General features: G+C 42.7%; 210 protein-coding genes and 1 tRNA gene (2 of these 211 cut by a window edge). 113 read left to right on the plus strand and 98 right to left on the minus strand.

Going from position 1 to position 230,686, the window contains the following annotated elements; translation table 11 throughout:
• The 7 genes from J0656_RS00735 to J0656_RS00765 all read left to right on the plus strand — a co-directional run.
• A protein-coding gene (locus J0656_RS00735) for a cysteine hydrolase family protein (protein ID WP_207030761.1) crosses the window boundary here: on the plus strand, positions 1 to 43 show its 3' end. The gene continues 518 nt to the left of window position 1, outside the view; only the last 43 of its 561 coding nucleotides appear in the window; its start codon lies beyond the left edge, outside the window; its stop codon occupies positions 41 to 43.
• Positions 44 to 80: 37 nt separating this feature from the next.
• Positions 81 to 1,187, plus strand: a complete 1,107-nt coding sequence (locus J0656_RS00740) for a Gfo/Idh/MocA family protein (RefSeq protein ID WP_207030762.1) — start codon at positions 81 to 83, stop codon at positions 1,185 to 1,187.
• 66 nt (positions 1,188 to 1,253) lie between these two features.
• Complete coding sequence (locus J0656_RS00745) at positions 1,254 to 3,278, plus strand: TonB-dependent receptor family protein (protein WP_237688810.1); 2,025 nt, start codon at positions 1,254 to 1,256, stop codon at positions 3,276 to 3,278.
• Positions 3,279 to 3,328: 50 nt separating this feature from the next.
• Positions 3,329 to 3,676, plus strand: coding sequence for an iron chaperone (locus J0656_RS00750; RefSeq protein ID WP_207030764.1), 348 nt, complete (start codon positions 3,329 to 3,331; stop codon positions 3,674 to 3,676).
• Between the two features lie 6 nt (positions 3,677 to 3,682).
• On the plus strand, positions 3,683 to 4,165 hold the full coding sequence (locus tag J0656_RS00755) for a GyrI-like domain-containing protein (RefSeq protein WP_207030765.1): 483 nt from the start codon (positions 3,683 to 3,685) through the stop codon (positions 4,163 to 4,165).
• 114 nt (positions 4,166 to 4,279) lie between these two features.
• On the plus strand, positions 4,280 to 4,795 hold the full coding sequence (locus J0656_RS00760; protein WP_207031524.1) for a DUF3124 domain-containing protein: 516 nt from the start codon (positions 4,280 to 4,282) through the stop codon (positions 4,793 to 4,795).
• Between the two features lie 100 nt (positions 4,796 to 4,895).
• Positions 4,896 to 6,563 (plus strand): formate--tetrahydrofolate ligase, encoded by a 1,668-nt coding sequence (locus J0656_RS00765; protein ID WP_207030766.1) that lies wholly within the window; start codon positions 4,896 to 4,898, stop codon positions 6,561 to 6,563.
• 118 nt (positions 6,564 to 6,681) lie between these two features.
• On the opposite strand, the gene J0656_RS00770 is transcribed toward J0656_RS00765, so the two are convergent.
• Positions 6,682 to 8,223 (minus strand): glycine--tRNA ligase, encoded by a 1,542-nt coding sequence (locus tag J0656_RS00770; RefSeq protein ID WP_207030767.1) that lies wholly within the window; start codon positions 8,221 to 8,223, stop codon positions 6,682 to 6,684.
• 36 nt (positions 8,224 to 8,259) lie between these two features.
• Positions 8,260 to 9,156: a DUF8428 domain-containing protein gene (locus J0656_RS00775; protein WP_207030768.1), complete on the minus strand. Its 897-nt coding sequence runs from the start codon at positions 9,154 to 9,156 to the stop codon at positions 8,260 to 8,262.
• Between the two features lie 48 nt (positions 9,157 to 9,204).
• Between J0656_RS00775 and J0656_RS20045 the strand changes: the two genes are divergently transcribed.
• From J0656_RS20045 to J0656_RS00785, 3 genes are all read left to right on the plus strand, one after another.
• A complete protein-coding gene (locus tag J0656_RS20045) occupies positions 9,205 to 9,552 on the plus strand; it encodes a ComF family protein (RefSeq protein ID WP_225605507.1) in 348 nt (115 codons plus the stop codon).
• 51 nt (positions 9,553 to 9,603) lie between these two features.
• Positions 9,604 to 9,900, plus strand: a complete 297-nt coding sequence (locus tag J0656_RS20050) for a ComF family protein (protein WP_225605508.1) — start codon at positions 9,604 to 9,606, stop codon at positions 9,898 to 9,900.
• A gap of 65 nt (positions 9,901 to 9,965) precedes the next feature.
• A complete protein-coding gene (locus J0656_RS00785) occupies positions 9,966 to 11,585 on the plus strand; it encodes an Ig-like domain-containing protein (RefSeq protein WP_207030770.1) in 1,620 nt (539 codons plus the stop codon).
• On the opposite strand, the gene J0656_RS00790 is transcribed toward J0656_RS00785, so the two are convergent.
• The 3 genes from J0656_RS00790 to katG form a co-directional block, all read right to left on the minus strand.
• Positions 11,569 to 12,345 (minus strand): nitrilase family protein, encoded by a 777-nt coding sequence (locus tag J0656_RS00790; protein ID WP_207030772.1) that lies wholly within the window; start codon positions 12,343 to 12,345, stop codon positions 11,569 to 11,571. The genes J0656_RS00785 and J0656_RS00790 overlap by 17 nt on opposite strands.
• Positions 12,346 to 12,822, minus strand: a complete 477-nt coding sequence (locus J0656_RS00795) for an ankyrin repeat domain-containing protein (RefSeq protein WP_207030774.1) — start codon at positions 12,820 to 12,822, stop codon at positions 12,346 to 12,348. It lies immediately after the preceding gene.
• Positions 12,823 to 12,913: 91 nt separating this feature from the next.
• Complete coding sequence (gene katG, locus J0656_RS00800) at positions 12,914 to 15,139, minus strand: catalase/peroxidase HPI (RefSeq protein WP_207030776.1); 2,226 nt, start codon at positions 15,137 to 15,139, stop codon at positions 12,914 to 12,916.
• A gap of 278 nt (positions 15,140 to 15,417) precedes the next feature.
• On the opposite strand from katG, the gene J0656_RS00805 reads away from it, so the two are divergent.
• Both J0656_RS00805 and J0656_RS00810 read left to right on the plus strand, forming a co-directional pair.
• Positions 15,418 to 16,026 carry a DinB family protein gene (locus J0656_RS00805; RefSeq protein ID WP_207030778.1) on the plus strand — a complete coding sequence of 203 codons (609 nt, stop codon included), beginning with the start codon at positions 15,418 to 15,420 and terminating at the stop codon, positions 16,024 to 16,026.
• Positions 16,027 to 16,124: 98 nt separating this feature from the next.
• Positions 16,125 to 16,655, plus strand: a complete 531-nt coding sequence (locus J0656_RS00810; protein WP_207030779.1) for a lipid-binding SYLF domain-containing protein — start codon at positions 16,125 to 16,127, stop codon at positions 16,653 to 16,655.
• Positions 16,656 to 16,858: 203 nt separating this feature from the next.
• On the opposite strand, the gene J0656_RS00815 is transcribed toward J0656_RS00810, so the two are convergent.
• Together J0656_RS00815 and J0656_RS00820 are read right to left on the minus strand one after the other, a co-directional pair.
• Complete coding sequence (locus J0656_RS00815; protein WP_207030781.1) at positions 16,859 to 17,185, minus strand: hypothetical protein; 327 nt, start codon at positions 17,183 to 17,185, stop codon at positions 16,859 to 16,861.
• Positions 17,186 to 17,271: 86 nt separating this feature from the next.
• Positions 17,272 to 17,652, minus strand: a complete 381-nt coding sequence (locus tag J0656_RS00820; RefSeq protein ID WP_207030783.1) for a carboxypeptidase-like regulatory domain-containing protein — start codon at positions 17,650 to 17,652, stop codon at positions 17,272 to 17,274.
• 100 nt (positions 17,653 to 17,752) lie between these two features.
• Between J0656_RS00820 and J0656_RS00825 the strand changes: the two genes are divergently transcribed.
• Both J0656_RS00825 and J0656_RS20385 read left to right on the plus strand, forming a co-directional pair.
• The gene (locus J0656_RS00825) at positions 17,753 to 18,790 is read left to right on the plus strand and encodes an endonuclease/exonuclease/phosphatase family protein (protein WP_207030785.1); all 1,038 of its coding nucleotides are present in this window, start codon (positions 17,753 to 17,755) and stop codon (positions 18,788 to 18,790) included.
• On the plus strand, positions 18,678 to 19,019 hold the full coding sequence (locus J0656_RS20385; RefSeq protein ID WP_375587677.1) for a JAB domain-containing protein: 342 nt from the start codon (positions 18,678 to 18,680) through the stop codon (positions 19,017 to 19,019). Before J0656_RS00825 ends, J0656_RS20385 begins: the two co-directional genes overlap by 113 nt.
• 52 nt (positions 19,020 to 19,071) lie before the next feature.
• On the opposite strand, the gene J0656_RS00835 is transcribed toward J0656_RS20385, so the two are convergent.
• From J0656_RS00835 to uvrC, 8 genes are all read right to left on the minus strand, one after another.
• Complete coding sequence (locus J0656_RS00835) at positions 19,072 to 19,509, minus strand: hypothetical protein (protein ID WP_207030789.1); 438 nt, start codon at positions 19,507 to 19,509, stop codon at positions 19,072 to 19,074.
• 88 nt (positions 19,510 to 19,597) lie between these two features.
• Positions 19,598 to 22,804, minus strand: coding sequence for a TonB-dependent receptor (locus J0656_RS00840; RefSeq protein WP_207030791.1), 3,207 nt, complete (start codon positions 22,802 to 22,804; stop codon positions 19,598 to 19,600).
• 172 nt (positions 22,805 to 22,976) lie between these two features.
• Positions 22,977 to 24,614, minus strand: a complete 1,638-nt coding sequence (gene pgi, locus J0656_RS00845; RefSeq protein WP_207030793.1) for a glucose-6-phosphate isomerase — start codon at positions 24,612 to 24,614, stop codon at positions 22,977 to 22,979.
• Positions 24,614 to 25,903, minus strand: a complete 1,290-nt coding sequence (locus J0656_RS00850) for a M23 family metallopeptidase (protein WP_207030795.1) — start codon at positions 25,901 to 25,903, stop codon at positions 24,614 to 24,616. The genes pgi and J0656_RS00850 overlap by 1 nt, the downstream gene beginning before the upstream one ends.
• Positions 25,904 to 25,910: 7 nt before the next feature.
• On the minus strand, positions 25,911 to 26,885 hold the full coding sequence (locus tag J0656_RS00855) for a tryptophan 2,3-dioxygenase family protein (RefSeq protein WP_207030797.1): 975 nt from the start codon (positions 26,883 to 26,885) through the stop codon (positions 25,911 to 25,913).
• 13 nt (positions 26,886 to 26,898) lie between these two features.
• A complete protein-coding gene (locus tag J0656_RS00860; RefSeq protein WP_207030799.1) occupies positions 26,899 to 27,681 on the minus strand; it encodes a DUF3108 domain-containing protein in 783 nt (260 codons plus the stop codon).
• 336 nt (positions 27,682 to 28,017) lie between these two features.
• On the minus strand, positions 28,018 to 30,291 hold the full coding sequence (locus J0656_RS00865) for a patatin-like phospholipase family protein (protein WP_207030802.1): 2,274 nt from the start codon (positions 30,289 to 30,291) through the stop codon (positions 28,018 to 28,020).
• Between the two features lie 3 nt (positions 30,292 to 30,294).
• A complete protein-coding gene (uvrC, locus tag J0656_RS00870) occupies positions 30,295 to 32,088 on the minus strand; it encodes an excinuclease ABC subunit UvrC (RefSeq protein ID WP_207030804.1) in 1,794 nt (597 codons plus the stop codon).
• Between the two features lie 482 nt (positions 32,089 to 32,570).
• Between uvrC and J0656_RS00875 the strand changes: the two genes are divergently transcribed.
• Positions 32,571 to 33,134, plus strand: a complete 564-nt coding sequence (locus J0656_RS00875) for a 5-formyltetrahydrofolate cyclo-ligase (RefSeq protein WP_207030807.1) — start codon at positions 32,571 to 32,573, stop codon at positions 33,132 to 33,134.
• On the opposite strand, the gene J0656_RS00880 is transcribed toward J0656_RS00875, so the two are convergent.
• The 4 genes from J0656_RS00880 to ileS are packed head-to-tail and all read right to left on the minus strand — an operon-like array spanning position 33,122 to position 38,246.
• The gene (locus J0656_RS00880) at positions 33,122 to 33,772 is read right to left on the minus strand and encodes a lipoprotein signal peptidase (RefSeq protein WP_207030810.1); all 651 of its coding nucleotides are present in this window, start codon (positions 33,770 to 33,772) and stop codon (positions 33,122 to 33,124) included. The two genes, J0656_RS00875 and J0656_RS00880, sit on opposite strands and share 13 nt — an antisense overlap.
• A gap of 33 nt (positions 33,773 to 33,805) precedes the next feature.
• Entirely contained in the window at positions 33,806 to 34,426 is a 621-nt protein-coding gene (locus J0656_RS00885) for a DUF4097 family beta strand repeat-containing protein (protein ID WP_207030812.1), read from the minus strand.
• 30 nt (positions 34,427 to 34,456) lie between these two features.
• On the minus strand, positions 34,457 to 34,840 hold the full coding sequence (locus J0656_RS00890) for a TraR/DksA family transcriptional regulator (protein ID WP_207030815.1): 384 nt from the start codon (positions 34,838 to 34,840) through the stop codon (positions 34,457 to 34,459).
• A gap of 4 nt (positions 34,841 to 34,844) precedes the next feature.
• Positions 34,845 to 38,246: an isoleucine--tRNA ligase gene (gene ileS, locus J0656_RS00895; protein ID WP_207030817.1), complete on the minus strand. Its 3,402-nt coding sequence runs from the start codon at positions 38,244 to 38,246 to the stop codon at positions 34,845 to 34,847.
• A gap of 180 nt (positions 38,247 to 38,426) precedes the next feature.
• Here ileS and J0656_RS00900 point away from each other — a divergent pair, with 180 nt between their 5' ends.
• The gene (locus J0656_RS00900) at positions 38,427 to 38,696 is read left to right on the plus strand and encodes a hypothetical protein (protein ID WP_207030819.1); all 270 of its coding nucleotides are present in this window, start codon (positions 38,427 to 38,429) and stop codon (positions 38,694 to 38,696) included.
• Between the two features lie 69 nt (positions 38,697 to 38,765).
• Here the strand turns inward: J0656_RS00900 and J0656_RS00905 are convergent, their stop codons facing one another.
• The 4 genes from J0656_RS00905 to J0656_RS00920 form a co-directional block, all read right to left on the minus strand.
• The gene (locus tag J0656_RS00905) at positions 38,766 to 41,186 is read right to left on the minus strand and encodes a TonB-dependent receptor (RefSeq protein ID WP_207030821.1); all 2,421 of its coding nucleotides are present in this window, start codon (positions 41,184 to 41,186) and stop codon (positions 38,766 to 38,768) included.
• A gap of 1 nt (position 41,187) precedes the next feature.
• The gene (gene recO, locus J0656_RS00910) at positions 41,188 to 41,907 is read right to left on the minus strand and encodes a DNA repair protein RecO (RefSeq protein WP_207030823.1); all 720 of its coding nucleotides are present in this window, start codon (positions 41,905 to 41,907) and stop codon (positions 41,188 to 41,190) included.
• A gap of 86 nt (positions 41,908 to 41,993) precedes the next feature.
• Complete coding sequence (gdhA, locus tag J0656_RS00915) at positions 41,994 to 43,346, minus strand: NADP-specific glutamate dehydrogenase (protein WP_237688811.1); 1,353 nt, start codon at positions 43,344 to 43,346, stop codon at positions 41,994 to 41,996.
• A 129-nt stretch (positions 43,347 to 43,475) separates the two neighbouring features.
• Entirely contained in the window at positions 43,476 to 44,630 is a 1,155-nt protein-coding gene (locus tag J0656_RS00920; RefSeq protein WP_207030825.1) for a cystathionine gamma-synthase, read from the minus strand.
• A 74-nt stretch (positions 44,631 to 44,704) separates the two neighbouring features.
• Between J0656_RS00920 and J0656_RS00925 the strand changes: the two genes are divergently transcribed.
• Entirely contained in the window at positions 44,705 to 45,445 is a 741-nt protein-coding gene (locus J0656_RS00925; RefSeq protein WP_207030826.1) for a DUF3298 and DUF4163 domain-containing protein, read from the plus strand.
• Positions 45,446 to 45,456: 11 nt separating this feature from the next.
• On the opposite strand, the gene J0656_RS00930 is transcribed toward J0656_RS00925, so the two are convergent.
• From J0656_RS00930 to J0656_RS00940, 3 genes are all read right to left on the minus strand, one after another.
• A complete protein-coding gene (locus J0656_RS00930; protein WP_207030828.1) occupies positions 45,457 to 45,681 on the minus strand; it encodes a conjugal transfer protein TraO in 225 nt (74 codons plus the stop codon).
• On the minus strand, positions 45,671 to 46,006 hold the full coding sequence (locus J0656_RS00935) for a hypothetical protein (protein ID WP_207030829.1): 336 nt from the start codon (positions 46,004 to 46,006) through the stop codon (positions 45,671 to 45,673). The genes J0656_RS00930 and J0656_RS00935 overlap by 11 nt, the downstream gene beginning before the upstream one ends.
• 108 nt (positions 46,007 to 46,114) lie before the next feature.
• On the minus strand, positions 46,115 to 46,579 hold the full coding sequence (locus J0656_RS00940) for a DinB family protein (protein ID WP_207030830.1): 465 nt from the start codon (positions 46,577 to 46,579) through the stop codon (positions 46,115 to 46,117).
• A gap of 179 nt (positions 46,580 to 46,758) precedes the next feature.
• On the opposite strand from J0656_RS00940, the gene J0656_RS00945 reads away from it, so the two are divergent.
• The 4 genes from J0656_RS00945 to J0656_RS20390 all read left to right on the plus strand — a co-directional run bounded on the left by J0656_RS00945 (position 46,759) and on the right by J0656_RS20390 (position 48,895).
• On the plus strand, positions 46,759 to 47,109 hold the full coding sequence (locus tag J0656_RS00945; RefSeq protein ID WP_207030831.1) for an arsenate reductase family protein: 351 nt from the start codon (positions 46,759 to 46,761) through the stop codon (positions 47,107 to 47,109).
• Positions 47,109 to 47,999, plus strand: a complete 891-nt coding sequence (locus J0656_RS00950; RefSeq protein WP_207030832.1) for a DMT family transporter — start codon at positions 47,109 to 47,111, stop codon at positions 47,997 to 47,999. Before J0656_RS00945 ends, J0656_RS00950 begins: the two co-directional genes overlap by 1 nt.
• Positions 48,000 to 48,509: 510 nt before the next feature.
• Positions 48,510 to 48,635 carry a hypothetical protein gene (locus tag J0656_RS20275; RefSeq protein ID WP_262897049.1) on the plus strand — a complete coding sequence of 42 codons (126 nt, stop codon included), beginning with the start codon at positions 48,510 to 48,512 and terminating at the stop codon, positions 48,633 to 48,635.
• A gap of 14 nt (positions 48,636 to 48,649) precedes the next feature.
• Positions 48,650 to 48,895, plus strand: a complete 246-nt coding sequence (locus J0656_RS20390) for an SMI1/KNR4 family protein (RefSeq protein ID WP_417946225.1) — start codon at positions 48,650 to 48,652, stop codon at positions 48,893 to 48,895.
• Between the two features lie 301 nt (positions 48,896 to 49,196).
• Here J0656_RS20390 and J0656_RS00960 read toward each other — a convergent pair whose 3' ends face one another.
• Positions 49,197 to 49,679 carry an acyl-CoA thioesterase gene (locus J0656_RS00960; protein ID WP_207030834.1) on the minus strand — a complete coding sequence of 161 codons (483 nt, stop codon included), beginning with the start codon at positions 49,677 to 49,679 and terminating at the stop codon, positions 49,197 to 49,199.
• A 118-nt stretch (positions 49,680 to 49,797) separates the two neighbouring features.
• On the opposite strand from J0656_RS00960, the gene J0656_RS00965 reads away from it, so the two are divergent.
• The 9 genes from J0656_RS00965 (at position 49,798) to J0656_RS01005 (ending at position 56,452) form a co-directional block, all read left to right on the plus strand.
• Positions 49,798 to 50,775, plus strand: coding sequence for an NAD(P)H-dependent flavin oxidoreductase (locus J0656_RS00965; protein ID WP_207030835.1), 978 nt, complete (start codon positions 49,798 to 49,800; stop codon positions 50,773 to 50,775).
• A gap of 4 nt (positions 50,776 to 50,779) precedes the next feature.
• Positions 50,780 to 51,739 carry a YheT family hydrolase gene (locus J0656_RS00970; protein WP_207030837.1) on the plus strand — a complete coding sequence of 320 codons (960 nt, stop codon included), beginning with the start codon at positions 50,780 to 50,782 and terminating at the stop codon, positions 51,737 to 51,739.
• Between the two features lie 117 nt (positions 51,740 to 51,856).
• The gene (locus J0656_RS00975) at positions 51,857 to 52,336 is read left to right on the plus strand and encodes a c-type cytochrome (protein ID WP_207030839.1); all 480 of its coding nucleotides are present in this window, start codon (positions 51,857 to 51,859) and stop codon (positions 52,334 to 52,336) included.
• A gap of 84 nt (positions 52,337 to 52,420) precedes the next feature.
• Positions 52,421 to 53,128, plus strand: a complete 708-nt coding sequence (locus tag J0656_RS00980) for a membrane or secreted protein (RefSeq protein WP_207030841.1) — start codon at positions 52,421 to 52,423, stop codon at positions 53,126 to 53,128.
• Positions 53,129 to 53,220: 92 nt separating this feature from the next.
• Positions 53,221 to 53,640, plus strand: a complete 420-nt coding sequence (locus tag J0656_RS00985) for an META domain-containing protein (protein ID WP_207030842.1) — start codon at positions 53,221 to 53,223, stop codon at positions 53,638 to 53,640.
• A complete protein-coding gene (locus J0656_RS00990) occupies positions 53,637 to 54,452 on the plus strand; it encodes an META domain-containing protein (protein WP_207030843.1) in 816 nt (271 codons plus the stop codon). The genes J0656_RS00985 and J0656_RS00990 overlap by 4 nt, the downstream gene beginning before the upstream one ends.
• Positions 54,453 to 54,454: 2 nt before the next feature.
• The gene (locus J0656_RS00995; protein WP_207030844.1) at positions 54,455 to 54,931 is read left to right on the plus strand and encodes a hypothetical protein; all 477 of its coding nucleotides are present in this window, start codon (positions 54,455 to 54,457) and stop codon (positions 54,929 to 54,931) included.
• Positions 54,932 to 54,976: 45 nt separating this feature from the next.
• A complete protein-coding gene (locus J0656_RS20055; protein WP_237688812.1) occupies positions 54,977 to 55,846 on the plus strand; it encodes a YciI family protein in 870 nt (289 codons plus the stop codon).
• A 9-nt stretch (positions 55,847 to 55,855) separates the two neighbouring features.
• The gene (locus tag J0656_RS01005) at positions 55,856 to 56,452 is read left to right on the plus strand and encodes a DinB family protein (protein ID WP_207030845.1); all 597 of its coding nucleotides are present in this window, start codon (positions 55,856 to 55,858) and stop codon (positions 56,450 to 56,452) included.
• A gap of 3 nt (positions 56,453 to 56,455) precedes the next feature.
• Here J0656_RS01005 and J0656_RS01010 read toward each other — a convergent pair whose 3' ends face one another.
• Together J0656_RS01010 and J0656_RS01015 are read right to left on the minus strand one after the other, a co-directional pair.
• Positions 56,456 to 57,982 (minus strand): SulP family inorganic anion transporter, encoded by a 1,527-nt coding sequence (locus J0656_RS01010; protein ID WP_207030846.1) that lies wholly within the window; start codon positions 57,980 to 57,982, stop codon positions 56,456 to 56,458.
• 283 nt (positions 57,983 to 58,265) lie between these two features.
• Positions 58,266 to 59,186, minus strand: coding sequence for a nicotinic acid mononucleotide adenyltransferase (locus tag J0656_RS01015; protein WP_207030847.1), 921 nt, complete (start codon positions 59,184 to 59,186; stop codon positions 58,266 to 58,268).
• 124 nt (positions 59,187 to 59,310) lie between these two features.
• On the opposite strand from J0656_RS01015, the gene J0656_RS01020 reads away from it, so the two are divergent.
• Positions 59,311 to 60,312, plus strand: coding sequence for an NAD(P)H-dependent glycerol-3-phosphate dehydrogenase (locus tag J0656_RS01020; RefSeq protein ID WP_207030848.1), 1,002 nt, complete (start codon positions 59,311 to 59,313; stop codon positions 60,310 to 60,312).
• Here J0656_RS01020 and J0656_RS01025 read toward each other — a convergent pair.
• From J0656_RS01025 to J0656_RS01035, 3 genes are read right to left on the minus strand one after another with little or no spacing between them, the layout of a single operon-like run.
• A complete protein-coding gene (locus J0656_RS01025; RefSeq protein WP_207030850.1) occupies positions 60,309 to 61,976 on the minus strand; it encodes a glycerol-3-phosphate dehydrogenase/oxidase in 1,668 nt (555 codons plus the stop codon). The genes J0656_RS01020 and J0656_RS01025 overlap by 4 nt on opposite strands.
• A gap of 4 nt (positions 61,977 to 61,980) precedes the next feature.
• Positions 61,981 to 62,289, minus strand: coding sequence for an antibiotic biosynthesis monooxygenase family protein (locus J0656_RS01030; protein WP_207030852.1), 309 nt, complete (start codon positions 62,287 to 62,289; stop codon positions 61,981 to 61,983).
• Positions 62,290 to 62,646 carry a hypothetical protein gene (locus J0656_RS01035; RefSeq protein ID WP_207030854.1) on the minus strand — a complete coding sequence of 119 codons (357 nt, stop codon included), beginning with the start codon at positions 62,644 to 62,646 and terminating at the stop codon, positions 62,290 to 62,292. It lies immediately after the preceding gene.
• A 60-nt stretch (positions 62,647 to 62,706) separates the two neighbouring features.
• Between J0656_RS01035 and J0656_RS01040 the strand changes: the two genes are divergently transcribed.
• The 6 genes from J0656_RS01040 (at position 62,707) to J0656_RS01065 (ending at position 67,499) form a co-directional block, all read left to right on the plus strand.
• On the plus strand, positions 62,707 to 63,237 hold the full coding sequence (locus J0656_RS01040; protein ID WP_207030856.1) for a CvpA family protein: 531 nt from the start codon (positions 62,707 to 62,709) through the stop codon (positions 63,235 to 63,237).
• A gap of 187 nt (positions 63,238 to 63,424) precedes the next feature.
• Positions 63,425 to 63,937, plus strand: coding sequence for a CAP domain-containing protein (locus J0656_RS01045; RefSeq protein WP_207030858.1), 513 nt, complete (start codon positions 63,425 to 63,427; stop codon positions 63,935 to 63,937).
• Positions 63,938 to 64,043: 106 nt separating this feature from the next.
• Positions 64,044 to 64,586, plus strand: a complete 543-nt coding sequence (locus J0656_RS01050; RefSeq protein ID WP_207030860.1) for a 3-hydroxyanthranilate 3,4-dioxygenase — start codon at positions 64,044 to 64,046, stop codon at positions 64,584 to 64,586.
• On the plus strand, positions 64,583 to 64,957 hold the full coding sequence (locus J0656_RS01055; RefSeq protein ID WP_207030862.1) for a DUF1304 domain-containing protein: 375 nt from the start codon (positions 64,583 to 64,585) through the stop codon (positions 64,955 to 64,957). The genes J0656_RS01050 and J0656_RS01055 overlap by 4 nt, the downstream gene beginning before the upstream one ends.
• A 70-nt stretch (positions 64,958 to 65,027) precedes the next feature.
• A complete protein-coding gene (gene amaB / locus J0656_RS01060; protein ID WP_207030864.1) occupies positions 65,028 to 66,581 on the plus strand; it encodes an L-piperidine-6-carboxylate dehydrogenase in 1,554 nt (517 codons plus the stop codon).
• 360 nt (positions 66,582 to 66,941) lie between these two features.
• Positions 66,942 to 67,499 (plus strand): hypothetical protein, encoded by a 558-nt coding sequence (locus J0656_RS01065; protein ID WP_207030866.1) that lies wholly within the window; start codon positions 66,942 to 66,944, stop codon positions 67,497 to 67,499.
• Between the two features lie 24 nt (positions 67,500 to 67,523).
• Here the strand turns inward: J0656_RS01065 and J0656_RS01070 are convergent, their stop codons facing one another.
• Positions 67,524 to 68,519 (minus strand): acyl-ACP desaturase, encoded by a 996-nt coding sequence (locus J0656_RS01070; RefSeq protein WP_207030868.1) that lies wholly within the window; start codon positions 68,517 to 68,519, stop codon positions 67,524 to 67,526.
• 41 nt (positions 68,520 to 68,560) lie between these two features.
• On the minus strand, positions 68,561 to 69,292 hold the full coding sequence (locus J0656_RS01075) for a metallophosphoesterase family protein (protein WP_207030870.1): 732 nt from the start codon (positions 69,290 to 69,292) through the stop codon (positions 68,561 to 68,563).
• A 152-nt stretch (positions 69,293 to 69,444) separates the two neighbouring features.
• On the opposite strand from J0656_RS01075, the gene J0656_RS01080 reads away from it, so the two are divergent.
• Entirely contained in the window at positions 69,445 to 70,389 is a 945-nt protein-coding gene (locus J0656_RS01080; protein ID WP_207030872.1) for a carbohydrate kinase family protein, read from the plus strand.
• The gene (locus tag J0656_RS01085; protein ID WP_207030874.1) at positions 70,390 to 72,309 is read left to right on the plus strand and encodes an amylosucrase; all 1,920 of its coding nucleotides are present in this window, start codon (positions 70,390 to 70,392) and stop codon (positions 72,307 to 72,309) included. It abuts the gene before it with no gap.
• Here J0656_RS01085 and J0656_RS01090 read toward each other — a convergent pair.
• Genes J0656_RS01090 through J0656_RS01100 form a run of 3 tightly spaced genes read right to left on the minus strand, consistent with a single transcriptional unit; the run spans position 72,306 to position 75,076 of the window.
• Complete coding sequence (locus J0656_RS01090; RefSeq protein ID WP_207030875.1) at positions 72,306 to 73,442, minus strand: ATP-binding protein; 1,137 nt, start codon at positions 73,440 to 73,442, stop codon at positions 72,306 to 72,308. The genes J0656_RS01085 and J0656_RS01090 overlap by 4 nt on opposite strands.
• The gene (locus J0656_RS01095; protein ID WP_207030877.1) at positions 73,439 to 74,194 is read right to left on the minus strand and encodes an SDR family NAD(P)-dependent oxidoreductase; all 756 of its coding nucleotides are present in this window, start codon (positions 74,192 to 74,194) and stop codon (positions 73,439 to 73,441) included. The genes J0656_RS01090 and J0656_RS01095 overlap by 4 nt, the downstream gene beginning before the upstream one ends.
• A gap of 9 nt (positions 74,195 to 74,203) precedes the next feature.
• Positions 74,204 to 75,076 carry an aldo/keto reductase gene (locus tag J0656_RS01100; protein ID WP_207030879.1) on the minus strand — a complete coding sequence of 291 codons (873 nt, stop codon included), beginning with the start codon at positions 75,074 to 75,076 and terminating at the stop codon, positions 74,204 to 74,206.
• Positions 75,077 to 75,235: 159 nt separating this feature from the next.
• Between J0656_RS01100 and J0656_RS01105 the strand changes: the two genes are divergently transcribed.
• The 22 genes from J0656_RS01105 to J0656_RS01210 all read left to right on the plus strand — a co-directional run bounded on the left by J0656_RS01105 (position 75,236) and on the right by J0656_RS01210 (position 99,975).
• On the plus strand, positions 75,236 to 76,237 hold the full coding sequence (locus J0656_RS01105) for an AAA family ATPase (protein ID WP_207030881.1): 1,002 nt from the start codon (positions 75,236 to 75,238) through the stop codon (positions 76,235 to 76,237).
• Positions 76,238 to 76,306: 69 nt separating this feature from the next.
• Complete coding sequence (locus J0656_RS01110) at positions 76,307 to 77,173, plus strand: DUF58 domain-containing protein (protein ID WP_207030883.1); 867 nt, start codon at positions 76,307 to 76,309, stop codon at positions 77,171 to 77,173.
• On the plus strand, positions 77,173 to 78,834 hold the full coding sequence (locus tag J0656_RS01115) for a hypothetical protein (protein WP_207030885.1): 1,662 nt from the start codon (positions 77,173 to 77,175) through the stop codon (positions 78,832 to 78,834). The genes J0656_RS01110 and J0656_RS01115 overlap by 1 nt, the downstream gene beginning before the upstream one ends.
• Entirely contained in the window at positions 78,835 to 79,833 is a 999-nt protein-coding gene (locus tag J0656_RS01120; RefSeq protein ID WP_108245753.1) for a vWA domain-containing protein, read from the plus strand.
• Between the two features lie 3 nt (positions 79,834 to 79,836).
• A complete protein-coding gene (locus J0656_RS01125; protein WP_207030887.1) occupies positions 79,837 to 80,889 on the plus strand; it encodes a VWA domain-containing protein in 1,053 nt (350 codons plus the stop codon).
• Positions 80,876 to 81,769 (plus strand): tetratricopeptide repeat protein, encoded by an 894-nt coding sequence (locus J0656_RS01130; RefSeq protein ID WP_207031530.1) that lies wholly within the window; start codon positions 80,876 to 80,878, stop codon positions 81,767 to 81,769. The genes J0656_RS01125 and J0656_RS01130 overlap by 14 nt, the downstream gene beginning before the upstream one ends.
• Positions 81,769 to 83,556, plus strand: coding sequence for a BatD family protein (locus tag J0656_RS01135; protein ID WP_207030889.1), 1,788 nt, complete (start codon positions 81,769 to 81,771; stop codon positions 83,554 to 83,556). The genes J0656_RS01130 and J0656_RS01135 overlap by 1 nt, the downstream gene beginning before the upstream one ends.
• 5 nt (positions 83,557 to 83,561) lie before the next feature.
• On the plus strand, positions 83,562 to 84,320 hold the full coding sequence (locus J0656_RS01140) for an SH3 domain-containing protein (RefSeq protein ID WP_207030891.1): 759 nt from the start codon (positions 83,562 to 83,564) through the stop codon (positions 84,318 to 84,320).
• Positions 84,321 to 84,377: 57 nt separating this feature from the next.
• Positions 84,378 to 84,686, plus strand: coding sequence for a hypothetical protein (locus J0656_RS01145; RefSeq protein WP_207030893.1), 309 nt, complete (start codon positions 84,378 to 84,380; stop codon positions 84,684 to 84,686).
• An 88-nt stretch (positions 84,687 to 84,774) separates the two neighbouring features.
• Positions 84,775 to 86,358, plus strand: a complete 1,584-nt coding sequence (locus tag J0656_RS01150; RefSeq protein WP_207030895.1) for a SulP family inorganic anion transporter — start codon at positions 84,775 to 84,777, stop codon at positions 86,356 to 86,358.
• Between the two features lie 10 nt (positions 86,359 to 86,368).
• Positions 86,369 to 86,995, plus strand: a complete 627-nt coding sequence (locus J0656_RS01155; protein WP_207030897.1) for a carbonic anhydrase family protein — start codon at positions 86,369 to 86,371, stop codon at positions 86,993 to 86,995.
• Between the two features lie 118 nt (positions 86,996 to 87,113).
• A complete protein-coding gene (locus J0656_RS01160; protein ID WP_207030899.1) occupies positions 87,114 to 87,806 on the plus strand; it encodes a hypothetical protein in 693 nt (230 codons plus the stop codon).
• Positions 87,799 to 88,818 (plus strand): phenylalanine--tRNA ligase subunit alpha, encoded by a 1,020-nt coding sequence (pheS, locus tag J0656_RS01165; RefSeq protein ID WP_207030901.1) that lies wholly within the window; start codon positions 87,799 to 87,801, stop codon positions 88,816 to 88,818. Before J0656_RS01160 ends, pheS begins: the two co-directional genes overlap by 8 nt.
• A 9-nt stretch (positions 88,819 to 88,827) precedes the next feature.
• Positions 88,828 to 89,226: a hypothetical protein gene (locus tag J0656_RS01170; RefSeq protein ID WP_207030903.1), complete on the plus strand. Its 399-nt coding sequence runs from the start codon at positions 88,828 to 88,830 to the stop codon at positions 89,224 to 89,226.
• 102 nt (positions 89,227 to 89,328) lie between these two features.
• Entirely contained in the window at positions 89,329 to 89,808 is a 480-nt protein-coding gene (locus J0656_RS01175; protein ID WP_207030905.1) for a GbsR/MarR family transcriptional regulator, read from the plus strand.
• A 40-nt stretch (positions 89,809 to 89,848) separates the two neighbouring features.
• Positions 89,849 to 90,925, plus strand: coding sequence for an efflux RND transporter periplasmic adaptor subunit (locus tag J0656_RS01180; RefSeq protein WP_225605555.1), 1,077 nt, complete (start codon positions 89,849 to 89,851; stop codon positions 90,923 to 90,925).
• A gap of 30 nt (positions 90,926 to 90,955) precedes the next feature.
• Complete coding sequence (locus tag J0656_RS01185; RefSeq protein WP_207030907.1) at positions 90,956 to 94,102, plus strand: efflux RND transporter permease subunit; 3,147 nt, start codon at positions 90,956 to 90,958, stop codon at positions 94,100 to 94,102.
• A gap of 31 nt (positions 94,103 to 94,133) precedes the next feature.
• Positions 94,134 to 95,534: an efflux transporter outer membrane subunit gene (locus tag J0656_RS01190; protein WP_207030908.1), complete on the plus strand. Its 1,401-nt coding sequence runs from the start codon at positions 94,134 to 94,136 to the stop codon at positions 95,532 to 95,534.
• A 10-nt stretch (positions 95,535 to 95,544) separates the two neighbouring features.
• Entirely contained in the window at positions 95,545 to 96,147 is a 603-nt protein-coding gene (locus tag J0656_RS01195) for a TetR/AcrR family transcriptional regulator (protein ID WP_207030909.1), read from the plus strand.
• A 137-nt stretch (positions 96,148 to 96,284) separates the two neighbouring features.
• Positions 96,285 to 97,484, plus strand: a complete 1,200-nt coding sequence (locus tag J0656_RS01200; RefSeq protein ID WP_207030910.1) for a pyridoxal phosphate-dependent aminotransferase — start codon at positions 96,285 to 96,287, stop codon at positions 97,482 to 97,484.
• Positions 97,484 to 98,623 carry an AEC family transporter gene (locus tag J0656_RS01205; RefSeq protein WP_207030911.1) on the plus strand — a complete coding sequence of 380 codons (1,140 nt, stop codon included), beginning with the start codon at positions 97,484 to 97,486 and terminating at the stop codon, positions 98,621 to 98,623. Before J0656_RS01200 ends, J0656_RS01205 begins: the two co-directional genes overlap by 1 nt.
• Before the next feature lie 56 nt (positions 98,624 to 98,679).
• Positions 98,680 to 99,975 (plus strand): Zn-dependent hydrolase, encoded by a 1,296-nt coding sequence (locus J0656_RS01210; protein WP_207030912.1) that lies wholly within the window; start codon positions 98,680 to 98,682, stop codon positions 99,973 to 99,975.
• Positions 99,976 to 99,977: 2 nt separating this feature from the next.
• On the opposite strand, the gene J0656_RS01215 is transcribed toward J0656_RS01210, so the two are convergent.
• A complete protein-coding gene (locus tag J0656_RS01215; RefSeq protein ID WP_207030913.1) occupies positions 99,978 to 100,652 on the minus strand; it encodes a lysoplasmalogenase in 675 nt (224 codons plus the stop codon).
• Positions 100,646 to 101,119 (minus strand): CYTH domain-containing protein, encoded by a 474-nt coding sequence (locus J0656_RS01220; protein WP_207030914.1) that lies wholly within the window; start codon positions 101,117 to 101,119, stop codon positions 100,646 to 100,648. Before J0656_RS01220 ends, J0656_RS01215 begins: the two co-directional genes overlap by 7 nt.
• A gap of 27 nt (positions 101,120 to 101,146) precedes the next feature.
• On the opposite strand from J0656_RS01220, the gene dinB reads away from it, so the two are divergent.
• Complete coding sequence (dinB, locus tag J0656_RS01225) at positions 101,147 to 102,247, plus strand: DNA polymerase IV (RefSeq protein WP_207030915.1); 1,101 nt, start codon at positions 101,147 to 101,149, stop codon at positions 102,245 to 102,247.
• A gap of 33 nt (positions 102,248 to 102,280) precedes the next feature.
• Here dinB and J0656_RS01230 read toward each other — a convergent pair whose 3' ends face one another.
• Positions 102,281 to 105,061 (minus strand): M16 family metallopeptidase, encoded by a 2,781-nt coding sequence (locus J0656_RS01230; RefSeq protein WP_207030917.1) that lies wholly within the window; start codon positions 105,059 to 105,061, stop codon positions 102,281 to 102,283.
• A gap of 224 nt (positions 105,062 to 105,285) precedes the next feature.
• Between J0656_RS01230 and J0656_RS01235 the strand changes: the two genes are divergently transcribed.
• A complete protein-coding gene (locus J0656_RS01235) occupies positions 105,286 to 105,864 on the plus strand; it encodes a TetR/AcrR family transcriptional regulator (RefSeq protein WP_207030919.1) in 579 nt (192 codons plus the stop codon).
• A 49-nt stretch (positions 105,865 to 105,913) separates the two neighbouring features.
• On the opposite strand, the gene J0656_RS01240 is transcribed toward J0656_RS01235, so the two are convergent.
• The 8 genes from J0656_RS01240 to J0656_RS01275 all read right to left on the minus strand — a co-directional run bounded on the left by J0656_RS01240 (position 105,914) and on the right by J0656_RS01275 (position 112,074).
• Positions 105,914 to 106,462: a carboxymuconolactone decarboxylase family protein gene (locus J0656_RS01240; RefSeq protein ID WP_207030921.1), complete on the minus strand. Its 549-nt coding sequence runs from the start codon at positions 106,460 to 106,462 to the stop codon at positions 105,914 to 105,916.
• Between the two features lie 27 nt (positions 106,463 to 106,489).
• A complete protein-coding gene (locus J0656_RS01245) occupies positions 106,490 to 106,648 on the minus strand; it encodes a hypothetical protein (protein WP_207030922.1) in 159 nt (52 codons plus the stop codon).
• Positions 106,649 to 106,739: 91 nt separating this feature from the next.
• Positions 106,740 to 107,588, minus strand: coding sequence for a helix-turn-helix domain-containing protein (locus tag J0656_RS01250; RefSeq protein WP_207030924.1), 849 nt, complete (start codon positions 107,586 to 107,588; stop codon positions 106,740 to 106,742).
• 131 nt (positions 107,589 to 107,719) lie between these two features.
• Positions 107,720 to 109,162, minus strand: coding sequence for a pyruvate kinase (pyk, locus tag J0656_RS01255; protein ID WP_207030926.1), 1,443 nt, complete (start codon positions 109,160 to 109,162; stop codon positions 107,720 to 107,722).
• Between the two features lie 2 nt (positions 109,163 to 109,164).
• Positions 109,165 to 109,635 carry an IPExxxVDY family protein gene (locus J0656_RS01260; protein WP_207030928.1) on the minus strand — a complete coding sequence of 157 codons (471 nt, stop codon included), beginning with the start codon at positions 109,633 to 109,635 and terminating at the stop codon, positions 109,165 to 109,167.
• Between the two features lie 105 nt (positions 109,636 to 109,740).
• Positions 109,741 to 110,478 (minus strand): ribonuclease III, encoded by a 738-nt coding sequence (gene rnc, locus J0656_RS01265; protein WP_207030929.1) that lies wholly within the window; start codon positions 110,476 to 110,478, stop codon positions 109,741 to 109,743.
• 9 nt (positions 110,479 to 110,487) lie between these two features.
• Positions 110,488 to 111,738, minus strand: coding sequence for a beta-ketoacyl-ACP synthase II (gene fabF, locus J0656_RS01270; protein WP_207030931.1), 1,251 nt, complete (start codon positions 111,736 to 111,738; stop codon positions 110,488 to 110,490).
• 102 nt (positions 111,739 to 111,840) lie between these two features.
• Positions 111,841 to 112,074: an acyl carrier protein gene (locus J0656_RS01275; protein ID WP_009778413.1), complete on the minus strand. Its 234-nt coding sequence runs from the start codon at positions 112,072 to 112,074 to the stop codon at positions 111,841 to 111,843.
• 162 nt (positions 112,075 to 112,236) lie between these two features.
• Between J0656_RS01275 and purN the strand changes: the two genes are divergently transcribed.
• The 4 genes from purN (at position 112,237) to J0656_RS01295 (ending at position 116,379) form a co-directional block, all read left to right on the plus strand.
• Positions 112,237 to 112,800, plus strand: a complete 564-nt coding sequence (gene purN / locus J0656_RS01280) for a phosphoribosylglycinamide formyltransferase (RefSeq protein WP_207030933.1) — start codon at positions 112,237 to 112,239, stop codon at positions 112,798 to 112,800.
• The gene (locus J0656_RS01285) at positions 112,800 to 113,435 is read left to right on the plus strand and encodes a ribonuclease H1 domain-containing protein (RefSeq protein WP_207030935.1); all 636 of its coding nucleotides are present in this window, start codon (positions 112,800 to 112,802) and stop codon (positions 113,433 to 113,435) included. The genes purN and J0656_RS01285 overlap by 1 nt, the downstream gene beginning before the upstream one ends.
• 76 nt (positions 113,436 to 113,511) lie before the next feature.
• Positions 113,512 to 114,438, plus strand: a complete 927-nt coding sequence (locus J0656_RS01290) for a PfkB family carbohydrate kinase (protein WP_207030937.1) — start codon at positions 113,512 to 113,514, stop codon at positions 114,436 to 114,438.
• 42 nt (positions 114,439 to 114,480) lie between these two features.
• Positions 114,481 to 116,379: an amidophosphoribosyltransferase gene (locus J0656_RS01295; RefSeq protein ID WP_207030939.1), complete on the plus strand. Its 1,899-nt coding sequence runs from the start codon at positions 114,481 to 114,483 to the stop codon at positions 116,377 to 116,379.
• 665 nt (positions 116,380 to 117,044) lie between these two features.
• Here the strand turns inward: J0656_RS01295 and J0656_RS01300 are convergent.
• Positions 117,045 to 117,653, minus strand: a complete 609-nt coding sequence (locus J0656_RS01300) for a superoxide dismutase (RefSeq protein ID WP_225605569.1) — start codon at positions 117,651 to 117,653, stop codon at positions 117,045 to 117,047.
• A gap of 120 nt (positions 117,654 to 117,773) precedes the next feature.
• Here J0656_RS01300 and J0656_RS01305 point away from each other — a divergent pair, with 120 nt between their 5' ends.
• The 4 genes from J0656_RS01305 (at position 117,774) to J0656_RS01320 (ending at position 126,384) form a co-directional block, all read left to right on the plus strand.
• On the plus strand, positions 117,774 to 120,899 hold the full coding sequence (locus J0656_RS01305) for a UvrD-helicase domain-containing protein (protein WP_207030941.1): 3,126 nt from the start codon (positions 117,774 to 117,776) through the stop codon (positions 120,897 to 120,899).
• 14 nt (positions 120,900 to 120,913) lie between these two features.
• On the plus strand, positions 120,914 to 122,107 hold the full coding sequence (gene kbl / locus J0656_RS01310; RefSeq protein WP_207030944.1) for a glycine C-acetyltransferase: 1,194 nt from the start codon (positions 120,914 to 120,916) through the stop codon (positions 122,105 to 122,107).
• Between the two features lie 123 nt (positions 122,108 to 122,230).
• Positions 122,231 to 123,589 carry an OmpA family protein gene (locus J0656_RS01315; RefSeq protein WP_207030945.1) on the plus strand — a complete coding sequence of 453 codons (1,359 nt, stop codon included), beginning with the start codon at positions 122,231 to 122,233 and terminating at the stop codon, positions 123,587 to 123,589.
• Between the two features lie 62 nt (positions 123,590 to 123,651).
• Positions 123,652 to 126,384, plus strand: a complete 2,733-nt coding sequence (locus J0656_RS01320) for a PD-(D/E)XK nuclease family protein (RefSeq protein ID WP_207030947.1) — start codon at positions 123,652 to 123,654, stop codon at positions 126,382 to 126,384.
• Here J0656_RS01320 and J0656_RS01325 read toward each other — a convergent pair whose 3' ends face one another.
• Entirely contained in the window at positions 126,385 to 127,095 is a 711-nt protein-coding gene (locus J0656_RS01325; protein WP_207030949.1) for an SDR family oxidoreductase, read from the minus strand. It lies immediately after the preceding gene.
• A 160-nt stretch (positions 127,096 to 127,255) separates the two neighbouring features.
• On the opposite strand from J0656_RS01325, the gene J0656_RS01330 reads away from it, so the two are divergent.
• Complete coding sequence (locus tag J0656_RS01330) at positions 127,256 to 128,185, plus strand: TolB family protein (RefSeq protein WP_207030950.1); 930 nt, start codon at positions 127,256 to 127,258, stop codon at positions 128,183 to 128,185.
• An 89-nt stretch (positions 128,186 to 128,274) separates the two neighbouring features.
• The gene (locus J0656_RS01335; protein WP_313790170.1) at positions 128,275 to 129,078 is read left to right on the plus strand and encodes an RluA family pseudouridine synthase; all 804 of its coding nucleotides are present in this window, start codon (positions 128,275 to 128,277) and stop codon (positions 129,076 to 129,078) included.
• Between the two features lie 34 nt (positions 129,079 to 129,112).
• Here J0656_RS01335 and J0656_RS01340 read toward each other — a convergent pair.
• Together J0656_RS01340 and J0656_RS01345 are read right to left on the minus strand one after the other, a co-directional pair.
• Positions 129,113 to 129,189: transfer RNA gene (locus J0656_RS01340), tRNA-Ala, on the minus strand.
• Positions 129,190 to 129,246: 57 nt separating this feature from the next.
• Entirely contained in the window at positions 129,247 to 130,044 is a 798-nt protein-coding gene (locus J0656_RS01345; protein ID WP_207030951.1) for a universal stress protein, read from the minus strand.
• A 53-nt stretch (positions 130,045 to 130,097) separates the two neighbouring features.
• On the opposite strand from J0656_RS01345, the gene J0656_RS01350 reads away from it, so the two are divergent.
• The 4 genes from J0656_RS01350 (at position 130,098) to J0656_RS01365 (ending at position 133,631) form a co-directional block, all read left to right on the plus strand.
• Positions 130,098 to 130,598 (plus strand): GNAT family N-acetyltransferase, encoded by a 501-nt coding sequence (locus J0656_RS01350; protein ID WP_207030952.1) that lies wholly within the window; start codon positions 130,098 to 130,100, stop codon positions 130,596 to 130,598.
• Between the two features lie 12 nt (positions 130,599 to 130,610).
• Positions 130,611 to 131,945, plus strand: coding sequence for an MATE family efflux transporter (locus J0656_RS01355; RefSeq protein ID WP_207030953.1), 1,335 nt, complete (start codon positions 130,611 to 130,613; stop codon positions 131,943 to 131,945).
• A 49-nt stretch (positions 131,946 to 131,994) separates the two neighbouring features.
• Positions 131,995 to 132,762, plus strand: coding sequence for an enoyl-CoA hydratase/isomerase family protein (locus tag J0656_RS01360; protein ID WP_207030954.1), 768 nt, complete (start codon positions 131,995 to 131,997; stop codon positions 132,760 to 132,762).
• Positions 132,763 to 132,863: 101 nt separating this feature from the next.
• Complete coding sequence (locus J0656_RS01365) at positions 132,864 to 133,631, plus strand: UDP-2,3-diacylglucosamine diphosphatase (protein WP_207030955.1); 768 nt, start codon at positions 132,864 to 132,866, stop codon at positions 133,629 to 133,631.
• Here J0656_RS01365 and J0656_RS01370 read toward each other — a convergent pair.
• The 4 genes from J0656_RS01370 to J0656_RS01385 form a co-directional block, all read right to left on the minus strand.
• Entirely contained in the window at positions 133,628 to 134,887 is a 1,260-nt protein-coding gene (locus J0656_RS01370) for an MFS transporter (protein ID WP_207030956.1), read from the minus strand. The genes J0656_RS01365 and J0656_RS01370 overlap by 4 nt on opposite strands.
• Before the next feature lie 6 nt (positions 134,888 to 134,893).
• Positions 134,894 to 136,582 carry a single-stranded-DNA-specific exonuclease RecJ gene (gene recJ, locus J0656_RS01375; RefSeq protein ID WP_207030957.1) on the minus strand — a complete coding sequence of 563 codons (1,689 nt, stop codon included), beginning with the start codon at positions 136,580 to 136,582 and terminating at the stop codon, positions 134,894 to 134,896.
• Between the two features lie 49 nt (positions 136,583 to 136,631).
• Positions 136,632 to 136,982 (minus strand): four helix bundle protein, encoded by a 351-nt coding sequence (locus J0656_RS01380; protein WP_207030958.1) that lies wholly within the window; start codon positions 136,980 to 136,982, stop codon positions 136,632 to 136,634.
• Positions 136,983 to 137,085: 103 nt separating this feature from the next.
• The gene (locus J0656_RS01385) at positions 137,086 to 137,508 is read right to left on the minus strand and encodes an OsmC family protein (RefSeq protein ID WP_207030959.1); all 423 of its coding nucleotides are present in this window, start codon (positions 137,506 to 137,508) and stop codon (positions 137,086 to 137,088) included.
• Positions 137,509 to 137,563: 55 nt separating this feature from the next.
• Between J0656_RS01385 and J0656_RS01390 the strand changes: the two genes are divergently transcribed.
• Positions 137,564 to 138,166: a carboxymuconolactone decarboxylase family protein gene (locus tag J0656_RS01390; protein WP_207030960.1), complete on the plus strand. Its 603-nt coding sequence runs from the start codon at positions 137,564 to 137,566 to the stop codon at positions 138,164 to 138,166.
• A 6-nt stretch (positions 138,167 to 138,172) separates the two neighbouring features.
• Here the strand turns inward: J0656_RS01390 and J0656_RS01395 are convergent, their stop codons facing one another.
• A complete protein-coding gene (locus tag J0656_RS01395) occupies positions 138,173 to 138,748 on the minus strand; it encodes a uracil-DNA glycosylase family protein (RefSeq protein WP_207030961.1) in 576 nt (191 codons plus the stop codon).
• A gap of 146 nt (positions 138,749 to 138,894) precedes the next feature.
• Here J0656_RS01395 and J0656_RS01400 point away from each other — a divergent pair, with 146 nt between their 5' ends.
• Entirely contained in the window at positions 138,895 to 139,305 is a 411-nt protein-coding gene (locus tag J0656_RS01400; RefSeq protein ID WP_207030962.1) for a hypothetical protein, read from the plus strand.
• Positions 139,302 to 139,499, plus strand: coding sequence for a helix-turn-helix transcriptional regulator (locus J0656_RS01405; protein ID WP_207030963.1), 198 nt, complete (start codon positions 139,302 to 139,304; stop codon positions 139,497 to 139,499). Before J0656_RS01400 ends, J0656_RS01405 begins: the two co-directional genes overlap by 4 nt.
• Here the strand turns inward: J0656_RS01405 and rsmI are convergent.
• Positions 139,496 to 140,170, minus strand: coding sequence for a 16S rRNA (cytidine(1402)-2'-O)-methyltransferase (gene rsmI / locus J0656_RS01410; protein ID WP_207030964.1), 675 nt, complete (start codon positions 140,168 to 140,170; stop codon positions 139,496 to 139,498). The two genes, J0656_RS01405 and rsmI, sit on opposite strands and share 4 nt — an antisense overlap.
• 48 nt (positions 140,171 to 140,218) lie before the next feature.
• Positions 140,219 to 140,911, minus strand: coding sequence for a DUF8457 domain-containing protein (locus J0656_RS01415; protein WP_207030967.1), 693 nt, complete (start codon positions 140,909 to 140,911; stop codon positions 140,219 to 140,221).
• Between the two features lie 155 nt (positions 140,912 to 141,066).
• Between J0656_RS01415 and J0656_RS01420 the strand changes: the two genes are divergently transcribed.
• The 9 genes from J0656_RS01420 to J0656_RS01460 all read left to right on the plus strand — a co-directional run bounded on the left by J0656_RS01420 (position 141,067) and on the right by J0656_RS01460 (position 151,946).
• The gene (locus J0656_RS01420) at positions 141,067 to 141,711 is read left to right on the plus strand and encodes a thymidine kinase (RefSeq protein ID WP_207030968.1); all 645 of its coding nucleotides are present in this window, start codon (positions 141,067 to 141,069) and stop codon (positions 141,709 to 141,711) included.
• On the plus strand, positions 141,704 to 142,813 hold the full coding sequence (alr, locus tag J0656_RS01425; RefSeq protein WP_207030970.1) for an alanine racemase: 1,110 nt from the start codon (positions 141,704 to 141,706) through the stop codon (positions 142,811 to 142,813). Before J0656_RS01420 ends, alr begins: the two co-directional genes overlap by 8 nt.
• A 74-nt stretch (positions 142,814 to 142,887) precedes the next feature.
• The gene (gene mscL / locus J0656_RS01430; RefSeq protein ID WP_207030973.1) at positions 142,888 to 143,298 is read left to right on the plus strand and encodes a large-conductance mechanosensitive channel protein MscL; all 411 of its coding nucleotides are present in this window, start codon (positions 142,888 to 142,890) and stop codon (positions 143,296 to 143,298) included.
• A gap of 185 nt (positions 143,299 to 143,483) precedes the next feature.
• Positions 143,484 to 144,497, plus strand: a complete 1,014-nt coding sequence (locus J0656_RS01435; RefSeq protein WP_207030975.1) for an aspartate-semialdehyde dehydrogenase — start codon at positions 143,484 to 143,486, stop codon at positions 144,495 to 144,497.
• 246 nt (positions 144,498 to 144,743) lie between these two features.
• Positions 144,744 to 145,523 (plus strand): hypothetical protein, encoded by a 780-nt coding sequence (locus J0656_RS01440; protein ID WP_207030978.1) that lies wholly within the window; start codon positions 144,744 to 144,746, stop codon positions 145,521 to 145,523.
• Positions 145,524 to 145,618: 95 nt separating this feature from the next.
• Positions 145,619 to 147,775, plus strand: coding sequence for a prolyl oligopeptidase family serine peptidase (locus J0656_RS01445; protein WP_207030980.1), 2,157 nt, complete (start codon positions 145,619 to 145,621; stop codon positions 147,773 to 147,775).
• 38 nt (positions 147,776 to 147,813) lie between these two features.
• Positions 147,814 to 148,809: an ABC transporter ATP-binding protein gene (locus tag J0656_RS01450; RefSeq protein WP_207030982.1), complete on the plus strand. Its 996-nt coding sequence runs from the start codon at positions 147,814 to 147,816 to the stop codon at positions 148,807 to 148,809.
• Positions 148,787 to 149,194 carry an alternative ribosome rescue aminoacyl-tRNA hydrolase ArfB gene (gene arfB, locus J0656_RS01455; protein WP_207030983.1) on the plus strand — a complete coding sequence of 136 codons (408 nt, stop codon included), beginning with the start codon at positions 148,787 to 148,789 and terminating at the stop codon, positions 149,192 to 149,194. Before J0656_RS01450 ends, arfB begins: the two co-directional genes overlap by 23 nt.
• Positions 149,195 to 149,330: 136 nt before the next feature.
• Positions 149,331 to 151,946, plus strand: a complete 2,616-nt coding sequence (locus tag J0656_RS01460; RefSeq protein WP_207030985.1) for a M14 family metallopeptidase — start codon at positions 149,331 to 149,333, stop codon at positions 151,944 to 151,946.
• Positions 151,947 to 152,126: 180 nt separating this feature from the next.
• Here the strand turns inward: J0656_RS01460 and J0656_RS01465 are convergent, their stop codons facing one another.
• From J0656_RS01465 to J0656_RS01475, 3 genes are all read right to left on the minus strand, one after another.
• Positions 152,127 to 153,791, minus strand: coding sequence for a SulP family inorganic anion transporter (locus J0656_RS01465; RefSeq protein WP_207030987.1), 1,665 nt, complete (start codon positions 153,789 to 153,791; stop codon positions 152,127 to 152,129).
• Between the two features lie 79 nt (positions 153,792 to 153,870).
• Positions 153,871 to 154,026 carry a hypothetical protein gene (locus tag J0656_RS01470; protein WP_207030989.1) on the minus strand — a complete coding sequence of 52 codons (156 nt, stop codon included), beginning with the start codon at positions 154,024 to 154,026 and terminating at the stop codon, positions 153,871 to 153,873.
• Positions 154,027 to 154,080: 54 nt separating this feature from the next.
• The gene (locus J0656_RS01475; RefSeq protein ID WP_207030991.1) at positions 154,081 to 154,836 is read right to left on the minus strand and encodes a sulfite exporter TauE/SafE family protein; all 756 of its coding nucleotides are present in this window, start codon (positions 154,834 to 154,836) and stop codon (positions 154,081 to 154,083) included.
• Between the two features lie 69 nt (positions 154,837 to 154,905).
• Here J0656_RS01475 and J0656_RS01480 point away from each other — a divergent pair, with 69 nt between their 5' ends.
• A complete protein-coding gene (locus J0656_RS01480; protein ID WP_207030993.1) occupies positions 154,906 to 156,714 on the plus strand; it encodes a sodium:solute symporter family protein in 1,809 nt (602 codons plus the stop codon).
• Between the two features lie 4 nt (positions 156,715 to 156,718).
• On the opposite strand, the gene J0656_RS01485 is transcribed toward J0656_RS01480, so the two are convergent.
• On the minus strand, positions 156,719 to 157,309 hold the full coding sequence (locus J0656_RS01485) for a riboflavin synthase (protein WP_207030995.1): 591 nt from the start codon (positions 157,307 to 157,309) through the stop codon (positions 156,719 to 156,721).
• Between the two features lie 58 nt (positions 157,310 to 157,367).
• On the opposite strand from J0656_RS01485, the gene pdxA reads away from it, so the two are divergent.
• The 7 genes from pdxA to J0656_RS01520 all read left to right on the plus strand — a co-directional run bounded on the left by pdxA (position 157,368) and on the right by J0656_RS01520 (position 163,562).
• On the plus strand, positions 157,368 to 158,420 hold the full coding sequence (gene pdxA / locus J0656_RS01490; RefSeq protein WP_207030997.1) for a 4-hydroxythreonine-4-phosphate dehydrogenase PdxA: 1,053 nt from the start codon (positions 157,368 to 157,370) through the stop codon (positions 158,418 to 158,420).
• 110 nt (positions 158,421 to 158,530) lie between these two features.
• Entirely contained in the window at positions 158,531 to 159,064 is a 534-nt protein-coding gene (locus J0656_RS01495) for a YceD family protein (RefSeq protein ID WP_207030999.1), read from the plus strand.
• Between the two features lie 7 nt (positions 159,065 to 159,071).
• Positions 159,072 to 159,272 carry a 50S ribosomal protein L32 gene (gene rpmF / locus J0656_RS01500; RefSeq protein WP_100816683.1) on the plus strand — a complete coding sequence of 67 codons (201 nt, stop codon included), beginning with the start codon at positions 159,072 to 159,074 and terminating at the stop codon, positions 159,270 to 159,272.
• 174 nt (positions 159,273 to 159,446) lie between these two features.
• On the plus strand, positions 159,447 to 160,442 hold the full coding sequence (locus J0656_RS01505; RefSeq protein ID WP_207031001.1) for a beta-ketoacyl-ACP synthase III: 996 nt from the start codon (positions 159,447 to 159,449) through the stop codon (positions 160,440 to 160,442).
• Positions 160,443 to 160,467: 25 nt separating this feature from the next.
• Positions 160,468 to 160,962: an acetyl-CoA carboxylase biotin carboxyl carrier protein gene (gene accB / locus J0656_RS01510; protein ID WP_207031003.1), complete on the plus strand. Its 495-nt coding sequence runs from the start codon at positions 160,468 to 160,470 to the stop codon at positions 160,960 to 160,962.
• A gap of 86 nt (positions 160,963 to 161,048) precedes the next feature.
• A complete protein-coding gene (accC, locus tag J0656_RS01515; protein WP_207031005.1) occupies positions 161,049 to 162,407 on the plus strand; it encodes an acetyl-CoA carboxylase biotin carboxylase subunit in 1,359 nt (452 codons plus the stop codon).
• Positions 162,408 to 162,440: 33 nt separating this feature from the next.
• The gene (locus J0656_RS01520) at positions 162,441 to 163,562 is read left to right on the plus strand and encodes an NAD(P)/FAD-dependent oxidoreductase (RefSeq protein WP_207031007.1); all 1,122 of its coding nucleotides are present in this window, start codon (positions 162,441 to 162,443) and stop codon (positions 163,560 to 163,562) included.
• 78 nt (positions 163,563 to 163,640) lie between these two features.
• Here the strand turns inward: J0656_RS01520 and J0656_RS01525 are convergent, their stop codons facing one another.
• The 12 genes from J0656_RS01525 to J0656_RS01580 form a co-directional block, all read right to left on the minus strand.
• Complete coding sequence (locus tag J0656_RS01525) at positions 163,641 to 164,303, minus strand: ABC transporter ATP-binding protein (RefSeq protein WP_207031009.1); 663 nt, start codon at positions 164,301 to 164,303, stop codon at positions 163,641 to 163,643.
• Positions 164,304 to 164,314: 11 nt separating this feature from the next.
• Positions 164,315 to 166,741 (minus strand): ABC transporter permease, encoded by a 2,427-nt coding sequence (locus tag J0656_RS01530; RefSeq protein ID WP_207031010.1) that lies wholly within the window; start codon positions 166,739 to 166,741, stop codon positions 164,315 to 164,317.
• 44 nt (positions 166,742 to 166,785) lie between these two features.
• Positions 166,786 to 169,197 carry an ABC transporter permease gene (locus tag J0656_RS01535; protein WP_207031011.1) on the minus strand — a complete coding sequence of 804 codons (2,412 nt, stop codon included), beginning with the start codon at positions 169,195 to 169,197 and terminating at the stop codon, positions 166,786 to 166,788.
• Between the two features lie 24 nt (positions 169,198 to 169,221).
• Positions 169,222 to 171,672 (minus strand): FtsX-like permease family protein, encoded by a 2,451-nt coding sequence (locus J0656_RS01540; RefSeq protein ID WP_207031012.1) that lies wholly within the window; start codon positions 171,670 to 171,672, stop codon positions 169,222 to 169,224.
• A gap of 22 nt (positions 171,673 to 171,694) precedes the next feature.
• Positions 171,695 to 174,127, minus strand: coding sequence for an ABC transporter permease (locus J0656_RS01545; RefSeq protein ID WP_207031013.1), 2,433 nt, complete (start codon positions 174,125 to 174,127; stop codon positions 171,695 to 171,697).
• Between the two features lie 21 nt (positions 174,128 to 174,148).
• A complete protein-coding gene (locus tag J0656_RS01550) occupies positions 174,149 to 176,515 on the minus strand; it encodes an ABC transporter permease (RefSeq protein ID WP_207031014.1) in 2,367 nt (788 codons plus the stop codon).
• A gap of 10 nt (positions 176,516 to 176,525) precedes the next feature.
• Positions 176,526 to 178,925 (minus strand): ABC transporter permease, encoded by a 2,400-nt coding sequence (locus tag J0656_RS01555; protein WP_207031015.1) that lies wholly within the window; start codon positions 178,923 to 178,925, stop codon positions 176,526 to 176,528.
• 24 nt (positions 178,926 to 178,949) lie between these two features.
• Complete coding sequence (locus tag J0656_RS01560) at positions 178,950 to 181,367, minus strand: ABC transporter permease (protein ID WP_207031016.1); 2,418 nt, start codon at positions 181,365 to 181,367, stop codon at positions 178,950 to 178,952.
• 33 nt (positions 181,368 to 181,400) lie between these two features.
• Entirely contained in the window at positions 181,401 to 183,782 is a 2,382-nt protein-coding gene (locus J0656_RS01565) for an ABC transporter permease (protein WP_207031017.1), read from the minus strand.
• A gap of 41 nt (positions 183,783 to 183,823) precedes the next feature.
• Positions 183,824 to 184,519, minus strand: coding sequence for an ABC transporter ATP-binding protein (locus tag J0656_RS01570; RefSeq protein WP_207031018.1), 696 nt, complete (start codon positions 184,517 to 184,519; stop codon positions 183,824 to 183,826).
• A 65-nt stretch (positions 184,520 to 184,584) separates the two neighbouring features.
• Positions 184,585 to 185,835 carry an efflux RND transporter periplasmic adaptor subunit gene (locus tag J0656_RS01575; RefSeq protein WP_207031020.1) on the minus strand — a complete coding sequence of 417 codons (1,251 nt, stop codon included), beginning with the start codon at positions 185,833 to 185,835 and terminating at the stop codon, positions 184,585 to 184,587.
• Positions 185,836 to 185,843: 8 nt separating this feature from the next.
• Positions 185,844 to 187,178: a TolC family protein gene (locus tag J0656_RS01580; protein WP_207031022.1), complete on the minus strand. Its 1,335-nt coding sequence runs from the start codon at positions 187,176 to 187,178 to the stop codon at positions 185,844 to 185,846.
• A gap of 204 nt (positions 187,179 to 187,382) precedes the next feature.
• On the opposite strand from J0656_RS01580, the gene J0656_RS01585 reads away from it, so the two are divergent.
• The 3 genes from J0656_RS01585 to J0656_RS01595 are packed head-to-tail and all read left to right on the plus strand — an operon-like array spanning position 187,383 to position 190,548.
• Positions 187,383 to 188,741, plus strand: a complete 1,359-nt coding sequence (locus tag J0656_RS01585; protein WP_207031024.1) for a sigma-54-dependent transcriptional regulator — start codon at positions 187,383 to 187,385, stop codon at positions 188,739 to 188,741.
• A 3-nt stretch (positions 188,742 to 188,744) separates the two neighbouring features.
• Entirely contained in the window at positions 188,745 to 190,097 is a 1,353-nt protein-coding gene (locus J0656_RS01590; RefSeq protein WP_207031027.1) for a sensor histidine kinase, read from the plus strand.
• A 7-nt stretch (positions 190,098 to 190,104) separates the two neighbouring features.
• Positions 190,105 to 190,548: a 3-oxoacyl-ACP synthase gene (locus J0656_RS01595; RefSeq protein WP_207031028.1), complete on the plus strand. Its 444-nt coding sequence runs from the start codon at positions 190,105 to 190,107 to the stop codon at positions 190,546 to 190,548.
• Here J0656_RS01595 and J0656_RS01600 read toward each other — a convergent pair.
• From J0656_RS01600 to J0656_RS01620, 5 genes are all read right to left on the minus strand, one after another.
• The gene (locus J0656_RS01600) at positions 190,545 to 191,162 is read right to left on the minus strand and encodes an MCP four helix bundle domain-containing protein (RefSeq protein WP_207031029.1); all 618 of its coding nucleotides are present in this window, start codon (positions 191,160 to 191,162) and stop codon (positions 190,545 to 190,547) included. The genes J0656_RS01595 and J0656_RS01600 overlap by 4 nt on opposite strands.
• Positions 191,163 to 191,308: 146 nt before the next feature.
• The gene (locus J0656_RS01605; protein WP_207031030.1) at positions 191,309 to 191,668 is read right to left on the minus strand and encodes a hypothetical protein; all 360 of its coding nucleotides are present in this window, start codon (positions 191,666 to 191,668) and stop codon (positions 191,309 to 191,311) included.
• A gap of 43 nt (positions 191,669 to 191,711) precedes the next feature.
• Positions 191,712 to 192,128: a GreA/GreB family elongation factor gene (locus J0656_RS01610; RefSeq protein WP_207031031.1), complete on the minus strand. Its 417-nt coding sequence runs from the start codon at positions 192,126 to 192,128 to the stop codon at positions 191,712 to 191,714.
• Between the two features lie 206 nt (positions 192,129 to 192,334).
• The gene (locus J0656_RS01615) at positions 192,335 to 193,660 is read right to left on the minus strand and encodes a sigma-54-dependent transcriptional regulator (RefSeq protein WP_207031032.1); all 1,326 of its coding nucleotides are present in this window, start codon (positions 193,658 to 193,660) and stop codon (positions 192,335 to 192,337) included.
• A 5-nt stretch (positions 193,661 to 193,665) separates the two neighbouring features.
• Positions 193,666 to 194,757, minus strand: a complete 1,092-nt coding sequence (locus J0656_RS01620; protein ID WP_207031033.1) for a sensor histidine kinase — start codon at positions 194,755 to 194,757, stop codon at positions 193,666 to 193,668.
• A 218-nt stretch (positions 194,758 to 194,975) separates the two neighbouring features.
• Here J0656_RS01620 and J0656_RS01625 point away from each other — a divergent pair, with 218 nt between their 5' ends.
• The gene (locus J0656_RS01625; RefSeq protein ID WP_207031034.1) at positions 194,976 to 196,157 is read left to right on the plus strand and encodes a TlpA family protein disulfide reductase; all 1,182 of its coding nucleotides are present in this window, start codon (positions 194,976 to 194,978) and stop codon (positions 196,155 to 196,157) included.
• 123 nt (positions 196,158 to 196,280) lie between these two features.
• Here the strand turns inward: J0656_RS01625 and J0656_RS01630 are convergent, their stop codons facing one another.
• The 3 genes from J0656_RS01630 to J0656_RS20060 all read right to left on the minus strand — a co-directional run bounded on the left by J0656_RS01630 (position 196,281) and on the right by J0656_RS20060 (position 198,166).
• The gene (locus J0656_RS01630) at positions 196,281 to 197,489 is read right to left on the minus strand and encodes an esterase (RefSeq protein ID WP_207031036.1); all 1,209 of its coding nucleotides are present in this window, start codon (positions 197,487 to 197,489) and stop codon (positions 196,281 to 196,283) included.
• Between the two features lie 352 nt (positions 197,490 to 197,841).
• Complete coding sequence (locus J0656_RS20405) at positions 197,842 to 197,988, minus strand: RteC domain-containing protein (RefSeq protein ID WP_417946234.1); 147 nt, start codon at positions 197,986 to 197,988, stop codon at positions 197,842 to 197,844.
• On the minus strand, positions 197,954 to 198,166 hold the full coding sequence (locus tag J0656_RS20060; protein WP_237688813.1) for a hypothetical protein: 213 nt from the start codon (positions 198,164 to 198,166) through the stop codon (positions 197,954 to 197,956). The genes J0656_RS20405 and J0656_RS20060 overlap by 35 nt, the downstream gene beginning before the upstream one ends.
• A gap of 244 nt (positions 198,167 to 198,410) precedes the next feature.
• Between J0656_RS20060 and J0656_RS01640 the strand changes: the two genes are divergently transcribed.
• The 5 genes from J0656_RS01640 to J0656_RS01660 all read left to right on the plus strand — a co-directional run bounded on the left by J0656_RS01640 (position 198,411) and on the right by J0656_RS01660 (position 201,726).
• Positions 198,411 to 198,800, plus strand: coding sequence for a DUF7793 family protein (locus J0656_RS01640; RefSeq protein WP_207031039.1), 390 nt, complete (start codon positions 198,411 to 198,413; stop codon positions 198,798 to 198,800).
• 21 nt (positions 198,801 to 198,821) lie between these two features.
• A complete protein-coding gene (locus J0656_RS01645) occupies positions 198,822 to 199,784 on the plus strand; it encodes a helix-turn-helix domain-containing protein (RefSeq protein WP_207031041.1) in 963 nt (320 codons plus the stop codon).
• 76 nt (positions 199,785 to 199,860) lie between these two features.
• Complete coding sequence (locus J0656_RS01650; RefSeq protein WP_207031043.1) at positions 199,861 to 200,313, plus strand: MauE/DoxX family redox-associated membrane protein; 453 nt, start codon at positions 199,861 to 199,863, stop codon at positions 200,311 to 200,313.
• Positions 200,310 to 201,410 carry a hypothetical protein gene (locus tag J0656_RS01655; protein ID WP_207031045.1) on the plus strand — a complete coding sequence of 367 codons (1,101 nt, stop codon included), beginning with the start codon at positions 200,310 to 200,312 and terminating at the stop codon, positions 201,408 to 201,410. Before J0656_RS01650 ends, J0656_RS01655 begins: the two co-directional genes overlap by 4 nt.
• 64 nt (positions 201,411 to 201,474) lie before the next feature.
• Positions 201,475 to 201,726, plus strand: coding sequence for a DUF6520 family protein (locus tag J0656_RS01660; protein WP_262897050.1), 252 nt, complete (start codon positions 201,475 to 201,477; stop codon positions 201,724 to 201,726).
• 68 nt (positions 201,727 to 201,794) lie between these two features.
• Here J0656_RS01660 and J0656_RS01665 read toward each other — a convergent pair whose 3' ends face one another.
• The 3 genes from J0656_RS01665 to J0656_RS01675 are packed head-to-tail and all read right to left on the minus strand — an operon-like array spanning position 201,795 to position 208,519.
• Positions 201,795 to 204,095, minus strand: a complete 2,301-nt coding sequence (locus tag J0656_RS01665; RefSeq protein ID WP_207031049.1) for a zinc-dependent metalloprotease — start codon at positions 204,093 to 204,095, stop codon at positions 201,795 to 201,797.
• The gene (locus tag J0656_RS01670) at positions 204,082 to 205,479 is read right to left on the minus strand and encodes a RagB/SusD family nutrient uptake outer membrane protein (protein WP_207031051.1); all 1,398 of its coding nucleotides are present in this window, start codon (positions 205,477 to 205,479) and stop codon (positions 204,082 to 204,084) included. The genes J0656_RS01665 and J0656_RS01670 overlap by 14 nt, the downstream gene beginning before the upstream one ends.
• Positions 205,480 to 205,489: 10 nt before the next feature.
• Positions 205,490 to 208,519 carry a SusC/RagA family TonB-linked outer membrane protein gene (locus tag J0656_RS01675; RefSeq protein ID WP_207031053.1) on the minus strand — a complete coding sequence of 1,010 codons (3,030 nt, stop codon included), beginning with the start codon at positions 208,517 to 208,519 and terminating at the stop codon, positions 205,490 to 205,492.
• Positions 208,520 to 209,380: 861 nt separating this feature from the next.
• Here J0656_RS01675 and J0656_RS01680 point away from each other — a divergent pair.
• On the plus strand, positions 209,381 to 209,755 hold the full coding sequence (locus tag J0656_RS01680) for a hypothetical protein (protein ID WP_207031055.1): 375 nt from the start codon (positions 209,381 to 209,383) through the stop codon (positions 209,753 to 209,755).
• Positions 209,756 to 210,123: 368 nt separating this feature from the next.
• On the opposite strand, the gene J0656_RS01685 is transcribed toward J0656_RS01680, so the two are convergent.
• The 6 genes from J0656_RS01685 to J0656_RS01710 all read right to left on the minus strand — a co-directional run bounded on the left by J0656_RS01685 (position 210,124) and on the right by J0656_RS01710 (position 214,713).
• On the minus strand, positions 210,124 to 210,600 hold the full coding sequence (locus J0656_RS01685; RefSeq protein ID WP_207031057.1) for a Dps family protein: 477 nt from the start codon (positions 210,598 to 210,600) through the stop codon (positions 210,124 to 210,126).
• A gap of 24 nt (positions 210,601 to 210,624) precedes the next feature.
• Positions 210,625 to 211,530 (minus strand): alpha/beta fold hydrolase, encoded by a 906-nt coding sequence (locus tag J0656_RS01690; RefSeq protein WP_207031058.1) that lies wholly within the window; start codon positions 211,528 to 211,530, stop codon positions 210,625 to 210,627.
• Between the two features lie 100 nt (positions 211,531 to 211,630).
• The gene (locus J0656_RS01695) at positions 211,631 to 212,452 is read right to left on the minus strand and encodes an alpha/beta fold hydrolase (RefSeq protein ID WP_207031060.1); all 822 of its coding nucleotides are present in this window, start codon (positions 212,450 to 212,452) and stop codon (positions 211,631 to 211,633) included.
• A 218-nt stretch (positions 212,453 to 212,670) separates the two neighbouring features.
• Entirely contained in the window at positions 212,671 to 213,495 is an 825-nt protein-coding gene (locus J0656_RS01700; RefSeq protein ID WP_207031062.1) for a helix-turn-helix domain-containing protein, read from the minus strand.
• 85 nt (positions 213,496 to 213,580) lie between these two features.
• Positions 213,581 to 213,895 (minus strand): nuclear transport factor 2 family protein, encoded by a 315-nt coding sequence (locus J0656_RS01705; RefSeq protein ID WP_207031064.1) that lies wholly within the window; start codon positions 213,893 to 213,895, stop codon positions 213,581 to 213,583.
• A 26-nt stretch (positions 213,896 to 213,921) separates the two neighbouring features.
• A complete protein-coding gene (locus tag J0656_RS01710) occupies positions 213,922 to 214,713 on the minus strand; it encodes an SDR family oxidoreductase (RefSeq protein WP_207031066.1) in 792 nt (263 codons plus the stop codon).
• 125 nt (positions 214,714 to 214,838) lie between these two features.
• Here J0656_RS01710 and J0656_RS01715 point away from each other — a divergent pair, with 125 nt between their 5' ends.
• Positions 214,839 to 215,192, plus strand: a complete 354-nt coding sequence (locus J0656_RS01715) for a winged helix-turn-helix transcriptional regulator (protein WP_207031068.1) — start codon at positions 214,839 to 214,841, stop codon at positions 215,190 to 215,192.
• Positions 215,193 to 215,677: 485 nt separating this feature from the next.
• On the opposite strand, the gene J0656_RS01720 is transcribed toward J0656_RS01715, so the two are convergent.
• The 6 genes from J0656_RS01720 to J0656_RS01745 form a co-directional block, all read right to left on the minus strand.
• On the minus strand, positions 215,678 to 215,905 hold the full coding sequence (locus tag J0656_RS01720; RefSeq protein ID WP_207031069.1) for a hypothetical protein: 228 nt from the start codon (positions 215,903 to 215,905) through the stop codon (positions 215,678 to 215,680).
• A gap of 690 nt (positions 215,906 to 216,595) precedes the next feature.
• Positions 216,596 to 217,441: an endonuclease/exonuclease/phosphatase family protein gene (locus J0656_RS01725; RefSeq protein WP_207031070.1), complete on the minus strand. Its 846-nt coding sequence runs from the start codon at positions 217,439 to 217,441 to the stop codon at positions 216,596 to 216,598.
• A 92-nt stretch (positions 217,442 to 217,533) separates the two neighbouring features.
• Positions 217,534 to 218,457, minus strand: a complete 924-nt coding sequence (locus J0656_RS01730) for a metallophosphoesterase family protein (RefSeq protein WP_207031071.1) — start codon at positions 218,455 to 218,457, stop codon at positions 217,534 to 217,536.
• A gap of 61 nt (positions 218,458 to 218,518) precedes the next feature.
• Positions 218,519 to 220,324, minus strand: a complete 1,806-nt coding sequence (locus tag J0656_RS01735; RefSeq protein ID WP_237688814.1) for a RagB/SusD family nutrient uptake outer membrane protein — start codon at positions 220,322 to 220,324, stop codon at positions 218,519 to 218,521.
• Positions 220,325 to 220,335: 11 nt separating this feature from the next.
• Positions 220,336 to 223,581, minus strand: a complete 3,246-nt coding sequence (locus J0656_RS01740; RefSeq protein WP_207031072.1) for a SusC/RagA family TonB-linked outer membrane protein — start codon at positions 223,579 to 223,581, stop codon at positions 220,336 to 220,338.
• A 36-nt stretch (positions 223,582 to 223,617) separates the two neighbouring features.
• Positions 223,618 to 224,865, minus strand: coding sequence for an alkaline phosphatase family protein (locus J0656_RS01745; protein ID WP_207031073.1), 1,248 nt, complete (start codon positions 224,863 to 224,865; stop codon positions 223,618 to 223,620).
• Between the two features lie 185 nt (positions 224,866 to 225,050).
• On the opposite strand from J0656_RS01745, the gene J0656_RS01750 reads away from it, so the two are divergent.
• From J0656_RS01750 to J0656_RS01770, 5 genes are all read left to right on the plus strand, one after another.
• The gene (locus tag J0656_RS01750) at positions 225,051 to 225,656 is read left to right on the plus strand and encodes a TetR family transcriptional regulator (protein WP_207031074.1); all 606 of its coding nucleotides are present in this window, start codon (positions 225,051 to 225,053) and stop codon (positions 225,654 to 225,656) included.
• Positions 225,653 to 225,892 carry a CBU_0592 family membrane protein gene (locus tag J0656_RS01755; protein WP_207031075.1) on the plus strand — a complete coding sequence of 80 codons (240 nt, stop codon included), beginning with the start codon at positions 225,653 to 225,655 and terminating at the stop codon, positions 225,890 to 225,892. The genes J0656_RS01750 and J0656_RS01755 overlap by 4 nt, the downstream gene beginning before the upstream one ends.
• 428 nt (positions 225,893 to 226,320) lie before the next feature.
• Positions 226,321 to 226,521, plus strand: coding sequence for a hypothetical protein (locus J0656_RS20065; RefSeq protein ID WP_225605627.1), 201 nt, complete (start codon positions 226,321 to 226,323; stop codon positions 226,519 to 226,521).
• 956 nt (positions 226,522 to 227,477) lie between these two features.
• Complete coding sequence (locus tag J0656_RS01765) at positions 227,478 to 227,849, plus strand: hypothetical protein (RefSeq protein ID WP_207031076.1); 372 nt, start codon at positions 227,478 to 227,480, stop codon at positions 227,847 to 227,849.
• 1,097 nt (positions 227,850 to 228,946) lie between these two features.
• A protein-coding gene (locus J0656_RS01770) for a SusC/RagA family TonB-linked outer membrane protein (protein ID WP_207031077.1) crosses the window boundary here: on the plus strand, positions 228,947 to 230,686 show its 5' portion. Its footprint extends 1,488 nt past the window's final position; the window shows 1,740 of its 3,228 coding nt (coding positions 1-1,740); its start codon is at positions 228,947 to 228,949; its stop codon lies beyond the right edge, outside the window.

Genomic DNA, 230,686 nt, shown 5'->3' on the forward strand with positions numbered 1-230,686 from the left:
GGATACCGACACCTTGTTGGGCAAACTTGAACTTAACAATTAGTTACTATTTTTATAGCATTAAAATCCCCGTAATCCATATGGCACGATCAGTCTTTTTCTTTTTGTCTTGTTTGTTTTTTGCAAACACATCCCTATTTGGCCAATCAAACCCTCTTAAAATTGGGATTGCGGGACTCACTCACACCCACGTACATTCTATTTTAGGCCGTAAAAATATTGGAGATATAAAAATTGTCGGCATTGCCGAGCCCAATCACGAACTTGCCCAAAAATATATTGATCAATATGGGCTTTCCATGGATCTGGTCTACAACAGTTTGGAAGAAATGATCTCTGTCACCCAGCCAGAGGCGGTGACCGCTTTTGGCAACATATATGATCATCTGGAAGTAGTTCAAATCTGCGCACCAAAAGGAATCCATGTAATGGTGGAAAAGCCTTTGGCCGTTAGTATGGAACATGCCAAAAAGATGAAAGACCTGGCCGAGGCACACAACATACATTTACTCACCAATTACGAAACAACATGGTACCCTACCAACCACCGGGCAAAAGATCTTTTGGACAATGGAAAAATTGGAGCACTACGAAAAGTGATTGTACGTGATGGTCATCGAGGGCCAGTGAAAATTGGTGTAAACGAAGAGTTTTTGGAGTGGCTCCAAGATCCTATTCTGAATGGAGGAGGTGCCATAACGGACTTTGGTTGTTACGGAGCCAATTTGGTGACATGGCTCAAAAAAGGTGAAAGACCCAATACCGTTACCGCCGTGACACAGCAAATGCAATCGGAAAATAATCCAAAAGTTGATGATGATGCGACCATCATCCTCACCTACGATGATTCACAGGCCATTTTGGAGCCTTCTTGGAACTGGCCCATAGGAAGAAAAGATATGGAACTGTACGGGCTAACAGGAGCCATCTATGCGGACAACGGCAAAGAACTAAGAATTCGTATGGCCGAAGGGTATGATGGCTTTCAAGAAGAGAAAATGACCCTTCCCAAAAGACCTGCTCCCTATACTGATGGCTTCTCATTTTTGGCAGGCGTAGTGAACGGTTCTATCAGTATGGCCCCGTTTGACCTTTCTTCTTTAGAAAACAATATGCTGGTTATTGAAATTTTGGATGCCGCTCGTAAAAGTGCTGAAAAAGGAGTTACCATCTTACTCGAAAAATAATCTGTTTTGCCAACGATTCCCCTACATTCTATGAAATATTTACCCTGTATATTATTTCTGCTCATCATGGCAGACATGATAGCACAAGATACCCAGAACGATTCCATTACCCGTTTGGACGAGGTGGTGCTGACCCAGGATGCCATCCCCAAAAAAGCTACGGGCATAACGGTCTCCTCCAAAATAGCGGGGCAAACTTTTGAACGGTTCAACCCTATCGATATTCCATCGGCCATCAACCTGATTTCCGGGGTCTACATTCTTTCGGGAGCCATCAACACCAACCGGATTACCGTACGGGGCATGGGGGCCAGAACCCCTTATGGTACCAACAAGTTGCGAATGTATTTTAACGGCATCCCTGTGACCAATGGAACGGGTTCCTCGACCATCGAGGCCTACGATTTTGAGAATCTAGGCGCGGTAGAAGTAATTAAAGGTCCAAAGGCATCTGCATTCGGGGCCAATCTGGGTGGTGCCATTTTACTGGATACCAAGGCATCTGTTCAAGATAGGACCCAGCTCATCAATTCGTTCACGATAGGCTCTTACAACATGCTCAAAGACAACCTGACCTTCTCCCATTCGGAAAATGGCCTTGACATATCCCTTAGTTATAACCATTTGGAAACTGATGGCTACCGCCAGAACAGCCAGTTCCAACGTGACGGACTGCTCTTGAACACCAAGTTACGGACCGGACAAAAAAGCAGTCTTGCCCTTTTGGTCAACTATATAGACTACACGGCGCATATCCCGAGCTCAATCAACTTGACCGATTTTGAAGAAGATCCTACGCGGGCACCATCAAACTGGTTAGAATCGCAGGGTTACGAAGCCAACAAGTATATTTTGACGGGCCTATCGCATACCTATCAATTTTCGGAGCAGTTACAGAACACTACCAGTATTTTCTATACCTATTTGGACCATTACGAACCTAGACCATTTGACATTCTGGACGAATTCACCAATGGCTATGGTTTCAGAAGCCGTTTTGCGGGCAATTGGGGAAAGGCGGATATCAGTTTTGGGGGCGAGTTCTATAGGGACGAGTACCATTGGGGCACTTTTGAGAATCTTTATGAGGAAAACAATGGCAATGGTAGCCTGCAAGGCTCACAACTTAGCGACAATTCCGAATTTAGGAGACAGTTCAACCTGTTTGGAACCCTCTCCTATCCCATCACTGAAAGACTCTCCGGCCAACTGGGTCTCAACTGGAACAAGACCCATTATGATTTCAGGGACCTCTTCGGCGAAGGAGCGGGGAATGCCTCGGCCAAACGTGATTTTGATGCCATATTGCTTCCAAATCTAGGACTCTCCTATCAAATCAAAAATGGGAGCATCTATGCCAATGTCAGCAGGGGGTTTTCCAACCCAGGTTTAGAAGAGACGTTGACCCCTAGTGGTGCCATCAACCCGGACATTGCCCAAGAAACAGGAACGAACTATGAGCTTGGCACCGAATTGATGCTACTTCATAAAAAACTATCGGTCAACCTTGCGGCATACCGAATGGATGTGAAGAACCTGTTGGTGGCCCAACGGATCGGTGAGGACCAATACATAGGAAGAAATGCGGGAAAAACACGTCACCAAGGGTTGGAAATGGAACTACAGTACAAAGCAAGAATGGCTCGGACCATCACTTTTGCCCCCTATATCAGCTACACACTGAACGACCACAGTTTCGTGGATTTTGTAGATGATGATAACGATTATTCCGGTAATCCGCTTACGGGTGTTCCAAAGCATCGACTGAGCTCGGGCATTGATTTTAGGCATTCCAATGGCCTACGATTGAACTTGACACATCAGTTCGTGGACGAAATTCCCATGACGGATTCCAATTCCATCAACAGTGATTCCTTTAACGTATTCCACGCCAAATTGGGGTTCCGCACATCGCTTTTGTCCAGTATAACACTAGGGGTTAATGCTGGCATCAACAATATTTTTGATACCAACTATGCTCAGTCCGTATTGATCAACGCGGTTGGATTTGGAGGGGCACAACCTAGATATTACTATCCTGGAAATGGACGAAATTATTTTGGAGGCCTACAATTGAACTATGTCTTCTAGTTTCAGATTGACGCTTTTGACCTATATTTAAGACCCAAAACAAGCTGACCGTGAATGAAATAGATGAATACATTTCCAAATTCCCCGAAGAGGTTCAACGGCAACTTCAAAAAGTACGGGCTATCATTAAAAAAACAGCGCCTAAAGCCATAGAGCAAATTGCCTATGGTATGCCAGGTTATAAAACCAACGGAAAGCCGCTCGTATACTTTGCAGGGTACAAAAATCATATTGGTTTTTATGCGACACCTTCTGGACATGAGGCATTTCAAAATGAACTTTCTAAATACAAACAAGGGAAAGGTTCCGTACAATTTCCTTTAGACCGACCCATTCCTTTTGACCTTATTGAACAAATTATTAGGTTTAGAATTGAGGAGAATTCCAAAATCAAATAAAATTTCATGCAGCCACGAATAGAAATAATGCCCAAAACCATATTGGTCGGGAAAAAATCAATCACCTCCTTTGCCAACAATAACATCTTTGAACTATGGCAGGGCTTTTCTCCCCGTAAAAAAGAAATAAACCATGTTGTCAACAATGACAGCTATGCCGTAGAAATCTATCCCACCACCACATTTTTTCAAAGTTTTGACCCAACCCTTCAGTTTGAAAGATGGGCGGCCATTGCAGTTTCGAAAATTGAAGAAATACCCGAGGGCATGGAAAGTTTGACCGTCCCCGAAGGATTATATGCCGTTTTCCCGTATAAAGGAAAGCCAAGTGAAGCGAAGGGGGCCTTCAAATACATGTATGGAGAATGGCTTCCGAATTCGGAATACGAAATGGACAGCCGTCCTTACTTTGCCTTAATGAGCGAAATGTACAAAGGAGAGCATCCAGAATCTGAAGAGGAGTTTTGGGTCCCTATCAAGAAGAAATAAAAAATCTTTTTGTCCATTTCAAAGTGTTAGGGAAAGTCGTTTACCAAAACAATGACCATACGTTACAAGGCATTTGTCCGTAATCCGTATCTTAGTTATACTTTTGCCAAGTATATGATTAGAAATTTTGTCTCTCTTATAGTTTTACTATTGATTTTTTCCTGTACCGAAAAAACACAGAAAGAGGTCAGCTCCATTGACCCCGTGAACTGGAGCAACAGAACTGCTACCATCTCAGTTCAAGACTCTTTGATGAGTGGAACATCGTACCTATCCGTATACTCCGAAATTTACAGTGAAACGGAACACCGTACCCACAACCTAACGAGCACCATAAGCATGCGCAACACCAATCTAAGGGACACGATTTACATCAATAAGGCAGAGTATTTTGATACCAAGGGCAACCCCATCAGGACATATTTTGATGAAACCATCTATATTAAACCGATGGAAACGGTAGAAATTGTGATTGATGAAAAGGACCGTTCCGGAGGAACAGGAGCCAACTTTCTATTCCAATGGTCCATTAAGCCCTCTTCCCACGAACCCTATTTTGAAGGTGTCATGATTTCCACCTCTGGCCAGCAAGGACTCTCCTTTACCACAGAGGGCAAACGGGTGGAATAGCTCCACCACACGCACAAATATCATAGTTTTACTCAACCGATTATGGTATCTTGTATATTCATTTTGGAAATTCTTTTCCATGTACATATAAGAATTCACTATGACAGATTTACAAATCGCCAAAGGCGTTTCGTTAAAGCATATCTCCTCCATCGCCGAAAAATTTGGTATCGACCCTGAAAACATTGAAATGTTCGGGAAATACAAGGCAAAACTTCCGCTTAATGCCATAAATCGGGAAAAAGCACAGAACAGCAATCTTATTTTGGTATCGGCCATCTCGCCAACGCCCGCTGGAGAAGGAAAAACCACCATGTCCATTGGCCTTTCTGAAGGTTTGAACCGCTTGGGCAAAAAATCTACCGTAGTATTGCGCGAGCCTTCCCTCGGTCCGGTTTTTGGGATAAAAGGAGGTGCCACCGGCGGTGGTTATTCCCAAGTGTTGCCCATGGAAGATATCAACCTTCATTTTACGGGCGATTTTGCAGCCATCGAAAAAGCCCATAATCTCTTATCTGCAATCATTGACAATAATATCCAAAGCAAGACCAATTCCTTGCTTCTTGACCCCAGAACCATAGGTTGGAAGCGGGTGATGGACATGAACGACCGTTCGTTGCGCCATGTAATCGTTGGGCTTGGCGGTACAACCTCGGGAGTGCCCCGGGAAACGGGATTCGATATTACAGCCGCATCAGAAATCATGGCCATTCTCTGTTTGGCGCAAAACCTTACGGATCTTAAAAATCGTTTGGGCAATATTTTTATTGGCTACACGTACGACAAAAAACCAATTTATGCCAAGGACCTGAAAGCCGAAGGCGCCATGGCGGCACTGCTCAAAGATGCCATTAAGCCCAATTTGGTTCAGACTATCGAAGGTAACCCTGCCATTATCCATGGTGGGCCGTTTGCCAATATTGCCCAGGGCACCAATTCCGTAATTGCCACCTTGATGGGAATGTCCTATTCTGATTACACCGTCACGGAGGCTGGTTTTGGTTTTGACCTAGGGGCCGAAAAATTCTTTGATATCAAATGTCAAAGTGCTGGCCTAACTCCAAAAGCAGTGGTACTCACTACTACAATTCGAGCTCTAAAATATCACGGAGGAGCTGATTTGAAATCGTTGACGGAACCTAATGTGGAAGCATTGAAAAAAGGGCTCCCCAATTTGGAAAAGCATTTGGAGAACATCGGTAAGTTTAAAATGGTGTCTGTAATCGCCATCAACAAATTTGTATCGGACACGGAGGAAGAGATTGCCATAGTCAAAGCATTGGCGGCATCCAAAGGAATTCGGGTGGCCGTGGCCAATGTTTGGGCCAAAGGAGGTGAAGGAGCCGAGGCGCTGGCCAAAGCGGTCATTGAAATTGTGGAGTCGGGAGCTTCGGCATTTAAACCACTTTACGATTGGAAATCCAGTGTAAAGGACAAAATAGCGACCATTGCCACTGAAATCTACGGTGCAGAGTATGTGGACTACACGGCAAAGGCCAAAGCCGACCTCAGAAAAATAACCGACTTAGGTTTGGATGAACTGCCCATTTGCATCGCAAAAACACAAAAATCGTTATCCGATAATCCAAAACTTTTGGGCAGGCCCAAAGACTTTATCATTACCGTTCGGGAAATTGAAATAGCGGTCGGAGCCGGCTTCCTAATACCCATCACAGGAGACATTATGCGAATGCCAGGATTACCAACACGACCCTCATCTGAAGGTATCGACATTAATGATGAAGGGGAAATTACGGGATTGTTTTAACGACCCAGATTACAATACATGCCATGTCGAGCAAAGTCGAAAGGTCATTACCTAAGTGCTGAGAACCGGTCTCGACTGCACTCGACATGACATCATTTAGAAAATTTGAAAGCCTAGCCTATATTTTCTGCAACCAATACCGCATGTCCACTTCTTTGGAGATGATGTCTTTCACCTCTGAAAGTTTTACGCGTTTTTGGTCCATGGTATCCCTGTGGCGAATGGTTACGGTATCGTCTTCCAATGTTTGATGGTCCACCGTCACACAGAACGGTGTTCCTGCCGCATCTTGACGACGGTAACGACGCCCTACGGCATCCTTTTCATCATAATCCACATTGAAATCCCATTTTAACTCATCTACCAATTTTTGAGCAACTTCTGGTAATCCGTCACGTTTCAACAATGGTAGAACAGCAACCTTGTTCGGAGCCAACACAGCTGGAATTTTAAGTACGGTACGTGTGGAACCATTTTCCAGTTCCTCTTCTTGTAACGAATTGGAGAACACAGCCAAGAACATACGGTCCAATCCTATGGATGTTTCCAAGACATAAGGGGTGTAGCTCTGGTTTTCTTCGTGGTCGAAATACTGTAGTTTTTTACCTGAGTATTCCTCGTGCTTGCCCAAGTCAAAATCGGTACGGGAGTGGATTCCCTCCAACTCCTTGAATCCGAATGGGAACTTGAATTCGATATCGGCCGCGGCATCGGCGTAGTGGGCCAATTTTTCATGATCATGGAAGCGATAATTGTCCTCGCCCATTCCCAACGATAGATGCCATTTCATTCGTTTTTCTTTCCAAGCCTCGTACCACTCCATTTGGGTACCCGGTTTTATAAAGAATTGCATTTCCATCTGTTCAAACTCCCTCATTCGGAAAATGAACTGACGAGCTACAATCTCGTTACGGAAGGCTTTACCGGTTTGGGCAATCCCGAACGGAATCTTCATCCTTCCGGTTTTTTGTACATTTAAAAAATTGACAAATATACCTTGTGCGGTTTCTGGACGAAGGTACAGGTCCATGGCGCTATCTGCGGAAGCTCCCAACTTGGTGCCGAACATCAGGTTGAATTGCTTTACGTCGGTCCAGTTCTTTGATCCCGAAAGTGGACAGGCAATCTCCAATTCCTCTATCAAAGCCTTTACATCCGCCAAATCTTCATTGGCAAGGGATTTACCCATACGTTTTAAGATGGTATCGGCCTTTTCCTGGTAATCCATCACCCTTTGGTTGGTGGCCAAGAACTGTTCCTTATCAAAGCTATCGCCAAAACGTTTTTCCGCTTTGGCAACTTCCTTATCGATTTTAGCTTCAATTTTGGCAACATAGTCCTCGATAAGGACATCGGCACGGTATCTTTTTTTGGAATCCTTGTTATCTATCAACGGGTCGTTAAAGGCATCCACGTGGCCCGAAGCCTTCCATGTGGTGGGGTGCATAAAAATGGCCGCATCAATGCCCACGATGTTCTCGTTGAGCTGTACCATGGCCTTCCACCAATATTCACGAATGTTCTTTTTTAGCTCTGCACCGTTCTGACCGTAGTCGTAAACTGCACTAAGTCCATCATAAATCTCACTGGATTGAAATACATAACCGTACTCCTTCGCATGGGAGATTACCTTCTTAAAAATGTCTTCCTGATTTGCCATTGGGCAAAAATAGAATTTTACCCAAAAAGAAGTATGCTATTTCAGCTGAAATTCCGTCGAAGCCAACAATCTTTCGTCCTCAAATACATTTAAGGTGTAAATTCCTTCTACCAATGAGCCTTCTGGCACCGTAATGGCATCACAAATACTGATTTCCTTTCCTGTGTAGACAATCTCCACTTTTTTGCTGTAGGTGTTCCCACTTACGGAAATGGTATTGGCGTTGTCCTCGATAATGGCCATATTGGGGTCCAAAAACTGTAAATAGAGCACCTTGATGTCCCCTCTGGAGTCGGGATCGCTTAAAATGGTGACGCACCCTCTTAACTTTTCGATCACTGAAGCTTTGTTCGTTTTGATGGGCCTGCCCGCCCTTAACCTGAATCCACTGCCCTCAGCATCTTGCAATTTGAGGTAACTTTTGATTCGGAGTTCCCGGGAGAGCTCTTTGTTGGTCTCCCTCAGCAAAGATTCCGTCCGCTGCATATTGTTCGCCTTGCCACGGAGCTCATCCAACTGCTTTATGGTTTCATCGTACTTGCTGGCCAACAAACTATTGTTGTACCTCAAAAAGTTATTTTTCAGTTTAAGGCTGTCAAAACGTAATTCCAATTTTCTGAGTTCTTTCCTGGTATCCTTTAGCTTGGTGATACTAAAGTTCAAACGTCCCACGGAATCCAAAAGTTCCTGTACCCGAAAACGTGAGGTCTGTAGTTCAATTTCATTCACCTCGTTCAATCCCGATAACCGGTCGACCTCGGCCCGCATCAATGTCAAATCTTTTACCAAAAGTCCCTTTTCCTCCTCTAGATAGATCATTTGGTTTTTGGACTGTGCATAGCTGTAATAAAAGGCTATAAGTATACCCACGATGACCGCTGCCATTGCGGCGAAGATAATTTTGTAGTTGAAATTATTATCTTGGGAGTTCATGGGGTTGACAGACTACTCTAAATTGTATAAGATTTGATACCAAAAAGGTTGGCTAAGATAATAAACGAGATTAACAACATCCTATTGCCAAGGGTATGTTTTGGATGTAATGCCCAATTATTTAGTGGAGAACGTATTTTGTGTGCCGTTTGTCGACATGATGTGCCTCTCACCGATCATAACTATCTGGAAGAAAATGCAGTGGACCGTAGATTTTATGGTAGAATTCCGATAAAAAAGGCTGCTTCTTTTGTTTTTTTCACAAAAAATGGCCTTGTTAAAAATTTATTGCACTGGTTAAAGTACAAGAATCAGGAAGAGATCGGAGGTTTTTTTGGGGAATGGTGCGGTGCTCTTTTAATGGAAAACGGGCAACTAAAAATGTTGATGCCGTAGTACCTGTACCGCTTCATCGAAAAAAAACTGAAAAAACGCGGTTACAACCAAGTGGCACTGTTTGCCAAAACCATTGCAGAGCAAATTGGCGCGACTTATTGCGATGATTGGCTGATCAAAACAAAAAACATAAAGACCCTTACCAAAAAGAATCGGCAAAGCCGTTGGGAAAGCTCAAAGGATGCTTTTACTCTGAATGCATCAAACCACCGGAAATTTAAACATGTGCTCTTGGTGAACGATGTGATTACCACTGGAGCCACCATTGAATCTTGTACAAGAACACTTCTCCAACAAAAGGACGTATCGGTTTCGGTATTGACCATGGCCGTTGTTCCAGAGGGTTAAAATTTATTAATGCGATGCCCAAGTTTTCAAATTAGTTGTTTCTTTGTTCCTCATTATTTTTAGGCATGGTGTACTTAAAAAAACTGTTGGGACTTCTTTTTGTCACCTTTATGGTGCTTGCCCTTTGGCAATGTGCCAAACGAGGTTCCCCAAGCGGTGGGCCCAAAGATATTACACCTCCTAAATTGGTACGGGCGGAACCTGAGAACTTCAGTACGAATTTTAAGGCAACAAAAATACGCCTCTATTTTGATGAGCTCATCAAACTGGAAGATGTGCAAAACCAATTGGTAGTTTCACCTCCATTTAAAAACCCGGCCACTATATCTCCCATGGGAGGGCCAAGTAGGTATATTGAAGTGACAATTAAGGATACGCTCCGCGAAAACACTACTTACACCATTAATTTTGGACAAAGTATTGTAGACAACAACGAAGGCAATCCCAATAGTTTTTTGAGCTATGTGTTCTCTACCGGGGATTATTTGGACTCTCTCACCTTGAGCGGCGCGGTAAAAGATGCGATAAACAGAAAAGCAGATGAGTTTATCAGTGTAATGCTGTATGAAATTGACAGTGCTTACACCGATTCCACTATTTACAAACAACCACCCTTATACATCACCAACACGGGTGATAGTCTTCCATTTTTTGAGCTCAGGAACTTAAAGGCAGGAAAGTATGCCCTGTTCGGATTGAAAGATGTGAACAAAAACAATATGTTCGACCAAGGACAGGATAAAATTGGTTTTATTGAGGATACCATCACGCTACCGACCGATTCGATTTATGGCCTAAACCTGTTCCGAGAGCAATTGAATTACAAACCTTCTGTGCCCAGTTTGGCGGCGAACAACAAAATCATATTTGGCTATCAAGGCGATTATAGGGACATGGTTATTGAAACCCTAACAACATTGCCCGACTCGGTGGGTACGACCATCTTAAAGGAAAGGGACAAGGACACCTTGAATTATTGGTTTACCCCAACGGATTTGGATTCCATTATTTTTACGGTAAGGAATGATAAGGTTCAGGTGTTGGATACGTTCACGGTAAAAATGCGAAACTTGCCCATGGATTCATTAAAACTATCCGCGTCGGTGAACGGAAAATTCAATTTTGAGGATACCTTCAGCATTTTGGCCAATACGCCGATCGTAGCTATGGACACCAGCAATATATCCCTCATGGTGAGCGATTCCATTCCTGCGACCTATACTTACGAACTGGATACCCTCCGCAATAAGATAGATTTTGATTTTGAAACGGAGCCCAACCAAAAATATTCCTTTTCGTTGTTACCGGGCGCGATAACGGACTTCTTTGGCATCCAAAACGATTCTTTGGCCTATAACCTATCTACTAGCAGCTTTGCGGATTATGGTAATTTAACAATGATTTTGAGCGGTAATGTCAATTACCCGGTGATTGTACAGCTTACCAATGAAAAGGGCGAGGTACAGCGTGAGATACTTGCCACCGAACCTCAATCTTTCGAGTTCAACAATTTGAATCCGGGGAATTATATCGCCCGTGTTATATTTGATGAGAACGGAAATGGTAAATTGGATACTGGAAACTATCTTGAAAAAAGGCAGCCAGAAGAAATCAGCTACTATCCCGGAACAATTGAAATCAGGGCCAATTGGGAAAAGGAGGAAACCTTTATCCTATCAAACTAAAGTTATCGCGGTCTTCTAAAAATCGTAGTTGCTTTCTGGTAGATGTAACATGCTCTTTGTTCAAGGTAGCATACAGAACTTCTTCATCCTGCGAAAAGGCCAACGGCTCTCCAAGTACATCGTAAACCGCGGAATGTCCTGGATATTCGTAATCCAATCCGTCGGTTCCTGTTCGGTTTACCCCAATACAGTAGGACATGTTTTCGATGGCCCTTGCCTTTAGTAGTGTGTCCCATGCATTGATTCTTTTACTTGGCCAGTTGGCCACATAGATCAACACATCATAATCCTCTACATTTCTGGACCAAACCGGGAACCTAAGATCATAACAGATCATGGGACAAATCTTGAATCCTTCGTATTCAAAAATGAGTTTTTCGTTGCCTGCTTCGTACACCTCATCTTCACCTGCCAATGTGAACGTATGCTTTTTATCGTAGGTTTCAACTGTTCCGTCCGGTGCTGTAAAGAACAACCGATTATAAAACTTTCCGTTTTCCTGAAAAATAATGCTGCCAACAAGGGCCTTTTTCTGTTGTTGGGCAGTTTTCTTCATCCAATCTAGTGTTCCCTTGCTTTCGGACAATAATATCTTCTCAGGCTTCATGGTAAAACCTGTGGTGAACATCTCGGGGAGAACAATTAAATCCACATCACCTGAAATGCTTGCAATTTTTTCTTCAAGCATTTTACGGTTGCTTACCGGGTCTTCCCAGTACAAATCAGTTTGAATCAAAGCAATGTTCAAGGTGGTGGACATCTAATATTTTTTTAAAAGTTCTTCCAACTCGGTGTTCCCTTGTTCCAAAACAAGGTCCATGGCGGTCTTTCCCCTATTGTCTTTTAAGGAAGCATCCGCACCATGTTCTAAAAGCATTTCGGCGATATCCTTTCGATTGAAAGTTACGGCATAGATAAGACAAGTTGCTCCCATGGCATTTTTTTGACTGACATTGGCTCCGGCATCAATCAATTTTTTTGCGATATCCGTGTATCCTTTGAAGCAAACGCCCATTAGCGCGGTATTTCCGGAACTATCCAAGGCATCTACTGTGGCACCTTTGTCGAGCAAGAATTGTACAATGTCCTCATGCCCATAATAAGCGGCCAACAACAATGGGGTAGAGCCTCTTTGATCTTTGCTTTCCAAGAATTTTGGGTTGTTGTTCAACAGGTTCTCTACAGTTTGTGAGTTCCCGTTTCGTATCTGGTTAAAGAGTTCTTCTTTATTGTTCATAGGTATGTGAAAGTTATAAAAAAACTGCCATAACCAAAGGTCATGACAGCTTTTGAACATAATTTTCTTTTTCTATTGTTTCCGCTGATGATCAATCAAGATCAAAACGGTCCAAGTTCATCACTTTTGTCCATGCAGCGACGAAATCGTTAACAAATTTTTGCTTCCCATCTTCTGATGCATATACTTCCGCAATGGCTCGCAAAATAGAGTTGGAACCAAATACCAAGTCTACACGCGTTCCGGTCCATTTTACTTCACCGGACTCGCGGTCACTTCCTTCGTACAACGATTTTTCTTCATTGGTTGCTTGCCATTCCGTGGACATGTCCAGCAGGTTCTTAAAGAAATCATTGCTCAACACTCCTACATTATCAGTAAACACGCCATGTTTGGAACCATCAAAGTTAGCTCCCAGTACACGTAGACCACCCACTAGAGCCGTCATTTCTGGAGCAGTTAGAGTTAACAATTGAGCTTTGTCCACCAACAGATGTTCTGCAGGCACCTTTACCCCTTGTTTGGCATAATTACGGAAGCCATCATACTTTGGCTCAAGATAATTGGTAGCTTCAATATCGGTCTGATCTTGTCTTGCATCGTTACGACCTGGTGCAAATGGTACTTGAATTGAAGAACCAGCATCATAAGCCGCTTTCTCGACGGCTGCTGTACCGGCCAAGACTATCATATCGGCCAAAGAGATTTTCTTTCCTCCACTGGCAGTGTCATTGAACTCATTTTTGATACCTTCAAGCACGGTAATTACCTTACCTGTGCCCTTGTTGACTTCCCAACTGTTCATAGGCTCCAAGTTAATCCGTGCTCCATTGGCACCTCCCCTTTTATCACCTCCACGGAATGTGGAAGCGGATGCCCAAGCGGTATACACCAAATCGGATACCGAAAGACCGGAAGCCAATACCTTTTCTTTCAACGCTCTTACATCAGAAGCATCAACCAAGGTATAATCTATGGCTGGAATCGGGTCTTGCCAATCCAGTTCTTCTTTTGGCACTTCTGGACCCAAGTAACGCGAACGGGGACCCATATCACGGTGTGTCAACTTGAACCAAGCACGGGCATACGCATCGGCAAAGGCTTGCGGGTTTTCCATGAACCTACGGGAAATCTTTTCATATTCGGGATCAAAACGAAGCGACAGGTCTGTCGTCAACATTGTTGGTTTCTTGTTAGGACCTCCAAATGCATCAGGAATGATGGCTTCGGCATCCTTTGCCACCCATTGGTGAGCTCCTGCCGGACTTTTGGTCAATTCCCATTCATATTTGAACAAGAACTTAAAGAAATCGTTGCTCCATTGTACCGGAGTAGAGGTCCACGTCACTTCCAATCCAGAGGTAAAGGCATGGGCGCCCTTTCCTGAGCCATTTTTATTGACCCATCCTAATCCCTGCAAAGCCAAATCCTCTGATTCAGGGTCTGCACCTACCAATTCCGCATCCCCATTTCCGTGGGTTTTACCTATGGTATGACCCCCAGCGATTAGCGCTACGGTTTCCTCATCATTCATGGCCATACGCTTAAAGGTCTCCCTAATATCGTGTGCAGCAGCTACCGGGTCTGGATTTGCATCCGGGCCTTCTGGATTTACGTAAATCAATCCCATCTGCACGGCTGCCAAAGGATTTTCAAGGTCACGTTCCTCTTTGTTGTGTGAGTAACGGCTATTTGGCGTATCGCTAAGGGCCAACCATTCGGTTTCGCTTCCCCAATATACATCTTGATCTGGTTCCCAAACGTCCTCACGACCACCGGCAAAGCCAAAAGTGCGGAAGCCTGTTGATTCCAAGGCTACGTTTCCTGCCAATATCATTAGATCCGCCCAAGATATTTTTTGACCATATTTTTGTTTGATGGGCCATAACAATCTTCGGGCTTTGTCCAAACTCACGTTATCTGGCCATGAGTTAAGTGGCGCAAACCTTTGTTGACCACGGCCACCTCCACCGCGACCGTCTCCAGAACGATATGTTCCTGCACTATGCCATGCCATACGGATAAATAAACCGGCGTAGCTGCCAAAATCTGCTGGCCACCAATCTTTCGAATCGGTCATTACATCCAACAGGTCCTTCTTCAATGCCGCGTAATCAAGTTTTTTAAATTCTTCAGCGTAGTTGAATTCCTCTCCAAATGGATTTGTCTTTTCAGAATGCTGGCTCAAAATCTCCAACTTGAGTCGGTTGGGCCACCAATCTTCATTCTGTGTGCCACTTCCGGCCACTTGTTTCATTTCGCCGTTCAAAAAAGGGCACATGCCCTCATCTGCTCCGTTAGCCAATTCTTTGCTCATGATATTATAGTTGTGTGTTAATTAATAGCTATTGTAAAGTTATACGATTCGTTGTTCCAACAATAGATAATCAATATTAAAATACTATTAAATAATAACTGTTATCTATTTTAAGAACATCTGCCCCTTATCCATATCAGGTGCACTTTAACGCTTTCCTAAATTTAAGAATTTCTTTATGCATTCGTTAATTAATTATTTGATATTACTATTTGAACTATCTTTAAAGTACTAACTATTAGGAGACTGTACTCAAAAACATAAAAACACTGTTACAAATGAAAAAATTAATCTTCCCTTTAGCCATTCTACTATTTTTTAGTTTTACCCAGGATTCGGAAATCCGACTTGACCCAAAGGATAAAGAATGGATCATGAAACATTTGACGGAAACACGGGAACACATGAAACAAGTGCTCGATGGACTTTCCGATGAACAGCTCGACTACAAGCCAGATCCAACTTCCTGGTCTATCGCCGAGAATGTGGAACACTTGGCCCTGACCGAAAAAATGTTCATTGAATCGGTGCATAAAAGTGTTGCTGACGGCCCCAATCCTTCCTTAAAAGACTCTCTGGTATTCAAGGATGGACAGATTATGCCCATGGTAGCGGACCGAAGCCAAAAAGTTAAGACCTCCGAACCCTTTGAACCGAGTGGCCAATACGGTTCTACCGAGGAAACCTTGGTGGCGTTGCTTGCCATTCGCCAAGAACTTATGGAATATGTTGAAACCACTGAGGATGATCTAAGAAACCGTTACGCAAAACTACCTTTTGGTACTGTTGATGCCGCCCAGCTCATTGTTTTTATTGCAGGACATATGGAAAGGCACGTGCTACAGATGGAAGAGGTTATGGAAGACGAGGATTTTCCTGAAATGTAATGTGAAAACTATAGGCTTTCCTTAACAATAATTGGCAAACCCTTTCCTGATTGGAAGGGGTTCTTTCTTTAATTTTGAGTAACAAAAAAAGAAACACTATGAAACGTATACAATCTGTTGTAATGCTGACCCTTTTTCTTTTCGCCATTTCTATATCGGCCCAAAGCAGAAAGGATGAAAAAATAATGGCGGACGCCGAAAAGGCAAAATCTACACTGCTGGAAACAAGTCCAAGTTTGGAAGGCTTTTTTGAGAATTCTGCCGGTTACGTAATCTTCCCCAATGTTGGAAAAGGTGGTTTTATCATCGGTGGTGCATCCGGTAACGGTGTGGTGTATGAAAACGGTGATGCCGTGGGAATGGCCGACCTTAAAAAATTGAACATTGGACTACAGGCAGGCGGACAGGCCATCATTGAAGTGATTTTCTTCGAAACCGAGGTGGACCTGCAACGTTTTAAGACCGAAAAGTTTCAGTTTGCAGCCGAAACCTCTGCGGTTGCCTTAAAATCGGGCATAGCCTTTAATGCCAAGTATAAGGATGGTGTGGCCGTTTTTGCACTTCCCAAAGCTGGTCTTATGGCCGATGCCTCTGTGGGTGGACAAAAGTTTAGCTATAAGGCGTTTTAGCCCTGTAAAGTTTAAACAGAAAAGCCTGCAAGCAAAACCACAGGTTTTTTTATGCCTTAAGCCTACTTTTCATTAATAAATTTGTTTCGCTTATTGTATTGACGTAATAAAACTTATACCGTTTAAATGAATCTACTTTCCACAACATTCTTATTTAAGTTTTATTGAAAACCTGATTCCTTTAGAAACTAGACCGAACAAGTTTAATTACATGTGCCACAGCACTCTATGGCGTTTTTGTAATCCTCTTGAGTGAACACAAAATTCTCGGTCAAATCTCCATACACACATACATCGATTGGAGGCAATCCGTCCTTGAACACCATTTCCAATTTCTCATCGATGGCCAGACTGGTGATTTCAGGAGTTACATCTGGAAAATCAGATCTGTAGCTTTTGATTACAATAGGTTTGCCACTTTTATTTTCCATGGAATAGTAATAAACGTCCCCCTCTCCTAAATTTTCCCCGCAAGCGAACAACCCAAGACCAATCAAAAAAACTCGGATATACATTCTCAATATTTTCATTTTTATTAAGCGTTAAAAAAGCCCAGGTGGGCCAAGCTATATAAGTCGCATGGGCCATCGCACTCCATAGCACTGTTATAATCCTCTTAAGTGAATACAAGATCCTCGGTGAAGTCATCATCTGTTAAGGAAATAAGGTTGTCTGTCTGTTCGTGGGCAATGTCCCTTTCCAAATAAATCACACCTAAATCAATCGGGTTTCCATCCAAATGGAGCGAAAATCGTTTGGGAATAAAGTCCAGGGCGGAAACATGTAATGTCTCTGTTTCTCTACCCGGTAGGTCGAATTCAAACTTACCGTCGGAATCTGTTGAAAACTCTTTTAAAGTGTTTTCCAATGAAATTTTGGCATTGGAAATGGACAATTTGTTTGCCTTTTCCATCAATTGCCCTGTAACTCGGGTACTTTGTTGTGCGTACAGCAGTTTACAACAACAAAGCACAGCCAATACTATGGCTAGCCTCATAGCTTATTGTAGGTTAATTAATAAAAAGAGGTTGCAATTGCTGTACAAACTTTATAAAAGCCAACAATTGCACCTATTTTAGCTACAAAATCAAAATAAAATGCGATTATTAATATGCCTACTTGTATTAATATCGACCTCACTTTATGGACAAAAGTCCAAGACATACACCTTAAGAACGATTGCTTTTTACAACTGTGAAAACCTATTCGATACGCTAAACGACTCCCTCACTTTTGATGATGACCGCACTCCTGAAGGCAGTTACCATTGGACGCGGGAACGGTATCAGCAAAAGGTGGAAAACCTATCCAAAGTTATTTCTCAAATTGGTGCCGAAACGTTTAAAACCTCTCCCGACATTGTGGGGCTTTGCGAAGTCGAAGATCTGGATGTGCTGGAAGATTTGGTGCAACATCCCAATTTACGGGATAAGGATTATGACATTATCCATTTTGATTCCCCTGATGCGCGCGGTATTGATGTGGCACTACTTTATAAAAAGGCAGCGTTTATTCCATCGTCGTTTAAAAGTCATAGATTATTGCTTTTTGATGATAAGAGCGAAAGGAAATATACTCTTGACCAATTGGTGGTCGGTGGTACTATGGATGGTGAAGAAATTCATTTTATTGTGAACCATTGGCCATCGCGTAGGGGCGGAGTCGCTAAAAGCTCACCTTTACGTGTTCGTGCGGCTTTGTTGAACAAGCGAATTATTGACTCCATCCAAGAATTGAATTTGGATGCCAAAATTATTTCGATGGGCGACCTGAACGATGACCCCATTGATGACAGTTTGAAAAAAATACTGAAAACGAAGGGTAAAAAACGGGCATTGGACAGTGTGAATCTTTTTAATCCCATGGAAACTATGTTTAAAAAAGGAATAGGTTCGTTGGCCTACCGATACAAGTGGAACTTGTTCGACCAAATATTCATGACATCCAATTTGGTGACCGAAGACCGAACAACACTTACATATTGGAAAGCGGGTATTTTTGCACCTGCTTTTATCCGAAACGATGAAGAACGGTTTAAGGGGTATCCGCTACGTACCTACTCGGGCGGCACCTATACGGCTGGGTATAGCGACCTCTTTCCTGCGTATTTGTTTTTATTTAAGGTGGTTAAATGATGGATTTCCAACAAATAATCACATCGAGTGCAGGCGAGATGTTTTAAGCATGCCTGTCTCCAAAAAATGCAAGAAGATTATTCTTTGTCACAAACATCCTTCCGGTAACTTGGAGCCCAACGAGGCAGATATCGCGTTTACAGAACGAATGGAGAAGGCCGCTGCAATAATGAAAATAGAGCTGCTAGACCACATAATTATCTCTGAGGTTAATTACGTGACCATTTAAGGAAAATTTACGAAGTAAACTGTATATGATTCCTGCCTTCGCAGGAATGAAATTAAGCAAACCACTGCGTCCAAGGAATGCGGCTCAAGATCAACAGCAATCCGAGTCCGTAAAAAATAGAAATGGTCTTGAATTTTTTCTCGCTTTCCATAAACTTTTTATGGCGGGACCATCCTATAGTTATTAAAACCAAGGCAATAATATTGATAAATGGATGCTCTACGGCCAAAAGTCTTGCCGGAGCATTGAGTCCGCCCATTCCCAAGGTCTGAACGGCCTTTAATCCATTCCCAGAGGTGAAATACAACAACAGTCCTACCAATAATTGAATATGGCTTAAAATAAGGGCAAACAAGCTTATACGAAGGTCTTTTTGAAGGGTGAAGTCCTTTTTGCCCAACCAGCCCGCTATGGCGTTGACAACGGCAATTACTAAAACGGCCAGCACCACGTAGGCCAAATAAGAGTGTAGGTTCTTGATGATTTCCATTAGGTATAGTTTGTGTGTCTAAAAATACGGAATTTTGGGCATAAAAAAACCCTGCCAAATGGCAGGGTTTATAAAAAATTCTTCAATACTAGTTAAAGCTATATCTAAGCCCTAACTGCATCTGCCATCTAGATGATTGTAATCCAGAATCATCGATAATATTTCTTGTCTCTTCAACACCTGGGTCAAAAGTAAACTGAGGTGTCGTACCATCATCGGCAAAGCCTTCAAAATTCAACAATTGTACTTGGTTAAAGTTAGAGAAGGTTCTTACTCCCCATTCCTTGTTTAATAAATTGGTAAAGTTGAAGATGTCTGCGGTAAATTCCAACTTGTGAGTGTTCTCGCCAAACTTGATTCCAAATTCTTGTGCAAATTTCAAATCAATGATGTGGGTCCAATCCGAACGGTCAGCGTTACGTTCCGCAAATTTTCCTCTTCTACTTTTCAAGTAATCATCTCCTTCGATAACGGCATTTAATGCACTCCATTGCTGTGCTGCACTCAGATCATCAGAATCAATCAAATTGGCCTCTGCTTCGTTAGCAGGCACATAAATCAAAGCAGAGAATGATCCTGTATCGGATAATAAACCACTTCCGTTGTAAACATAGCTAAATGGTGACCCTTCAGCTCCTTCGTAAAATAGGCCCAATCTTGTCTTAAGGTTATCTGACCATTTAAACTCAAAAGTAGAATTTGCAATTACACGATGTCCAGGAGAAAAATCCGAAATAGATAAATCAGGTCTGTTTGATCCATTCACCGTTTCCAAGTTTCTAAATTGGGAACTGTTTTGGGAAGAAGTACCATCTAAAATCCCATCTGCTTCTCCGTAGGAATAAGATGCTTGGGCAGTAATATCCAATTTTGGACTGTAAAAGTTCTTTGACAACGTACCTGTTATATTATAAGAACTTCCTGCTCCTGTATTGGTGGCCAAATATATATCACTATAAGTGTTGTCTATAGACGCATAACCATAATTAGGTCTTGATCCAGCTCCTGTAGTAATGAACTGAGGACCTCTAAGATTTAGGTTTTCATAGGCAACTGCTGTAATATTGTCATTCCAAATAAAATCTGCTGAAAAGATAATATCTCCCGGCAATCTTTGGTCGACTGCAATATTTGTTTTGAATACCTGAGGCAGCTTAAAATCAGGAGCAAATAGGTCAATTTGTCCACCAACAGATCCTGTACCGGGTTCTGGTATGGCCAATTGACCGGTAGGGTCTGGGTTAAATTCAGGAACAGCATCTCCTGTAAGCTGTATAAATCCTGCAGTAATACCATTGTTGTTATATGTTCCTCCGGGCCATACCAACGGAACTCTGGATGTAAATATTCCCAAACCACCTCTTACTTGGGTAGTTCTATCTCCCTTTATATCCCAGTTGAAGCCTAATCTTGGGGAAAAATGGGCATTCGGATCTATCCCTTGCCCCACTCTTGCTCCTTGCAAGTCTTTTCCTGCAGCTTCTAACAACGCAACAGTTCTTGTGTTGAAGTCTTCATTTTCAAGACCATCTTCCCAATAAGGGATATCAATTCTTGCTCCGACAGTCAATTTGAAATTATCAGTAATATCCACTTGATCTTGTACATAAACTCCAAATTGAAACAAATCAAACTCTGCAGCTCCTTGGGAATCATCTCCAAAACCACCCAAAAGGGAATATCCATACCGATATCTATTGGCAGACTCACCATTCAAGAAATCACTGAGGCTATTAAATCTGTAGTCTCCAAAATTTTGACGAAAGAAAACGTTCTTTGCAGAAGAGAATTCGTTGTTTGTACCAATAGTAATAGTATGTCTTCCTGAATAAATTTGGAAATTATCGGTAAGAGTCAATATTTTCTGCTCCAACAAATTAGCTGTAGAAAATGCTTCGGAACCAAAAAATATCGAAGTCCCTGCCGCATCAAAAATCTGAACCGCTGGGAAAGGACTACCTGCAGGATCTCTATCATCATTTACAGTTGTATAACCAACTACCAAATTGTTCGACATATTGCTACCGATTTGAGAGTTTAGCTCTAAAGCGGTTGAATTTGTTATGGATTCAAAATTGATTGCTCCATTGATAAAGCTAATAGATCCTGTATTCGATGAAGGAGCATCAAACTGAATGGCCTTCACGTAGCTATGTTTAAGAGAAAGTTTGTTTTTCTCATTTATGTTCCAGTCAATTTTGGCAATCAACTTATCACTCTCCAAGCTAGAAGTATTATTTGCATAACCTCCCGGATTGTACCCATAATTGTTCACCAAAAAATTCGACAAATTATCTAAATCTGCCGCCGTAGCATCTCCCCTGTATGATGAAATATTAAAGGGTTGTGGTGTTTCATTCTCCTGTCTTTCATAATTGACGAAGAAAAACAATTTGTCCTCAATTAAAGGTCCGCCCAATCGTACTCCATAAGTTTTTGCAGAAAATTCATCCAATTTTTCTCTTTCTTCACCTTCACCAACCAAACCTACAGGAGTCTTGCCTGCAAAACTCTCGTTTCGTAAAAAACCATAGGCTGATCCTATAAATTTGTTAGTACCGGATTTGGTGATAGCATTGATACTACCTCCTGCGAAACCAGACTGACGAACATCAAAAGGAGCAACGTTTATTTGGAACGACTCTATGGCATCCAAAGAGATAGGGCTTACACCAGTTTGTCCTCCATTCGTACCATTGGCTGCAAGGCCAAACACATCGTTATTTACGGCACCGTCAATATAAATGGCATTGTACCGGTTGTTCTGGCCACTTATTGAAACCACATCGTCCCCAGTCACTTTAGCTTGTGGTGTAAGTCTAGCAAAATCCGCAATATTTCTGGATATTGTCGGCAAATTGTTCACTTGTCTTTGGCTTACATTGGTCTCGGCTCCAGTTTTCCCAGGATCAAAAAGGCTTCCTGCTGCTCCTCCAGTAACTACCACCTCTTGTAGCGCGGTCGCCGATTCCGATAATTCAGAGCTTATTCTTTCCGCTTGACCTAAATTAAGGTATATTCCTTCTTTAACATCTTCGTTAAATCCTACATAAGAAATTGTCACCTTGTATGGTCCCCCCGTCCTCATACCTGAGATACGATAAAATCCATCAAAATCAGCTGCTGCTCCATATTTGGTTCCCGAAGGAATATGAACAGCTACTATACTCGCCCCAGGAAGTGGTTCCCCAGTTTCGTCTGTTACCTTACCTCCCATAGAAGAAGTAGTAACCCCTTGTGCAAATGCCATCGCGGAAACCAAAATAGCCGCAATAGCCAAGTAGATTCTTTTCATTTAATTCAGTGTTTAAGTGTTTAATTAGCGCTGCAAATGTGATTCATTTTTGACAGTCTGTGATTAAGTCAAAGTTAAAATCACGCAAATATAGTTAACACTAAATTAACAAAACAAATTATCTGACAGACAATTGCTTAGGGTTTATACAGGGATTTGAGCAGATAGCAATTTACTCCTTAAAAAAATGCAAAAGGTTCAACGTGGAGCTGTCGTGTTTGCCAATATCTGAATTCTCAATGTCGCTCAAAATATTTTTGGCTAATTGTTTGCCCAATTCCACACCCCATTGGTCGTAACTGAAGATATTCCAAACTACCCCCTGTACAAATATCTTGTGCTCATACATTGCGATCAGAGCACCCAAGCTTTTAGGGGTCAATTGCTCTATCAAAATGGAGTTGGTAGGCTTGTTGCCCTCGAATACCTTAAAAGGTAGCAACGTATCCAATTCTTCACCAGCTAAGCCTTGTGATCGGAGCTCTTGCTTCACCTCTTCCGCTGTTTTCCCGTTCATCAATGCTTCGGTCTGTGCAAAGTAGTTTGCCATCAATTTATTGTGATGGTCCACATCTCCATGCAATGATTTCTTGTAGCCTATAAAATCGGTGGGAATCAATTTGGTCCCTTGGTGAATCAACTGAAAAAAGGCATGTTGCGAATTGGTTCCGGGCTCGCCCCAGATGATAGTGCCCGTTTCGTGACCAACTCTTTTTCCGGCCCTATCCATGCTTTTTCCGTTGCTCTCCATGATACCTTGCTGTAAGTAGGCCGAAAAGCGGTGCAGATATTGGGTATATGGAATAATGGCCTCAGTCTCGGCCTTATAAAAGTTATTGTACCAAACGCTGATTAGTCCAAGGATTACAGGAATGTTCTCATTAAACGGAGCTTCTTTAAAATGAACGTCCATTTCATGGGCGCCGTCCAACAGGGCTTCAAAATTATCGTAGCCCACCGAAAGTGCAATGGACAATCCAACGGCGCTCCAAAGTGAGAAACGTCCGCCTACCCAGTCCCACATCGGGAACACGTTTTCATCTGCAATACCAAATTCCTTTATTTTTTCAAGATTGGTAGATACGGCAACAAAGTGGTCGGCCACATCTTTTTCGGATGCAGTTTTCAGAAACCATTTTTTGATGGTCAGTGCATTGCTCAAGGTTTCCTGTGTAGTGAAGGATTTGGAAACAATTACGAACAATGTGGTCTCCGGGTCAAGTTCTTTCAATACTTCATGAACCAGATCACCATCCACATTGCTTACAAAATGAGTCTTTAAATCATTTTGATAAAATTTCAAGGCTTCGGTCACCATTACTGGCCCTAGATCAGAACCACCGATACCAATGTTTACAATATCGGTAAATGCTTTTCCCGTATGGCCTTTACGCTTCCCGGATATTACGGCTTCGGAAAAAGACTTGATTTTCTCCTTTACCTCAAAAACTTCATCCACAATATTCTCGCCATCAACAAAAACCTCTGTGCCCTTTTTGGCGCGTAAGGCTGTATGCAATACGGCCCTTCCTTCGGTTTGATTAATGAGCTCGCCATCAAAGTAACCTTTTATGGCCTCGGTAAGGCCTACTTCCCCGGCAAGTTCCAAAAGCAACTTAATGGTTTTATCCGTTATTCTATTCTTTGAATAGTCCACCAAAAAATCCTCCCAATGGATGGATAGGTTCTTGCCCCGGCCTTCTTCGTTAGAAAATAGTTCCCTTAAATGAACGTCTTTGGTTTCTTGATAATGTTGTTTAAGTTTTTTCCAGGCTTCCGTAGTTGTGGGGTCGATTGTGGGTAGTGCCATTACTGGGTGTATGATATTAAGGTTTCTTCGGGTTCCGTAGGTGCTATGTCAATAAATTCTATGCAATCCAATTGCTCTTTTAACGGCGATATATGAGCCATGTAATCCATTCTCAAAGAATCGGCGATGGGGTCGGCTTCAGGTAATTTTTCCTTTAATGGGTCCACCTGTCTTCCGTTCTTCCAGAAACGATAGCAAACGTGCGGGCCTCCAGTATTACCTGTCATTCCTACCCACCCTATTACATCTCCTTGTCGGACGAACTCTCCTCTTTTTACCTTTTGCGCTTTCATGTGGAGGTATTGGGTACTGTAGGTGCCATTGTGCTTTATCTTCACATATTTTCCGTTTCCGCCCCTTCGGGTCGATTCCGTTACGGTTCCATCCGCAGTGGCTACGATTGGAGTTCCTACCGGTGCAGCATAATCGGTTCCTTTATGTGGGCGCACTTTGTAACCGTAGTAGGCAATCCTACGCTTTAGGTTGTATCTGGACGAAAGTCGGTATCCAAATTTTATAGGCGCCCTAAGGAATGTACTTCTCAAGTTATTGGCATCTTGATCAAAATAATCCAATATGTTGTTCACGGAATCTGCCACATACGGAAAGGCATAAACGGTTTTTCCTTTGTGCTCAAAAAGTGCGGCCTTAATGGGCCCTCTTCCGGCATATATCGTATCATTGATGTATCGTTCATCAAAAATCACTTTGAACTTGTCTCCTTTTTCCAATCGGAAGAAGTCAATGGTCCACGCATAAATCTCGGACAAACTCAAGGTTACGGTATAATCGACCCCCAAATTATCCATTGCCTCGGATAGACTGCTATTGATCACTCCGCCTACCTCTCGCTCCCTAAGCGTTACTTTCTTCTTGTTCTTGTAGGCAACGGCCGCGGTATCGCGCAAATCCACCACGGTATAATTTATTTTATCGTTTTGATAGATAAAGACTTCGGCCACTTCGGAGGTGTCCTTTGATTTAAGGATGATATAAGGCTTACCGACCCTGATCTTGCGGACATCAAAGGTATCTCGGTAATTCTCTGAAATTTGGGCGATTTTGGGATAATCCACTTTGTTCTTCAACATAAGCTCCCCAAAACTGTCGCCGTTACGGACCGTATCATGGACTACGTTGAATTCTTCAAGATTGAAACCATAATGCAATACGGGAAGTTTTTCTATTACTTCAACTTTTGCAACTTCTTCTTCCGGTTGTTCGTTTGTCTGTTTGCAAGATGCTGCCAGCACAGCGAGCATCAAAATTGCCCCAAAAATTTTCTGCATTTTTCTTCTATTCCTTGTATTCTTCTTTAGCGGGGTTAAAAATGTGGTCCACCCATTGTTTCCCCCAAGTATCCAACTCTTCTTTGGTATGCAAAGTTGGGAAAAAAATTATTTTCTGAAAACTGGGCGGTAAATAGTCCTTCCAATTGGTTCCGCCAGTCGCCTCTACCTCCTTGCCCTCCCGGGCCAAATATCTATGGGCCGAACCCATGTGCATCAACGGCCAATTTACGTTGGCATTCAAATCCAACTCCTTTAACGCCGAAATTAGTTCTTCATTGCATTGGGATGCCTTCGGAAGTTGTAAATATTTTTGATATACCGTACTGTCCTTCACTTGATTGGCTATTCTCAAGAGCCGGGGGGTATATCTAACTTCGAACTGCTTTAAGGTCAATGTTTTTTCTCCTGTTTCCAAATCGGTGGCCCCCCTTTTCCAATATACATGCTCGAACAGTTCTTCTATACTATTTTGAGAAGAAAAAGAGTCCCTTTCGGATGAATGCACCATATTCTCCAATGGCGTTGCATAAAATTCGATCATCCTATATTGTACCGATTGAAATCCGCTGGCCGGAAGAAGTGCCATACGGTAACGCAGGAACTGTTCTCGTTCCATACCCTTGATCATAATACTGAACGATGATATCAGGGCCTTAAAATAGCTATTGATTCTCCTTACCTTTTCAATAAAAAAAGCAACGTCCTGTGATTTGTCCTCAACAATTTGTTTTTGTTCGTGCAGAATAAGCTTGAAATAGAGCTCGGTGATCTGATGATACATGATGAATATTTCCTCATCTGGGAAATGAGTCCTTGGTATTTGAAGACTCAACAAAGTATCCAAGTGGATATAGTCCCAGTAAGTAAGATATCTTTCGTAAAGAAGACCGTCCAAATAAGAGCTTAGGTCTTGGCCCGAGTTTTTGTACTTTTCCTCCAGCTTGTTGATTTGGGAAGCGATTTTTGCATCCTTATCCATTAACACCTATATACTAATCCATTATTATTTTAAACTGGTTTTTTAGTCCGTTGTAACCATCAAGATCGGCTTTAAGAGACCCCACGGCCAAATCTGCCTTGATTCTGATGGGTATCTTGTTCCAATCGTTGGAAACCCAAAGTGTTAAACTTTCTTTTTCCTTAAAAACCCGACCGGACTGAACCAAAGGTCTAAATTTAAGACATTCTACCTTTCCAAACTTGGTCCTTAGGATTTCTTTTCCCAAATATTTCAACTGGAACTTAAAAACACCGTCATCATCAAAGAGCATATCCAAATCAATGGATTCGCCTTCTTTAAATTCCTCCAGATTATAATTGCTCCTTAAAAAGTAGGAAGCCGAGATAAGGTCCTGTATTTGATTGTTGATCGTAAAATTCTGTTGTGTCCCATTTTTGTGGTCCATGAGAACGGCTTTGTCCTGTTTGTAATCAAAATCAATCTCAATATCCTTGGTATATCCCCCTTCATCTATTTTTCTGATGAACTTGTACGGCCTACCATTCTCCTTGTTAAAATAACTTTCATAGGTATCATCAACCTTAAAAAAGATACTGGCAAACCCCGTGGTTTTGCCCTCTCCTACCACGTGGTACACAGGAACGTTATTCAATGTTTCCGATGTAAGATGCAAGGTGGCATAGCTGGCATTTAAAAACCCATAGTGAATCCTAAACTTGAGCCACTCCCCTGGTTTAAAGGCCGGGCGCGGGTTTTGTGCCGACGCCGAGATTGCAAAAAGAAGGCATAATGTATATGTGATTATCTTTTTCATGTGCAATTTATTGGTATAAAATTAGTAAAATCAGTTTAGGGGCTACACTGTTCACATATACTTAAACAAAACTTATTCCAAAATAGTATAAACAAAAAAAAGCCCAGTCTTGAGACTGGGCTTTTCCTAAATAACCAACCAAACTTTAAATTATGAAAAACCAATACTTAAAGTTATAAGGGAACCACCCCTTATGTGGTGTAAAGATACGGCAACGTTTTGTAGGAAAAATTGTTTTTAACGGACTTTAACTAAACCTCTGTATTATTGATTGGTTTTACCTGTTTTTTTGACAAATTATTAAGAAAATTGGGCCTTTTGATCGAGTGATTTTTACTAAAACCAATACCCGACACTAAAGAAAAAATTACCCTCACTGATTTCTGGCGACCAAGAATAATATATTTGGATAGGTCCCAAAAAGGATTCAAAACCGTACCCAAGTCCATACCCTGAAAAACTTGGCTCCTCAAACCAATCCCCTGTCCTGAACAGATCGTCCGCAACGGTGGCGTAGTTGGCAGAAAAAAGCACATGGTGCTTGGGAGCAAAACCATAGTCCAAACGGCCGAACCCTTTTACATAACTGTTCCCGGGCAGACTAAGGAAGTCGTATCCAAAAAAGGGCACAAAATTGTTTACAAAATCGTTTCCAAAGCCTCCCAAAATAAAGTCAAAAGAACTTACTGGGGTTGTTCCCAGTTTAAACCCGGCATCCGCCTCCAATTTAAAGCTCAAATTGTGGACTGGAGAGAAGACACCTCCAAATTTTCCTTTGGCCACGGCAAACTCCGAAAAGTTCTCGTTGTAGTCCGATGAGAATGCATAAAAATGAAAATCTCCATCAAAAAACAGCCCTCTTGTAGGAAAGTACTTATCGTCGTACGTGTCCAACTTTACTTGAGAGAATGCGCTGAAATAATTAGAATTTTCGAAGTTGGTTCTTTGAACTCCGTTCGAGGCATTGTTTTCCACATCGGGGTCGGCGTCCAATTGGCCCAACGTCCTTGTACTATAATTTAAAAACTTGTGCTCGGCACCTATGGTAAAAGCAAATTCCTCCTTTAACACGGTTTGCAGATATATCTGGTTGGTAAGGTCCGTTACATCCACGTTTATCCTTTGGATATTCGGGTTAAGGGGAACATCAAAATTACCTTGGATGAGGGAAAAATCAATTTCCGAATCAAAATCGGTCAGCTTGGAATTTATCCCGAAACTCCAATAATATCCTTTGTCCAGATAATACTGCATATTGTACCTGATGTGGTCCCCGAGAATAAAATCGAACGAGGCCACATCGTCTTTCATCAAAAAATTCTTTTTGGTAAGGTTGATGAGCGCGGCGCTTTTGTACAAATCATCATAATGGGCAGACATTTTGATGAACATTTTTGTAGGGTTCTCTTTGAGCTTTAGCACCAGGTCTGTTCCCAGTCCATTGGAAATCAAATCATAACGAATAGCTTTAAAATTGCCCGTAGCAGATAGATTGTTCATTCCTTGTCGCAAATCCTCAAAGGAAATCTTCTCCGCAAGGTCGAATCTCAGTTTTCCTTTAATATAGCCACGGGTATATTGATCGTTTCCCATAATGATCATCCGGTTCACGACCAAACTGTCCACTACCGTGATTCTCTTCCTAGGTTTTGCCATCCCACCTTGCCTCAGGGCAATTTGCCTGAGTTCATCTAATTTTTCCTCTGCTGCCTTTTCTCCGCTTTTTATAATCTGCTTTCCCCTATCAAAGGCAATTACGGAGAACTCGTCGATGTCCGGTCTTATATATACGTCTGTTTCTTTGGACTTTTTCCTCATATCGTTGACAGTACGATAATTGTTGATCTGCAACAAAATTTCCGTGGCCGAAGAAAGGGATTCCCTTGTGGCCAGATCATGCTGTACGTCAACCCCTATAATGATATCGGCCCCCATGGCCTTTACTTGAACAATCGGATAGTTGTTCACCACGCCGCCATCTATTAAAATTTGCTCGTTTATCTCGGCAGGCTCAAAAAGGGAGGGAAACGTACCACTTGCCACAATGGCCTCCGGTAGATAGCCACTATCCAATAAAACCTCTTCTCCCGTCTCCACATTGGTGGCCATACAGAGAAAGGGTATGGGCAATTTGCGAAAATCCTGAACGTCCTTTACATGGAACAACAACTGAACCAAAAGGTTATATATGTTCTGTCCGCTGGAAATGGCCTGCGGGAAGGATACTTTAAAGTTTTCGAAGGGGAGTGATAAAGCGTAGCGTTCCGAATCTTCCTTTTCATAAAATGTTTTGGCGCTCCTCGGTACGTTATCCTGTATTAAGCGGGAGAAATCCGTTTTTCTGAATATGGAATCCAGTTCCTGCGCGGAGTAGCCAGACGCGTACAACGCTCCTACAATGGCTCCCATACTTGTCCCACCGATGTAGTCGATTTTAACCCCCGCTTCCTCGATTTTCTTCAAAGCTCCGATATGGGCCAATCCTTTGGCCCCGCCACCACTGAGCACAAGACCTACTTTTGGCGGTCTGCTTTCTGGGGAGTTCTGGGCAATCCCCTTTAAACAGAGCAAAGCAATTAGAACCGTAAATAGTATTGCCTTGTTTCCCATGGTCTATTTATGAAATGTTTTGTAAATTTTCTTGGCCTTTGATGCACCCACCGAGGCCGTCAATGTTTCCAATGATGCCTCTTTGATTCGCTTTACCGATTTAAAGCTTTTCAACAATTGTTGGGCGGTTTTTTCCCCTACTCCATCAATATTAACCAATTCTGAGCTAATTGCACCCTTGCTTCGTTTGTTTCTGTGATGGGTTATACCAAACCGGTGGGCCTCGTTCCTCAGCTGCTGGATTATTTTCAGGCTTTCCGACCGTTTATCCAGATACAATGGCACTGGATCATCCGGAAAATAAATTTCTTCCAAGCGCTTGGCAATGCCTATAATGGCGATTTTACCTCGAAGCCCCAGAACTTCCAAACTCTTTAATGCCGATGACAGTTGTCCTTTTCCCCCATCGATCACAATTAACTGTGGGAGTGGTTCCTCTTCGGCCAGTAACCTTTTGTACCTCCTAAAGACCACTTCTTCCATACTGGCAAAGTCATCGGGCCCTTCCACTGTTTTTATGTTGAAGTGCCGATAATCCTTTTTGGATGGCTTTCCGTCCTTGAAAACCACACAAGCTGCAACGGGATTGCTTCCTTGAATGTTGGAGTTGTCAAAACATTCGATATGCCGTGGCTCTTCCGACAGTCGCAAATCCGATTTCATTTGGGCCATAATCCGTTTAGTGTGACGATCAGGGTCGGTTATCTTTATCTGTTTCAGTCTATCTTGGCGATAAAACTTCGCGTTCCGTTCGGAGAGGTCTAAAATTCGGCGTTTGTCTCCCAATTTGGGAAGGGTTACCCTTACATCTTCCTCTACGGTGACGGGGAAGGGGAGGTACACTTCTTTAGATGCTGAATTGAAACGCTGTCTAAGCTCCGTTATTCCCAATTGTAACAACTCTTCATCAGTTTCGTCCAGCTTCTTTTTGATTTCCAAGGTGTGGGACCGAATTATGGCCCCATGCGAAATCTGTAAAAAGTTTACATATCCGTGGGTTTCATCAGAAATAATGGTGAACACATCCACATTGTTGATCTTAGGGTTCACCACCGTGGATTTGGCCTGATAATTCTCCAGCACATCAATTTTATCCTTCACCTTTTGAGCTTTTTCAAACTCCATCTTCTCGGCATAGTCTTTCATTTGCTGTTTAAAAGTCTGTATGGAGTCTTTTAAATTGCCCTTAATGATCTGCCTGATATCTTCAATCTGTCCGTGATACTCTTTCTCCGTTTGAAAACCTTCACAAGGACCCAGACAATTGCCCAAATGATAATCCAGGCACACCTTGTACTTTCCTGCGTCTATTTTTTCCTCTGACAGGTCATAGTTGCACGTACGCAAGGGATACAAACTTTTGATAAGATCCAAGAGCGTCCGAACCGTTTTCATGCTGGTGTAGGGACCAAAATACTCCGATCCATCCTTGATCAACTTTCTTGTGGAGAATACCCTTGGAAAACGTTCATTTTTAATACATATCCAAGGATAGGATTTATCGTCCTTGAGAAGCACATTGTACCTGGGCAGCAATTTTTTTATGAGATTGTTCTCCAATAAAAGGGCATCTGACTCGGTAGGCACCACAATATGCTTTATGGAATCAATCTTCTTTACCAGTACCCTGGTTTTTCCGTACTCCTGCTTTTTGTTGAAATAGGAAGAAACCCGCTTTTTCAGGTCCTTGGCCTTCCCTACGTACAGAATTTTGCCGTCCGCATCATAAAACTGGTACACTCCCGGATTATTGGGAAGCGCACTCAACTGTACTTTTAAGGATGTAGATTTGGACATGGATTGCTCTGAAAATGACCTGTTCTTGACTTTGTAACAAAGTTATATTTTAATTGTCTTGATTATTGTTAAACTTGATGAATTCCCAATTTGGATTGACATATACCCCTTGTTAATTGATACTTTTTTAAGTGGGTAGAAAATGTGAAAAATTTCCTGAAAAATCCCATATTCATCAAAACTGGGGATTTACCACAAAAAAACTATGGGAAACCTACAATCAAGTGATTGGCAATCAATACATTTTGTTAAACTGTTGCTAAAAATTATGCATTTCATCGATAAAAAGTGCATTTCATGGTATTCTTCTCAAATGTTTTACTTACATTTAACCATATAATTACAATCCTATGGAAAACTATATCATCGTTTTGGGAATGTACTTGATTTTGATGCTTTTCTTCAAAATCTTTTTCTCCGTTGCAACAAAAGGAGAGTAGTAGTCCATTGTCCCCAAACAACCCCAAAATCTTCAACAGTCAATGTTGAAACATGAACTAAGAAAAAAATACAAAAATCTGAGAGCGGAAATTTCTCCAACAAAAGCCTCGGATTTAAGTCTGTCCTTGGCCAATAGTTCGCTTCAAATCCCGATCTGGGATTTTTTTTATTACCATATCTTCCTAAGTATTGAGGACAAAAACGAAGTGGATACCTTGCCCCTGATTACATTGTTGCAGGGCAAGGATAAAAATGTAGTCGTTCCCAAAGTCATTGGCAGAAACACTCTGGAAAACTATTTACTTACGGATACCACTGCCCTTAAAAAAAGTGCTTGGGGAGTTCCAGAGCCGGTCGAAGGCATCAAGGTGCCCGAGAATAAAATCGGCGTGGTCTTTGTACCCTTGCTGGCTTTTGATGCGATGGGAAACCGTGTAGGGTATGGAAAAGGGTTCTATGATGGCTTTTTAAATAAATGCCGTAAAGAAACACTTAAAATCGGCCTATCGTTCTTTGCTGCGGAACCTGAGCTTATATCCGATATACATGAAAACGATGTAAAACTGGACTATTGCGTTACGCCGGAAAAGGTTTATACGTTCTGATCAGCGACCTCTTCTTTTTTATCCGCCTGCTTTGGAAATGCCTTTTTATTGAATACAATCAATATGCCCACTCCTGTACTTATTGCTGTATCCGCAATATTGAACACGGGTTCAAAAAAACGGAAACGTTTGCCTCCAAGGGACGGTACCCAATCAGGCCAAGTGGTATCCACCAATGGAAAGTAGAGCATATCCACTACCTTGCCATGAAACAAGCTTCCATAGGGCTGATCGGCAAATAATGTAGCTACCTGGCCATTGCTATGGTCAAAAATAATCCCGTAGAAAACCGAATCAATGATATTGCCCACTGCCCCTGCAAAAATCAGGGAAACCGCTAAAATCAAGGTTCGTCGCGACTCTTTTCTAATGATATCCCACAGCCAATAACCTATCCCAAAAACAGCGAAAATCCTGAAAATGGTCAATATTAGTTTACCGACTGGTTCGGATATTGGCAAAAGATCACTCAATTTGGTTCCCCACGCAGCCCCTTCGTTTTCTATAAACAGGATTTTGAACCAACTGAACACCTCGTGGGCCTCTCCCAATATAAAACTGGTCTTGATATAGATCTTGCTGATCTGGTCCACCACTAGGATAAGTGCGATGATAATAAGGGACTTCTTTAAACTCATGCTGTTATTAAAAGGATTGCAAAAATATGCATATTATTTTGTTTTCGTCACTAGGATGTCTCCTTCCACAGTCTTCAGAAAAAATCGATTGTCCCCAAAAGGTATCGATTCTTTTTGCACGCTTCCATAAGTGCTTTCAGAAATAACATCGCCACTTGGAGCCGAGAGCAGAATATCGCCTTTCTGTGTAGTCACGGTTACGGATTCTGAAACATTCCGAAGCGTGCAACGCCCATCTGATAGGGTTATCTTCAAATCCTTGTATTTTCCTGTGGCGTACAAATTTGTTTTTGTTCCAAACACATCCACATTTTTGTACTCGGGCACACTTATTTCCAAAGCTATGGAAATCACCTTATGTGCGCTGAGCTTGTCATTCGGGTTGACAAAATTGGGCTGAAAATCTGTTCTGATTACGGCAGTTGTACCGCTTTGCTCGATAGAGACCAATAAATCCCTGGCATATTCCCCATCCATGGTCGCTGAAACATGCACCTCATCGGTTGGCTCTGTCTTTAGGTCGATTCGATAACAATATTGGGCATCAACTTGGATCGTTCCGGTACGGGGCCCAATAAAGGCTTTTTTTACCAATTTCTGCCCATGGACATGGACCAGTGCAAAAACGAATATCAAAAAGACCGATGCCCTCATAAAGAAAAAAACGCCCTTGGGCGTTTTTGATTATTTCTGCATATTCTTCGCCTCGATGCTCAACGTAGCGTGGGGCACGAGCTTTAAACGCTCCTTATTGATCAGCTTTCCGGTAACCCTGCAAATACCGTAGGTCTTGTTTTCAATTCGCAACAAAGCATTTTTAAGATCGCGGATAAACTTTTCCTGACGAATGGCCAATTGGGTGTTCGCCTCTTTACTCATGGTCTCGGAACCTTCCTCGAAAGCCTTGAACGTTGGAGAAGTATCGTCCGTACCATTATTGCCATCGTTCATATAAGAGCTCTTCAAAAGCTCCAAGTGATTCTTGGCTTTTTCCATTTTTTCTTCGATCAGGGCCCTGAACTCTGCCAGATCCGCATCGGAGTATCTTACTTTTGAATCTTCTGCCATTTTCTTAATGTTTTTGAATAAACAATTTTGTGTTCACCTCATCAAAGGCTATTGCAACACCATCTTCAAGTTTCTCTTCAAAGTTGAGCTCAGCGGTCAAGGTTTCCGTTTTGATGTACTCCTCATTACTGGAAACCGCATTTTCCACTAGGCCGTCCTTCAATATTTTTATGTCAATTTTATCCGTTACTTCAAATCCTGATTCCTTTCTAAGATTCTGGATCCGATTTACAAGTTCTCTTGCAATACCTTCCTTTTTCAAGGTCTCATCAATGGTTACATCCAGGGCAACCGTCAAGGAGCCCGAGCTGGCTACTAACCAACCTTCTATATCCTGGGAACTTATTTCTACATCGGTTAACTGTAAATTAACGGTTTTATTTTCCAACTGTAGCAATAATTCTCCTTCACGTTCAATTTTTTGGATATCATCTTGACCCAATTTGGATACTTCGACGGCAATCGCCTTCATATCCTTACCAAATTTCGGGCCCAACACCTTGAAATTGGGTTTTATTTGTTTTACCAATACTCCCGAAGCATCGTCCAGCATCTCGATTTCCTTCACGTTCACCTCGGATTTAACCAAATTGGAAACCGCCTCGATATCCTTTCGTTGCTGATCGTCCAAAATTGGAATCATGATTTTTTGGAGCGGTTGGCGCACTTTTATTTTTTCCTTCTGACGGATGGAAAGCACCAAAGAGGAAATTTTCTGTGCCAATTGCATCTTACGCTCCAAATCCTTGTTCACCATGCCGGCATCAAAAATTGGGAAATCCGCCAAGTGTACACTTTCAAAACCGTCTTTTTGCGTAGTCGCGTCCAAATCCCTGTACAATTGATCCATAAAGAACGGAGCAATGGGTGCGGATAATTTCGCAACGGTCGTCAAACAGGTATACAGTGTTTGGTATGCGGAAATCTTATCCGTTTGATAATCTCCTTTCCAGAAACGTCTCCTGCTCAATCGAACATACCAGTTGCTCAAGTTTTCCTGAACATAATCGGAAATCATTCGAGCGGCACGCGTGGCTTCATAATCATCGTAAGCCTCATCCACGTTTTTGATCAACGTGTGAAGTTCCGACAATATCCATTGGTCGATCTCTGGTCTTTCTTCCAAAGGAATATCGGCTTCGGAATAGTCAAACTCATCAATATTGGCATAAAGCGCCATAAAGGAATAGGTGTTGTAGAGTGTTCCGAAGAATTTTCGCTTTACTTCGACAACGCCTTCAATATCAAACTTTAGGTTGTCCCAAGGGTTGGCATTGGAAATCATGTACCATCGTGTGGCATCGGGCCCATGTTCGGGCAGCACCTCGAAGGGGTCTACCGCATTGCCCAATCGTTTGGACATTTTTTTGCCTTCCCTGTCCAGAACAAGTCCGTTGGACACCACATTTTTATACGCAATGCTATCAAAAACCATGGTTCCGATTGCGTGTAGTGTATAGAACCAACCGCGGGTCTGGTCCACACCTTCGGCGATAAAATTGGCAGGGAATGCCACTCCATCGTCTATTAGTTCCTTGTTTTCGAACGGATAATGCCATTGTGCGTAGGGCATTGAACCACTATCGAACCAAACATCGATAAGATCGGCCTCACGTTTCATAGGCTGTCCCGATGAGGAAACCAAAGTGATGCCGTCCACAATATTTTTATGTAGATCGATCTTATCGTAGTTCTCCTCGCTCATATCGCTTACTACAAAATCCTCGAACACGTCCCTGTCCATCACGCCCGCTTCAACGGCTTTGGCCATTTCCGATTTCAACTCATCCACGGAACCGATGATCAATTCCTCCTTGCCGTCTTCTGTTCGCCAGATCGGTAATGGAATGCCCCAATATCTCGAGCGCGATAGGTTCCAATCGTTGGCATTGGCCAACCAGTTGCCAAAACGGCCCTCCCCTGTGGATTTTGGTTTCCAGTTGATGGTCTGGTTCAACTCGAACATACGATCCTTGACATCGGTTACTTTGATGAACCAAGAATTTAATGGATAGTACAAAATGGGTTTATCGGTACGCCAGCAATTAGGGTAGCTGTGGACATATTTTTCGACCTTAAAGGCCTTATTTTCTATTTTCAGTTTGATGGCAATCTCTACATCGACCGACTTTTCAGGTACTTCGCCCTCGTCGTAATATTCGTTCTTTACATATTTGCCGCCAAACTCTTTCAATTCAGGTCTAAACCTCCCTTGAAGGTCCACCAACGGAACTGGGTTGTCATTTTCATCCAAAACCAACATGGGCGGAACCTCTGGAGTGGCCTGTTTGGCTACCAAGGCATCGTCCGCACCAAAGGTGGGCGCGGTATGCACGATTCCTGTACCGTCTTCGGTAGTTACAAAATCCCCGGCAATTATTCTGAAGGCATTCTCTGGGTTTTGATAGGGTTGCACATAATCTATCAATTGCTCGTACTGGATACCTACCAAATCATTCCCCACAAAAGATTCGCCGACCCAATATGGAATCTTTTTATCACTTTCTTGGAATGATTTCAATTCTTCTGCTGTTTCTACCTTGGCAAACTTTCCTGAAAAATTGTAGCCTACCAAATTTTTGGCCAGCACCACGTTAATGGGCTCAAACGTATATTGGTTGTACGATTTCACAAGGACATATTCGATTTTTGGCCCTACCGTCAATGCCGTGTTGGATGGAAGCGTCCAAGGTGTGGTCGTCCATGCCAAAAAATGAATGTCTCCGTCCACCTTCTTCAAAAAATCGGGAAGCGAATCGGCTTTGGCCTTGAACTGTGCGGTTACCGTAGTGTCCGTCACATCTTGATACGTTCCAGGCTGATTCAGCTCGTGGGAGCTTAACCCTGTGCCCGCCTTTGGCGAATAGGGCTGAATGGTGTATCCTTTATATATGAGTCCTTTGTCGTAAATCTGCTTTAGCAACCACCAAACGGACTCCATGTACTTCGGTTTGTAGGTGATGTACGGGTCGTCCATATCCACCCAGTATCCCACTTTTTCGGTCATTTCGTTCCACACGTCCGTGTAGCGCATTACCGCTTTTTTACAAGCTGCGTTGTAATCCTCGACCGATATTTTTTTACCGATATCTTCCTTGGTAATGCCCAATTCCTTTTCCACCCCGATTTCTACGGGCAGTCCGTGCGTATCCCATCCCGCCTTTCTTTTTACTTGAAAGCCTTTCATGGTTTTGTACCTCGGAAAGATATCCTTGATGGTCCGCGCCATTACGTGGTGAATCCCAGGCATCCCGTTTGCAGATGGAGGGCCTTCGTAAAACACGTAGCTCTCCTTGCCTTCCCGTGTGGAAACGCTCTTTTCAAAAATCTGTTTGTCCTTCCAAAAGTCAAGAATGTTCTCAGATACTTTTGGCAAATCCAATCCCTTATATTCCGCAAACTTCATATACTGCTTCTTCTACTAGAATTCAAGTTTGCAAAATTATAAATTTAGATGGAATTATACCCTCCCTTTTGGCATAAGAATCCGCTTAATTCCCTTAACCTAAATATGATATGCCGCAAATACCCAGTTCGCCATAATTTACCTATCTTGATGCATCATTAACACTTAACCATTATTCACATGAAAAAAGTACTGCTTGCCGCAATGGTATTGACTTTATCACTATCTGCGATGACCTCTTGTAGGGACACAAAGGACAAGACCGAGGAGGCAAAAGAAACGCTGAACGAGGCCGGGGAAGATTTGGAAGAAGCGGCCGAAGATGCTGCCGATGCACTGAAAGAGGCCGGCAAAGAAGCCAAGGAAATGGGTAAAAAAGCTTTGGATAGCATCGAAAAAGCCGGAAAAGAAACCATGGATGCTGCAGAAAAGGCCATCGACAGCATGTAAGCCCATGTGCCGACCTATCCGTACTGCAAGACCAAAAAAATTGGGCCCGGAATTTCCGGGCCCTTATTTTTAAAAGATATATCCCAACCCTAAAACCAAATTTGTCCCTGGCGCCGCAATTCCGGAACTGTACGTCCGATAGCGTTGGTTCGTCATGTTTTCCAAGCTCACGGATGCCTTCAATGCATTTGTAATTTGATATTGGGACCTAAAGTTCAAGGTGTACCATGATGGCGAAAAAGGGTTCCCGTTGGCATCACTGGCATACATGTAGGTTTTTCCCTGTTCGGAAAGCGCGAGATCATCATTGCTCACCTCCCCGTTATAATTGACAAAAACATCAGCCTTTAGTTTTTGGTTTTCCCAAATAAGATGAACGTCCCCAAAAGTAGGTGCCGCATGACGCGATGGGCTATCGGTACCGTCATCATCTTCTTCAACACCTTCAGTCAAGGTTAGATTGGAGTTTAAGGACAAATGCTCGTTAAAATAAGCTTCCAGACCAAATTCAAAACCGTAGACATAGGCCTTGGCCGCATTTTGAATCGCCTGAACATTACTTGGTTCTCCGTTGTATTCAATCACGGTCTGACCTCCAAAAGAGAAATCCCTTCGTACAAGAGCATCGACCAAATAGGTGTAATAGGTCGCACCTTTTAAAACCACGACATCATTAAAGTTTTTTCTGATGCCCAATTCTCCATTGTATGCATACTCCGGCTCTAAATCGGGGTTGGGCACCACAACAGATCCGGGTTCAGAATCGAATATTTTCCCGATATCATCAATATTGGGTGCCCTAAACCCTGTGGAACCGTTCAACGTAACTTGAAGATCCGACCGTGGGAACCAACTAAGTCCCAAACTTCCTGTAAGTGCTCCCGTAACTATATCGGCTTCATCAAACGGAAAAGGGTAATAGGTGGTGTCAAATGTAGCATCTACCCAAACTTGACTGTAACGAATTCCTGATAAGAGCGAAAGATTAGGCTTTAATTGGTACTCACCATTGATATAGCCTGCCAAGGTTTGCCAGGTGGACCCATCAGGATACCTTGATGCGGTCTCCTCAACTTCATCGGTCTCTATATTTTGCATACTTCCTGTTGAATGCACCTTGTTGAAGACATATTCGGCACCGTAATAGAGGTTGAGCGCCCCAATTTTCTTGTTTTCAAAATCCAAGTTTACGGACAATGCATCCACTTTTTCTTTGGTGGAGTACAATTCTACGTCTTGAAAACCTCTATCGTTCCTACTTTCTTCAAAAAATTGATAGGCCGTGGTCAATTTTACGCCATCATAAAATTTGTTCTTTCCTTTTTGGGTGATTTGAACATTTCCCATGAACCATTTCTGGGGACCATAGTACCATTCCGCGGAACGAAGCCCATCCCCATCTCTGTTGGGCCGAATCAACCTATCGTACCTTGAATAGTCCGAAGTTTCCGAATAGTACAGTCCCAAATCATAGTTCCAAGTATTATTGGGCCTATAGGTGAACTTTTGAAGAAAATTTACTTGATCGTATCCTGAAGTAACTTGTTTTTTGGGATTATCATTGGCAACGAGAACATCGGTATCGTTCGATCTGATCACGTAATTGGGCCGTAGATAGGATTCGGGACCATGTTCGCCCATCTTCAGATCATTAAAATTGTTGTACGTAAAACTGGTATAAGATGCCCATTTTTCCTTTCCAAAGTTGAAATCCACATGGGCGGTGTTTTCGTTGTTGGCCGAAGCATATCGGTAATTAATGTTTCCTGAGAAAGCAAGACTATCCGCAAAGGAAAAGCGTGGTTGCCGGGTATAAAAGTTCATTACGCCCCCAATGGCATCACTACCGTAGATCACGGAGCCCGGACCAAAGGTCACCTCGGTCTTTTTTATGGTAAACGGGTCAATGGAGATTACATTTTGAAGGTTTCCTCCCCTGAAAATGGCATTGTTCATCCGTACACCGTCCACGGACAGTAAAATTCTGTTGGTGGCAAACCCCCTGATCATGGGACTGCCTCCTCCCAACTGGCTTTTTTGAACAAATATCTTGCCGCTATTCTGTAGCAGGTCCGCAGAGGTCTGTGGTGCCGTGAAAGCAATGTTTCGGGCATCAAAAGTCTCTATCTTCTGCGGAATATGTTTTTTTTGCTGTTCCCATTTGGACACGGACATGACCACTTCTTGAAGCTCCTCGGTCTTTAGAAGAAGGTATACCCGGTTGCCCCTTCTACCAATTTGGCTTTTTGTAGTGGAATAAGGTTCGTAACTGATGTGCTTAAACGTTATTTTTTCATTGGGGTCGAAAATATCCAAATCCCCCTTACCGTTGGCATCGGTGACAGTGGTTTTGGACTGGTCCTTGTTAAAAATGGCAACATTATCCACAGGTATTCCCGAATCGGCATCCAGTACGGTTACTTCTTGAGCATAAAATTGGAAGGTTAATAAGAAAAGAATTAGGGTTAAGGTTGGTTTTAGGTTTTGCATTTTATGTAAACACTGCATTTAGAACGGCGAGTGACTTTGGTTCTCGAAATCCGTGCACATGAAGACCATAATACTGGATCATTATTTTTAAGAGTTCTCGCCTGTTAGACTTAGTTAGTTGGATCGTTTGTAATGCCACAAAATCCGTGCCTAAAAATTTCTTGAAACTTTCCAGATTTTCGCTCTGAATCAATGGATTGAGGGATGGCGTTCTACTAAAACTGCCTTCCAAAAGGTCAAAAAACGGCGAGTTTTGATATGATGTATCCGGATAGAACCCTAAATACTTGGTCAAATTCAGTAAAAATAAGATGTGAAAATTGGGCGACAACGGATGAATATCCATCCAATGCAGCGAATACTCCAAATAATTATACAGGCTTTCGTCCTGTTCCTGTTCCTGAATGGAATTTCCCAACATTTCGGCCAAAAAAAGAACCACACTATTTTTTACGATATCGGTGTGCATGGTCTGGTACGGAATGCCCACCCTAACATCCCTGATACTTTCCAAAGTTCCTTTGTTTTTATGGTTTGCCTGAATTTCCAACTGCATCAACGGCAAAAAATATGCGGGTCTGATCTTTGCTTTTTTGGAGGCGAGCACCCCTTTGAGCAAATACGACTTTATACCATCCGATTGGGTAAAGGCCCTTACAATAAGGCTAGTATCCCCATATTTTAGGGAGGAGAGCACAATGGCCTTTGTGGTGATTTGCATGGGCTAATAAAAAAGCAGTTACCAGAAGTGTAAATGTAACCACTACATCCGGTAACTGCCAATCTAAATTTATGTTCGTGAAGGGACTATATCACCCCCTGGGCCAACATAGCGTCCGCAACTTTTACGAAACCGGCGATATTCGCTCCTTTTACGTAGTTGCAATATCCGTCCTCGTCGCCGTATTGCATACAGGCATCGTGAATGTCGGACATGATTCCTTTCAATCGCTTGTCCACTTCTTCCCTTGTCCAGCTGATACGCAATGAGTTTTGGCTCATCTCCAAACCTGAAGTGGCCACACCTCCCGCATTGGAAGCTTTTCCGGGTGCGAACAAGATCTTGGCATCGTGGAACGCATGTATCGCTTCTGGTGTTGATGGCATGTTTGCGCCTTCGGCCACCGCGATACATCCATTTTTGATCAACGTCTTCGCATCATCACCGTTCAACTCGTTCTGGGTGGCACATGGCAATGCAATATCACAGGCCACTTTCCAAGGTGTTTCCCCTTTGTGGAACTCTGCGGATGGATATTTATCCACATACTCCGAAATTCTTCCACGTTTGTTGTTCTTTAAGTCCATTACAAACGCTAGTTTTCCCTCATCGATTCCGTCCTTATCGTAAATATATCCTGCGGAGTCCGAAAGTGTCAAAACCTTACCTCCAAGGTGAAGCACCTTTTCGGCAGCGTATTGGGCAACATTACCTGAGCCTGAAATGACGACTTTCTTTCCTTCAAAAGTTTCATTTTTGGTCTTTAGCATGCTATCGGCAAAGTAAACGGTACCATAACCCGTAGCTTCTGGACGAATCAAGGAACCTCCCCAAGAAAGTCCCTTACCGGTCAACACCCCCGTGAACTCGTTTCGGATTTTCTTGTACATACCGAACAGGAACCCAATTTCACGGGCGCCAACGCCGATGTCACCAGCAGGGATATCGGTATTTGGACCGATGTGTCTGCAAAGCTCCGTCATAAAGGCGTGGCAAAAACGCATGATCTCGTCATCGGATTTACCTTTTGGGTCAAAATCAGAACCTCCTTTACCTCCGCCCATGGGCAGGGTGGTCAAACTATTTTTGAATACTTGCTCAAATGCCAAGAACTTCAAAACACTTGCGTTTACGGTCGGGTGAAAACGAAGCCCTCCTTTGTAAGGTCCAATGGCAGAGTTCATTTGTACACGGTATCCACGGTTCACATGGATTTCCCCATCATCATCTATCCAGGCCACACGGAACGAAATCAATCGCTCAGGCTCCACCATTCTTAATAGGATGTTTTTACCGTGATAGATGTCGTGCTGAACAATATAAGGTATCACTGTTTCAGCAACCTCTTGAACAGCTTGGATAAATTCGGGCTCATGACCATTTCTGGTGATCACCTCATCCATGAACGCTTTAATTTTATCTTCTATTTTTTCTTCCATATCTGGGTTAAAAATTAATTGTCTTTCCGCTGACGAAAAGTATTATTTTATTGAATTATGAATTTGAGGGCAAAATTATAGTATTTCCATAATTTGAATATTTATTTTTTATAAATTTTTCAAAATATTTTAATTAAGGGCCTGTTCTAGGTCAGCAATCAAATCTTCCACGTCCTCTATGCCCACACTTAGCCTGATCAAGGCGTCAACAACACCATTTTTTTCGCGTTCTTCCTTTGGAATACTTCCGTGTGACATGCTTGCAGGATGCCCTACCAAACTTTCGACACCTCCTAACGATTCGGCTAGGGTAAATATTTTCAATTTCTCCACTATTTTTATCACGCTTTCGTAGCTTCCGCCCTTGGGCACCAAGGAAATCATCCCGCCAAATCCGCTCATCTGTTTTTTTGCCACCTCATGGTTCGGGTGGTCCGCAAAACCGGGCCAGTACACTTTATCGATTTTAGGGTGATTCCCCAAATATTTGGCGATGTATTCCCCATTTTCGCAATGTCGTTGCATACGCACATGGAGCGTTTTTATCCCACGTAGGGTCAAAAAACTGTCCATGGGACCGCAAATACCTCCGCTGGATTTCTGGATAAAATATAATTGATCGGCCAGTTCTTGGTCGTTTACCACTAAGGCACCAACCACCACATCGCTATGTCCGGCCAAGTATTTGGTGGCGGAATGCATTACTACATCGGCACCCAATTCCAGAGGTCTTTGCAGGTATGGGGTGGCAAAAGTGTTGTCGACCGCCAACCATATATTGTGTTGTTTGGTGATTTTCGATACCGCTTGAATATCGATAATGTTCATCATGGGGTTGGTAGGAGTCTCGACCCAGACCATTTTGGTGTTCCCTGTGATTTGCGAGGTAAGCTCTTCCATATCCACCATGTCCGAAAACCGGAACTTGATCCCAAATTTCTCATACACCCTTTTAAAAAGTCGGTAACTGCCCCCGTAAAGATCCCCAGTACAGATGACCTGGTCCCCTGGCTGCAATAGTTTCATTACCGCATCAATGGCGGCCATACCACTGCCAAAGCCCATTCCAAAATTTCCGTTTTCCAGACTGGCCACGGCATTTTCCAAGGCGGTCCTCGTGGGGTTCGCCCCTCTGGAGTATTCGTAGCCCTTATGGCCGCCCGGGGTGGACTGTGCGTAAGTAGAGGTTTGATAAATGGGTGGCATTACCGCTCCATATGCCGCATCGGGTTGCTGTCCTCCGTGAATGGCTTTACTATTGAATTTTAACTCTTTTTTGCCCATGCTTAAACTATCTACATACAAATGTATCGTTATCTTTCCGAAGTATTATTTTTGATGACACAAAACCTCAAATCATGAAAAAATATATCTCCACCATACTTTTCCTAGGATTATTAATAAGTTGCCAAACGGAGAGCAAGCTTACTTTTGAGCCTACGCAATTGCTGGGCGAAACTTGTGCCGATTGTCCAAAAATAGCCATCAACATTCCCAATGCACTGGACAACTCCCCTGTTTCCGAAGCCATTAACCGTTCTTTGAGGGAGGAAATCATAAGCATTATGTCCTTTTCCGAAGACAGAACCATCGACACCATGGATAAGGCACTCCAATCTTTTACCGATAGCTATAAAGAGTTAAAAACCAAATTCCCTGATGAGATACAATGGGAAGCCACCATTGACGGCGAGATTGTGTACGAAGATGAAAACATTATCACCTTGATACTAAATTCATATTCGTTCACCGGCGGTGCCCATGGATATGCTTCTACATCTTACTTAAATTTTGACAAAAAAACCGGTAAGGAACTAGAAAATGAAGAACTTTTTAATGACTACGAAGGCTTTGAAGACTTTGCTGAGGAAAAGTTCCGAAATCAAGAAGAAATCCCACAAGACAAAAACATCAATGCCACAGGATTCATGTTCGAAGGAGATTCGTTCCATCTATCAAACAATATAGGATATACCACAGAAGGACTGCAACTCATCTATAATCAATACGAAGTCGCCTCCTATGCCGATGGCCCCATTGTTCTGGTTTTACCGTACAACGAAGTGAATCCGTTCCTAAAACGAAAAGTAGGACCATAGTTTGGTGTACTTCATTTAAAATAATAGCGGGGGCCGGCTCCCGGTAAGAGGGTACTATCGTTAAGATCGCTATTAAAATGATAGTATCCGTTAATGGGAATTGTCAAGGAAAATGCATCGGAAACAAAAAAGTCCATTTCAAAGGATGCATATGCCCCATAAATAAAACTGCTCTCTGCCTCTATGGCATCAAAGTCAAACTCGGTTTCGCCTTTGTTTATGTATTTATAGCCCACCGATGGCCCTCCACCAAAATAAAAAAATGCCTCGCTTTTTTGAAGTCAATATGGTGGTAAAATAACCTAGGTTTAACAAGTAATCATCATATGGGAATTCTACACCAGAATTGGGTTTTTCCTTGGAAAACGTAGCCACTAGGGATACTTGCAGATAATCTATGGCACTATGGTAATGGTTTGCGTTGAGTTGGATACCATACCCATCCGTTTTGTAGATCGGCACCGCTCCGATGGATAAATAACTTCTTTGGGAAAAACATTCCTGCACAGAAAGAATTAGGGCAACCAATAGCAGCCCGTAGCATAAATGGTAGTGTTTCATTGTGATTAAGATCTGGGTTCTTAATATAATTCACCAACAAATATGACTGATTTCCTTTGGGTTAGACCTCAACGTCCGATTTTCAAAAAAACTTTTGATAGGATTGTTCTAGGCTTTGGCCAATGCTTTTTTCAAGGCCAGAATAGCCCCAAGATGAAGCCCTTCGTGAAACACATTAAAGGAAAGGGCATCTTCAGGACTACTCAAACCGATTTTGGGAGTGGTCATGTATTCCTGAAAATTCTTGAACTTCCCATGCTCATAATCCAATTGGATGTGCTTTATAGTGCTAAACAAGTAAGCACTTATTTTCTCCATCTCACCATCTGAGGGTTCGCCTTCTGGAAAAGTGCCCTTTTTGTACTTATTGACCAATTCTTCCTCAATGGTAAAATCCAGACCGCTCAATTTATACATCAGCAATTGGGGAGTAACCACCACATGGGCAATGTTCCACCAAATATTATTGTTGAATCCCTCCGGGACCCTGAACAAGTCCTCCTTGGGGGTATTCTGCAGAAAATCATGCAATATTTTTCTGTTCTTCAGTATAATATCAAATGTCTTTTCCATAATCCTATTCAATTTAATTGGCTATACTATCGCATTGCAAAATTAACCCTAAAATCTTAAATGGTTTTCGGTGTCCTACGCTTAAAAACAAACAACACCTTCAAAAGCTGTTGAATTTACATCTTCGTAATGGCTTTTGATCGATTTTTAACGTCCTTTGTTCTTCCAATATCACAACAATGAAGAAAATATACCATTTGGGCAGTTGCTCTACCTGCAAACGTATTTTGAAAGAATTGGAACCTTTGGATGGAGTGGAGCTGCAAGAAATTAAATCTGAGCCCATTACCCCTGAACAATTGGAACAAATGGAAGCATTGAGCGGAAGCTACGAATCTCTTTTCAGTAGAAGGGCCATGCTGTTTAGGCAAAAGGGACTTCATGAAAAGGAGCTTTCGGAAAAAGATTATAAAGATTTGATCTTAGAGCATTACACTTTCTTAAAAAGACCTGTAATTATAGTGGAGGACCAAATTTTTGTTGGAAACTCGAAAAAAACCGTCGAAGCCGCTAAGGAAGCCATTCATTGATGAACAAAAGAACCCTGGCCATTTTTGCCGCTATTGGGGCAACCGTTATTTACGGTATAAACCATACTGTGGCCAAAGGGGTCATGCCCACTCATATAAGATCCTTTGGATTCATTTTTTTAAGGGTCGGTGGAGCGGCCATTCTTTTCTGGTTGATATCCATTTTTGGTCCCAAAGAAAAAATTGAAAAACGTGACTGGGGACGTATGCTCGCATGTGCATTGTTGGGCATGTCCATAAACATGCTGTCGTTTTTTAAGGGACTGGAACTCTCTACCCCAATAAACAGTGCTGTACTAGTTACCATATCGCCCATTATAGTAGTGGCTCTTTCGGCGCTTTTTTTAAGTGAAAAAATCACCCTGAACAAAGGACTTGGTATTTTCTTGGGCTTTGTTGGCGCAGTTGGCTTGGTTCTTTTTGGAGCTGAAGCTCGCCAAGATGCCCCAAACATACCTTTGGGCAATTTTTTGTTCATTATTAATGCAACCGCTTACGGCTCTTACTTAATATTGGTGAAAAAATTGATCGAGAAATACCATCCCTTCTCCATCATGAAATGGCTCTTTACAGTAGCCTTTGTCATCAATCTTCCCATAACCCTTCCCCAAGTTTTAGAGGTGCAATGGTCCTCTATGCCTCTTTGGGCGTATGGTTCCATAGCGTTTGTTGTGATCGGCACTACGTTTTTGACCTATCTCTTCAATATTTTTGCGCTTACCCAACTCAAGCCCTCGTCGGTAGGTGCATTTATTTATATGCAGCCCTTGGTGGGGATACTTTTTGCTCTTTTTTCGGGGAAAGACCATCTTACCTTGGTCAAGGTTACAGCTATGTGCTTCGTTTTGGTTGGAATATATCTGGCCAGCAAAAAGCCGAAAAGAAAATAGACGACCAATTGTTATAGGGCATTCGTCAACTCAACCGGCGCATCCGTCAATTCAGGGGTTCATGTAGGATAATGACCGATTATCTTTATCCGATTATTTACTCTAAAGTCCGTCCGTTATGATTTTAATCGGTATTCTTATTGGCCTGTTCATCTTTTCATTGTACATGGCCCTTTACGCTGTCCTTAATAAGGTGTATAAAATTAATCCATTATTGCATCTTGGTGGTTTTTACATAATGGTTGAGGTTCTTGTCTTAAAGCTATCCCCGAAAGCTATAAAACCAAACAAATCGAGACACCTTTTCAACCTGATGGCCCCATCGGATTTATTTTTCGTTTGAACCAGCCCAAAATGTCCGTTTATGATATCGCCATGACAGTTTTGATTACTTGTTTTTTTCCTCTTCTTTATATATAACGTACGGATAAAACAATACATCAAAAAGAAGAACCTTCAAGAGGAATCAAATCAAACGCGAAACAACTTTCCCCACTAAAATTGTACCCCTTGGAAACAATCGATTACACCGTGTGCCACGAACAAATTGCTCGTCTCAAAAAAAATTACAACAGGCAAAAGAAAGAGATGCCCTATATAAAGTATTCGGAGCTGGAAGCCACAGGTATCACTTAAATGCCCCTGCAAGTATTTCTGAAGTTGATGCTTTTGAAAAATACTATGGAATACAACTTCCCGATTGTTATAGGTCATTCGTGCTCAATATAGGTAATGACGGGAAGTCTTATCCAAATTCGGGTGCTGGGCCGTATTTTGACATTTATCCCCTGGGACAAAATCTAAACGATTTGATTTACAAGAACGTTGCCCTTCATTTGAAAAAAAAACATGCTAGCTCAACCCAAAAATTTCAACAACTCAATGGGATGAAATAATCGAACCACTTTATGCAGACGATATCTCCGTTGAGGATTACGGAACCTTAAACGGAAACCTTTATGGTGGCATATTGCCACTGGGCTCACAAGGATGCTCCTGTATTCACGCACTTGTTCTAAACGGCCCACATAAAGGCAGGGTAGTAAATTTGGACAAAGCTGAGCAAATTCCTCCTTTATTTTCTGAACATTAAAATTTTTTGGATTGGTACGAAGACTGGCTCGATGAAATCATCTCCGGAAAATTGATCACAATCACTCCAAGCTGGTTCGGCTATCCCAAAAATTGAGCCCCAGACTATAAAATTTCGATATCCTTTGGCACTTGAACATGTTTGCGGGTATCTTCTTTGGTCAAAATTTTAAAATCCTCTGCTTGTTCCATCGATTCAAAAGAATTCAAGAATTCATCGGGCAGACCTGTAAGTTTTCTGCTCTTTAAATCGATCCAGGCACCCATCATCTCACAACGGGCAAAGTTTTTGCCGTTATGATCATAAAAGTTGTGCCTAAACTCAAAGAACATCCCATCCTTGCTCATACCAACAAACTCTAAAGAAACCTTTACCGGCATCCCTGGGAAAGCTTCTTTAAAATAGTACACGTGCTCATAAAAGACCACCGGACCAATATTATGGGCGCCCATACTTTTTTGATTGAAGCCAAGCAACCCCAAATAGGCCATTCGGGTGTGGCTCATAAAATTGATATAGGCGGAATTCGCCAAGTGTCTGTTAGCGTCCGTATCGCTCCATCTGATCTCAAATTCTTTAAAAAACATAGCGGGTTATTTTGTTATGCATGCATAATAATTGTAAAAATACCATAGTTTTGGAAACTGATTCCAAATTGAAAGAAGAATTGTTCCTATTTTTAATCATAGTTAAAACACAAGAACCATGAGCCAAAAAGCTGAATTCATCAAAAATCTATCGCTTCCTGTTATTGCTGCCCCAATGTTCCTGATTTCCGGTCCAAAATTGGTGGTGGAATGTTGCAAAAATGGGATTGTGGGTACTTTCCCCGCCCTAAATCAACGGACAAGCGATGGTTTTGAGGAATGGCTCATCCAAATAAAATCGGAGTTGAAGGCCTTTGAAGAGGAAACCGGTAAAAAAGCGGCCCCGTTTGGTGTCAATTTAGTGGTACACCCCACCAACCCAAGGCTGGAGGCCGATGTGAAATTATGCATCAAACATCAGGTTCCATTGGTTATTACCTCCCTCGGCGCCGTAAGTCAGGTGGTAGATGCCATTCACAGTTATGGTGGTTTGGTCTTTCATGATATCATTAAAAAGCGACATGCGGAAAAAGCGGCCGAAGCCGGTGTGGACGGTCTCATTTTGGTCTCTGCCGGTGCGGGCGGACACGGGGGTACCATAAACCCAATGAGTTTGATTGCCGAAGTCAAGAAATTCTTTGACAAGACCATCATCCTTTCGGGATGTATCAGTACGGGAAGGGATGTTGCCTCTGCCTTGCAAATGGGGGCCGACCTTGCCTATATGGGCACCCGTTTTATCAATACCGAAGAAAGCAAGGCCACGGAAGAATACCGAAAAATGATCATTGACGCAGGTGCCAGCGATGTAGTTTACACCGCCGCTATTTCTGGTGTGCATGCCAATTTTCTGGCCGCAAGCCTCAAGGCAGCAGGAGTAACGGAGGATGACCTAAAAAAAGACACAAAAATCGATTTTGGAAAGGAACTCGATACCGAGGCCAAAGCATGGAAAACAATCTGGTCCGCTGGTCAAGGCGTTACCACGATAGACAACGTATTGCCCGTATCTGACCTTGTTAAAAAATTGAAAGACGGGTTTAAAACAGCGATTGAAGCACAGGCCCTGCTTCTGAACACGTATCCAAAGGATTGACTTGATGCCTCAACTTACCTCCAATTACCTGCCTCCATTTCTCTTCAGAAACGGTCATTTTGCCACCATCTATTCGGGCATTATCCGTTCGGTGAACGGTGTTGTTCAGAAAAGGGAGCGTATCATTCTCTCTGATGGCGATTTTTTGGATCTGGATTGGAGCGATTCACCCACGATCACCCAAAAATTAGTGATTTTGCTCCATGGACTTGAAGGAGATGCCCAACGCCCCTACATTACAGGAAGTGCCAAAATATTGAATCAGAACGGATATGATACCTGTGCCGTGAATTATCGCAGCTGTAGCGGAGAACCCAACAAAATGTACCGTTCCTACCATTCAGGCGCCACAGAAGATTTAAGGGAGGTAATCGACCATATCCTGAACACTAAAAACTACACGGAAATATATTTGAAAGGCTTCAGTTTAGGGGGTAATCTATTGCTCAAATATTTAGGCGAGGGCAACGATGTTCCAAAGCAACTGAAGGGCGCCGTGGCTGTTTCCGTTCCTTGCAATCTTCATGATTCCTGCAAGCAATTGCTAAGTCCAAAAAATATATTGTACGCCATCAGGTTCAAAGGAAACCTATTGACCAAACTTCGTCAAAAACAACAGTTGTTTCCTGAAAAGATTACCGATTCCGACATCAAAAAAATTAAGACCTTAAAAGATTTTGACGATATCTACACCAGTCGCGCCCATGGTTTTAGAGATGCCATTGACTATTATCAAAAATCCAGTTCACTCCAATTTTTACCTGCGATTCAAGTTCCAAGTCTAATCATCAATGCAAAGAACGATTCGTTTTTGGGCAAGGAGTGCTTCCCCTTCAAGGAAACCGAAAACAACCCCTCACTCTATTTGGAAACCCCAACATTTGGTGGCCATGTAGGTTTTTGGGGCAAAAAAAACATCACTTACACAGAAAAAAGAGCTTTGGATTTTTTCGATTCCTTATAATTCAAACGTTTTCAGAAGCGGTGTTGTGATGATCGACACAAAAACACCAAGATTATTAATGGCTAATTACCTATCTTAGTGCCATAGATTACACAAACAAACTTCAATAGAATCAGAATGAAAAAAATTGTAATGTTCTTGGCATTAGGAGCCATGATAGCGAGCTGCGGAGGTAAAAAAGAAGAGAAAAAAGATGGTTTTGAAGTAAGCCGCACCAAAACTGAAGATACCAAAGCCCAATCTAAAGAAGGTGTACCCGTTGATTTGGACAACAAAGGTGTAGGCCCTATAACCGACCTTGAGTTCCCTGAAGAGATAAATGAAGAAATGGCCGCTAGGGGCAAAGCAAAATTTGACGCCATTTGTGTGGCATGTCACATGATAGACCAACGCATGATCGGCCCAGCTTTAAAAGGTGTTTATGACAGAAGAAGTCCAGAATGGGTAATGAACATGATTCTAAACCCTGATGGAATGTTGAAGGAGGACCCTATTGCAAAAGCCTTGTTGAAAGAGTACAACAACGCCATTATGCTTAATCAAAATCTTACTGAAGATGAGGCAAGGGACGTTGCCGAGTACTTGAGAACACTGTAACAAACCAACTCTTTTATATGTAAGGGCTGCTGCTTTTTAGAAAAACAGCAGCTTTTTTTATTACCTTGATACAAACTTTAGGTGATGAAAAAGATATTCCTTTTAGTATTAGGTTTGTTAACCGGTCCCATTCTGCTTTCACAAGATCTACATGGCGCATGGACTTTTACAGAAACCTCCGATGATGGTGAAGAAGTTGAACACATTCTTATTTTAACAGGTGATTTTTTTTCCGAGGCTTTTTTTGAGAAAACCGATGGAAAATTCTTGGGAACAAAAGGCGGCAGCTATGCCGTAACAGATGAAAACATCGAATTCAGTTACGAATTTTCTACTCAAGATCCAGGAATCGTCGGAAAAACTGAGCCTAAACCCTATAAATTGGTCGAGGATGGTTTGCAATTGAACGGAACAACTTGGACCCGTGTTGATGATGGGACTCCCGGGGAACTTTTTGGCGCATGGTTGATATCGGGCCGAAAGCGCGATGGCGAAATCGTGAAACGCGACACCTCGGGACCTCGAAAGACCATGAAAATTTTGTCCGGGACCCGGTTCCAATGGATAGCCTACAATACCGAAACCAAAGAGTTTTTGGGAACCGGAGGAGGCACATATACTACCATTGACGGAAAATACACTGAAAACATCGGTTTCTTTTCCAGGGACGATTCCAGGGTCGGCGCCAGTTTAGAATTCAATTATGAGTTAAAAGAGGGAGATTGGCATCATTCTGGTTTAAGCAGCAAAGGAGACCCCATTTATGAAGTGTGGAGCAAACGAAAGTTATAAGGGAGATTTAATCCGCCCATAACCATCGTAAAGTCAAACAATGGGGATTTTTTAGTATTTTTCTGAAACATTAACCATTAATTTCTGTCAAAATGAAAACTACCATTATCTTATTTTTTTCTGCTGTTTTGCTGGCAGAATCCTGCGGTGAAGCAAAGTCTAGTGCGGAAGCGCTTTATGGTCCTACCTGGGAACTTGAATATATTTCTGGGCCACGTATTGCTTTTGAAGGGCTTTTCCCAGAAAAAAAACCACAGATCACTTTTGATAAAGAATCGGGCAAAGTATCGGGCACCGATAGCTGTAATGGTTACTCTGCAGATTATGAGCTGGCCGAAAACACCATAGTTTTTGGTGACCCCGGCCCCACCACCATGATGTTCTGCGGAGGTAGCGAACGACATTTTCTGGAAATGATGAAAAAAATAGATGGTTATTCCTTTGAGGACGGCAAACTTAATCTACTGGTTGGCGAAGTTCCGATGATGCGATTTAAAAAAGTTGGGGAATGAAAAGAGTTCTATTCCTAGTTGGTATTTTCCTCATCTTTTCAAATTGTGCCGAGAAAAAGAAACAAGAACCGACCGAAGCATCCGAAGAAATCACTTTGGACACTCTTAAAGTAGAAGAAGAGCGAACTATGGAACCCTTGGCCGTGCAACCGGACGGCAGTTATTTCAAGGCCACTGGGACCGAACCTTTCTGGGGAATCAAGATTTATGACAACAAGATTGAGCTTCAGACCATGGAGGACACTATTGTTACTCCTCCTTCCGAAGCCATAAAAGCACAAGATGCCAATATTAAGATGTTCCGAATCAAAACCGAGGCCACCGATATGGATGTGATCATCTCACATAAGGAATGTACCAATGCCATGTCTGGCGAAGTATTTCCATATACCGTAACCGTTTCCTATAAAAATACGGGAGGTGGGGATAGCCGGGTTTTGGAAGGGTGTGGTTCGTATATCACAGATTACAGACTCCATGATATCTGGGTGTTGGAAAAAATGAAAGGAGCTTCAGTCTCAAAAGATGACTTTAATAGCGGTGACGTTCCCAATATGGAGGTAAACACCAATGACAATAGGTTCTCCGGTTTTTCAGGATGCAATCGAATGACGGGCAGCTTGTTTTATGAAAATGACGTGCTCCGATTTAAACAGGTAGCCTCAACCCGAATGGCTTGTCCCAGCATGGAAAAAGAATCCGAATTCCTTATGGCCTTGCAATCGGCTACTTCCTACAAAATTGAAAACAACAGATTATACTTGTCCAATGGTTCCAATGAGAATATATTGGTGTTTAAAAAAACAGATTGATCATGAAAAGAATAATAGTTGCATTACTATTGACCACAGCTTTTGTAAGCTGCAAGCCCAAGGAAAAAAATGAGGAAGATAAGACCAGTGAAGAAACTAAAGAAGAAGTCATTGAAGTAGCCTTGTCCCCAAGCCTGCAAGTCGGTTGCTATTCTTATGATGAAAACGGTAGCAAAGTTGTCTTGGAAATCACCGAAATCAATGACTCCATCATGGGCAATCTCAATTATGCTTTCAAAGAAAAGGATGCAAACACAGGGACTTTTTCAGGTGTCTTAAAAGACAGTGTGCTTATCGGAAACTACTCCTTTATGTCGGAGGGAATGGTAAGTTCCCGTGAAGTCGCTTTTTTGGTTAAAGAAAATCAACTTATCGAAGGATTTGGGGAACTGGATGAAACGGGCACAGGCTTCAAAGACAAGGATAACATAAGCTTTAGTTCTTCCATGCCTTTGACTAAAACTGAATGCAGTCAGTAGAGATTCGGAAAAAACATCATATTTTGTATACCAACATTTAAAGCTATGAAAGCAAGGGCAGCATTTGCACTGGTTTTTCTATTCATCCTTGGCAGCAAGGCCCAAACCGCATCCGATTTAACCATTGTGTTTAAAGGACAGGCCAAGGTAAATGCGCTTAAAAGCGATAGAAACGCTATAAAATCATTTTTCGGAAACACCCTTGGGCGAAAAATCGAATCCGAGGAAAATGCGGATCTTGTACATTTTGATGGCGGTGGTTTTGTGAAATTTGCATACCACCCCAAAACAGAAGTGCTTGATTCTACCCAATTCCATAAATCCATGCAATTGGCCCTCTTGGTGCCTGCTTCTGAATACCAGAGTATTATAGGCACCATCAAAGATTACGGAACTGCACCTTTGTTGCCCAATGTCGAAAAATATCAAGACCATTCCGAGTACTTCTATTTTCATGCTCCTGGAGGCCAGGTATTTCGTATCGTCAACTCCGTAAACACCTTCCCAAAAAGTGGAGAAGGCTATGTTTACGATGCCGAGAAAGCATCTAAATATGGTGCTGATGATTATGGTATGAAGAAATACATTTTTGCCTTCTTAAAACGGGGACCCAATCGTGACCTTCCAAAAGAAGAAGCTGCCCAATTACAAAATGCCCATTTGCAAAACATTATGCGGCTGGCAGAAGAAGGAAAATTGATTCTCGCCGGTCCCTTTTTCGGGAACGATGACCTACGTGGCATCTATATTTTTGATGTGGAAACGTTGGAAGAGGCCAAATCCCTTACCGAAACCGACCCAGCCATTAAAGCGGGAAGTCTGGTGGTGGAACTCAAAGAATGGTACGGGTCTGCAGCACTGATGGAGGTGGCAAAAATTGGAATGACCTTACAAAAGAAATCAATCACCGATTAAAGGTCCAAAATGAAGAAACCGCTCTATTTTTTAATCCTATTTATTTTCATGATCAATCCTAATATTGAAGCGCAAGAATCCATGCTGCCATATAGGGAAATACCTGAATACCCATCTGATTTTGGCCCAGGAAACCTAATCTCAAGAATGATAGATGGATTGGGCTATCGATTTTACTGGGCAACCGAAGGTTTGACTGATGACGACCTTACCTACAGGGCATCAGAAAATGGACGATCCATTTTTGAAACGGTGGAACACATCAATGTAATGTCCAATAATATTCTATTGGCCCCGGATGCAAAACCTTTTGAAAAACCCAAAAACCCGCCCCAATTATCTTTTGAAGAATTGCGCACATTGACACTCAAAAACCTCAAAGCAGCTAGCAAAAAAGTTTTGGGCGCAACGGCAAAGGATATAGAAAACTACAAGGTCATTTTTAAGCAAGGTGACAAAACATCCGAATTTCCGTATTGGAATATGATCAATGGAATGCTATCGGATTGCATATACCATACAGGTCAAATTGTGATGTTGCGTCGTGCCAGTGGCAATCCTCAAAATCCAAATGTGAACGTGTTCCTCGGAAAAACTCGTGAGTAAACCCTAATTATCAACTACGACTTTATAGGTTGGATCTTCCAAAACGTTGACTTCGATAATATCGTCTGCGTTGGCCAACAATCGCCTGCAGTCCCTGCTCAAATGCTTCAGGTGCACTTTTTTGCCCACTTTTCGGTAACGCTCCGTGATTTTGTTCACGGCTTCAATGGCTGACATATCCACCAGCCTACTTTCTTTAAAGTCGATGACCACCTCATCGGGGTCGTTCAGTACATCAAACTTTTCGGCAAACAAGGTAGTGCTTCCAAAGAATAAAGGGCCATAGATCTCGTAGTGCTTCACACCTTCATCATCAATGCTTTTTCTGGCACGGATGCGTTTGGCGTTGTCCCACGCAAATACGAGAGCGGAAATGACCACTCCCACCAACACGGCCAATGCCAAATTATGGAGGAAGACCGTCACCAAGGTCACCAAAACCATTACCAAAACATCGGATTTTGGCATCCTACGGAACGTCTTTAAACTTGCCCACTCAAAAGTTCCCAAAGCTACCATGATCATTAATCCTGTTAATGCGGCCATCGGTACCTTTTCAATCAAGCTGGAACCGAACATGATAAAGACAAGCAACATCAAGGCAGCAAAAATACCAGAAAGGCGTGCCCTAGCACCGTTGGAGGTATTGATCAAACTCTGTCCGATCATGGCACAACCGCCCATCCCTGAGAACAATCCTGAAAGAATGTTCGCTGTTCCCTGGGCAACTGCCTCTTTATTTCCACGACCCCGTGTTTCAGTGATTTCGTCCACAATGTTCAGGGTCAGCAAACTCTCAATAAGACCCACTCCAGCCATAATTGCGGCGAAGGGAAATATAATCTGCAAGGTTTCTAAATTGAAGGGAAGGTCAGGAATATGAAATGGAGGAAATGTTCCTTGGATGGAAGCAATATCCCCAATGGTGCGTGTATCCAATCCAAAGAAAAATACAATACCGAATACCAAAAGAATAGCGGCCAATGATGCTGGGACCACTTTGGTTAGTTTTGGAAGTCCCCAGATCACCAACATGGTCAACAGTACCAACCCCAAGAAAATGTAGAGCGTGCTTCCGCTCAGCCATTCGCCATCCACGGTTTGGAACTGGCTTATCTGCGACATGAATATGATCACCGCCAATCCGTTCACGAACCCAAAGATAACGGGATGGGGCACCAAACGCATTAATTTACCAAGACGTAGCACACCTGCCAACATCTGTAGTATCCCAGCAAGAATTACAGTGGCAAAAACGTATTCCACCCCATATTGCTGTGCCAAGGTAACGATAACAACGGCCACGGCCCCTGTGGCTCCAGAGATCATTCCTGGCCTACCTCCCAAAATTGAAGTGACCAATCCCATAACAAAGGCAGCGTACAAACCTGTTAAAGGTGAAAGGCCCGCAATGAAGGCGAATGCGATGGCTTCGGGAACCAAAGCAAGTGCAACGGTCAAGCCCGATAAAATTTCTGTGCGGTAGTTTACTTTTTGGGAAAAATCAAAAAGGTTGAGATACTTTTTCATGGCTTCTTTCTTGAAGCGCGCAAAAGTAGCATTATTAAATCCAAGACCCTAATGGAGCCAGCTTTTTTAAGGATTTGATAATCTATCTGTTAGTTAGGTCAAATACCTTTTCTTAAAGCGTGGTTTGTTTGGCGGTATCATATTCGATTTTACGGATGGGCAGCCTACGCTGTATATTTTTTGCACAAAAAAGAACCGCCCTAAGATTTGATACTTAGGGCGGTTCTTAACTAAATAACCAACCAAAAAAACTGTTTGTATAGTCGAACAAAGGTGTTCTTCCTTACATATCTCGTTGACGGGTAACATTCATTACAGGGTTGTTGGTCTTTGAACGTTTTTTACCCGTTCCGTCGCTTGATTTCAAATATTGAATGTATCCTCTTCCCGTAAATTCGTACACCGTTCCGCTGGATACATGGTACAGTTCTATTGTACTATCATTGATAACGTACAACTCAAAATAATCATTGCCCAGGAAGTCATAATCCAGTGTTAAAGTTTTGAGGGATGCATCATTGGCGACATCATACACTTCATAATCTCCTTGGTAATCCCATTGTAAGTTGGACAATGGTATGCCCTGAGCATCTACCGATGATCTAAAATATCCATTTCCATCATCAAAAAACTGCAAGTAATTTTCCTGATCAAATTCATTTAGGGCCCCCAATTCACTGGTATAGGTTTTCTCCCAAACTTGATATTCCTGCAAGAAAAGGTGTATGTTATCGTAAAAGACCATGTCGTAGTCAAAATTGCTTCTTTGATAGCCTTCCAAAATGTAGGAGGTATCTGAACGGGGGTCGTAAATTTCCAATGTATTATAATCCAAAGCGATAACTTCCAATAACCAAAGACCATCTACATCGTGGTCTATTTCCACCTGACCGCTGTAGGTGGCGTAAGCGCCCACGTCAATACCCAATCCGTTGCCTGTCTTTCCCAAGCCGGAAAGGTTGTTGTTGGCGTACACGATTCCCCTATCAAAAGTAATGGTGAAGGCACGTTGCAAAAATGGAACCTCTCCGCTTCCAAGGGTTTTGTTGATATCCACATACCAAAGGTCGTGGGATTCCAAAACCAAGGCGGTATTTATCGGTGGTTCTGTGATCAAATCATCTTCTACAATAACCTCGGTGTAGCAAGAACTGGCAAAAAGACCAATGAACAAAATTCCAAAGAGTAGTTTTCTATTTTTCATAATCGAGGTTTTAGAGTTCGCTTCATACAGACCAATCACTGTGCCAAAATTTTTAACCTATTGATAATCAAACAGTAATAAGCTGATGAAATTATTTTTTAGCTTTACACCCTAATTTGGACGAATGAAAGACAAGCTTACGTTTGGAGTATTTGGTGGAGGAAGTTGGGGAACGGCCATTGTGAAGATGTTGACCGAAAATTTGGAGCAGGTCAATTGGTATATGCGAAGCGATTCCGCAATTCGCCATATTAAAAAAGAATGGCACAATCCCAACTACTTGAGTTCCGTGGAGTTTGATGTGGACCAGCTCGTGATGAGCTTTGACATCAATGAAGTAGTAGAGGCATCGGACGTGCTCATTTTCGCCATCCCTTCCGCTTTTTTGGATAGGGAACTGCAAAATTTGACGGTTTCCTTGAAGGATAAAATCATTTTTTCTGCCATTAAGGGGATAGTTCCCGAAACGGGACGAATCGTGGGGGAACATTTTAACGAGAAATACGATATTCCTTTTGAAAATATTGGTGTGATCACTGGACCTTGCCATGCCGAAGAGGTGGCGTTGGAGCGACTGTCTTACCTTACCATTGCCTGTGCGGATGCGGACAAGGCCAAAATGCTGGCAGCACATTTAAAGAGTGATTATATCCGCACCAAAATATCGGACGATATTATCGGAACCGAGTATGCCGCCATGCTAAAGAACATTTATGCCATTGCCGCGGGCATTGCCCATGGGCTTGGTTACGGCGACAACTTCCAAAGTGTACTGATGAGCAACGCCATACGGGAAATGAAGCGTTTTATCGATCGTGTGTACAAAATGAAGCGCAATATAAACGCCTCTGCCTATTTAGGTGACTTATTGGTAACGGGCTATTCGGTTTTTAGTCGCAACCGGATGTTCGGGAATATGATCGGTAAGGGCTATACCGTAAAAAGCGCCATGATGGAAATGAACATGGTCGCCGAAGGCTATTATGCGACCCAAAGTGCCCATGATTTGATGGAGAAACTACAAAAGAAATCCAAAACACCCATCATAAATGCGGTATATCAAGTGCTTTATAAAAACAAGAACCCGAAAAAGGTGTTTGAAAAGCTGACGGAGAAGTTGGATTAATCCCGCTCCAAAGAAAAATCGGAATGTTCCTTTAATTGGGCGTCGAGTTCTACAGAAAAGGCCTCAATTTCTTCTGTGGAGTAGTTGTACGCTTTCTGGAATTCCTCAAAAACAGGTTCCTTGTATTTACGAACACTGTCAATGTCAAAATACAGTCGGCCCGTTCTTCTAATAAAAAAGTCCAAGGGATTCAACGCCATTTCGTGCGCTATGGTGAATCGGGCCTCGGCCCTTATCAATCTTTCTTTGGGTTTGTCACCTTTTATCTTGGCATACAGTTCCAAAATGGATTCGGTTTGCTTGCCATACGTGGTCACCAAATACCATGCATCATATGTGCTAAATCCATCGGTTTGTAGCTGTTCTTGAAGGTCGGCAATGTATTTTTTAACGTGTTTGAACTTTTTAAAATCGTTCCCACAAAGTGGAATCTTGTCCGTAGTGCAATGCTCCAATTTTGCGTCGTGGTCTTCCTCCATTTTTTTGGCGACACGATTCACAGCTCGCTCGGCCATTTTTCGGTATCCCGTGAGCTTTCCTCCCGCTATGCTGACCAATCCCGTATCGGAAGTGAAAATTTCATCCTTTCTTGACAATTCGGAGGCTGATTTGCCTTCCTCGTGGATCAAAGGACGCAAGCCTGCCCAAGAGGAAATGATATCGTCCAATTCCAATTCAATGTCCGGAAACATATTGTTTACAGCTGAAATCAAATAGATGGCATCGGCAAGTTCCGTGGTCACGTGGTCCTTGTCCGAATTATAGTTAGTGTCGGTAGTCCCGATGTAAGTTACTTTGCCACGCGGAATGGCGAACATCATCCGCCCGTCGGGAATATCAAAATAAACGGATTGCTTCACAGGTAGCTTTTCCTTTGGAAACACCAAATGCACACCTTTGGTCAAATGCAATTGCTTCCCCTTTTTGGATTGATTGACACTTCTAAGTTCATCCACCCATGGCCCTGCCGCATTGATCACATATTTGGAGAATACGTTGTACTCATCCCCAAAAACCTCATCCGTGAATTTTACCCCGGCTACCTTGTCCTCTTTATAAATAAAATCGGTGACCTTGGTATAATTGAACAGCTCCGCACCAAATTGAAGACTGGTCTTTAAATTTTCAAGGGTCAACCGGGCGTCATCGGTTCGATACTCGGCATAGTAGCCTGCTCCGTTCAAAATCTTTTTGGGCAAAAGGGGCTCCAATTTCATGGCCTCCTTTTTCTCCAGCATCTGGCGTTTATCATCCCCGGAAACCTGTGCCAGGATATCGTATACCTTCAGTCCGATGGATGTCAACCATTTTCCATAGGAACCCCCCTCGATGAGTGGGAGCAGCATTTTTTCTGGAATGACCAAATGTGGTGCAAGTTTATGCACGATGGCCCTTTCGGAACCTACTTCTTTCACCAGCCAAAAGTCGAACTGCTTTAAGTAACGTAGTCCGCCATGAATCAATTTGGTGGATTTACTGCTGGTACCCGATGCAAAATCACCTTTTTCGAGCAACAACACCTTCATGCCGCGAGAAGATGCATCCAAAGCGATGCCTGCACCCGTTATTCCCCCACCGATTACCACCAGGTCATAGATAGAGTTGGCCGCTTTTTGCAGTTTGTCCTTTCTGTCGATATTGGAAAAAGCAATGTTCTCGCCCATGTTTCTATTTGTTAAATTCGTACTCCCGTTCCACCCTGCAAATCCTGACCTTGTACCAGGAATACCATGTTTTTATCCCGTTTTTCTGGGCCTGTCTATGGTCCATATTGGCGTTCCAATCTGCAATGGCCTCCAGACTTTCCCAATAACTAACGGTAATGCCCAATCCGTCCCGGGCACTTTCCATTTCTAAAAAGCCAGGTTGTTTTCTGGCCAAGCTTTCCATTTCTTCGGCCATTTTAGCATAACCCTTGTCTCCATCGGTTCGGAGACTGGTAAAAATTACGGCATAGTATGTTTTTTTTGGCTCCATTTAGGTAATGTATTCCTTCTCCATAAAATAATTCACCAAGGCCTCCTTCATCAGCACAGTTTGCTCTCCAGCTTTCAATGGCGGCAATTGCTCTTTCATGGTATAGTGTGGCCATCCATCATCATCGAAAAAGTCAAAATCGTAGTAGCCATAAGGCTCCAGTAATCGACATATGGCAATATGCATCAGGTTGACCTTCTCGTCCTTTTTAAATTTACGATGAAAATTGCCCAATTCCTGAACACCCACCAAATAAACGATTCCGTCCAGTTCCAACGGGTCGCCATCCGAAAATTGAGCAGATAGTTTCTTTACCAAAAACTCCCACCGCTCTTTTAATTGCTCGTCTCTTGACATGTGTTTTACTATGAGTACCAAAGGTACAAATCAATATTCTATATTTGTTAAAACCCGTATATGAGCTTTTTGGATATAATCATTGGAATTCTGTTGGTGTGGGGCCTATACAAAGGCTTAAAAAATGGCCTTTTTGTAGAATTGGCCTCTTTGATTGCCTTGATTGCCGGAATATACGGCGCCATACATTTTTCGTACATCACGGGGGATTACCTTGCCGAACAGTTTGATTGGAGCGACCAATATTTGAAAATTGCCGCTTTTCTGATCACTTTTTTTGCTATCATCATTGTGGTGAACCTAGCAGGAAAGTTCCTGACCAAGATTGCCGATTTTGCCATGCTTGGATTATTGAACAAAATTGCCGGGGCCATTTTTGGTGCGCTAAAGGTCGCCGTAATTTTGGGGGCATTCCTCATTTTCTTCGAAAAGCTTGCCTCTCCCTTGGGACTGATCAACGAGGAAACCAAAGAACAATCCGTTTTTTACAATCCTATCAAGGAAATCGGAAATTTAGTATTCTCCTATGTTTTGGATGATGGGGAAGCTACTCCCTCTCCGGAGGTAGAGACCACGCACGAAATCATATAAACAGTTCATTTTTCCCGATAAAACGATTCCTCGCTTCATTAAAAAACGATGTAAGGTACAGCTTGCTGTATTTCAACCTGATAAATTGCCCTGACATGGAATTTTTATGGAAAAGGGAAGCATCTCCGTTAGCTTAGCAACGAGAACATTAGGGAACTTGGAACACTCCCGGAGAAACACCCCGAAAATGAAAAAAGTATATGGCATTCTATTGGTCATAGTGCTGGCCATTGCATTAAGTTACTGCAGTACATCCCCTGTACAGCAAGAAGAGCAGGACTACACCGAAGCAACCCTTGGCAACGAAAAAATTACAGTAGACCCCGTTAAAATGGAGGAAGACCTATTAAATCTGGTGAATCTTCACCGTGAATCTATTGGGTTGACCATTTTAAGCAAAAGTGACCCCGCCTATAAATATGCCGAAGAGCATAACGACTACATGATTTCAAAAAATACACTTAGCCACGATAACTTTCAATCCCGGGCAGAAAAGATTGCCGAGGAAACCAATGCAATCAGTGTATCTGAAAATGTGGCCAGATACTATGTTTCAGCAGAAAAAACTTTGGAAGGCTGGCTCAACAGTTCATCCCATAAAGAAGCCTTGGAAGGTAATTTTTCGCATACCACCTTGAGCGTTCAATTGGATAAGCAAGGTAGACCTTATTACACACAGATATTCATTAAAGTGAAATAATCAACCCATTATATTTTGGAAAATGGGCCGGCTACCAAGCTGGCCTTTTTTATTAATCGCTATGTTGGCAGCAAGGTTTTTTTTACCTTTCGTAAAATCTTTGAACATGGCAATACAGGAACCTTTCAGTCTAAATAAATGGATTGAGGAAAACCGAGATACCCTAAAGCCTCCGGTAGGCAATAAAAATTTATACAAAGAGTCTGGGGATTATATCGTAATGATCGTAGCCGGCCCAAACGCCAGAAAGGACTATCATTACAACGAGACCGAGGAGCTTTTCTATCAGTTAGAGGGAAATATTGAAGTCCATATCCAAGAGGGGGGCCAAAAAAAGACCATGAAGCTGGGACCTGGGGATATGTACCTTCATCCCGCCAAGGTTCCCCACTCGCCCACCAGACAAGAAGGCTCCATTGGGTTGGTAATCGAGCGAAAACGAGCCCATCTTGATGCCGAAGACGGTCTATTGTGGTTTTGCGACAACTGCAACCATAAATTATACGAGGTCTACTTTAAACTAAACGATATAGAAAAAGACTTCTTGGGTCATTTTAAACACTTTTACGGTTCGGAAGACTTACGCACATGCGACAATTGTGGTACGGTTATGCCTGTGGATGAACGTTTTGTTGCCAAGGAAGAATGATACTCATTGTAGCAAAAATTATTATCGGCATTGTGGCAGTCCTGCATATTTACTTTTTGTGGTTGGAGATGTTTGCTTGGACCACAAGAGCAAAAAAGGTTTTCCGCTCTTTACCTGAGCATTTGTTTGAGCCAACCAAAACATTGGCCGCAAACCAAGGACTGTATAATGGATTCTTGGCTGCTGGACTGATATGGTCGTTGCTAATTGAAGATATTTATTGGCAAATCTATGTGGGATTATTTTTTTTGGGCTGTGTTGTTATTGCAGGTATGTATGGAGCAGTTACCGCATCAAAGAAAATATTCACGGTACAGGCACTACCTGCACTTGTTGGCATAGTTCTTTTGTTGGCTCATCTATTCCTGTAAACCGTTCATTCTCTGAGAGATTATTTGTATAATTGTAAAAATATAACAATACACTCTTAAAAAGTTATAAATGTCAAAAACAGCAACTGCTTTTGGAATAGAAGAAGCCCTAAAAGAATTGGGCCTGAAAGAAATAAACAATGGTACTTCCACAGGAAAAGATTGGTTTTCCAATGGTGACATCATAGAATCGTATTCTCCGGTTGATGGAGCCCTTATCGGGAAAGTAAGGTCAACAACCCGGGAAGATTACGAAAAAGTAATTACTTCCGCCCAAACAGGTTTTAAAAAATGGCGTACCATGCCAGCTCCGCAAAGAGGGGAAGTGGTTCGAAAGTTTAATGATGAACTGCGTAGGTTAAAGGAGCCCCTTGGTAAACTGGTGTCTTATGAAATGGGCAAAAGTTATCAGGAAGGGCTGGGAGAGGTACAGGAAATGATAGACATTTGTGATTTCGCCGTAGGCCTATCCCGACAATTACATGGATTGACCATGCACAGTGAGCGTCCCGGTCATAGAATGTACGAGCAATATCATCCTCTAGGAGTGGTCGGTATTATTTCCGCGTTTAACTTCCCGGTGGCCGTTTGGTCTTGGAACACCGCTCTGGCCTGGGTCTGTGGAGATGCCTGTATCTGGAAAGGTTCCGAAAAAACACCAATGACCTCGGTTGCCTGCCAAAATATTGCTGCACGGGTATTTTCTGAAAATGGAGTGCCGGAAGGTATTTCTTGTTTGATCACCGGCGATTATAAAGTTGGCGAATACATGACCAAAGATGAACGAATTCCCTTGATCTCAGCTACAGGTTCAACCAGCATGGGGAAAATAGTGGCCAAAACTGTTGGGGAAAGACTAGGAAAGTCATTGTTGGAACTCGGCGGGAACAATGCCATTATCGTAACGCCCGATGCCAACATAAAAAACACAGTGATCGGTGCCGTTTTCGGTGCCGTGGGTACTTGCGGACAGCGTTGCACCTCTACTCGTAGGTTGATTGTGCACGAAGACGTCTATGACAAGGTCAAGAATGCCATTGTGGACGCGTACAAGCAAATCCGCATTGGTAATCCTCTCGACGAAAACAACCATGTTGGGCCATTGATCGATAAAGATGCCGTAAAAAATTATTTGAACGCACTAGAAAAAGTGAAGGCAGAAGGAGGTAACATCTTGGTTGAAGGAGGAGTTCTGGAAGGTGAAGGTCATGAAAGTGGTTGTTATGTAAAACCAGCCATCGCTGAAGCTGAAAATCATTTTGAGATTGTCCAGCACGAGACTTTTGGCCCTGTTTTGTACATTTTAAAATACAGTGGTGATTTGGAAAATGCATTGGATATGCAAAATGGGGTAAGACAAGGTCTATCATCGGCCATAATGACGAACAACTTAAGGGAGGCCGAAAGATTCCTATCCGTTGAAGGTTCGGATTGTGGAATTGCCAATGTGAATATAGGTACTTCCGGAGCTGAAATTGGTGGTGCCTTTGGTGGTGAAAAAGAAACTGGTGGTGGTAGAGAAAGTGGTTCCGACGCATGGAAGGTGTATATGCGAAGACAAACAAACACAATCAACTACACTACCGAGCTACCGCTCGCACAGGGTATTAAGTTTGATCTATAAAAAAGAAAAGCCGCCCATTTGGACAAAGTGCCAAATGGGCAGTCTTTAAAACCAACTTAACTAACTCAAACTTAACTTTAAAACCCTATTTCAGTGCCGGATCATTGTCGGGAGAAACAGGGTTCTTCACTTAATGTTGAATTCCAAATTTCAAAATATTTAATGGAGAAATTAAGCGGTATGTTACAATTGGTTCCGAAAAGTGTATAGTTGGTATATTTTGTTTTATCCTTTGTTTTTGATTTTTCCTACAAAACCAGATTGTTTTTGCAAATAGTGTAGTTTTCGAGCGTTTTATTTAATTATTTGAGATTTTTTTGGTACTTTAAATAGGAACTACGCACAGTTGATTCAGCGACTATGGATTTGTTAAGTTCTACCATATGGTATTGGGTAATTTTGGCCGTTACCGGGATAGTTTCGGGTGTCTTGGGATATGTTTTTGGAAAATCAGACACTTCTTCCTCTTCAGATAAATCTATTGAACTGAATATACTGGAAATTGAAAATGCCAAATTAAAATCGGACCTTGAGACTTGCAGAAAACGCTTGGATTCCGATCATACCAAAAGCTTTAAGTTTGATTCTAAAATAAAGTTTTCAAAAAATGAAGATTTCGTTTTTCACGTAAACGAAGCCAAAGCCATTTTTGGAAAGAGTATCAAGGAAAATGATCTAAAGCTTATCGAGGGAATCGGGCCCAAAATCGAAGAACTCTTCCACAATTTTAACATCAAAACATGGAAAAGCCTATCAGAAACCCCGGTTGACAAATGCCAAGAAGTGCTTGACTCAGGTGGAAGCCGATACCGAATACACGACCCGGCCTCTTGGCCCATGCAAGCAAAAATGGCCTACGAAGGCCATTGGGAACAACTATTCGATTGGCAAGAAAAGCATAGAGCTGGAAAATATTGATAGAAACAAGACTGACCTGTCTTCCTATATCATTCCGTTGGCCTCTACCCACTTGAATCGATATTGATCTTGTGAAAATTGCATACGCTCCGAGATTCGTTGCAACCTTTCCGGAAGCTTCATGAGATATACCCTGGCCTTTTCCGCTTGGTCGGACAACCCTCTCAAATTTCCGATTTCCCAATAGTCGTTCAGCTTTTTCAGGATATCTATATAGTCTTGTGCTGTATACACTCCCAAACGCTGTGCACAATTGGAGAACTGCTCAAAGGCTTCACCAATGCTTCCTCCAGATTCCCTTAAAAAATGGGCGGGCATTACAATCTTTTTCTTCATCATATCTGCAAAGGCCAATACCATTCCATCGGGATCTTGCCCCATAATGGTCTTTACAAATTCACGATAGGCCAAATGATGCCTCATTTCATCTCCGGCAATGATGGTACACATTTTGGCCAACAACCCATTTCCTTTTTGCCTGGCCATCTTCCCGACACGCTTATGCGATATATTGGTGGCCAATTCTTGAAATGTAGTGTACACAAAGTTCTTATATGGATCTCTGTCCGTTCCAATGTCAAATCCATCAGAAATTAGGTGTTGCGTAGTAATTTCTATTTCACGCATGTTCACACGGCCCGATAGGTACAAATATTTGTTCAGGACATCGCCATGGCGATTCTCTTCCGCTGTCCAGGCACGCACCCATTTGCTCCAGCCGTTTTCTTTTCCGCTATGTTGGTCTATCCCTTCAACATCCATTAACCAAGACTCATATGTAGGTAGGGCCTCTTCTGTTATGGTATCGGCAACCAAGGTCACCCAAAAATCATATCCGAGTTCCTTGGCCTCGCCACGAAGCTTTTCAACCTCATCAAAAAATTTATCACTTTGGGAATCCGGCAAAAAATCTGTGGGCTGCCATATTTTTTCGGTCGGAATAAGATACTCGTTCATAAAACCGTCAACCTTGGGCTCAATGGCCTGCATCACTTCCAATCTTACATTCTTTATCGACATACTACGGGGTTTTTTACAAAGGTCTTTATAATTTACTGAAATTAACTCAAATTCCTTCCTCTTTCTCCAGGATAAAATGTATGAACCGGATCGCTTTGCCAAAATTCTTTGGTTTCTACATCCAATATCGTCAAACCGCCTTTAAAAGCAGCTCCTGTATCCACGTTCCAAACATTGGCCTTGTTCTGTGGTTTTACAAACTCTTTCTTGGATAGCGGAGTGTGGCCAATGTAAACCTCTTTGTAATGGGTCAGTCGCTTCGGGTACTTGGCATCCGTTGGCCCAAGATCGGGGTCCATGGCCGTGGCCAACTCCCATAATGTTCTGTCCCAATAAAAAGATTGCTCAAAATATTCATAATCTATTCCCTTGAGGTTGGTGTAGCCTGCATGCAGATACAATCTGTTATCATTCTCCAAATGATAATTTTTGAGACTTTTATAAAACTTGATATGCTCGTCCCATTTGTCCCTATCAGCATTTAGATAACTGTTTCTTGTAGCAGTTCCACCATGAGCCAACCACTGCGGGTTTTCATTTTGGTCGACCAGCCAGGCCCTGCAAAGTTCATCATGGTTGCCCCTGATAAATGTGCAATGGTACTCGCTTTGCAGTTGAATCAAAAAGTCCACGGTTTCCACTGCCGTGCTCCAGCCATCAACATAATCGCCCAAAAAAATAATATGATCTTTCGGAGTTATTTTGGCTTTTGTCAAAAGTTGTTCCAAAGCCCTTACCCCGGAATGGATATCGCCCACTACCAGTGTTCGCATAAAATAGTTTTTGACAATATTACATACAAATGGTTTGCCGATGAAAAATCATGGCGGCTTTATCACGCATTTAACCTAGAATTCAAATAAACCTAACCGTTTTTTGGACATGGTATTATTTTCTATGTACCTTAGAATATTCCGAAAACGATATGAAAAAAGTATACTGCATTGGCGAAGTGTTGATAGATTTCGTTGCCGAACGACAAGGAAGCGACCTTTCCAAAGCAAACCAGTTCACCAAAAAAGCAGGCGGAGCACCGGCCAATGTGGCCTGTGCTATTTCCAAATTGGGGGGCAATGGAATCTTTATTGGATCCGTTGGTGATGATCCCTTCGGTAAATTTCTTTTAGAAACTTTGAAAAGTGAGGGGGTCGACATTTCTCTGGCCCAGTTGTCGGATACCTTTACCACACTTGCCTTTGTTTCCCTTTCAGAAGATGGGGAGCGCGATTTTGTTTTTAGCCGGGGGGCCGACAAAGAACTCAAGTACAACCCGGATCTAAGGAAGAACCTTTCTGGAAACATACTTCACCTTGGAGCGGCGACCGCTCTTTTGGGTGGACCATTGGAAAAAACATACGGCAGATATCTTTTTGATGGGCTTACCAAGAATATGTTCATTTGTTTTGACCCCAATTTTAGAATCGATCTTTGGAAGGATGATGAGGAAACTTTTATAAAAAAGTGCATGCCATTTGTGGAAAAATCCCATTTGTGCAAGTTCAGCCAGGAAGAAGCACAACTGATTTCGGGGAAGGAAGACCTACATGAGGCATGCGATGCCCTGCATAAGGTGGGAACAAAAATAATCACCGTTACTTTGGGAAAAGAAGGGACCTTGCTGAGCATGAACGGCAACAAAAAAGTAATTCCCAGTGTAAAAGTAACCCCTGTTGACACCACAGGTGCCGGCGATGCCTTTATCGGATGCCTATTATACCAAATTTCGGATTTGGGCAATTTTGAACCTGTTTTCGAGGATTTCTCATTGCTTGAAAAAATGGTCGCTACCGCCAACAAGGCCGGTGCCATTACCACTACCAATTACGGAGCCATTGTGGCATTGCCCACAAAGGACCAGCTCGATAAATAAATGAACCAAGCCAGCTTACACAAACTAATTGCACAGAAAGAAAAGGATGCCGAAAAGCTCTTTGAGCTGCGATTGGCCACCAACCTTACCTTGATTCAAAAGCAGTTCTTCTCCTTATACCCCGAAGAACATCACGAAAAAGATTTTCAGAAACTCTTGAGGCTTCTTCCAAAATTGTTTACCGAAAGGCCCGACCACTTAAAAAGGCAAGATCTTGAGCGTATCAACACAGCAAATTGGTACCAGTCCGACAAGCTCATGGGGATGCAGCTTTATGTAGAGCATTTTAACAAAGACATTAAAGGACTTCAAGAAAAAATACCCTATTTCAAAAAACTTGGGATCAACTTTTTGCATTTGATGCCCATTACTACAAGGCCAAAAGGGGAAAGTGACGGTGGATACGCGGTGAACAACTATCTGGAGGTGGACAAAAAATACGGTTCCAAAGAAGATTTACTGGAATTGACCAAGGCCTTTCGCAAAAACGGTATCTACTTGATGCTGGATTTTGTGGTCAACCATACCTCCGACGAATTTTCGTGGGCCAAAAAAGCGAAGAAAGGTGATAAAAAATACCAAGGCTACTATTACACCTATGAGGATTTTGCCATCCCAGCAGAATTTGAAAAAACCCTGCCGGAGGTATTTCCCGAAACCTCGCCGGGCAATTTTACCTATATCCCCGAAATGGACAAATGGGTAATGACGGTCTTCAACAGTTATCAATGGGACCTCAACTATACCAATCCCGAAGTGTTTTTGGAGATGCTCACCAATTTGGTAAAGCTAACGGATTTGGGGGTGGATGTAGTCCGTTTTGATGCGCTTGCCTTCCTTTGGAAAAAAATCGGAACCATTTCCCAAAACCTGCCCGAAGCACATAACCTCATCTCCTTGTTCCGATTGTGCCTTCAAGCGGTGGCGCCCGGCGCCATACTTTTGGCAGAGGCCATTGTGGCCCCCACTGACATTGTAAAATATTTTGGGGAAGAGGAAAAACGGGGCAACGAATGCGAAGTGGCCTATAACGCATCTTTGATGGCGCTTTTATGGAATTCCATCGCCACCAAAAAAACACAATTGCTCTATAAAAGTTTGATGCACGTTCCGCCCAAACCAAAGGATTGCACATGGATCAATTACATTCGTTGCCATGACGATATTGGATTGGGGTACGAAAACCATCTGATCCAAGAACTGGGCTGGAATCCCGAAATGCATAGAAAATTTTTGCTGGACTATTATTGCCAACGATTGGATTGGTCGCCTGCCACGGGACTGCTTTTTATGTACAACCCAAAAACGGGAGATGGTCGCATCACGGGAAGTGCAGCTTCTTTATTGGGACTTGAAAAAGCCATCAAAACCAAAAACGAAGCGTTATTGGAAGAGTCGGTAAAGAAAATTGTTCTGCTGCACGGCATCACATTGGCTTTTGGCGGCATTCCGTTGATCTACGCTGGGGACGAAATTGGAACACTGAACGACTACTCCTTCCAAAATGATGCTTCCAAAAAAGGGGACAGCCGATGGGTGAACCGCCCGATGCAGGATTGGGAAACCATCACAAACTTGGACAAGGAGGATTCACCCCAATCCAGAATATTCCATTCCCTTCAGAGACTCATCAAAATAAGAAAGGAAGACTCCGTTTTTGCCGACCATAACAATCTTGAACTGTACCATACAGGAAATGACCATGTTTTTTCTTTTGAAAGGACAGAGGACAAAAAAGGGCTATTGGTCATCTGTAATTTTGATGAAAACCCACAGGTTATTGATAGTGCTTGGATCAAAAAATTGGGCTATTTCAGTAAAGGAGAGCCGCTGGATTTGGTATCCGACGAAAAAATGGGCTTGAACAGTGCTCTTTTGGAACTAATGCCCTACCAGATGCTCTGGCTAATGAAATCCTAGGCATACCTGACCTTTCGCAATATCCGTTGCGACTCTTTCAGTGATTGGTATATGTGGCTATCATATGCTTTTAACAATGCCCGTGCACCGTCCATTTTATCCTTGGCCTCTTCAAAACCGTTCAAATAACAAATGAGGTATGTCGCGGGAAGGTGTGTCATATCCGTGTGTTCGGAATCCGTGAGGGGAATATGGCTTTCCAGCTTTTTGAGCAGGGCATTGTTCGTGTTGTACACGTGGTACAACGTTTTTTTATCAAACTGTGGCGGTTCAAATATCAATTTGTTGTTGATGGTATACTTGCCATTGTCCGAAAATGTGATCGTCATTTCTTCCAAGGGGTAATATTTCTGTTGAGATCCCAAACCCAGTTGCACATATTCCAACGTTTTGAAAGAATCGTCATCGTAATCAATGGTAATTTCATCCAAAGCCGAATAGAACAATTTTACCTGTTCGTTGATGAGCTCAATATCCACTCGGGAATAATATATCTTTCCCTTTACTTTTTTCTTGTTGCCTGCCCAACAGACGACAAACTGCTCTTTGAACACTTTGTAATCGCTTGTTAAATCCGGATGCCTTGTATTGAAAAAGTTCAACACGGCATCCAAAGTATACTCGATATTGTTCCGGGCATGCTGCTCAATGGTGGCGACCTTATCGGAATTGATGTCCTTCAACGTTATATCAAAAGCTTTGGGCAGGCTTATGCTTCCTTCACGAAAGAAAACGGCTCCCCCGTAGTACTTCCAGATATTTTTACGGAGGGCACAGACCTTTCCGTTCGATCTGATGGTGACCAACCCGACCACCTTGCCTTCGGGCAAGTGGGGAAAGGGAATATTTTCATAGGAAATCAGAGGTGGGTTGTCCAAATAGGCATTGACAAGGTTTTGGATTTTGCTGTCATCAAAAAAATCGACGCCAACAATCGTATTGTCCTCATCCTCCACTCCGATTACGATAAAGGAATTGTTTTTGGGGTTGCTGTTGGCCAAAGCGCAGACATGCTTTAAAAACTTGGCCTTGCCTTCCTTTTCCCCGATGGATATAAAACGCTTTTTGTCGTAAAAACTATTCTCGTCGTTGTGGGCCAGTAAGTTTTTTACGAGTAGGCGTTTATTGATCATAATTCCTTGTTCACAATTGTGCTGCTGGCCTGTGCGGTGGGCATTACCACAAGATCGGCAATGTTCACGTGATATGGCCTTGTGACCACAAACAGAATAATGTCCGCAATATCCTCTGGTCTTAAGGGTTGAAATCCTTTATATACATTAGCTGCCCTTTCCGAATCTCCCTTGAACCTTACATCGCTGAATTCCGTTTCCACCAAGCCCGGGTTTACGGCACCCACGCGAATTCCGTATGCATTGAGATCTATACGCATACCTTGGTTGATGGCATCCACCGCATGCTTACTGGCACAGTATACATTTCCATTGGGGTACACTTCCTTACCGGCCGTGGAACCAATATTGATGATATGGCCCGATTTACGTTCCGTCATTTTCGGGATGATGGCCTTGGACATGTAGAGCAAACCTTTTACGTTGATGTCCAACATCGCATCCCAATCATCCGGGCTGCCCTTATCTATGGGGTCCAATCCGTGGGCATTCCCAGCATTGTTGACCAAGATATCGATCTCGGAAAATTCCTTGGGCAAACTTTCGATGGCCGAGAAAACATCCTCACGATTTCTGACATCAAAATTAAGCGTGAAAATGTCCGTATCTCTTCCCAACTCATTTCTGAGTTGCTCCAAGCGCTCCTGTCTCCGCCCGCAAAGAATGAGATTGAAACCTTGCTTTGCAAAAAGTTTGGCCGTTGCTTTCCCAATTCCGCTCGTTGCCCCTGTAATCAGTGCTATTTTTGCCATTTTCAATTTTTACGGAACATCATGTCCTTGACTTGCCACCAAAAGTGTAAACCAATCCTGAAGTTCCAGTTCTATTTTTACGGCCGCAGCCGATTGTTCAATTCTTTTCTTGTTCGTAGTTCCGATCACCGGGTGCACGTTGGCGGGGTGTTTTAAGATCCACGCCAAAAGCAACTGGCTTTCGGTTGCATTGTACTTTTCCATTAGGGGCGGCATCGCTTCTTTGATCCGCTCCACCCGTTCGTCGGTTTCCCTAAAAAAGCTGCCCAACGGACTCCAGGCCATGGCCATTCTTTTGTTGAGGATGCAATCATCAAAGGTTCCATCGTACATGGGGTCGTGGTGCGTTAAGGAAAATTCTACTTGGTTCCCTTCTACAGGGATGGCATTTTCCAACATGGCCACTTGGGAGGTCGTAAAATTGGACACCCCAAATTGTTTGATCTTTCCACTTTGTAACAAATGTTGGGCGGCCTCCGCCATTTCATCGGGCTGCATCAGGGGACTTGGTCTATGCATTAAAAAGAGGTCCAAATAATCCGTATTCAACTTTTTCAGGGACTCCTCCGCCGACCAGATAATATACTCCTTATCGTATTGGTAATGATTGACTTTATTGTTCCTGCCGCGGGTCATTTGAATCCCACACTTGGTGATCAATTGGATGTCCTCCCTTTTTATTTTGCTATCCTTAAAAGCGGCTCCAAAATCGCCCTCGGTAGAATAGCTGCCGTAAATGTCGGCGTGGTCAAAAGTGGTGAGTCCACATTCGATGCTGTGGTGCATCAATTCGATCATTTCATTCTTGGAAAGTTTTTTCCCCCAACTTCCCCAGGTCATTGCTCCCGATATAATGCGGGAAAATTTCGTTGTCTGTTCCATATGCGCTGAAAGTATAAAATTAAACCCTTAAATCCTTCATAAAACTAGGGGTTTAGCGTTTTTTTTAACCATTAATTAACAGGCAGGTTTTAAATAAATTTTCATTTTGCACACCTTAGTTAAAACCCCGACCTTAACACCAAACAATAAAAGTATATAATGGAAGAAAACACTACTATTGATATTAGTGCTGTGAATGAGAAAATTGCCCAAGAAAGCGCTTTTATTGACCTTTTAAAGGTTGAAATGAACAAAGCGATAGTAGGGCAGACCCATATGGTCGAACGCTTGCTCATTGGTTTATTGGGCAAAGGGCACATTCTGCTCGAAGGTGTTCCCGGACTGGCAAAAACACTTGCCATCAACACCTTGGCAAAAGCCGTGAAAGGAAGTTTCAGCAGAATACAGTTTACTCCCGACCTTTTACCTGCCGACGTTGTTGGTACGCTTATCTACAACATAAAGGAGAACGATTTCTCCATAAAAAAAGGACCCATTTTTGCCAACTTTGTATTGGCAGATGAGATCAACAGGGCCCCTGCCAAAGTACAGTCCGCCCTTTTGGAGGCCATGCAGGAAAAGCAGGTGACCATTGGTGACGAGACCTTTATTTTGGATAAACCATTTTTGGTAATGGCCACCCAAAACCCTGTGGAACAAGAAGGAACCTACCCACTTCCCGAAGCGCAGGTAGACCGATTTATGTTGAAAACGGTAATCGATTATCCTAAACTCAACGAGGAGCAGCTCATTATACGCCAAAACCTGAGAGGTGCGACCGAACCTGTAAACCCCGTGGTTTCTTTGGAGCAAATTCTAAGGGCCCAAGAAACGGTACGTGAGGTTTATATGGATGAAAAAATTGAAAAGTACATTCTCGACATCATCTTCGCAACGCGATACCCGGAAAAATACAATTTGGAAAGCTTGAAGCCGCTCATCAGTTTCGGTGCTTCCCCGAGGGGTAGTATCAACTTGGCCAATGCATCCAAATGCTATGCGTTCATCAAGCGAAGAGGTTACGTGGTTCCTGAGGATGTAAGGGCCGTAGTGCACGATGTACTTCGCCACCGCATCGGGATCACCTACGAGGCCGAGGCAGAAAATATTACTTCCGAAGAAATCATCAATAAGATTGTAAACGAGGTAGAAGTGCCTTAGCGGTTCAATGTTTATCGGAATAAGTAGCAATACTTTTAACCAACCCGAAAACCTATTTTTTTGAACCAAATGGATACAAAGGAACTACTAAAAAAAGTACGTAAAATTGAAATCAAGACCCGGCGTCTTTCCGACCATATTTTTGGTGGGGAATACCATTCTACGTTCAAGGGTAGGGGGATGACGTTCAGCGAGGTGCGCCAATATCAGTTTGGTGATGATGTGCGAAGCATTGACTGGAACGTGACCGCTCGCTACAACGAGCCCTACGTGAAGGTCTTTGAAGAGGAGCGCGAACTTACCATGATGCTGATGGTGGACGTGAGCGGCTCGGAACTTTTCGGCACCTCCAACCAGTTCAAAAAAGACATTGTCACCGAAATTTCGGCCACGCTTGCCTTTTCCGCGCTTCAGAACAACGATAAGGTCGGTGTGATTTTGTTTTCCGATGAGGTGGAACTCTTTATCCCGCCAAAAAAAGGAAAAAGCCATGTGCTCCGAATCATCCGGGAACTATTGGAATTTCATCCAAAAAGCAGCGAAACCAATATTGCGGAAGCCTTGAAGTTCCTGACCAATGTAATGAAGAAAAGAGCCATTGTTTTTGTGCTTTCGGATTTTATCGCCGACGATTACGACAATACGCTTCGCATTGTGGGCAACAAGCATGATGTTACAGGAATACGGGTGTATGATGAGCGCGAGGAAACCATCCCAAACTTGGGCATGGTGCAAATGCAGGATGCCGAAACAGGAGAGATTCAATTGGTGAACACCCAATCCAAACAAGTACGTTCCGCTTACGGACAACATTACAAGGACAAAGTGGCCTATTTTTCCAATTCCTTTAATAAATCTGGATCCGGTGTAATCAATTGTCGGGCGGACGAAAGTTATGTAAAAAAGCTATTGGGCTATTTTAAACGAAGAGGATAATGCGAATGGACAACCTACATAAAATTGGAAGCGTAAAAGGAGCCCAACACATTTTGGGTGCTTTTTTGTTACTGATGCTTTTACCTACGCTCGGTTTTTCGCAAACAGGCCCAAAAGTCGATGCCGAAGTGGACACCTTGGCCATTAAAATTGGGGAACAGATCAAATACAAGATTACCGTAGAGACAGATTCCACCGATGTAGTTTTCTTTCCCGAGGGCCAAACTTTTTCCCCACTTGAAACCGTAGAGGCCATAATGGCCGACACCCTCAAAAATGATGACAAGGTCATTCTTCAAAAAATATATTCGCTCACACAGTTTGATAGCGGTGCATACACCATTCCCCCACAGCGAATCGCCATCAACGAGCAACCCTTTTTCACGGATTCCTTTCAAGTAAAGGTCTCCGATGTGGTCGTGGACACCACTAAACAGAAGATGTACGACATCAAACCTTTGATTGAGGTAGAGCGAAGCACGGCCGATATGTGGCTTACCGCACTTTGGATTCTTTTGGGGCTGATTGTGGTCGGAGGATTGGTCTATTGGTTCTTTTTGCGAAAAAAACCATTGACCGAGGAAGAAAAAGTCGCCTTGCTCCCTCCTTATGACCGAGCGTTGATGGAGCTGAAAAAACTGGAGAATTCAAGGTATCTCATTCAGGATGAGTATAAACAGTACTATTCCGAGCTTACCGATATTGTTCGTTCCTACTTGGAAGAAGACGTACACGTATCAGCCATGGAGAGTACCACCTCGGAGCTCATCACCAAATTGGAAATGTTGCGCGATGCCGGGGAACTTAAGTTAGAGGATGATACCATCCAACAATTTCAAAAAATATTGCAGACCGCAGATTTGGTAAAGTTTGCCAAGAACAAACCAGCATCATCCGTTGCGGAACAGGATAGAAAGTTGGTCGAAGAAATTGTGACCAAAACCCATCAAGGCCTTCCGGAACCAACCGGGGAAGATTTGTTGTTGGATGAAGAATATTTGGAAGAACTTGCAAGAAAAAAACAACGAAAAAGAATCTATTGGGCCGCGGCCATTTTTGCAGGGATCATTGTGCTGGGCGGCATTGGGTCAACCATTTATTTTGGAACCAAAAAAGTGCGCGACACCGTTTTTGGTTACCCCACCAAAGATTTATTGGAGAGTGAGTGGGTGGCCAGCTCGTATGGTTTCCCTCCCATTCAGATAGAAACTCCGGAGGTTTTGGTGCGCCAAGAGCCACAGCTACCTAAAGAAACAGAGGAGCTCATCAAAGAACTTCAGGCCTTTTCCTATGGAAGTTATGTTGGTATTTTTTCCGTAAGCACAAGCTCCATCACCTTTAAAGAAGAAAAAGAAGAGCCTCAATTTGATGCGGTTATCGGTTCCACCTTAGCCAATTTTGAACAACTAGGTCTCAAAAACATTATTACCAAACAAGAAGAATTTGTTACCCAATCCGGTGTAAAAGGGATAAAAACTTATGGTACCGGAACTCTGGAACGACCCAATGGAGACTCCAAAAGGGCCAAATACAACATTCTTACTTTTGGTGGTAAAGGTTTTATCCAGCAAGTGGTGATCACTTGGGAAGAGGAAGATGAATATGCAGAACAGATCGTTGACCGGATTTTAGGAAGCCTTGACGTAAAAACACAAGTATAAATGTTTGAGAATATAGAATTTGCAAACCCTGAATTTTTCTGGCTGCTATTACTGCTGCCATTGGCTTTGCTGTGGTATTTTTTCAAACGGAAAAATGAAATGGCATCCCTACGTATTTCCAGTATCAAGGGATTTACAGTAACCAGCTGGGCCTCAAAATTGAAACCCATCCTGCTAGTAATTCGCCTGTTGGCCTTGGCTGCCATTATAACGGCATTGGCAAGACCCCAAACGGAGGATATTTCAACTCGTACAAAAACCACAAAGGGTATCGACATTGTGATGGCCATTGATGTCTCGTCCAGTATGTTGGCACGTGACCTTAAACCCGACCGCCTGACCGCCTTAAAAGAAGTAGCGGCCGATTTTATCGAAGGGCGCCCAAACGACCGAATCGGTTTGGTAAGCTATGCCGCTGAAAGTTACACCAAAACCCCAATTACCAGCGACAAAGCCATAGTATTGAACTCTTTGGAGGAAATCACCTATGGTGTACTGGAAGACGGTACAGCCATAGGAATGGGACTGGCCACATCGGTCAACCGCCTAAAAGAAAGCAAGGCCATCAGTAAAGTTATCATTCTTTTAACGGACGGTGTCAATAATTCTGGCTTTATTGAGCCTAGAACCGCCGCCGATCTTGCAATCGAATTCGGGATTAAAACATACACCATTGGTATAGGAACCAACGGAAACGCATTATCCCCGATCGCATATAACAGAGATGGGTCTTACAGGTACGGAATGCGACAAGTAGAAATCGATGAGGAATTGCTTGAAGAGATTGCCGATGTAACCGGTGGAAAATATTTCCGTGCTACCGACAATGAGTCTTTGGAAGCTATTTACGACGAGATCAACAAATTGGAAAAAACAGAAATAGAAGAGTTCAAGTATTACAAATACGAGGAAAAATTCAGGCCATTGATTTTCTTGGCCGGAATATTATTGTTGTTGGAATGGGGATTGCGAAACTCCATCTTTAAAAGTTTTATTTAGAAGATGATTCAGTTTGACGAAAAAATATATTTCTACCTCTTGGCCATAATCCCGGTTATGGCCCTGGCGTTCTTTTTTCTTCAAATTTGGAAGAAAAAAACACAGAAGCGTTTTGCTGATTTAAAGCTACTGAGACGTTTGGCGCCAAATAAGTCAAACTTTAAATCCACACTTAAATTAGTACTCTTATTGATGGGTATTTCGGTTTTGGTTTTGGGACTGGTGAATCCAAAAATCGGCACAAAATTGGAAACCGTAAAACGCGAAGGAGTAGATATTGTATTTGCACTTGATGTTTCCAAAAGTATGTTGGCAGAGGACATAGCGCCCAACCGATTGGAAAAATCCAAACGCATTGTCTCGGAGATCATCAACCAATTGGCCAGCGACCGAATCGGTATCATTGCCTATGCCGGCCAGGCCTATCCCCAACTCCCCATCACTACGGACTACGGAGCGGCAAAAATGTTCTTACAGAGCATGAACACCGATATGTTGTCCTCACAAGGAACGGCCATCAACGCAGCCATAGATTTGGCCAGCACCTACTATGACGATTCCCAGCAAACGAACAGAGTACTTTTTATTGTTTCGGATGGAGAGGACCACTCCGAAAGTTCTACCATAAATGCCGTTGAAAAAGCTACACAAAATGGAATCCGTGTGTATACCATTGGGGTAGGTAGCACCAAGGGGGCTCCGATTCCCATCAAACGAAACGGAATCGTGGAAAGCTTGAAGAAGGACAACGAAGGAGAAGTGGTCATTACCAAACTGAACGAAAACGTATTGACAGAGATTGCCAATCAGGGCAATGGCGAATATATTGATGGTTCCAACACGGAAAATGCCGTGGAATACATCAAAGAAGAACTGAACCGAATGGACAAAACGGAATTTGAAGCCAAGCAGTTTGCCGAGTACAAGGATCAATTCCAATGGTTCCTCGCCGCAGGCTTTTTATTTCTATTTTTGGACATCTTCGTTTTGGATAGAAAAACACAATGGTTGAAAAAACTGAATCTTTTTAATGAGCACGATGATGAACAAGATTAAGTTGATGTTTGGACTATTGCTATGTTTTGGCGCGGTCCAAGCCCAAGATGACATTACCGAAAAAGCGAACAGAGAAGCAGAAAAAGCATTGCAAGCCTCTAAAAACCTCACCTTTGAGGCAAATGAAGAGCTTACCTCCAACGATTTTGTAACGGCAGAGGCCGATTACAGGAAAGCCATATCCAAGAGCAATAAAAATGCTGTGGCAAGATTTAACCTAGGTAACGCTTATTACAACAGGGAAAGTTTTGGCGAAGCCTTTGGACGCTACAAGGAAGCCAGCGATGCTGCCGAAGATAAAGGAGAAAAGCATAAGGCTTTTCACAACATGGGCAATGTATTCATGAAGCAGAAAGACTACAAGCAAGCTGTTGAGGCATACAAACAAGCACTTCGAAAAAATCCCAACGACGACGAGACCCGTTATAATCTTGCTTTGGCCAAAAAAATGCTCGAAAAACAACAGGACGAGCAAAAGAACGACCAAAACCAGGACAACGAGGACAAAAAAGACCAAGAAAACGAGGACAAGGATAAAAACAAGGACCAGAACAACGAAGGGGGCGATAACGAGAAGAAGGACAAGGGCGAACAAAAAGAAGACGAAAACAAGGATAAAGGTGACCAAGGTGATAATGGTGAAAACAAGCCCGAAGAAAATAAAGAGGGCGAAGGCGATAAGAAAAAAGAGCAAGAGAAGAAACCTAATGAAGGTGACCAACCCAATGACAAACAGCAACAGCCAAGACCCAACCAACTTTCTGAGCAGCAAATCCAGAATTTACTAGAGGCCATGCAGAACGAAGAGAAAAAGGTTCAAGAAAAAATGGAGGCCCGTAAGGTTCGTGGGAAAAAAATCAAAAACGAGAAGGACTGGTAATGGAACTGTTGAAGAGCAACATATTGCTTTTTTTGGGAATGTTCCTCCTCGTGGGGATTCATTCGCATGCCCAAGACGAAACCGAAGGGGTAGAATTCACCATGAACCTAAGCAAAGAGGAGTTGGGGATCAACGAGCGTCTTCGTGTGGATTTTACCATGAACAAGGATGGAGACAACTTTAAGCCGCCACAATTTGAAGGATTCAATGTGGTCATGGGGCCATCACAGTCTATCAGCTCATCTTGGATAAACGGCAAAAGAAGCTTTTCCAAGACCTACACTTATATTTTGGTCCCCACTGCAAGGGGCAGCTTTACCATCAATCAAGCAACCATAGAGATTGCAGGGCAGACCTACAAGACCACACCGCAAAAAGTTGAGGTTACGGCGGCAGTGGACAAACCCAATTCTCAGAAAACCGTAGACGATGTTGCCGACGAGAACCTTCATCTGGTAGCAGAGGTATCCAAAGGCAACCCGTACATGAACGAAGCCGTTACGGTCATATACAAACTGTATGTGAGTCCTAACGTTAGTGTTACCAACTATCGCCCATTGGACAACCCTACGTATAACAATTTTTGGAGCCAGGACATTCCTGTGACCAAGCATACTGCACAAAATGGAACCTATCAAGGCAAACCATACCGCTACGTGGTCTTAAAGCGTGTTGTGCTATACCCTCAAAAATCCGGTCAATTGAGCATTGAACCGCTTTCCTTGGAAATATTTGTGGACGTTCCAACGAACCGTCGTGACTTTTTCGGCGGAAGGATTTATACCTCAACCAGCAAGACCGTATCCGCAGGAAGCAGAACCATCAATGTCAAACCATTGCCAGAAGCCGGAAAACCAGCAGGTTTTAGCGGTGCTGTCGGTGATTTTGACTTTTCGGTAACCACTAGCAAAACACAGTTGAACGCCTCGGAATCGCTACAGGCAAAGGTGGAAGTTTCAGGAAAGGGCAACCTTAAATTGTTCCAACTCCCGGAACCTGAACTTCCCAGTTCATTGGAAGTCTACGATCCAGAGTATGAGGAATCCATAAATACATACAGCTCTGGTATGGAGGGCAAAGTGTCCAACAATTACACTATTGTACCGTCATTTAGGGGAAAATACCCTATACCAAGCATATCTTTCAGCTTCTTTAATCCAGGTACCGGCAAATACGAGACCATACGTTCGGAAGAAATAAATATCGAGGTGATAGAAGGACCAACAGCCAGTTCAGGAACTTTGGCCGGTCCATCATCCAACAAACAAATGGTTGTTCCCACGGGCGATCAATTCCACTTTATCAATATAAACCCAAACCTAAGTGCCATTAGTTCAGAAAAATTCTTTGGCTCCAACCTATTCTTCATTTTATTGTTTGCTCCATTAATATTGATTCCAATTGCCATTTTTACGTTTAAAAAACGGGAAGCAATAGCTAGTGATGTTGTGGGCAATAAAATCAAAAGAGCAAACAGATTGGCCAGAAAATATCTGTCAACGGCCAAAAAGGAACTCGGTAACAAAGAAGCCTTTTATGTGGCCTTGGAAAAGGGGCTGCACAATTATTTGAAAGCCAAATTACATATTGAGACATCTGAGTTCAGCAAGGATAAAATTACGAGCATCCTTTCTGAAAAAAATGTAAACAATTCGGACATCCAAGGCTTTATAAGTTTATTGACCAGTTGTGAAATGGCACGTTACAGTCCTTTCTCCAATGTACAGATGCAACAGGATTATGAAAAGGCGAGTGAGGTAATCTCTAATTTGGACAAACAACTATGATCATCATGAAGAAGATTGCATTTTTGATATTGCTGCTTTCCTTCTCTTTTGGTTTTGCCCAAAACGAGGCGTTATTTAATAGAGCAACGGAACAGTACAATGATGCCGAATATGCTGCAGCTATAGATAATTACAAGCAAATTCTGGATAATGGCCAACATTCCGCTTCTTTATATTTTAATTTGGGGAATTGTTATTACAAACTCAATGCCATTGGGCCGAGTATTTACTACTACGAAAAAGCGCTGCTTTTGAGCCCCAATAACGAAGAGATTCGAAATAATTTAGCATTTGCGCAAAATATGAGGCTGGATGCTATAGAGGAAATGCCAAAAACGGAGATGTCAAGAATATATAATTCCGTCGTTGGTATGTTCACATCGGACCAATGGTCCTATCTGGCCATTGCACTTGTCTTTTTATTTGTGCTTGCGTACATGGCCTACTACTTTTTGAGGTCCGCCAACCAAAAGAGAGCAGCCTTTATTTCCAGTATGCTATCGCTTGTCCTCTGTTTGGTCTGTATTTTATTGGCTTACCTTAACCACCAACAGAACAAGAACGACGACCCTGCAATCATATTTGCAAAAGAAGTCAACGTAAATGCAGAACCGAACGTAAACAGTAGTACAGCTTTTACTCTTCACGAAGGAACCAAAGTGAATGTTTTGGACGAACTCGACGAATGGAGGAGAATCCGTATCGCGGATGGACAAACAGGTTGGTTACAGGTTGACAGTATCAAGAAAATCAAGGAGTTTTAGACAAAAACCCCTTTACCTTGCCCAGAATTCCTTATTTTAGATAAAATTGATGCTTTTGTGAAGACACTCCTGTTCCCTATGATATCATTGTTACTGATATTTGCATTATCAGTATCCCCGATTATTCCCTTGTTGGATAAAGAATCGGGCAAAACAATAGTTATTGGTGCGGCTGAAGAGGAAAAGAGCAGTGAAACGTTCACCATCAAAAAATTTGATGAAGCCGATACGTTCTATAAATATTTTTTGGATTCACATAATCAACACTTCTCGTTAGATAGCTCTTTAGGTTATCTTGGATATATTTTCCCTTTTTCGGACTATACCGTAGAAATCTTGGACCCTCCCCCCAGAAATTTGATGTAAACTCTAAAACTTAAGTTCTAAATCAAATTTTTAACCTTCTTCTATGAAAACCTAACCAAAAAATAGAAGAGCAATCTTACACATCACCATGTTCAAGTATATTAAAAATGACTTGCCTGCCAGTATTGTGGTCTTTTTTGTGGCACTCCCTCTATGTCTGGGAATTGCCTTGGCCAGTGGCGCACCATTGTTCTCGGGCCTTATAGCAGGTATTATCGGAGGAATAGTAGTGGGAGCATTGAGCGGTTCCCAAATCGGGGTCAGTGGTCCAGCGGCCGGACTTGCCGCAATAGTTTTAACGGCAATCGGTACCTTGGGCGGATATCAAAACTTTTTGGTGGCCGTGGTCCTGGGCGGCATCATACAGCTCATATTTGGCTTTTTAAAAGCCGGTATCATCGCCTATTACTTTCCGTCTTCCGTCATAAAAGGAATGCTTACAGGTATAGGTATAATAATCATCTTAAAACAAATCCCCCACTTTTTTGGCTACGATGCCGATCCTGAGGGTGACTGGGCATTTTTTCAGGTGGATGGAGAGAACACTTTTAGTGAAATCATCAACTCCATCAACTATATAAGTCCAGGGGCGACCTTAATTGCCATAATCGGACTGGCCATACTTGTTTTATGGAGTACCGTACTGACCAAAAAATCAAAGATTTTCGAGTTGGTGCAAGGTCCGTTGGTTGCAGTGGTCCTGGGAATCGTTTATTTTTCGGTCACAAGCGACGACCCCACCTGGGGAATTTCTGCCGAGCATCTGGTAAAGGTTCCTGTTCCCGATAGCCTTGAATCTTTCTTGGGCTTTTTTAGTTTTCCCAATTTCTCGGCAATCTCCAACATGGATGTCTGGGTCACTGCGTTCACCATTGCATTGGTTGCCAGTTTGGAGACCTTGCTTTGTGTGGAAGCAACGGACAAGTTAGATCCCGAAAAGCGAACCACGCCAACAAATCGCGAGCTAATGGCGCAAGGGGTTGGCAATACACTTTCCGGCCTGATCGGCGGCCTCCCCGTTACACAAGTAATTGTACGTAGCTCCGCAAATATTCAATCCGGAGGTAAAACAAAGGCGTCCGCCATCATTCATGGTTTTTTCCTATTGGGGTCGGTAATTTTAATACCCGCGCTACTTAATATGATACCATTGTCCGTTTTGGCGGCAATCCTATTTGTAGTGGGCTATAAACTTGCAAAACCAAGCCTTTTCAAGACAATGTACCAAGCAGGATGGAAACAATTTGTCCCTTTTGTGGTAACAGTGGTAGGAATCGTTTTTACCGATCTTTTGGTCGGAATTAGTTTGGGGCTAGGTGTAGGTATCGTTGTGGTTTTGATAAAAAGTTATCAAAACTCCCACTTTTTACATATTGAGGACAGTGGCAACGGGTCCCATAAAATAAAGATGACCTTGGCGGAAGAAGTCACCTTTTTTAACAAAGGTGCCATTTTGAAAGAATTGGACAGTATTCCAGAAAATTCTTATCTAACTTTGGATGTTAGAAAAACACGTTATCTTGACAATGATATCATAGAAATTCTAGAAGATTTTTCAAGCAAGGCAAAGAATAGAAACATTGATATTAAAATTATTTCGGAAAGAGGTGAAATCGAAAACCCTGAAAGCTATATCGAGTTTTTTAATCTAAGGCCGAAAAAAACAGCATAAAAAAATAGAAATGAAAGCACATACGAAAGAAACACAAGCGACCATGTCGCCCAAAAAAGCCATTCAGTTTTTGAAGGAGGGCAATGAGCGTTTCCAACAAAATTTAAAGGCGAACAGGAATCTTTTGGAACAGGTAAACGATACCAAGGACGGCCAGTTTCCTTTTGCTACCATATTAAGCTGTATCGATTCAAGGGTATCTGCGGAATTGGTTTTTGACCAAGGATTGGGAGATATCTTCAGCGTTAGGATCGCGGGAAACTTTATCAACCAAGACATCTTGGGAAGTATGGAGTTTGGCTGCAAACTGGCGGGAACAAAAGCCATTGTGGTACTGGGACATACTAGTTGCGGTGCTGTAAAAGGCGCCTGCGACCATGCTAGAATGGGCAATTTAACCAGTTTGATCAATAAAATCGAACCAGCAGTTTATGCAGTAAAGGAGCCAAAAGATGAATCCCTCAGGAACTCACAAAACCTAGAGTTTGTGGATGCCGTAGCCATGAAAAATGTGGAGATGGCCCTGGAAAACATCAGGAACCAAAGTGTTATACTTAAAGAGATGGAAGAGAAAGGTGAAATCGCCATTGTAGGTGCCATGTACGACATCTCGGACGGTAAGGTTACTTTTCTTTAAAAAAAAAATATACTCATTATAAGAGCCGATGGTTCCCATCGGCTTTATTTTTTTATTCCCGTTATTTGGAGATACCGTCCGCATTGCAGTATTTTACCCCTTTCCTTTTTGATACAACATGATTCCAATAAAATTTCCAAATGATTCCGGGCCCATTTATTTGGAAACCTTGGAAGGAAGACTTCCCGTAGAACCATTCAATACCTTTAGCAACTTAATCTTTTTGGCTTTGATCATTTATTGGGGAGTAAAGGTGTATAGAAACCCAAGAGAGCATCGTTTTTTGGCATGGGTTCTTCCTGTCATCGGAATTAGTTTTGTTGGAGGGACCATTTATCATGCAACACGCAGTCATGAGTTTTGGCTTCGTTTGGATTGGATGCCCATAATGTTCCTTTGTGGTGCACTGGTTATCTATTTTATCTTCAAGCTCGTGAATTCTTGGTGGCAACGGCTGGTTTGGATCATCGTCTTGCTCGGAGCTTCTTTTTTATTACGGATTCTTCCCCTGCCATCTGGGGCAAGAATTTCTTTGGGTTACATCATTACCGCAGCTACTATATTGATTCCCATCATCTGGTATTTGATCAAAACCAAAGGGAAAAATTTGGGCTTGGTCGTAATCGCCTTCCTCATTTTTGGGGTTGCGATTTTCTTTCGGAGCATCGATCTCCATCAAAACTTCTTTCTTATGGGGACCCATTGGCTTTGGCATCTTTTGGGTGGTATTGCAGTTCATTTTTTAATTACCTACATATTCAAGGACAATTTGCTAAATTTGTCCGCCAATAGCCAAAGTAGTCATGATTGATACCATAAAGGAACATATTGCCGAAGTTGAAAAATTCACTTCGACATCCAAAGAAGAAATAGAGGCTTTCCGAATCAAATATTTGGGAAAAAAAGGTCTATTGAACGGTTTCTTTGCCGAATTCAAAAATGTTCCCAATGAACAGAAAAAAGAATTTGGACAAGTGGTCAATCAATTAAAAAATACAGCCACTGAAAAGGTGAACGCCTTAAAGGATGCTCTGGAAAATCAGGCCGAAACTGTTGGTAAATATGGCGACCTTACCCGCCCCGGCGAACCTGTTGAAATAGGAGCACGTCATCCCATCAGCATTGTAAAGAACCAAATCATCGATATTTTCTCCAGAATTGGCTTCAATGTTTCCGAAGGACCAGAGGTAGAGGATGACTGGCACAATTTTACTGCTTTGAATTTGCCCGAATATCATCCTGCAAGGGATATGCAGGATACCTTTTTTATTCAAACGGACCCGGATATATTATTGCGCACCCATACCTCATCTGTGCAGGTACGATATATGGAGGCCAATAAACCGCCCATTAGGACGATTTCTCCTGGACGTGTGTATAGGAACGAGGCTATTTCCGCCCGCTCGCATTGCTTTTTCCATCAGGTTGAAGGTCTGTACGTGGACAAGAACGTATCGTTTGCGGATTTGAAGCAGACCTTGCAATATTTCACATCCGAAATGTTCGGGAAGTCCAAAATCAGGTTACGCCCATCCTATTTCCCATTTACGGAACCCAGTGCCGAAGTTGACGTCTATTGGGGGCTTGAAACTGAAACGGATTACCGTATGACCAAGGGTACCGGTTGGCTGGAAATTATGGGCTGTGGCATGGTAGACCCCAACGTACTTAAAAATTGTGGGATAGACCCAGAGGTATATTCCGGGTTTGCCTTTGGTATGGGGATAGACCGTATTGCGTTGCTATTGCACCAAATTTCCGATATACGATTGCTCAGCGAAAATGATGTCCGCTTTTTGGAGCAGTTCAAAAGCGCACTGTAAACCCAGGTCATGAAAAAGGATATTGAATTTCCTGTAGCCAAGGATGTCCACGTTGTGGTAATCCGGGAGTGGAACGATGAATTTCTATCCAAAGAATGGAACGCATATCTGATCAATAATCGTTCGGACACCATAGAAATGACCATTGTAGTTTCCAAAGGTTTTGATGGGGATAAAAAAACATCCACCATGCGTCACGGTATTGGGGTTGTGGAAGCAAAGTCCTTCAAAAAAATTGAGTTTCTACAAGAAGAGGTGCTAGCCCTCAACAATGAATTCTTTGTCTCCTTTTTTGCTGAGAACAAACTCTTTGAAAAAAGGTTCCTGTTTCCCAAAAATACCATAACGGAAAACAGTCTTACCACCATTCCCATTATAGAAAAAGACGGGGTTCTTCCTAAAGATTGATCCACCAATTAAAATGGCATTTTACTTTTAACAAACATTTAAGCTTAGTTAGTTCGGTTGGTTCCGAACCAATCGTACATTTGCACCTTCAAAATCCACTTTATGGAAAAATCGAGGGAAGAAATTGTAGAAACAGTAGGTCTCCATTTGGAAGAGGAGCATAATCTACCTCCCTTGGCCGCTCGAATTTATGCTGTCTTAATTTTAACCGATAAGGACGGTCTTACATTTGATAGTTGTTTGGATAGGCTCAATGCCAGTAAGAGTTCTATATCAACTTCACTCAATCTATTGGTGAACATGGGCCTTGTCACCTATTTCACCAAGTCCGGAGATCGAAAGAGATATTTTAAAACTGCGAAGAAGAAAACTTTCTTTTTATCCAAACTCCAGGAAAACTTAAAGCGTATTGAACGTGAGAAGCACATTATCACTTTGGTAATGGGTTATCACGAACAATACTGTCCTAAAAAATTTGAGGAAGGGCAAGTTCGCACCAGGGTATATCTGGATTATGTGAACGAAACCGAAAAAACCTTAAAAAAATCGATCAAGAAACTCGAATCAATTTTAAATGAGTAATCACTCCAACAACCAAAAAAATAGCAAAGTAATTTCGTACATGAAAACAATCAAATCAATCTTAGCATCATCAAGTGTACTTTTATTCATAGCCTGTGGGGGTAAAGATCAACAACAAGCCCCTGCACAGCAAGCGCCGTCGCTAAAAGTAAGCACTTTGGAAAAGCAGGACATAACGCTTTTCGATTCATACTCCACCAACATTCAAGGTGTCCAAAACGTTGAGATCTGGCCAAAGGTCTCTGGTTTTGTACAGCATATTTATGTGGAGGAAGGCCAAAAAGTAACCAAGGGCCAGTTATTGTTCAAACTGGAGACACAAACCTTGTCACAAGACGCTGAAGCGGCGAAGGCCGCCGTCAACGTTGCACAAGTAGAAGTGGACAAATTGGTTCCATTGGTAGAGAAAAACATTATTAGTGAAGTACAACTGGAAACGGCAAAGGCACAATTGCAACAAGCAAAGAGCAATTATAGCAGTATTGCCGCAAACATTGGCTATTCCAATATAGTCAGCCCTGTAAACGGTTATATTGGCGAAATACCTTATAAAGTAGGTGCATTGGTAAGCAGTACCATGGGCACACCTTTAACCGTAGTATCCGATATCAGTGGTATACGTGCCTATTTCTCCATGAACGAGAAACAGCTCCTTAAGATGAAGAGCCAAATGACGGGTGATGGATCTGCCGCTTCATCGGAGCACACTCCAGAAGTTGAATTGGAGATGATCAATGGCGAGACATACCCTCAAAAAGGGAAGATCGCGATGGTGAACAACATTATCAACCCAACTACCGGAAGCGTAACATTGAGGGCCGATTTTGATAACCCGAACCTTTTGTTGAGTTCAGGTAGTACTGGCACTATTAAAGTTCCGTCCACTTATGAAGATGTATTTGTTATCCCTCAATTTGCCACCGTTGACTTGCAGGGTACCAAAATGGTTTATGTATTGAACGAAGACAACATGGTAAAAACGGTTCCATTGACCATTACGGCCCAGACCAACAAAGAGTTTATTGTAAAAGACGGGTTGGAAAATGGAAGCACCATCGTTACCGAAGGCGTATCCAAACTTAAAGATGGTCAGACCATCAATCCAGTAAAACAATAATTACCATCAATCCCATAGAACAAAGCATTTATGTTCCAAAAATTTATAGATAGACCCGTACTCTCCACGGTAATATCCGTTATCATAGTGATATTGGGTATCCTTGGTCTTACTACATTGCCCGTAGAACAATATCCGGAGATTGCTCCGCCGACCGTTCAGGTTACCGCCAACTATACCGGTGCGAACGCCGAAACAGTACTTAAGAGTGTGGTAATCCCTCTGGAAGAACAAATAAATGGTGTGGAGGGCATGACCTACATGACCTCATCCGCCAGTAACGACGGTGCTGCCAACATCAGTGTGTTCTTTGAACTTGGTGTTGACCCCGATATTGCCGCGGTAAACGTTCAGAACCGTGTGGCCAGGGCGAATAGCCTATTGCCGCAAGAAGTGATCAATACCGGTGTTACCACCCAAAAAGCACAGAACAGTGCCTTGTTGTTCTTCTCTATTTTTTCCGAAAATGAGGACTACGACGCAACTTTTGTTGAGAACTACGCCAAGATCAACTTGGTCCCCCAATTGCAAAGGATCAAAGGTGTAGGTAACGTTAACGTATTCGGTTCCAAGGATTATTCCATGCGTATCTGGATTTCTCCAGATAAAATGGCCGCCTACAACTTGGTTCCGGCTGATATCCAAGCTGCTTTAAGGGAACAAAACACTGAAGCTGCTACAGGGAAAATCGGGGAAAATGCCGATGGTATTTTCGAATACGTGATGAAGTACAAAGGACGATTGTCCGATGTCGCCGAGTATGAGAACATAATTCTTAGGACCACGGATGACGGCGGGTTCCTTCGTTTAAAGGATGTTGCCGAAATTGAGCTGGGCGCATTGAGCTATGTTAGAAAAAACTCTGGTATGGGGAACCCCGGTGTTGCCGTGGGGGTTTACCAAACCTCTGGTTCCAATGCAAAAGAGATCATTGACGAGATCGAGAACATCCTCGAAACATCCAAAGCGGATTTTCCGAAGGGGATGGATTATGTAATCCCTTTTAACTCCAAGGATTTCTTGGATGCATCGATAGATCACGTGGTCCAAACCTTGATAGAGGCCTTTATTCTTGTATTTATTGTGGTATTCCTGTTCCTCCAAGACTTTAGGTCCACATTGATTCCGGCCATCGCGGTTCCCGTGGCGATTGTGGGTACGTTCTTCTTCCTGCAATTGTTCGGATATTCCATCAACATGCTTACCCTTTTCGCCATGATCTTGGCAATCGGTATTGTGGTGGATGACGCCATTGTTGTAGTGGAAGCGGTACACGCCAAACTGGAAGAAGGAGCCGATTCGGCCAAAACGGCGACCAAAAGTGCCATGAGTGAGATTTCAGGCGCCATTATCTCCATTACGTTGGTAATGTCGGCGGTATTTATCCCCGTGTCCTTTATACAGGGTTCGTCGGGCGTATTCTACCAACAGTTCGGTATCACCTTGGCCGTGGCCATCTTGATCTCGGCTATCAACGCCTTGACCTTGAGCCCGGCATTGGCAGCGTTGTTCTTAAAGCCACATAACCACGAAAAAGGTAAAAAATCCAATTTATTGAACAGATTTTTTAGGGCCTTCAACGTTGGGTTCACCACAATGACCAATAAATACACCAATTCCATAGGTACATTGGTGAAGCGAAAATGGATTACACTAGCGCTCTTGGTGGGCTTTAGTATTTTGGCCATCTTTTTATTCCGATCAACTCCATCAGGTTTCGTGCCCGATGAAGACCGTGGAATGATCTTTGCCAATGTGAGCATGCCTCCGGGAACAACGATAGAAAAGACAGAGGAAACAATCATGAAACTGGATTCCATTTATGAATCCATGGACGTGATCGATGCACGGATGAGCGTTGCAGGTTTCAGTTTGTTGAACCGTGTTAGTGCCGGTTCCTACGCGTTCTCCATTATGAAGTTGAAAGATTGGAGCGAAAGGGGTGCAGATTCACTATCGGTAAACGCCACCATGCAACGTTTGTATGCTACTACGGCAGGTTTCAATGATGCTCAAATCATCTATTTTACACCTCCCAGTATACAAGGTTTCGGTACAAGTTCCGGATTCGAGGTACAGCTCCAAAGCAAGACCGGAGAGGATTGGAACTCCATCAATGATGTAAAAAATCAATTTCTGGGGGCCCTTAACGCAAGGCCAGAGGTGCAATATGCGATATCCCAGTTCGACCCAGGTTTCCCTCAGTTCGATTTGGACATCGATATGGAAAAAGTGAAAATGGCAGGGCTTACCGCGACCGATATTTTCAATGCGCTCCAAGGCTATTTTGGTGGTATCTACGCTACAGATTTTAACAGGTTTGGTAAACAATATCGTGTAATGATACAGGCCAAACCGGAAGATAGAGCCAATGAAAATTCGTTGAACCACATTTTTGTGAGAAACGGTGATGGCGAATCCGTGGCCGTAAGCCAGTTCGTAGACCTGAAAAAAATATATGGCCCGGAAGTGGTACAGCGATTCAACTTATTGAGTTCTGTAAGCATTACCGGTGTTCCCAACCCAGGATATAGTACTGGTGATGCCATTACAGCGATTGAAGAAGTAGCTGCAGAGGTATTGCCGAATTCATACACCTACGATTATTCCGGATTGACAAGGGAAGAGAGCAACGCCGGTGCACAAACCATTATCATTTTTATCTTGAGTTTGGTATTTGTTTACTTCCTATTAAGCGCGCAGTATGAAAGTTACATTTTGCCATTTTCGATATTGTTATCGTTGCCATTTGGTATAGCAGGAGCCATTCTTTTCATCAATCTGGCCGGGCTACAGAACAATATCTACTTCCAGATCGCATTGATCATGTTGATAGGTCTGTTGGCCAAAAACGCAATTTTGATCGTGGAATTTGCACTTCAGCGTAGAAAGGCCGGACTATCCCTGTTCGATGCCGCCGCCGATGGTGCACGAGCAAGGCTCCGTCCTATTTTGATGACTTCCTTTGCATTTATTTTCGGTCTGTTGCCATTGGCACTTTCATCGGGAATCGGGGCCATTGGAAACCAATCCATTGGTGTAAGTGCCGTTGGGGGAATGCTAGTGGGTACCATTTTGGGTGTGTTCATCATACCAGTGCTCTTTGTGGTGTTCCAGGCACTTCAGGAAAAAATATCAGGTAAGCCGGAAGAACTTCAAAATGTAAACAATGCCTAATTATCCTTTGATCAAACAAAGTATATCAACCATGAAAATAAAATCCACATATAAACTGCTCTTGGTAATTTCGGCGCCACTTTTATTGCAATCATGCTTTGTGGCCAAGAATTATTCAAGACCAGAAATAGAGACCGAGAATCTCTATCGAACAGATAATCTGCCACAGGACAGCATTTCCATGGCCGATGTATCTTGGAGGGACCTGTTCAACGATGAACAATTGAAGTCATATATAGCTCAAGGTCTAGAGAACAACATTGATATTAGAATAGCGCTACAGAACGTGGTGGCCGCAGAAGCTTATGTAAAACAAGGAAAGGCCGGATATTACCCTACCCTATCCGGCACGGCAAGCTTTACAAGGACCAAAAACTCGGAAAACAGTCAGTTTGGTAGTTTTTTTACACGTCCATTGGAACAATATGAATTGTCCGGCAGCCTTTCTTGGGAAGCGGATATTTGGGGCAAGATCAGGAGCAATAAAAGAGCCTTTAGCGCCTCCTATCTGCAGAGTGTATCGGCGCATCAAGCGGTTAAGACCAACTTGATAGCCAGTATTGCCGCTACCTACTATCAATTATTGGCACTGGACAAACAATTGGAGGTTGCCCATCAAACCTTGGAAGCCAGAAAGAACAGTTTGGAGACCACTGTTGCCTTAAAAGATGCCGGACAGGTAACCGAGGTTGCCGTTAAGCAGACCGAAGCACAGGTCCATACCACAGAAATTATTGTGATCGACCTTGAGAACAACATTAAGTTGCTCGAAAATGCCTTCAGTATATTGCTGGGCGAGGCGCCGCAAAAAATTCAACGTGGTACATTGGACGACCAGTCCATCGATACCGAGCTGAGCACGGGCGTCCCTTATTTGCTTCTTGCCAACCGCCCGGATGTAATGCAGGCAGAGTACGGTCTCATCAATGCCTTTGAATTGACCAATGTGGCCAAAAGCAGTCTATATCCTTCCTTGAGCCTTTCCGCCACTGGCGGCTTTCAGAGCTTGGAGTTTGACAATTGGTTGGATGCCAGTTCACTATTTTCGACTTTGGTCGGTTCGCTGACCCAGCCGATTTTTAATGGCAGGCGATTACGCACACAGATGGAAGTAGCCAAGGCACAGCAAGAACAAGCCCTATTGAATTACAAACAAGCTTTGCTTACAGCAGGTAGAGAGGTGAGCGATGCCCTCTACACCTATGAAGCTGAGACCGAGAAATTGGAAGCACGCTCCAAGGAACTCGATGCTTATGCAAAGGCCGAGGATTATTCCGAAGAATTGTTGAACAATGGTCTGGCCAATTATTTGGAAGTACTTACCGCCCGTCAAAATGCATTGAACTCGGAGCTTAATCTGGTAGACTCGCAATATTCACGATTGGGTGCCATTGTGGAACTGTACAGGGCATTAGGAGGCGGCTGGAAGTAAAGATTTGGTCTTGGGAGATAAAAAGGACATATTGGCCTATGCCATCGAGAACTTTACCAAATTTGGAAGCAAGCGCTTCTCCATGGATGAACTGGCCAAAAGCCTTGGTATTTCAAAAAAGACCCTTTACAAGCATTTTAACAGCAAAGAAAAACTGGTCAAGGAGAGTCTTCAATATTACTTGGATAATATTAGGGCCAATGTAGATAATTATATACTCGAAAACCCTAACGAAGAACAGCCCCTTACCACTGTAATTTTTATTTATAAGCAAGGGTTGATCACTTTTCAGGAAATCAACCCTGCTTTTCTATATGGTCTCCACAAATATTATCCGGAGGCATATAAAATATATTCCCGCTTAAAAAAGGATATTGTTTGGGACATTGTATGTCCTTTATTACAGAAAGCCCAAGAGTTGGGCCAAGTAAGAAATAACGTAAATGTTGAACTGGTCTGTACACTTTTTTTGTCCCGAATGGAAGAGACCGTCTATTCAAAGGCCAATTTATTTGATGAATATAGCATTCAAGAATTGTTAGAACATATCATAATCAATAACCTACGGGGCATTCTTACGTTGGAATATCTTCAAAAAAGCCCACTTCAGTAGCGCTAGAGCTGTCAATTCTTTAAATAAACGCGCCCAATTTTAATATATCCGCTCTCAAACAGTTGATTTTTACGTTTTTAGCATTGATTTTAGTTGAACAATCGCCTAACTTTCAGTTCTTCTAAAAACTAAAACCAATGGGAACTACAACTAACATCAACAGACGTGATTGGATAAGAAAAAGTATGCTCACTGCCGGTGGGGCAATGGCGCTGCCGTATATTGGATTGGCAGAAACACCAAAAGCACCTTTGACCCTCGATGCAGAGGGCAACGCAATCTACAGTCCCTTCTTTAAAGAATATCTACCGAAACCGGAAGCTGCCTTTCCTGAATTGGCCGCTAAGCTCAATGCCAATGAGAATCCTTACGGGCCTTCCCCAATGGCCTTGGAAGCCTTTAAGAATTCTGCTTCGGGAGGTAACAGATATGCTTGGAAAGAATTGTTTCAACTTGTGGACAAGATTGCCGATTTTGAAGGAGTAGAGAGCAAAAACGTTATGATGGGCCCAGGCTCGTCCGACCTCTTGGAAAAAACGGCCATGGTTTTCTTTATGAACGGTGGCAACGTGGTTTCCGCAGATCCGGCCTATATGTCCCTTATTCGTGTGGCAGAGTCCGTAGGGGCCACTTGGAAACCAGTACCCTTGAAGGATGATTGGTCACACGACCTTGATGCAATGGAAGCCGCCATTGATGATGAAACAAAATTGGTTTACATCTGTAACCCGAACAACCCAACGGGCTCTATGACGGATCATGATAAATTGATCGATTTTTGTTCAAGAGTATCCGAAAAAGTACCCGTATTTGTCGATGAAGCTTATTTATGGTTCTTGGAAGACGGAGCCAAAAAGAGTATGGTATCCTTGGTAAGCGAAGGGAAAGATTTGATCATTGCCAGAACTTTCTCAAAAATACATGGTATGGCCGGTTTACGTGTGGGCTATGCTGTTGCGTTGGAAGAAACTCTCGGCAGAATACAAAAAATTACCCGTGGCGGTATGGGCATTTCACTTCCATCGGTTTACGCCGCTATGGCTGCAATGGACGATGAAGCATTTATTGACAAGTCCCGTAGTCTTAACGCCGAATGTAGGGAATATGTGTACAAGAGTTTAGATAAATTGGGCATCACCTCTTATGTTCCTTCTTCTACAAGTTTTATCATTTTCCCTATTGAAATGGAAGGACAGGCATTCTTGGAACAAATGACAGAGTTAAAGGTGGGTGTTCGTGCTTTCCAGTTTATGGACCAAAATTGGTGCCGTGTAAGTATGGGAACCATGGATGAAATGAAAACGTTTACCGCCGCACTCAATAAAGTGTTGGTATAGTGGATATAGGTATTCAAAAAACTATTGTATTTCTTTTTTTCATCTTCATTGGAGTACTGCTCAAAGTAAAGTTTAAGTCCAAAGAAGAGATTTCTGGAATTAAAAAGATAATTCTGAACCTTGCCCTTCCAGCGACCATTTTTATTGCGTTGCTGGGGGTAAAGGTCGAGTTGCATCTATTAATATTGCCTCTTTTGGCCCTTGGCCTTAACCTACTGTTGTTTTTTTCCATGCCCCTTATATTGCCCCTAATGGGTATTGGAAAAAATACACCAGAGTATAGAACCGCTAAACTTTTGGTGCCTTCCCTGGCGCCAGGACTATCATCCTTCCCATTTATTTTGGAGTTTTTGGGGGATGAATATTTGGCAAAGGCAGCGATGTCCGACCTTGGGAATAAAGTTTTTGTGCTCTTTTTTCTCTACTTGGTAGCGATGAATTGGCACTACAGCCTTCAGTCCAATCAGAAAAAAAGTGGAGGAACAAAGCTAAGACCATTGATCAAGGCCATGATTTCCGAGCCCGTTAACGTATTTATTGCAGCGGCGCTTGTTTTGTTGGCATTTGGATTACATATGGATTCACTGCCATTCTTTCTGAGTGAAACATTGGAAAAGCTGAGTTTGATCATGACGCCATTGGTGTTGCTTTTTATAGGTTTAGCAGTAAAAATCAAAAGGAAACAGTTCTTCCAGATTTTTTCCTTGCTCTGTACACGGGCCGGACTGGTATTATTGATTACTGGCATCTTTGTCACTATAGCTGGAATTGAAGCCCGTAATGAAATATTGTTGACCATGGCCTTTGGACTTAGTGCCTGTAGTTTTTGGCCCTATGCCCACATAGCTGCGGTGGACAGCTTGGAAATGGACAAAAAGTCAAAGAGGAGAACATTCAGCAGTGATTTTGGTGTCGCTATATTGGCGTTGTCGTTCCCGCTATCAACAATGTTGATACTCGCAACCTTGAACAGTGGGGCATTCTTTGTAAACCCTTTTAATATTTTTATGATTGCCATTGCTCTCCTAGGCGTTGGCCTCATAATTCCATTGTGTAACGGTATCAGTAAAAAAAAGTGGTCCGAGCAAAAATTGATCGACCATGAAATAAATGCTACTGCCACGGAAAAGGCCGCCTGATTTCTTTTTGGGAAAAGTTGGTTCTAAATCCCTATTTTTAAAGAAATCTGGAAATTATGAAACAACTGCTCACCATTATTTTTTCCATTCTTTTTATGGGAATCCTGTCGGCTCAACAATCCAATTTAAAAGTCGACCAAGACCGTCTTGAAAAGAGAATTTTTGATCTTGCCGAATTCGGTCTTCAAACCAATGGTGAAACGGAACGTGTTGCTTTTAGTGATGCAGACATCCAAGCTAGAAATTGGGTAATTAAAACGCTCGAAGATTTTGGAATGGAGGTGAAGGTCGATGCTGCCGGCAATATTATCGGGACCAGAAAAGGGAGTGGAGCATCCCTTAAATCCATTGCCTTTGGTTCCCATATTGATAGAGTACCAAACGGAGGAAATTATGATGGCTGCGTGGGGTCTATGGCTGCATTGGAAGTCATTGAAACCTTGAACGAGCATAACATTTCCACCAAACACCCCCTTGAAGTCATCATTTTTCCGAATGAAGAAGGGGGTGTTATGGGAAGTAGGGCGATGGCAGGAAACTTGGGCAAATCCGCACTTGGCGTGGTCAATTCGACAGGCTATTCCATGGGTGAGGGCATTATGCGTATCGGTGGAGACACCACAAGGTTAAACGAGGCCAAGCGAGACACAGGAAGTTTGGCGGCTTTCTTGGAACTTCATATTGAGCAAGGGGGCAAACTCGAAAAAGAAGGCTTGGACATTGGGGTTGTAGAAGGGATTGTAGGCCTTAATTGGTGGGATGTTGTATTTACTGGCTTTGCCAACCACGCAGGTACCACCCCCATGAATGCGAGACAGGACGCCCTGCTTGCAGCTGCCAAATATATTGTTGCTGTAAACGAAATAACCAACAGCTTCGAGGGCGCCCAAGTTGGCACGGTGGGCAGAATCAAAGCAGAACCTGGAGCCCCGAACGTAATCCCTGGAAAGGTGACTGCAAGTCTTGAAATTCGGGACTTGTCCTTGGAGGTCATTCAAAAGGTATATCGGGCCATCAAGAAAAAAACCGAGGAAATAGCCGAAGCTTCCAATGTTACCGTTGAGTTTTTACCGTTGGACACCACTGCAGAACCAGCCCTTACGGATACCAAAATCCAAAAAGAATTAGCGTCATCCGCCAAGTCTTTAGGATTGACTTATCAATACATGCCCAGTGGTGCCGGCCATGATGCACAGGATATATCGCGATTTGCTCCCGTGGGAATGATTTTTGTCCCGAGCAAAGGAGGCATCAGTCATTCGCCCAAAGAATTTACATCCGCAAAAGATATGGCCAATGGGGCCAATGTGCTCTTGCACACTATTTTGGCTTTGGATAAGAAATTGGATTAATCTTACTTTACAGTTGTTGAGATTATTTTTCTAGTGGCATTCGCGATCAATCCGATGCTCAACCAATACGTGGCCAAAATCAATGGTCCGGAGAGGTAAAAAGGGGTCTTGAATTTGGCAATCGCCAACAGTGCATCAGAAAGCATAAAAAATAATACGGCCATAGCCATAAGAGCATGTGCGTTGTTCCTTTCCCTCACGTACAGGCCAACTCCTTGCCATGCCATAAACGTTATTATCAACACATAACTGGAAACAGGTAGCAACAAATCACCTAAATCCGGTCTCAACCAAAAGAACAGAACTCCGGCAATACCGAAAAGAACTAGAAAAGCAATCCAGTTTTTGTAAAATCCCATGTATTGGATAAATGATATAGAGAAAAGAATATGCGCCAATAGAAAAGCTCCTAGGCCGAATAAAAAATAAGCATCAAACAGCAACAGAACATCTCCGAACAAACAGAACACCAAGCCAACGACAACCATTCTTCCAAATGTCACATAGCTATGTTTTGGTGCAAAAAATGGTAAAGCAATTACCAAGATCGTAGTCAATGGTTTGAAGAACATAAAAAGTCCCCTCTCATTGTAAAGCCCAAAATAAATGGCAAAACATGCAGAAACCAATATTAAAATATTGATTGCCCAAACTTTTATTTTTGTTTCGGCTACCATTCCTTGTACGGTTTTATACTCAATTGCGAATTGTAATATTGTACCTGGCCCGTGACTTCCTGACCCAGCCAATCCGGTCTTTCAAAACGTTCATCTTCATGCTTGAGCTCCACTTCTGCCAAGATTAGTCCCTTGTTCTCACCCAAAAACTCATCCACCTCAAACATATGCTTGCCCAACGGCACTTCAAAACGAACCTTTTCGAGTATCCCCGCTTCACACAGGTCGATAAGGTTAGCTGCTTCGGCGGCCGAAATTTCCGTCTCCCATTCAAAGCGTGTGGTACCCGATTCGTTACTGGCGCCTTTTACGGTCAAAAATCCCTTTTCTCCCCTGATCCTGACCCTAACGGTCCGTTCTGGGTCCGTATTCAAGAATCCCTGTACAATCCGGGTCTGTGATGTGGCCTGCTGTTTGAAGGCGTCCGAATTGACTAAAAATTTTCGCTCTATTTCCAAATGTTCCATCAAACTAAATATACCCTAAATTTGAAAATGGACTTTGATTTTCCCCTAAGAAAAATAATTCATGTTGATATGGATGCGTTTTACGCGTCCGTGGAACAGCATGATGATCCGGAATTAAAAGGGAAGCCCATTGCCGTTGGTGGTGGCTCCAAGCGGGGGGTGGTGTCCGCAGCAAGCTATGAAGCACGAAAATTTGGTGTGAGAAGTGCCATGGCAGGCAGTATTGCAGCAAGAAATTGTCCCGAGCTCATATTCGTAAAACCCCGTTTTGACCGCTATAAAGAGGTTTCGAACCAGGTCAGAAGCATTTTTTTTGAATATACCGATTTGGTAGAGCCCCTTTCCTTGGACGAGGCCTATCTTGATGTCACCGAGAATAAAAAAGGGAATCCCTCCGCTACCTTGATCGCTAAGGAAATCCGTCAAAAAATCTTTGAAAAAACCGGGCTGACGGCCTCAGCAGGAATTTCCATAAACAAATTTATCGCCAAAGTGGCCAGCGATTACAACAAACCCAACGGACAGAAAACCGTAAACCCCGAAGAGGTAATCGAGTTTTTGGAAAACCTGGACATTCGGAAGTTTTATGGCGTGGGAAAGGTAACAGCAGAAAAAATGTACCGCTTGGGAATATTCACGGGCAAGGACCTTAAAGAAAAGTCATTGGAGTTCCTGGACCAGCATTTTGGGAAAAGTGGAGGTCACTATTTTAATGTAGTAAGGGGAATTCATCTCAGTGCCGTAAAGCCGCACCGTATTCCGAAATCTGTTGGGGCGGAACGTACTTTTTTTGAAAACCTGAGCAGTGAAATCTTCATGCTGGAAAAATTGGAGAGCATTGCCGGCGAACTTGAAAGAAGGCTCCAAAAATCCAAAATTGCCGGAAAAACGGTCACCTTGAAAATTAAATACAGTGATTTTACCTTGCAGACCCGGAGCAAGACCCTTCCCTATTTTATTGCCAGTAAGGATTTGATATTGGAAACCGCCAAAGAGCTTTTGTATCAATCCACTTTGGAAAATTCGGTTCGATTGCTGGGTATTTCCTTGGCCAATCTCAACACGGAAAAAGAGAAAAAGACCGAAGAGAAAGAATCGTTGCTCGTTCAGCTCAAGTTTGATTTTTAAAAAAAAAGCCCCCCTTTCGGGAGGCTTTTTTATTTAATTCTTGATATCCGTTTCCATTGGTTTTACCGCTGGTTTTTTGGGGTTTCCGTCGGCATCTATCTCGACAATATTATCAAATCCAAGCTCATCCAATTTATCGATGATCTCTGCACGATCACCTACCATAAACCAGTTCACTTTTCCGGGCTGCACTACATCATTGCTCACCTTTCTAATATCATCCACAGAAAGGTTTCTCACGTTCTGATCGTACTTTTGATAGTAATCGTCCGGCAAATTGTAACGGATCAAACTCCTCACCGAGCTGTTTACCGAACTATTGGTTTCCCATTGCCCGGGAAGCTTCAATACCTGATTGGTCTTCACTTTCTCCAGTTCTTCGCCGGTTGCAGGCCGTGTAGAGGTGAATTCGGATATTTCCTTTCTGATCTCGGTCACGGACTCCGCTGTTTTATCGGTCTGTACCGGTGCATAAACAATGAATGGGCGTTCTTCTTTGGAACCCAGCACAAATCCTCCCGCTCCGTAGGACCAGTGTTTGTCTTCCCTCAAATTCATATTGATTCGCGACGTAAAATCTCCTCCAAGGATATTCACCATTTGCTCCAGTGCAATTTCGTTGACCCCTCCGTACTTTTCGGTTAAATGCCCGGCCAAAATCACGGATTGTTGGGATTCTGGTCGGTTCATTAAATAAAGCGTGTTCTTGGAACCGGTCTTGGGCTCGTTGAAAGCAATGGTAGGAACATCACCTTTCTTCCATTTGCCCAATGTCTTTTCCAATTTGGATTTCAATTCGCTCATTTCCACATCACCGGTCACTATTAATGTGGAATTGTTCGGCTTGAACCATGTGTTATAGAAGTCAACTACATCGTCCCTTGTCAAGTTCGAAACGGAGTCTTCATATCCCGTGCCCGTGTATGGGCTACTGTAGGGATGGTCCTCTCCATAAAGATATTTGTTCATGACCCGTAAGGCCATGGTAATGGGCTGTGACTTTTCTTGTTTTATATTGTTGAGTTGTTCCTTCTGTAAGCGTTCGAATTCCTTTTGGGGAAATACAGGGTTTAGCACCACGTCCATGAACAGGTCCAGACTGGCGTCCAAGCTTGGTTTTAATGTGCTCATATATACGTTGGATTCATCTTGACTGGAAAAAGTACTTAAAGAGGCACCCAAGAGCTGCAATTGCTCGTTTATTTCTAGAGAAGTTTTGTCCTTTGTTCCCTCGTCCATTAGGTTCATGGCCAAATTTGCCGTACCTGGGCTGGACAAATAATCAGTTTTATACCCCGCATCTGCCACTAGGTTGATGATTACCGTTGGAACGCCCTTCCGTTGAGCTAACACCACATTGAGCCCATTGGATAGTTCCATACGTTGTAATTCGGGGAATTTTGAACTTTTTGGAGCCCCAAGTTCCGGCAATTTGCTTCTATCCACCGAAGATTCTACGACATCATATTCGGGAAAGGGTCGGCAGATCAAAACATGTTTGCCTTTTGTCAGCCATTTTTCTGCGGTCCTTCTAAGGTCTTCGGCCGTGGCATCTTCAACATACTTTAATTGTGTTTTGTAGTATGATGCATCACCATGATAGGTTTGGTTAGAGGCAAGAATATCGGATACCCCTCCAAATCCACCGATTCGTTCCATACCTTTAATGAAATTAGCAAAGTAATTGGCTTTTACCCTTTTCAGTTCTTCCTCTGTAGGTCCTTCCTTGATAAATCTCTCGATTTCGGCCTCGAGCTCTTTTTCCAATTTTGCAGCATCCTCTCCTTGCTTCACATTTAACCAAGTGATAAACTGACTTGCTATTTCGCTTGATGATTGAAAAGAGACCGCGGCACTGGCCGATTGGTCTTGATAGATGAATTTTTGATACAACCTGGAGTTTTTTCCACTCGTCAAGATGGCGGAGATCAAATCAAAGTGAAGGTCTTCCCTTGATCCAAACGGAGGTGTGTTCCAAGCGAACAATACTCTGGTCTCCGGAACACGGTCTTGGTATTCTTGACGGGAATCATAAATCTTGTTGGGGATGTTTACCTCTTGTCGTTCCACTGTCGGTCCCGCAGGGATATCCCCAAAGTATTTGATCACTTTTTGATACACTTCTTCGGCATCAATGTCCCCTGCCACGGCAACCACCGCATTGGCGGCACCATAATAGGATTTGAACCACTCTTGCACATCTTCCAAAGAGGCAGCGTTCAAATCTTCCATTTCTCCGATCACGGTCCAGGAATATGGATGCCCTTTCGGATACATGGCCTTGGTCAAATAATCCCATTGCATACCATAAGGTTGGTTTTCGCCTTGCCTTTTTTCATTTTGAACAACCCCACGTTGCTCATCCAGTTTTTCTTGGTCGATCGCTCCCAACAAATGCCCCATTCTGTCAGATTCCAAAAACAAAACTTGATCTAAGGCAGAAACAGGTACATTTTGAAAGTAGTTGGTTCGGTCCGTATTGGTTGTTCCGTTCAAATCGGTGCCCCCAATACTCTCCAATGCCTGAAAATAATCGGTGTTGTAATTTTCACTTCCGTTGAACATTAAATGTTCGAACAAATGGGCGAAGCCACTTTTTCCAGGTTTCTCATTTTTGGACCCTACGTGGTACCAAACGTTCACCGCGGCAATTGGTGCTTTGTGATCCTCATGGACCAAAAGTGTGAGCCCATTTTTTAAGGTGTAGGTTTTGTAATCGATGTCAATGTCATCGGCTTTGAACTGAAATCCTTGTCCAAAACCCATGGAACAGGACAAAAGGCCCACAATAGAGGCCAGAAGTAATTTTTTCATTTCTGTTGTTTTTAGTTATTTGATCGATAAATTTGATACACAAGATAGGAAAATGTTTACAATGAACACTATGCTAGACTGTTAGCATTTATCTTAAAAACTATAGAATGTAATATTTGTTTGTTTAAACCAGAATAATAGTTGATAGTTGGGGCTAGGTTTACATATTTTCTTTATTAATTTGTAGAACCATCGACCACCATTAACTACATTTTACTCAATTTATGCAACGAAATGAATTGCACGAGCACATTATATCTTCAGCGGGAGATCTTTTCTATTCGCAGGGATATAATTCAACGGGGGTCAACGAGATCATTGCCAAATGTGATATAGCAAAAGCTACGCTCTATAGCCACTTTAAGTCCAAAGAAGATATTTGTATTGCCTATCTGAATCAGCGCCACAGTGGCTTTATGAGGAGCCTTAAGGGCTATGTAAAGGACAGGGAGTTTGGAAAAACCCAGCTTTTGGCCATTTTTGACCTGTTGCGGGATATGTACCTTGAGGAAAATTTTCAGGGTTGTTGGGGTCTCAAGACCCTTGGCGAGCTTTCCCCCGATCAAACTGCCATTCTGAAGGTAATTCAACAGCAAAAAAAGGAACTGCTCATGTATCTGGGAGAGATTGTAGGCGATAATATATCCAATTTATCCAAAGCGGAAACGGAAAAAATTTCGGGCGGACTCTACCTTTTGTATGAAAGTGCAGTTACCGAGAGTCATCTGTTCAAAAACGACTGGCCTATTTTTATAGCCAAAAGTATAGCACCATCTCTTTTTATGGACGCAGAGCTGATATAAAAAAGCCCCTCCAAAATGAGGGGCTTTTTTAACAAGGGATTCACCTAGATTAAGCTTTAACTCCTTCCAATGGTTGTGCCTCTGGGAAATCTACAGGAACTTTTGTTGTTCTATGGATATAGTTTGTGATCGTTTTATCCCCTACTAAAACTATGGTGTCGATCAAATTTTCCTTGGTCCACCCAGCGGCAAAAAAATCAGCCACAACTTGCCCGTCTGTTGCGCCCCTATTTTCGGTAATATTCTTGGCCAAACTCGCCAAAGCATCCAATTTTTCATTAAAAGAAGCCTTCCCTTCCCTTAATTCCAGGATTTGCTCATCTGTAAAGCCGTTCATTTTAGCAATGGCGGTGTGGGCGGATAAACAGTAAATACAGTTGTTAACTTGACTTACGGCCAAATTGACCACTTCTTTTTCCTTGGCCTTCAATGAGGTTTTCGCATTGGAAAGGCTTAGATAATTACCCAATGCATTTTCTGAGTGTGCATAGGTGGCGAAAAGATTTGGAACAAACCCCAGCGTTTTTTCCAGATTGTCAAAAATGGCCTGATTGACCGTGCTTACTTCTTCTCTTTTAGGTACATTGATTGTGCTCATAATTGAATTTTTAATATGAATAATTGATTAATACGTCTGTATAAAGGGTTGTTCTGCATCACAATAGAAATCGTGATGATACTTTTGCTCACAGTGTTCCGCAACCGTAGCTGTTTTTACTTCGGTTTTCTGTGACGTTCTAAAAATCTCAATGAGATTAAAAATTGATCTTTCTGTGGATTTCATCTTTTATCTGTTTTTTTTTACAGGGCAAAGATGCTCCGAAAAAGAGGGTGGGTGTTAGGAAGGATTTCCCGATGGCTTGACCAATTTTCCCTTAGGCCATCAAAAAGAGGTTTTCACGGTATTCTGATGGGCTCATTTGTGTCATCTTCTTAAAAAAACGGCTAAAATGTGCGGGGTCGGTGAACCCAAGCTCAAACGCAATTTCCTGATTTTGTTTATCGGTAAAATTGATGAGTCGTTTGGCCTCCAATGCGATTCGTTCCAGAATAATTTGTTGTGGCGACTTCTGATTGTAAATGGCAAAAAGATTGGATAGTGTTTTGGGAGATTTGTGCAACAATTCAGCATAATCGCCCACCTTTCTCTTGGTTTTGAAGTTTAGGTCCACTAAAACATTGAATTTTCGGATGGTTTCGACTTGATCGTTCCCCAATGCTTTGACCATGAGCTGTTCTTTTGCCAATCGCGTGCTCATTATAATCATTCTTTTTAGTAGCATTTGAAGCATATCGCCCTGAATATTGTCGGGTGTGGAAAACTCTTCGATGAAAATATCGTGTAGCAAATTAAACTTGTTCAACTGTTCTTTTGGAATAGTGATGATAGGGATATCCTGTGTTCCAAAAAACAAAATCCCATTACAGGAAACCTCGCTGTCATGATCGAATATACAGTAAAACTCCCTGTTAAAAAGTATGGCTGTAAGGGGCAATTGCATTTTGGAATAGGAAACGTGTTGTAAATATGTAACGGTAATAATCTGATTGGGCAAAAGTTCCAAATCCATTCCATCTATTTGAACCGTCAGGGGGCAATCGTTCCGGTTCCATAAAAATTTAATGGTTTTTGAGGTTGTGGAGAATCGTTCCTCATCATTTTTGATATCATCCGAAAATCCTAAAATGGCTCCTAACTTGGAATCCTTGTATTCGTATCTCATTGGGAAGATTGTTCCGTTACAGAACGATTAGTCCTTCTATTTCATTCATACTTACAGCCCAAAAGAATTAAAATCAAACAAAAAAGCGCGCATCCAAAGATGCGCGCTTTCAATAAATCTGTTTTTTTATTTTAGAAATTACAGCTTTCTATCTCGGTTACACGCAAAGTGTTCACCATACCTTTTTCTTTAATGGGCATGGCCGCCAAACTTACGAGCATATCGCCTACTTCCAGGAAACCTTTTTTACATGCTATCTGGTTTACATCCTCGATGGTCTGGTCAGTGGAGACAAACTTGTCGTAGTAAAATGCTTTTACTCCCCATAAAAGGTTCAATTGGGTCAATATTCTTTTGTTCGATGTAAACACAAGGATATGTGCGGCTGGTCTCCAAGCGGAAATCTGGAAAGCCGTGTATCCACTATTGGTCAATGTGGAAATAGCTTTTGCCGAGATTTCGTTTGCCATTAACGCGGCATGGTAACAAACGGATTTGGTAATATATCTTTTGGTACGTATGTGCGGTGGGGTTTGCGGTACCTTGATTAAACTGGAACTCTCGACACTTGAAACAATACTTGCCATTTTCTCGATAACCTGTACCGGATAGTTCCCAACAGATGTTTCTCCCGAGAGCATTACGGCATCGGCCCCGTCCATTACGGAGTTGGCAACGTCGTTCACCTCGGCGCGGGTAGGGGTTAAACTGGTAATCATGGTCTCCATCATCTGGGTAGCGATGATTACAGGAATTCTTCCCTTTTTGGCGCTCAACACCAATTGTTTCTGAACCAATGGGACCTCTTGCGCTGGAATTTCCACCCCAAGGTCACCACGGGCCACCATAAGTCCATCGGAAGCTTTTACGATCTCATCGATGTTCTCCAGTGCTTCAGGTTTCTCAATCTTTGAGATCACTGGGATTTTATGCTCTGTGTGCTGTTTTATCAAATCATGAAGATCGTATAGGTCCTGTGCATGACGCACAAATGACAATGCTATCCAATCAACATCTTGTCCAATCGCAAAAATGGCATCTTTGATATCCTTTTTTGTAAGGGCGGGGAGTGAGATGTTGGTATTGGGAAGGTTTACACCTTTTTTGGATTTAAGCGGTCCTCCTTGTATCACCTTGGCCACTACCTCGTTATCCCCATTAGTGGATTTCACTTCAAAAATAAGCTTGCCATCGTCCAAAAGAATACGTTCCCCCGCTTTAACGTCTTTGGGGAAGCTCTTGTAGTTCATGTAGACCCTTTCGGCGGTGCCCTCAAACGGTTCTCCCGTTACAAAGGTAACCTCATCACCTGGAGCAACTACGGCTTCACCGCCCATTACCCCAACTCTTAGTTTGGGGCCTTGTAGGTCGGCAAGGATGGCTATATTGACTTCCAATTCCTCATTAAGCTCCCTAATCATTTTAATTCGCTCGGCAACATCTTCGTAGGCGGCATGGGAAAAGTTTATTCTAAAAACATCCACTCCTGCAAGGATCATTTCCCTTAGGGTCTCCTTTGTACTGGTGGCAGGTCCAAGGGTTGCTACAATTTTAGTCTTCTTTCTAGTTGGCATTTTTAAAAGATTAAATTTCTTTTTGATTTTAAATTCTGTGCATCCAAAGGATATGCTGTTATCACTTTGGCTATTGTGTTGATTGATTTGATCTTTTTGAGAAACAACGCTTCATCTATCGTATCTACCTTTAAAAAATAATCTACTTCTTTTCGTTCTTTCACCAAATAGTCTGTTCTTCGGGAAACATTGTTATCAAATAACCCCACTGAAGGCATTTCTTCCTCAACTTCGCACTTGTTGGAAATCAGCGTCCAATACATCTCGCTCATCTCATCGTCCCAATCAAACACCGAAAAAGACATTTTTCCATCTAATTGAAGGTCTTTTTTCATCCGTTTTAGATACAGTCCACAACTGGAATTTATGGCATAGGTGATGGCATAATCTTCCAAATTACTGTGAATGGCGATGAGCGAAAAACTTTCATCGTACAAGTCCGCCGATATCTTATGCGTCGTTAATATGCCCATAACACGAACCGTAAATATAGGCTTAATCCAATTGAATGCCTAGTCTATACAAAACAATACACTTATAAATCAAGCGAAAACGTTTGAGTTTACCATTATTTAAACTTACTTGTTATCTATCCTGCTTTGTAGTGCAAAATAGGCTCTCTTGGATGCTTTTTCCTCTGCTTTTTTCTTGGATGTGGCCCTTGCTTTGGCGAGCATTCTATCTCCTATGGTCAGCTTTACCGCAAAGTGTTTGAGCTCATCCTTTCCAGTGTCCTCGTAAACATTGTAATTAAAGGGTTTCTTTTCTTTTTGGCACCATTCTATCACCAAGCTTTTATAGCTTATTACCTTGCCCTCTAGCTGTTCTATATCGACATAGGGCTCAATTACCCTCTCGTTGATGAATTTTTCGCAGTAATTGTACCCTCTATCCAAATAAATGGCCCCAACTAGTGCCTCGAAAACATTTCCATGTATATTATCCCCAAAATGTGCCTTGGGAATCCTGCTCTCAACATACTTAAGTAGACCGAGGTCCTTTCCCAATTCGTTCAGGTGCTTTCGGCTGACTACCTTGGAGCGCATCTTGGTAAGATAGCCCTCGTCACCTTCGGGCACTTCGTTGTACAGATGTTTTGAAATAATGGTCCCTAACATCGAGTCTCCCAGAAATTCCAATCGCTCGTAGTTCACCGGATTGCCCTCATTGTCCTTTTTGTTCATAGAACGATGCAGGAACGCTGTTTTATAGATTTCCAGACTCTTGGGTTTAAATCCAAGTATTCTTTTCATTCCCAAAAAAAAATCCCCATCCGAGCTTGGATGGGAATTGAATATTTTGGAAGTAAGTTTCATGTTACAAAACTACCCTATTTTTTTGAATAGTACGCAAGCATTGTGTCCGCCAAAGCCAAATGTATTGCTCATGGCAACTTTCACTTCACGTTCCTGAGCCTTGTTCAAGGTCAGGTTAAGGGACGGGTCTATTTGCTCGTCCACCACACTATGATTAATGGTCGGGGGCACTAAATTGTGCTCCATTGCCAAAATTGACGCAATGGCTTCAATAGCTCCGGCCGCGCCCAACAAGTGTCCTGTCATGGACTTGGTGGAGTTGATGTTGATGTCTTTGGCATGGTCTCCGAACACCTTGGAAATAGCTTTAAGCTCGGCCACATCCCCCAGTGGTGTAGAGGTCCCGTGTGTATTGATTGCATCAACGTCCTCAGGTTTTAGGCCTGCATTCATCAAGCAGTTTTCCATCACTTTTATCACTCCGATGCCTTCTGGATGAGGGGCGGTCATATGATAGGCATCACTTGACAATCCTCCTCCTAAAACCTCGGCATATATTTTAGCTCCACGAGCTTTCGCGTGCTCATATTCTTCAAGAATCAAGGCTCCACCTCCTTCTCCGAGCACAAATCCGTCGCGGGTTGCATCGAATGGTCTGGAAGCGGTTTCTGGACTTTCATTTCTGGTAGATAACGCGTGCATGGCATTGAATCCACCCATACCGGCAATGGTAACGGCGGCTTCACTACCTCCGGTCACGATCACATCGCAGTGGCCAAGTCTAATATAGTTCAGTGCATCGATCATGGCATTTGCCGATGATGCACAAGCAGATACCGTAGTATAGTTGGGTCCCATAAATCCATGTTTAATGGAAATATTGCCCGGTGCTATATCTGCGATCATTTTAGGAATAAAGAAGGGATTGAAGCGAGGGGTACCATCTCCCTCGGCATATCCTATTACTTCATTCTGAAAAGTTTCCAGACCACCTATTCCGGCCCCCCATACAACACCTACCCTAAACTTGTCAACAACGTTCAAGTCTATTCCCGAGTCCGCAATGGCTTCGTCGGAAGAGACCAAGGCATATTGGGCGAACCTATCCAACTTTCTTGCCTCTTTTCTATCAAAGAAGTCGTTTGGATCATATCCTTTAAGCTCACAAGCAAACTTTGTCTTAAATTTTTCGGTATCGAAATACGTAATGGGGGCAGAACCGCTCTTACCAGTCCGTAGTCCTTCCCAATAAGCTTCCAAATTGTTACCTATAGGGGTTAACGCTCCCATTCCGGTAACTACAACTCGCTTTAACTGCATTGAACTATTTTTTTTACCCTTTAGACCTAAATTATAAAAAAAATTATCCATGCGATAACCACCACATGGATAATTTATAATCTTTAGCGATATATCATATAATTACTTAGCTTCTTCGATGTAGCTAATGGCCTGACCAACAGTGGCAATGTTCTCTGCTTGGTCATCTGGTATTTGGATATCAAATTCTTTCTCAAACTCCATGATAAGTTCAACAGTGTCCAAGGAATCCGCTCCTAAGTCGTTGGTAAAGCTAGCTTCAGCTACAACTTCATTCTCATCTACACCTAGTTTATCAACGATGATAGCCTTTACTCTTGATGCAATGTCTGACATAATTATTGTGGTTTTAAAAATTTAAATCGTTGGCAAAAATATAAAACTTTGGATTAAATACACTATTTGTCGATAAAATGTGATGCAAAATAAACATCTTAAAATAGTGTACCTTACTTTAGCCGACGTAATTTAGTCCAAAAACCTATCAATTCCTAACGAATGAAACGAATTGTAATCTTCGCATCGGGCAGTGGGTCCAATGCAGAAAATATTATATCATTTTTTCGTGAAAAACCAGAGGTAACCGTTGCTGCAGTGCTTACCAACAAACAAACGGCAACAGTTCTTGACCGCTGCGAAAGGTTGAATGTACCTGCATTTTATTTTAATAAGACCGCCTTTAGGGATTCGGATGCGGTTGTACATCTTTTGCAGGGACTCAACATAGATTTAATTGTACTTGCCGGCTTTCTTTGGAAGATTCCCTCCAACCTCATCGAGGCATTTCCGGATAAAATCATCAATATTCACCCCGCCCTGTTGCCCAAATACGGAGGAAAGGGAATGTACGGGGACAGGGTCCATCAAGCCGTAAAAGAAAACAAGGAATCCGAAACGGGCATCACCATACATTATGTAAACGAAAATTATGATGAGGGAGCCATCATCTTTCAAGCTAAAACCGGTGTTGTTCCTTCGGACGATGCAAGTTCCATTGCCCAAAAAGTGCATCAACTCGAATATGAACATTTCCCGAAAGTGATAGAAAAACTATTGTCCTGATGGCCAAAAAGAAAAAATTTTATGTAGTGTGGCAGGGCAAACACCCTGGAATTTTTGAGTCTTGGAAAGATTGCAAAGCCCAGATTGAGGGATATAAAGGTGCCCAATACAAATCGTTCGCCACATTTGAGGAGGCGAAGAAGGCCTACAATGGGAATTATCAGGACTATAAGGGAAAATCCAAGGGAAAAAGCGAACTTTCCCCGGAAGAACTCCTTAAAATAGGAGATCCCAATTACAATTCCATTGCCGTAGACGCGGCATCCAGTGGAAATCCAGGAAAAATGGAGTATCGCGGTGTGGACACCAAAACCAAAAAGGTGCTTTTTCATCAAGGTCCCTTCGAGCAGGGAACCAGCAATGTTGGCGAGTTTCTTGCACTTGTTCACGGACTTGCATTTTTACAACAGAAAAAGAGCGAGCGTATTTTGTATTCCGATTCCCGTATCGCCATTGGTTGGGTACGGAAGAAAAAATGCGGTACCAAACTGGTGAAGAATGCAAAAAATGCCCAGTTGTTCGAACTTATCGAGCGCGCGGAGAACTGGTTAAAAAAGAACCGTTTCAATACCCCGATCGTAAAGTGGGAGACCAAGGCATGGGGCGAAATCCCTGCCGATTTTGGCAGAAAATAAACCTTTGCACGAACAAAGAAGCCTTTATTTGATAATTGGAACATCCATACCGTATATTTGCACCAAAAATTAGGGAATGGGCAAATTACTGATTGTGGGAACCATGGCTTTTGATGCCATTGAAACACCGTTCGGGAAAACAGGAAAAATATTGGGGGGCGCCGGCACCTTTATCGGTTTGGCAGCTTCGCAATTTAAAATAGATTCCGCGATTGTATCCGTAGTGGGAGATGATTTTCCACAATCTTACATGGATATCTTAAAAAACAAGAACATAGACCTTTCAGGTGTTGAAGTAGTGAAAGGAGGCAAAACCTTCTTTTGGAAAGGAAAGTACCATAACGACCTAAATTCCAGGGATACTTTAGCCACAGAATTGAATACATTGGCGGACTTTAACCCCGTTGTTCCCAAGGATTATACCGATGCCGATATCGTAATGCTCGGTAACCTTCATCCTAATATCCAACTGAGTGTAATTAATCAGATGGAAAAACGACCAAAGCTAATAGTTTTGGATACCATGAACTTTTGGATGGACAACACTTGGGATGAATTGATGACGGTGATTTCAAAAATCGACGTCATTACCATTAATGATGAAGAGGCGAGACAGATGACCAATGAATATTCCTTGGTCAAGGCCGCCGCAAAGATTCAGGAAATGGGCCCCAAATATGTGGTCATCAAAAAGGGCGAGCACGGTGCGCTTTTGTTCCACAAGGACAATATTTTCTTTGCCCCTGCACTGCCCTTGGAGGAGGTTTTTGACCCTACCGGTGCCGGAGACACCTTTGCAGGTGGCTTTGCCGGGTATTTGACCGAGTCGGAAAACATTTCTTTTGAGAGTATGAAAAATGCCATAATCCATGGTTCCAACTTGGCATCGTTCTGTGTGGAAAAATTTGGCACGGATCGGATGGTCGATTTAAAAAAGAGCGAGGTCAAGGCCCGCTTGTTACAATTTAGAGAGTTGACGCAGTTCAATATAGAATTAACATAATGTTTGCCCTGAAAGTTTCGGGGCTTTTTTATTTGTATTGTTATGAGTGATCCCATTAAGCACGAATGCGGAATATCATTGATCCGTTTGCTTAAACCCCTGGAGTACTACAAAGAAAAGTACGGTACGGCTTTTTACGGCGTAAACAAGATGTACCTAATGATGGAGAAGCAGCACAACCGAGGACAAGATGGTGCCGGTTTTGCAAGTATAAAAATGGACATGCAGCCCGGTGAGCGCTACATGAGCCGTGTAAGGTCGGCAGAACAGCAACCCATTCAGGATATTTTTGCCCAGATCAACAACCGTATCAATACGGCATTGACTGAAAACCCGGAACGCGAGAACGATGTTGACTGGCAAAAAAAGAACATACCTTATATTGGCGAACTTTTAATGGGGCATGTTCGCTATGGCACCTTCGGAAAGAACAGCATCGAGAGCGTTCATCCCTTTTTAAGGCAGAACAACTGGATGCACCGTAACCTTATTGTCGCCGGAAACTTCAACATGACCAACGTGGATGAACTCTTCGGCAATTTGGTGGAACTGGGACAGCATCCCAAGGAAAAGGCCGACACGGTTACCGTAATGGAAAAAATCGGTCACTTTTTGGATGATGCCGTAGCCAAGCTTTACAAGCAGATCAAAAAAGAAGGATATACGAAAAGGGAAGCCTCCGCATTGATAGCCGAGCGCTTGAACGTTGCCAAAATTTTGAGAAAAGCTTCAAAAAACTGGGACGGTGGATACGCTATGAGCGGACTTATCGGACACGGTGATGCCTTTGTAATGCGTGACCCTGCCGGTATTCGACCAGCTTATTACTACCAAGATGATGAAGTGGTGGTCGTGGCATCGGAACGTCCGGTGATACAAACCGTGTTCAATGTTAATTTTGATGATGTACACGAACTGGACCCCGGACATGCCGTAATCGTGAAGAAGAGCGGTTCCATGGCCTTAAAGAAAATCTTGGAGCCGACCGAACGCAAAGCCTGTTCATTTGAGCGCATTTATTTCTCAAGAGGCAGTGACAAGGAAATCTATCAGGAAAGAAAAAAACTGGGGAAACTTGTGTTCCCAGAAATATTGAAGTCCATTGACAACGATTTGGAGAACACCGTTTTCTCCTATATCCCCAACACGGCGGAGACATCGTTCTTTGGAATGGTGAAAGAGGCCCAGAATTACCTCAACAAGAAAAAGGAGGAACAAATTTTGGCTCTGGGCTCCAAGATGACCGCAGAGGAACTTCATAAGATATTGAATATTCGTCCCCGTATTGAAAAAGTGGCCATTAAGGATGCCAAACTGCGAACTTTTATCACCCAAGACAGTAGCAGGGACGATTTGGTGACCCACGTTTATGATATTTCGTACGGTTCCGTAAAACCAACGGACAATCTCGTCATTATAGATGATAGTATTGTTCGGGGAACTACCTTAAAACGAAGTATCCTTAAAATTCTGGACAGGTTATCTCCCCAGAAAATAGTTGTAGTCTCCTCTGCTCCACAAATTCGATATCCGGACTGTTACGGGATCGATATGGCCCGATTGGAGGATTTTGTAGCGTTTAGGGCAGCGCTTGCGCTCCATGAAGAGCACGGCACTTCGCATAAAATAAAGGAGATTTATGAAAAGTGTCTCACACAGACCAATCCTTCCAATAAAAATGCGGTGAACTATGTGCAGGAGTTTTATGCCCCGTTCAGTGCTAAACAGATTTCACGTAAAATTGGCGAAATCTTAAGTCCGGAAGGCATCAATGCAGAAGTTGAGATCATATATCAAACTATTGAAGGTTTGCACAGTGCCTGCCCAAAAAACCTTGGGGATTGGTATTTCACTGGAAACTATCCAACCCCGGGCGGCAACAGGGTGGTAAACAAGGCGTTCGTCAACTTTTTCGAGGGTAAAAAGGAAAGAGCCTATTAGGACTTAAACCTGATAAAAGAGCACATTACCGTGCATTTTATCGATGAAACTAGCAGAATAGCGGGTTTTTATACAAACAGAAACCCACAAACCTACTTTAGTACTTGCCATAGCATAAGTAGGTTAAGTTCATGGTAAGATTTGGGGCAAAAAAGGTGGAAGCTATTCCACCTTTTTTATTTTCCGCACTTCCCAAAACGTTCTGGTTTCCCTTTGTTTTCTTGACATTTATCAATAATCGGGCCCTGTTGAACACTTCAACTGATTAAAGGGAGTTTCATCTAAAAGCTTGGGCACAAAAACAACACTTGGCTTACTTTTGGAGAACCATAGCATAAGTAGGTTAAGTTCATGGTAAGATTTGGGGAAAGAAGCCGGAGCATGCTCCGGCTTCTTTATGTTTGACTACCAAGGTTTTATCCATTTTATCGACGAACTGCACGTTTTCTTTTTCTTCCAAAAAGCAAAATATTTTTTAAAACCCTTTGTTATTTTACACAATACCAGTATTTTAGTCTCGCCATAGCATAAGTAGGTTAAGTTTATGGTAAGATTTGGGACGAAAAGGGTGAGGGCTTCCTCACCCTTTTCTATTTTAAAAAATTGAACACAAAAAAAGCCGTGCACTAAGTGCACGGCTTTTTTAATTATTAATCAACTAGTTCTTATTTGCTAGCTGCATAGTTTTCGGAAACTTTGTCCCAATTGATCACATTAAAAAATGCTGAAATGTAATCTGGTCTCAAGTTTTGGTAGTTTAGATAGTAAGCATGTTCCCATACATCCAATCCCAAAATTGGGTAACCACCACAACCTACTCCCGGCATAATGGGGTTGTCTTGGTTTGGAGTAGAGCAAATTTCCAATTTCCCGCCTTTGTGCACGCACAACCAGGCCCAACCTGATCCAAATTGGGTTGCGGCCGCTGAAGAAAATTTCTCTTTAAAAGCGTCAAAAGAACCAAAGGCGGCATCAATTGCAGAAGCCAACTCACCTGATGGTTTTCCACCACCGTTAGGCGACATTACTTCCCAAAAAAGACTGTGGTTGAAAAATCCACCTCCATTGTTTCTAACGGCACTGTTGGACATGTCCAATCCTTTCAAGATCTCAACGATTCCTTTTCCTGCCAAATCGGTTCCTTCAATAGCTCCGTTCAACTTGGTTGTGTAGCCATTGTGGTGCTTGGTATGATGGATTTCCATCGTTCTTGCATCTATATGAGGTTCCAATGCATCGTATGCATACGGTAATTTTGGTAATTCAAAAGCCATAATATTCTGTTTTTTTAGGTTATTAATTCTTTTATGTAAAAATACGATTTTAACATTTATATTCCCCTAAAACCATGTTAACATCAGGCAAGTAATCCTTATTTTGCAGGAAAAAGTCGTTTGGAGGACTCCAATTTTAAAATATTCAGTGCTTCGGCCGGTTCGGGCAAAACCTATTCCCTTGCAAAAGCATATCTCAAATTACTGCTTTCCAACAATTCTGCCGTAAAGTTCAGACAGATTTTGGCCATTACCTTTACCAATAAGGCAGTGGACGAAATGAAGACCCGAATTTTGGACAACCTCTACGCCTTTGGTCAGGATCAGGTTCCCGAAAAGCAAGAGAGCCTGTTCCAATCCCTTTGTGTTGAACTTTCCTTGACCGAAGAGCAATTGCGGCAACGGTCCCAACTCATTTTAAAACGGATTCTCCACAACTATTCCTTTTTTGAGATTTCGACCATTGACAAGTTCAACCATAAGATCATTAAAACATTTGCCCGCGATCTACACCTATCACAAAATTTTGAGGTAGAACTCAATCTCGACCTGTTGCTGGAAGAAGCCGTGGGAAGACTTTTGGAACGTGCGGGCAACGACGAAAAGCTTACCGAAGTCCTGATTGCCTTTTCCCTCGAAAAAATAGATGATGACAAAAGTTGGAACATCACCTACGACCTTATCGAAATAGGTAAACTGCTGTTCCAAGAAAACCATTCCGCACACATAGATCCTTTACGTGATAAATCCATCGGGGATTTTCAAAAGATCCAAGAACGGATTGCATCAGAAGGCAAGTCCATTGAGGAAAAGGTAAAACAATTGGCCCAAACTGTGCTTCAAGAAATAGAGAACCATGGGTTTGATTTCACCGATTTCCCCAGACAAACCTTGCCCAATCATTTTAAAAAAATGGTGGATGGAGAACTCGACCCAAAAAAATTGTACGCTGCCAAAACTTTGGAGCCCAATCTGGTCGAGGGAAAATTGCTGAAGACAAACGACAAAAGAGATGTTACCCAATTGGCCGTGGCCCTTTTGGAAAGTTACCTCATCATAAAAAGACTTGTGTATCGGCACAGTTATCTCCTAAACATGTATGGCAACATTGTGCCCATGACGGTCTTGAACGAAATTGCCAAGGAGATCAAGAACATTGAGCTGGATAGGGACATCATTCCCATTTCCTCCCTAAATGCGATTCTGTCCAGGGAAATCAAGAACCAACCCGTACCGTTCATTTATGAACGGATGGGCGAAAAATACCGCCATTATTTTGTAGACGAGTTCCAGGACACTTCCAAAATGCAATGGGAGAACTTGGTCCCCCTTATCGGCAATGCTTTGGAAAGCGAGGACGAAAAGCACGAACGGGGATCTCTTTTTTTGGTAGGCGATGTAAAACAGGCGATTTATCGTTGGCGGGGGGGGCGAGCGGAGCAATTCCTCAATTTGATCAATAAAAAATCACATCCGTTCGTGGTGGAACCTAGCATATATTCCTTGGACACGAACTGGAGAAGCTATGATGAAATCGTGGACTTCAACAACAGCTTTTTCACCAAAATGGCCCCTGTGCTGGGCAACGAGGATTATCGCAATCTCTTTTTGAACGACTCCCATCAAAAAACAAACAGCAAACCTGGAGGATATATTCAAATGTCCTTTTTGGATGCGGATATGGAAGACAAGGATGATGTTTATTGCGAAGAAACCTTCAAGTCCATCCAACACATTGTTTCGGAAAATCATGCTTATTCGGACATCTGTGTGTTGGTGCGCGACAATAAAAAAGGAATGCTGCTGGCGGACTTTTTGGCACAGCGGAACATCCCCATTATTTCTTCGGATGCACTGTTGTTGGCAAAGAATGAGAAGGTCATTTTTTTGATATCCATCCTCCGAATTTTTGAAAATGCAAAAGATAGAGAGGCTGCATACCATATACTAATGTATCTATCCCCTGATGAAAACGGCAAGCATACCTTCATCAGCAATAATCTTGAGGATATTGAGGCGTTTTTGATGGCCGAGTATAACTTCAACATTACTACATTAAAAGGGGAGCCTGTCCTGAGCATTTTGGAAACCGCCATTGTACAGTTTGAGCTTTATCAAGGTTCTGTGGCACATATTTCGTTTTTGATGGATGAAGTGCTCGATTTGGAAAAAAGAGAGGGACCCAGCGTATACGCTTTCCTTAATTATTGGGAGGTAAAAAAAGAATCCCTGTCCATTGCCGCGCCAGATGGGGTGGATGCCGTAAAGATCATGACGATTCACAAGGCCAAAGGACTTGAATTCCCATTTGTGATCTTCCCTTTTGCCAACGCCATTCTGGACGACAAACGGAAGAAGAAAAAGACCTGGGTGCCCGCTACCAAAGATGATAACGCTTTGGGACTGGAAGAGTTCTTGATCAACAACAATAAGGATATGTTGGAGTACAACGAGGTGGCCCATCAAAAATATGTGACCGAAGAACAAAAAACCTTATTGGATTCCATGAACGTGCTCTACGTGGCCCTCACACGTCCCGTAAAAGGGCTCTATGTCATTACTGAATCCAGCAAAAAAGAGGTCGCCCCCGTTGAAGCAGCTTCATCCTACTCCGACCTTTTTCAATTGTATGTGAAGCAGGCCAATATTCCCGAAAAGGAGAGTGGCGTTTATACGATAGGAACATTTCCGGCCAAAGAAATGGTGGAACCTTCTTCGGAATCGACCGAAAACCACATCCGTTACGTGACCCGATCTAAAGATGATACTGGCTTTACGATTTCCACCAAATCGGGCCGTTTATGGGACGATGAGCGCTTGGAGGCCATCGAAATGGGGAATGTGATTCACTTTGCCTTGAGCCAGATTGAAACAATAAATGATGTTGATGCTGTTTTGGAAACCTTGGAGATAGAGGGACATTTTCCAAAAGAAGCGGCAGGCGACATCAAACAAAAAATAATGGCCGTTGTGAACCATCCGAAGTTGAAAGATTTGTTCTTGGACGACCTTCACGTTTTTAATGAAAGGGAAATCTTGACAACCGATGGGCTTTCGCTTCGTCCGGACAGAATCGTTATCTCTGAAAACGAGGCGACCATCATTGATTACAAAACAGGAAAACCATCCCCCAAGCACAAGGAGCAGATTGCCAACTACGCCGATATTTTAAGAGATATGGACTTTACCATCAAACAATCCATTATTGTTTATATTGACCAAGAAATAGACCCTATTTTTGTATAAAGCTAATTAAAGATATGTACGGAAAAATAAAAGAACATTTGGCCAAAGAATTGAAGGAAATCGAAGAAGCTGGCCTATTTAAAAAAGAACGGATCATTACCTCTCCGCAAGATGCTGTGATAAAAATCTCCACAGGCGAGGAAGTCATCAATTTTTGCGCGAACAATTATTTGGGACTTTCCTCCCATCCAGAGGTGATCCAAGCCGCCAAGGACGCGATGGACACCCACGGTTTTGGAATGTCATCGGTACGCTTTATTTGCGGAACGCAGGACATCCACAAAGAACTGGAACAAAAAATCGCCGATTTCTATGGCACGGAGGATACCATATTATATGCCGCTGCTTTTGATGCCAATGGAGGCGTATTCGAGCCTTTGCTCACCGCGGAGGACGCCATTATCTCCGATTCGTTGAACCATGCGTCGATTATTGATGGGGTACGCCTGTGCAAGGCCATGAGGTACCGCTACACCAATAACGACATGGCCGATTTGGAAGAAAAGCTGAAACAAAGTAATGCCGATGGTGCCCGTTTTAAAATCATCGTGACCGATGGGGTGTTCTCCATGGACGGTTTGTTGGCCCCGTTGGACAAGATATGTGACCTAGCGGAAAAATATGACGCCATGGTGATGATAGATGAATGCCACGCCGCAGGATTTATAGGGGAAACAGGTCGCGGTACCTTGGAAGAAAAAGGTGTTTTGGACCGAATCGACATTATCACTGGGACTCTGGGCAAGGCCTTGGGCGGTGCCATGGGCGGTTATACCACGGGCAAAAAAGAAATCATCGAGATGCTGCGCCAGCGCTCCAGGCCCTATCTGTTCTCCAATTCCCTGGCTCCCGCCATTGTTGGGGCATCCATCAAGGTTTTTGAGATGTTGGATACCGACACTACACTAAGAGATAAGCTCCAAAGCAACACGGAATACTTCAAAAAGGGAATGAAAGAAGCTGGATTCGATATTATTGACGGCGATTCGGCGATTGTTCCGGTAATGTTGTACGATGCCAAACTTTCCCAAGACATGGCCGATATGCTATTAAAAGAGGGCATCTATGTAATCGGCTTCTTTTATCCCGTTGTCCCCAAAGACAAGGCCAGGATAAGGGTACAGCTCTCCGCAGCCCATGAAAAAGAGCATTTGGACCATGCAATTAATGCTTTTATTAAGGTAGGAAAGTCGTTAAAGGTTATCTAAATTCGACGAAATGCAACAATTCTGACAGCAAATGAGTCAAAAAAAAAGAAATTTAGATTTTGTTAATAAGTCTTAACAACTTACATTTGCTGCTGATAAACACTTAAACTTAAAATTTTGAGCATGAAACATCTTAGCAAATTATTGGTTGTTGCTCTTGTATTTGTAGGGATCAACAGCATACAAGCGCAAGACGAAAATAATCCCTGGCAAGTTAGCATTGGGGTGAATGCGATAGACACTTATCCTACTAACGACGAGAACAATCCTTTTTCCAGTACAACATTGTTCGATGAGTACTTTAATGTATCCGATCACTGGAACATTTTGCCTTCCGTTTCTTATGTAGCCGTTTCCAAGTATGTTGGTGATGGTTTCTCTGTTGGAGCAAGAGGTTCCTTGAACAGAATCGAAAAATTGGGAGATTTTGAAGTTGATGATCTATCTCACTATGCTATAGATGGTACTATTAAGTACAACTTCCTAAAAAACACTACCATCGATCCTTTCGTAGAAGTAGGTGGTGGTTATACTTGGGTTGACGAGATTGGTGCAGGTACCGTAAATGGTGGTGTTGGTGTTAACTTTTGGTTTTCTGATAACCTAGGTTTGACACTTCAAACACAATACAAGCACGCTTTCGAAGATTACTTGGTTAAGCATTTCCAACACTTGGCTGGTATCAGCATCAAATTTGGTGGAACTGATACAGACGGTGATGGTATCTACGACAAAGACGATGCTTGTCCAGAAGTTGCTGGTCTAGCTGCTTTCAACGGATGTCCTGATTCTGACGGTGACGGTATCGAAGATTCTAAAGATGCTTGTCCTAACGAGGCTGGTTCTAAAGAAATGAACGGATGTCCTGATTCTGATGGTGACGGTGTTGCCGATAAAGATGATGCTTGTCCTAACGAAGCTGGTCTTCCTGCTCTAGCTGGTTGTCCTGATGCTGACGGTGACGGTGTTGCCGATAAAGATGACGAGTGTCCTAACGAAGCTGGTCCTGCTGCAAACAACGGATGCCCTTGGCCTGATACTGATGGCGATGGTGTTCTTGACAAAGACGACCAATGTCCAGAAGTTGCTGGTACAGTAGCTAACAAAGGATGTCCAGAAGTAACTGAAGAAGTTCAAAAACAATTGAACGACTACGCTAGAACTATCTTGTTCGATACTGGTAAATCTTCTATCAAAGCAGAATCTACTTCTGTAATGGTTGACATTATCCAAATCTTGAACGAATACCCAACTGCTAAATTTACAGTTGAAGGTCACACTGATAGTGTAGGTAGCGACAAATTGAACCAGAAACTTTCTGAAGAAAGAGCTAACTCTGTTAGAGATTTCTTGATCGACAAAGGAATCGATTCTTCCAGATTGAGTGCAATTGGTTACGGTGAAGAAAAACCAATCGCTACTAACAATACAAGAGCTGGTAGAGCACAAAACAGACGAGTTGAAATCAACTTGGTAAAATAATTAGAAACAAAGTTTTCTAGAAAAAGGCTCCGCAAATGCGGGGCCTTTTTTATTTTTAATCCATGCATCATACTTTCCTCGAATATGTACTGGATGACCTCTACAATAAACAGTTGGATATAACCAATTGTATTTATGTACTCCCCAGTAAAAGGTCGGGAACCTTCTTAAAAAAACATATCTCCAAAAGACTGGAGAAGAATATATTCAGTCCGCAGGTATTATCCATTCAGGAGTTTATAGGAAACCTCTCCGATTTAAACCAGGCATCAAATATTGATTTGTTGCTCCTTCTTTTTAGGGTATACAAACAATCTCAAATTGACGAATCGGATGACTTTGCCTCTTTCATCAATTGGGGACAAACCTTATTACAGGACTTTAACGAAATCGATGGCTATCTTATTCCTGCCTCGGATATTCTGAATTATCTCTCCGCCATCAAAGAAATCAACCATTGGTCTGCCCGTAAAGAGAAAACAGAACTGGTCGAGAATTATTTACAGCTCTGGAAGAATCTTGAAACCATCTACAACAATTTTTATGAAGCCCTGCTTGAACAAAAAAAAGGCTACCAAGGATTGATTCAACGAGAAGCCGTTAAGGCGATTCAACATGCCCATTCTAAAGAAACTCGCAAAAATCCCATTGTATTTGTAGGTTTTAATGCCTTGAATGCAGCTGAGTCGACCATTATTCAGTATTATCTGGAACAAGGCAACTCACATATTTATTGGGATATCGATTCCTATTTTTTGAACGACCCCATTCACGATGCCGGCTTGTTTGTCAGGGATTACCAATACAATTGGCCATATTACAGGCACGGCCATAAAATAGAGCCACAGAACAATTTTCTTCAAGATAAAAACATAAGAATCACTGGTGTTCCCAAAAGCATCTCACAAACAAAGTATGTCGGTCAACTGCTACAGGAAATCGGAAACAAAGAATCCATTAATCTCTCCAGAACGGCCTTGGTATTGGCGGATGAAACTTTACTCAACCCAATGCTCAATGCAGTACCTAGCAGCATCCCAGAAGTCAACATAACCATGGGGATGCCATTGAACAAAACTGTGCTCTATTCCTTTTTTGTAAATTTTTTAGAGCTACACCTCAACGTTTCTGAACGGGGATGGTTCTTTAAACGTGTCTTGGAACTCATCTCCAATCCCTACACTTTAACACTGTCCTCGGAAAAGCAAGGGAACTTCGCGCAACGATTGTCCAAGGACATCAAAGAGAACAACCTACTCTACATCAACACGGAAACACTCGAAAAATATCCGAAGGCAAAGGAGTTGTTAGCTATCATTTTTCCGGAGGAAACACTATCGCCAATGCGTTGGATAAACAACTGTCTGATGCTCATAGATCGTTTGAAGAATATCTACCAACAAGAAAAAAATGCACTGGAGCTGGAATATCTGTATCGCTTCTATGCGCTTTTCAACCAATTGGGACAATATTTGGACAAGGTGGATTTTATGGGAGAGCTCAAATCCATCAAAAACCTGTTCAAACAATTGGCCAGCATGGAAACCTTGGATTTTATCGGACAACCGTTGACGGGCTTTCAAATTATGGGAATGTTGGAGAGCCGAAACCTAGATTTTGAAACGGTCATCATTACTTCCGTGAACGAGGGCATCCTTCCTTCGGGAAAATCGAACAATTCCTTTATTCCCTTTGATGTAAAACAGGATTACGGACTTCCCACCTACAAAGAAAAGGATGCCATTTATGTGTACCACTTTTACCGATTGATTCAACGCGCGAAGAACATATACATCACCTACAACACAGAACCTGATGTGCTTGAAGGTGGAGAAAAAAGCCGACTGATAACCCAATTACTGACGGATAAAAATCTAAAAAACCACATTACGCATACCATTGCAACCCCAAAAATTTCCATTGATCCGAAACCACTGATACAAATCGAAAAGGATGACAAGTTTATGGAGGACTTGAAGGCATTTGCCCAAAATGGCTTTTCCCCTACCTCATTGACCAATTACATCAGAAACCCTATTGATTTTTATACCAGAAATATTCTTAAGATCAATGATTTGGAAGAAGTAGAGGAAAATATTGCGGCCAATACCTTTGGGACCATCATTCACGATAGCTTGGAGCAGCTCTACACCCCGCTAATTAATCAGGAATTAACGGAGGCAAGCATCAAGAAACTAAAAACACAAGTGCAAGGGGTAGTACTGCATCATTTCGAAAAGAACCTTTCCGGGGTGGATGTTTCCAAAGGAAAATTTCTTTTGGTGTACAATGTCATCTTAAAATATCTGAACAACTTTTTGGACGATGAGCTAGAACAGCTCAAACACCATGAAATCAAAATATTGGCACTCGAGGAACGCTACGAAGAATTTATTTCGGTTCCTGGGCTTGATTTTCCCATCAAAATAAAAGGAACTTTAGACCGTGTGGATGAATTTGACGGTACCGTTCGCATTATTGACTACAAAACGGGCAAGGTAGAGGCAAAAAACGTAAAAATTACGGACTGGGAAACATTGATTGCCGATTATGATAAAAGCAAGGCGTTCCAATTGCTCTGTTATGCCTACCTATATTCCAAAAAATACCGTATAAGCGATGTCCAGGCGGGAATTATCTCATTTAAGCATCTGGGCAAAGGATTGTTCCCATTTTCAGAGGACAAGGATACCCGAATACATTCGGATACCCTTGCCACCTTTGAAAATTATCTGTTCCAATTGATACGTGAAATCTGCAATGTTTCAGTTCCACTTACCGAAAAAATTGATTGATTACTTTAAATCGGGACGTGTAGGACGTACTTCTATTTTACTCGGTAAGGTACGTGGGTGCATCGTCAACAAATCCACCACAAGCTTCCCGATGTCCTCCGGTTGAATCTTCCAGGCATCTTTTTCCGATGGTTCGTGGTCGTTAAAATGGCTTGCCACCGAACCGGGCATAATCGTGGTTACTTTAATGTTGTACTGTCTCAAGTCCAGCATCGCGGCCTGCGTAAATCCGACCACCCCAAATTTTGTGGCATTGTAACCCGCTGCCGTGGCGAAGAAATTGGTCCCTGCCAAACTCGCCAAGGTCATGTAGTAGCCTTCAGATTTTTTCAGGGCATCAACGGATGCTTTTAGTGTATGGTACACCCCATTGAGGTTGGTATTGATCATCTGGTGCCATTTCTCGTCTTCCAGTTCATCGATTGGGGCAAAATGTCCCACGCCTGCATTGGCCATCACCACGTCCAATTGTCCCCATTTGTCAAGAATCGCGGCCACAGCCTTTTTCTCATCGTCCAATTTTGATACGTCAGATGCCAACCCCAATACCTTATCTGGTTTGTTTAAGCTCTTTACAGCTTCATCGGCGCTTTCTTGGCTGCGTCCGCTAATGGCGACCTTCATGCCCTGCTCCAATAAGCTTTCGGCGATACCATATCCGATACCTTTGGTTCCTCCTGTGATGTATGCTACTTTTCCTTCTAATTTCATGTTGATTTTGTTTTGTAGTAAAGTTCAAAAAAGCACAGGGCAAATACAAAAAAAAGCTATTAAAAGGATGGTAAAGTTTGATGCGATAAAGAGGAAGGGACAAAATCGTGATGTAAAATATGGTACATTTACCGCTGGTGAAACGATTTATAGATAATCCATGATGAAAAACAGGTTGATGATTTTGCTGGTGCTTTGTCTAAACCAAGTAATCGCACAAAATCAAGGCGAGATTACGCAATTCAACAGTGCTCTGAACAAATTCCTGAACGTTCGGGATTTCTGTATCTCAGAAAACGGTAACGAGGCATTTTTCACCATTCAGAGCCCATTACAGGATATTTCCCAAATCGCATATATCAAAAAAGAGGGTGGCGAATGGACAGGGCCCCAGCTCATGCCCTTTTCTGCTTCGTACATGGACCTGGAACCCTTTTTGTCCCATGATGGAAAACGATTGTTCTTTGTTTCCGACAGGACCTTGGATGATTCCTCTAAGCAGAAAAAAGATTTTGATATTTGGTATGTGGAACGAAGCGGTCCCGAAAAAGATTGGTCAAGTCCTAAAAACATCGGTGCTCCCGTTAATTCTGACCTTAATGAGTTCTATCCTTCAATAAGCAAAAACAACAATATGTACTTTACCTTGGAGTCGCCCAACGGACTGGGAAAGGACGATATTTACATTTCCCGCTGGGAAAATGGTTCATATTCGACCCCGCAATTATTGGATGCAAACATCAATAGTTCCGGATATGAGTTCAATGCCTTTGTCTCCAAGAATGAGGATTTTATTCTTTTTTCAAGATATAACGAAGCCGATGGTATAGGAAGTGGCGACCTCTATATTTCCCTGAAGAATGACAAGGGCAGCTGGGAAAAGGCAAAAAACATTGGAACTCCCATCAATACAAAATATATGGAGTATTGTCCGTTCTACCACGAGACCAACCAAACACTCTATTTTACCAGCCGACGGAACAATTTATCCCCCAAGAAGTTTGATTCTGTGTCGGATTTCCAAGAATACATCTACGAAAACAATAATGGGCTGAGCAAAATTTATATGGCCCAATTGAAAATCAACTGACGTAAATAAAGGATAGAAGTATCAATAGCCATATAGAAAACCATATCGTTCCTGATATTCCCGAACCCCAGCGGCTACAAGAATATGGCGTGGGGATATTTAAAGCCATTCCAACCAAATCAGCCCTTAAAAAAGCCCTCAAGAAAAAGTATGTTTCCGTTAATGGAGCCATTGCCACCTCGGCAACCTTTATTTATGGTGGAGAAGAAATAACGCTTGCCATTCCAAAGGAAAAAATGTTGAAAAAGCGGTTCAACTTTCCACTAAAAGTATTGTTCGAGGACAAGTATCTGGCTGCGATTCATAAACCTGCGGGCGTCGAAGTAAGCGGCAATAAGTTCAAGACCATTGCCAATGCATTGCCGCAAAACTTGAGGCCCAGTCCTATGTCCGATGCCACGACACCGCAACCCATACACCGATTGGATTTTGCCACTACGGGTATTGTTTTGGTAGGAAAAACAAACAGTGGCATCCGCGTTTTGAACAAAATGTTCGAGGACAAACTAATATCCAAAACCTATTACGCAGTTGCCATTGGTGATATGGAGCCAAGTGGAACCATCTCTTCGGAAATAGACGGGAAAGCGTCCCGATCAGATTTTGAAGTTATAAAATCTGTGCCTTCGGAACGTTTCGGCACCCTGAATTTGGTGAAATTACACCCTAAAACAGGCAGAAGACACCAATTGCGGAAACATTTGTACAGTTTGGGGAATCCCATCCTCGGAGATAAAGAATATTGCCTAGAAGGCTTAATTTTAAAAGGGAAGGGTTTGTACCTCCACGCTCACGCCTTGGAGTTTGAGCATCCCTTTACCAACAAAATTATCCACATTACTGATGAGCTTCCGGAGAAGTTTAGGAAGTTATTCGGTTATGATACACGATAAAAAAAGCACCCCATTCGAGGTGCTTTTACTATTTTGGTGGAGAATACCGGATTCGAACCGGTGGCCTCTTGCCTGCCAGGCAAGCGCTCTAGCCAACTGAGCTAATCCCCCAAAGAGAGCGCAAAGGAAATACTTTTTTCCCAAAGTATCAAAAATTGCGCCCTTTCCTTAATCTTTTTTAACGCTGAGTACCAATACGGGAATCTTTACAAAGAATTCCGATTTCTGGATTGTGTTCTTTTCCCATAGTTTTTTAAAGAATCCACGCTTTCTGCGGAACACGCACAACATGTCCGGATGCTCTTTTTGGAAATACTCCGTTACTCCCAAATAGGTGGTGCCGTTTTCTGTAATGGTCAATTGTGAGCTCAAGTCCATCAAAGCGGTGTTGACCTTAAGGTCTTCCTCGGTATATCCCGGTCTTTTAACCAATAACAAGCTCACTTCAGATCTAAACTTGTTCTTGATAATGATCAAAGGGTTCAAAATACTGCTTCGCTTCAAAATGCCCGACCCAAAAGCGGTCAATATCTTTTTTGCAGGTTTAAAAGCAGTTCCTTTGGGCACGATCAAGGTTGGAATTTCAGTCTGTTTTATTATTCTACCGGAGGTGTTCCCCAAGTAAAGTTCCTCCTGTATATCGTTACTTTTTGGAGCTATAATGATCAAGTCAATACCAAGTTCTTTATTGATGCTCTTTAATCCATCGATGATGTCACCATTGTAAGTGGCCAATTTTATTTCGACCCCTTTCGTGTCTACCTGATCAATAACTTCCTTTAAATGTTCCTTACTGCTTTTGGCTACCTTTTCTTCCACATTGGCCAGACTTCCTACGGCTGTGGTTACATTAAATACGTCCATTACATAGATTTGAGCCCCAAAATTGGAGGCAAAATCAACGGCGTATTGCAATGTTTGATGAGAATCTGGAGAAGTTCCAATAGGTACAAGTATATTGTTCATGGTTTGGTGATTACGATTAAACCTTAAATTTACAATTAAATTGAAACGAATCAATGATAAGACGCGCAAAGATATCCGAAATCCCCGATATCTTGACCATCACCCAAGCTTGCGGCAAAAAAATGCAGGAGAACGGCATTTATCAGTGGAACGAGCATTATCCTTCCGCAGCAGCCTTCATCAAGGATATTGAACGTGAAGAACTTTTCGTCATAGAGGAGAACAAGACTATCCAAGGAACCATCGTCATATCCACATTGATGGACGAAGAGTACAAACCCATCCAATGGCTGACCGCCAACGGTAACAGCACCTATATCCACCGACTTTCCGTTCATCCAGACCTTCAAGGAAAGGGCTTGGCCCAAGAAATGATGGGTTTTGCAGAAAATTATTCCAGGAAAAATAATTTCGCTTCGGTGCGGCTGGATACTTTTTCACAGAATAAAAGAAACCAGCGTTTTTACGAACAAAGAGGGTATCAAAAACTTGGTGATATCTATTTCCCCAAACAAAGCCGGCATCCTTTTCATTGTTATGAATTAGTGCTGTAACTTGCGCCCGATTTGAGCACGCAGGTAAATTTTAAGAGCATCAACCAACTGGCCATTCCCGCCACTATCTCGGGAATTGCGGAACCTATTCTCTCCATAACGGATACCGCCATCGTGGGCAACATTCCCGTTGACGGGTTGGAGTCGTTGGCAGCAGCGGGAATCGTGGGTTCCTTTTTGTCCATGCTCATTTGGGTGCTCGGTCAAACACGAAGCTCCATTTCCGCCATCATTTCCCAGTATTTGGGCGCCGGACGGTTAACGGAGGTAAAAGATTTGCCGGCACAGGCTATTTTCTTCAACATTCTGCTCAGTATCATGGTCCTTTTATCCACCGTTTTTCTCATAGAAGAAATCTTTGCACTGTTCAACGCATCCGGTAAAATTCTAGAGTACTGTATATCCTATTATGCCATTAGGGTGTGGGGCTTTCCGCTTACACTTTTCACCTTTGCCGTTTTCGGGATATTTCGTGGATTGCAGAATACTTTTTACCCCATGGTCATTGCCATGTTGGGTGCAGGCCTCAACATTTTACTGGATTTTGTCCTTGTTTATGGTATCGATGGATGGGTGCCCGCCCTTTACTTGGAAGGAGCCGCTTGGGCAAGCTTGATATCGCAAGCTATCATGGCCATTATCGCCCTTGTCCTATTGTTGAAAAAGACGGAAATCAGCATGAAACTTGTTTTTCCGCTCAACAAAGAAATGAAGCGTGTGGTATTTATGAGCCTAAACCTCTTTGTGCGCACGCTTGCCCTCAACGCCGCACTCATGCTTGCCGTACGCGAGGCCACCACCTTGGGCGACCAGTTCATAGGGGCACATACCATTGCCATCAACCTTTGGTTGTTCTCCGCTTTCTTTATTGATGGATTTGCCGCCGCAGGAAACAGTATGGGCGGAAGACTGCTCGGTGCCCAAGACTATAACGGTCTTTGGGAATTGGCCAAAAAAATAATGAAGTATGGCACTATTGTAAGCCTTGGACTTATGGCGTTCGGATTTATTTTTTACAGGCCCATTGGCCGGATTTTTTCCAACGAAACCGTGGTTCTGGAAACCTTCTACAACATTTTTTACATTGTAATCATCGGTTTGCCGATGAATACGTTGGCCTTTGTTTTTGATGGGCTTTTCAAGGGAATGGGCGAAATGAAGTATTTAAGGAACGTACTGTTGGCAGCCACCTTCTTGGGGTTCATTCCATGCCTCTATCTGGGCATTTATCTAGGTTGGGGGCTATATGCCATTTGGATTGCATTTGTGGTCTGGATGATGATTCGTGGATTTTCCCTGGTCTGGAAATTTAGGAGAAAATTCCAACCCTTGGTACAAAACCCTTAATTTAGTGCTCACGGAATACAGGTTTACAACAACTGATAACTGAAAATAAATGTCCACCCATAGAATCAACGGCAGCCTATACACCAAAATTGAAAACAAGGTAGCGACCATAGAATTTGGTCACCCTGCAAGCAATTCCTTTGTTTCCGAACTTTTGGTGCGGCTTACGAAGGAGTTTGATAAAGTGGGCAAAAACCATGACGTTTCTGTAATCGTGTTAAAGTCCGAGGGAGAAAGGGCATTTTGTGCCGGAGCCTCTTTTGATGAATTAGTGGCGGTTTCCAATCTGGAAGAGGGGAAGGCGTTTTTTAGTGGTTTTGCAAACATCATCAATGCCATGCGCAAGTGTCCCAAGCCGATTATTGGACGGGTACAGGGCAAAACTGTCGGTGGCGGTGTGGGCTTGGCATCGGCCTGCGATTATGTGCATGCTACGGTAGAAGCGGCCATCAAATTATCGGAAATATCCATAGGAATAGGCCCGTTCGTCATTGCCCCGGCCGTAGAGCGCAAAATGGGAAAAGCCGCTTTGGCAGAGCTCACTTTGTATCCCACAGAGTGGAAAAATGCCTATTGGGCCAAAGAAAACGGTTTATACGCAAAAGTGTACGATTCCATTGCCGAAATGGACAGGGAACTGGAAATCCATGTTCAAAAACTGGCCACCTATAACCCCGAAGCTCTGGAAAAAATGAAGAAAGTTCTTTGGGAAGGAACCGAGCATTGGGACGACCTATTGTTGGAACGTGCTGAAGCATCCGGAAAGTTGGCACTATCGCCAAATACCAAAAAAGCATTGGAGAAGTTTAAAAAATAAAAGCAGTTATGAATGATTTGATTTTTCCCATATTGGCCCTTTTTGTAGTCGTGGTGTATGTGGTCAATAGAATACGAAGCAACCGACGTTACAAAAAATAAATGAAGAATATTGCCCTGCCTAAAGGCAAAAAAGTCTATTTCGCGAGCGATAACCACCTAGGGGCCCCCACCCGAAAGGACAGTTTGCCCCGTGAGAAAAAGTTTGTGGCCTGGCTGGATTCCATTAAGGAAGATGCTGCGGCCATTTTTTTAATGGGCGACCTTTTTGATTTTTGGTTCGAATATAAAACCGTGGTGCCCAAAGGCTTTACACGAACACTTGGCAAACTGGCCGAACTATCGGATATGGGCATTCCCATTACTTATTTTGTGGGCAACCATGATCTTTGGATGAACGGATATTTTGAAGAGGAACTGAATATCCCGGTGTACCACAAACCGCAGCAGTTCCTGATCAACGACACTTCCTTTTTTATTGGGCACGGTGATGGACTGGGCCCACATGACAAGGGTTTTAAACGGATGAAAAAAGTGTTCACCAATCCCGTAGCCCAATGGTTCTTTAAATGGTTGCACCCGGATTTGGGCGTTCGTTTGGGACAACATCTGTCCGTAAACAACAAGATAATTTCTGGTGAAGCGGATGCCAAATTCTTGGGCGAGGACAAGGAATGGCTCATTCTGTATGCCAAGCGCAAGTTGGAAGAGCAACATTTTGACCATTTTATTTTTGGTCATCGTCATTTACCGTTGGAAATCAAACTGAACGATACCTCGACCTATACCAATCTCGGGGATTGGATCTCCTTTTTTACCTACGCTGTTTTTGATGGGGAAAAATTGACCTTGGAAAAACTGGAGGATTAATCTTCCCTCTCGTGTTCGTCAATATCTTTTTGAAGGTCCAATCGCCTAAATGTGGGGGAAGCAATTGCTGTTGCACTTACGGTGAGCAGCGTCATGCATCCACCAAAGACCACCGCTGTCACGGTTCCCATTAGTTTGGCCGTCAACCCACTTTCAAAAGCGCCCAACTCATTGGAAGAACCCACGAACATAGAATTTACCGAAGCTACCCTACCGCGCATATTGTCCGGTGTCTTTATTTGCAAAATGGTCTGTCGAATGATCATGGAGATACCATCCACTGCCCCACTTACAAACAAAGCGATCACGGATAACCAAAAAAGTTCCGACAACCCGAAGACGATAATACAGATTCCGAAGGCAAAGACCGCCATCAGCAATTTTTTGCCCGCATTTTTGTGCAACGGAAACTTAGTGGAACCCAACATGGTGATGGATGCCCCTACCGCTGGCGCTGCCCTCAAAACACCAAAACCCTCGGAGCCCACATGCAAAATATCCTGGGCATAAACGGGCAATAGCGCCACGGCGCCACCAAAAAGTACCGCGATCATATCCAAGGTCAGTGCCCCAAAAATGGCCTTGTTGCCAAAAACAAACTTGAGTCCATCACGTAGGCTCTGGAAAACGGGCTCCCCGATTTTAGGGTTCATAATGGGTTTTTTGGGAATTTGGAAGAGGAAGATCAATGCCATCAAGGAAAATCCAAAAATGACGCACATACTCCAATGCACCCCGATCCAGCTAATGGAGAATCCGGCCAAGGCAGGCCCCAAAACCGATGCCAACTGCCAAGTGGAACTGCTCCAAGTGGCCGCATTCGGATATATTTTCTTGGGAACGATCAAGGCAATCAACGAAAAAATGGTCGGGCCCAAAAACGAACGTACAAATCCGCCCAAAAACACCAGGGCATAAATGGAGTACAGTATGGTGGTGGATTCCCATGAATCTTCCAATCCGGGCCAGCTCAATACAAACAATCCGAAGCTTATCACCGAGAACCCGGCGATACAGACCACCAAAAGGTTCCGTTTTTCCTTTTGGTCCACAATATGACCTGCGAAGAGGGCCATGCTCACGGCAGGTACCACCTCCATCAAACCGATTATACCCAAAGAAAGCGGGTCCTTGGTCAAGGAATATACTTGCCATTCGATTACGATAAACTGCATGGACCATGCAAAGACCATGGCAAAACGCACCAATAAAAATATGTTGAATTCCTTATAGCGAAGTGCTGCGTAGGGGTCCATAAATAGCTAGCGAATATCTCTTAGTTTTAGTTGAAGGCTCACCGTTCCGTTCCATTCATTTTCATCCAACGAAAATACGGCATCAAAAGGTTTTATTCGCTTAACCACATCCAATTTATCGCCCAAATTAAATCCTATGCCTCCAATAGGCTCCGAACCTAGTTGATAGAGACTGCATTTTAAGTGTTTCTCGCCTTCGCCAACTCCACGGGCATACCCCGTATCCTTTAATCCTTCGGCCATAAAAACGGGGGTCATGTTGCCGGGACCAAATGGCGCAAATTGCTTTAGAATGCGCATCAGTTTTGGGGTAATCTGGTCCATTTGAATTTTGGCATCAATGGAAATTTCGGGCTGCAAGAGTTTTGGGTCGATGGTTTCAGAAACCACCCTTTCAAACTGGTTCTTGAACGTTTCATACTGCTCTTCCAACAACGTGAGTCCCGCTGCATACATGTGACCGCCGAACTGCTCCAAACAATCGGAACATCCCTCCAGTGCATTGTAAATGTCGAACCCTTTGACCGATCTTGCGGAAGCTGCCAATTTATCCCCGCTTTTGGTGAAGACCAAGGTTGGCCGGTAGTACGTCTCCGTTAGTCGAGATGCCACGATACCGATCACGCCTTTGTGCCAGTTTTCGTTATAGACCACTGAGGTGACCCTGCCTTCTTCCCGGTTTTCTTGAATTTGGACCAAGGCCTCTTGTGTGATTTCTTGGTCCAAGCTCCTTCGTTCGGTATTGAAAAGTTCAATTTCAGATGCGAATTGCTGTGCTTGGGCTAAATTGGTTTCGGTAAGCAGGTCAACGGCGTGTTGGCCATGTTTCATCCTTCCGGCCGCGTTGATTCGCGGGGCAATAATGAACACCACATCGGTTATGGTAAGTTCCCGTTTTTTGGTCTGGTCGATCAAGGCTTTGATTCCAATACGCGGATTTTCGTTGATGACCATCAACCCATAATAGGCAAGCACCCGATTTTCTCCCGTAATCGGAACAATATCAGCAGCTATGGCGGTGGCCACCAAATCCAGATATAGTATCAGGTCATCGATGGTCTTGCCTTGCTTGGAGCCCAAAGCTTGAATCAGTTTAAAACCGACCCCGCAACCGCAAAGTTCTTTGTACGGGTATTCGCAATCTTCCTGTTTTGGGTCCAGTACCGCAATAGCCTCGGGCAGTTCTGAGCCTGGTCGGTGATGATCGCAAACGATAACATCGATGCCTTTTTCCTTGGCATATTTTATCTGGTCAATGGCCTTGATGCCGCAATCCAGCGCTATAATCAAAGACATGTCGTTGTCCGAGGCAAAATCAATGCCTTTTAAGGAAATGCCGTAACCTTCCAAATAACGGTCGGGAATGTAGGTGGCCACATTGGGGTAGGTTTCCATCAAATAGGCGCTCATTAACGCAACGGATGTGGTCCCATCTACATCGTAATCACCATAGACCAAAATGTTCTCTCCTTTGTTGATGGCTTCTTCAATCCGTTCCACTGCTTTGCGCATGTCCTTCATCAAAAAAGGATCGTGCAGATGATTCAACTCGGGCCGGAAGAATGCTTTCGCCTCTTCGTAATTGGTTATTCCCCTTTGAATTAGGAGCTGCGCTACCAAATCATCAACGCCCAATGCTTTGGACAATTGGTCAATGGATTCTTGTTCGGGTTTTGGCTTTATGGTCCAGCGCATAGTTTTAAAAGTTCAAGTGCAAAATTCAAGCTCAAGTTCAAATTTCGAGTTACTTCTTCCTTTTGATTACGGTAGCAGTGATTTTAATCAATTGTTCAACTTCATCCAATAAACCAATGCAAACTCCTTCATTGCCATAGTTTATCTTTTTCAGAATCTTTAGGCTTACCCTCGATTCTTTCAATTCCCTTAATGTAATGGTAGCCCTATAAACAAAATCTTTGTTGGTGTTTGTTCCTTGAGCCTCTCCAAAGTTCAAAGCAGCACCTCCAGCGGAACGAAGTAGTTGATTTCCGTAATATTGTCCTGTAAAATCGTTGGATAAATCGTGGCAAAAAGTAGCGATACTGGCTGCCAAATCCACAAATCGTTCCCCTAGATCGAATTTCTTTTCGTTCATCTTTTAAAAATTGATCCTGAGGTTGACCTAATTCTTGAATATAATTGATTATTTGGTAATTGAGCTTGTGTTTTGTTCTTGAGCCTGTTCTTTTGTTTGCCTCTTATTTATGATGAAAAATGGTCTTGATGTCCAATTCGGCAAATTTTCTGAACATTTCCATAACTCCACAATATTTTTCCACGGAAAGGTCTACCGCTTTTTTAAGCTTATCCTCATTTAAGTTGGCCCCCGTAAAGTGATATTCAACAACTACGGAATCATAATATTTCGGATGCTCATCGGTAAGGTTGGCTATGGTCTCTATCTTAAAGTCGTCCACTTCCAATTTCATCTTTTTAATGAGCGAGGCCACATCCAAACCCGAACAACCTGCCAAAGATGACAACATTAGGGCCTTGGGACGCAACCCTGCTCCCGATCCGCCACTATCTTCACCGGCATCGATTCGTACAGTATGTCCAGATGGGTTGTTGCTCTCAAAAGCCATCTCTCCCAACCATTTGGTAGTTATGTGATTTGTCATGACGTTTAATTTTTGTTTCTTGTAGAGTCCAAAAATACAATTTATAATCGCAATCATGCCCTTAGTAAATCCCCTATCGCCCGATCACGACCCCCAGACGAAAGAACTGGCCGAGTTCTTTAATGAAACGCTTGGGTTTTGCCCAAATTCCGTGCTGACCATGCAGCACAGGCCAGCGATTTCCAAGGCTTTTATCAATCTGAATAAAGCTGTAATGGCCAATGAGGGGCGCGTAACTTCTGCCTTAAAACGAATGATTGCGTGGGTAAGCAGCAATGCCACGGGCTGCCGGTATTGCCAGGCACATGCCATCCGGGCTGCGGAACGTTACGGTGCCAAACAGGAACAATTGGACAACATTTGGGAATACCGGACACATAACGCTTTCTCAGAAGCAGAAAAGGCTGCTTTGGATTTTGCCTTGGCCGCTTCCCAAGTGCCAAATACAGTGAATGCCTACATTAAAGAGGAATTGCACAAGCATTGGAACGATGGCGAAATTGTAGAAATGATGGGTGTCATTTCACTTTTTGGTTATTTGAACCGCTGGAACGATTCCATGGGCACGGATATCGAAGATGGAGCCGTGGAAAGTGCGGAAAAATATTTGGGGGAAGTGGGCTGGCAAAAAGGGAAGCATGATGGGTCCAAATATTAAATAGATTCAATAATCCAGACTCTCGGAAACCTTTTCTCTCAAATCTGATAAAACTTCTTCCTCAAACCAAGGATTTTTGCTCAACCAAAACCGATTTCTTGGCGATGGATGCGGCAACACAAAATAATCGGGCAAATATTCTTGGTAGTGTTTCACTGTTTCCGTCAAATTTCGCTTCATCGTATTGCCCAAATAGTAGTTTTGCGCATATTGACCTATCAAGACTGTCAGTGTCAAGTTTGGCATCTGATTTATCAGCGACTCATGCCATAAGGGGGCACACTCGGGACGTGGTGGCAAATCCCCGGATTTTCCTTTGCCCGGATAACAGAATCCCATCGGGATCAGGGCAAAAAGTTGTTCATTATAAAATTGTTCATCCGTTACACCCAGCCATTTTCTTAGCTGCCTTCCGCTTGGGTCATCCCATGGAACCCCTGTTTGGTGGACTTTGGTGCCGGGCGCCTGCCCAATGATCGCAATTCTTGATTCTGGATGGGCAGCAATAATGGGTCTGGGCCCTAAGGGCAAATGCTCCTCACAATGTGTGCAGTTCCGTATTTGGAATAGTAGTTGGTCCATCTAATATGTTGGGTCGTAAAGTTGTGTTGAAGTTAACAACTATTTCTTCCTATCTACGAATGCTTTAATTCAACTTACCGCAATAAAATCTATAATATTTGTAAAAATGTAAAGTTTTATTTACTTTTATATATAAATACTAGCGCATGGACTTTCAAATACTACCAAACTGGGGCAAACGACTTGGTCTTTTTATTTTCCTTATTTCATTTCTTTTAGTAGGTGGAGATTCTTTTATGGACGGTTACAAAGGTGCCCCATCAGGCACACATCATTTTGTAAAAGATTTTCTTGGGAATACACTTTATTCTTTTTTTGATGTTCTGCCGTTAACCGGTCTTTTGATTTATATGTTCTCAAAGGAAAAAGTTGAAGACGATTATATAAGATTGATTCGGTTACAATCCTATCAGGCTACCGTAATTACCTTATTGATTATTGCTCTGGTGATTTATCTTTTTGACATTTATTATGAAGTTAGTTTAGACATGGTTCTATCGTTATTCATGATATTGTTTTTGGTCATATTCTACTTCAAAAAAGAGGCTCATTCATGAAAAATCTGGTAAAAGTGGAAAGAGCACGATTGGATATGACTCAAGCCGAACTGGCCAAAGAATTGGGCGTTTCTAGACAGACCATTCATGCCATAGAAAAGGATAAATTCAATCCTTCGGTTACCTTGGCATTAAAAATGGGTAGATTGTTCAATCTTCCCGTGGAAGAATTATTTATTATTGATGAGGATTAATCCCTACTTCCGCCGACCACAATCACAAATTCACCTTTGGGTGCTTTATTGTTGAAATGTTCCAGTACTTCAGCAACGGTTCCACGAACGGTCTCTTCGTATAATTTGGTCAATTCCCTGGATACGGAAACAGGTCTGTCTTCCCCAAAATACTCGGCAAAATTGGCCAAAGTTTTAAGTAGCTTATGCGGCGATTCGTAAAAAACCATGGTTCTGGTTTCTTCGGCAAGTTCCAAAAGTCGGGTCTGGCGGCCTTTTTTTACAGGCAAAAATCCTTCAAAAACAAATCGGTCGTTGGGCAATCCGCTATTCACTAGAGCGGGAACAAAGGCAGTTGCCCCGGGCAAACACTCTACCTCAATATCGTTTTCAAGGCAGGCACGGGTCAATAGAAATCCAGGATCGGAAATAGCCGGTGTACCTGCGTCCGAAATGAGGGCGTAAGTTGTTCCTTCTTTCATTTTTTGCACCAACCCATCAACCTGTTTGTGCTCGTTGTGCATGTGATGGCTATGTAGATGCGTGTTGATCTCAAAATGTTTCAGCAATTTACCGCTGGTCCGGGTATCTTCCGCCAAAACCACATCCACTTCTTTGAGCACTTTAATGGCCCGGAGGGTAATGTCCTCAAGATTTCCTATTGGCGTCGGAACCAGATATAGCTTTCCCATGGACCAAAGTTACGGTCTTACAATCAAAATAAAATTGAAAAAATGGATTTATGCGAACCTACGTTCAATTAGGGCAATAAAGCGAGCCTCATACTCCTCTTTACCTTCCCAATTATTGTACTCGGGTTTCACCATATTGTTTATAAAAGCAACAGAGCGTTCTTCCGAGTCAATTGTTGTAAGCTGGGAAAGCACACGGGTATAATCCTCCATGTCATTATTGAACAAGTGCTTCACAAAGGCCAGTTTATCGTTAAGGCCAATCTGGAAGTCTTTGGCCAAACGGTCGTTTAACGATTTTGGCTTTATCAATTTTGAAGCTGCGCTCACATTCTCATCGGGCGTTACCTCATCTTTGTCGTTCTTCATCAAATTGGGCTTTGCCACGAACTCGGCAAACACCTTTTCCAAATCCATATTGGAAGGCATTTCGGAAACAATATCCTTGATCGTATCCATGGAAGGTGTCGTAATGATATCTTCCTGGTGCGGATTGCTCTCCGGAACTGATGTGTTTCCGCTTAAAACGGCATTGGCCATTTTCTCGAACCTAGAGGCTATGACGTTTTGGGACACATCCACCTCAACATCGTTCAATTTTTCATCTATGAATTTCAATACGGCCAACTTTTCATAAATCTTTCTTGATTTTTCGTACAATGCCGCAAGATCGGTGTCCTCACGTGCAGTTATTATCTCAGTGGACAACTTGATCAACTCTTCCCTCAATTTCCGTATCATAGCTTTTCTTCTTTACGATAAAAATATAACGATTTTGCAAATACCCTATCAACAAAAGGTTAAAATCTTATTGAAAACAGGGGTGCATTTTTTTAGTAGCTTTGTGGTCGTCCCAATATAACGGGAAAACAAACAATTTCTTTCAAAAATACGGTATGTTTCTCGAAAACACAGTCAACCCTAAGGAACAGTTTGGATGGATCGAGGTGATTTGCGGTTCCATGTTTTCCGGAAAGACCGAAGAACTGATCCGACGGCTTAAGCGCGCACAATTCGCCAAGCAAAAAGTGGAGATTTTTAAACCCATTGTGGATACTAGATATCACGAAGAGATGGTTGTCTCCCACGATTCCAACGAAATTCGTTCAACACCTGTTCCGGCCGCGGCCAATATTCGACTTTTGGCGGACGACTGTGATGTGATCGGTATTGACGAGGCCCAATTTTTTGATGATGAAATCGTAACCGTTTGCAATGATTTGGCCAATAGGGGCATACGTGTGGTAGTTGCAGGACTTGACATGGATTTTAAGGGCAATCCTTTTGGCCCCATGCCAGCCTTGATGGCCACAGCGGAGTATGTGACCAAAGTACACGCCGTGTGCACGCGCACCGGAAACTTGGCCAACTATAGCTTTAGGAAATCCCTCAACGATAATTTGGTGCTCCTTGGTGAAACCGAGGAGTATGAGCCCTTGAGCCGTGCCGCATTTTATAAAGCCATGCTTCGCGAAAAAATTAGAGGTATTGATGTGGACTCCGAAGAGGTGACTGCCAAAAAAGAGAAATCCAATGAGTAAGGTCGGGGAAACTACATTGACCCTGAATCTATTGGCCTTGGAGCACAATTACAATTACTTGCGGGCCAAAATAGAACCTGAAACCAAATTTTTAGGGGTAGTAAAGGCTTTTGCCTATGGCAGCGACACTGTGACCATTGCCCGTAAACTGGAACAATTGGGTGCCGATTATTTGGCCGTTGCCTATGTAAGCGAAGGGGTTTTGTTGCGGGAAGCCGGAATTCAACTTCCCATTTTGGTATTGCACCCCTTGGCTTCCAATTTTGAGGATTTGATCGCGCATCATTTGGAGCCGAGCCTTTATTCGAGAAACATCCTGAACCGGTTCCTTGAAGCTGCGAACGCCAAGAACCAAAAGGATTATCCTATCCACATTAAATTCAATACCGGATTGAACCGATTGGGTTTCTCAGAGGCCGATGTAAATTTTATCGCTGAAGAAACCAAGCGCAGTGAATGCATCAGAATAGTTTCTTGTTTTTCACATCTAGCGGCATCCGAAGATATTAATGAGCGGGATTTTAGCCTGAATCAAATCGCATCTTTCAAAAATTTAAGCGGTGCGCTTATGGATACTCTGGGCTATGCTCCCATGCGACATATGTTGAATACTTCCGGAATCCTAAATTACCCAGAAGCACAGTTTGAGATGGTCCGAAGCGGAATTGGACTTTATGGCTATGGCAATCAGGCCAAGGTGGATGAACAGTTAAGGCCGGTGGCAAGCCTAAAGACCATTATTTCTCAGATACATGAGATCGGGGCCAATCAATCCGTAGGGTACAACCGAGCATTCAAATCGAGCCACAATATAAAAAGTGCCACGTTGCCCATTGGACATGCCGATGGTATAGGGCGCCAATATGGGAAAGGAAAAGGATTTGTGACCATCAATGGAAAAAAAGCCCCTATTCTGGGAAACGTGTGCATGGACATGATCATGGTGGATGTTACCGAAATCGACTGTAAGGAAGGGGACGAAGCGATTGTTTTTGGTCCAAACAAGTCTGCAGAAAATTTTGCAGCGACGGCAAATACCATATCCTACGAAATCCTAACGGCCATTTCGCAACGTGTAAAGCGAGAGGTGATAAACACATGAAAATTTGATTCCAATAAATAAGTGTACCACTTTTTTTCTTAATTTGTTTCTGATTAACCAATACTCTACTATAAATGGGATTTTTAAAAGAATTTAAGGACTTTGCCATGAAAGGAAACCTGGTGGATATCGCCGTAGGTTTCGTTATGGGTGCCGCATTCAACAAAGTGGTGTCTTCGTTCACGGGAGGAATTGTTTCCCCCTTGATCGGATTGTTGTTCAAAGCAGATTTCAACGATTTGAAATATGTCATTACCGAAGGAACGGTGAACGATGCCGGGGAAACGGTCGGGGAAATCGCTGTGCTGTACGGCGCCTTCCTTACCAATGTAATCGACTTCCTGATAGTGGCCTTTGTGATGTTTGTCATCGTAAAAAGTGTGAACAAAATGAAGAAAAAGGAAGAACCAGCTCCTGCAGCTCCAAAAGGTCCGACCCAAGAGGAACTGTTGGCAGAAATACGCGATTTATTGAAAAAACAATAATAGTACTGAAGTTTTTCGGTACGACCGCTACATCACAATAACCTTTAAAAACCGTCAATCTGTTTTCGCTAACACGTTGACGGTTGTTTTATTTATAACATTTTGTTATTTTTTATTGATTGGGGATAAAAAAGCTTGTTTAACTCGCTGACTAAAGTACCTTTGCGGCAAGAAATATTTTTATAATGAAAGTAGCAGTTGTTGGTGCCACCGGAATGGTAGGCGAGGTAATGTTGAAAGTATTGGAAGAACGTAACTTCCCTATTTCAGAATTGTTGTTGGTAGCCTCGGAGCGTTCCGTGGGCAAAAAACTCACTTATAAAAACGATGAATACACCGTAATCGGTTTGGCCGATGCTGTGGCTGCCCAGCCTGATATTGCCATTTTTTCCGCAGGAGGGGACACCTCTTTGGAGTGGGCCCCAAAATTTGCAGAGGTGGGTACCACTGTGATCGATAATTCATCAGCATGGCGAATGGACCCGACCAAAAAACTGGTAGTACCCGAAATCAATGCGAATGAATTGACCGTTGAAGATAAAATCATTGCGAATCCCAACTGCTCCACCATCCAAATGGTTTTGGCCTTAAATCCATTGCACAAAAAGTATCGGATGAAACGTGTGGTCGTTTCCACCTACCAGTCCGTTTCGGGTACTGGTGTAAAAGCGGTGCAACAAATGGAGAACGAAGCGGCCGGAATCGAAGGTGAAATGGCCTATCCTTACCCCATCAACCGAAACGCATTGCCGCATTGCGATGTGTTCCTGGAAAACGGGTACACCAAAGAAGAGATGAAATTGGCCCGTGAGCCGCAAAAAATATTGGATGACCGTACATTTTCGGTTACCGCCACTGCTGTACGTATCCCGACTGCTGGAGGACACTCCGAATCCGTAAACGTGGAGTTCCACAAGGATTTTGATCTCGCAGAAGTAAGACAGCTTCTAAGCGAAACCCCTGGAATTGTGGTGCAGGACAATCCTGAAACCAACACCTATCCCATGCCAGCCTTTGCCAATGGCAAGGACGATGTTTTTGTGGGCAGAATCCGTCGGGACGAAACCCAACCCAACACCTTGAACATGTGGATCGTTGCGGACAACCTAAGAAAAGGAGCCGCTACCAATGCTGTTCAGATCGCGGAGTATTTGGTGGAAAACAATTTGGTTTCAAATACTTCTGAAGCAATTTCATAAATAGTTGTTGCTAATTAAAATAAAAAAGGGCCAATATTGGCCTCTAAATTTTTACAGCAAGATTGTCATCAGCTTACACTTGTGGTATATACATTTTATTATAGGCATGGCCACTAACCGTACCGTTTAGTTATTGCACCATCATATTTGAAGGGCATTAATCTTAAATCAAATTCAGAATCTTGATGTTTATATTTTATATTGTAATCTTTTTCTTTAATTTGATGAAAAATAAAACTAAATATCATGAAAAAAATTGCTTACTTTTTAATGTTATTGATTATTGTTTCGTGTGAAAAAGATACAATAGAAACTACCCAAGAAATATCAGAAGAACAATTAAGAAAAGAGTTGGGTCTCCCACCTTCCACTTTATCCAAAGCTGAAAAACAAAAAATAAAAGAAAACATACCTCCCATTGAATTCAACTCGATAGAAGAAGCAAAAGAGTTTTTTAACAACATAAAATCGTTAAATTATTTCGCAAGCGGAAACTTGGACAAACTTAATACGTTAAGTAATAAAGGAAAGATTAACATAGAAGATAATCAAGTATTAATCGAGTTTGAAAATTTGATTATGTCGGTACCTTGTGACTCTCAATTTTTACCGCCCGCAGAAGGTTGCGATGATAATGATGGAGGAGGAAGTACGGGTGGATGTGGTTCGGGAAGATTAAGGTTTTCAGGAAATAAAATTTTTGGATCTTCAACTACTGGATTAACTGTAAATAATGCTTTTAGTTTTAACAATAGTAATGGCGTAACTTCAGGGTCTCAAGGAACATCTTACATATCTGGTAATACTTCAGGTTATAGCTATCAACATCTAAGTAGTGATTATATAACAAGTGGTAACTCCATCTGTCATGTGACAACAGGAACATTAACTGTAAGTGCCAATGTTATTGGGGTGGATATTGCATACGTAGAGGCTATTAGCAGTAGCGTTTGTATTAATCCTTGCACAGGTGGTGGTACAGGTTTAGAATTGTTCTTAACTCCTGTAAACTCTGATGGTAATTAAGTCCTAAAACTTTAAGAAGTTTTTTAAATCCTTCAAATCAGTAATGTTTTAGAGGTTTTTTTGTGGTATTTTTATCGGAATCAATCCGAGAAAACATGAAAAACATAAGTCTGTTGGCTGCTTTGGTTTTATTTGCGGCCTGCAAAGAAGAATCTAAAACCAGAGAACCTATTACTGTGAACTATCCCACTACCAAAAAAGTTGATACTGTAGATAATTATTTTGGAACAGAGGTCCCAGACCCTTATCGCTGGTTGGAGGACGACCGCAGCGAGGAGACCGAAGCCTGGGTAAAAAAGCAGAATACGGTCACATTCGGATATTTGGAAAAAATCCCTTTTCGCGAAGACCTAAAAAACCGATTGGAAAAACTCTGGAACTACGAAAAAGTCGGTTCCCCTTTTAAAGAAGGCGATTACACCTATTACTACAAAAACAACGGGCTACAGAACCAATATGTGGTCTACCGCAAAAAGGATAATGGCGAAGAAGAGGTGTTTTTGGATCCCAATACATTTTCTGAGGATGGCACCACCTCTTTGATGGGACTTAGCTTCACCAAAGACGGTTCCAAAGCCGCCTATCTTATTTCCGAGGGTGGAAGCGATTGGCGCAAGGGAATTGTCATGGACACCGAAACCATGGAAATTGTAGAAGATACTTTGGTCGATATTAAATTTAGCGGTATTTCATGGAAGGGCAACGAAGGTTTCTACTACTCCAGCTATGATAAGCCCGAGGGCAGCGAGTTGTCGGCAAAAACGGACCAGCACAAACTCTACTATCACAAATTGGGCACGCCACAGTCCGAAGATAAAATCATCTTTGGAGGCACACCCGAAGAAAAACACCGCTACGTAGGCGGTTCCGTTTCCGAAGACCAAAAATATCTTTTTATAACAGCTTCTATATCCACTTCCGGCAACAAGCTGTTTATGATGGATCTTTCCAAAGAAAACCCTGAACTAGTTACCATTTTGGATGATACCGATTCTGACACCTACCCCATAGAAAATGAAGGCTCCAAGCTTTATTTGGTAACCGACAGGGATGCGCCGAATAAAAAGGTAGTGACCGTGGACGCCTCCAACCCAACCCCGGACAATTGGAAAGATCTGATTCCTGAAACGGAAAATGTATTGACCGCCGGAACCGGAGGAGGTTATTTCTTCGCAGAATACATGGTGGATGCCATTTCCAAAGTACTTCAATATGATTATGATGGTAACTTGATCCGAGAAGTGAAACTGCCCGGAGTGGGAAGCGCAGGAGGTTTTGGCGGCAAAAAAGAGGACAAAGAATTCTATTTCTCCTTTACCAACTACAATACACCTGGTTCCTTGTATAAATATGATGTAGAAACCGGTGAGTACGAACAATATTGGAAGCCTCAGATTGATTTCAATCCAGATGATTATGAATCGAAACAAGTGTTCTACAACTCCAAGGACGGTACAAAAGTACCCATGATCATCACCTATAAAAAAGGAACTGAACTGAACGGAAAAAACCCGACCATTCTTTATGGTTATGGAGGCTTCAATGTAAGTTTAACGCCTTCTTTCAGCATCGTGAACGCTGTTTGGATGGAGCAAGGTGGTGTATATGCGGTTCCCAACCTTCGCGGGGGCGGCGAATACGGTAAAAAATGGCACGATGCCGGAACCAAGCTTCAAAAACAGAATGTATTCGATGACTTTATCGCTGCTGCCGAATACTTGATCGACAATAAATACACTTCAAAAGAATACTTGGCCATTCGCGGTGGTTCCAACGGAGGCTTGCTGGTTGGCGCCACTATGACCCAACGTCCGGACCTAATGCAAGTGGCATTACCGGCCGTAGGTGTAATGGACATGCTCCGCTACCACACCTTTACCGCTGGAGCGGGATGGGCCTACGATTATGGAACTTCCGAGGACAACGAAGAAATGTTCAACTATATCAAGGCATACTCCCCGGTTCATAATGTAAAAGAAGGAACTACCTATCCTGCCACTTTGGTCACCACAGGAGATCATGATGACCGCGTGGTTCCTGCCCATAGTTTTAAGTTTGCTGCCGAATTACAGGAAAAACAAGCAGGTGATCAGCCTACCCTTATCCGAATCGAGACCAACGCAGGTCACGGAGCGGGAACGCCGGTCAGCAAGACTATAGAACAGTATGCCGACATCTTCGGCTTTACCTTTTATAACATGGGGTACGATGAACTGCCCAACCAAGCTGTACTCAAAGAGTTTAAAGATTAAATTGTAAAGGGCTGCTTTGTCAGCAGCCCTTAATTTCTATGCTAAAAGTCCAAGTAGATTCTTTCGGTTATCAAGATAAAACCATTTTAAAAGACATTTCTTTTCAAGTGGCCCATGGGGAACATGTGGCATTGATGGGCGAAAGTGGCTCTGGAAAAAGTACCTTGTTAAAGATTGTTTATGGTCTGCTTCATGTGGAGGATGGCTCCATTTTTTGGGGCAATACAGAAGCGCTCGGACCCAATTTTAATCTGGTTCCCGGAGAGCCTTATATGAAGTATTTGGCCCAGGATTTTGATTTGATGCCCTTCATTTCCGTGGAAGAAAATGTTGGTCAGTTCCTTTCCGTGTTCGAGCGCGAAACGCATGATGAACGCATTGACGAACTCCTAGACCTCATCGAAATGAAATCGTTCGCGAAAACCAAAGTAAAATACCTCAGCGGTGGTCAACAACAGCGAGTTGCACTTGCACGTGTATTGGCTCAAGAGCCGGAGATTTTGCTTCTGGACGAACCCTTCGGCCATATTGACAACTTTAAGCGGATTTCATTAAGAAGAAATCTGTTCCTATATCTAAAAAAGCAGGACATTACCGTGCTTACCGCAAGCCACGACCCTAGCGATGTGCTCCCTTTCGCAGAGCGCACCTTAATATTACAGCAAGGGCGTGTCATTGCAGACAAAAATACGCAAGACCTCTACAAAAATCCTCCTGATTACTACACGGCATCATTGTTCGGGCAAGTAAACCAAATCCCGATGAAGTTGCTAAAATCCTATTCTGAAATTGAAAGGTCGATTCTGGTCTACCCCCATGAGTTCAAATTTTCCGATTCGTCCGGGCTAAAGGTAGAGGTTATGAATTCTTTTTTTAAGGGAACCCACTACCTCAATGAAGGTATGGCGGAAGATGGTACTGTGGTTTTTTTCAATTCGGAGAAAGAACAGGAAAAAGGAGCGACCATTTTTCTTAATGTATCTTTGAATACCATTAACAAAAGACTCCAAATTGGACAAAAAGCAGCTACATAGGGAACTTCAGTTTAAGGCCATGCGCAGTAGTGGCGCCGGAGGCCAACATGTGAACAAGGTTTCCTCCAAAGTGGAACTCACTTTTAACATTAGTGAATCAGAAGGGCTTTCGGATAGGGAAAAAGGTCGGATTTTCCTTAAACTACAATCCCGATTGACCAATGATGGAACTCTGGTTCTTCAATGTGATGAGGCAAGGAGCCAACACCGAAACAAAGACCTTGTCGTCAAGCGTTTTTTTGATATTCTAAAAAATGCGCTCGTAGTCCCAAAAAAAAGAAAGCCTACCAAACCCACTAAATCCTCAAAAGAAAAAAGATTGAAATCCAAAAAAATTACGGCCGAAAAAAAAGCCGCTCGTAAAAAACCAGATTTGGGCAAATAAGAATTTGATGATTTTCAATCTATCAGATTATAAACCCATCAAAAAAAAACAAATACACGACAATTCCGACCCGTCTAATTTAGTATCCTCGACACAAATGCTTAATTTTCAGTCAAATTATAACTAATTCAAAAAAATGATTTCTAAAAATGCAAACCTCAAAGCATGGTTGCTCTCCGTTGCCATGTTTTTGTCTTGTGCAGCGTTTTCCGTGGCACAAAGTGTTCCTTCCCCCGAGGACGTTTTCGGATTTAAGGTGGGAGCCGATTACAAATTGGCCGACTATTCCCAAATTGAAGACTATTTGTCCAAATTGGACGCTGCTTCCAATAGGGTCAAAAAAATTGAGATCGGAGAAACGGTACTTGGCCGTAAAATGTACCTGATGTTCATCTCTACGGAAGAAAACCTTGCCCAGCTGGACAAGTGGAAGGACATCAGTACCAAGCTTGCCCGTGTTCAAGTGAGCGATGACGAAGCCATGAAACTTTCCCAAGAAGGAAAAGCCATCGTCTGGATCGATGGTGGAATGCACTCCACCGAGTTGGCCCACGGTCAAATGACTTCCGAACTGGCCTATACCTTGGCTACTTCAGAAACCCCGGAAATGCAAAAGATCAGGGAAAACGTTATCACCCTTTTAATGCCGGTAATGAATCCAGATGGATTGGACATCGTTGTTGATTGGTATCGCAAGAATATGGGAACCGCCTATGAAACTTCTCGCCCTCCGATTCTATACCATTATTATATGGGCCATGACAACAACAGGGACTGGTTTATGAACATTATGCCCGAAACGTACAACGTAACAAAAATTCTCTATAACGAATGGTACCCTCAGATCGTTTACAATCATCACCAATCGTCCCCATCTTGGACCAAGATCTCCATTCCACCCTATGCAGATCCTGTAAACCCAAAAATTCACCCGGCAATAACTGCTGCAGTGAGCGAAGTAGGCTCCGCAATGTCCAAGCGTTTTTCTTTGGAAAATATGCCCGGTGCCATTGCCGATAATTTTTACACCATGTTCTGGAACGGTGGTGGGCGCACCGTGCCATATTACCATAATATGATCGGTATTCTGACCGAAACGGGACATACCACGCCAACCCCTCGGTTCTATGACCCCGAAAAACTGCCAAAAACTGTAGCGGGCGGCACCCCTACGGACGGAACGGACATTATGTACCCCGACCCATGGAAAGGTGGCGAATCCCACTTTAGGGATGCCGTGGATTACATGCTGACCGCCACTTGGGCCACTTTGGACCTTGCTGCCGACCGCAAGAGCAATTACCTGTACAACATCTATAAAATGGGTAAATCGGCTGTTGAAAAAGGAAAGAGCGAAGGGTTATTCGCCTACATCATAAGCAAGGAACAATGGGATTCTTTTGAAGCCGTAAATCTTGTCAACGTATTGCTCCAAGGAGGAATCGAGGTCGAAAAAGCCACTAAAGATTTTACCGTCAATGGCAAAGAATACGAAGAAGGTTCCTATGTAATCTACACAGCACAAGCCTTTAGACCTTACCTGATGGACCTTATGGAAAAACAAAATTATCCCACGCGTTTCCAATACCCCGGCGGTCCTCCCGATACTCCATACGATTTGGCAGGATGGACATTGCCAATGCAAATGGGCATCGATGTGGATAAAATTGAAGAACCATTCAAAGCTCCGACCGAGAAAGTCAATGGTCTCGTATCGTATTACGATGGCGAAGTAAACAGGAACGGTTCCTTTGGATATGCCCTTAGTGCCAACACCAATGCCTCCGTGGCGGCAACCAACAAGGTTTTGAGGGCAGGAGGCACGGCATACAAGAGCATGGGCGAATTCAAAGCAGGAAAAGAAACGCTGCCCGCTGGATCCTATATTGTTTCCGGGGACAAAGAAATGATAGCATCCCTTGCAGACGAGTACGGTCTTGAATTCAAAGGTTTAGCAGCTAAACCAGAGGTGCAATTGAAGAAAATCCATCTGCCCAAAGTAGGTCTGTACAAATCCTGGGTGGCCAATATGGACGAAGGATGGACCCGTTTTGTAATGGACGAGTACGAATTTGATATGGATACTTTGCACGATGCGGACATCAAGACCAAAGATCTCTCGCAGTATGATGCCATCATCATTCCATCACAAAGACCAAGTTCCATTTTACATGGACATAGCAATTTGAGCATGCCCGAAAAATTCACAGGAGGCATTGGCCTAAAAGGGTCCATGGCGCTGAGCGACTATGTGGATGCGGGTGGAACCTTGATCGCTTTTGATGAAGCAAGTGACTTTGTGATCGAACAATTCGGGTTGCCATTGCGCGATGCCGTTGAAGGTGCGGACAGCAAAGATTTCTTTATTCCAGGATCTTTGATCAAGGCCGGTGTGGACACGTCCCATCCGTTGGCCTTTGGTATGAAGGATACGGTTGCCGTTTCATTTAACCGAAGTAGGGCCTTTACCATTGACAAACAACGTAAAACAGGTGAAGGAGGAACAGAGGACATCAAAGATGCTCCCGCACCCGATGTTGAGGTAATAGCCACCTATGCCGCCAAAGACCTACTGATGAGTGGTTGGGCCATGGGAGAGGACAAGTACATTGCCAAAAAGCCAGCCATGGTAAAAGCAAAGTATGGAAAAGGTTCCGCCATCTTGTTCGCGTTCCGTCCACAATTTAGGGCGCAGCCTCGCGGCACTTACAAATTGATTTTTAACGCGATTTACGAAGGCGCTTCGGAATAGCAGAAAACATATGAGTATATAAGGAAAGGCCGCATCAAAATTGATGCGGCTTTTTTTTGGATTCGTCTTGTGCGAGCTTTAAATAAAATCATCCCTGTACCAAAGTACCTTTAATATTTTCATCAATGAAACATTCAAAACCCAAGCATCTAACAAAATTGGCTAAAATCTCTGGCTAAACTATGAATGGCTTTCGCCCTCCAGTTCCCTTGCAATCCAAGCAAAACTGTCCTGGACCTTGGGAAAAACTTGTTCTATCGGAACCAAATCGGGAATAATGTCAATGTTTTCAATAAGCTGTTTGGGCTGTTCCCTCAAACCTGTTAGAACGGTTTTCACGTTTTTCTTGGATAATTCGAATATAATATTCTCCAAGGCATAGACCCCGGACTGATCGATATGGGGCACACGATCCATACGTATAACCAGTATTTTTATATTCTCGTCAATATTTTTTATTTGATCCTGAAAAAAGGTGGAAAAACCAAAAAACAACGGCCCGTTTAAATGTTTGATGTATACATGGTCCTTATATCTCTCATAAAAATTCTCCTCGTCAAGCCAAGGCTTTTCACCCTCAAAACCTGCAATGGTACCAACGTCCATGCCTTTTTCCCCAATATCGCTAGCGCGTTTCATAAACAACAATGCCGCTAAGGTTACCCCGACTCCAACTGCTTGGATCAGACTGCCAAACGTGGTCCATAGTAAGACGATGATCAGCACCACAGAGTCAGCCTTGGGCATAACCTTCATGTGCCTGATACCACGTTTATCTATAATCTTAAATCCAATTGGAATCAATATTCCTGCCAGTACGGCCAAGGGAATATAAGCTGCCAGGGAACTTAGTCCCAATAAAACGGCCAAGAGAAATGTTCCGTGCAAGGCTCCTGAAAGCCTGGTTTTACCACCATTATTGATATTTACCACGGTACCCTTCGTAGCTCCTGCACCAGGTATGCCCCCAATCAATGCTGCTACCATATTGCCAATACCTTGGCCTATTAGCTCGCGATTGCTATTATGTTTGGTCTTGGTCATGTTATCTGCAATTACCGAGGTCAATAGTGAGTCAATTGAACCCAAAACCGCCAAGACGAGTCCATATTCCAAAACCATAAAATAGGCTTCGCTATCAATGCTGAAAAGGCCATCTATTTGCAATGACGGTAATCCCGAAGGTATTTCACCAATGATAGGAACATCCCAATTTATGAAATAGGAAAAGATGGATACGGCAATCAAGGCCACTAGAGCACTGGGCACGGTCTTATTGATTTTTGGAAAGAGGTAATAAATTATCACCGTCATTGCCCCCAAAACCATGGCCTGCCAATTAAACTCTGAAAATAATCTGGGCAGATCCGACATTACCTTTACAGTAGATTTTGCCGAATCCAAACCAACGAACGGGAATATTTGCAGGATGATGATAATGAGTCCCACACCGCTCATAAAGCCTGAAATTACGGGATAGGGAAAATATTTGATATATCCGGCAATGTTTACAAGCCCGAAAATTATCTGCAATACGCCGCCGACAAAGAAACTCAGAATAATGATGCCCATTGCACTTTCCAAACTTCCTGTCAAATCAACGGCACTGGCCACCAAAGCTGCTGAAACCACGGTCATTGGTCCGGTAGGGCCGCTAGCTTGTGTTTTTGTTCCCCCAAACAAGGCGGCAAGTATTCCAATTGCGATTGCACCGTACAGCCCTGAGATTGCACCGAGACCGGATTGCACACCAAAAGCCAATGCCAGCGGTAGCGCTACGATGCCCGCCACGAGTCCACCGGTAAAATCGCCTTTCAAATATTTTGTATCGTAAAATTTTGCCATAATTGGTTAGGTTCTATTGTGAGTTTTATTTTACTTGAAATTTACAACTTTCGAAATTAACCCTCGAGCCTTTGGTCCTTTATCTTGGTCCCAGGACATTCATTGTTACATAAATATCTATCCGCATGCGCCTTGTCCACCACTCTACGGATTGGTTCGACCATTTTCTTGAAATTCCCATCCGACCAGACAATCCTTTGCTGTGGATTATGGCCAACTCCTGCGGAATCTTCATGAACGAATCATTTTTGAAGAAATACCGTTTCAAAAAAAAGCAAAGGAAAAAAGGTTATTTAAACAAAATCGCCACCGCACCGATCGCCGTCACGATCAAAATAAAGCGCTTATAATTCTTTTCGTTGATTTTCTTCACCAAGAAAACACCCAAAACCAACCCAATAAGAATGGCGGGCAGTAGCCTTAAGTTTACCAGAAGGCTTTCAATCGTAACCGTTTTCCAAACAAATACATGAAAGGGAAGTTTGAATAAATTAGTGATGAAGAACAGCCACGCAGCCGTACCCACAAATTCGTTCTTGGGCAATCGCATTGCCAAAAAGAAAATATTGGTGAAGGCCCCGGCCAAGTTGCCGATCATGGTACAGATTCCGGCCAAAATTCCCATGGAGCCCGAAAACAACCAATGGGTGGGCACGGTTTGGGACTTTCTTCTGTCCCACCAAATGAGCATCGCCAAACTTATAAATATCACGATCACCATTCCCCATTTAAATTCCCATTCAGGGAGGTCCTTGCCGACCAAAACCCCGATGAGTATTCCAAGAATCATCCATGGAATAAACTTAAAAATATATTTCCATTGGGCATGCCGGTTGTAATAGACCACCGCAAAAATATCCCCAACAATGAGAAGTGGAATAAAAAGCCCCGTGGAAGCTCTCGAGCCAAAGGCCAAGGCCATAAGGGTCACATTGAAAATGGACATCCCCTTAAGCCCTGCTTTGGAGACCCCCATTAAAAAGGCAGCAGTAGCGGCCATGGTCCATGCAGCAACAGAAATATCCGAAAAAGTTGAAAGAAACATGAGGATTTTTTTGCAGGTTCACAAAAGTAACCCAAAAAAACTATCTTTAACTCCAGCCAAACTAAACAAATGAAATTAGAGCTTTTAGATTACACCATCATTTTTGGATTTTTTGCCCTAGTCCTTTTTATTGGAATATATGTTTCAAAAAAATCCGGACAAAATTCAACAGAGTACTTTTTATCTGGCCGAAGTATGCCCTGGTGGCTTTTGGGATTATCCATGGTCGCAACCACTTTTTCGACGGATACGCCCAACTTGGTCACCGATTTGGTCCGCTCCAATGGAGTTTCGGGAAACTGGGGATGGTGGTGCTTTTTGTTGACAGGGATGTTGACCGTTTTTGTGTACGCCAAACTTTGGAGAAAATCCAATGTGAAAACGGATCTGGAATTTTACGAATTGCGATATGGGGGGAAGGCAGCAAGTTTTTTAAGAAAGTTCAGGGCCATTTATCTTGGGGTCTTGTTTAATGTGATCACCATGGCTTCCGTCACCTTGGCCGCTATAAAGATAGGTGGCGTTATGTTGGGGCTGGAGCCTTGGGTAACCGTGGTAAGTGCAGGCCTGATCACTGTTGTTTTTAGTGCTCTTGGTGGATTTAAGGGCGTTGTCTATAGTGATTTTTTCCTGTTTTTTATGGCAATGGCCGGGGCAATAGGAGCTGCCTATTATCTGGTTAATTTGCCCGAAGTAGGCGGATTGCAAGCAGTTTTAGAGAATGAAAACGTAAAAGATAAATTGGGCATACTCCCCGATTTTAGCGATAAAAAAGCCTTGATCACCGCACTGATCATACCCTTGGCGGTACAATGGTGGAGTTCTTGGTACCCTGGCGGGGAACCTGGTGGCGGTGGCTATATCGCACAACGAATGTTAGCGGCAAAAAATGAAAACCACGCCATTGGGGCCACCTTCTTCTTTAATATTATGCACTATGCGCTAAGACCTTGGCCATGGATTTTGGTCGCTTTGGCATCTTTGGTGGTCTATCCGGACATAGCAAGCATACACGAAGCATTCCCCAATGTGACGGAAGATAAGTTAGGACATGACTTGGCTTATTCCGCTATGATGACAAAACTGCCGACAGGTCTTTTAGGTGTGGTTCTAGCCTCTCTGGTGGCGGCCTATATGTCCACAATTTCAACCCAATTGAACTGGGGGTCGTCCTACATAGTATATGACTTTTATAAGCAACAGATAAATCCAGAGGCCACAGAAAAACAAATGGTAAATGTGGGACGGATATCCACCGTACTATTAATGGTATTGAGTGCGTTTTTGGCGTTGGCCCTACAGGATGCCATGGGTGTTTTCAATCTATTATTGTCTTTTGGCGCCGGAACCGGACTAATTTTCATATTAAGGTGGTTCTGGTGGCGCATCAACGCTTGGAGTGAAATTACGGCCATGTTTTCTTCAGGTATCCTAGCGGTTTTATTGGAGACAACTCCTTTGAGAGGGTATTTGTTTTCCCCCGAGACCGGAATTTTTCCAGAATGGGCCGATTTACCATTTATAATGTTAGTGACCACAATTATATGGCTAACGGCCACATTTGTTACCCAACCAGAAAGCAAAGAGGTGCTTCGAAACTTCTATCTAAAAATTCAACCAGGAGGTCCGGGCTGGGCCAAAATTGTGGATGAAGCCAAAGAGGACAACGTGGAAATAGTCAAGACCAACGAAAAGTGGGGCGTACCATCCGGAATCAAAGCGATGTTATCCGGTGTTGTATTGATTTACTCCATCATGTTTGCCACTGGCTATTGGATTTATGGGGAATATCAACTGGCCATCGTTCTTACCTTTGTGGTCGCCCTTTCCGCTTTTGTACTATTAAAGGTATGGCAAGGAATGAAAAATGTGTTTTAGCGGGTTACCCTCGCAACTCCAATAATCTGGAGACATATTTTCCGACCACATCGAACTCCAAGTTGATGGTGTCACCTACTTTGTAGGTATGGAAACGTGTGTGCCCGTGTGTATAAGGAATAATCGCAACACTAAAACTGTCTTTTTTGGAATCCACAACGGTCAAACTGACCCCATCTACCGTGATGGAACCCTTTTCGATGGTCACATTATTCAGCTTGGGGTCGTATGCAAATGTGTAGACCCAACTCCCATCTTTCTCTTCAACGGATTTGCAGGTAGCCGTTTGGTCCACATGCCCTTGAACAATATGTCCATCCAAACGCGCGCCGAGCAACATGGCCCGCTCCAAATTGACCAGTTCACCAACCTTCAGGTCGCCTAAATTGGTTTTGCTCAGGGTTTCTTCGATTGCTGTTACGGTATACTGATCGGCGTCAATGGAAACCACGGTAAGGCATACCCCGTTGTGCGAAACACTCTGGTCTATTTTTAATTCAGAAGTAATGGTGGAGGATACAGTAATATGAAGATTCCCACCCTCTTTTTCCAGCTTTTCAACTTTCCCCAAAGTCTCTATGATTCCTGTGAACATGTGTCTTATTAATTGACTAGTTTTGTAGTGCAAAAGTAGCCATAACGGCATTCATTTTATGAAGGAAACAGAAAAAATCAGGTTAGGGATATCCATTGGGGACATTAACGGTATCGGATGCGAAGTTGCGTTAAAAACATTTGAGGATGCAAGAATGTTGGACTTTTGCACACCTGTACTATTTGCTTCCAACAAGATTGTTTCACAACAGATCAAAGATTTTGGGCTGGACATCAAGTTCAATGGTGTACGTGATGCAGACCAAGCCCTGGACGGAAAAGTCAATATTGTAAATATTAGCAAGGAAGTTCCCAATTTGGAATATGGGCAGGCGACAAAGGAAGCGGGTGAATTTGCCATTACATCATTGAAGGCCGCCGTGAATGCCCTAAAAGAAAATAAGATCGATGTTTTGGTCACGGCGCCCATCAACAAAAACAATATTCAGTCCGAAGATTTCAAATTCCCCGGTCATACGGACTTCTTGGCCCAAGAGTTGAAAGGCGAGAGCCTTATGTTTATGGTGACCAACGAACTTCGTGTTGGTTTGCTTACCGACCACATTGCAGTAAAGGATGTGGCAAAGGCCATCACCCCAAACCTTATCCGAAACAAAGTCGCCACCATGGAGGAATCCCTAAAAATGGATTTTGGCATCCGTAAACCCAAAATTGCCCTGTTGGGCATTAATCCGCACAGTGGAGACAACGGAACCATTGGAGAAGAGGACGATAAAATTTTGAAACCGACCATTAAAGAATTGTTCAACAAGGGAACCTTGGTGTACGGCCCCTACTCGGCCGATAGTTTTTTTGGCTCGGACAACCATAAGAATTTCGATGCCGTATTGGCCGCCTACCATGATCAAGGGTTGATTCCCTTTAAAACGCTCTCTTTTGGAAAGGGGGTCAATTACACCGCAGGCTTGGACAAAGTAAGGACTTCTCCCGATCACGGTACCGCTTACGAAATCGCGGGCAAGGGAAAAGCAGATGACAGTTCGTTTAAAGAAGCAGTTTTTACTGCCATTCAAGTTTTTAAACATCGTACTGAATATCAGGAACTGACCGAAAACCCACTAAAAAAGCAGAAAATCAAGCGTGGAGGGTAAAAAGTTACATTCATTTTGGATATTTGTTGTAGCAAGAATTGCAGTTTTGTAAATTAGTAGTATCTTTGCACCCGCCTTTAAAGGCTGGTACACAAACCTTAAGTGTAGAAATGATGAAGCTGAAAGAGTTTAATATCCCTTTTTCAGGTCTGAAGCTGGGAAAACATAACTTTGTGTACGAAATTGATGATGCGTTCTTTGAATCTTTTGACTACCAAGAATTTAACGGAGCTTCCGTTCATGTAGATGCCATTTTGGAAAAAATGAGCACCATGATGGAACTTCAGATTGAAGCGGAGGGAACCATAAACGTGGATTGTGATCTAACGGGCGAACCATTTGACCAGCCTATTGATTCCAAATTAAAACTAGTCGTCAAGTTTGGCGAAGCGTATAATGATGAAGACGATGAAATCCTCATCATTCCACATGGAGAACACCAATTCAATATTGCACAGTACATATACGAAATGTTGGTGCTGGCCGTTCCACAAAAAAGGGTTCACCCTGGCGTGGAAGATGGCACATTGCAATCGGATATCTTGGACAAGCTCGAAGAGCTTCAGCCAAAAGAGAACACAAAACCATCAGAAGACACAGACCCCAGGTGGGACGATTTAAAAAAGTTACTAACGGATAAATAGGTTTATAATGGCACATCCTAAAAGAAAAATATCAAAAACCAGAAGGGACAAAAGAAGAACCCACTACAAAGCAGTTGCGCCAACGATTGCCAAGGACTCAACAACAGGTGAAATGCACTTGTTCCACAGAGCTCACTGGCACGAAGGCAAATTGTACTACAGAGGTCAGGTTTTGATCGACAAAACAGAAGAGGAAACAGCGGCCTAACCGCAAACACCTTAAAATAAAGCAACTCCCGTTCAATTCGTATCGGGAGTTTTTTTATGGGCCCGCGTTAACACCCAAAAACGATTAATTTTGCCCATAAAGTCATATAAAATGACTAATTTTCACCGCTTTTGGGTCAAATTTGATTCTTTTTGACAATAAAGAGAGGCTAAAATGAAGAAAACAACAGCAGCAATAACAGCTGTAGGAGGATATGTTCCCGATTTTGTGCTTTCCAATAAAGTACTGGAAACCATGGTAGACACCAACGATGAATGGATAACTACCAGAACCGGAATCAAGGAACGAAGAATCCTAAAAGAAGAGAATGCAGGAACATCCTTTATGGCCATAAAAGCCGCAGAGGACCTGCTTCACAAAAGAGGCATTGAAGCTTCCGAAATAGATTTTGTGCTTGTAGCAACCGCAACCCCCGACTTGCCCGTAGCATCGACCGCTGCATATGTGGCTTCAGAAATTGGTGCTGTAAACGCTTTTGCCTACGACTTGCAGGCAGCGTGCTCCAGCTTTTTGTACGGGATGTCTACCGCGGCCAGTTATATAGAATCCGGTAGGTATAAAAAAGTATTGGTCATAGGGGCGGATAAAATGTCTTCCATAATAGATTATACGGATAGGACCACATGTATTATTTTTGGTGATGGTGCCGGTGCGGTTCTTTTTGAGCCCAATGAGGAAGGATTGGGGCTTCAGGACGAATACCTACGTTCCGATGGTATTGGTCGTCAATTTTTAAAGATTGATGCAGGAGGATCTATTCTCCCAGCTTCCGAGGAAACGGTAAAGAACAAACAACACTATGTTTACCAAGACGGTAAGTCCGTTTTTAAATTTGCGGTATCCAATATGGCAGATGTATCGGCGCTGATCATGGAGCGGAACAATTTGACGAAAGACGATGTACAATGGTTGGCCCCGCATCAGGCCAATAAACGCATCATCGATGCCACAGCCAATCGAATGGGAGTTGAGGCCGATAAAGTCTTGATCAACATCGACCGTTACGGAAATACGACATCCGCAACATTGCCCTTGTTGTTGTACGACTTCGAGAAGCAGTTAAAAAAAGGAGATAACATAATTTTTGCCGCCTTTGGAGGTGGTTTTACATGGGGTTCCATTTATTTAAAATGGGCCTATAACTCATAATCACGCAACTAACAAATTATATTCCATGGACATTAAGGAAATTCAAAGTTTAATCAAGTTTGTCGCCAAATCCGGTGCCAGCGAGGTGAAGCTGGAAATGGAGGATATCAAGATCACCATTCGAACGGGAAGTGCCGGTTCAGGTTCACCAGAAACCACAATTGTTCAACAGATTCCTGTTCCCCAAACAGCAGCAGCTCCGGCAGCCCAAGCACCAGCGGCCCAGGAAGCACCTGCACAAACACCATCCGAACCTAAAAAAGCGGATGATGACTCCAAATACATTACTATTAAATCTCCTATCATAGGAACCTTTTATAGAAAACCTTCACCTGATAAACCTGCATTTGTCGAAGTTGGAACTTCCATTAAAAAAGGAGATGTTCTTTGTGTGATAGAGGCAATGAAACTTTTCAACGATATCGAATCGGAAGTTTCAGGTAAAATTGTGAAGATTTTGGTTGACGATTCCTCTCCTGTTGAGTTTGACCAACCATTGTTCTTGGTAGACCCATCATAGTGAATTTTAAATGATAGATTTGGGACGGCCCGACCGTTGTCCTAAACCATTTAAGATTTAGAATTCCTAATTTAAGATTGTGTTCTATGTTTAAAAAAATATTGATTGCAAATAGGGGCGAAATTGCCTTGCGGATCATAAGGACCTGCAAGGAAATGGGCATTAAAACGGTGGCCGTTTACTCCAAGGCAGATGAGGAAAGCCTTCATGTACGTTTTGCCGACGAAGCCGTTTGTATTGGTCCCGCACCCAGCAGTGAGTCTTATCTGAAGATTCCAAATATTATAGCGGCGGCCGAAATCACCAACGCCGACGCCATTCACCCGGGGTATGGATTCCTTTCCGAAAACTCCAAGTTCTCCAAAATATGTGCCGAGCACGATATCAAATTCATTGGTGCATCCGGCGATCAGATTGATAAAATGGGGGACAAGGCTACCGCAAAGGAAACCATGAGAAAGGCCGGAGTACCTACCGTACCCGGTTCCCAAGGTCTTCTTAAGGATGTTGATCATGCCAAAAAGGAAGCCAAAAAAATGGGTTACCCCGTCATGATCAAAGCTACCGCCGGTGGTGGTGGAAAGGGAATGCGGGCCATCTGGTCCGAAGACCAAATGGAGAAAAACTTCAACAGTGCCGTTACCGAAGCGACCGCAGCTTTTGGAAACGGTGGAATGTACATGGAAAAACTGATCGAGGAACCTCGCCATATCGAAATCCAAATTGTTGGTGATCAATATGGAAAGGCCTGTCACTTATCCGAAAGGGATTGTTCCGTGCAACGTAGGCACCAAAAGCTTACCGAGGAGACCCCATCCCCGTTTATGACGGACAAACTCCGTGAAGATATGGGAAAAGCTGCTGTCAAAGCAGCTGAGTACATTAAATACGAAGGAGCGGGAACCATTGAATTTTTGGTGGACAAGCACCGAAATTTCTACTTTATGGAGATGAACACCCGTATTCAGGTGGAGCACCCGATTACTGAGCAAGTTGTGGATTATGACTTGATCCGTGAGCAGATTTTGGTTGCAGGTGGTGTGCCAATTTCAGGTAAAAACTATTATCCTAAACTACATTCCATCGAGTGTAGGATCAATGCGGAAGACCCTTATAACGACTTTAGGCCTTCTCCCGGCAAAATTACAACGCTTCATACTCCAGGGGGGCACGGTGTTCGTTTGGACACCCATGTGTACAGTGGTTATATGATTCCTCCGAACTATGATTCGATGATCGCCAAGTTGATTACCACCGCCCAAACAAGGGAAGAGGCCATCAATAAAATGAGAAGGGCCTTGGACGAGTTCGTGATCGAAGGCATAAAGACAACTATTCCGTTCCATCGCCAGTTGATGGATCATCCAGATTATTTGGCAGGTAACTATACCACCAAATTCATGGAGGATTTTAAAATGGATCCAAAATATAAAGAAGAACATTAATCAAAGCCCCGAATTTATCGGGGCTTTTCTTTTATGCAATTAAGTTACTGGGAATATAAAAGTTGGTTTTCCAATGTTGATTTTACCGTAATAGGCAGCGGCATCGTCGGTATTAATTGTGCCATACGCCTTAAGGAAAAACACCCTCAAAGTAAGGTTCTAGTATTGGAAAAAGGCAGTTTGCCACAAGGAGCGAGTACCAAAAACGCAGGTTTTGCTTGTTTTGGGAGCGTTTCCGAAATTTTATCCGACCTAAAGCACCATACAGAAGAAGAAGTGCTGAAGCTCGTCCAAAAACGCTGGAACGGGATTCAGAGACTACGACATCTTTTGGGAGATAAGGCCATAGGATTCGAGCTCAACGGAAGTCACGAACTGTTTCCTTTGGAAAAACCTGAGCTTTATGAAAAATGCCTGGAATCCATTCCTTATCTCAACCGTTTGATGGAGCCGATTTTTGCCAAAACCCCTTTTGTCACCAATTCCAATTTCTTCGGTTTCTCCAATGTTCGGGAAAAGTACATCACGCACCAACTGGAAGGGCAATTGGATACGGGAAAGATGATGCGTTCCTTGATCCAAAAATGTGTATCAATGGACATACCGATTTTAAACGGGGTAATGGCGCAAGACGTAACAGATTCCAATGGCGTTGGAATCATCAGAACAACCGACTTCGTGTTCCAGTCCAAGAAAGTATTCGTGGCCACCAACGGGTTTGCATCCAAACTATTACCGTCAGAAACCGTAAAACCTGCAAGAGCCCAAGTTTTGATTACGGAGCCCATCAAAAATCTGCATATAAAAGGTACCTTCCATTTTGATGAGGGGTATTACTATTTCCGAAATATTGATGAACGGATTCTGTTCGGCGGCGGAAGAAACCTTGAATTTGATACTGAGGAAACCATGGAATTTGGGGAAACGGAAATTGTCCAAAACAAACTGGAAACCTTGCTTCGCGAAATGATATTGCCCAATTATCCCGTACAAATCGAGCGCAGATGGAGCGGCATTATGGGTGTTGGCGCCCAAAAATCGCCCCTAGTGAAGCAAGTTTCAGATTCTGTTTACTGTGGGGTCCGTTTGGGCGGAATGGGTGTGGCACTCGGCAGCCTTGTGGGCCAAGAACTTGCGGATTTAGCCGATCAATAAAAATCAAGAGCAAACAACAAGTACAAGAATCAATACTTTTTCTGTATTGAGTTTGAACTTTTCTTTTGGTATTATAAATCAAACCATTCTCCCGTCCAACAAATTGATGATTCTGGATCCATATTCCGCATTTTTCTCCGAATGTGTCACCTGGATAATGGTCACCCCTTCTTCATTTAATTGCTTGAATAGCTCCATAATCTCCTCGCCTTGTTTAGAGTTTAAGTTCCCTGTGGGCTCGTCCGCCAAAATCAATTTTGGGCTTGCAATCAAAGCCCTCGCCACCCCGACCAGCTGTTGCTGGCCACCACTAAGTTGAGCTGGGAAAAGGTCTTTTTTGCCCACAATATTGAAACGGTCCAGCATATCGGCTACCATGGCCTTACGTTCGGAGCCTTTGATTTTCTTATAGATCAATGGCATTTCCAAGTTTTCTTTTACCGTAAGCTCATCCAACAAATGATAGGATTGGAATACAAATCCGATGTATTGTTTGTACAGGTTGGACCTATGTTTTTCTTTGAGGGAATGAACGGATTCATCCATAAAATTGTATTCCCCTTCATCAAAATTATCAAGCATCCCGATGACGTTGAGCAATGTGGATTTTCCCGATCCCGAAGGTCCCATTATTGAAATAAACTCTCCTTCTTCCACTTCCAGATTGATATCTTTCAGCAAAAAAATACGTTGGCCTCCCGTAGTGACCCATTTGAATATGTTGTTGAGTTGTAATAGCATAGTATGTTTATTTATTCGTCTTTTAATGATTCAACTGGATTGGCGATAGCGGCTTTAAAACTCTGCCAGCTTACCGTTAAAAAAGTAATCAGAAGTGCTGTTGTTCCCGCCAAAGCGAATATCCACCAACTGAAATTTGTTCTATACGTAAATCCTTCCAACCATTGGTTCATTACGTACCAAGAGCTTGGTATCGCAATGATGAAGGCCAATCCCAACAATTTTACAAAGTCCTTGTTCAATAAGGTTAGCACTTGTGTTATAGTGGCGCCGTTTACCTTTCTTATGCCTATTTCCTTTTTCCGCAGCACAACGGTATATGCCGTAAGGCCAAAAAGTCCCAATGATGCAATAAGAATGGAAAGAACCGTAAAAATCTGAAAGGCCTTTCCAAAGGCTTTGTCCTGTTCATATTGGGCTTCAAATTTTTCATCTAAAAAGGTATAATTGAATGTACTTTGAGGGAAAACCTCATGCCATTTGTTTTCAATTTGACTCAATGCTGTTTCCAATCCTGCAATCGATATAGAAGATTTGTCAATTTTAACCAACAGATTGCTTATGTCATCCTGATATCTGACAATCGTTGGTAAAACGGGTGTTTTTAATCCAAAGTGATAGTAATCTTTGATAATACCTACAACTTTCCATTGATTGTTTCCCCAGAAACTTACAGTTTTATTCAGCAGGTCTTCAGGTGAGGAGATTCCCACTGTTTTTAAAAATGTCTCGTTCACCACAATTTGATTCCCTTCAAACTTGGAATTCAGAACAAAGGTCCCCCCGGCCAAAAATTCAATGTCCATTAAATCAAAGTAATCCGGTTGGGCATGATAGGTATAGAAAATATTGGCTTTGTCACTTCTCCCGTCGGGCAACCAAATTCCACGACTTGAGGACAGATTGTCAAAACTATCACCTGGATACGTTTGGGCGATGGCGGTCTTCTCAATAAAAGGGAAGTCCTCCAATTGCTCTTTTAATACCCTAAAATCATTATTTACCAAAGAATCCGATTGGGTCGAGACCACCGTTCCGTGCAGGGCTATAATTTGACCAACATCGGCACCAATAGGTTGATTATCCAAAAAATTGATTTGTTTGGAGATAATGAATGTCCCGGTCAACAAGACAATTGTAGCAAAAAACTGCGTTACAATAAGTCCTTTTCGAAGCCCGATGCCTTCGGTAGAGGCCCTCACCTTTCCTTTGAGTGCTTTGGCCGGCGAATATCTGCTGAGCAGGAACGCGGGATAAAGTCCCGCCAAAATAACGCCCCCTACTATAAAAATAAAATAAGGGATAAAGCTTACTATAAACCCCCAATCAAGATTAAGCTCATTTCCTATGATGTTGGTATAGAGGGGGAGTACTCCAAAAACTATCGAGAGGGCAATGGCCATGGCGATAAAGTTAAGCAGTAGGGATTCCATTAAAGATTGGACTATGAGCTGCGATTTTTTTGCGCCGGCAACTTTTCTTATGCCTGCTTCCTTTGCCCTTTCCATCGATTTGGTCGTCGAAAGATTAACATAGTTCAACCAAGAAAGAACAAGGATGATAAAAGCGATGGCCGTTAGGAACTTTATTCTCAGAACACTCCCGTTAGCCGTGACTTCATACGGTTTATCGGAATACAAATGAATATCCTCAATAGGTTCTATGTTATGTCTTTCGGTTTCACTTTTTTCAATATCGCTGTCAATTATTTTTTGACGCAAGACATCAATATTGGTGTTTGGAGCCAACTTCAAATAGGTGTAATAATTGTTCATGTTCCAATTTAGCTCATGGGCTGTGGGTCCAAAATCGGTCAATGTTTTTTCGGTCTCGTAGGAAATTAGAAACGAATTTCTATAATGAGCTGTTTCAGGAACATCTTCCATAATACCTGTAACCGTAAGTTGGGTCTCTTTACCGTCTTCAAATACAGAAATTGTTCTTCTTAAAGGGTTTTGGTTCCCAAAAAGTTTTTTGGCAAAAGATTTTGAAAGAACAATGGCATTAGGCTCTGCCAAAACCGTTTTTTTATCTCCCTCTAACAATGGATAATTGAATATGTCAAAATAAGAAGGGTCCGCCAAAGACCCCAATGGCTGCTCCAAGATCTTTTCGCCAACTTTAAAAGCTAATTTTTCAAAATAGTAAAACCTTACATAATCCAGTACTTCAGGGAACATTTCCTTTAAGGCTGGGCCTGACGAATTATACGTCATGGCATCGCCCGGCACATAAGTGTCCCCTTCGAGATAATCCATGTAGATCCTATATACATTTTCGGAACCTTCAAATGTGTCATAGCTCTTTTCATAATTTACATAGAGCATTATAAGAACAAATGAGGCTATCCCCACGGCAAGGCCAAAAATGTTGATGATAGAATACAACTTGTTCTTCAGCAAGTACCTTAGAGCTATTTTTAGATAGTTTTTAAACATGGTTTCCTTTTTTGGTTAAGCTCTCGCCCATCATTTTGTTTGACTTATTCGTCTCGTAAACTCTTTACCGGGTTCGCAGATGCGGCCTTTACCGTTCTGGATCCTACTGTAATAAACGCAATCAATGTAGCTGTAAGCCCTGCCGCAACAAAGAACAAAGGACTCAAGCTTACATGGGAGGCATAGTCCTGCAACCATTCATTTAAAAAATACCAGGATATCGGAGTGGCAATGATGAAGGCCAGACCTACCAATTTTAAAAAATCCTTGGTGAGCAATAGGGCCACAGAGGATATACTGGCGCCGACCACCTTTCGCACTCCGATTTCTTTTGTACGTTGTGCGACCACCAACATGGATATGGCAAATAATCCCAAACAGCTGAGAATAATCCCCAGTATACTGCCACTGGTTATAATGGTGGCCAATGTTTTCTCCCTTTTAAAGGTGCGGTCCACGTTTTCATCCAAAAATGAGCCCAAAAAGTCAGCTTGGGGCTCAATCTTCTCCCACGCGGCTTTTATGGCATCAAAGGATTGCGCGGCATTGTCCGGAGCAATCTTCACATAGGCGTAATACAAATCCCAGTTGCGGTTCAAGAAAAGTGTAAGGGGTTTTACATCCCTTTTTACATCCTGAAAATAATAGTCCTTTATAACCCCAACGACAGAATACGTGACGGAATCATCCATATTGATTCGGATGGACAGCGGGTCATCTTCCCCAAATTGTTTGGCCATACTTTCGTTGATTACCAAACTCAGACTGTCGGTGCTATATTTTTTGTCGAACATGCGTCCTTCCAGAAGCTCGATATCCAAGGTTTTGGCGTAATCGTAATCCACGGTAAGTGCATTTGTAATCAACCCTCTTCCTTTATAATCAAATCCCATGGCACTACTGGTGATGCTGCCATCCTTTCCAAGGCCCAAATTGCTGTCGGAGCCCGAAACGCTGAGAACACCCGGGGCCTGGGAAAGCTCATCGCGCAATAATTCCAGTATGGCATAACTATCCTTTCTTCCGTTCAAGGGAATGGACACCACTTGTTCCTTGTTGTACCCAAGGTCCTTATTCCTCAAAAACTCTATTTGCCCATGAAGGACCAAGGTTCCGCTGATCAATATGATGGCGATCACAAATTGAAGCACGATCAGGCCGTTTCTCAACCGGTTTTTCCCAAAATCCAACTTTCCTTTTAGTGCCCTCAAGGTGCTGAGCTTGCTCAAAATCAATGCAGGATAACCTCCGGCAATAAGGGTGATCACAAAAATCGATATAACAAATAGTGCTATAATTCCTGGTCGGGTCACGTTGGCAAAGGTGGCCTTGGTGACAAAAAGGGTCTTGAACGGACCAATAAGCAAATTACTGACCAAAAGTCCGAGACCAATAGCAATCAAAAACACAATAAGGCTCTCCATCCAAAACTGGAAAAACAATTGTTTTTTAACGGCCCCAAGGGTTTTGCGCATGCCGATTTCCTTTAATCGCTTTTCGCTCAGGGCAATGTTCATGTTTATGAAGTTGGCACAAACTATAAAAATGATCACCAAGGCAACGCCCAAGATTAAATAGGGGAAAGTATGGGCGGTATCGACCAGACCTTCTTTAAATGTCGCAAAATGAAGGTCCTTTACCGGCAAAAGGTGGAATTGTTTGTATTGACCATTTTCATCGGGCGATGCACCATCCCTTTTATCGCTTTCAATACTTCCCTTGTAATGCAGGTTGGCAAAGGCTCTTGAATTGATTTCAAATTGTTGTGGCGTCATCCCATCTTCCAATTGCAGATAAACGGGGTGAAATTGTGAGTTCCAGACGTCCTTGTTCGATTCATATTCCGGATGGTTCTCAAACGGTATCACAATATCAAAATCGATACTACTATTGGGAGGCGTGTTCTCTAAAATTGATGCAATTGTGAAGGGGTGCTCCTCTCCTCCAATTCGCACCTGAACTACCTTTCCGACCACATCGGTGTTTCCAAACATTTTTGTGGCCGTTTCCTCGGTGATGGAAACCGCGTTTTTGGAGGGCAGGGGATTACCGGTGTTCCCTGCTATAACGGGAAATGTGAAAATATTAAAGAACTCCGCATCCACATATTCTGCATCCAAGTCCAAATCTTTATCATTAAAAGAAATCAGGGCATCTTCACTCAGTGTTCTGGTGGTTCGTTTTATTCCGGGCACTTCTTCCTTGAGGGCACTTGCCAAAGGAACAGGGTTGGATGTGCTGGTCTCGGCTCCCCTAGGGGTCTGGTTGGTCAGGTAGACTTGATAGGCAGAGTCCTTATTTAGATGAAATTGATCAAAGGATAGTTCGAACAATGCAGTCATTGTCAATAAAATGGACACGGCAAACGCACAGGTGAGGCCAACGATATTGGCTACACTGAAAATTTTATTCTTTACCAGATTTCTCCAAGCAATTTTTAGATAGTTCTTGAACATGGTTTTCGTTTTTGATTGGTTACTCTATTCGTTCCTTAAGCTTTCTATCGGATTGATGTTGGCCGTTTTGTATGTTCTTGCCCCGGTTACGGCCATGGCAATAACGGCCATTCCAACGCCGCTGGCCAGGAACACCCACCAGCTTAGTTCGGTCTTGTACGCGAAGCTTTCTATCCATTCCTGCACCAAATACCATGATATGGGCACTGCAACGGCAAAGGCAACCGCTACAAGAATCAAAAATTCCTTGCACAATAAAATATTCAATTGGGCCAGATTGGCACCCAATACTTTTCGCACCCCTATTTCTTTGACCCTTCTTTCAGTGGTATAAACGACTAGGCCCATAAGTCCCAAACAACTGATCAATATGGCCAGGCCTGTGGCCCATTTTAAGAGCTGTACGGTACTTCTTTCCCTTCGGTAAAAGCCTTCCACCAATTCGTCCATGAACTCTACCTGTATCTCTTCATCGGGATAAACCGAAGCCCATGCCTGTTCTACGCCTTCAATGGTTTCGTTCCAATTATCGGTATTATTGCCAAGGTCAAAATGAATGGCATTAAAACTGGAATAATTGCTGTTGCCCCAATCCCCGGTCAGGGCCAATGGTTCAATGTCCGACCTTAACGACCTTTGGTTAAAATCTCGCATTAGTCCCACTACCGGAATTTGTGTGCTGTCCATCTTTAGAAAAGTGCCCACGACCTCAGCGGGATCTTGAAAGCCCAAAGCCTTGGCAAACCTTTCGTTTACAATGTACTCCTTTACACTGTCGTTCAATCTTTCCCTGCCCGCCAACAGGGGTATTCCGTAGGTTTTAAGATAGGTTATGTCCCCCCAGAGCATTTCGGTTTCTTGGTGCATCTCGTTTTCTTCCTTGAAATAGGTCAAAATTGTGGAGGATATATTGTTGGAAGTGGGTGGGTTTCCGCCCCAGCTTACTTTGGAAAGTCCCTTTATCTTCTCCATTTGGGAAAACAACCTTTCTTTTTTTACTTCGGACTTATCGTTCCATGGAAGGCGCACATAGGCCACCGCCTCGGTCTTGATGCCCATGTCCTTGTTCATGACAAAATGCAGTTGTTTGGTGACCAACATCGTTGCTATTACAAATACTTGGGCGACCACAAATTGAAAAACCGTAAGGGTCTTGCGCAAACGCGTGCCTTTGTCTCCTTTTGTAAACTGTCCCTTTAGCACGGCAACCGGTCTAAACTTCGAAAGCACAAATGCGGGATAGAAGCCCGATAATATACTTACAATGGTCACCAACAAAATAATTCCAAGTATCCCTTGCATACTGTATAAAACCGAAAGGTCGATCCCACTTGGTAAAAACTCGGAAAACTGTTGCAACAGGAAAGGAGCCATCAAAAGAGATAGGAGCGTCGCCAGAACGGTCAAAATGAAGGTCTCTCCCAAAAATTGGCGCACCACTTGCTTTTTGGAGCTCCCCAAGGTTTTTCGAATACCGATTTCCTTTGCGCGCGTGAGTGCTTGGGCCGAATTTAGGTTGATGAAGTTGGCGCAGCCCAACAACAATAAAAACAATGCTACAAAGGATAGGCTTGTCAAAACGGTCTTGCTGGCCACATGGTCTGAGTTATTGAATGGGTAATCGCCGCTTTTGCCCCCAAAATGAATTTCAGGCAAGCTTTGCAGCACGAACAACCTTTCATCATCCGCAGCCCAGGCTGCAGTGTTTTTGTGTTCTTTGGCCAAAGCATCCAATCGGGACTGTATGGCGGCCATATCGACCCCTTCTCTGACCTTGAAGAACAATTGGTCTCCAGAGCTTGTGTTGTTCCACTGATCACTGGTCGCAATTTCTTTTTCGCCGAACATTTTTGCGGAGCTCATGGACATGAAATCCGTAAACTTTAAATCGGTGTTTTTTTCAAAATCAGCTACGACTCCCGAAACCTTCACATTGATGGAGTCGTTGTAGACCAAGGTGCTTCCAATCACATCTGTAGGACTTTTTTTGGGGAAATATTTTGCTGCGGTATTCTTGGTCAGCACAACTTGTGCGGGTTCTGATAGTGCAGTTTGTGAATTGCCCGCCAGCCATTGGTAATCAAATAATTGAAAATAGCCCTCGTCGGCAAAAATACCATCGTTCACATTTTTGAGAACCACCTCCTGACTTTTGTTTTCAACTTTTGAAAAATTCGCGCTCATAAAAGGTGCCACCACCTCAACTCCCGAAACCCCGTCCTTGAAGGTCTGCATCAAGGGAACAGGGACACCTCTATTGGTAAACTCATCGTTTCCGGACTTGAAAAGCGATGTGACCCGATATATCCTATCCTTGTCCTTATGGAAGGTGTCGAACGAAAAATCGAAATAAATAATGGCCCCGATGACCAATGCGGAGCAGAGGCCAATGGAAAGACCAACCACATTGATGAAGGAAAACAATTTGTTCTTTAAGATACTTCGCCAGGCTATTTTAAGATGATTGATCAACATGTGATTTGCTTTTTGTGGTTGGTTATTCTGTTCGTAAGCTTTTGACGGGATTCACTACGGCCGCCTTAATACTTTGGTAACTAACGGTTACTATGGCAACTCCAATGGCCAATAATGCGGACAGGGCAAATATCCACCATGGTATCTCTATTCGGTACGAGAAGTCCTGAAGCCATCGGTCCATGGCATACCACCCCAAGGGCAATGCAATAACTATGGCTAGTCCGACCAATTTTAAAAAGTCCGCGGACAACCGGTAGACAATCTGTCCGACACCCGCGCCCAAAACCTTTCTCACTCCGATTTCCTTCACCCGTTTTTGGGCATTGAAAGCAGCAAGCCCAAGCAGGCCCAAGCAGGCTATTACGATGGACAGCAAGGTGAAAACCATGAAGATCTGCCCCAATCGCTGCTCCGCTTCATAACTATTGTTGAAGGAATCGTCCATAAAATAATGTTCAAAGGGCTGTGTAGGTGCCATCTCCCTCCATATATTCTCCACTGCTGCCACGGTTCTTGTCACATCTCCTCCTTCGAGCTTGATGGCCAAATTATCCGGATTTCCGCCGCCATTGAAAAGAGCCAGGGCCCCTACCTCTTCCTTAAGTGTCTCAAAATGAAAATTCTTGACCACTCCGACTACGGTCGACAAAGACCCGTTCTCAAAGTCATTGACAAATTGGGTTCCAATAACACTTTCAGGAGTTTTTCCCAAAACGGCCACAGCTTTTTCATTTAATATGACCGCAGATGAATCGGTCGGGAATTTTGTCACATCAAAGTCCCTTCCATAAACAAGGGAAAGGTTGATTGTGGAGATATAATCATCGTCAACATTCCATTGCTGCATATTGATGGATCTTTCTTGGCTCCTATCCTCTGCCAGCATATAGGTTCCGCTGCTGCGCGAGGATGGCGTGGGCAGGTAACTGCTCAACGTTGCCGTGTTCACCTGACTTAACCGAAGTACTGCATCTTTGAACGCCTGTCTTTTTCCTTCAAGGCCATTAACACCCCCTATGATCAATACTTGGTTTTTTCCATAACCGAGGTCTTTCCCCTGTATAAAACGCAGTTGCTGAAATACCGTTAGGGTCCCCATAATCAGAAATACGGATATACTAAATTGAAGTATGACCAATGCATTTCTTACCCTACCGCCTCCAATGGAGTTGTCCCCTTGACCTTTCAGTACTTTTGCGGCAACAAAACGCGACATGAAGAATGCGGGGTAACTTCCAGAGAACAGACCAAGGACCAATGCTGCTACGATCAAAATCAACCAAAAAACAGGATTGGCATAGGGTATGGACAATTCTTTCCCGGCAAGGTCATTGTACAGTGGCATGACAAGGGCCGCGATCAACAAGGCAAAAATCAATGAGCCCACGGCGATCAGTCCAGATTCGGTCAAAAACTGGCCGATTAATCCACTACGCTGGGATCCCAATGTTTTTCGTATACCCACTTCTTTTGACCGTTTAAGGGAATGGGCCGTGGACAGGTTCATAAAGTTCACGCTAGCCAACACCAAAAGTATCAAAGCGATTGCCCCAAGGATGTACACATTCTTGATATCGCTGACAGTGCTGAACTCCGGGCTTCTTTTGGAGTATAAATGAATATCCCTTAAGGGAATGGTGGAATAGTTAATGTAATTCCCCGACTCCAAAAATTGTTGTTCGGTGATACCGGGAAAGAATTTTTGTGCATAAGGAATAACATACCTCCCGACCATGGCCTGCATTTGGTCCTGAATGTCTTCGCCAGAAACACCGGGGGTTAACTTTACGAACGTATAGTAGTTGTGACTGCCCCATTCTGCCTGTAGGGCATCTTCATAACCGGACATGGCCAAAAAAATGGGTTTGTCCTTAAATATCGAGTTCTTTGGTAGGTCTTCCAATACCCCTGAGACCGTATAAACATCCTCATCATTGATTATCAGTGTTTTTCCGACTGCTTGATCAACAGCAAAATGTTTTTCTGCCGCGGTACGTGTCATAACCAATGTATTGGGCTCCACTAATGCCGTATGTCTATCCCCGTACAAAAGATCGATTCCGAACATATCAAAAAACGTGGAGTCGGCATACGAAACATGGGACTCCCTAACGTTATCCATTTCATCTTGTGGTCGAATAAATACGCTCCCAATATTTCTGAACCTTGTGGCCATTTCAACTTGTGGGATGTCGTTTACCATTGCCCGGGCCATGGGTGCGGATATCTCCGAAACATTTTCTTCGGCGCCCCCAAATTTCGTGTCGGCATTAATACGATAAATGCGTTCCGCATCCGTGAACATGTTATCGTGGTTAAGATCGTCCCAAATGTAAAGGCCGAGCAAAAGCCCACCAGCCATTCCTATTGCTAATCCAAATATGTTAAGGAAGGTGAAGAATGGCTGCTTTTTTAGGCTTCTCCATGCTATTTTGATGTTGTTTTTGAACATGATTCTCGTTTTTTGATTGATTTATTCCGTTCTAAGGCTCTTTATTGGATTTGCACTGGCCGCTCTAATGGCATGGTAACCAATCGTTAATATGGCGGCCGACAAAGTTCCTAATGTGGCCAAAACGAATATCCACCATGACATGGGGGCCCTATAAGCAAAGTTTTCCAACCATTTGTCCATAAACCAGTATGCAAATGGTGAGGCCAAGCAAATGGCAAAAAGCACCAGTTTTAAGAAATCCTTGGATAATAATGTGGTCACGTTTTCTACCGAAGCGCCCAATACTTTTCTAATCCCGATTTCTTTTCTTCGTTGCAATGCCGTGAAAGTGGCCAAGCCGAAAAGTCCCATTACCGCAATCAACATGGCAAAGCCCGTAAAGACTCCAAAAATCTTTGCCAAACGGTCTTCTGCTTTATACTGTGAGTCAAAAACATCGTCGAGAAAATAATATTCGAATGGCTGCTCGTTGTCATATTTCTGATATTTGGCCTTTAGTCCATCCAACATTGTTGGAATATTGGTTTTTGGTCCAACCTTGGCATAGAGCACCCCTCCTTTTTCAAGCCATTTGTAAGAAGGGTCATTCTTTATAAACAGGCATAACGCGCCTATCTTGTGGTGCAGCGAGGAGTAATTAAAATCTTTCAGCACGCCTTTGATTTCATACTGATCATTAATTTTTTGATCAATGGGATCATCTCTTAGGTTTAATCTGGCAATAGCAGCTTGATTAATTATCACGGCAGACCGGTTCCCCATTTTAGCAATAGAGTCCTTAGGTGGTACCGCCCATGAAAGGCCCATCATCGAAACAAAGTCTTTGTTTATGGTAAGCGTTGGCAAAAAAATCATCTCATCACCATTGTCGCTTTGGGCACTCATCATATTATGCCCCTTGTATAGTGGTAAAATACCTGAGCTGGTTTCCACTATTTCCGAAAGGGAGTTCACCTCTTCTTGAAATGCTCCGAAGTGTTTGCCGAGCTTTTCGGAAAAAGGCAGCATTACAATATTTTGCCTATTTACGCCTGTATCGGCGTGCCTGAAATAATCCAGCTGCCCATCCATTACAAATGCACAAATAATAAGGGCTACCGATATACCGAACTGGAAAACAGTGAAAAACTTTCTTAGCGCTATTCCTCCTTGCTGCTTGCTCAATTTTCCCTGTAGTACCACAATGGGCTTAAACGAGGAAAGTAAAATGGCGGGATATGCAGCTGCCAAAAATATGGTCAGTAACAGGAGCAATACAAGTGACATTAGCATTTCGGGGCTAAAAATGAATGCGTTGTCCACTTGGACCCCTAAAAGCTCAAAGAATTTAGGTTGTAGTGTAAGACATAAAAAATAGCCCAAAACGAACGATATGATCGTGTAAAGCGCGGATTCGAAATAGAATTGTTGTGCAATGGCCCTTCTGGGTGCTCCCATTACTTTTCTGACTCCGACCTCCTTTGAACGTGTTGTGGAGCGGGCAGTGGACAAGCTTGCATAGTTTACCAATGCCAATATCAAAATCAAAAGGGCTACCAATGGAAATATGCCGATGTATTTGTTTTTAGCCCAATCCTCACCTAAATGTAGACTCTGTAGTGGCCTCAACAGGTATTTTTTTTGGACATCATCACCTGCGTTCTTTCCAAAGGAATTTAGCAGGCCTGCCTCGACCATTTTAGGGTCGGCCGATCCATCCAACAGGAAAAGTGTGGTGAAGTTCAAGTGCCCTTGTTCAATATCCTCCTTATATTTTTCCATTCCCAACATACTGGAAATGGGCAGGATAAAATCAAAACCTATGCTTGAATTCGAAGGTGGGTCGGCTGAGACCCCTGTAACGGTAAATATCTCATCACCAAAAAGCTGTAGCGGTCTTCCAATAGGATCGCTGTCCGCAAAATACTTTGTGGCCGTCCTTTCGGAAATAACAATACTGTTGGGATTGGCCAATACCTCTCCTTTGTTGCCCTTTATAAGGTTAAAACTGAAGAACTCAAAAAAGTTTGGGTCTGCGAACAAAACCTTATCCTCGGAAAACTTTAACGAAGGGTTCTCTGTATTGGTAACCATAACATTTTCGGAAACCTTTTGATATCTTAGGTATTCTTGGATTCCTGCTACACTTCCTTTACCTTCCGGGGCATCGGAATAATCCAAATACGGTATATGGATGGGGTCCTTACCAAAGGTTATCTTAGTTTCCGCTTGATAAATGTTACTGGCATCGTCATGAAACTTGTCATAGCTCAGCTCATGGCCAACATAAAGAACTATCAGCATACAGGCGGCAAGTCCCATGGATAGGCCGACAATGTTTATTGTTGAATAAACCTTGCTCCTAACAAGCCCTCTCCATGCTATTTTTAGATAGTTCTTGATCATGATCCTGTTCTTATTCCGTTCTCAAACTTTTGACCGGGTTGGATTTTGCCGCACGTATGGCCTGAAAACTTACCGTGAGCACCGTTACCGCGAGGGCTCCGAGCATGGCCAAGCCAAAAATCCACCATTTCAAAATCACCCTGTACGGATATTCTTGAAGCCACCCGTTCATCACATAATAAGCGATGGGGACCGCGATAAAACACGAGATAATCACCAACTTTAAAAAGTCCTTGGACAACATGTTCCACACATTGAATACCGAGGCTCCGAGTACTTTTCGGACCCCTATTTCCTTGGTGCGCTGCTCGGCCACAAAAGAGGTGAGTCCAAAAAGCCCCAAACAGCTTATTAAAATGGCAAGTGCGGTGAAGATCCCGGATAGGGTGCCAATCCGTTCTTCGGACGCAAATTTTTCAGCGTATTCCTCGTCCACAAAATCGTACTGAAAGGGAATGTTCGGGAAATGCTCTTTAAATACCCTCTCGATTACTGTAATGTTCTGGCTGGCACTCTGGGATGGGTTCAATCTCATATTGTAATAGGAAGCATTGCCGTATTTATCAAAAACGTACATCCCTTGTTTCACTGGTTCGTACGGCGATTGTGCGATCATGTCCTGCACCACGCCTATTATCTTTAATGGTGGTGATGGGTCTTCCTCATCATCGTCCTTGATAAACTTTCCTATTGGATTCTTGAGCCCCATATATTTCACGGCCGTTTCATTGATCAACACGGCATTGGAGTCCGAGGGGAACTCCCGTGAAAAATCCCTTCCCTCCACAATCTTTAAGTTGAGACTTTTGGCATATTCAGGGGACACTTCGGTCCATGCCAGATCTTCTTGGAAACCTTCTGGTTTGCCCTCCCAAACAAATCCGCTCCGGTTGGACCAAATGTTAGTGGTCGGGGCGCTGGATGTGGACATTTCCACAACCGCTCCTGAATTGATGAATTCATCCCGCATCAATTCAAACTTGCCCGTAAAATCCTGGCTCATGGTCGGAATCTGGACCAGCCCCTCCTTATCGTACCCAATGGGTCTGTTTTTAGCATAATTGATCTGTTGCATTACGATCACGGTTCCGATGATGAACGCTACGGAAACGGTAAACTGGACCACCACCAAAATCTTTCTTGGTAAACCGGAATGCTTGCCTGCCTTGAAAGTTCCCTTTAAGACATCCACTGGTCTGAACGAGGATAAATAAAGAGCAGGATAGCTGCCCGCCAAAAGAGCTGTGACCGTTATAAAGACCAAGGAAACACCCCAAAATGCAAGGGAGCCCCAAGGGAAGGATATTTCTTTTCTTGCCAAATTATTGAACCCGTTCAAGGACGCCACAACGATCAATACAGCAATTGCAAAGGCAAATGATACCACCAAAAAGGACTCGCCCAAAAACTGGTTGATCAATTGGGAGCGCTGAGACCCGATGGATTTTCTGATCCCCACCTCCTTTGCCCTTTTCTCCGAACGGGCGGTACTGAGATTCATAAAATTGATACAGGCCAAAAGCAATACAAACCCTCCGATAATTCCGAACAGCCAAACATATTTGATTCGGCCCCCTGCTTGCTTCCCGTTTTCGAAACTGCTGCGCAGGTGCCAATCCTCCATTGGAAATAGAAACAATTGGGCGTTGAATTCCCTGGAGTTTTCGTTCAGCTTCTGTTTTACCTCCAGAATTTTTGAGGTAACGGATTCCATGGTCGTATTGTCCGCGATCTGGACAAACATTTGAAACGAATTGTTCCCCCATTGATCTTCGGCATTTTTGATCCATTCGTTCACTGAGACATATTTATCCCATGGCATTATGAATTCTGTGTCATTAAAAGAGGCATTGAAAGGGAGGTCCTCGTAAACTGCCGTGACCATCATATCGTATTGGCTATTTACCTCGATTACCTTTCCAATCGGTTCCTCGTCACCAAAAAGTGCCTTGGCGGTGGACTCGTTCAACATTATGGAGTTGATTTCCCGAACACCGTCCCTTTCTCCCTTCAAAATTTTTATATCAAGGATTTCGGGAGCTTCCCGCTGCATAAAATTGCCTTCGCGAGAAATGCTTGTTTCCTTATATTTTAAATATTGGGAGGTGGTCCAAGAAGACATCACCAAATACTCAAAATTATCCATATAACCATCCCTAAAAGCTTTCTCCAATGGTCTCGGGATAGCGGGCCCGGTTCCGGTTTCCCCATTGAACGTTTGGGATTGGAATATTTGGGCAATTTTGTCCTTATTGGTGTTGTAATCGTTATAGCTCAGCTCATCTTGCACCCACAGGCCGATAATGAGCGTTACCGCCATGCCCAACGCAAGACCTCCTACGTTGATTATGGTATAACCCTTGTTTTTTGCAAGGTTTCTCCAGGCGATTTTAATATAGTTCTTTAGCATGATCGATGGTGTTTTTTGATTGATTTATTCATTGCGCAGACCTTTGGTCGGTTGTAAAAAGGCCGCTCCTATGGATTGATAGCTGATGGTCAGTACGGCAATGCACAGGGCGATGACCCCTGCCATTAAAAAAACTTCCCATCCAATACTGATTCTGTAAGCGAAACCTTCCAACCACCTGTTCATCAAATACCAACCGATGGGTATGGCGATCGCTATTGAAATGATGATAAGTTTCAGAAAGTCAAAAGTGAGCAGTTTATAAATATTTTGGAAGGGCGCGCCGAGCACTCTACGGATGCTTATCTCCTTTCTTCGCTGCTCTACCATAAATGCTGATAGGGCAAACAGGCCCAGACAGGCCACAAGAATGGCAAATAGGGCAAAACTGTTGAATATTTTGCCCATTCGCTGTACATCTTCGTGCATTTGGGCAAATTCCTGCTCCAGAAAAGAGTAGTTGAGTGCTTGATTAGGAACATTTCTGTTCCAAACTTGTTCAATGGCAGCGAGCGCATCGGTCGGGTTTCCCTTTTCAAGTTTTACCGAAACAGCTCCATTGTCCTTTCCGATGACCAATGACAATGCGGTGATATCCTCTTTCAAGGATTTAAAATGAAAATCCTCTATCACCCCTATAATCTCAAAAACTTGGCTGTTGTTGTCCAATTTTTTACCGATTGGATCCTTTAGACCAAGCTCTGCGGCCATTTTGTTATTGATGACTATCGAATTGATGGAATCGTAGGCAAAGTCCTTTGAAAAAGTTCTGCCCTTATCCAATTGGATACCCAAGGTCTCGGTATAGCCATAGTCAACCTTCCAAATCTGTGCAGCTACACCTCTTCCTCCATCATCCTGGCCATCGACCATAAAGGTGTTACCATTTCGGCTCCCTCCATCAATGGGCAAATAGTTGGTGGATGTCACGCTTTTCACCTGGGATAATGATGATAATTGTTGTTTAAATGATTCTATTTTGTTGTCAAGAATATGGGTGCCCTCCAGCACTACCACACGTTCCTTATCATATCCCAGTTCCTTGCTGACGATATAGTCCATCTGGCGGTAGATGATCAATGTGCCAATAATGAGGATCACCGAAGTGGTAAATTGAAAGATGACCAATCCACTGCGCAGTCTGCCACTTTTGCTGCCCACGCTCAAGGAACCTTTAAGAACATTGGCCGGTTTAAAGGCCGATAGGTAAAACGCCGGATAAATTCCTGCCAAAACACCTACAAACAATGCAGCAACAAGCAATACGGGCACAAACCACCAATCGCTCCATGGGAGTTCAATGTCTTTTGAAGCGATTTCATTAAAGAACGGTAGCAGTCCCCAAGCCAAGAACACACCTAGCACAAAGGAAATAACACTGAACATGACCGATTCGGTCAAAAATTGGTTGACCAAACTGTTCCTAAATGCCCCAATGGTCTTTCTTAAACCCACTTCTTTGGCCCTGTTTGCCGATTTGGCCGTGGAAAGATTGATAAAGTTGATAATGGCCAAGAGCAGTACAAAAATGGCTATGGCCGCAAAGAGCCATACAAACTTGACATCGCCATGCTTCAATCCATCCTGCATTTTTAGGTCCGATTTCAGGTAAATGTCCGTTACCGGTTGCAGTTTGTACTCAGCGGTCCGCAGTACATCTATAAAACTGGCCGAGCGGCCCCTTTCCATTTGCGCCGGAATAATGTATTTTTCAACAATGGATGACATTTTTTGTTCCAATTCCCGAATATCGGTGTTCGGATTGACCAACACATAGGTAAAATAGTTCTGGTTGGTCCAGCTTCCATTGGTGTCCTCCACAGGAAGCATAAAATCAAAATCAAGATGTGAATTCTCCGGTATGTCTTCCATGATACCTGTGACGGTATAGGGATTTGATGTATCGTTGTCCAAGAACACAAGCTGTTCCAAAGCGTTGCCGCTGGGAAAATATTTATCCGCTTTGGATTTGGAAATCACGATACTTTTGGGATTGGTCAACGCAGTTGTCGGGTCTCCCTGTTCCAGTTCGATTTCCAAAATCTCAAAAGCCTCCTGATCCGCAATGATGAAGTTCTCTTCAAAAGTGTTCTCCTGTGCCCCGTTTATCCTAAAACCTCGTTTGCCCGCACCAAAGATTTCAATGGTGTTCACTTTTCCCGCCTTGGTTATTTCGGCAAAATCAGATTGGAGTGCATCGGAAAAAGGCAATTGAAAGTGGGTGCTCTTCATTACCTCTCCTTGAACCTCTCCTTGGAACACCACTCGGTATATGTGGTCTTTGTTTTGGTAATGGGTATCATAACTGGATTCATTGCCGATGAAAAGGGTGATCAAAAGACAGGCCGCGATACCAACGGCAAACCCACCTATTTTTATAAATGTGAAGAGCTTGTCCTTTTTTATACTTCTCCATGCGATATTTAAGTGGTTCTTGAACATACAATTGATTTGATCGTTTTTTGATTGATTTTTTTATTCTGCTTTCAGACTTTTGGTCGGATTGGCCAACGCTGCCCTTATAGACTGAAAGCTGACCGTTACAAGGGCTATACCCAAAGCAATACATCCGGACAAAGCAAACACCCACCATTGAATCTTGATTCGATATGCAAAACCTTCCAGCCAATTCTCCATGGAAAAATAGGCCAACGGAAATCCTATGACCAGACCTACCAGTACCAGCTTTGTAAAATCAGCAGATAGCATTTGGCTTATTTTGGCCACAGATGCTCCCAATACCTTTCGTATGCCAATTTCCTTTCTTCGTTGTTCCGCCGTATAAGCCGCCAGGCCAAAAAGACCCAACGCGGCCACAAAAATGGCCAACATACAGAACACAACACTAATCTGTCCTGTTCGTTTTTCCTTGGCGTACAGTCTTGCAATATTTTGATCCAAAAAGGAATAATTGAAATCCAGATTAGTAACGACTTTGGTAAAGGTTCCTTTAAGTTCCTCCACAGTGTTGGCCAAATTGCCGGACTTAAACCGCACAAGCATATAAGATTTGCCCTCTCCTGAATTATTGTGAAATGCATAGGCTCCAATAGGTTGGTGCAACGATTCATAATTAAAGTCGTCCACCACTCCCACTATGGTCTGTGGAACCCCGATAAAGACTTCCTTTCCAATGGCCTCTTCTGGGGAATACCCCAAAAAATCAACCGCTTTTTTATTCAGGACCACTTCAACCAAAGTATCCGTTTCACTTTTGAATTCGGGCAAACTCTCTCCTGCCAAAAGCTGTAGTTTGAGTGCGTCAACAATACCTGCATCGCTCACGTTGGTCTGGATATTGAGCCCTTTATTGTCCGTGCCTTTTTTTCGAAGTGTCCGTCCGCTCACATCCATTCCGGGATACCCCTGTACCATGGATACAGCAGTTACTTCTGAGAGTTTTTTAAACTCTTGCTCCAGAGCATTACGCTTTTCTTCCCCGCTCAATCCTCCAATAGAAATAGCCATCACATTGTCCGCAACAAAACCCAAGTTCTTGTTCTGGATATATTTTGTTTGTTGATAGATGACCATAACCCCAACTATCAAGGCCGCCGAAGCGGCAAATTGCATTACCACAAGACCTTTTCTGATCACCAAATTCCCTTTTCCACGATTTAAGGAAGGTGATAGGATTTCCTTTGGCAAAAACTTGGATAGGTAAAGCGATGGGTATAGGCCAGATACTAGCGTCGTAATACCCCATACACCTAAGGTTGCGGATGCAAAAGCTGGTGTCAGCAGCAGATCCATGGTCAAACTTTGGTTTGTTAAGGCATTAAAACCGGGCAATAACAACAGAGTCAGTATAATGCCCAGCACAATGGAAATGGCCGTGATGAGTCCTGCTTCCAGATAAAATCTCCACACTAAGGATTTTGAAGAGGCTCCCAGGGTTTTGCTTATTCCCACTTCCTTGGAACGCTTTTGGGAACGGGCCGTGGTAAGGTTCATGTAGTTGATACAAGCAATCAAAAGAATCAAAATGGCTAAATAGGTAAGGTTGCGGACCTCATTGATGTCCCCGATATGGGAAGCATAACCGCTAGCAAAAGATGCCGAATATAAGTGTACCTTTTCCAAAGGTTGTAGACCAAACGTGTACCATTGGCCCTCTTTTTCAATATTTGCCTTCAGCATTTGGTCAATTTGTGCCTGAGTGGCCTCTACGGAAACATTCTTCTTTAATAAACAATAAGTCTCAAAACTGGCATTGCTCCAAGATTTTCTGTCGTAGAACCAATATCCGTTGCTCGAGGCCATAATGTCCGCATCAAGGGTACTGTTTTCAGGGAAATCCTTGTATATTCCTGTTACCTCAAGCTCACGATCGTTATCGACCACTATGGTTTGTCCGATCGGATTTTGGTCGCCAAAATAGGTTTGGGCGGCTTTTTCGGAAAGAATTACCGTACCGGGTCTGTCCAAGGCGCCGGTAGAACTTCCTTTAACCATTTCAATATCAAAAATGGTAAGCAGCTCCTTATCTACCCAATAAAAAAGGTTTTCGGTAAAGTTTTGATTATTAATGCGCAATGAGGCGGGGTCGCCAAAATTATGTTTCAACAACCTTGCGGCACTTTCCACATTCGTCACCTCTTCTTTCATGGCCAAGGCCGTTACCGGAGGTACTGTGGCCCAGGTCTCAAAACCAAAATCTCCATTGGTTTTTAATAAAACCCGTTGGATCCTGTCTTTCTTTGGAAACATGGAGTCAAAGCTCCTTTCGTAGGAAATGAACAGAAAAAGCAACATCACAATAGTGAGGCCTATAGAAAGTCCCACTATATTAATTATTGAAAAAAGTCTATTGGACTTGAGATTTCTCCACGCTACCTTTAGATTGTTCCTGAACATGTGATTGATTTGATCGTTTTTTTGATTGATGACATAAACTCCTATATCATGGCCTTTAATGGTTTGTTCTGACTTTCGGTCACGATTTGACCGTCGAATAAATTGATTACCCTGTGCGCATAATGCGAATCCCTATCGGAGTGTGTTACCATAACAATGGTGGTCCCCTCTTGGTTCAGCTCGGTCAACAGGTTCATTACCTCTATACCGTTTTTGGAATCCAGGTTACCGGTCGGCTCATCCGCCAAGATCAGTTTTGGATTGGTGACCACGGCCCTTGCGATGGCAACCCTTTGCTGTTGCCCCCCGGAAAGTTGTTGGGGAAAGTGCTTTTCTCGGTGTGCGATTTTCATGCGTTCCAGTACCTTCTGCACTTTTTCTTTGCGCTCGGCCTTGTTCATCTTAAGGTAGATCAATGGCAGTTCCACGTTTTCAAAAACGGTGAGCTCATCGATCAGGTTAAAGCTCTGGAACACAAAGCCCAGATTCCCCTTTCGCAATTGGGTGCGTTGACTTTCCTTTAATCCGCCGACTTCGTGCCCTGCGAAGTTGTAGCTTCCCTGCGTGGGGTTGTCCAACATCCCTATAATGTTCAACAAGGTCGACTTTCCACATCCGGAGGGGCCCATGATCGCCACAAATTCCCCTTCTTCAACCTTAAGGTTTACGCCATTTAGGGCCAAGGTTTCCACTTCTTCTGTTCGGAAACTTTTTTTAAGATCTGTAATTTTTATCATTGTAATGGTTGTTTGATTGCTTTTTAAAGACTGTTCATTTTTGCTCATTGTTACATTTCTGCGGATTATTTCAATACAATCCGTTCCGCATCGCCAAAACTATCGTAGTTACTGGTAATGACCTGTTCTCCAGGCTGAAGCCCCTCAAGGACCTCATAATATCTTGAGTTTTGTTTGCCCAATCGCACATTGCGCTTAATGGCCTCATTGCCATCGGGACTTACCACGAAGACCCATTGTCCTCCCGTGCTTTGGAAAAAACCTCCTTTGGGAAGCAACATGGCATCGTTGGATTCGCCCAATTGCAATCGTATGTTGTAGCTCTGACCTGCTCTTATGGTTTCGGGTTTTTCGTCCACAAAAACCAAATCGACCCTAAACCTGCCGTTCCGTACTTCGGGGTACACCTTGCGCAAGCGCAGTTTGTACTCGTTTCCATTTCGCTCCAAAGAAGCGGAAAGATCTCTCTTTACACGGTCAATATAATGCTCATCGATATCCGCTTCGATTTTAAAATCGGTCAGTACATTGATCTGGCCGATACGCTGTCCCTGAGAAATGTTCTGGCCTATCTCGGCATCCAAAAAGCCCAATTGGCCATCGGCCGGGGCTCGAACGTTCAAATGGTCCAACCGCTCGTAGACCATGGACAATGTTTTCTGCATACGATCTAGGTCCGTATCCAGTCCCTTTAATGAGGTTTCTCTCAATTCATCATCCTGCTCGGTCTGTAACTTTACTATTTCGTATTGTTTTTGTGCCAATTCGTAATCTTCCTTTGATTTTAGGTATGTTTCCTTGGAAACCAGTTCCTCTTCATATAGCTCTTTGTTCTGCTCGTAAGCTCGTTTTAAGCGTTGCACATCGTATTGTGCAGTGGCCAAGGATTTTCTGCCCTCCACTTGTCTGGAATCAAAAGTAAGTTTGGTGGAACGTAGATCGTTCTGTTTAAGGGCCAAGTTGCTTTCGCTTGCCAAAATTTGCTCGTACAGGGCCATGTTCTCCAATTTAAGAATAATGTCCCCTTGCTTGACCATGGAACCTTCTTCGATCAATTTTTCGGATACCCGGCCTCCTTCATAGGCATCCATATAAATGGTGGCGATAGGTGCCACGTTCCCATTTATGGTTATGTAGTCGTCAAATTTGCCCGCGGTCACCGAGGAGATGGACAAGCGGTCCTTCTCTGTCCTAAAGGTGGACATGGAGCTGGCAAAAATCAACTTATAGCCAACGAACAAGAGCAATATGCCCAAAGCGATGTAGCCGTAATGCTTGAGTTTAAGTCCTTTCTTTTTCTCTAATTGTATATCCATGGTTTATTTTAGTTGATGTTAAATATGGGCAGACCGCTGTAAAAATCAATGGTACTTTGATTGACTTTTAACCTTAATCCCACCTGTAAGTTCTCGTTCTGTGCCACACCGAAAAGGTTCTTGGCCTGAAACAGTTCCAACGCATTGATCAATCCCTTTTCATATCTTTTTTGAGCAATGGTGAAGGCCAATTCCTGTGCATCGACCTTTTGTAGGCTCTGCTCATATTCCGCAATAAGTGCACGGTTGTCCTGGACCAATTGTTGCAACAGTTTGAACAGTTCCTGCTCTTGTATCTCAAGGTTGTTCTTGGCCTGCATGTAAGCTATCTTTTGCTGTTTTACCCTGGAGTGATTGGCCCACCCATTGGTAATCGGAATGTTCAACTGGGCACCGACAAACTTGGATTGGTTGTCGTTGAACTGGGTCTTAAATGGAATTACATTGCCATCCTCATCCACATTGGTCTCAAAATAACTGGTTCCGTAACCTGCAAAAAGGGATAAAGAGGGGAATAGGTCCCCCCTTGTGGCCTGCATCTGCTTTTTGGCCGCGGAAACACGATACTCCTGTGCCTTTACCAAGGGAACAAATCCGCGGGCCGACCGATACAGCGAATCCAAGGTCACTTCTCGGTTGGGCAAGGTCTCTTCAAGGGTTTCTTGGATCTCAATGTCCGTAGCGCCGATCAGGTTCATTTCTTGTAAAAGCACCAGTTTGGCATTTGTCAATTGGTTGCGGTTCTGGGTCAATAGAAACTTATCCCCCAAAAGGTTGGATTCAGCTTCGTAAAGATCGGCCCCTGCCATCAATCCCAATTCTACTTGTTTTTCGACCAAATCGTAATTGGCCTGTGAAATTTCCAATTGTTCCAAAGTATTGTTCACTAGGCCTTGAAAGAACTTGATATCGTAAAACGCACTCATCACCCTAAAGGCCAACAAGAACTTTTCCTGTAGAATGTCCTCTTGGGTTGCCTTATAAATAAATTTTGACGCTCTTATCGAATTCATCTTTTGAAAACCGCGGAACAGGTCCAAACTGGCATTGAGCGAATAGTTGTTGCTGAAGAATTCCGTGTTCACGTAATCGTTGGTCTGGGGGTCGGCGGACCTACCATATCGTATAGTATAGTCGGTGGAGCCGCTTACCGATGGCAACAGGTCACGTATGGACTGCCGATAAGATTCCTTGCTGGATTCATTGTTGTACGAGGTATTCTTTACCTGAAGGTTGTGTTCGATGGCATAAGCCACACATTCTTCCAACGTCCATACCTCTTGGGAAAACCCAAGGAACGAAGCCAATAATAAAAAGGTTGTTATGTTTATTTTTAGATTCATAGTGTATTACTGTGCCAAACTGTATTCTATTCTTATGCCAAAATATTTTAAAATTGATTATCAGACAGTTACACTTGATAAAGTGTTCTCAAGATAAAGCAGGTGTAAAAATTTTGTACAAAAAATGTCCAAATATTTTACAGTAAGGCAGACCATATTGAAGCAATTACTAGTTTTAGCTGTCCATTTGAATACTGTTATCCAATGATTGATGCCAAAATCTTAGTGGTCGATGATAATAAGAGTGTGCTGAGTGCTCTGGAAATTCTTTTACAGTTTGAGTATAAAAGTGTTCAAACCATCTTCAACCCCAACCAGATTTCTTCCTTTCCAAATCTTGAGGATATGGACATTGTATTGTTGGACATGAACTTCTCCGCTGGTGTCAACACCGGAAACGAGGGATTGTATTGGCTCAACGAAATTAAAAAAAGGTCCCCTAACACATCGGTAATTATGATGACCGCCTACGGGGCCGTTGATTTGGCGGTAAGGGCATTAAAACAGGGGGCTTCTGACTTTGTTCTGAAACCTTGGAACAACGAGCGGTTGATGACCACGGTGAAATCTGCTTACGAACTTCGAAAATCGAAGCAGGAAATACACAACCTCAAGAAAAAGGAGAACAATTTAAAACAGGTCATTAATCAGGATCGTAATTTTATCATCGGCCAGTCCAAAGCACTGACCTCTGTGCTCAACCTCGTGGCCAAGGTTGCGAAAACCGACGTTAATGTGCTGATCACGGGTGAGAACGGCACTGGAAAAGAATTGATAGCCCGTGAGCTGCACCGTCTTTCCAACAGAAAAAATGAAGTTTTTATAGGTGTGGATATGGGCTCCATTGCTGAGAATTTATTCGAAAGCGAGCTTTTTGGCCATACCAAAGGTTCGTTTACCGATGCCAAGGAAGATCGAGCGGGCAAGTTTGAGGCCGCCCATCAAGGTAGTTTGTTCTTGGATGAAATCGGAAACCTTTCATTGCAGATGCAGGCCAAATTATTGTCTTCCATCCAGAACAAATCAGTGGTACGCGTAGGTTCCAATAAGCCTACAGAAGTAGATATCAGATTGATATGTGCGACCAACTGCAATTTGGAGCAAATGGTTGCCGATGGACTCTTCCGGGAAGATCTAGTGTACCGTATCAACACCATTCATATTGAGGTGCCACCACTTCGCGAACGCGATGGGGACATTTTGGTGCTTGCCGATTTTTTCCTGAAAAAATTTGCTCACAAATACGATAAATCGGGCCTACGAATGAACCAGGCGTCCCAGGAGAAACTGATGGAATACCCCTGGCCCGGAAATGTACGGGAGCTGCAACATACCATGGAACGTGCCGTAATATTATCTGACGGTAACGTACTTAAACCATCGGATTTTTTGCTGCATGCCAAGCCCATGCAATCCATGGACAGCGAACCCATGACCCTAAATGAAATGGAGCAACAAATGATCAACAGGGCCTTGGAGCAGAACGAGGGAAACTATAGTGCAGCTGCGGAACAATTGGGTATTTCTCGCCAAACGCTCTACAATAAGTTGAAAAAAAAGTGATCTATGGCCAGTAGAAATTTTTATATACAACTTATTCTCAGGGTTATTTTTATAACCATTACTGCTGTTGTATTGGCATTTTCAGTGGCTTTTAAATGGTATTTTTTCTTCGGGCTCTGTGTGCTTTTTTTAGTGGCACAGGTGTTTTCATTGATAACATTTATCAACCGGACCAACCGCAAAATCGCCTATTTTTTCGATGCCATTAAAAACGAGGATTTCACCCTTCGGTTTCCCGAAGGTGTTACCATTGAGTCTTTCAAAGAGCTGAACAAAAGTTTAAACCGTGTAAATGGACTTATCCAAGAGGTACATATGCAACTCCAGATACGGGAACAGTACTATCAAGAAATCCTAAAACAGGCGAGCATCGGCATCATGACCTATAATGAGAAAGGCCACATCCTTTTTGCCAACCCTACCTTGGAAAAGTTGTTGGATTACACTCCTTTGAACCATATTAAACAATTAAAGCAGGTTGATGAAACCCTCTACCAGATATTTAAAAATTTCAATCCCTTTGAACGCAAGTTGTTCCAATTGTCCAACGAACGGGAACAAATTCAATTGGCGCTCAAGTCCACTCCGTTGATGTTGAACGGTCAGTCCTTGCAATTGGTCGTGGTACAAGATATCCATAAAGAGCTTGACGAAAAAGAAACCGAGTCTTGGGTAAGGCTTATTCGCGTGCTGACCCACGAGATTATGAACACCATTACCCCGATTGCCTCTATATCGGATTCCATCATAAAGTATTACCGAAAGGGTGACAAGATCACCCCAATGGAGGAGCTGGAAGAGGTTCAGATCAAAAACACCTTAAAGGGCCTGGAAGTGATCAAAGAGCAAGGAGGCGACCTGATGGACTTTGTACAATCGTACAGGAGCCTACTGCATGTACCGGAACCCAACAAGTCATTGGTCAAGGGAAAGGACCTTCTGGAAAAAATCGACGTGCTGATGTCGGCCAGGTTGGTGGATGGGGAAAGTGAGTTCGCCACCGTTTGCCATCCAGAGGATTTGGAATTTTACATTGATGAGAAACAAATTTCCCAAGTACTGATCAATTTGGGAAAAAATGCTTTGCAAGCGGTAGAGTCCACAAACGCAGGAAAAGTACAAATGATTGCCGGAATTGATGAAAACGGCTCCAAATTCATAGATATTCGTGATAACGGACCCGGTATTCCTCCCGAAGTAATGGACGAGATATTTGTCCCGTTTTTTACCACAAAGAGTGAAGGTACCGGAATTGGGCTAAGCCTTTCCAAAAGAGTGATGCAACTTCACGGGGGGAGCATCCAAGTACGTTCGGTTCCCGATTCGGAAACTGTTTTCCGACTTACCTTTGCATAACCAAATTATGAAAAAAGCACTATTGGAATTTTGTTGGGACTATGTGAACGAACGCTCGGAACGCCTTAAAAAACAGAGTGGGGAGCTACAGGAATCCTTGGGCTCCGAAACCAAAAGTTCAGCAGGGGACAAACATGAGACGGGTAGGGCCATGGTACAGTTGGAACAGGAAAAGCTCGGGCAACAATTACAGGAAATCGATACTACGCGCGGCATTCTCAGTAAAATCAATATTGATGGCACTTCCGGGAAAATACGGCTGGGGTCCTTGGTACAAACCAGTATGGCACATTATTTCTTAGCTATTTCCGCTGGGGCTTTCAACCAAAATAACACGGTTGTGTACTGTATTTCCACAAATGCCCCTATTGCCAAATTGTTGTTGGGAAAAGAAAAAGGGGAGCGATTTACCTTTAATGGTACAGAACAGGAGATATTGGAAGTAGATTAAGCCTCGTCTTCCACCAATTCCATATTGGGTTTATCACGATAAAAAACGATGATGAGAAAAAGGATTCCTATAATTATCAGGAATACAATTTCAATTCGGGACAACAGTTCGTTCATGCCCAAAGATCTCTTGGAGCGTTGTGTCAATTGTCTCCCTTCGGAAAGTTGGACCTCTGCAAGTTCGTCCAGATTTGTGCTGATGCTGTTCAAAACCGCAGTGATATCCTCTTCAGAAGCCTGGTCATTCAAATGCTTCTCTTCCAAGGTTTTGAGTTCTGCGTAATTTTCGTTTAAACTTGTTAATTGTAACGATTCCTCACGGGTCAAATCCGTCTTTTCGAAATCGGCCAAAATAGTCTTTATCTCAGGATATTGTGGAAGCGATTTTTCATCCAATGAATTATATGCCAAGAACATTTCCTTTTCATGAAACAAATTGTTCAGCCTATAAATATATTCCTGAACAACCAAGCGGTCCTCAAACACAGAATCCACTCCATGCTCCACTGTAGAAAAGTTTCGGTTGTTCAACCGATTGGATGCAAGAACCAATAAAAATGCTGCTGCGAGTACAAAACCTGCATGAATTCGTTGTCTTATCGTTCTTTTTGGCATCCTTTCTACTTTTTACATGAATTAAATTAAATATAAGTGAATGATATTAAAATTTTTACGGGGATGCAAATCCACCCGGCCATTAGCTAACCATTCTAATTGAGCAAACCTAATGCTTGAGCCGGGCGGATATCATCAATCAACTACTACAGTACACTCAACTCGCCAGACTCGAGTGCATTCTTTAAATCAGCTTTAACCACTGGGTGACTGTTAAAAAACCTTTTTCCATCCGTCTTTTTAATCTTTACAACAACGGTTCCATCTTTTTTCTCTTTGATGTCGGTCACTACCACTTTGTTCCCCACTACTCTTTTATAGTTGGCGATCCCTCCTTTTTTTATGATGAAGTTTGCCCTTGGAAAATCAATATGTTGAAATTGGGGTGCATCTGGACGACCAATTTCCAGGACGTCACCAACCTTGATCTCTTGTGGGTTTGCACTTTGTGCATTGATATTTGTGGTCGCTACCACGAACAGAATTGCTAAAACTATAATTCTCATAACTATTTAATATTTAGGGTTTATAATTGTTTTCACTATTTTCTTAAAAGTCAAAACTGGACAATAATTGGTGTGACTGCTCTACACCGGTTATTTTAAATGATTGTACATCTGTGGGAAAACCAAACTGTATTTGATCCCCCTCCGCAAGTCCTACCAAGCTCGCCCCAAAAGTGCTCACCACGGAGACCTTGCCTTTCTTGAGGTCTCCCCGTGTAGAGGGAACCAACTGGAACGTTTGTTGGGCCCCTGGTGCAAATTCCACCGTGACCCTTGAGTTCAAACGAACCACATCGTCCGGCATGTCCGACTCATCCTCTACCAAAGCCCCGTCTATTCTCTCGCCCAACTGTTCCAAGGCATCCTTATGGGCATAATCCTCATAGAACCTATGGAAGTTCAATATTCTTTTAAGCGTTAGATAATCCTTTTTCTCCATGATCAGGCTTCCGTATTTCATTTTCATTTCTTAACGGACGGGATACCAAAAAAATAGCATCCCAGCATTTTGTACAGTAAAGGGCAAAGCCTGTGCCATTTGGATATGTTACGAGTGGATTTTAATTTTATTTAATTGATTATCAATCAACTATAAATAAAATCATATTAAATAAAAGAAGTCGGTGCGGGTAATTTTTACCCGGCCGGGGCAGAATGCCCCAGCGATTATTTGAGTTTTTCGCGAAGTGTTTTTCGGTTGATCCCCAAAATTTCGGCGGCCTTGGTCTTGTTGCCCTGAACGGATAGAAGAACCTCCTGAATATATTCCCTTTCTTTTTCCTGAAGCGTTTTAAAACCCTTATCGGGAAAGTCGATTTTATACTTTAATTCATCGGGAAGGTGTTCCAATGTAATCTTGCCATCGCACATGATCACGGCGCGCTGCACCACATTTTCCAGTTCCCGGATATTCCCTGGCCATGAATATCGTTCCAGAACATCAAGAGCATCCTCGGTAATGCGGACAAAACGATCTTTGTACTCAATGCCGTACTTCTGCATAAATTTATCGACCAACAAAGTAATATCGGAAATACGTTCCCTGAGCGGTGGCACCTCTACGGTAACCACGGAAAGACGGTAAAAAAGGTCTTCACGAAAGGTTTTCTTTTGGATCAGCTCATTCAAGTCGCTATTGGTTGCAGCAATGACCCGAACATCCAATTTTTCAGGTTTTTGCGAACCGATCTTGGTCACTTCTTTTTCTTGAAGCACCCTCAATAATCGATTTTGAACCGGCAGGCTGGCATTTCCAATTTCATCCAAAAAAATAGTGCCCTTGTGCGCCGCTTGGAAAAATCCATTACGGTTTTCGTTCGCGCCCGTAAAAGCACCTTTGGTGTAACCGAAAAGTTCGGCTTCCAACAAATTCTCGGGTATGGCCCCACAGTTCACAGCTATAAAAGGCGCCCGTGCGAATTTGCCCGAATAATGGATGGCCCGTGCCACTAGTTCTTTTCCCGTGCCGCTCTCTCCACGCACCAAAACCGTGGCCCTGTTGTCCTTTACCCGATCTATGATCTCGGTAACTTTTTGGAACGCTTCGGAAGTCCCGATCATATCGGCATAGCCATTGCTGGGGATGGGGTTTACCGTTGGTGTTTTAAAGGTTTCCTTTGCTTCCTTATGCGCCAAGGCTTTTTTTACGGCCATTTCGAGTTCGGCCTTTGTAAAAGGTTTGGTCAAATAATCGGTCGCCCCATGTTCGATTACGCTGGAGGCATCTTCAACGGAAGGAAAACCGGTCACCACCAACTTCGGCATATTTGGAAAATGTTCGGCCACATATTTCACCAATTGCAGCCCATCAATATCAGGCATATTGATATCGGTCACCAACAGGTCTATTTCAGTATCCTTTAAAATGTATAATGCCTCCTTTACCGAAATGGCCTTGTACGTGTGATAGTCCATCGATTTTAAATGCCGTTGTAGCAGCTCCAAAATATCGATGTCGTCATCAACCAGCAATATGTTCTCCTTTTTCAACAAGGCGCTTACTTTTTTGGGAATTTTAATGTAAAGATAGTTCCTGTTGGGGTATTTGGCCTAACTGCAATACTCCCTTGGTGACTCTGTACAATGCCGTGCACTACACTAAGTCCCAATCCCGATCCCTCGCCCACGGGTTTGGTAGTAAAAAAGGGGTCGAAAATATGTGCTTTGGATGCTTCCGGTATGCCAGGGCCTTGGTCGGCAATTTTTAAAATGACATGGTCTTTTTCCATCATCAAAGAAACGGAAATAACGCTTTTGGGCGGCGCAAAATAGATGGCGTTCACAATAAGATTGAAGACCACTTGGGTCAGCTGGATTTTATCGATACGAAGTTCGATGGTGTCCTGGGAATGTTGAAATTCGCAGGCTACCTCATTTTGGCGCAACGTGGTCCGTAACATGTTGATGGCTTCCTCTATTACCTCTACCACATTGATGACTTCCCGTGTTTCGGGCATTTCGCAGGCAAAGAACATCAGCTTTTTGACCACTTCGCGAGAAAATATGGTGTTGGTGATGATCTTGTCCAAATCTTTGGACGCTTGTGGGTCATTGCTGACGCGCTCCTTCAACAACTCGGTGAAACCAAGAATATTGGCCAGTGGCGTATTGAGCTCATGGGCGATTCCGGCTGTGATCTCTCCCAGGATACGCAGCCGATCGGATTGTTCCACTTGTCGGCGTATATGCTCTTCCTTTTCCTTGATTTCCTTCCGCTCCAACAGATTGCCCACTTTTAGGCACACATTGTCCAACAGTTGCTGTTCTTCCTCCAAAAAATCCTTGAGTTGGTACTTGGGGGAGGGATACCCCACTTTGATTTCACCCCTGGGTTTATTGAACACGGTGATGAACGACTCCAAAAACACGTAGTCTTCTCCTTTCTCCTCCGTCTTTATAAAATAATCAGAGTTGGACAAGAGCACATAAGTGTCCTCATTAAACTGCCAAGCACGCTGCAAACACTGTACAATGCCGAGCAATGCGGTTTCCATATCATCGTAATCACAGTTTACAATGAGGGAAGTTACCTCGTACAAACAGGTAAGTTCCTTGATACGTTCCTTTAGCTTTTGTTCGGCAGTGAGCATATTTTCCTCCTTTGTGGCAAATTAGTGAATTCTTGAAAGCATTTGGCCCAGGTATAAAAAAGTTAGCACAATCCGACTCCTATTACTTCCTAATTTATTCCCAAAACCACTCGCAATCAAATCCTTATTGCTAACTTAAGAACCGTTCAGCTACAAATTCCCCCTACTTGATGATTATAAAAACCATCCTCCTCCAAAAGGATGGAAAATTTGTTCCTATGAAATTAAAGATTGTATTCTTCTGCATCCTGTTCCATCACTTTTCCTTTTCACAAAGCCCTGAACAGGATACCAAAATTTTGGAAAAAAGCCTTGAGCGAATGTTGGAGCTCCAGAGCGTTGCCTATGATTCACAAAAGGAAGCGGAAGAGAGCAATGTAACCTACCTCACACATGAGGATTTTATTTATTTTGATTTGAAATCAGGGTCTCTTTTAAAAACACCAAGGTATTATTTGGGAAATGATGAGGATAAATTATTGTACGATGGCAAAAGACAGCTACTAAGCTCTAAAAAGAAAAAGCTTGTTATGGTCAACGAAAAACCCCTTGTCAACAATCCGCTTTTATTAACGTTTGTACCCATAAGGAACTTTTTGGCAGAGGTGTTGACAAACCATTCCACTACCATGGAGCTCATTGACAACAAGGTTTCAAACGATGATCATGAATTTAAAATAACCATACACAATGGTTGGTTTGATTGGGAAAGGCGAAAAATAACACAGAAGGAGGATTATGAGGACAGCAAGTATGTTTTACACATATATAAGGACCATCTGTTGCCCAAACGAATGAAAATGGAAAATGGAAGCACAGGCCATATTACCCGGACGTTTTATAATTATAGATTTGATTATGTAAAGCCAAAGGAGTTCTGGGAAGGCAATGAACTACCTGATTACAAACGCGTTTCATTAACGGAGTTTTTCCAAACTCACGACAATGACAAAGGTGATAATGAGAATTCTGCCAATACAGCCGCAGTAAAAAACCTTGAACTACCGGATATGGCCAGTGATGATCTGATTAAGCCCTTTGGCTTTAAGGGCCAGGTCGTTATGTTAGAGTTTTGGTTTAGGAATTGCGGGCCATGTATCAAGGCCGTTCCATCCATCAATATGCTCCATATGAAGTATGGGAATAAAGGATTAAAGATATTCGGCGTCGAGTTCAGAGAGCAAGAAGCATCCCTCCACTCACTTAAAACTTATAAAACAAAGATCAATATGCTTTATCCCAGTTTGTACATGGGTGGTCCGTTAGCTAAATCTTTAAATGTTCAGGCTGGACCGACGATTGTAATTATTGACAAAAAGGGGGGAGTAATTTATAACGAGGCAGGTTATAATGAAAAAAAGGTTTCCAGTGTTTTAAGCAACTCATTAAATCTAGAGTAACATGTGATTTACGCAATTACGGATGTAATCCCCTTTTGTATTGCCGCATACGAAAAAACCCTTCCAATTCTATGACTTGGAAGGGTTCTAAATTTTTAAAGATTCCTTTCGGTGTGAATCGATTTATTTAAACAACATCGGTGCGAATTCCGACAGATAGATTCTCCAGTTGGACCATGTATGTCCGCCGGTACTTTCACGATAGGTGTAGTCAAAATCGTGTTTGTCCAGCTCATTTCGCATATCCACGACACTTTGGTACAAGAAATCATCCGTACCACATGCAATCCAATACAGCTCGGGGTCAGCAGCTTTTAAAGCTTCAATCTGTTCTCCTCTTTTAGAATGATCGACCTCGATTCCAAAACGACTGAGATCAGCAAAGCCCATGCTCATGACACCAATGTAATCGAACAGCTCAGGGTTTTCAAAAGTGGTGTTCATGGTCTGTAAGCCGCCCATACTCAATCCCGTCAAAGCACGGTTTTCTTTATTGGGCTTTACTTTATAGTGTGATTCTATATACGGGATCACATCGTTGACCAAACTTTTTTCGAACATCATATTGGCCATGCCTCCTGCGGGTTGCGTTGAAGGTTCCAACTTAGGACTTACCGTCAAAGCCGCGGCCTGGTCCGGGTTGCCATTGGTCATCACTACGATCATAGGTTTGGCTTTTCCTGAGTTGATCAAATTGTCCAAGATATGGTTGGCAACCCCAAGGGTTGGCCATGCCTCTTCGTCTCCACCTCCACCGTGCAATAGGTACAGAACAGGGTAGTTCTCGTTGCTGTCGGCATACCCCGGTGGTGTGTACACATACATTCTACGGGTTAGATCCAAGGTCGGGGACTCGTACCAAACTTGGTGAACTGTGCCTTTGGACCCTGTTTTGGCCCAATAAAGTTCGGAGGCTTTCCCAGGAATGTACAACACGTTTTCTGTTCGGAATGTGCCGTCACGGGCAACCATCAAATTGGCGGTATCCAACGTATTGACGTCATCTACGACAAAAGTGTAGCCATAAAGTTCTGGCTCCAACGGTCCGACCGTGGTGGACCAGACACCGTTTTCACCTTTGGTCAGCGCTACGGTCTTTCGGGTCATGGCCATTCCCTCGCCTACCATTGGCATCCAATTGCCGGATAAGACCACCTTTTCCGCCTTGGGCGCCTTAATTCTAAACGTTACCGTGTTATCATCGGCAATTTCGGGAGAGACCAGTCGCTCCATGGAACCTACTTCTTGACCAATGGCCGCTAATGGCAGGGTCAAGATTACCAACATCAATTGAATGCGGAACCTACCTAGTTTGTTTACTGTTTTTTTCATCCTGATTTTGTTTAGTTGTTGTTTATGTGTTATTGTTATTGGGTTGATTTTTACTTACATCCGTTACGGTCAGCCTAGTAAAAATCAAATCATCCCTGTGAATGATATCACTAAGATATGGTAATTTTTTTATTGTAACATTCTGTTACAATAAAGGTTTGGGATAAAAAAATGAAGCTATTTCTGAAGGGGTCTGAAATTACTTTAAAAGTCAATGGGTTCAAAAAAAGAAAAACTATCCTATGGAAGTTATCCGGTATGCCGATACATAAAGCCGAGAAGGCCACAACTCAACGGAAAGGTAGAACAATTGCATCCCAAGGACAAATAAAGAGTTTTATCAATTACTGGATTACCCTGATGATCTGAACCTGAGTGGACGTTTGCTCTCAATATTGAACAACTTGATGTAATATATCAGTTTACTAAAGATCTGGGGCTTGACATGTTTGAAGAAATAGATTTCATCCTCCTTCGAAGGAAATGGCTTCTCCGCCATGATCCAGTTGATCCAATTGGCCTTCAAATTCCGACAGCAGTTTTTGATATTTCATGTCCATAATCTTTAAAAAGTACCCCGTGAGCCATTTGTAACTTTCATAGGTTGGACATAGACCTGGTCTTTGGTTTTTATGAACTCTTGTGGTTTCCCCTACAAAGAGTGGAATTAAACTCAAATTGAACTAAATTTTAATCATAAAGCTATGCCAACATCCATTTTTATCATTCAAACAAAACTGTTTTAAACTAATCAAAATCAATGGGGTGTTGTATTTCACAAGCTTGTTCGGGTCAAAAAAATCCTTTACAGATCCACTTTTTTACATTTTAGAGCCAACTCTGTTAAAAATCAGATTTTTCTTGTTAATTATTCGTTTTAAAATTTTTTACTTTAAAAGACCATTTTGAAACTGGAAGGGCATGAAAAGATTTGTGGAAACCGAAATTGCGACCATGTGGATAGAAAAGGATATACTATTCTTCATTTGGAAAGAACAAGCGTATATAGATCTTTCTGGTGCAAAAAAAGTCGTCGCACAAAGAATAAGGTTACAACAAGGAAAGCCCTATCACATTTTGTGCAGTTTGAAAGGTCTTAAAAATGTGGACAAGGATGCTTGGCGATACTTGGCAAATGAGGGGACAGGATTGATCAAATGTCTCGTGCTAGTTGCAACCACCCCTTTGGAGCAGGCATTCTCCAAATTTATCATTACCAAAATATCGACTGTGTCAACTCAAGTGTTCGAGGATATAAAAGAAGCTGAGCGGTTTATTGTTCACAATCTCTTAAGCGCAAAATCTAAATAGTATCAATATAAAATTTTAATCATGGACCGACCGGAAAACAAAAAAAGACTGGAAGACATTTTCTCCCAATTGGTCAAAATCTCCAATGGGAATTTCTCGTATCAGATCAATCGGTCGGACAATGATGATATCTTGGAAGCTTTGACCTTTTTGACCAACAGTGCCAGCGAAGAAATAAAGGATGCCTTTAGGCACCAAGCATTCGTCAACCTTCACAATTCCTACCACTTAGTCGTTCAAATGTTCTTTGAAATCAACGATAGTGGCCAGATAATAAAAACGAACTATAAAGTGGAAGAATTGCTAGGATATGATAAAACGGCCTTGCTTGATACTCCATTCATTAATCTATTGACCAATGATTCCCGAAAAGGATGGAAAAAATTATTGAAGGAATTGAACCGTTCCTCTATTTCGGAAATGACCGTAAACCTGACCTTTATGGAACAATCGGGGTTGGAGCTACCTGCTCATTGCCATATCATTCGTTTTCTGAATAATACAAATAATAAAGAAAGAACCATCATAACCAGTTTTGATATGGTCCAAAATAAAGGAATTAAGGAAAGAAAGATAAAAAAGAAGGTAGAGCTACAACTGCAGGATCATAAACTTCTATCTAAAAAGATGGACAAAGAAGAGCCTCTCCTCAATATGGTCGACTTTGATAACCTAAGAAGGGTAAAGGATTATATTCTGGACAATTTGGACGAACCCTTGCCATCAATAAAAACCCTTGCCCAATTATGCTGGACCAACGAATACAAATTCAAGAGGGGGTTCAAGGAATTATATGCTATGACTCCCTTTCAATATCAAAAAAATGAGCGACTCAGAAGAGCCCATGTTTTGATAGAACACTCCAATAAGACCATCGGTTCCATCGCAAAAATGGTAGGATTTAAAAAGGGTAACCATTTAGCCCGAGAGTTCAAAAAAAAGTATGGATATAGTCCCACAGCATTGAGAAAATCGTCAAAATAATCCTTCTCAGAGCCAAAATAATCCCTTAGGGATCCATCACACTCCTTAATTTTACATTGTAAATCAGATAGTTACAATGTACAGTGTAAAAAACATAAAAGCTAAGGGGGTCATCGTAGAGCTGATATGCTTCCTATATGTTTTGCTTTTTGTCTATGCGGCCACAAGCAAACTGATGGACTTTGAACAGTTCAGGGTACAATTGGGGCAATCTCCAATATTGACAGCATACGCAAATTGGGTGGCATGGCTTGTTCCACTTGCTGAATATATGCTGGCCATACTATTATCAATGAAATCCACCCGATATAAGGCTCTTTTTATGACATTGGGCCTGATGACCATGTTCACAACCTATATCATATTGGTGCTGAACTTCAGTGACTACATCCCTTGCTCCTGTGGGGGAGTTCTGGAAGATTTAGGATGGACGGAGCACATTGTATTTAATCTGTTCTTTTGGGTGCTTTCCATTATTGCCATCCTACAATTGACAAACTATTCAACCCGTAAACCAATCTCAATATGATGTTGAACAATGTTTACATAAAACTACTGGGAACCATTGTAATGAGCATCGGCCTTATGGTAATCCTGTTCCTTTCTTCAGAAGAACAGGTGCACCGCAACAATGCTTTCATTCGAAGATTCCCTCCACATCCTGTCATCAAGGAATATGACATAGACCTAGGGTTCAATTCCTATTATGTCGCAGGTCTTGGGAAAGATATGGTATACCTTGGTAATTCCACAGCCCCCCTCCACCTCTTGAAAATCAATCTGGCCACAAGGGATACGGCACATGTTAAATTAAAATTGTCGAATACGGACCTTCCTTTTAAAAACGTCCATGTTCAAGTACAACCGCCTTTTTTCTTTGTGTTGGACGGTTCGATTCCTTATATATTCCGTGGTTCGACCAACAACTGGGTGGCTGGGCCCTGGATGCGTAACGAAGCATATTTTACGAAATCCTTGGTTCTCGACAGTAACAGGATTTACATAAAAACCATGCAAAACGATACAAGAACGGTCACATTGGGCCTCCTTGAAAAAAGGGATCATTTCTCTGTTGAGCTGCATCCTGAGATTCTACAAAGACAGATTGATGGAGTTTTCGATGTCGATGGCATCATGCTAACGACCCCTGATAAAACCAGATTGGGATATGTTTACTTCTATCGTAACCAGTTCATGACCATGGATTCTCGGTTAAAAACCTTGAAACGACAACAGACGATTGACACCGTCAAAAAAGCCCGAATTGAGATTGCCCAACTCGATCGATCCAAAACATCCAAAATGAAATCGCCACCCCTCGTGGTCAATACCAAGGCGACCATGTACAAAAACTTTATGTTCATAGCATCGGATAGACTCGGTAAAAATGAGAATCGGGAAATTCTAAAGGTCGCTTCCATCATCGATGTTTATAACTGGAGTGATGCTACCTATAGATATAGCTTCTACCTCTATCATATGGGAAAGGAAAAGGTCCATGGGTTCAGTGTAAATGATGGCCGTCTAGTGGCCTTGATTGACAATGCACTCTCTGTCTACAATTTTAGGGAAGGGTTTGTGGACCACACTCCCTATGGGGAACAAGAAAATATTACTGGCCAGTAACGGGAATGCGATCGAAAACCCGTAAAAGAGAGTAGATCATAGTATTAATTTAAATGTTATCATTATGAAGTTTAGTAAAACAAAATTTCTGATTCCAGGGTTGGCTGTAGTACTTGCTGTCGCAGCCAGCGCCTTTACGACAAACGATACAGTAGATGAATCTTTTGTCCAAAATTACATCAATAGCCCGGCCCCATGCCAGGAAGTTGAAGATAGCTGTACCCTGCAAGGTACACAGGAATGTACCTATGAAACCGGTGAATATATATTCGCCAAAAATGGTACTGTTTGTGACACGCCACTGTACAGGCAATAGTTTGTTTTCATAGTTAGAATGGGAAAAGGAGCCGATAATGGCTCCTTTTCTTTGACTAATTCAAAAATCTAGGGGAACGCTTGCTCCATTATCAGGAGACAATGTCTTAAATGACCTGCATTGCGGGAAAATGAATCACTTTCCAGGGAAAGTTCCAAATCAGTTTTCAACGTGGTATACGCTTTCATAAAAAGTCCCTTGGCCTGTTCAGAATATCCAAAGTTGCCCAGTTTGTCCGAGTGGCCCATCCCTTCCCCGATTACCTTGACCAATAAGGCTATAAATCCTTTTTGTAGCTCCTGACGTCGACGGTCGTTGATACCTTTTGTTTGGAAAAGCGTTGTTTGAAAACCTATTAAAACCTGTTCGGTCAAATCCCTAAAACCCAGGGCTTCCTCCATCCACTCCAATCGTTTCATTCGGTGCGGTCCGAACAGTTTCAGTACAAGCTTTTGTTGGTAATCCATCAATTCATCTGGATGAGTGGAAAACCGATTACCAATAAGGAAATTGGGATGTGTCAACCAATGTGGTGGGTTAATCACATGTTCTATAAAAAAAGACAATGCTTGCTCTTGGTCCTCCCTATCAATGGGGTTGTACACTCTCCCTTGTTGTCCAAGGGACCTGTACTGAATCGAATAACCGCCAACCAAGCTCAAAACATGTTGCATCTCCCCATACCATAGTTCCAATGTCGCTGTAAACCTTCTTTCCAGAACTGACCTGTCCATTTTTCCACTGCGGTACATTTCATCCAGTATTTTCATCACTCGTTCCATATTCTTCAGGCCCAAACGCGTACTTTCAATAGGATCGTCATTGTCCATCACATTATTTAGGGTCCCTGGTCCGACCCTTTCATATTGATTGAGATTATATCGGTACCAGGGTACACTGTCCTGTTGCCGTACCAAGTGTTCCAGTATGGGAAGTTCATCGCTCGACCGCCGAACATTTTGAATTTCCCGGTATCCCCATTGAATGTGGTATTGATCCATGGGACCTACTTTTTGGATAAGCAATGAAGGGGGGATTCTATCCTCGGGCTGGACCACATAATTGTGGCGTGCATAACCCATAATACTCGGGGTATGTCCCATGGTCTTGAGCCAATCCCTATCCCTTGTTTTTTCAATAGGATAGGCGTACTCTCCAAAATTGGCATCCTTGATACCAAAGGCATGACCGGCTTCATGAGCGGTGATATATTGTAATAGTTCCCCCTTAAGGCTATCTGGTACCAGGTATTGTCGGGCCCTGGGGTCCAAAGGCGCACAACGGATGAAATACTGATCCACCAAATAGGCAAAAGTGCCTGCCAGAATAATATCGGCTTTGAGAATCTCTCCTGTCCGAAAATCCGTGATTTGGTGTACGGTGGAGCTGGATCGCCGCTCCTTTCGTACGCCTTCATCCATATTCCATCGTATCATCGATCGAGCCATAGCATTATCAGGAATGAGGGTATCCTTTGAACCTAGCTCCTTAATAACCAAAGCATTCTTGAAACCAGCGGCTTCAAAGGCCGGCTCCCATTCCAATATACCAGCACGTATATAGGGTTTCCATTTTTCGGGGATGGCCCTATCCAAATAGAAGACAATGGGTCTTTCAGGCTCACTCAACTTTTGGGTTTTGTCTTTCTTTTCCAAACGCCAACGCATGATACTCGCTACTGCAGGCTTTGGATTATGGTTCAGGACATCCGTTATGTATTCACCAAAAAAGCCCATACGATGGTCAAACAATCTGGGCTTCATGGGCTCGGGCAACAAATAAAAACTGAAATCCGCCACTGTGCTGATGCGCTTACCATTTTTTAGTATTGTTCTTTTTGTACTGATGACCACTTCCTTGTCCAAATTATACACTCCATCAACATAGGATCGTTGTCTATCCACTGATTCTTGACCGTTGCCCTGCCACGAAATCGAGGCCAGAAGGACAAAATCGGTCAAATCCACTTGTAGGTAGCCCTTTTGGCGTATACTGGATTCTATCGGAAACCGTCCCAAAATTGGGGTTGTTCCATTCGCTCCTTGTGGAATCAGCACCCCGGCAAGGGAATATACTGGAGGAGCCTCCAATACTAGGTAGTCAGCTTTCTTGGACCATCTGACCTGGTATTGGTCCGATGCCCCATGCTTGACTAATAGCATCGGTTTTCCCAGTGTGTTTTCGTCCAAGGTCATTATAAGTCGCTCTCCTTCTAAATGTCCCCTTAGTTTGGAATCGGTCTGCCCCATGATGGGACAGACCACTAGCCAAACAATCACAGAAAACAAAACATTCCTGTTATATATTACAAGTACCTGTTTTACCTTGTTAAACAACAATCCGTTTGTATTTCTATCAATATCCTTCATTCTGGGGCTCTAGGTTGGGGTTGAGCAATAATTCTGATTCCGGTATGGGCAATAGTGCATCCGTATGCTGCCAATTGGGCTTTATTGGGGCAAGTGTCCCATCTATTCTTCCTGTTCGCTTTAAGTCGAAAAAACGATGGCCCTGTTCCGTAAAGAGCTCCACCTGTCGTTCCCTCTGAATGGCATCCAATAAGCTGGCTCGATCCGTCGATGAGATCATGGAGAGACCTGCCCTTTCCCGTAGCATATTGATATATTCCATGGCCAATTCCATATCCCCTGATTGTACGGCGGCCTCGGCTGCAATCAAATGGAGTTCTGCCAAACGAAAAAGAATGGAGCACTCCTCCGTGGTGGCCGTATTGGTATTTACTTTGTACTTATAGGGGTAGTACCATATCTCGGTACCATCCGAAACAGAACCGACCCAATTTGTCGAGCGTGCATCCCCCGCCTCAAAACTGTCCACCAACTGATTGCTCAGGGCGGAATAGGGTGGTGGTCCATCGGTAAAAATAAAGGTAAAGGCCTCCTCTGTATTGACCCCATCGATCCCTGAATCCAATTGCCACAACGTTTCCTCACTATCGATTAAAAACACTTGTGCTACATCCGCACTCAATTGATACCCTCCATTTTCGACAACCCTTTGTGCTTCCTCCAACGCCCCAGCCCAATTGCCTTGATAAAGGTAGACCCTGGCCAAAAGTGCTGATGCAACCCAATGGTTCGGACGGAATTTGGTCCCGGAATCCATGGGCATGTTCGATTTGGCCTGTATCAAATCATCAATGATCTTTTGATAAACCATAGCAGCTTCCATACGGCCCATGGTACTGTTCACCCTATAGTCCGTACTTTCCACATAGGGGATGTCCCCGAACAGATTGGTCAAGTAAAAGTGGATGAAGGCCCTTAGAAAATGAGCCTCGCCCAAAAAGCGTTGCTTATCCTCCAATGAAAGGGCCGTAGAGGCACTGACTCCTTCCAAAATACTATTTGATGCATGGATCAGGGTGTATCCTGAATTCCAAAAGCCCTGTACATAGCCATCCGTGGGAAGCACATTATTTTCTTCATAGACTTCGATGGATTGGAAACTGGGGTTGTATAGATTAAGCTCGTCCGTATAGTGCCCTAATAAATAGGTCAACCCTGAGGTCGTTCCACTGGTAAAGGCAGAATTTCGCAATTCACTGTATATATGTGCAAAGGCAGCATCCACAGTGGAAGCATCTTCAAAAACCACTAAGCCCGTCAATTGATTGTTGGGAGGATCGACTTCGGTAAAATCCTCGCAGGAAGTGATTATCATAATCAAAATGCAAAAAGACCACAAAGGTATTTTTCCCATAAATTGAATTGTTCCTATAACTGATTTCATGGTGTTATTTTTAAAATTTTAATTGGGTTCCTAGACTGATCATTCGTAAGACGGGAGGGCTTGACATGGACTGTGTCTCAGGATCCAACCCCTTATACTTAGTCCATGTCCAAAGGTTCTGTCCCCTTAGAAAAAGCTCACAGCCAAACCCATGCTTATCCCTATTGGCCAATTCATAAGAAATGGATAGGGTCTTCAAACGTATATAGGAGGCATCCGATACCGAGGCATCACTATTGGAATACAGCGAATGTGCCGTCCTGGCCTCCGAATCCCGTCCGGAGGAAAATCGTTGTATAAAAGATTGATCTCCGACCGTTTGCCAACGTTCCAATACCTCAGTGGGTTGATTGGTCATTCCTCCGGGTATACCGGTTGAATACCGGTAATTGTATCCCTCCTGTTGGGTAAACTGCAGCAGTATGTCCAAATGGAATTTTTTATAGGAAACTTGATTGGCAAATCCACCAAAAAATTTTGGTCCAAGGTCCTTGACCACTTGCCTGTCATCAGGGGATGAAATTATACCATCTCCATTGAAGTCCTCAAACTGATAGAGTCCTGTCTCAGGGTCGACACCATTGAACTGATACAACTTTACAATGTTCAACGGTTCACCGATCACCAATTGATTCGCATAGGTCGAACCTTCCAAATCGGGAAAGGACACCAACTTGTTCTTGGGAATTGTAATGTTCAGTGAAGTGGACCAGCGTAGATTTTTGCTATCAAGGTTCACTGTGTTGAGCAGCAATTCCCAGCCCGTATTTTCCACGGTGGCATCCAAGTTCCCTTGTATGGACCCAAAACCAGTGGTTCCGGGCAAGGGGATTCCCACCAATTGATTGGAAGAACGGTTCTTATAATAGTTGCCGCCGAAAACAATGCGGTCATTGTAGAAACCAAGATCTAAGCCAATTTCAAACTTCCTGTTGGACTCCCACCCAAAATCGGGATTGAACAGTCGTGTCGGATACAGTCCCACCATATTCTGATACTGTGTACTACCATAGGAGTAGGTGTCCAAATATTGATAGTTCCCGATTTGGTCGTTCCCTGAAGTCCCATAACTTGCCCTTATCTTTCCAAGGCTCAACTGGGGCAATGTTTCGGATATAAACCCTTCCTCGGAGAATACCCATGCCGCTCCCAGTGCACCAAAATTTGCAAATCTTTTGTTCGGCCCAAATCGACTGGAGCCGTCCCTTCTGCCCGTAGCGTTCAAGATATACTTTCCCTGATGGTTGATGTTTACCCTGCCGAACAATGCGTTGTATCTGTAGACCTCTTCCACATCCTGTAACGGGATGATAGTTGAGGCGGCGGCCAGGTTTTCTATCAGGCTGTTACTGGTAAAGCCTTGTCCATTCTGCGACAAGCGATTATCCGTTTGCTCTTGAAAGGTCAGCCCTGCCAATACTTCCAATCGGGTATTTCCAAAGTCATGGCTAAAATGCAATTGGGGCTCCACGATCCAGGAAGTGCGTTGGGATACATTGTGAATGGCACTGGAATATTCCGGACCTACCCCATATGCCGGATCATATATGGTGGAAGGAATCGTCTTCAACTCCTTGACATGGCTTTCCGTATAGCCCAGATTGGTGGTCAAGATCAAATCATCAAAAAGGCTATACTTAAGGTTCATATTACTGATAAGGTTGGTCGAATTGGACTCATAGAATCCTTCCAAATGACGTAGGGGATTGCTCCAAGTTGAATCCGCCCAATTGAGCGACCCGTCCTCATTGACCAGTTCAGGGGCATTGGGGGCAAGGCCGGTTGCCGTTAAGACCAGCCCTGTTGCCGGGAGATTGTTCGTGTTGGAGGTATATCCCGTGGAGAGTTGAAGGGAGAGCCTATCATTTTTTGAGGTATGGTTGAGATTGGCCAAAACGGAAACCTTGTCGTTGGCATAGCCCCCATAGTAGACATTGCTTTGTCTATGATAGTTTCCACTGACCAAAAACCGTGTCCGCTCACTTCCCCCCGACACAGAACCTTGTACATTGGTCAGATAGGAGGTTTGACCGAACAATGCTTTTTGCCAATCGGTATACCTGTTTTCATCCCAAGTGCCATTGATATCATAGACGTTGGAGGGCAGCGGTTCGATACCATCATTGGCATAGGCCTCCCTACGCATGGCCAGATAGTCTGGTGTGTGCAACAGGTCCAAGGTATTGGAAACACTTCCCATTCCTGTCAATATATTGAGTTCAAAGACGGTTTTGCCTGCCTTTCCCTTTTTAGTGGTTATCAGCACCACACCATTGGCGCCCCGGGAACCATATATAGCAGTGGCATCGGCATCCTTTAATATCTCGATGCTTTCAATATCGGAAGGGTTCAGGTTGTTCAATGGACTGATGGCCCCTCCGGTAATAACGCTGGAGGAAGACTGTTGTTCCCCTAAGCTTGATGAGGAAAAGGGAACCCCATCAACGATATAAAGGGGTTCATTGCCATCGGAACGGATACTGTTCCTTCCTCTTATCCGAATATCGAATTTCGATCCCGTGACCCCAGAGGTCTGGACAATTTCAACTCCGGCAGCCCTTCCTTGAAGTCCTGCCAATGGGTTGGAAATGGGCTGTTTTTCAAGCTCGACGGATTGCACCTTGATGATGCTCCCGGTTCGTTCCCGTTCGGAGACCGTGTAATAGCCCGCATTGAGGACTACTTCACCCAACTGGGTCACTTCCTCCTCCAAGGCAACAAGAATTTCTTCCCTACCCGATATGGGAACGGTAAGGGTCTCGAAACCGACTATGGAAAAAATCAGCACATCATCAGGGCCTGCATTAATGGTAAAGGACCCGTCCAAATTGGAAATGGCCCCAATATTCTTGGATTCCACCACAAGGTTCACCCCGGCCAGGGGAATCCCCGAAGTATCGGTGACGGTACCGAAAACGGTGGCCTGTGGCGGTTCCAAGACTGTGCCCGCCTGCATATATAAGGCACAAAAGGGCATTAAAAAGATATAAAGGAGCATGAGTAGGGAGACCCTTCGCATACATATTGATAATTGTTTCATTTTGTTGAGTTCGTTTGATTAAAATGTCAGTTGTCATTACAATACCAAAGGACAATGGACTATCCATAGGTCATCATGTACACAGCCCCAAAAGTCACGGCAAAGACGTAACTCCCAAAAAGGCATCAAGGTTCGGGCATAGGCCACCCTGTCCAAGCAGTAATCGTACCTGGAACTAGGGTTCCTTAACTAAAAAAGTATGATTTCGTGATAGGGCCGGTTGCCCAAAAAGTGTATCTGTTCAATATGGGACAAAAAGATAGTTTGAACCGGAAAAAAGTGTAGCGTGCATCCCATATATAGCCTTAAGGATTAAATGGGACTCTTTGGTTTGATTGGGTATAACCGTTCAGCAACCGAAGGCCCATCAGAAAAGAAGCCAATGCCATGGATGATGGTTGTGCAAAATAAAAAACTCGTTTTCATATCGATTAATTGAAAACGAGTCTCTTTTAGTATATAGAGCCCTAAAACTATAGCAGGGCCCTATCAACCGCACCGCAAGGTTCCGACGCCTATCAGAAACGGAATTACGATAGGGCCCTCGGTGCTATAGCGGTACGAATGTACACAAAATATCACCTTGGGCATTAACCTACCGTCTCGCTCTGATTTACAAATTGTCGGAATTCGCAGTCGAGACTCTTTGTTAATACCTGATTTTCGAATCTATTCAAGATATAGTTTGTTATATATCAATTATAAATAGATTTTCACATACAATATTAGTAATAATATTTTATTTTTTCTTATAAATATTATAGATATTCTGATTTATATCACATTATATGTGATATTTGATTGATTGTCAACAGCATAGAGTGATCTTAGATTGAATTTTAAGAAATCAATCATGCTATTATGGCTAAAAAAACAGATAAATCAGAAGAAAAAAACTCAGCCAAGTTCGAGAAAAGAGTAAATCCATATACTCTGCTAGAATCTCTTAGAAATCTTAAGTCTCGCTTTGCGACCGGGGATGTGCAATCGATGAAAGAGGTTTCCGGTGCTTATGCTACCGGAATGCCTTTTGCGTTGGGCATAAGCTATGAAACAATGATTAATCGATATCACGATCCTAGGAAGTTAACATTGGAAGATATACTAAATACCGCTGATATTACAAGTACTGAATATGAGACAGTAGTGAAGGTTGCGGTCCGTGAAGCAATAAAAAACCATACCAAAAGGGATATCTCCAAACTTCTACCAAAAGAAGGGGAAACTGCTGGATAGCAGAAGGAGCCTTTTGAATTGCGGCCTGCCTTATTGATACACAATTCCCTTTTTAACATTTCAGGTAAGATTTTTAAAAAGATCTTATATATAACACTAAATATTGTGAAAGCATAGGAAAAAATGGACATCACCCTTAAAGAACGAATCCTGACATCGAATCTCTTCGAATCTAGCGTCGCCCCTTTGGGGTGGCAGAAACCACATCCAATTTTTATAAATTTAGAAATCAATTATTTAACACCTTAATCTTAAGGGTATTCCCGATAAGAACACGGAAAGCAAAAAACAACTTTTGAACACATTTTTTATGTGCTTATCTAATTTTAAAAATAATAATTATATCTGTTTTTAGGAATCTTTCCGGTTTATTTGTTCAGAAATGAAGAATACATCCAAACTAATTTTTCTTGTTCCCTAATATAATCACTCATTAGTGCATTTGTTCCTTCATCATCAGCATCCGAGGATAATTTAAGTAATTCTCGCTGAAGTACAATTATTGTTTGTAAAGAAGCTAAAATGTCTTCGACTGCTGTCATTCCATCACTAACTTGTACGCTTTCCTTGATTTTAGAAGTTACCCGATAATCTGCATAATTATGCTTTGGCGAGTGTCCTAAAGTTAAAATTCGTTCTGCAACTTCATCCATTTTCAAAAGTAGGCCATTGTATAATTCTTCGAATTTTAAATGTAGTTCAAAGAATTTCTCACCTTTTATGTTCCAATGATGGCCACGAGCATTTTGATAGAAAATTGAATAGTTTGCCAAAAGTTCATTCAATTTTTCAGCTAAGTACTTTGCCTTGTTTTTATCTAGTCCGATATTATTTCTATTGTCCATTTTTATATTTGTTGAGGTTATTTTTTATTTAAGAGCGAATTTTTCCAGCTCTTGGTTGAACTTCTCCGCCTCTTCCACGAACAGGGCATGACCGCTGTTCTCAAACTTCACCAAATAGGAATCTTTGATGCCCTTATTGAGTTCCACGGCAAACTCAAATGGGCATAGTTTGTCCTGGGTGCCTTGGAATATGGCTGTGGGAATGTTGATCTTTGAAAGCTCAGGTCTCAAATCAAGGTCTTTTAAAGCACTGATCGATTCCGTGACCGCATATGGGGATGCTTCCAAATTGATGTTCTCCAACCATTTTTTTACATTTTTGGATATATTGCCCTCTTTGGCCACAAACGCACTTCCAAGTCCAGCAATCAAATCCTCCCTTGCTGTCATGGTTTGTGTTATCAATCCGTTCGCATCCTCCTCTGAAATACCGTATGGTGATCCCTCTCTTTGCTTCCATGAAGGTGCAGCAGCACCAAAAAGGGCCAGTTTACCCGCGTGCGCAGCATCATATTTTGTAACATAATGCAGCACTACCGCTCCTCCCATTGAAAATCCGCCCAATGTGGCATTTTCAATTTTTAGTTTGTCAAGAACTACTTTAATGTCATCTGAGAATACATCAAAGTCATATCGTCCATAAGGCTTGTCCGATTTTCCAAAACCTCTCAAAGTAATACCGATTACCCGGAACCCTTTACGGCTTAAATATTGGTATTGGTACTCGTACATGGCATCACTTAGTGGCCATCCATGAATCAAAACGATCGGTTGTCCTTCCCCCAGATCGGTTACATGAAGTTTTACTCCTTTTTCCACTTCGATGTATTCCGCCCTGCCCGCGGAAGCTGCTGTTCTTTTGCTTTGTGCCATAAGGCTGTTAGTGAAAAGAGAGACTAACATTAAGATTGCTATAATTGATTTTTTCATTTTAGTGTTATTTTGAATGTTATTATTTGAGTGATGGCGTAATTTGAAGCGAAAAGGCCCAGTATTCAGGCACTTTTCGCTTTGGATGGCCCTTTCCTTTTTAAACGTTAATGAATTCAAGAATGTCTTTGTTGATCGTAGCCGCTTCAGTGGTTGGCATACCGTGGGAGAAACCTGGGTAGATAATCAATTTTCCATTTTGCAGCAATTCAGCAGCCTTTACCGCAGTAGTCTCATATGGTACAATTTGGTCATCATCGCCATGTAATACAAGGACAGGAACCGTGACACTTTTTAAATCTTCTGTAAAATCCGTTTCAGAAAATACTTCGATACAATCGTACTGGGCTTTAATACCACCCATCATTCCCTGTCTAAACCAATTATCCTGAACTCCTTTTTTAATTTCCACACCTTCACGGTTATATCCAAAGAAAGGGATGGTGATGTCTTGGTAAAATTGGGCCCTGTTGTGTTGTGTATTGTAACGAATGTCATCAAAAACAGCCAATGCCACACCGTTTGGATTGTTTTCATCAGCAATCATATAAGGGGTAATGGCACTGATCAGGACAACTTTTGCAACTCGGCCCTTACCATGTTGTGCGGCATATCTAATAGCTTCACCGCCACCTGTTGAATGACCTATATGAATGACGTTCTTAAGGTCTAAGAACTCTACTAGTTCCGCTACATCGGCAGCATACGTATTCATGTCATTTCCTGTGAATGTCTGGGTTGAACGCCCGTGACCACGTCTGTCGTGTGCTATTACCCTATAGCCTTTTTCTAGAAAAAACATCATTTGGGCATCCCAATCATCTGATGATAATGGCCATCCATGGTGAAAGAAAATAGGTTGTCCTGTTCCCAAATCTTTGAAATAAATTTCTGTTCCGTCTTTAACTGTAAACTTGTTCATAATTTTTAGATTTATTGATTACTATTATTTTGATACAGCAAAGTTGCGGCTAATGAAAAAGGTAAACATTGGACTTATTCCTTCTTGAATTGCACTTTTTCCCCTTTCTTTAAACAACGGGTGCATTTCAACCAATAAAATTTGTTCAGGAAGCCTTTTTCGATAAAAAAAGCACAGGAACAAACCCGTGCTTTTTAGTATTTCCTATGTGGTCACTATTAGAATTGACTTCTAAAGGAAACTGGGGATAAACCGGTGTGTTTTGTGAAGAAGCGATTAAAATAGGCATCGTCTTCATAATTGAGGCTGTAAGCTATTTCTTTGACCGTCATTGTGGTATGAACTAAAAGTCGTTTGCTTTCAAGAATAATTCGATTCTTAATGATCTCGTTTGGTGAACTTTTACTTATTAGTCCTATTTTCTTACTTAGGTTTTTGGGCGTCACAAATAGCAATTCGGCATAATCGGCAACTCGGTGATGCGTTTTATAATGTTGCTCAACCAACTTGCTGAAGTTTCTCAAAAATTGAACATCGGCATCTTGACTGATATCTGCCAACTGATGCTGCTGCTTCCAAATTCGTATCGACTTTAATATCAGAAATTTTAATAGCGTACGAAGCATTTCTTCTGTACTGCCATCCTCATCTTCCATTTCCGATTGGATGTCGTGGATTATTTTTTGAACATCTTGGGATTGATCTTCATTAAGCGCTATGAAAGGTATTTCAAAAACATTGTTGTACAGAATGCCATCACAGGCCACTTCCTGGTCGTGAATTTGAATACAATAAAAATCCCTATTAAAATGTATTAATTGTCCGGCCACAGTTTCGCATGGCTTTAATACCACTTTTGGATTGATAAATAATAGCGTATCCGTATCCAACTTAAATTCCTGAAAATCCACTTGGATGATTGCTCTCTTGGGAATGAATAAAATTTTGATATGGTCCTCTATTGAAGTAAGAGACCTTTCTTGTAAAGCCGACTTGCTAAATTCTAAATTGCCAAATTGTTTAAATGAAAATTCTTTTAGCATCTTTCAACTTTTGTTAGAATCCAATTATATGTGTTGGGTCCTAATTTACTTTCAAAATAATTAATAGGTAATGAATTTTATTTTATTAGACAATCTTAAGGGATTGGATTAAGTCGTTTTTGAATTCATATTGATAGGTCAATATAACCGGACTACCAGGAAAGCTACCTGAAATTTCGGCCTTCAAAGTTTTTTCGCCTTCCGAATATCCAAGCGGTTTCATTCTCACTTGATATTCTTTGTTGGCTTTTTCAATCCAATTCTTTATTTCCCTTTTCCCGTTGTATGTCCTCCCTTCGTCAAAGACTACAGCTGTTTCGGTAAAACAATTGGCATACCTTGTGCTGTCAAAGTTATCTTGCGCTTTAACTAAATCCGATATTACTTTTGGTAAGTTCATTTTGTTTATTTTAATGATTATTGAATTTAAATGGTCGGAATGGTTCCGCCATCGATAACAAATTCTGTTCCTGTCAAATAGTTGGCCCTGGGCGAAACTAAAAATCCGACCAATTCCGCAATTTCTATAGGCTGTGCAGGTCTGCCAATGGGTATTCCGCCCAGTGCATCCATTACGCTCTGTTTAGCTTCTTCTATTGTAATGTTTGAACTTTCTGCAATGCGTTCCATCATTTTTTCAGAAGAAGAAGTCATGATCCAACCTGGTGAGACCGTTAAGACCCTTACTCCTTTTGGCGAAACTTCGTTTGACAAACTTTTGCTGTAATTGACTAAAGCGGCTTTTGCGGCTGCATAGGGCAAAGTAGAATCATACAATGGCAACTTGGCTTGAATAGACGCAATATGGATTATGACACCACTTTTTTGTTCGATCATTTGAGGTAAGAAGCCCCTGTCCAAACGTACGGGTGCCAACAAATTGGTTTGAAGTGTTTCCTCCCAGTCTACATCGCTCAAAACGGAATAACCACCACCTTTGGTTTCCGAACCACCCATGTTATTGACCAAAATGTCCAGTCCCCCAAATTGTCGAAGTATATCAGTTATTACTTTTTGGGTGCCCGCTGGGTTGCTTAAATCGGCCGCTATAAATTGAAGGTTATTATTCGCTGTTTCGGGAGCGTTACGTGCGGTCACGATCACCTTTGCACCTGCGGATAATAAACGTTCAGCGATGGCTTTCCCGGCTCCTTTTGTACCGCCCGTTACCAAGGCTGTTTTTCCTGATAACTCGTTGTTGAAATTAAATTGTTCCATGTATATCTATTTTTAGGTCAAAATTCCAGTATATAAACAGTATAAACAAGTACGGAAAATAGAATTGCATAGGGATAATTTTATCCCCTATTGTGCATTTTGGGACATTGAATTATTTTTGAAATATGTATGAAAGAAAAATTCCATTGAACCTGAATTGTGGTCTCGATCTCATTGGGGAAGTACTTTATGGAAAATGGAAAATCCGTTTGTTGTGGTTCATCAATCAAGGCCATCAACGCCCAAGCCAACTACAACGTAAAATCCCCGATGCCTCCCGAAGGGTTTTGAATATTCAATTGAAAGAATTGGAAGGCCACGAATTGGTCACAAAAAAAATCTATCCCGTCGTTCCTCCAAAAGTGGAATATTCGCTGACCGATTTTGGAAAAACACTTATTCCTGTTATTTCTGTTTTGGGTCAATGGGGTGATGAAAACGAAGAACGACTTCGATCTTTGATTTTGAAAAATCCTTGAATGTAGATACCTAAAAAGGGTAAGGCTACAATGCCTTCCCATAGATTGTCGTCCTTTTGGGCCACAAAAGAGTTTGCTGTCAATGCCATTTCGGAACCATCATCGGAATCACACCCAATAATGAACAACAAGATGAAAAGGAGCAAGTATGGCAATCCTGTGTGTCTCATACATCTTTTTCTTTTAGATGTGAGGATGGTGGTAGGGTTGTTTCTTTTTTGGTATGGCAAGTCTTTTCAGGGGCTAAGTTGCCATTAAAGCCTTTAAATGGGAACTTAATAGGGCATCTTAGATCTAAGAACACATTCCTCTGCTTGATTCTATGGTACCTTTTCAAACTAAAGGCTATTCATTTACAAGAGCATCACCATCCTTTAGTTTCAGTATTAGATATCCATTCCGATGGACGGGTTCCTCCTCTTACCAAGATTCCCAAGCTTTTCCAAAACATAGCAGCCTATCGTCCAGTAACCAGAAAAACGAATTCATTTAACCAGGGTCAGTTGCCGGGAGTGGGCTATATTTGGGGCCTTATCTTTGACCTTTTCCATTTCGTTCGATAGATGGGTAAGCGTAGCGATTCCATGGCCGAGCTGCGGTTTCTGTATCAATGGAAAGTACTGAGCTTTTTTCATTTCCATCATAAAACGCAACCGGAGCTTTTGAATGGAAACCTCTTTGAGCATATCTTCCGATACAAGCTTTGCATCCACTTTTTTAGCATCTCTTATTCTCGTCCATGGAACACTCTGGGAACCATGAATTTATGGTTTTGAACCACTTGCGCTAAAGAATCTTTAAAAGTGAATGGTTCATGCCATTGGTTGAAGAACGTCATGTGCATTTAAAGTCTTGCCAACAGAAATATTTCCGATTGGTATGTTCCTGTTTTAATTCAACTCCTGCTTTGGCGCACAATTCTTTAATTTCTAAAAGCGTTTTTTCTCCACAATTCCTAAAACCACTTATAACCCGTAACGACAGTTTACCAATATCTGAAACTTTAAGGTTATTCTTCGTTATGGGAAATGTCTTTTATACCCCAAACGCTTTTGAATTGTTATAGAGCACATTTTTCGTTCTTAAACTCAGGTTGCAATCTCTGATAAAAGAATCCCTATCTATTTTTGATGTACTCTTCATATATGCATAAAATTAGTAATATATGAGTAATAAGGGTGTTACATGTTCTTTAAAATTCAGGGTTCAAACAGCTTTTAATGAATACCCGACATACCTTATCAAATCATATTGGTATAAAGGATGAATGAAATAGAACATAAAACCCTTGATTCCAATTTTGACAGTAGTTCTGAAGGTGTTGGATAAAAAAGCAGGATACATAAGCCACCTTCATGTTCTGTTTATTAACAGTCTAAAAGCCAAAAGACATAATCCCGGACTTACTCCAACACAAATGTGGTCACTATGAACCCATGGTCTGAAGGATATGTAAATTGCTTGCCCTTGATAGCCAATGGCTCGCCCATAAAAGACATATAGGTCTCCGATTTCACAGATCTGATATTGCCTTTATAAAAAATATAGTCGATTCTGTGTGAGTCCATTTTCTCCTTGGTATCCCAAGTTATGCCCGGATTTATCCGCGGATTTGGATGAATTTCCCTATAAGAATCCTTTAACCCCAATTCTTCCAATACTTTAGTAGCATTCCATGGCACTACCAACCCGTTGTGAAATTCCTTGGTGTTTTCATCCCAATCCAAATGTGAAGGTGTATTGAAATCACCTCCAATAATCATAGGAACTTTGTCGGTTTCTGCTACATACTTTTTGATATAAGGCAATACATTTTGTACCATCTCATACTTTTTGCCGGTTTTCTCCCACTTGAGCAATTCCTGAACAGACTTACCCAACTGTTCTGGCCTATCTGCCCAAGGCTCATAATGGAACCAATTGGCAAAAACATTTACTTTTTGATTACGGATAAAAACCTCAACACCCCCTAAATAGAACGAATATGGTGTTGTTAACGTCTCTCCCAAGGGATATTTAGAAAAAATAGATAGATTGGTTGATTTGTCATCCAATGGTGTACTCTCAGGAGCACATAAGTGAAAATTGTATCCGAGGTTCTCCGCGATTTGTTTTCCGGAACCATAGGTCTCTACCATTAAAACAATATCCGGATCAACCTCCCTTATAATGTCAATGACATGCTGTAATCCATTCTCAATATCATTGCCTCCATGAAGAATGTTCCATGCCATAACCTTTATCTGCATTTTCCCATTTTGTGCAAAACATGAACCTAGCATACCAATAAAAACAAGGCATACAACTGGGAGAATCTGTTTTCTCTTTAAAATCAAAGTTTTTAAAATTGATGTGGATGATAGTGGTTCTCCATGGCGCCATCTTCAAAAAGCTCAATGATGGTATAGCCTGGTGGAGTCTCGTGGTACCAATACTTTTGGGCTGAATCCTCATCTCCATTTCCCCACCAATACCCGCTCATTGCACCATTACAATAATAATGCACATTGTTATAGACAACGGTATCGAATAAATGCACATGCCCCCCGATGCAATGTATCCTTTTATCGGGATGTTTGTAAAGAATCTTTGTGACTTGCAAAGAATCTTTATGGTTCCCACCCACAGTATGGGTAGAGGCCGATAAAATGGGATAATGTGACATGATCAAAACAGGTGTTCCCTTTGGGAGCTTTGCTAAATCATCCGAAAGCCACTGCATTTGTTTATTGCCCAATGCACCACCCCCATCCACATTACTATCCAAAACGATAAAATGCCAATCTTTTTTATCGAAGCTGTAAAATGTCGATGGCATACCCAATTGTTGCATGGCATACCCTTTACCATACATGGGGTCAACTTTATCAGGTGCCGCCCACCACATATCGTGATTGCCCAAACAACTGTACATCTCATATTCGGAAAAGCGATTTCTGGACGTTTTCCATAAATCCCACATTTCACTGACTTGCTCTCGGCCAATGTCCTTACCATCGGCAGCCATAATACTATCCCCTCCATTCAAGAAAAAATCGATTTTTCTTTCTTTGATTTTGTCAATACATGCATTAAATCGAGCGGGAGCATTGTTGTCCGAACTAAGGTGAACATCCGTAATGTGTGCAATTCTGAGTGACTTTTTTGAACCTCGACCACTATCACTTTGCGCCTTTACCAAACGCGGAAGCATACTGCCACAACCAGCCAAAACCGCTCCTTTAACAAATGTCCTCCGTTTGTTATGATTTTTTTTCTTTTCCATCGTTAAAAGTCAAAAGGAGGCTTTTACCCCTCCTTTTTAAATATAAAATTAAACATCTGAATTATTCCCAACCGAACACTTGCTCCAAATTTGGGTTAAGTGCCATTTCAGGTGCTGGGATAGGTCTGTAATAATGTTTGGGTTCTTGGAATGTTCCTCGTTCTGGTGTTCCCACAACATTGCCACTGGTTCCCTCTGTGAGGTAAACATCCGCATTACTGCCCACACTGCCAGTTCTATAATAAATTAGTGCAACACCATTTTCATTGAGCTCTTTTGGTTCGGGAATAGCATCCTCGATCCCTAAAAGCTGAATATCCGCTACACCATCTCCCGTAAGGTCATACTTGCCCAATCCTGGAAAATACATGCCCACGGGCTCCTTTTCCATCAATTTGCCCGCATTCCAACGATTCAAATCGTCCAGCCTTCTTCCTTCCATGGCAAACTCCACCCTACGCTCTCTTCGTATTTCCAACAAAACGGGATCTGTGACTTGTGGGTAACGTTGGGCCTGCACCGGGTCCGATGAAACGGCCATGTTCAATGGGGGCATTCCTGCACGGCTTCTGATCTGGTTTACCGTAGCATCAAGCACGCCTTGGTTCAAAGTGCCAAGTTCTGCCCTAGCTTCTGCCAAATTCAATAACACTTCTGCATAGCGCAAGACGGGGATATCGATACCTCGCCGAACGTCTATGGAGGGGTCGTTGGCAAAACCTTTGATTTGATGATAGCCTGTGAAGTTTTTCTTGAGTTCCTGCACATAATTGGTGGTTCCGGGACTATAGGTAGCTGTATAGTATAGTTCCCAGCCCGGATAAGCAAAAGTTTGGGAGAGTCTTGGGTCTCTATCTTGAAACTCTTCCACAAATTCCATGGTCTCAATTCCCATCTGTTGGCTGAAATACGTGCCGTCATCCATAAGATATGTCTCCAATAGGTCCCTGCTCATTGACATTTCATAGCTACCGAACAAGTACTGGGGGTCGTCAGTGTTTTTAACATCAGCTTCATAAATATTCGTGAAAATCACCTCTGGGTTCGCGGTTAGATCTTGACTCCCAAAAAGGGTCATGTAATCTTGGGCAGGATTTCCTGTATTATAGATTGAGAAGGGGCCTTGGTCTGCGATATCCTGGGATACTTTTGCTGCCAGTTCCAAGAAATCGTTCGCTGTTCCCTCCAGTCCCAATTCGCTGTGATATTTTCTGAAGGTCCCTTCGTACAATGCATTACGGCTATAATATGCCATTACGGTCCATTTATCAACGGCTCCTGTCGGCACACTTTCCCTAACGTGTTCCATGGCAAATTGATAATCCTCAAAAATATGATCAACAACGGTCTCTCTAGGGTCGCTTGTTTTGAACAAATCTTCAGAGTCTGTTTCAAGTACTTGGTCATACCATGGCACGTTGGAATATCGCTTTACTTTTTCCATATAGAACTGTGCCCTGAAAAAACGGGCGACACCTATGTAGTGATTCTTTACATCCGCGCCGATATCGGCCTTTTCTGCATTTTCCAAAAATAGGTTGATGCTCCTTAAGGCGCCCCAGTGCCAACCCGAAGTAATCGTCTGGGAGTTGGCATCTGTGGTCATAATGGTCTTTATTTCGCGATTACCTGTTGTACCTGCATTATCCGTGGCATCATCGTAGTATATCCCTAGGCCGGGAAAATTATACAATCCATTTACATAGATGGATAAGTCCTCTTCCGTATTGAAGAAGTTGTCGACCCCGATTTCGGTTTCTGGCAAGCGATCCAGAAAGTCATCGTTACAGGCAGACATCAAAATTACCAGTGAACCGGCAAAACCGCCCATTAAAACCCTTTTTATATATTTTCTTGTAAGTTTCATTTGAATGATTTTTAAAATGTAACATTAATACCGAAAGCATACTTTCGTTGATAGGGATATTGATAACCACTGGTCTCGTTACGTCCGGCACTATGGGCTGGATTAATCCTGTTCTCCACATCGGAGATGGATTCAGGGTCAAAGTAATCCGAGACTTCGGACCACTCAAAAAGATTATCACCGGAAAAGTATATCCTCAGTGAAGTAATTCCCATTTTTTTGGTATAGGAAGAAGGTATGGTGTACCCCAAAGTAATATTCTTGAGCCTTAGATAGGCAGCACTCAACATATACCCGGTCTGTGGTATGGCCAATCCTTGCGCTTGGTCAATCCGCTCCCCCAGATTCCGGTCGGCCAACCATGATTGAAACACGGGAAAACGTGCATCGGTATTGGCACTGGCGTACCCTGCATCGATATAGGCCTGTGAATGTTGCGCCATTAAATCGGCGGGATCATCGGAGCCTCTGTAAAAATCCTTCAAATGGGCATAGCCCCCTGCATACGGTTGTTGATAAAAACCCCAATAGATATAATCCTTTGGATAAAAATCTCTCTTTCCTACACCTTGTAGAAAAACACCAAGGTCAAAATTATTCCAATCCATGTTCAGGTTGATACCGAAACGATACCTTGGCAACATATTGCCTATAACACTTAAGTCCTTAGGGTCATCCGCAGTCATACCCTTCTCAATTTTTTGGTTTCCGTCCTGGTCTACGTATTTAGGCCAACCCTCAACAATTTCCAAGGCTCCCCACGGAATAATGGCCGACTCGTCCAAAGCATCGATTTCTGCCTGTGATTGAAATAGTCCATCTGAAGTTAACCCCCATATCTCACCGAGCTCCATCCCTTCACGGTATTGGGTAAGGCTGTTGTTAGGGTTTTCAAAACTGGTGATGTAAGATCGGCTATCACTTAGAACAAGCCTCGCATTCAGATTAAAGGGATTATTGGGGTTTCCAAAACTGTCCTTATAGGAAAGGGAAAGTTCCCAACCTTCTGTTTTTAGGTCCGCTGCATTTTCATTGGGTTCCGAGGCTCCCAATACACCGGGCAAATCAGTTCCAACAGTCAACATGTCCTTGGTATCCCTCCGATAAACGTCCAATGTTGCATTGAATTTGTTGTTGAAAAGACCGATATCCACACCAAAGTTTTTAGTAGTCACTGTTTCCCAGGAGTAATTGGACGATACCAGTCCCGGAGCACCGACTTGTGTGGGCAGTTCCCCACCAACTATATAGTTTCCCTGCCCTGCACTCATCGAAGGAATATAGCCGAAAGCACCTACGTCCTGATTGCCCAACGATCCATAGGAAGCCCTGAACTTCAATAGGCTCACTGTTGGTTCCAAAGCTTCCATAAAAGGTTCACGGGATACATTCCAGGCCCCGGAAACGGAAGGGAAAAAGCCAAAGCGTTTATCCTTTGGAAAACGGGAGGACCCATCATACCTTCCATTAAGTTCTAATATGTAACGATCCTTGAAAATGTAATTGGCCCTATAAAATGCACCACGGAGTGCCCAGCTATAAATGGCGGAATCCGATTCATCAAGAAGTATGGGGCCTGTGGCCAAGTTCAATGTTGGAAGTGAAGATGAGATCACACCTGTTCGGCTCAAAGAAATGTATTCGTCCCTGAATTCTTCCTGATTATAACCTGCAAGCAATGTCAATTGGTGGTCATCTCCAAAACTGTTGTTGAAAGTGGCATAAATATTCAATACGTTGTACTGCTCCGAACCAAAATCCTTCCAAACTTGATTGTTGCCTTCTTCCCTGATATCATCAGGACCAAATCCTATCTGGTACTTGGAGTAGAAAGCATCATAATTTTGGTTTTCCTGTTCGTAAGTATACTCTGCGTTCACCTTAAGAATATCCTTGACCAACCATGCTTGGGCCGTAAAATTGGTACGGAAGGTATGGGTTATATATTCTTCATCGCCACCATCCTGTAATTGGGCCGCCATTCGACCTACAGGTGTATTGGCCCAACTCCCATCCGGATTCTCCGCGAAGGAATAGCTATTAAAATTGAAAAGGGTGCCGATATCAAAATAAGATGGATTCTTTCGCTTACCGGTAATGTAAGAGGTGTTGTTACCGACGGACAACCAATCGGTCAATTGGGCATTTAATTTGGAACGCATTCCCGTTCTGGTGAAATAGTCTTCCGCCAAGATCAAGGAACCATTGTCCTTATTGTAGGAACCGGACATGAAATAATTTATTTTTTCCGTTCCCCCCGTAGCACTCAAACTATGGTTTTGGGAATAGGTGGAACTCGACAAAAAGTAATCGGTCCAGTCACGATTCCCCATATACTCCCATAGACCGGGGTTTGTAGTGCTTTCACGTACACCAACAGTACCGAAAGGATCATCGCTACGTTCCCTGGCCCATTGCAATTGTTCTGTCGTGAAATATTGGTTGTGCCATGGTGTATTTTTTGATGCTGTTTCCTGAAGCCTCATATAAATGTAGGGATCGGAAATTTTCTCGGGCAACACGGTAGGGGTGCCCACCGTAACATTCGTATTATAGTTGATTCGCATCTTGCCATCCGAACCACTCTTGGTGGTTACCAAAACAACCCCAAAAGCTGCCCTTGCACCATAAATGGCAGCAGAGGATGCATCTTTTAGCACGGAAATACTTTCGATATCCTCTGGAGCAAGTTGATTGAGGTATGAAACATCGGAAGGTATATTATCTATGAGTACCAAAGGGTCACCACCATTGATGGAGGTGAATCCCCTAATATTGATCTTTGGGTTTGCACCGGGCGCCCCACTGGAAAAATCGATATTAAGACCAGGGGAAATACCTTGTAGCCCTTGGGTCACGTTGTTTATCGGCCTCGTAGATAATTGCGCTACCGAGACATTGTTGACAGCTCCGGAAAGGTTGACCTTTTTTTGTGTGCCAAAACCTACGACAACAACCTCATTTAAACTTTGGACATCTTCTTCCAAGGTTACATCCATAATGTTTGATGTTCCAACCGTAAGCTCCTTTTTGGTAAAACCGATATAGGAAAATACCAGTACTTGACCTTCGGCCACACGTATGGAATAGTTACCGTCAAAATCGGTAGTGGTACCGTTGGCCGTTCCCTGCACCATAACGGTTACCCCTGGTAACGGGACACCTGAAGCATCTCCGACCGTACCGGACACCTCCTTCTGGGCGAACCCTGAGGTAAAAACGGTCAATAAGAATACGAATAGTAATGTGTTTTTCATTTCATTTATGAATTTTGATTGGTTTTAAAAAGGTTTTTATTCTTCTACATACCACGTATTCAATGTGGTGTTTTTGGTTTCCAATATGAGCTTGCAAAACCCTTTGGATAGTTTGCGCAATGGAATTTTCAATTTTCCCTTTTCGAGCTGTACTGTTTCGATGAGCTTATAATCATCCTGCCCTCCATTTTTAAAAGCATTGGTGGAACTCATATAGAGATTTCCACTGCCCTCCGATAGAGCTTCCCAGGATACCTCAAGGTGGCTACCCTTTTTGGTTGCCCTCAAATCGAAAGCATCCACGGGTTGAATAAGGGAAACTCCATCCCACTCACGGCGTACCGATTGTGGTACTTCGATGTTTAGAAAGTCCACAATGGTTGGAAGTATATCCACCACTCCGGGAGTTTTCGAATTGAAGTAACCATTGGTATCCTTCGAATTGGTTACTATCCAAGTACTTCGCTCACGGTCCGATTGTCCGCCGTGATGTTTGCCGTTCTCTTCAGTTCTTCCATGATCTGTCGTAACAATGAACAACCAGTCCTCATTTTTTAAGGACTGCCTTTCTTCGACAGCCTTCCATATTTTCCCTACCAAGTAATCTTCAAACTCAACGGCAGCGGTAAAACGTTCACCATCTCCATAACCATGTCCCATATCATCGGAGAATTCCAAATAAACCCAGGAAAGGTCAGGGCCTTCCCGCAGAACGGTATGTGCAGCATGATCCGCCACGGTATAATCGATGAGTTTCATGAAGTTGCGCCGTATATCATGTGGGAAATTAATGGTATCATGTTCCAAACCGTCAAAATAATGATTCACCTGTATTTGCCCGGTAGCGTCCAGACCCTCACCCACCAATTTTGTTCTATTATCAAGCCAAGAGGAGAATACACCAATAGTACCATTTGGATTATGATCTTTATACAATCTAAAAATGGTTGGGTAGTTATAATTTGGGTCCTTGATGCCATTGCCCCAAACATTGTGTTTATTGGCCCATGTCCCCGTGATCAAACTATTGTATCCCACAGCAGAAATGGTCGGGGTTTCAGAATAAGTCCCCTTTCCCCCACCGACATATGCATCCGTGTAGGCACCCACCCTGCCAATTTGATCTAAATAGGGAGTGTTAGCTGTCTTTAGTTGATCCGCAGAGATTCCATCAACAATGATGAAGACCACTTTCTTATCCAGCAAATCAGATTGCACATTTTGCGCTCTGGATATGCCAATGGCCAGTATTGCAAGTATTACAGTAAGCTTTCTTAAATACATTTGTTTGTGTTTACAAAGCCCAAAGGAATATAAATTGAACGACTGTTCAATTAAAGAATATTTAAGTCATTGTTATGGAATCGTAAAATAGATTGAATGACTGTTCGGTTAATCTATTTTCAAAAAAAAGAGTATTATTGTTGCATTGATTTGAAACAACAAAGACAATTACCAATTCATAGAACATGGGAAGAAAAAGCTTGGGAACTACAAGAAAACTGGAAATTATCCAAGCCTTTTATGAGGTAGCAAAAGACATAGGCCTTGAGAACGCCTCCATTGCCAAAGTGGCCGAATCCATGGGGATAAGCAATGGATTGGTAATGCATTATTTTAATACCAAACAAGAGTTGTTATTGGGATTGGTGGAGTATATCCTGCAGCAGCATATGAATGTACTCGTGGAAGAAAACCTATCCGAACTCAAGACCCGAGAAGATCTTGAAAATCTGATTCAAAACCTATTCTCCCGAAAATGGAACCAGTATTTTGACGACGGGGTATTCTATAGCTGTTACGCCCTAATATATAGGAACGAGGCGTTCAATGATAGTTTCAAGCAATATCTTTTACAGTTGCACGAGGTATTGCGGGGCGAATTGGACCAAGCCTGCACCAATGGTATTATACAAAATACCAACATTGATGAATTAACGGAGATCATATTCGCCCTGGTTGATGGTTCCTACTATTATATGGGCATGTTCCCAACGGGGGATGATAACCATCGGAAACAACAGGAAATCTATGTAAATCATTGTTTGAGCCTTTTTAAGTATGAAGATTCATGAGCCATTTCTTTGAATTACTGGGCTGGATTGGATCCTTTTGTTTTCTTTTTTCTTATTACAACCTGATCAAAGGCAAATGGAATGCCAAGCAACCTGTATATCATTGGTACAATATTGCAGGGAGCGCCCTATTTGTAGCAAATGCAACATTTTATGGTGCTTGGGCCGTGCTATTTATAAACTTGGCTTGGGGAATAATCGCATGTTTCGGACTTTACAAATCCATGAAGCACTAAATTGAATCTGGAGATATTGGGAACCATCTCCATTGTTCAATGTTCAGTTTCTCATCGAAGAGCACCAAGGTCATTACTTAGTAAGACCAAACGACCTCAAGACTGGATGGGCCGCAGGGTTGAAACCACTAAAATCGGAAAATTGAACCATGCCATATTTGGCTATAGTAATTTGACAGTCAAATTTTCATATCATGTTGGAGGATACTCAATTTTATCCAGTAAGGATAATCTACTATGCCCGACGTTTACAGCACCTACCAAAATCGGCAAGGGTTTAAAAACCTAGCTTTACAACTCCTATACCATTATTTAAACGTTAATACGACTATCCTCGAAGTATTACCTTCAGAAAGGTTTATCTTAATTCTTTCCCCTTTGTCCAGATGGAATTTAGGAAACACATACACAAATCGGATGGTTTGTCCATGAATGACCTTTTTGGGGACTTTGTGCCTGTACAGCGGCAGGAGTTCCTGTTCCTGATGGGAGGCGTTCCTCCCTTTTTTCCGCTGACCTTGAACAGTTCCAATTTTCCAAAATCAAACCGGACACCCGGAATAGTTCTCTATTTCAAATTGGACATACACTTTATTTTCCACATGATACAAGTTCTTGACAGCCAGTGAAAGGCCTTGAACTTTTTTCTTGCTATTTTTTCGCTCGGGAAGTTGTAACAATGTTTCGCAGGGTTCCTGAAACTTTTCCCTGACCTTTTTAAAAGAGACAGAGAAATCTTGAACTGTTTCCCTTGGAATCACTTTTTTGGGAACTTTCTCCAAGCAAGCAGCGTATCTTACTTATATCAATTAAACTAAGATTTGAAAGGAAAGAAAAAAATGTTAATAGTGAGGTCCAAATTAATTTTTTAAATAAAACATATGAGGTGGTTTATTTGGGGAATAAAGTCACAAAAGTGTATGGCTATAAAATATTAGACTCTGAAATTAGTAAGCTAATAACACTCATAGTTAGAGCTAATATGGAAGCTATCAAATCAATTTATAAGGATGAATAACTTTTTTAGGTTTAAAAATTCCTTTTTTTTATCCCCTCAGTCGTCCCCTAAAAATAAAAAACCCTCGCAAACTATTGATTTACAAGGGTTTTTACTTAGTAAAAGTGGTCCCACCTGGGATTGAACTATTTATGTATATTGCTCTTTTCTAGAGTTTTGTAAATATATTTTGGTTTTTACTCACCGAATAACTCACCAAAGCAATGTCGGATTTCTAATGAACGTATTTTCTTTTAAATATAACCATAATATATTTTAAGAGACATATTTAGGTAAATGTCGGTTTGATTTTATAATGGTATAATTGAACTTAATTAAGGCCATCAGCCATTATGTTTTCAAACATAAATGATTAATCAGGACGGTAGGGCGGGACGCGAGCTGATACCTTCTATGGATTGTGATAGGGGAATTTGTGTTCTTCTTTGATGGGAAGGATAAAAAAAGTTCATATTTCCTAAAACAACTACGGATTCACCTGTACCTATTGCCAAAACACATAAACAAATTCATTGAAAAAGAATCTTTACTGCAATAACCACCGACCATTTTAAAAATGGGTGTTGGATGAGCATGAGAGATTTAAATGGTAAAATTGTGTATGTCCACAATGTGGGAGCACCCGGCATTTCTGGTGAATTGGATATGGTAATGGGAGAACCATTGATTATTGTCACATTGTCCAGTAGAACCCTGATGGATGGGTGGGCACAGGTAAGAACAAATATTAGAAAGGCGTTTTTTGGTAGCACATCTCCAATCGAACAGTTCTTGAAAACTGAAAAGGTAATCAAGACTTATAGAGAGTATGGTTTGGAAAATGCGCACAAACTACTGGTCGAACTCGACAATGATATCTCGGACAGAATTACTTACAGTTTTGCTGAAAAATATGCGAATAACAGTCAGCCTGAAAAGGCATCCAGATTCAATCTTTAAAAATCTATGAACAGTATTATATGATTAATTTTTAGAAGACTGATCATAAAATAAGCATCCATATTTAAGCTTCCCCATGGTTTATAATATCTGTCACTTCCTATTGGCACCACGATAATCACTTACTTGGAAATTCCCCATCAATCTAGGTAAATTCCAGAAGCATACCTTGGTACAACTGATTGCATCCCTTTTGCTTGTAATTTTAATTCTCGTGGATAGTGGCCTTCTTGATTGACCGCCCAAAACTGTCGTCAAAAAAATAGTACTGAAAGAGTTCAAGTAAGAATGAATTTCAAAAAGCAAAAAGTAAAGATGATAATTTTAACTTATTGGCTCCAAGCTCTTATATTTCCCGATTGTTTCCTTGATTACGCATAAAAAGACCTAATCTGTGCCATTTCAATGGGACTATAACACTTGCAGTTTTTAAAATAATAAAACTAAAATCTCTGTCCTTAATTAGCATGTTTGTGTCACATTGATATGTCCTCCCTCAGGATAACAGCAATGTTCTGCTAAAACCTAATAATCCACCATCAAATTCAAGTACAGCTTGAAATAAACGGTTTTTTAAATCACCTAGTTTGATTTAAAAATCATATGTGTATTTAAGATAGTCCACCAACAAACATTAAAACTTGTTTTACAATGGCCTTGATACATTCCAAAAAAACTTTTAACAAAGATTTGTTCAAACCTACACACTATCACAAAGCTGTCTCATAGACAAAGTGTTATCGTACACAAAAAGATGATGTGTACGTACACATTTTTTATTAAAATCCTTTGAAAATCCATATTCAACAATTACATTAGCAACTATAAGTATGTTAAAAAACCGATAAATAATATTTAAAAAACTGTTATTCAGAAACTTAGTTACTATTAAAGCAATTTTAAAATGGAATACCTACCATCTTTCGATTGATATCCCTGACCAAGAAGTGACCGAGGCGCTTTATAAAGACTTGAACCTAGGCGTTCAACCTACATGATCCAAACCAAATGAAACTTTAAAATAAAACGTGCCGCTGTCGATTCAGCAAGCGTTGAACCAGATAAAACTTTTACTAACTAGCTAATTGAATTACAAAATGGAAAAACCGATAACTAGATTGTGCCATACCTCCCATAGGGGCACAAGAATTTTACGCCTTGGGCTGTATCTGTCCCTAATACTGGGTGTTTTGGTCCATACCAATGCCAATGCCAAAATACCAGACCAAATCCAACAGGATAGGTCGGTCACGGGTACGATAGTGGATGAGAACGATCAACCGCTACCTGGTGCTACCGTTATGGTCTTAGGTACCAATCAAGGTACAACGGCTTCCTTTGATGGAGAATTTGAAATAACCGTTCCAAGCGGAGCCGATACCTTGGTCTTTTCCTACATAGGTTACATCACCCAGGAAATCGTATTGAATGGACAAACTACGCTGTCCATTAAGCTCTTACCGGACACCACCAACCTTAACGAGGTCGTGGTCGTTGGTTATGGAACCCAAAAGAAGAAAGATGTGGTAGGGGCCATTTCTTCAGTAAAAAGTGAGGAACTTGTCCTTTCTTCCACACCTTCGGTGGGCCAGGCCCTTCAAGGTCGTGTTTCTGGATTACAGATTGTACAGAACAGCGCACAACCCGGAGGTGGACAGGATTTTAGGATACGTGGTGCCGCATCCATCAATGCCAGCAACCAACCACTCATTGTAGTAGACGGTTTTCCCATCACCGATTTTCAGCAACCTGACTCGGGAAACCGATATGATGGGGGTACACAGGGTATTCTCAACTCTTTCAACCCCAATGATATCGAGTCCATTGAAGTCTTGAAAGATGCAAGTTCCACAGCGATTTATGGCGCACGGGCATCGAATGGTGTGATTTTGATCACGACCAAAAAGGGAAAAATGGGCAAAATCAGTGTCGATTACTCAACGTCCTATTCCTTCCAGGACTACATCAACAACTATGAGATACTTGGCCTGCAGGAATGGATGCAATTACGCAACGATGCCGCATACGAAAACTGGGCCTTTCTCAATCGGGTCTACCCGTATAGCGACCGTACGTTGGAGGATGCCATAGCCAATCCGGTCAACGGAGTCGCATTTACCCGGTTTTATTCCGATGAGCAGATAAGAAACGCTGGCCAAGGCACCGATTGGTTGGGTCTTGTCACCCGCGATGGGTCCATCCAACAGCACAACCTCTCCGTAAGAGGGGGAAGTGAATCGACCCGGTACTTCCTTTCCGGTAACTTCTATGAACAGAATGGTATTGTAAAAAATTCCGGTTTCGAACGTTCTTCCCTTCGAATCAATATTGACCAGACCTTAAACAAATATGTCAATTTTGGATTGAACCTGACCACCAGCCGTATCAACAATCAAAACTCTCAATTGGGAGGTGATCAATATGAGAACTCGGGAATCATACGGGGAGCCATACAACAAGGGCCACATATCCAACCCATTGATGAATTCGGGAATTACCCTATCAACCCGGACAGTGCCTTGGAGCCCAACCCCCTTTCCTTGCTCACCATTTCAGATGAGGGGGTCATAGACAGGACCTTGGGGAATTTCTATTTGGAAGTAAAACCAATTCCTGGATTGACCGCGCGTATGCAAGCAGGTTTCGACAAGGGTAACACCAGTAGGAACACCTATCTACCAAGGACCACTTTATGGGGAGAACTGGAGAATGGAAGGGCATCGGTCGCCGAACAGGAAAAAAACGATCGATTGTTGGACCTGACCTTGAACTATACCACGACCATCGAGGAAGACCATAGCTTGAACTTCCTAATCGGTTATTCCTCTCAAAAATAC

Source organism: Flagellimonas aurea (genome assembly GCF_017313785.1).
In the GTDB taxonomy this organism is placed as follows: Bacteria; Bacteroidota; Bacteroidia; order Flavobacteriales; family Flavobacteriaceae; genus Flagellimonas; species Flagellimonas aurea.

What these genes read in the sequence shown, in the direction of transcription:
- J0656_RS00740 (WP_207030762.1), top strand. Translation starts at nt 81, where the DNA reads ATGGCACGATCAGTCTTTTTCTTTTTGTCTTGTTTGTTTTTTGCAAAC.
- J0656_RS00745 (WP_237688810.1), top strand. Translation starts at nt 1,254, where the DNA reads ATGGCAGACATGATAGCACAAGATACCCAGAACGATTCCATTACCCGT.
- J0656_RS00755 (WP_207030765.1), top strand. Translation starts at nt 3,683, where the DNA reads ATGCAGCCACGAATAGAAATAATGCCCAAAACCATATTGGTCGGGAAA.
- J0656_RS00760 (WP_207031524.1), top strand. Translation starts at nt 4,280, where the DNA reads ATGATTAGAAATTTTGTCTCTCTTATAGTTTTACTATTGATTTTTTCC.
- J0656_RS00765 (WP_207030766.1), top strand. Translation starts at nt 4,896, where the DNA reads ATGACAGATTTACAAATCGCCAAAGGCGTTTCGTTAAAGCATATCTCC.
- J0656_RS00770 (WP_207030767.1), bottom strand. Translation starts at nt 8,223, where the DNA reads ATGGCAAATCAGGAAGACATTTTTAAGAAGGTAATCTCCCATGCGAAG.
- J0656_RS00775 (WP_207030768.1), bottom strand. Translation starts at nt 9,156, where the DNA reads ATGAACTCCCAAGATAATAATTTCAACTACAAAATTATCTTCGCCGCA.
- J0656_RS00785 (WP_207030770.1), top strand. Translation starts at nt 9,966, where the DNA reads ATGGTGTACTTAAAAAAACTGTTGGGACTTCTTTTTGTCACCTTTATG.
- J0656_RS00790 (WP_207030772.1), bottom strand. Translation starts at nt 12,345, where the DNA reads ATGTCCACCACCTTGAACATTGCTTTGATTCAAACTGATTTGTACTGG.
- J0656_RS00795 (WP_207030774.1), bottom strand. Translation starts at nt 12,822, where the DNA reads ATGAACAATAAAGAAGAACTCTTTAACCAGATACGAAACGGGAACTCA.
- katG (WP_207030776.1), bottom strand. Translation starts at nt 15,139, where the DNA reads ATGAGCAAAGAATTGGCTAACGGAGCAGATGAGGGCATGTGCCCTTTT.
- J0656_RS00805 (WP_207030778.1), top strand. Translation starts at nt 15,418, where the DNA reads ATGAAAAAATTAATCTTCCCTTTAGCCATTCTACTATTTTTTAGTTTT.
- J0656_RS00810 (WP_207030779.1), top strand. Translation starts at nt 16,125, where the DNA reads ATGAAACGTATACAATCTGTTGTAATGCTGACCCTTTTTCTTTTCGCC.
- J0656_RS00815 (WP_207030781.1), bottom strand. Translation starts at nt 17,185, where the DNA reads ATGAAAATATTGAGAATGTATATCCGAGTTTTTTTGATTGGTCTTGGG.
- J0656_RS00820 (WP_207030783.1), bottom strand. Translation starts at nt 17,652, where the DNA reads ATGAGGCTAGCCATAGTATTGGCTGTGCTTTGTTGTTGTAAACTGCTG.
- J0656_RS00825 (WP_207030785.1), top strand. Translation starts at nt 17,753, where the DNA reads ATGCGATTATTAATATGCCTACTTGTATTAATATCGACCTCACTTTAT.
- J0656_RS20385 (WP_375587677.1), top strand. Translation starts at nt 18,678, where the DNA reads ATGAAGAACGGTTTAAGGGGTATCCGCTACGTACCTACTCGGGCGGCA.
- J0656_RS00835 (WP_207030789.1), bottom strand. Translation starts at nt 19,509, where the DNA reads ATGGAAATCATCAAGAACCTACACTCTTATTTGGCCTACGTGGTGCTG.
- J0656_RS00840 (WP_207030791.1), bottom strand. Translation starts at nt 22,804, where the DNA reads ATGAAAAGAATCTACTTGGCTATTGCGGCTATTTTGGTTTCCGCGATG.
- pgi (WP_207030793.1), bottom strand. Translation starts at nt 24,614, where the DNA reads ATGGCACTACCCACAATCGACCCCACAACTACGGAAGCCTGGAAAAAA.
- J0656_RS00850 (WP_207030795.1), bottom strand. Translation starts at nt 25,903, where the DNA reads ATGCAGAAAATTTTTGGGGCAATTTTGATGCTCGCTGTGCTGGCAGCA.
- J0656_RS00855 (WP_207030797.1), bottom strand. Translation starts at nt 26,885, where the DNA reads ATGGATAAGGATGCAAAAATCGCTTCCCAAATCAACAAGCTGGAGGAA.
- J0656_RS00860 (WP_207030799.1), bottom strand. Translation starts at nt 27,681, where the DNA reads ATGAAAAAGATAATCACATATACATTATGCCTTCTTTTTGCAATCTCG.
- J0656_RS00865 (WP_207030802.1), bottom strand. Translation starts at nt 30,291, where the DNA reads ATGGGAAACAAGGCAATACTATTTACGGTTCTAATTGCTTTGCTCTGT.
- uvrC (WP_207030804.1), bottom strand. Translation starts at nt 32,088, where the DNA reads ATGTCCAAATCTACATCCTTAAAAGTACAGTTGAGTGCGCTTCCCAAT.
- J0656_RS00875 (WP_207030807.1), top strand. Translation starts at nt 32,571, where the DNA reads ATGTTGAAACATGAACTAAGAAAAAAATACAAAAATCTGAGAGCGGAA.
- J0656_RS00880 (WP_207030810.1), bottom strand. Translation starts at nt 33,772, where the DNA reads ATGAGTTTAAAGAAGTCCCTTATTATCATCGCACTTATCCTAGTGGTG.
- J0656_RS00885 (WP_207030812.1), bottom strand. Translation starts at nt 34,426, where the DNA reads ATGAGGGCATCGGTCTTTTTGATATTCGTTTTTGCACTGGTCCATGTC.
- J0656_RS00890 (WP_207030815.1), bottom strand. Translation starts at nt 34,840, where the DNA reads ATGGCAGAAGATTCAAAAGTAAGATACTCCGATGCGGATCTGGCAGAG.
- ileS (WP_207030817.1), bottom strand. Translation starts at nt 38,246, where the DNA reads ATGAAGTTTGCGGAATATAAGGGATTGGATTTGCCAAAAGTATCTGAG.
- J0656_RS00900 (WP_207030819.1), top strand. Translation starts at nt 38,427, where the DNA reads ATGAAAAAAGTACTGCTTGCCGCAATGGTATTGACTTTATCACTATCT.
- J0656_RS00905 (WP_207030821.1), bottom strand. Translation starts at nt 41,186, where the DNA reads ATGCAAAACCTAAAACCAACCTTAACCCTAATTCTTTTCTTATTAACC.
- recO (WP_207030823.1), bottom strand. Translation starts at nt 41,907, where the DNA reads ATGCAAATCACCACAAAGGCCATTGTGCTCTCCTCCCTAAAATATGGG.
- gdhA (WP_237688811.1), bottom strand. Translation starts at nt 43,346, where the DNA reads ATGGAAGAAAAAATAGAAGATAAAATTAAAGCGTTCATGGATGAGGTG.
- J0656_RS00920 (WP_207030825.1), bottom strand. Translation starts at nt 44,630, where the DNA reads ATGGGCAAAAAAGAGTTAAAATTCAATAGTAAAGCCATTCACGGAGGA.
- J0656_RS00925 (WP_207030826.1), top strand. Translation starts at nt 44,705, where the DNA reads ATGAAAAAATATATCTCCACCATACTTTTCCTAGGATTATTAATAAGT.
- J0656_RS00935 (WP_207030829.1), bottom strand. Translation starts at nt 46,006, where the DNA reads ATGAAACACTACCATTTATGCTACGGGCTGCTATTGGTTGCCCTAATT.
- J0656_RS00940 (WP_207030830.1), bottom strand. Translation starts at nt 46,579, where the DNA reads ATGGAAAAGACATTTGATATTATACTGAAGAACAGAAAAATATTGCAT.
- J0656_RS00945 (WP_207030831.1), top strand. Translation starts at nt 46,759, where the DNA reads ATGAAGAAAATATACCATTTGGGCAGTTGCTCTACCTGCAAACGTATT.
- J0656_RS00950 (WP_207030832.1), top strand. Translation starts at nt 47,109, where the DNA reads ATGAACAAAAGAACCCTGGCCATTTTTGCCGCTATTGGGGCAACCGTT.
- J0656_RS00960 (WP_207030834.1), bottom strand. Translation starts at nt 49,679, where the DNA reads ATGTTTTTTAAAGAATTTGAGATCAGATGGAGCGATACGGACGCTAAC.
- J0656_RS00965 (WP_207030835.1), top strand. Translation starts at nt 49,798, where the DNA reads ATGAGCCAAAAAGCTGAATTCATCAAAAATCTATCGCTTCCTGTTATT.
- J0656_RS00970 (WP_207030837.1), top strand. Translation starts at nt 50,780, where the DNA reads ATGCCTCAACTTACCTCCAATTACCTGCCTCCATTTCTCTTCAGAAAC.
- J0656_RS00975 (WP_207030839.1), top strand. Translation starts at nt 51,857, where the DNA reads ATGAAAAAAATTGTAATGTTCTTGGCATTAGGAGCCATGATAGCGAGC.
- J0656_RS00980 (WP_207030841.1), top strand. Translation starts at nt 52,421, where the DNA reads ATGAAAAAGATATTCCTTTTAGTATTAGGTTTGTTAACCGGTCCCATT.
- J0656_RS00985 (WP_207030842.1), top strand. Translation starts at nt 53,221, where the DNA reads ATGAAAACTACCATTATCTTATTTTTTTCTGCTGTTTTGCTGGCAGAA.
- J0656_RS00990 (WP_207030843.1), top strand. Translation starts at nt 53,637, where the DNA reads ATGAAAAGAGTTCTATTCCTAGTTGGTATTTTCCTCATCTTTTCAAAT.
- J0656_RS00995 (WP_207030844.1), top strand. Translation starts at nt 54,455, where the DNA reads ATGAAAAGAATAATAGTTGCATTACTATTGACCACAGCTTTTGTAAGC.
- J0656_RS20055 (WP_237688812.1), top strand. Translation starts at nt 54,977, where the DNA reads ATGAAAGCAAGGGCAGCATTTGCACTGGTTTTTCTATTCATCCTTGGC.
- J0656_RS01005 (WP_207030845.1), top strand. Translation starts at nt 55,856, where the DNA reads ATGAAGAAACCGCTCTATTTTTTAATCCTATTTATTTTCATGATCAAT.
- J0656_RS01010 (WP_207030846.1), bottom strand. Translation starts at nt 57,982, where the DNA reads ATGAAAAAGTATCTCAACCTTTTTGATTTTTCCCAAAAAGTAAACTAC.
- J0656_RS01015 (WP_207030847.1), bottom strand. Translation starts at nt 59,186, where the DNA reads ATGAAAAATAGAAAACTACTCTTTGGAATTTTGTTCATTGGTCTTTTT.
- J0656_RS01020 (WP_207030848.1), top strand. Translation starts at nt 59,311, where the DNA reads ATGAAAGACAAGCTTACGTTTGGAGTATTTGGTGGAGGAAGTTGGGGA.
- J0656_RS01025 (WP_207030850.1), bottom strand. Translation starts at nt 61,976, where the DNA reads ATGGGCGAGAACATTGCTTTTTCCAATATCGACAGAAAGGACAAACTG.
- J0656_RS01030 (WP_207030852.1), bottom strand. Translation starts at nt 62,289, where the DNA reads ATGGAGCCAAAAAAAACATACTATGCCGTAATTTTTACCAGTCTCCGA.
- J0656_RS01035 (WP_207030854.1), bottom strand. Translation starts at nt 62,646, where the DNA reads ATGTCAAGAGACGAGCAATTAAAAGAGCGGTGGGAGTTTTTGGTAAAG.
- J0656_RS01040 (WP_207030856.1), top strand. Translation starts at nt 62,707, where the DNA reads ATGAGCTTTTTGGATATAATCATTGGAATTCTGTTGGTGTGGGGCCTA.
- J0656_RS01045 (WP_207030858.1), top strand. Translation starts at nt 63,425, where the DNA reads ATGAAAAAAGTATATGGCATTCTATTGGTCATAGTGCTGGCCATTGCA.
- J0656_RS01050 (WP_207030860.1), top strand. Translation starts at nt 64,044, where the DNA reads ATGGCAATACAGGAACCTTTCAGTCTAAATAAATGGATTGAGGAAAAC.
- J0656_RS01055 (WP_207030862.1), top strand. Translation starts at nt 64,583, where the DNA reads ATGATACTCATTGTAGCAAAAATTATTATCGGCATTGTGGCAGTCCTG.
- amaB (WP_207030864.1), top strand. Translation starts at nt 65,028, where the DNA reads ATGTCAAAAACAGCAACTGCTTTTGGAATAGAAGAAGCCCTAAAAGAA.
- J0656_RS01065 (WP_207030866.1), top strand. Translation starts at nt 66,942, where the DNA reads ATGGATTTGTTAAGTTCTACCATATGGTATTGGGTAATTTTGGCCGTT.
- J0656_RS01070 (WP_207030868.1), bottom strand. Translation starts at nt 68,519, where the DNA reads ATGTCGATAAAGAATGTAAGATTGGAAGTGATGCAGGCCATTGAGCCC.
- J0656_RS01075 (WP_207030870.1), bottom strand. Translation starts at nt 69,292, where the DNA reads ATGCGAACACTGGTAGTGGGCGATATCCATTCCGGGGTAAGGGCTTTG.
- J0656_RS01080 (WP_207030872.1), top strand. Translation starts at nt 69,445, where the DNA reads ATGAAAAAAGTATACTGCATTGGCGAAGTGTTGATAGATTTCGTTGCC.
- J0656_RS01085 (WP_207030874.1), top strand. Translation starts at nt 70,390, where the DNA reads ATGAACCAAGCCAGCTTACACAAACTAATTGCACAGAAAGAAAAGGAT.
- J0656_RS01090 (WP_207030875.1), bottom strand. Translation starts at nt 73,442, where the DNA reads ATGATCAATAAACGCCTACTCGTAAAAAACTTACTGGCCCACAACGAC.
- J0656_RS01095 (WP_207030877.1), bottom strand. Translation starts at nt 74,194, where the DNA reads ATGGCAAAAATAGCACTGATTACAGGGGCAACGAGCGGAATTGGGAAA.
- J0656_RS01100 (WP_207030879.1), bottom strand. Translation starts at nt 75,076, where the DNA reads ATGGAACAGACAACGAAATTTTCCCGCATTATATCGGGAGCAATGACC.
- J0656_RS01105 (WP_207030881.1), top strand. Translation starts at nt 75,236, where the DNA reads ATGGAAGAAAACACTACTATTGATATTAGTGCTGTGAATGAGAAAATT.
- J0656_RS01110 (WP_207030883.1), top strand. Translation starts at nt 76,307, where the DNA reads ATGGATACAAAGGAACTACTAAAAAAAGTACGTAAAATTGAAATCAAG.
- J0656_RS01115 (WP_207030885.1), top strand. Translation starts at nt 77,173, where the DNA reads ATGCGAATGGACAACCTACATAAAATTGGAAGCGTAAAAGGAGCCCAA.
- J0656_RS01120 (WP_108245753.1), top strand. Translation starts at nt 78,835, where the DNA reads ATGTTTGAGAATATAGAATTTGCAAACCCTGAATTTTTCTGGCTGCTA.
- J0656_RS01125 (WP_207030887.1), top strand. Translation starts at nt 79,837, where the DNA reads ATGATTCAGTTTGACGAAAAAATATATTTCTACCTCTTGGCCATAATC.
- J0656_RS01130 (WP_207031530.1), top strand. Translation starts at nt 80,876, where the DNA reads ATGAACAAGATTAAGTTGATGTTTGGACTATTGCTATGTTTTGGCGCG.
- J0656_RS01135 (WP_207030889.1), top strand. Translation starts at nt 81,769, where the DNA reads ATGGAACTGTTGAAGAGCAACATATTGCTTTTTTTGGGAATGTTCCTC.
- J0656_RS01140 (WP_207030891.1), top strand. Translation starts at nt 83,562, where the DNA reads ATGAAGAAGATTGCATTTTTGATATTGCTGCTTTCCTTCTCTTTTGGT.
- J0656_RS01150 (WP_207030895.1), top strand. Translation starts at nt 84,775, where the DNA reads ATGTTCAAGTATATTAAAAATGACTTGCCTGCCAGTATTGTGGTCTTT.
- J0656_RS01155 (WP_207030897.1), top strand. Translation starts at nt 86,369, where the DNA reads ATGAAAGCACATACGAAAGAAACACAAGCGACCATGTCGCCCAAAAAA.
- J0656_RS01160 (WP_207030899.1), top strand. Translation starts at nt 87,114, where the DNA reads ATGATTCCAATAAAATTTCCAAATGATTCCGGGCCCATTTATTTGGAA.
- pheS (WP_207030901.1), top strand. Translation starts at nt 87,799, where the DNA reads ATGATTGATACCATAAAGGAACATATTGCCGAAGTTGAAAAATTCACT.
- J0656_RS01170 (WP_207030903.1), top strand. Translation starts at nt 88,828, where the DNA reads ATGAAAAAGGATATTGAATTTCCTGTAGCCAAGGATGTCCACGTTGTG.
- J0656_RS01175 (WP_207030905.1), top strand. Translation starts at nt 89,329, where the DNA reads ATGGAAAAATCGAGGGAAGAAATTGTAGAAACAGTAGGTCTCCATTTG.
- J0656_RS01180 (WP_225605555.1), top strand. Translation starts at nt 89,849, where the DNA reads ATGAAAACAATCAAATCAATCTTAGCATCATCAAGTGTACTTTTATTC.
- J0656_RS01185 (WP_207030907.1), top strand. Translation starts at nt 90,956, where the DNA reads ATGTTCCAAAAATTTATAGATAGACCCGTACTCTCCACGGTAATATCC.
- J0656_RS01190 (WP_207030908.1), top strand. Translation starts at nt 94,134, where the DNA reads ATGAAAATAAAATCCACATATAAACTGCTCTTGGTAATTTCGGCGCCA.
- J0656_RS01200 (WP_207030910.1), top strand. Translation starts at nt 96,285, where the DNA reads ATGGGAACTACAACTAACATCAACAGACGTGATTGGATAAGAAAAAGT.
- J0656_RS01210 (WP_207030912.1), top strand. Translation starts at nt 98,680, where the DNA reads ATGAAACAACTGCTCACCATTATTTTTTCCATTCTTTTTATGGGAATC.
- J0656_RS01215 (WP_207030913.1), bottom strand. Translation starts at nt 100,652, where the DNA reads ATGGTAGCCGAAACAAAAATAAAAGTTTGGGCAATCAATATTTTAATA.
- J0656_RS01220 (WP_207030914.1), bottom strand. Translation starts at nt 101,119, where the DNA reads ATGGAACATTTGGAAATAGAGCGAAAATTTTTAGTCAATTCGGACGCC.
- dinB (WP_207030915.1), top strand. Translation starts at nt 101,147, where the DNA reads ATGGACTTTGATTTTCCCCTAAGAAAAATAATTCATGTTGATATGGAT.
- J0656_RS01230 (WP_207030917.1), bottom strand. Translation starts at nt 105,061, where the DNA reads ATGAAAAAATTACTTCTGGCCTCTATTGTGGGCCTTTTGTCCTGTTCC.
- J0656_RS01235 (WP_207030919.1), top strand. Translation starts at nt 105,286, where the DNA reads ATGCAACGAAATGAATTGCACGAGCACATTATATCTTCAGCGGGAGAT.
- J0656_RS01240 (WP_207030921.1), bottom strand. Translation starts at nt 106,462, where the DNA reads ATGAGCACAATCAATGTACCTAAAAGAGAAGAAGTAAGCACGGTCAAT.
- J0656_RS01245 (WP_207030922.1), bottom strand. Translation starts at nt 106,648, where the DNA reads ATGAAATCCACAGAAAGATCAATTTTTAATCTCATTGAGATTTTTAGA.
- J0656_RS01250 (WP_207030924.1), bottom strand. Translation starts at nt 107,588, where the DNA reads ATGAGATACGAATACAAGGATTCCAAGTTAGGAGCCATTTTAGGATTT.
- pyk (WP_207030926.1), bottom strand. Translation starts at nt 109,162, where the DNA reads ATGCCAACTAGAAAGAAGACTAAAATTGTAGCAACCCTTGGACCTGCC.
- J0656_RS01260 (WP_207030928.1), bottom strand. Translation starts at nt 109,635, where the DNA reads ATGGGCATATTAACGACGCATAAGATATCGGCGGACTTGTACGATGAA.
- rnc (WP_207030929.1), bottom strand. Translation starts at nt 110,478, where the DNA reads ATGAAACTTACTTCCAAAATATTCAATTCCCATCCAAGCTCGGATGGG.
- fabF (WP_207030931.1), bottom strand. Translation starts at nt 111,738, where the DNA reads ATGCAGTTAAAGCGAGTTGTAGTTACCGGAATGGGAGCGTTAACCCCT.
- J0656_RS01275 (WP_009778413.1), bottom strand. Translation starts at nt 112,074, where the DNA reads ATGTCAGACATTGCATCAAGAGTAAAGGCTATCATCGTTGATAAACTA.
- purN (WP_207030933.1), top strand. Translation starts at nt 112,237, where the DNA reads ATGAAACGAATTGTAATCTTCGCATCGGGCAGTGGGTCCAATGCAGAA.
- J0656_RS01285 (WP_207030935.1), top strand. Translation starts at nt 112,800, where the DNA reads ATGGCCAAAAAGAAAAAATTTTATGTAGTGTGGCAGGGCAAACACCCT.
- J0656_RS01290 (WP_207030937.1), top strand. Translation starts at nt 113,512, where the DNA reads ATGGGCAAATTACTGATTGTGGGAACCATGGCTTTTGATGCCATTGAA.
- J0656_RS01295 (WP_207030939.1), top strand. Translation starts at nt 114,481, where the DNA reads ATGAGTGATCCCATTAAGCACGAATGCGGAATATCATTGATCCGTTTG.
- J0656_RS01300 (WP_225605569.1), bottom strand. Translation starts at nt 117,653, where the DNA reads ATGGCTTTTGAATTACCAAAATTACCGTATGCATACGATGCATTGGAA.
- kbl (WP_207030944.1), top strand. Translation starts at nt 120,914, where the DNA reads ATGTACGGAAAAATAAAAGAACATTTGGCCAAAGAATTGAAGGAAATC.
- J0656_RS01315 (WP_207030945.1), top strand. Translation starts at nt 122,231, where the DNA reads ATGAAACATCTTAGCAAATTATTGGTTGTTGCTCTTGTATTTGTAGGG.
- J0656_RS01320 (WP_207030947.1), top strand. Translation starts at nt 123,652, where the DNA reads ATGCATCATACTTTCCTCGAATATGTACTGGATGACCTCTACAATAAA.
- J0656_RS01325 (WP_207030949.1), bottom strand. Translation starts at nt 127,095, where the DNA reads ATGAAATTAGAAGGAAAAGTAGCATACATCACAGGAGGAACCAAAGGT.
- J0656_RS01330 (WP_207030950.1), top strand. Translation starts at nt 127,256, where the DNA reads ATGATGAAAAACAGGTTGATGATTTTGCTGGTGCTTTGTCTAAACCAA.
- J0656_RS01345 (WP_207030951.1), bottom strand. Translation starts at nt 130,044, where the DNA reads ATGAACAATATACTTGTACCTATTGGAACTTCTCCAGATTCTCATCAA.
- J0656_RS01350 (WP_207030952.1), top strand. Translation starts at nt 130,098, where the DNA reads ATGATAAGACGCGCAAAGATATCCGAAATCCCCGATATCTTGACCATC.
- J0656_RS01360 (WP_207030954.1), top strand. Translation starts at nt 131,995, where the DNA reads ATGTCCACCCATAGAATCAACGGCAGCCTATACACCAAAATTGAAAAC.
- J0656_RS01365 (WP_207030955.1), top strand. Translation starts at nt 132,864, where the DNA reads ATGAAGAATATTGCCCTGCCTAAAGGCAAAAAAGTCTATTTCGCGAGC.
- J0656_RS01370 (WP_207030956.1), bottom strand. Translation starts at nt 134,887, where the DNA reads ATGGACCCCTACGCAGCACTTCGCTATAAGGAATTCAACATATTTTTA.
- recJ (WP_207030957.1), bottom strand. Translation starts at nt 136,582, where the DNA reads ATGCGCTGGACCATAAAGCCAAAACCCGAACAAGAATCCATTGACCAA.
- J0656_RS01380 (WP_207030958.1), bottom strand. Translation starts at nt 136,982, where the DNA reads ATGAACGAAAAGAAATTCGATCTAGGGGAACGATTTGTGGATTTGGCA.
- J0656_RS01385 (WP_207030959.1), bottom strand. Translation starts at nt 137,508, where the DNA reads ATGACAAATCACATAACTACCAAATGGTTGGGAGAGATGGCTTTTGAG.
- J0656_RS01390 (WP_207030960.1), top strand. Translation starts at nt 137,564, where the DNA reads ATGCCCTTAGTAAATCCCCTATCGCCCGATCACGACCCCCAGACGAAA.
- J0656_RS01395 (WP_207030961.1), bottom strand. Translation starts at nt 138,748, where the DNA reads ATGGACCAACTACTATTCCAAATACGGAACTGCACACATTGTGAGGAG.
- J0656_RS01400 (WP_207030962.1), top strand. Translation starts at nt 138,895, where the DNA reads ATGGACTTTCAAATACTACCAAACTGGGGCAAACGACTTGGTCTTTTT.
- J0656_RS01405 (WP_207030963.1), top strand. Translation starts at nt 139,302, where the DNA reads ATGAAAAATCTGGTAAAAGTGGAAAGAGCACGATTGGATATGACTCAA.
- rsmI (WP_207030964.1), bottom strand. Translation starts at nt 140,170, where the DNA reads ATGGGAAAGCTATATCTGGTTCCGACGCCAATAGGAAATCTTGAGGAC.
- J0656_RS01415 (WP_207030967.1), bottom strand. Translation starts at nt 140,911, where the DNA reads ATGATACGGAAATTGAGGGAAGAGTTGATCAAGTTGTCCACTGAGATA.
- J0656_RS01420 (WP_207030968.1), top strand. Translation starts at nt 141,067, where the DNA reads ATGTTTCTCGAAAACACAGTCAACCCTAAGGAACAGTTTGGATGGATC.
- alr (WP_207030970.1), top strand. Translation starts at nt 141,704, where the DNA reads ATGAGTAAGGTCGGGGAAACTACATTGACCCTGAATCTATTGGCCTTG.
- mscL (WP_207030973.1), top strand. Translation starts at nt 142,888, where the DNA reads ATGGGATTTTTAAAAGAATTTAAGGACTTTGCCATGAAAGGAAACCTG.
- J0656_RS01435 (WP_207030975.1), top strand. Translation starts at nt 143,484, where the DNA reads ATGAAAGTAGCAGTTGTTGGTGCCACCGGAATGGTAGGCGAGGTAATG.
- J0656_RS01440 (WP_207030978.1), top strand. Translation starts at nt 144,744, where the DNA reads ATGAAAAAAATTGCTTACTTTTTAATGTTATTGATTATTGTTTCGTGT.
- J0656_RS01445 (WP_207030980.1), top strand. Translation starts at nt 145,619, where the DNA reads ATGAAAAACATAAGTCTGTTGGCTGCTTTGGTTTTATTTGCGGCCTGC.
- J0656_RS01450 (WP_207030982.1), top strand. Translation starts at nt 147,814, where the DNA reads ATGCTAAAAGTCCAAGTAGATTCTTTCGGTTATCAAGATAAAACCATT.
- J0656_RS01460 (WP_207030985.1), top strand. Translation starts at nt 149,331, where the DNA reads ATGATTTCTAAAAATGCAAACCTCAAAGCATGGTTGCTCTCCGTTGCC.
- J0656_RS01465 (WP_207030987.1), bottom strand. Translation starts at nt 153,791, where the DNA reads ATGGCAAAATTTTACGATACAAAATATTTGAAAGGCGATTTTACCGGT.
- J0656_RS01470 (WP_207030989.1), bottom strand. Translation starts at nt 154,026, where the DNA reads ATGAAGATTCCGCAGGAGTTGGCCATAATCCACAGCAAAGGATTGTCT.
- J0656_RS01475 (WP_207030991.1), bottom strand. Translation starts at nt 154,836, where the DNA reads ATGTTTCTTTCAACTTTTTCGGATATTTCTGTTGCTGCATGGACCATG.
- J0656_RS01480 (WP_207030993.1), top strand. Translation starts at nt 154,906, where the DNA reads ATGAAATTAGAGCTTTTAGATTACACCATCATTTTTGGATTTTTTGCC.
- J0656_RS01485 (WP_207030995.1), bottom strand. Translation starts at nt 157,309, where the DNA reads ATGTTCACAGGAATCATAGAGACTTTGGGGAAAGTTGAAAAGCTGGAA.
- pdxA (WP_207030997.1), top strand. Translation starts at nt 157,368, where the DNA reads ATGAAGGAAACAGAAAAAATCAGGTTAGGGATATCCATTGGGGACATT.
- J0656_RS01495 (WP_207030999.1), top strand. Translation starts at nt 158,531, where the DNA reads ATGATGAAGCTGAAAGAGTTTAATATCCCTTTTTCAGGTCTGAAGCTG.
- rpmF (WP_100816683.1), top strand. Translation starts at nt 159,072, where the DNA reads ATGGCACATCCTAAAAGAAAAATATCAAAAACCAGAAGGGACAAAAGA.
- J0656_RS01505 (WP_207031001.1), top strand. Translation starts at nt 159,447, where the DNA reads ATGAAGAAAACAACAGCAGCAATAACAGCTGTAGGAGGATATGTTCCC.
- accB (WP_207031003.1), top strand. Translation starts at nt 160,468, where the DNA reads ATGGACATTAAGGAAATTCAAAGTTTAATCAAGTTTGTCGCCAAATCC.
- accC (WP_207031005.1), top strand. Translation starts at nt 161,049, where the DNA reads ATGTTTAAAAAAATATTGATTGCAAATAGGGGCGAAATTGCCTTGCGG.
- J0656_RS01520 (WP_207031007.1), top strand. Translation starts at nt 162,441, where the DNA reads ATGCAATTAAGTTACTGGGAATATAAAAGTTGGTTTTCCAATGTTGAT.
- J0656_RS01525 (WP_207031009.1), bottom strand. Translation starts at nt 164,303, where the DNA reads ATGCTATTACAACTCAACAACATATTCAAATGGGTCACTACGGGAGGC.
- J0656_RS01530 (WP_207031010.1), bottom strand. Translation starts at nt 166,741, where the DNA reads ATGTTTAAAAACTATCTAAAAATAGCTCTAAGGTACTTGCTGAAGAAC.
- J0656_RS01535 (WP_207031011.1), bottom strand. Translation starts at nt 169,197, where the DNA reads ATGTTCAAGAACTATCTAAAAATTGCTTGGAGAAATCTGGTAAAGAAT.
- J0656_RS01540 (WP_207031012.1), bottom strand. Translation starts at nt 171,672, where the DNA reads ATGTTGATCAATCATCTTAAAATAGCCTGGCGAAGTATCTTAAAGAAC.
- J0656_RS01545 (WP_207031013.1), bottom strand. Translation starts at nt 174,127, where the DNA reads ATGTTCAAAAACAACATCAAAATAGCATGGAGAAGCCTAAAAAAGCAG.
- J0656_RS01550 (WP_207031014.1), bottom strand. Translation starts at nt 176,515, where the DNA reads ATGATCAAGAACTATCTAAAAATAGCATGGAGAGGGCTTGTTAGGAGC.
- J0656_RS01555 (WP_207031015.1), bottom strand. Translation starts at nt 178,925, where the DNA reads ATGCTAAAGAACTATATTAAAATCGCCTGGAGAAACCTTGCAAAAAAC.
- J0656_RS01560 (WP_207031016.1), bottom strand. Translation starts at nt 181,367, where the DNA reads ATGTTCAAGAACCACTTAAATATCGCATGGAGAAGTATAAAAAAGGAC.
- J0656_RS01565 (WP_207031017.1), bottom strand. Translation starts at nt 183,782, where the DNA reads ATGTTCAGGAACAATCTAAAGGTAGCGTGGAGAAATCTCAAGTCCAAT.
- J0656_RS01570 (WP_207031018.1), bottom strand. Translation starts at nt 184,519, where the DNA reads ATGATAAAAATTACAGATCTTAAAAAAAGTTTCCGAACAGAAGAAGTG.
- J0656_RS01575 (WP_207031020.1), bottom strand. Translation starts at nt 185,835, where the DNA reads ATGGATATACAATTAGAGAAAAAGAAAGGACTTAAACTCAAGCATTAC.
- J0656_RS01580 (WP_207031022.1), bottom strand. Translation starts at nt 187,178, where the DNA reads ATGAATCTAAAAATAAACATAACAACCTTTTTATTATTGGCTTCGTTC.
- J0656_RS01585 (WP_207031024.1), top strand. Translation starts at nt 187,383, where the DNA reads ATGATTGATGCCAAAATCTTAGTGGTCGATGATAATAAGAGTGTGCTG.
- J0656_RS01590 (WP_207031027.1), top strand. Translation starts at nt 188,745, where the DNA reads ATGGCCAGTAGAAATTTTTATATACAACTTATTCTCAGGGTTATTTTT.
- J0656_RS01595 (WP_207031028.1), top strand. Translation starts at nt 190,105, where the DNA reads ATGAAAAAAGCACTATTGGAATTTTGTTGGGACTATGTGAACGAACGC.
- J0656_RS01600 (WP_207031029.1), bottom strand. Translation starts at nt 191,162, where the DNA reads ATGCCAAAAAGAACGATAAGACAACGAATTCATGCAGGTTTTGTACTC.
- J0656_RS01605 (WP_207031030.1), bottom strand. Translation starts at nt 191,668, where the DNA reads ATGAGAATTATAGTTTTAGCAATTCTGTTCGTGGTAGCGACCACAAAT.
- J0656_RS01610 (WP_207031031.1), bottom strand. Translation starts at nt 192,128, where the DNA reads ATGAAATACGGAAGCCTGATCATGGAGAAAAAGGATTATCTAACGCTT.
- J0656_RS01620 (WP_207031033.1), bottom strand. Translation starts at nt 194,757, where the DNA reads ATGCTCACTGCCGAACAAAAGCTAAAGGAACGTATCAAGGAACTTACC.
- J0656_RS01625 (WP_207031034.1), top strand. Translation starts at nt 194,976, where the DNA reads ATGAAATTAAAGATTGTATTCTTCTGCATCCTGTTCCATCACTTTTCC.
- J0656_RS01630 (WP_207031036.1), bottom strand. Translation starts at nt 197,489, where the DNA reads ATGAAAAAAACAGTAAACAAACTAGGTAGGTTCCGCATTCAATTGATG.
- J0656_RS20405 (WP_417946234.1), bottom strand. Translation starts at nt 197,988, where the DNA reads ATGGCGGAGAAGCCATTTCCTTCGAAGGAGGATGAAATCTATTTCTTC.
- J0656_RS01640 (WP_207031039.1), top strand. Translation starts at nt 198,411, where the DNA reads ATGAAAAGATTTGTGGAAACCGAAATTGCGACCATGTGGATAGAAAAG.
- J0656_RS01645 (WP_207031041.1), top strand. Translation starts at nt 198,822, where the DNA reads ATGGACCGACCGGAAAACAAAAAAAGACTGGAAGACATTTTCTCCCAA.
- J0656_RS01650 (WP_207031043.1), top strand. Translation starts at nt 199,861, where the DNA reads ATGTACAGTGTAAAAAACATAAAAGCTAAGGGGGTCATCGTAGAGCTG.
- J0656_RS01655 (WP_207031045.1), top strand. Translation starts at nt 200,310, where the DNA reads ATGATGTTGAACAATGTTTACATAAAACTACTGGGAACCATTGTAATG.
- J0656_RS01660 (WP_262897050.1), top strand. Translation starts at nt 201,475, where the DNA reads ATGAAGTTTAGTAAAACAAAATTTCTGATTCCAGGGTTGGCTGTAGTA.
- J0656_RS01665 (WP_207031049.1), bottom strand. Translation starts at nt 204,095, where the DNA reads ATGAAGGATATTGATAGAAATACAAACGGATTGTTGTTTAACAAGGTA.
- J0656_RS01670 (WP_207031051.1), bottom strand. Translation starts at nt 205,479, where the DNA reads ATGAAATCAGTTATAGGAACAATTCAATTTATGGGAAAAATACCTTTG.
- J0656_RS01675 (WP_207031053.1), bottom strand. Translation starts at nt 208,519, where the DNA reads ATGAAACAATTATCAATATGTATGCGAAGGGTCTCCCTACTCATGCTC.
- J0656_RS01680 (WP_207031055.1), top strand. Translation starts at nt 209,381, where the DNA reads ATGGCTAAAAAAACAGATAAATCAGAAGAAAAAAACTCAGCCAAGTTC.
- J0656_RS01685 (WP_207031057.1), bottom strand. Translation starts at nt 210,600, where the DNA reads ATGGACAATAGAAATAATATCGGACTAGATAAAAACAAGGCAAAGTAC.
- J0656_RS01690 (WP_207031058.1), bottom strand. Translation starts at nt 211,530, where the DNA reads ATGAAAAAATCAATTATAGCAATCTTAATGTTAGTCTCTCTTTTCACT.
- J0656_RS01695 (WP_207031060.1), bottom strand. Translation starts at nt 212,452, where the DNA reads ATGAACAAGTTTACAGTTAAAGACGGAACAGAAATTTATTTCAAAGAT.
- J0656_RS01700 (WP_207031062.1), bottom strand. Translation starts at nt 213,495, where the DNA reads ATGCTAAAAGAATTTTCATTTAAACAATTTGGCAATTTAGAATTTAGC.
- J0656_RS01705 (WP_207031064.1), bottom strand. Translation starts at nt 213,895, where the DNA reads ATGAACTTACCAAAAGTAATATCGGATTTAGTTAAAGCGCAAGATAAC.
- J0656_RS01710 (WP_207031066.1), bottom strand. Translation starts at nt 214,713, where the DNA reads ATGGAACAATTTAATTTCAACAACGAGTTATCAGGAAAAACAGCCTTG.
- J0656_RS01715 (WP_207031068.1), top strand. Translation starts at nt 214,839, where the DNA reads ATGTATGAAAGAAAAATTCCATTGAACCTGAATTGTGGTCTCGATCTC.
- J0656_RS01725 (WP_207031070.1), bottom strand. Translation starts at nt 217,441, where the DNA reads ATGCAGATAAAGGTTATGGCATGGAACATTCTTCATGGAGGCAATGAT.
- J0656_RS01730 (WP_207031071.1), bottom strand. Translation starts at nt 218,457, where the DNA reads ATGGAAAAGAAAAAAAATCATAACAAACGGAGGACATTTGTTAAAGGA.
- J0656_RS01735 (WP_237688814.1), bottom strand. Translation starts at nt 220,324, where the DNA reads ATGAAACTTACAAGAAAATATATAAAAAGGGTTTTAATGGGCGGTTTT.
- J0656_RS01740 (WP_207031072.1), bottom strand. Translation starts at nt 223,581, where the DNA reads ATGAAAAACACATTACTATTCGTATTCTTATTGACCGTTTTTACCTCA.
- J0656_RS01745 (WP_207031073.1), bottom strand. Translation starts at nt 224,865, where the DNA reads ATGTATTTAAGAAAGCTTACTGTAATACTTGCAATACTGGCCATTGGC.
- J0656_RS01750 (WP_207031074.1), top strand. Translation starts at nt 225,051, where the DNA reads ATGGGAAGAAAAAGCTTGGGAACTACAAGAAAACTGGAAATTATCCAA.
- J0656_RS01755 (WP_207031075.1), top strand. Translation starts at nt 225,653, where the DNA reads ATGAGCCATTTCTTTGAATTACTGGGCTGGATTGGATCCTTTTGTTTT.
- J0656_RS20065 (WP_225605627.1), top strand. Translation starts at nt 226,321, where the DNA reads ATGAATGACCTTTTTGGGGACTTTGTGCCTGTACAGCGGCAGGAGTTC.
- J0656_RS01765 (WP_207031076.1), top strand. Translation starts at nt 227,478, where the DNA reads ATGAGCATGAGAGATTTAAATGGTAAAATTGTGTATGTCCACAATGTG.